173 protein-coding genes, 2 tRNA genes and 2 pseudogenes (1 of these 177 running past the window's edge) are annotated in these 183,183 nt (G+C 62.0%); 99 read left to right on the top strand and 78 right to left on the bottom strand.

What is annotated here, in order from left to right; all coding sequences use genetic code 11:
- The first annotated feature begins 9 nt into the window (after positions 1-9).
- From SFY93_RS29595 to SFY93_RS29580, 4 genes are all read left to right on the top strand, one after another.
- Complete coding sequence (locus SFY93_RS29595; RefSeq protein ID WP_320445609.1) at positions 10-549, top strand: hypothetical protein; 540 nt, start codon at positions 10-12, stop codon at positions 547-549.
- A gap of 222 nt (positions 550-771) precedes the next feature.
- Positions 772-1,380, top strand: a complete 609-nt coding sequence (locus SFY93_RS29590; RefSeq protein WP_093757382.1) for a hypothetical protein — start codon at positions 772-774, stop codon at positions 1,378-1,380.
- A 177-nt stretch (positions 1,381-1,557) separates the two neighbouring features.
- A complete protein-coding gene (locus SFY93_RS29585; RefSeq protein WP_068729147.1) occupies positions 1,558-1,761 on the top strand; it encodes a hypothetical protein in 204 nt (67 codons plus the stop codon).
- A gap of 105 nt (positions 1,762-1,866) precedes the next feature.
- Positions 1,867-2,409, top strand: a complete 543-nt coding sequence (locus SFY93_RS29580; protein ID WP_320445608.1) for a methylated-DNA--[protein]-cysteine S-methyltransferase — start codon at positions 1,867-1,869, stop codon at positions 2,407-2,409.
- 79 nt (positions 2,410-2,488) lie between these two features.
- On the opposite strand, the gene SFY93_RS29575 is transcribed toward SFY93_RS29580, so the two are convergent.
- The 3 genes from SFY93_RS29575 to SFY93_RS29565 form a co-directional block, all read right to left on the bottom strand.
- Positions 2,489-3,106 (bottom strand): glutathione S-transferase family protein, encoded by a 618-nt coding sequence (locus tag SFY93_RS29575; protein ID WP_320445607.1) that lies wholly within the window; start codon positions 3,104-3,106, stop codon positions 2,489-2,491.
- A gap of 69 nt (positions 3,107-3,175) precedes the next feature.
- Positions 3,176-4,018 carry a fumarylacetoacetate hydrolase family protein gene (locus SFY93_RS29570; RefSeq protein WP_315843979.1) on the bottom strand — a complete coding sequence of 281 codons (843 nt, stop codon included), beginning with the start codon at positions 4,016-4,018 and terminating at the stop codon, positions 3,176-3,178.
- 87 nt (positions 4,019-4,105) lie between these two features.
- On the bottom strand, positions 4,106-4,957 hold the full coding sequence (locus SFY93_RS29565) for an MBL fold metallo-hydrolase (protein WP_320445606.1): 852 nt from the start codon (positions 4,955-4,957) through the stop codon (positions 4,106-4,108).
- 125 nt (positions 4,958-5,082) lie between these two features.
- Between SFY93_RS29565 and SFY93_RS29560 the strand changes: the two genes are divergently transcribed.
- Positions 5,083-5,496, top strand: a complete 414-nt coding sequence (locus SFY93_RS29560) for a DUF3775 domain-containing protein (RefSeq protein ID WP_320445605.1) — start codon at positions 5,083-5,085, stop codon at positions 5,494-5,496.
- A gap of 72 nt (positions 5,497-5,568) precedes the next feature.
- On the opposite strand, the gene SFY93_RS29555 is transcribed toward SFY93_RS29560, so the two are convergent.
- On the bottom strand, positions 5,569-6,351 hold the full coding sequence (locus tag SFY93_RS29555) for an SDR family oxidoreductase (RefSeq protein WP_320445604.1): 783 nt from the start codon (positions 6,349-6,351) through the stop codon (positions 5,569-5,571).
- A gap of 76 nt (positions 6,352-6,427) precedes the next feature.
- On the bottom strand, positions 6,428-6,943 hold the full coding sequence (locus SFY93_RS29550; RefSeq protein WP_175367647.1) for a CvpA family protein: 516 nt from the start codon (positions 6,941-6,943) through the stop codon (positions 6,428-6,430).
- A gap of 111 nt (positions 6,944-7,054) precedes the next feature.
- Between SFY93_RS29550 and SFY93_RS29545 the strand changes: the two genes are divergently transcribed.
- Both SFY93_RS29545 and SFY93_RS29540 read left to right on the top strand, forming a co-directional pair.
- Positions 7,055-7,816, top strand: coding sequence for an SDR family NAD(P)-dependent oxidoreductase (locus tag SFY93_RS29545; protein WP_320445603.1), 762 nt, complete (start codon positions 7,055-7,057; stop codon positions 7,814-7,816).
- Between the two features lie 283 nt (positions 7,817-8,099).
- Positions 8,100-8,176: transfer RNA gene (locus SFY93_RS29540), tRNA-Met, on the top strand.
- A gap of 138 nt (positions 8,177-8,314) precedes the next feature.
- Here the strand turns inward: SFY93_RS29540 and SFY93_RS29535 are convergent.
- The 5 genes from SFY93_RS29535 to SFY93_RS29515 form a co-directional block, all read right to left on the bottom strand.
- A complete protein-coding gene (locus tag SFY93_RS29535) occupies positions 8,315-10,033 on the bottom strand; it encodes a bifunctional protein-serine/threonine kinase/phosphatase (RefSeq protein ID WP_320445602.1) in 1,719 nt (572 codons plus the stop codon).
- A 68-nt stretch (positions 10,034-10,101) separates the two neighbouring features.
- Positions 10,102-10,923: a formate/nitrite transporter family protein gene (locus SFY93_RS29530; protein ID WP_320445601.1), complete on the bottom strand. Its 822-nt coding sequence runs from the start codon at positions 10,921-10,923 to the stop codon at positions 10,102-10,104.
- A 48-nt stretch (positions 10,924-10,971) separates the two neighbouring features.
- Positions 10,972-11,316 carry a nitrite reductase small subunit NirD gene (nirD, locus tag SFY93_RS29525; RefSeq protein ID WP_374725601.1) on the bottom strand — a complete coding sequence of 115 codons (345 nt, stop codon included), beginning with the start codon at positions 11,314-11,316 and terminating at the stop codon, positions 10,972-10,974.
- Between the two features lie 2 nt (positions 11,317-11,318).
- On the bottom strand, positions 11,319-13,796 hold the full coding sequence (nirB, locus tag SFY93_RS29520) for a nitrite reductase large subunit NirB (RefSeq protein ID WP_320445600.1): 2,478 nt from the start codon (positions 13,794-13,796) through the stop codon (positions 11,319-11,321).
- Between the two features lie 411 nt (positions 13,797-14,207).
- Entirely contained in the window at positions 14,208-15,758 is a 1,551-nt protein-coding gene (locus tag SFY93_RS29515; protein WP_320445599.1) for a methyltransferase domain-containing protein, read from the bottom strand.
- Positions 15,759-15,983: 225 nt separating this feature from the next.
- On the opposite strand from SFY93_RS29515, the gene SFY93_RS29510 reads away from it, so the two are divergent.
- The 3 genes from SFY93_RS29510 (at position 15,984) to SFY93_RS29500 (ending at position 18,582) form a co-directional block, all read left to right on the top strand.
- Positions 15,984-16,220 (top strand): ribbon-helix-helix domain-containing protein, encoded by a 237-nt coding sequence (locus tag SFY93_RS29510; RefSeq protein WP_320445598.1) that lies wholly within the window; start codon positions 15,984-15,986, stop codon positions 16,218-16,220.
- Positions 16,221-16,314: 94 nt separating this feature from the next.
- Positions 16,315-17,571, top strand: a complete 1,257-nt coding sequence (locus SFY93_RS29505) for an aminopeptidase (protein ID WP_320445597.1) — start codon at positions 16,315-16,317, stop codon at positions 17,569-17,571.
- Positions 17,572-17,619: 48 nt separating this feature from the next.
- On the top strand, positions 17,620-18,582 hold the full coding sequence (locus SFY93_RS29500) for a GlxA family transcriptional regulator (RefSeq protein WP_320445596.1): 963 nt from the start codon (positions 17,620-17,622) through the stop codon (positions 18,580-18,582).
- 3 nt (positions 18,583-18,585) lie between these two features.
- Here SFY93_RS29500 and SFY93_RS29495 read toward each other — a convergent pair whose 3' ends face one another.
- The gene (locus tag SFY93_RS29495; RefSeq protein ID WP_320445595.1) at positions 18,586-19,248 is read right to left on the bottom strand and encodes a helix-turn-helix domain-containing protein; all 663 of its coding nucleotides are present in this window, start codon (positions 19,246-19,248) and stop codon (positions 18,586-18,588) included.
- A 135-nt stretch (positions 19,249-19,383) separates the two neighbouring features.
- On the opposite strand from SFY93_RS29495, the gene SFY93_RS29490 reads away from it, so the two are divergent.
- The 5 genes from SFY93_RS29490 to SFY93_RS29470 all read left to right on the top strand — a co-directional run bounded on the left by SFY93_RS29490 (position 19,384) and on the right by SFY93_RS29470 (position 24,881).
- Entirely contained in the window at positions 19,384-20,277 is an 894-nt protein-coding gene (locus tag SFY93_RS29490) for a class II glutamine amidotransferase (protein ID WP_320445594.1), read from the top strand.
- A complete protein-coding gene (locus SFY93_RS29485; protein WP_320445593.1) occupies positions 20,277-20,963 on the top strand; it encodes a GltB/FmdC/FwdC-like GXGXG domain-containing protein in 687 nt (228 codons plus the stop codon). The genes SFY93_RS29490 and SFY93_RS29485 overlap by 1 nt, the downstream gene beginning before the upstream one ends.
- Positions 20,963-22,294, top strand: a complete 1,332-nt coding sequence (locus tag SFY93_RS29480; RefSeq protein ID WP_320445592.1) for an FMN-binding glutamate synthase family protein — start codon at positions 20,963-20,965, stop codon at positions 22,292-22,294. Before SFY93_RS29485 ends, SFY93_RS29480 begins: the two co-directional genes overlap by 1 nt.
- Before the next feature lie 39 nt (positions 22,295-22,333).
- Positions 22,334-23,638 (top strand): type III glutamate--ammonia ligase, encoded by a 1,305-nt coding sequence (gene glnT, locus SFY93_RS29475; RefSeq protein ID WP_320445591.1) that lies wholly within the window; start codon positions 22,334-22,336, stop codon positions 23,636-23,638.
- 91 nt (positions 23,639-23,729) lie between these two features.
- Positions 23,730-24,881, top strand: coding sequence for a DUF3095 domain-containing protein (locus SFY93_RS29470; protein WP_320445590.1), 1,152 nt, complete (start codon positions 23,730-23,732; stop codon positions 24,879-24,881).
- Between the two features lie 15 nt (positions 24,882-24,896).
- On the opposite strand, the gene SFY93_RS29465 is transcribed toward SFY93_RS29470, so the two are convergent.
- Positions 24,897-25,340, bottom strand: coding sequence for a DUF2147 domain-containing protein (locus SFY93_RS29465; RefSeq protein WP_092145969.1), 444 nt, complete (start codon positions 25,338-25,340; stop codon positions 24,897-24,899).
- 144 nt (positions 25,341-25,484) lie between these two features.
- On the bottom strand, positions 25,485-26,009 hold the full coding sequence (locus SFY93_RS29460) for a GNAT family N-acetyltransferase (protein ID WP_320445589.1): 525 nt from the start codon (positions 26,007-26,009) through the stop codon (positions 25,485-25,487).
- Positions 26,010-26,125: 116 nt separating this feature from the next.
- On the opposite strand from SFY93_RS29460, the gene SFY93_RS29455 reads away from it, so the two are divergent.
- The 12 genes from SFY93_RS29455 (at position 26,126) to SFY93_RS29400 (ending at position 35,797) form a co-directional block, all read left to right on the top strand.
- Positions 26,126-27,367, top strand: a complete 1,242-nt coding sequence (locus tag SFY93_RS29455) for an MFS transporter (protein ID WP_320445588.1) — start codon at positions 26,126-26,128, stop codon at positions 27,365-27,367.
- A gap of 106 nt (positions 27,368-27,473) precedes the next feature.
- A complete protein-coding gene (locus tag SFY93_RS29450) occupies positions 27,474-28,073 on the top strand; it encodes a superoxide dismutase (protein WP_093757222.1) in 600 nt (199 codons plus the stop codon).
- 170 nt (positions 28,074-28,243) lie between these two features.
- Positions 28,244-28,618 (top strand): fluoride efflux transporter CrcB, encoded by a 375-nt coding sequence (gene crcB, locus SFY93_RS29445; RefSeq protein WP_320445587.1) that lies wholly within the window; start codon positions 28,244-28,246, stop codon positions 28,616-28,618.
- An 89-nt stretch (positions 28,619-28,707) separates the two neighbouring features.
- Positions 28,708-28,920 carry a hypothetical protein gene (locus SFY93_RS29440; protein ID WP_320445586.1) on the top strand — a complete coding sequence of 71 codons (213 nt, stop codon included), beginning with the start codon at positions 28,708-28,710 and terminating at the stop codon, positions 28,918-28,920.
- Entirely contained in the window at positions 28,917-29,675 is a 759-nt protein-coding gene (locus SFY93_RS29435) for a metal ABC transporter ATP-binding protein (RefSeq protein ID WP_320445585.1), read from the top strand. Before SFY93_RS29440 ends, SFY93_RS29435 begins: the two co-directional genes overlap by 4 nt.
- A 5-nt stretch (positions 29,676-29,680) precedes the next feature.
- Positions 29,681-30,550 (top strand): metal ABC transporter permease, encoded by an 870-nt coding sequence (locus SFY93_RS29430; RefSeq protein ID WP_320445584.1) that lies wholly within the window; start codon positions 29,681-29,683, stop codon positions 30,548-30,550.
- Positions 30,551-30,561: 11 nt separating this feature from the next.
- Positions 30,562-31,455, top strand: coding sequence for a metal ABC transporter substrate-binding protein (locus SFY93_RS29425; RefSeq protein ID WP_320445583.1), 894 nt, complete (start codon positions 30,562-30,564; stop codon positions 31,453-31,455).
- A 51-nt stretch (positions 31,456-31,506) separates the two neighbouring features.
- Positions 31,507-32,550, top strand: a complete 1,044-nt coding sequence (locus SFY93_RS29420; RefSeq protein WP_068729004.1) for a CobW family GTP-binding protein — start codon at positions 31,507-31,509, stop codon at positions 32,548-32,550.
- Positions 32,550-33,572: a WD40 repeat domain-containing protein gene (locus SFY93_RS29415; protein WP_414717017.1), complete on the top strand. Its 1,023-nt coding sequence runs from the start codon at positions 32,550-32,552 to the stop codon at positions 33,570-33,572. Before SFY93_RS29420 ends, SFY93_RS29415 begins: the two co-directional genes overlap by 1 nt.
- A gap of 94 nt (positions 33,573-33,666) precedes the next feature.
- The gene (locus tag SFY93_RS29410) at positions 33,667-34,383 is read left to right on the top strand and encodes an MgtC/SapB family protein (protein ID WP_089265780.1); all 717 of its coding nucleotides are present in this window, start codon (positions 33,667-33,669) and stop codon (positions 34,381-34,383) included.
- 106 nt (positions 34,384-34,489) lie between these two features.
- Positions 34,490-34,828, top strand: coding sequence for a hypothetical protein (locus tag SFY93_RS29405; protein WP_320445582.1), 339 nt, complete (start codon positions 34,490-34,492; stop codon positions 34,826-34,828).
- 228 nt (positions 34,829-35,056) lie between these two features.
- Positions 35,057-35,797: an acetoacetate decarboxylase gene (locus SFY93_RS29400; protein WP_176454635.1), complete on the top strand. Its 741-nt coding sequence runs from the start codon at positions 35,057-35,059 to the stop codon at positions 35,795-35,797.
- Between the two features lie 121 nt (positions 35,798-35,918).
- On the opposite strand, the gene SFY93_RS29395 is transcribed toward SFY93_RS29400, so the two are convergent.
- From SFY93_RS29395 to SFY93_RS29365, 7 genes are all read right to left on the bottom strand, one after another.
- Entirely contained in the window at positions 35,919-36,221 is a 303-nt protein-coding gene (locus SFY93_RS29395) for a GIY-YIG nuclease family protein (RefSeq protein ID WP_320445581.1), read from the bottom strand.
- 259 nt (positions 36,222-36,480) lie between these two features.
- Positions 36,481-37,926: a homospermidine synthase gene (locus SFY93_RS29390; RefSeq protein WP_089265782.1), complete on the bottom strand. Its 1,446-nt coding sequence runs from the start codon at positions 37,924-37,926 to the stop codon at positions 36,481-36,483.
- 128 nt (positions 37,927-38,054) lie between these two features.
- Positions 38,055-38,459, bottom strand: a complete 405-nt coding sequence (gene rnk / locus SFY93_RS29385; RefSeq protein ID WP_089265783.1) for a nucleoside diphosphate kinase regulator — start codon at positions 38,457-38,459, stop codon at positions 38,055-38,057.
- Between the two features lie 271 nt (positions 38,460-38,730).
- Positions 38,731-39,117, bottom strand: a complete 387-nt coding sequence (locus tag SFY93_RS29380; protein WP_320445580.1) for a RidA family protein — start codon at positions 39,115-39,117, stop codon at positions 38,731-38,733.
- Between the two features lie 54 nt (positions 39,118-39,171).
- Positions 39,172-39,768: a GNAT family N-acetyltransferase gene (locus tag SFY93_RS29375; RefSeq protein ID WP_320445579.1), complete on the bottom strand. Its 597-nt coding sequence runs from the start codon at positions 39,766-39,768 to the stop codon at positions 39,172-39,174.
- A 148-nt stretch (positions 39,769-39,916) separates the two neighbouring features.
- Positions 39,917-41,059: a type III PLP-dependent enzyme gene (locus SFY93_RS29370; RefSeq protein ID WP_068728986.1), complete on the bottom strand. Its 1,143-nt coding sequence runs from the start codon at positions 41,057-41,059 to the stop codon at positions 39,917-39,919.
- Between the two features lie 874 nt (positions 41,060-41,933).
- Positions 41,934-42,185 (bottom strand): hypothetical protein, encoded by a 252-nt coding sequence (locus SFY93_RS29365; protein WP_068728984.1) that lies wholly within the window; start codon positions 42,183-42,185, stop codon positions 41,934-41,936.
- A 131-nt stretch (positions 42,186-42,316) separates the two neighbouring features.
- Here SFY93_RS29365 and SFY93_RS29360 point away from each other — a divergent pair, with 131 nt between their 5' ends.
- From SFY93_RS29360 to SFY93_RS29335, 6 genes are all read left to right on the top strand, one after another.
- Positions 42,317-44,407, top strand: a complete 2,091-nt coding sequence (locus SFY93_RS29360) for a M3 family metallopeptidase (protein WP_089266226.1) — start codon at positions 42,317-42,319, stop codon at positions 44,405-44,407.
- A 13-nt stretch (positions 44,408-44,420) separates the two neighbouring features.
- Entirely contained in the window at positions 44,421-45,056 is a 636-nt protein-coding gene (locus SFY93_RS29355; RefSeq protein ID WP_414717016.1) for a DUF1007 family protein, read from the top strand.
- Between the two features lie 89 nt (positions 45,057-45,145).
- Entirely contained in the window at positions 45,146-46,315 is a 1,170-nt protein-coding gene (locus tag SFY93_RS29350) for a nickel/cobalt transporter (RefSeq protein ID WP_320445578.1), read from the top strand.
- 71 nt (positions 46,316-46,386) lie between these two features.
- Complete coding sequence (hemH, locus tag SFY93_RS29345; protein WP_320445577.1) at positions 46,387-47,424, top strand: ferrochelatase; 1,038 nt, start codon at positions 46,387-46,389, stop codon at positions 47,422-47,424.
- A gap of 234 nt (positions 47,425-47,658) precedes the next feature.
- Positions 47,659-48,648 (top strand): SPFH domain-containing protein, encoded by a 990-nt coding sequence (locus SFY93_RS29340; protein ID WP_175367761.1) that lies wholly within the window; start codon positions 47,659-47,661, stop codon positions 48,646-48,648.
- A 10-nt stretch (positions 48,649-48,658) separates the two neighbouring features.
- Positions 48,659-49,102 carry an NfeD family protein gene (locus SFY93_RS29335; RefSeq protein WP_115032955.1) on the top strand — a complete coding sequence of 148 codons (444 nt, stop codon included), beginning with the start codon at positions 48,659-48,661 and terminating at the stop codon, positions 49,100-49,102.
- 3 nt (positions 49,103-49,105) lie between these two features.
- Here the strand turns inward: SFY93_RS29335 and SFY93_RS29330 are convergent, their stop codons facing one another.
- Positions 49,106-50,083, bottom strand: coding sequence for a KpsF/GutQ family sugar-phosphate isomerase (locus SFY93_RS29330; RefSeq protein ID WP_410001886.1), 978 nt, complete (start codon positions 50,081-50,083; stop codon positions 49,106-49,108).
- Positions 50,084-50,347: 264 nt separating this feature from the next.
- Between SFY93_RS29330 and SFY93_RS29325 the strand changes: the two genes are divergently transcribed.
- On the top strand, positions 50,348-52,030 hold the full coding sequence (locus SFY93_RS29325) for an outer membrane beta-barrel protein (protein ID WP_320447880.1): 1,683 nt from the start codon (positions 50,348-50,350) through the stop codon (positions 52,028-52,030).
- Between the two features lie 33 nt (positions 52,031-52,063).
- Here the strand turns inward: SFY93_RS29325 and SFY93_RS29320 are convergent, their stop codons facing one another.
- The gene (locus SFY93_RS29320; protein ID WP_089266229.1) at positions 52,064-52,336 is read right to left on the bottom strand and encodes a hypothetical protein; all 273 of its coding nucleotides are present in this window, start codon (positions 52,334-52,336) and stop codon (positions 52,064-52,066) included.
- Positions 52,337-52,535: 199 nt separating this feature from the next.
- Between SFY93_RS29320 and SFY93_RS29315 the strand changes: the two genes are divergently transcribed.
- Entirely contained in the window at positions 52,536-54,032 is a 1,497-nt protein-coding gene (locus SFY93_RS29315) for a sensor domain-containing diguanylate cyclase (protein WP_414717015.1), read from the top strand.
- Positions 54,033-54,035: 3 nt separating this feature from the next.
- On the opposite strand, the gene SFY93_RS29310 is transcribed toward SFY93_RS29315, so the two are convergent.
- Entirely contained in the window at positions 54,036-54,920 is an 885-nt protein-coding gene (locus SFY93_RS29310; protein WP_320445575.1) for a UTP--glucose-1-phosphate uridylyltransferase, read from the bottom strand.
- A 262-nt stretch (positions 54,921-55,182) separates the two neighbouring features.
- On the opposite strand from SFY93_RS29310, the gene SFY93_RS29305 reads away from it, so the two are divergent.
- A complete protein-coding gene (locus SFY93_RS29305; protein WP_320445574.1) occupies positions 55,183-56,580 on the top strand; it encodes a lytic murein transglycosylase in 1,398 nt (465 codons plus the stop codon).
- A gap of 96 nt (positions 56,581-56,676) precedes the next feature.
- Positions 56,677-57,642 (top strand): Bug family tripartite tricarboxylate transporter substrate binding protein, encoded by a 966-nt coding sequence (locus SFY93_RS29300; RefSeq protein ID WP_089265794.1) that lies wholly within the window; start codon positions 56,677-56,679, stop codon positions 57,640-57,642.
- Positions 57,643-57,693: 51 nt separating this feature from the next.
- Here the strand turns inward: SFY93_RS29300 and SFY93_RS29295 are convergent, their stop codons facing one another.
- A complete protein-coding gene (locus SFY93_RS29295; protein WP_320445573.1) occupies positions 57,694-58,581 on the bottom strand; it encodes a TauD/TfdA dioxygenase family protein in 888 nt (295 codons plus the stop codon).
- Between the two features lie 117 nt (positions 58,582-58,698).
- The gene (locus tag SFY93_RS29290) at positions 58,699-59,478 is read right to left on the bottom strand and encodes an SDR family NAD(P)-dependent oxidoreductase (RefSeq protein ID WP_320445572.1); all 780 of its coding nucleotides are present in this window, start codon (positions 59,476-59,478) and stop codon (positions 58,699-58,701) included.
- 107 nt (positions 59,479-59,585) lie between these two features.
- Here SFY93_RS29290 and SFY93_RS29285 point away from each other — a divergent pair, with 107 nt between their 5' ends.
- Positions 59,586-60,320 (top strand): SDR family NAD(P)-dependent oxidoreductase, encoded by a 735-nt coding sequence (locus tag SFY93_RS29285; RefSeq protein ID WP_320445571.1) that lies wholly within the window; start codon positions 59,586-59,588, stop codon positions 60,318-60,320.
- A gap of 82 nt (positions 60,321-60,402) precedes the next feature.
- A complete protein-coding gene (locus SFY93_RS29280; RefSeq protein ID WP_320445570.1) occupies positions 60,403-60,765 on the top strand; it encodes a CsbD family protein in 363 nt (120 codons plus the stop codon).
- Between the two features lie 146 nt (positions 60,766-60,911).
- Here the strand turns inward: SFY93_RS29280 and SFY93_RS29275 are convergent, their stop codons facing one another.
- The 7 genes from SFY93_RS29275 to SFY93_RS29245 form a co-directional block, all read right to left on the bottom strand.
- Positions 60,912-62,606, bottom strand: a complete 1,695-nt coding sequence (locus SFY93_RS29275) for an SGNH/GDSL hydrolase family protein (protein WP_320445569.1) — start codon at positions 62,604-62,606, stop codon at positions 60,912-60,914.
- A 169-nt stretch (positions 62,607-62,775) separates the two neighbouring features.
- Positions 62,776-63,150 (bottom strand): DUF930 domain-containing protein, encoded by a 375-nt coding sequence (locus tag SFY93_RS29270; protein ID WP_320445568.1) that lies wholly within the window; start codon positions 63,148-63,150, stop codon positions 62,776-62,778.
- Positions 63,151-63,877: 727 nt separating this feature from the next.
- On the bottom strand, positions 63,878-65,128 hold the full coding sequence (locus tag SFY93_RS29265; RefSeq protein WP_320445567.1) for a D-amino acid dehydrogenase: 1,251 nt from the start codon (positions 65,126-65,128) through the stop codon (positions 63,878-63,880).
- A gap of 19 nt (positions 65,129-65,147) precedes the next feature.
- Positions 65,148-66,119 carry a Bug family tripartite tricarboxylate transporter substrate binding protein gene (locus SFY93_RS29260; protein WP_320445566.1) on the bottom strand — a complete coding sequence of 324 codons (972 nt, stop codon included), beginning with the start codon at positions 66,117-66,119 and terminating at the stop codon, positions 65,148-65,150.
- A 37-nt stretch (positions 66,120-66,156) separates the two neighbouring features.
- Entirely contained in the window at positions 66,157-66,936 is a 780-nt protein-coding gene (locus SFY93_RS29255) for an SDR family oxidoreductase (RefSeq protein WP_320445565.1), read from the bottom strand.
- Between the two features lie 2 nt (positions 66,937-66,938).
- The gene (locus tag SFY93_RS29250; protein ID WP_320445564.1) at positions 66,939-67,880 is read right to left on the bottom strand and encodes a 4-hydroxy-tetrahydrodipicolinate synthase family protein; all 942 of its coding nucleotides are present in this window, start codon (positions 67,878-67,880) and stop codon (positions 66,939-66,941) included.
- A gap of 101 nt (positions 67,881-67,981) precedes the next feature.
- On the bottom strand, positions 67,982-68,704 hold the full coding sequence (locus tag SFY93_RS29245; RefSeq protein ID WP_320445563.1) for an aspartate/glutamate racemase family protein: 723 nt from the start codon (positions 68,702-68,704) through the stop codon (positions 67,982-67,984).
- Between the two features lie 179 nt (positions 68,705-68,883).
- Here SFY93_RS29245 and SFY93_RS29240 point away from each other — a divergent pair, with 179 nt between their 5' ends.
- Positions 68,884-69,351: an Lrp/AsnC family transcriptional regulator gene (locus tag SFY93_RS29240; RefSeq protein WP_320445562.1), complete on the top strand. Its 468-nt coding sequence runs from the start codon at positions 68,884-68,886 to the stop codon at positions 69,349-69,351.
- Positions 69,352-69,432: 81 nt separating this feature from the next.
- On the opposite strand, the pseudogene SFY93_RS29235 reads toward SFY93_RS29240, so the two are convergent.
- The 3 genes and pseudogenes from SFY93_RS29235 to gltB form a co-directional block, all read right to left on the bottom strand.
- A pseudogene (locus tag SFY93_RS29235) lies at positions 69,433-70,190 on the bottom strand (IS5 family transposase).
- 113 nt (positions 70,191-70,303) lie between these two features.
- Complete coding sequence (locus SFY93_RS29230) at positions 70,304-71,761, bottom strand: glutamate synthase subunit beta (protein WP_320445561.1); 1,458 nt, start codon at positions 71,759-71,761, stop codon at positions 70,304-70,306.
- Between the two features lie 146 nt (positions 71,762-71,907).
- The gene (gene gltB, locus SFY93_RS29225) at positions 71,908-76,665 is read right to left on the bottom strand and encodes a glutamate synthase large subunit (protein ID WP_320445560.1); all 4,758 of its coding nucleotides are present in this window, start codon (positions 76,663-76,665) and stop codon (positions 71,908-71,910) included.
- Between the two features lie 546 nt (positions 76,666-77,211).
- Here gltB and SFY93_RS29220 point away from each other — a divergent pair.
- Positions 77,212-78,057 carry a hypothetical protein gene (locus tag SFY93_RS29220; protein WP_320445559.1) on the top strand — a complete coding sequence of 282 codons (846 nt, stop codon included), beginning with the start codon at positions 77,212-77,214 and terminating at the stop codon, positions 78,055-78,057.
- Positions 78,058-78,165: 108 nt separating this feature from the next.
- On the opposite strand, the gene SFY93_RS29215 is transcribed toward SFY93_RS29220, so the two are convergent.
- Positions 78,166-78,642 carry an Hsp20 family protein gene (locus SFY93_RS29215; protein WP_320445558.1) on the bottom strand — a complete coding sequence of 159 codons (477 nt, stop codon included), beginning with the start codon at positions 78,640-78,642 and terminating at the stop codon, positions 78,166-78,168.
- Between the two features lie 200 nt (positions 78,643-78,842).
- Between SFY93_RS29215 and SFY93_RS29210 the strand changes: the two genes are divergently transcribed.
- Entirely contained in the window at positions 78,843-79,790 is a 948-nt protein-coding gene (locus SFY93_RS29210; RefSeq protein ID WP_320445557.1) for an alpha/beta fold hydrolase, read from the top strand.
- A gap of 12 nt (positions 79,791-79,802) precedes the next feature.
- Positions 79,803-80,441, top strand: coding sequence for a LysE family translocator (locus tag SFY93_RS29205; protein WP_320445556.1), 639 nt, complete (start codon positions 79,803-79,805; stop codon positions 80,439-80,441).
- On the opposite strand, the gene SFY93_RS29200 is transcribed toward SFY93_RS29205, so the two are convergent.
- Positions 80,442-81,194, bottom strand: a complete 753-nt coding sequence (locus SFY93_RS29200) for a sulfite exporter TauE/SafE family protein (RefSeq protein ID WP_320445555.1) — start codon at positions 81,192-81,194, stop codon at positions 80,442-80,444.
- A 91-nt stretch (positions 81,195-81,285) separates the two neighbouring features.
- Between SFY93_RS29200 and SFY93_RS29195 the strand changes: the two genes are divergently transcribed.
- The 6 genes from SFY93_RS29195 to SFY93_RS29170 all read left to right on the top strand — a co-directional run bounded on the left by SFY93_RS29195 (position 81,286) and on the right by SFY93_RS29170 (position 87,766).
- Complete coding sequence (locus SFY93_RS29195) at positions 81,286-82,179, top strand: LysR substrate-binding domain-containing protein (RefSeq protein ID WP_320445554.1); 894 nt, start codon at positions 81,286-81,288, stop codon at positions 82,177-82,179.
- Between the two features lie 191 nt (positions 82,180-82,370).
- Positions 82,371-83,438 carry a BMP family ABC transporter substrate-binding protein gene (locus tag SFY93_RS29190; protein ID WP_320445553.1) on the top strand — a complete coding sequence of 356 codons (1,068 nt, stop codon included), beginning with the start codon at positions 82,371-82,373 and terminating at the stop codon, positions 83,436-83,438.
- Between the two features lie 18 nt (positions 83,439-83,456).
- Complete coding sequence (locus tag SFY93_RS29185) at positions 83,457-84,959, top strand: ABC transporter ATP-binding protein (protein WP_320445552.1); 1,503 nt, start codon at positions 83,457-83,459, stop codon at positions 84,957-84,959.
- Positions 84,952-86,049, top strand: coding sequence for an ABC transporter permease (locus SFY93_RS29180; protein WP_320445551.1), 1,098 nt, complete (start codon positions 84,952-84,954; stop codon positions 86,047-86,049). Before SFY93_RS29185 ends, SFY93_RS29180 begins: the two co-directional genes overlap by 8 nt.
- A gap of 71 nt (positions 86,050-86,120) precedes the next feature.
- Complete coding sequence (locus SFY93_RS29175; RefSeq protein ID WP_320445550.1) at positions 86,121-87,056, top strand: ABC transporter permease; 936 nt, start codon at positions 86,121-86,123, stop codon at positions 87,054-87,056.
- Between the two features lie 26 nt (positions 87,057-87,082).
- Positions 87,083-87,766 (top strand): cysteine hydrolase family protein, encoded by a 684-nt coding sequence (locus SFY93_RS29170; protein WP_320445549.1) that lies wholly within the window; start codon positions 87,083-87,085, stop codon positions 87,764-87,766.
- Between the two features lie 77 nt (positions 87,767-87,843).
- Here the strand turns inward: SFY93_RS29170 and hisN are convergent, their stop codons facing one another.
- The 3 genes from hisN to SFY93_RS29155 form a co-directional block, all read right to left on the bottom strand.
- On the bottom strand, positions 87,844-88,626 hold the full coding sequence (hisN, locus tag SFY93_RS29165) for a histidinol-phosphatase (protein WP_320445548.1): 783 nt from the start codon (positions 88,624-88,626) through the stop codon (positions 87,844-87,846).
- Positions 88,627-89,245: 619 nt separating this feature from the next.
- Positions 89,246-89,410: a Flp family type IVb pilin gene (locus SFY93_RS29160; protein ID WP_175367776.1), complete on the bottom strand. Its 165-nt coding sequence runs from the start codon at positions 89,408-89,410 to the stop codon at positions 89,246-89,248.
- Between the two features lie 227 nt (positions 89,411-89,637).
- Positions 89,638-90,525, bottom strand: coding sequence for an N-formylglutamate amidohydrolase (locus tag SFY93_RS29155; RefSeq protein WP_320445547.1), 888 nt, complete (start codon positions 90,523-90,525; stop codon positions 89,638-89,640).
- 292 nt (positions 90,526-90,817) lie between these two features.
- Between SFY93_RS29155 and cpdR the strand changes: the two genes are divergently transcribed.
- The 3 genes from cpdR (at position 90,818) to SFY93_RS29140 (ending at position 92,374) form a co-directional block, all read left to right on the top strand.
- Entirely contained in the window at positions 90,818-91,177 is a 360-nt protein-coding gene (gene cpdR, locus SFY93_RS29150; RefSeq protein ID WP_015669438.1) for a cell cycle two-component system response regulator CpdR, read from the top strand.
- A gap of 128 nt (positions 91,178-91,305) precedes the next feature.
- Positions 91,306-91,380, top strand: a tRNA-Val gene (locus tag SFY93_RS29145).
- Between the two features lie 175 nt (positions 91,381-91,555).
- Positions 91,556-92,374, top strand: a complete 819-nt coding sequence (locus tag SFY93_RS29140) for a gamma-glutamyl-gamma-aminobutyrate hydrolase family protein (protein ID WP_320445546.1) — start codon at positions 91,556-91,558, stop codon at positions 92,372-92,374.
- Here SFY93_RS29140 and SFY93_RS29135 read toward each other — a convergent pair.
- A complete protein-coding gene (locus tag SFY93_RS29135) occupies positions 92,334-93,752 on the bottom strand; it encodes a DHA2 family efflux MFS transporter permease subunit (protein ID WP_320445545.1) in 1,419 nt (472 codons plus the stop codon). The genes SFY93_RS29140 and SFY93_RS29135 overlap by 41 nt on opposite strands.
- Positions 93,753-93,913: 161 nt before the next feature.
- Here SFY93_RS29135 and SFY93_RS29130 point away from each other — a divergent pair, with 161 nt between their 5' ends.
- The 9 genes from SFY93_RS29130 to SFY93_RS29090 all read left to right on the top strand — a co-directional run bounded on the left by SFY93_RS29130 (position 93,914) and on the right by SFY93_RS29090 (position 108,110).
- Positions 93,914-94,831 carry an amino acid ABC transporter substrate-binding protein gene (locus tag SFY93_RS29130; protein WP_092145870.1) on the top strand — a complete coding sequence of 306 codons (918 nt, stop codon included), beginning with the start codon at positions 93,914-93,916 and terminating at the stop codon, positions 94,829-94,831.
- Between the two features lie 232 nt (positions 94,832-95,063).
- Positions 95,064-95,795 carry an amino acid ABC transporter permease gene (locus SFY93_RS29125; protein WP_089265827.1) on the top strand — a complete coding sequence of 244 codons (732 nt, stop codon included), beginning with the start codon at positions 95,064-95,066 and terminating at the stop codon, positions 95,793-95,795.
- Between the two features lie 3 nt (positions 95,796-95,798).
- Positions 95,799-96,491: an amino acid ABC transporter permease gene (locus tag SFY93_RS29120; RefSeq protein WP_068728918.1), complete on the top strand. Its 693-nt coding sequence runs from the start codon at positions 95,799-95,801 to the stop codon at positions 96,489-96,491.
- 51 nt (positions 96,492-96,542) lie between these two features.
- Complete coding sequence (locus SFY93_RS29115) at positions 96,543-97,274, top strand: amino acid ABC transporter ATP-binding protein (RefSeq protein WP_320447879.1); 732 nt, start codon at positions 96,543-96,545, stop codon at positions 97,272-97,274.
- A gap of 304 nt (positions 97,275-97,578) precedes the next feature.
- Positions 97,579-99,609: a methyl-accepting chemotaxis protein gene (locus tag SFY93_RS29110; RefSeq protein WP_320445544.1), complete on the top strand. Its 2,031-nt coding sequence runs from the start codon at positions 97,579-97,581 to the stop codon at positions 99,607-99,609.
- An 87-nt stretch (positions 99,610-99,696) separates the two neighbouring features.
- Complete coding sequence (locus SFY93_RS29105) at positions 99,697-101,700, top strand: HAMP domain-containing methyl-accepting chemotaxis protein (RefSeq protein ID WP_414717011.1); 2,004 nt, start codon at positions 99,697-99,699, stop codon at positions 101,698-101,700.
- 281 nt (positions 101,701-101,981) lie between these two features.
- Positions 101,982-103,982 (top strand): methyl-accepting chemotaxis protein, encoded by a 2,001-nt coding sequence (locus tag SFY93_RS29100; RefSeq protein ID WP_320445542.1) that lies wholly within the window; start codon positions 101,982-101,984, stop codon positions 103,980-103,982.
- A gap of 464 nt (positions 103,983-104,446) precedes the next feature.
- Positions 104,447-106,138, top strand: a complete 1,692-nt coding sequence (locus tag SFY93_RS29095; protein ID WP_320445541.1) for a methyl-accepting chemotaxis protein — start codon at positions 104,447-104,449, stop codon at positions 106,136-106,138.
- 292 nt (positions 106,139-106,430) lie between these two features.
- Positions 106,431-108,110, top strand: coding sequence for a methyl-accepting chemotaxis protein (locus tag SFY93_RS29090; RefSeq protein ID WP_320445540.1), 1,680 nt, complete (start codon positions 106,431-106,433; stop codon positions 108,108-108,110).
- A 111-nt stretch (positions 108,111-108,221) separates the two neighbouring features.
- Here SFY93_RS29090 and SFY93_RS29085 read toward each other — a convergent pair whose 3' ends face one another.
- Complete coding sequence (locus SFY93_RS29085; protein WP_320445539.1) at positions 108,222-110,024, bottom strand: carbamoyltransferase family protein; 1,803 nt, start codon at positions 110,022-110,024, stop codon at positions 108,222-108,224.
- Positions 110,025-110,412: 388 nt separating this feature from the next.
- On the opposite strand from SFY93_RS29085, the gene SFY93_RS29080 reads away from it, so the two are divergent.
- The 5 genes from SFY93_RS29080 (at position 110,413) to hemC (ending at position 115,076) form a co-directional block, all read left to right on the top strand.
- Complete coding sequence (locus tag SFY93_RS29080; RefSeq protein WP_089265834.1) at positions 110,413-110,727, top strand: hypothetical protein; 315 nt, start codon at positions 110,413-110,415, stop codon at positions 110,725-110,727.
- A gap of 260 nt (positions 110,728-110,987) precedes the next feature.
- A complete protein-coding gene (locus SFY93_RS29075; protein ID WP_320445538.1) occupies positions 110,988-112,100 on the top strand; it encodes an NADH:flavin oxidoreductase/NADH oxidase in 1,113 nt (370 codons plus the stop codon).
- 220 nt (positions 112,101-112,320) lie between these two features.
- Positions 112,321-112,506, top strand: a complete 186-nt coding sequence (locus tag SFY93_RS29070) for a DUF3311 domain-containing protein (RefSeq protein WP_092145849.1) — start codon at positions 112,321-112,323, stop codon at positions 112,504-112,506.
- Complete coding sequence (gene mctP, locus SFY93_RS29065) at positions 112,496-113,983, top strand: monocarboxylate uptake permease MctP (RefSeq protein WP_320445537.1); 1,488 nt, start codon at positions 112,496-112,498, stop codon at positions 113,981-113,983. Before SFY93_RS29070 ends, mctP begins: the two co-directional genes overlap by 11 nt.
- A 109-nt stretch (positions 113,984-114,092) precedes the next feature.
- The gene (gene hemC, locus SFY93_RS29060; protein ID WP_199711965.1) at positions 114,093-115,076 is read left to right on the top strand and encodes a hydroxymethylbilane synthase; all 984 of its coding nucleotides are present in this window, start codon (positions 114,093-114,095) and stop codon (positions 115,074-115,076) included.
- Between the two features lie 127 nt (positions 115,077-115,203).
- Here hemC and SFY93_RS29055 read toward each other — a convergent pair whose 3' ends face one another.
- Positions 115,204-117,303, bottom strand: a complete 2,100-nt coding sequence (locus SFY93_RS29055) for a S9 family peptidase (protein ID WP_320445536.1) — start codon at positions 117,301-117,303, stop codon at positions 115,204-115,206.
- 83 nt (positions 117,304-117,386) lie between these two features.
- Between SFY93_RS29055 and SFY93_RS29050 the strand changes: the two genes are divergently transcribed.
- Both SFY93_RS29050 and SFY93_RS29045 read left to right on the top strand, forming a co-directional pair.
- Positions 117,387-117,992 (top strand): nuclear transport factor 2 family protein, encoded by a 606-nt coding sequence (locus SFY93_RS29050; protein WP_175367789.1) that lies wholly within the window; start codon positions 117,387-117,389, stop codon positions 117,990-117,992.
- A gap of 149 nt (positions 117,993-118,141) precedes the next feature.
- Positions 118,142-119,680 carry a class I adenylate-forming enzyme family protein gene (locus tag SFY93_RS29045; RefSeq protein WP_320445535.1) on the top strand — a complete coding sequence of 513 codons (1,539 nt, stop codon included), beginning with the start codon at positions 118,142-118,144 and terminating at the stop codon, positions 119,678-119,680.
- A 162-nt stretch (positions 119,681-119,842) separates the two neighbouring features.
- Here SFY93_RS29045 and SFY93_RS29040 read toward each other — a convergent pair whose 3' ends face one another.
- The 3 genes from SFY93_RS29040 to SFY93_RS29030 form a co-directional block, all read right to left on the bottom strand.
- Complete coding sequence (locus SFY93_RS29040; RefSeq protein ID WP_320445534.1) at positions 119,843-120,070, bottom strand: SlyX family protein; 228 nt, start codon at positions 120,068-120,070, stop codon at positions 119,843-119,845.
- The gene (locus SFY93_RS29035; protein WP_320445533.1) at positions 120,063-120,860 is read right to left on the bottom strand and encodes an oxygen-dependent tRNA uridine(34) hydroxylase TrhO; all 798 of its coding nucleotides are present in this window, start codon (positions 120,858-120,860) and stop codon (positions 120,063-120,065) included. Before SFY93_RS29035 ends, SFY93_RS29040 begins: the two co-directional genes overlap by 8 nt.
- Positions 120,861-121,093: 233 nt before the next feature.
- On the bottom strand, positions 121,094-121,309 hold the full coding sequence (locus SFY93_RS29030) for a CsbD family protein (RefSeq protein ID WP_089265843.1): 216 nt from the start codon (positions 121,307-121,309) through the stop codon (positions 121,094-121,096).
- Positions 121,310-121,474: 165 nt separating this feature from the next.
- Here SFY93_RS29030 and SFY93_RS29025 point away from each other — a divergent pair, with 165 nt between their 5' ends.
- Positions 121,475-122,011, top strand: a complete 537-nt coding sequence (locus tag SFY93_RS29025) for a cupin domain-containing protein (protein ID WP_089266238.1) — start codon at positions 121,475-121,477, stop codon at positions 122,009-122,011.
- A 45-nt stretch (positions 122,012-122,056) separates the two neighbouring features.
- On the opposite strand, the gene SFY93_RS29020 is transcribed toward SFY93_RS29025, so the two are convergent.
- The 11 genes from SFY93_RS29020 to SFY93_RS28970 form a co-directional block, all read right to left on the bottom strand.
- Positions 122,057-123,394 (bottom strand): amidase, encoded by a 1,338-nt coding sequence (locus SFY93_RS29020; protein ID WP_320445532.1) that lies wholly within the window; start codon positions 123,392-123,394, stop codon positions 122,057-122,059.
- A 71-nt stretch (positions 123,395-123,465) separates the two neighbouring features.
- Positions 123,466-124,434, bottom strand: a complete 969-nt coding sequence (locus tag SFY93_RS29015) for an ABC transporter substrate-binding protein (protein WP_120287165.1) — start codon at positions 124,432-124,434, stop codon at positions 123,466-123,468.
- 33 nt (positions 124,435-124,467) lie between these two features.
- Positions 124,468-125,325, bottom strand: a complete 858-nt coding sequence (locus SFY93_RS29010) for an ABC transporter permease (RefSeq protein ID WP_320445531.1) — start codon at positions 125,323-125,325, stop codon at positions 124,468-124,470.
- Positions 125,322-126,104: an ABC transporter ATP-binding protein gene (locus SFY93_RS29005; RefSeq protein ID WP_089265846.1), complete on the bottom strand. Its 783-nt coding sequence runs from the start codon at positions 126,102-126,104 to the stop codon at positions 125,322-125,324. The genes SFY93_RS29010 and SFY93_RS29005 overlap by 4 nt, the downstream gene beginning before the upstream one ends.
- 323 nt (positions 126,105-126,427) lie before the next feature.
- Positions 126,428-128,119 (bottom strand): thiamine pyrophosphate-dependent enzyme, encoded by a 1,692-nt coding sequence (locus SFY93_RS29000; protein WP_320445530.1) that lies wholly within the window; start codon positions 128,117-128,119, stop codon positions 126,428-126,430.
- Between the two features lie 185 nt (positions 128,120-128,304).
- Positions 128,305-129,813 (bottom strand): flavin-containing monooxygenase, encoded by a 1,509-nt coding sequence (locus tag SFY93_RS28995; RefSeq protein ID WP_320445529.1) that lies wholly within the window; start codon positions 129,811-129,813, stop codon positions 128,305-128,307.
- A gap of 143 nt (positions 129,814-129,956) precedes the next feature.
- Complete coding sequence (locus SFY93_RS28990) at positions 129,957-132,650, bottom strand: DUF2339 domain-containing protein (protein WP_320445528.1); 2,694 nt, start codon at positions 132,648-132,650, stop codon at positions 129,957-129,959.
- Between the two features lie 137 nt (positions 132,651-132,787).
- Complete coding sequence (locus SFY93_RS28985; RefSeq protein WP_231079197.1) at positions 132,788-133,294, bottom strand: tyrosine phosphatase family protein; 507 nt, start codon at positions 133,292-133,294, stop codon at positions 132,788-132,790.
- Positions 133,295-133,369: 75 nt separating this feature from the next.
- A complete protein-coding gene (locus SFY93_RS28980; protein ID WP_320445527.1) occupies positions 133,370-133,996 on the bottom strand; it encodes a YfbR-like 5'-deoxynucleotidase in 627 nt (208 codons plus the stop codon).
- A gap of 27 nt (positions 133,997-134,023) precedes the next feature.
- Complete coding sequence (locus SFY93_RS28975; protein ID WP_320445526.1) at positions 134,024-134,650, bottom strand: DNA-3-methyladenine glycosylase I; 627 nt, start codon at positions 134,648-134,650, stop codon at positions 134,024-134,026.
- Positions 134,651-134,663: 13 nt separating this feature from the next.
- Entirely contained in the window at positions 134,664-135,548 is an 885-nt protein-coding gene (locus tag SFY93_RS28970; RefSeq protein ID WP_320445525.1) for a CAF17-like 4Fe-4S cluster assembly/insertion protein YgfZ, read from the bottom strand.
- A gap of 150 nt (positions 135,549-135,698) precedes the next feature.
- Between SFY93_RS28970 and SFY93_RS28965 the strand changes: the two genes are divergently transcribed.
- Positions 135,699-137,033: a dihydroorotase gene (locus SFY93_RS28965; protein WP_320445524.1), complete on the top strand. Its 1,335-nt coding sequence runs from the start codon at positions 135,699-135,701 to the stop codon at positions 137,031-137,033.
- A gap of 163 nt (positions 137,034-137,196) precedes the next feature.
- Here SFY93_RS28965 and SFY93_RS28960 read toward each other — a convergent pair whose 3' ends face one another.
- Positions 137,197-137,463, bottom strand: a complete 267-nt coding sequence (locus SFY93_RS28960) for a hypothetical protein (RefSeq protein WP_068730348.1) — start codon at positions 137,461-137,463, stop codon at positions 137,197-137,199.
- A gap of 186 nt (positions 137,464-137,649) precedes the next feature.
- Here SFY93_RS28960 and SFY93_RS28955 point away from each other — a divergent pair, with 186 nt between their 5' ends.
- Together SFY93_RS28955 and SFY93_RS28950 are read left to right on the top strand one after the other, a co-directional pair.
- The gene (locus SFY93_RS28955; protein ID WP_320445523.1) at positions 137,650-138,936 is read left to right on the top strand and encodes a DUF445 domain-containing protein; all 1,287 of its coding nucleotides are present in this window, start codon (positions 137,650-137,652) and stop codon (positions 138,934-138,936) included.
- 187 nt (positions 138,937-139,123) lie between these two features.
- Positions 139,124-139,894, top strand: a complete 771-nt coding sequence (locus tag SFY93_RS28950; protein ID WP_320445522.1) for an esterase/lipase family protein — start codon at positions 139,124-139,126, stop codon at positions 139,892-139,894.
- 19 nt (positions 139,895-139,913) lie between these two features.
- On the opposite strand, the gene SFY93_RS28945 is transcribed toward SFY93_RS28950, so the two are convergent.
- The gene (locus SFY93_RS28945; protein WP_320445521.1) at positions 139,914-141,137 is read right to left on the bottom strand and encodes a bifunctional alpha/beta hydrolase/OsmC family protein; all 1,224 of its coding nucleotides are present in this window, start codon (positions 141,135-141,137) and stop codon (positions 139,914-139,916) included.
- A 348-nt stretch (positions 141,138-141,485) separates the two neighbouring features.
- Between SFY93_RS28945 and SFY93_RS28940 the strand changes: the two genes are divergently transcribed.
- The 3 genes from SFY93_RS28940 (at position 141,486) to SFY93_RS28930 (ending at position 144,482) form a co-directional block, all read left to right on the top strand.
- On the top strand, positions 141,486-142,490 hold the full coding sequence (locus SFY93_RS28940) for a TRAP transporter substrate-binding protein (RefSeq protein ID WP_320445520.1): 1,005 nt from the start codon (positions 141,486-141,488) through the stop codon (positions 142,488-142,490).
- Positions 142,491-142,573: 83 nt separating this feature from the next.
- Complete coding sequence (locus tag SFY93_RS28935; protein ID WP_320445519.1) at positions 142,574-143,149, top strand: TRAP transporter small permease; 576 nt, start codon at positions 142,574-142,576, stop codon at positions 143,147-143,149.
- Between the two features lie 40 nt (positions 143,150-143,189).
- Positions 143,190-144,482: a TRAP transporter large permease gene (locus tag SFY93_RS28930; RefSeq protein WP_089265860.1), complete on the top strand. Its 1,293-nt coding sequence runs from the start codon at positions 143,190-143,192 to the stop codon at positions 144,480-144,482.
- Between the two features lies 1 nt (position 144,483).
- Here the strand turns inward: SFY93_RS28930 and SFY93_RS28925 are convergent, their stop codons facing one another.
- The 3 genes from SFY93_RS28925 to SFY93_RS28915 all read right to left on the bottom strand — a co-directional run bounded on the left by SFY93_RS28925 (position 144,484) and on the right by SFY93_RS28915 (position 146,774).
- The gene (locus SFY93_RS28925; protein WP_320445518.1) at positions 144,484-145,269 is read right to left on the bottom strand and encodes a FadR/GntR family transcriptional regulator; all 786 of its coding nucleotides are present in this window, start codon (positions 145,267-145,269) and stop codon (positions 144,484-144,486) included.
- A 70-nt stretch (positions 145,270-145,339) separates the two neighbouring features.
- Positions 145,340-145,861 carry a hypothetical protein gene (locus SFY93_RS28920; protein WP_320445517.1) on the bottom strand — a complete coding sequence of 174 codons (522 nt, stop codon included), beginning with the start codon at positions 145,859-145,861 and terminating at the stop codon, positions 145,340-145,342.
- 415 nt (positions 145,862-146,276) lie between these two features.
- Positions 146,277-146,774, bottom strand: a complete 498-nt coding sequence (locus SFY93_RS28915; protein WP_320445516.1) for a YbaK/EbsC family protein — start codon at positions 146,772-146,774, stop codon at positions 146,277-146,279.
- Positions 146,775-146,954: 180 nt separating this feature from the next.
- Between SFY93_RS28915 and SFY93_RS28910 the strand changes: the two genes are divergently transcribed.
- Positions 146,955-147,671 carry a glycosyltransferase family 25 protein gene (locus SFY93_RS28910; protein ID WP_089265863.1) on the top strand — a complete coding sequence of 239 codons (717 nt, stop codon included), beginning with the start codon at positions 146,955-146,957 and terminating at the stop codon, positions 147,669-147,671.
- On the opposite strand, the gene SFY93_RS28905 is transcribed toward SFY93_RS28910, so the two are convergent.
- From SFY93_RS28905 to SFY93_RS28895, 3 genes are all read right to left on the bottom strand, one after another.
- Positions 147,631-148,908 carry an O-antigen ligase family protein gene (locus SFY93_RS28905; protein ID WP_320445515.1) on the bottom strand — a complete coding sequence of 426 codons (1,278 nt, stop codon included), beginning with the start codon at positions 148,906-148,908 and terminating at the stop codon, positions 147,631-147,633. The two genes, SFY93_RS28910 and SFY93_RS28905, sit on opposite strands and share 41 nt — an antisense overlap.
- Positions 148,905-149,780, bottom strand: coding sequence for an amidohydrolase family protein (locus tag SFY93_RS28900; RefSeq protein WP_093757365.1), 876 nt, complete (start codon positions 149,778-149,780; stop codon positions 148,905-148,907). Before SFY93_RS28900 ends, SFY93_RS28905 begins: the two co-directional genes overlap by 4 nt.
- A gap of 89 nt (positions 149,781-149,869) precedes the next feature.
- The gene (locus SFY93_RS28895) at positions 149,870-150,640 is read right to left on the bottom strand and encodes an IclR family transcriptional regulator domain-containing protein (RefSeq protein ID WP_116663196.1); all 771 of its coding nucleotides are present in this window, start codon (positions 150,638-150,640) and stop codon (positions 149,870-149,872) included.
- A 106-nt stretch (positions 150,641-150,746) separates the two neighbouring features.
- Between SFY93_RS28895 and SFY93_RS28890 the strand changes: the two genes are divergently transcribed.
- The 6 genes from SFY93_RS28890 to SFY93_RS28865 all read left to right on the top strand — a co-directional run bounded on the left by SFY93_RS28890 (position 150,747) and on the right by SFY93_RS28865 (position 156,365).
- Complete coding sequence (locus SFY93_RS28890) at positions 150,747-151,223, top strand: MaoC family dehydratase (protein WP_093757153.1); 477 nt, start codon at positions 150,747-150,749, stop codon at positions 151,221-151,223.
- Between the two features lie 20 nt (positions 151,224-151,243).
- Entirely contained in the window at positions 151,244-151,684 is a 441-nt protein-coding gene (locus SFY93_RS28885; RefSeq protein ID WP_320445514.1) for a MaoC family dehydratase, read from the top strand.
- Positions 151,685-151,747: 63 nt separating this feature from the next.
- Positions 151,748-152,719: a Bug family tripartite tricarboxylate transporter substrate binding protein gene (locus tag SFY93_RS28880; RefSeq protein ID WP_320445513.1), complete on the top strand. Its 972-nt coding sequence runs from the start codon at positions 151,748-151,750 to the stop codon at positions 152,717-152,719.
- A 240-nt stretch (positions 152,720-152,959) separates the two neighbouring features.
- Complete coding sequence (gene ykgO / locus SFY93_RS28875) at positions 152,960-153,085, top strand: type B 50S ribosomal protein L36 (protein ID WP_055038661.1); 126 nt, start codon at positions 152,960-152,962, stop codon at positions 153,083-153,085.
- A 101-nt stretch (positions 153,086-153,186) separates the two neighbouring features.
- Complete coding sequence (locus SFY93_RS28870; protein WP_320445512.1) at positions 153,187-153,831, top strand: tetratricopeptide repeat protein; 645 nt, start codon at positions 153,187-153,189, stop codon at positions 153,829-153,831.
- Positions 153,832-154,058: 227 nt separating this feature from the next.
- Positions 154,059-156,365: a mechanosensitive ion channel domain-containing protein gene (locus SFY93_RS28865; RefSeq protein WP_320445511.1), complete on the top strand. Its 2,307-nt coding sequence runs from the start codon at positions 154,059-154,061 to the stop codon at positions 156,363-156,365.
- Between the two features lie 109 nt (positions 156,366-156,474).
- On the opposite strand, the gene SFY93_RS28860 is transcribed toward SFY93_RS28865, so the two are convergent.
- Positions 156,475-156,657: a hypothetical protein gene (locus SFY93_RS28860; RefSeq protein WP_231079223.1), complete on the bottom strand. Its 183-nt coding sequence runs from the start codon at positions 156,655-156,657 to the stop codon at positions 156,475-156,477.
- A 200-nt stretch (positions 156,658-156,857) separates the two neighbouring features.
- On the opposite strand from SFY93_RS28860, the gene SFY93_RS28855 reads away from it, so the two are divergent.
- From SFY93_RS28855 to SFY93_RS28845, 3 genes are all read left to right on the top strand, one after another.
- Positions 156,858-157,580: a DUF3750 domain-containing protein gene (locus tag SFY93_RS28855; RefSeq protein WP_320445510.1), complete on the top strand. Its 723-nt coding sequence runs from the start codon at positions 156,858-156,860 to the stop codon at positions 157,578-157,580.
- A 74-nt stretch (positions 157,581-157,654) separates the two neighbouring features.
- Positions 157,655-158,617, top strand: coding sequence for an alpha/beta fold hydrolase (locus SFY93_RS28850; protein WP_320445509.1), 963 nt, complete (start codon positions 157,655-157,657; stop codon positions 158,615-158,617).
- A gap of 42 nt (positions 158,618-158,659) precedes the next feature.
- Entirely contained in the window at positions 158,660-159,088 is a 429-nt protein-coding gene (locus tag SFY93_RS28845) for an OsmC family protein (protein WP_093757146.1), read from the top strand.
- A gap of 58 nt (positions 159,089-159,146) precedes the next feature.
- Here SFY93_RS28845 and pyk read toward each other — a convergent pair whose 3' ends face one another.
- Both pyk and SFY93_RS28835 read right to left on the bottom strand, forming a co-directional pair.
- The gene (gene pyk, locus SFY93_RS28840) at positions 159,147-160,580 is read right to left on the bottom strand and encodes a pyruvate kinase (RefSeq protein ID WP_068728836.1); all 1,434 of its coding nucleotides are present in this window, start codon (positions 160,578-160,580) and stop codon (positions 159,147-159,149) included.
- Complete coding sequence (locus SFY93_RS28835) at positions 160,577-161,185, bottom strand: DUF1036 domain-containing protein (RefSeq protein ID WP_320445508.1); 609 nt, start codon at positions 161,183-161,185, stop codon at positions 160,577-160,579. Before SFY93_RS28835 ends, pyk begins: the two co-directional genes overlap by 4 nt.
- A 177-nt stretch (positions 161,186-161,362) precedes the next feature.
- Between SFY93_RS28835 and SFY93_RS28830 the strand changes: the two genes are divergently transcribed.
- Together SFY93_RS28830 and SFY93_RS28825 are read left to right on the top strand one after the other, a co-directional pair.
- Positions 161,363-161,665 (top strand): DUF1244 domain-containing protein, encoded by a 303-nt coding sequence (locus SFY93_RS28830; RefSeq protein WP_320445507.1) that lies wholly within the window; start codon positions 161,363-161,365, stop codon positions 161,663-161,665.
- A 187-nt stretch (positions 161,666-161,852) separates the two neighbouring features.
- Positions 161,853-162,128, top strand: coding sequence for a DUF2312 domain-containing protein (locus SFY93_RS28825; protein WP_068728829.1), 276 nt, complete (start codon positions 161,853-161,855; stop codon positions 162,126-162,128).
- Between the two features lie 177 nt (positions 162,129-162,305).
- On the opposite strand, the gene SFY93_RS28820 is transcribed toward SFY93_RS28825, so the two are convergent.
- From SFY93_RS28820 to SFY93_RS28800, 5 genes are all read right to left on the bottom strand, one after another.
- Positions 162,306-163,964, bottom strand: a complete 1,659-nt coding sequence (locus SFY93_RS28820; RefSeq protein WP_414717008.1) for a peptidoglycan L,D-endopeptidase MepK — start codon at positions 163,962-163,964, stop codon at positions 162,306-162,308.
- Between the two features lie 285 nt (positions 163,965-164,249).
- The gene (locus tag SFY93_RS28815; RefSeq protein ID WP_320445505.1) at positions 164,250-166,439 is read right to left on the bottom strand and encodes a L,D-transpeptidase family protein; all 2,190 of its coding nucleotides are present in this window, start codon (positions 166,437-166,439) and stop codon (positions 164,250-164,252) included.
- Between the two features lie 313 nt (positions 166,440-166,752).
- Entirely contained in the window at positions 166,753-168,255 is a 1,503-nt protein-coding gene (locus SFY93_RS28810; protein WP_320445504.1) for a sigma-54-dependent transcriptional regulator, read from the bottom strand.
- 62 nt (positions 168,256-168,317) lie between these two features.
- Positions 168,318-168,971: a TerC family protein gene (locus tag SFY93_RS28805; RefSeq protein WP_320445503.1), complete on the bottom strand. Its 654-nt coding sequence runs from the start codon at positions 168,969-168,971 to the stop codon at positions 168,318-168,320.
- Positions 168,972-169,110: 139 nt separating this feature from the next.
- Entirely contained in the window at positions 169,111-169,452 is a 342-nt protein-coding gene (locus SFY93_RS28800) for a hypothetical protein (protein WP_320445502.1), read from the bottom strand.
- Positions 169,453-169,562: 110 nt separating this feature from the next.
- Between SFY93_RS28800 and SFY93_RS28795 the strand changes: the two genes are divergently transcribed.
- The 7 genes from SFY93_RS28795 (at position 169,563) to SFY93_RS28765 (ending at position 175,545) form a co-directional block, all read left to right on the top strand.
- Entirely contained in the window at positions 169,563-169,892 is a 330-nt protein-coding gene (locus SFY93_RS28795; protein ID WP_320445501.1) for a helix-turn-helix domain-containing protein, read from the top strand.
- The gene (locus SFY93_RS28790; protein WP_320445500.1) at positions 169,889-170,326 is read left to right on the top strand and encodes a hypothetical protein; all 438 of its coding nucleotides are present in this window, start codon (positions 169,889-169,891) and stop codon (positions 170,324-170,326) included. Before SFY93_RS28795 ends, SFY93_RS28790 begins: the two co-directional genes overlap by 4 nt.
- A gap of 26 nt (positions 170,327-170,352) precedes the next feature.
- The gene (locus SFY93_RS28785) at positions 170,353-172,266 is read left to right on the top strand and encodes a M3 family oligoendopeptidase (RefSeq protein ID WP_320445499.1); all 1,914 of its coding nucleotides are present in this window, start codon (positions 170,353-170,355) and stop codon (positions 172,264-172,266) included.
- Between the two features lie 173 nt (positions 172,267-172,439).
- Positions 172,440-172,592, top strand: coding sequence for an aa3-type cytochrome c oxidase subunit IV (locus SFY93_RS28780; RefSeq protein ID WP_089265886.1), 153 nt, complete (start codon positions 172,440-172,442; stop codon positions 172,590-172,592).
- An 82-nt stretch (positions 172,593-172,674) separates the two neighbouring features.
- On the top strand, positions 172,675-173,805 hold the full coding sequence (locus SFY93_RS28775) for a Re/Si-specific NAD(P)(+) transhydrogenase subunit alpha (protein WP_320445498.1): 1,131 nt from the start codon (positions 172,675-172,677) through the stop codon (positions 173,803-173,805).
- Positions 173,806-173,816: 11 nt separating this feature from the next.
- On the top strand, positions 173,817-174,131 hold the full coding sequence (locus SFY93_RS28770; protein WP_089265888.1) for a proton-translocating transhydrogenase family protein: 315 nt from the start codon (positions 173,817-173,819) through the stop codon (positions 174,129-174,131).
- Positions 174,132-174,141: 10 nt separating this feature from the next.
- Positions 174,142-175,545 carry an NAD(P)(+) transhydrogenase (Re/Si-specific) subunit beta gene (locus SFY93_RS28765; protein ID WP_320445497.1) on the top strand — a complete coding sequence of 468 codons (1,404 nt, stop codon included), beginning with the start codon at positions 174,142-174,144 and terminating at the stop codon, positions 175,543-175,545.
- Between the two features lie 64 nt (positions 175,546-175,609).
- Here SFY93_RS28765 and SFY93_RS28760 read toward each other — a convergent pair whose 3' ends face one another.
- On the bottom strand, positions 175,610-176,002 hold the full coding sequence (locus SFY93_RS28760) for a VOC family protein (RefSeq protein WP_089265890.1): 393 nt from the start codon (positions 176,000-176,002) through the stop codon (positions 175,610-175,612).
- A gap of 172 nt (positions 176,003-176,174) precedes the next feature.
- On the opposite strand from SFY93_RS28760, the gene SFY93_RS28755 reads away from it, so the two are divergent.
- The 3 genes from SFY93_RS28755 (at position 176,175) to SFY93_RS28745 (ending at position 178,586) form a co-directional block, all read left to right on the top strand.
- Complete coding sequence (locus SFY93_RS28755; protein WP_320445496.1) at positions 176,175-177,275, top strand: calcium:cation antiporter; 1,101 nt, start codon at positions 176,175-176,177, stop codon at positions 177,273-177,275.
- Between the two features lie 20 nt (positions 177,276-177,295).
- Positions 177,296-177,583 carry a cupin domain-containing protein gene (locus SFY93_RS28750; RefSeq protein ID WP_068730343.1) on the top strand — a complete coding sequence of 96 codons (288 nt, stop codon included), beginning with the start codon at positions 177,296-177,298 and terminating at the stop codon, positions 177,581-177,583.
- 166 nt (positions 177,584-177,749) lie between these two features.
- Entirely contained in the window at positions 177,750-178,586 is an 837-nt protein-coding gene (locus tag SFY93_RS28745) for a hypothetical protein (RefSeq protein ID WP_320445495.1), read from the top strand.
- Between the two features lie 84 nt (positions 178,587-178,670).
- On the opposite strand, the gene SFY93_RS28740 is transcribed toward SFY93_RS28745, so the two are convergent.
- Both SFY93_RS28740 and rpsU read right to left on the bottom strand, forming a co-directional pair.
- Positions 178,671-179,330: a tetratricopeptide repeat protein gene (locus tag SFY93_RS28740; protein WP_320445494.1), complete on the bottom strand. Its 660-nt coding sequence runs from the start codon at positions 179,328-179,330 to the stop codon at positions 178,671-178,673.
- Positions 179,331-179,499: 169 nt separating this feature from the next.
- Complete coding sequence (gene rpsU / locus SFY93_RS28735; protein ID WP_089265892.1) at positions 179,500-179,802, bottom strand: 30S ribosomal protein S21; 303 nt, start codon at positions 179,800-179,802, stop codon at positions 179,500-179,502.
- 283 nt (positions 179,803-180,085) lie between these two features.
- On the opposite strand from rpsU, the gene aqpZ reads away from it, so the two are divergent.
- On the top strand, positions 180,086-180,808 hold the full coding sequence (gene aqpZ / locus SFY93_RS28730; RefSeq protein ID WP_320445493.1) for an aquaporin Z: 723 nt from the start codon (positions 180,086-180,088) through the stop codon (positions 180,806-180,808).
- Positions 180,809-180,834: 26 nt separating this feature from the next.
- On the opposite strand, the gene SFY93_RS28725 is transcribed toward aqpZ, so the two are convergent.
- Both SFY93_RS28725 and purE read right to left on the bottom strand, forming a co-directional pair.
- Positions 180,835-181,920 carry a 5-(carboxyamino)imidazole ribonucleotide synthase gene (locus SFY93_RS28725; RefSeq protein ID WP_320445492.1) on the bottom strand — a complete coding sequence of 362 codons (1,086 nt, stop codon included), beginning with the start codon at positions 181,918-181,920 and terminating at the stop codon, positions 180,835-180,837.
- Positions 181,921-181,928: 8 nt separating this feature from the next.
- On the bottom strand, positions 181,929-182,417 hold the full coding sequence (purE, locus tag SFY93_RS28720; RefSeq protein WP_068728790.1) for a 5-(carboxyamino)imidazole ribonucleotide mutase: 489 nt from the start codon (positions 182,415-182,417) through the stop codon (positions 181,929-181,931).
- Positions 182,418-182,543: 126 nt separating this feature from the next.
- Between purE and SFY93_RS28715 the strand changes: the two are divergent.
- Positions 182,544-183,183: pseudogene (locus tag SFY93_RS28715) on the top strand (GGDEF domain-containing protein); it runs 13 nt beyond the window's last position.

The raw sequence follows: 183,183 nt of genomic DNA, 5'->3' as shown, positions 1-183,183 counted from the left end.
GAACTGGGCATGCATTTCGTTTTTCGTCCCGTTGTCGCGCTGACCCTGGTCGGTGCGACTTTTTGTTTTGCGATACCGGCCAGCCAGATCGCCTTGGCGCAGGCATCGAAACTGGAAGCGTCCGCCGCCAAGCAGCTAGCTCTCAGTGAAAAGCAGGTGGTGGCGTTGCTCACAGCGCAGAAAGATCTCGATGGCTTTGTCGCCACTCCCGGAACGAACGCAGCGGTCCTTGCCCAGATCGATGGTGTCGCCAAGAAGCATGGTTTTGCAAATTACGCCGAGTATACGATCCTTTTCGACAATATCGGTCTCGCAATGGCGGGCATCGATCCGAAGACGAAGACCTATGTGGGGCCGGTTGCCGTGATCAAGCAGAAGATCGCCACCGTTCAGGCGGACAAGAGCCTCTCAGCCGAAGACAGAAAGGAGGCGATCGACGATCTTAATGCCAAAATGGCGTCGCCACCGCCAGCTGTTGCAAACAAGGGCAATATCGATCTCGCGATCAAGTATTACGACAAGCTCGCCGTCGCGCTGAAGGACGACTGATCGTCGGAATGGCGGCCCGCGTTGTTGGTCGTACATGCACCATAAGCGCGTAATGGGCGGAAGATCGGCAACCGAGCAGCCGGGGAAGGGACGACGGGCCGCTGCGATCATTCAGCCACGATTCAGCTGCAGCATTCCATCCTCTGCCAACCGGGCTCGTTGAACCGGTTTCGCTCCGCGATCGACTTTCCCTGGTCGCTCCAATTTGCCGAGGAGATCTTCATGCGTTCCATCCTTCGCCCCGTCATCGCCGCCCTGACCATCGCAGGCTTTGCAACGATTCCCGTCACTGGCGCCGCATATGCGCAGGCGCAGAAACAGCCCGCCGCAAAACAGACGCCGCCCACACCGGCACCCACCGCAGCTCCCGCGCAAAATGCGCCGGCGCCAAAGCAGATTGCGCTGACCGACAAGCAGATCGAGCAGGTGCTGGCTGCGCAGAAGGATCTTGATGCGGTGACCGCCAAGCTGCCGCAGCAGGCGCCTGACAAGCCGGATCCCAAAGTGGTCGCGCAGCTCGATGACGTCGCCAAGAAAAACGGCTTTGCGAACTACGGCGACTACAACGACGTCGTGGAAAACATCATGCTGGTGCTGGGCGGCTTCGATCCGCAGACCAAGAAATATGTCGGCCCCGAAGTGGTGTTCAAGCAGCAGATCGCGGCCGTGCAGGCCGATAAGAAGATGCCGGCCAAGGACAAGAAGGCCGCGCTCGCCGATCTCAACGCCGCGCTCAAATCGCCGCCGCCAGCAGTCGAGAACAAGGGCAATATCGACCTCGTCGGCAAATATTACGACAAGCTGGCCGCAGCGATGCAGAACGACGAGTAAGTCCGCCATTGCCATCGCACGGCTTGGACTTCTGAAGATCGGGGCCGCAGTGCGGTCCCGATTGTCGTTGGAGGCCTGGCCAACGCTACGAAATAACGCCTTGGCGTGCTCCGAATTGTTGTCTAAGCCCTCGTTATTCCGGCTTTCACGAGCCTTTCACTGACGCGGGAGACCGACATGTCGAATCCGAAAGAAGTTCCCGCCCTCCCGCTGAAGGGCTACAGCCTGTTGGACTTCCAGCCCGATCCGACCGTGGTCGGCATCTCCTTCGACACCGAGGCGGGTGTGTTCATGTTCGTGGCCACCAAGGAAATCCTCGACATGCTCGGCCAGGCTTTTATCCACAAGGCCGCCTCAATGCCATCGCGCGAGCAGAGCTGAGACAAAGCTGTTCGCCGCTCCGGAATCGGGTGGCGAATGGCTGAAGATCGTCGCAAACTCCGGACCTCACCACATCGGATGCTGATGCGATCGATGGAGGCTCATATGACCGACGTTCAGTTCACTCTCTTCGACACCGCCATCGGCCGCTGCGGCATCGCATGGGCCGATCGCGGCATCGTTGCTGTGCAATTGCCGCAGCCGGACGAAAAACAGACCCGTGTGCGCATCAAGCAGCGCCATGCGGAGGTCGTCGAAGCCGCGCCGCCGCCGGCGGTACAGGCAGCCATCGACGGTATCGTCGAACTGATGACCGGCAAGCCGGTCGATCTTATCGATATCGATCTCGATCTCAGCGACGTCCCCGAATTCAATCGCAACGTCTATGCGATTGCCCGCCAGATCCCGCCGGGCGCAACGCTGACTTATGGCGATATCGCCAAGAAGCTCGGCGGTGTCGAACTGTCACGCAATGTCGGGCAGGCGATGGGGCAGAATCCGTGTCCTGTGATCGTGCCGTGTCACCGGGTGCTGGCTGCCGGCGGTAAGCCGGGCGGATTTTCGGCCAATGGCGGCGTCGAGACCAAGCTCAAGATGCTCGCCATCGAGGGCGCGTATGTGAATCACACGCCCTCGCTGTTCGATTAGACCTGCCGCAAGATTACCGCAGGCCTGACGCAGGATTTTCGCAAGCTGAGGTGAAATTGCGTCAGGCCGCTTTTCGACCTTAACCCTTTGGCGGAACGGAGATCTTGACCGATTCCCGCTGCAGCATCTTGTTGTGGAAAGCGTCGAGTTTCGGGAACGCCTTGTGCCATCCGCAATCGGGGAAGCGGAAGTCGGCATAACCGAGCACGCAGACGAGCGCTATCTGCGCCGCATCCAGCGGACGCGTCAGAATGTCCGGATGGTTTTCGAAACGCGTGAGGCCCTGCCAGGCGCGATCCCACTGATCGTCATACCAGGCCTGCCACAATAGCTCCTTCGGGCGTACGCCGACCTCGTAGCGGCACAGCAGCATCGCATCCGTCATGCCCTGCAGCATCGAATGCTCGCTCTTCACTTTCCAGCGCGCCGGACCCGAGGCCGGGATCAGTTTGCCGCCGCCGGCGAGCTCGTCGAGATATTCGGTGATGACATAGGAATCGACGATGACATTGCCATCGTCGAGGATCAGCGCAGGCAGCTTCCTGACCGGGCTGATGTCATGCGAATAGGTCTCGTTCTTCTGCGTCGGCGCGACCGAGGCCGCCACCAGTTCGATCTTGTCGATCAGTCCGAGTTCGATCGCCGCGATGCGCACCTTGCGTGCAAAGGGCGAACCCGGAGAAAAAGTCAGCTTCATGTTGAGTATCTTTCATAAATTGAAAAAGCGCGGACACGCCCATGCATATCCGCGCGAGATCGAGGGCGCTTAAGCCGCAACCACTTTCTGCTTCTGCTCGCCGAGCTTCTCGATGCCGAGCGTCATGACGTCGCCGACCTCGAGGAATTTCGGCGGCTTCATGCCGAGGCCGACGCCGGGGGGCGTGCCTGTGGTGATGATGTCGCCGGGCATCAGCGTCATCATGCCGGACAGATACGACACGATCTGCGGCACATTGAAGATCATGGTCGCGGTCGAGCCGGTCTGGCAGCGCTTGCCATTGACGTCGAGATACATGCTGAGCTTGTGCACGTCGCCGACTTCATCTGATGTCACCAGCCACGGGCCGAGCGGGCCGAACGTGTCGTGCGACTTGCCCTTGGTCCACTGGCCGCCGCGCTCGATCTGGAAGAAGCGCTCGGAAACGTCATTGCAGACGCTGTAGCCGGCGACGTGCTTCAACGCATCGCCTTCGGTCACATATTTGGCCCTGGTGCCGATGATGATGGCGAGCTCGACTTCCCAGTCCAGCTTGGTCGAGCCGCGGGGCTTTTCGACGTCGTCATTCGGGCCGCACAGGCTGTTCAGCGCCTTCATGAAGACGATGGGTTCCGACGGAATCGGCATGCCGGATTCCGCAGCGTGGTCGGCATAGTTCAGGCCGATGGCGATGAATTTCGGCTTGCCGCCAACGGGCGAGCCAATGCGCGGCGAGCCGCTTACGGCAGGCAGCGACGCCGGGTCGAGCGCAGCGAGCTTGGCAAGATTGGCAGGCGCAAATGCATCGTCAGCCAGATCCTTCACTTGGCCGGAGAGGTCGCGCAGCTTGCCGTCCTTGTCGATCAGTCCCGGCTTTTCGCTGCCGAACGCGCCGTATCTTACGAGCTTCATTGTTGTCTCCCTTGGACTTGCCTGAAAGGTTGTGGAACAGGGCGCGGGGAAATTCAACCGCGCGACTGAGAGGTCAGAGTCGCAAAATCAGTGCTGCAGCGCGGCAAATCTGAAAGCATCTCCCTCGCGCATGATGTGGCCGGCGCCGAAGTGACCGCCGATCACCAGTGTCGGCGTATCTGTGAAACGTGAGAACAGTGCGCGCCGCGATACGGCGGATTGCAGGGGATCGGCATCCGCCGTGGACGACCAGTCCAGATGCGCCATCTGCACCGGATGATGTGCAGCGTCGCCCGTTAGCAGCGCTTCCTCGCCTGCGGATTTAATGTGCACGCTCATATGGCCGGGGCTGTGGCCCGGTGTCGGGATCAGCGTGATCTCGTCCGAGAGTTGCGCATCGCTGGCAACCAGATCCATCAGCCCGGCATCGGCGATCGGCTTTACGGAATCGTTGAACACGGCGAGATGCGCCGCCGTATCGCTATGCGCCGCCCAGTAGTTGTATTCGTGCTGCCCGAACACATAGCGTGCATTCGGGAATGTCGGCGTCCATTGGCCAGCGACCAGTTTTGTATTCCAGCCGACATGATCGACATGCAGATGCGTGCACAGCACCGTGTCGATACTGTCCGGCGCGAAGCCGGCCGCCGTCATGTTCTCGAGGAACGGCGTGTGCAGGTTATTCCAGGTCGGGACCGAACGGCCCTGCTTGTCGTTGCCGAGACAGGTATCGACGATGATCCTTTGCGTCGGCGTTTCCACGACCAGCGCATGGATCGACATTTTCAGCCGGCCTTCAGGGGTTGCAAATTCCGGCATCAGCCATGGCAGCGCATGGACTTCATCAGGGCCGACTTGGGGGAGAATGAAGCGTGTGCTGCCAATCGTCTGGCCTTCGATGATCTGCGTGATCCTGACCTTGCCGACTGTCCATTGCATCAGGCGTTCACCCTATTGTTTTCGGGCCGGAAGATGCGGGTTTCCAGCTTGGCGCGCAATGGATCATCTCGCGGGGCTGCGCGTTGTCTGAGTGGAACACCGGGCCCTGCAGCGAGGAGCGTGCGATGCCAGAACTAGCGATTTCATCCGAGAAAGTGGGCTTCCTGATCGAGAAGGCCCGGCAGTTCGATGCCGAGGATATCGCCTCGGATCCCGATTCCGGTTCGAACGGCGCCGATGACGATATGATCGATGTGCTTGAGGACAATGGCGAAGATCCCGTGGCGCGGGAAATCGCGGGCTTCATCAGCGCGCTCACCGAGGACGAGCAGATCGACCTCGTCGCCCTGATGCGGCTGGGACGCGGCGACGCCACCATCGATGAATGGAGTGACTTGCGCCGCGAGGCCGCAGAGGGCCGCAACGGGCGCACAGCGCGCTATCTGCTCGGCGAGCCATTGCTCGGCGATCTCCTCGCCGAAGGCCTGGAAGAATTCGGCGTCGATTGGTCCAGCGAACGCACCACGCCGGTCGATTGAGCGCGTAACACAAAAACAAAAGGCGATCGGCATGCGAGCCGATCGCCTTTTCGCGTCTTGAGATATCGCCGCTTACATCGTGCCGGGGAAAGCGCCGCCATCGAGCACGATGTTCTGGCCGGTGATGAAGCCGGATTTAGCGCCGCACAGCCAGGCGCAGGCCTGACCGAATTCATCGGGATGACCGAACCGGCCCGACGGATTTTCGGCGGCGCGCTTGGCCAGGATCTCGTCGACCGAAAGACCTGTGGCCTTGACCTGTCCGGCGGCGACGCCCTTCAGGCGGTCGGTGTAGAACGGGCCTGGCAGCAGGCCGTTGATGGTGACGTTCGCACGTACCGTCTTGCGCGACAGGCCGGCGATGAAGCCGGTGAGGCCGCTGCGTGCGCCGTTGGACAGGCCGAGCACATCGATCGGCGCCTTCACGGCGGCCGAGGTGATGTTGACGATGCGGCCGAACTTGCGCTCCATCATGCCGTCCACCGTCGCCTTGATCAGCTCGATCGGGGTCAGCATGTTGGCGTCGATGGCCTTGATCCAGTCGTCGCGGGTCCAGTTGCGGAAATCGCCGGGCGGCGGGCCGCCGGCATTGTTGATGAGGATGTCGATCTGGCCGGCTGCCTTCAGCGCAGCTTCGCGGCCTTCGACCGTGGTGATGTCACCGACGACTTCGGTGACCTCGACGCCGGGATAGGCCTTGCGGATATCGGCAGCGGCTGCAGCCAGCACGTCGCCGCCGCGTGCAGTCATCGTGACATGCACGCCTTCTGCGGCCAGCGCTTCGGCGCAGCCACGGCCGAGGCCCTTGCTGGATGCGCAGACAAGCGCGCGGCGGCCTTTGATTCCAAGATCCACGATGTCACTCCTGAAGTTCGATAATCCGAGGGCCGCGTTATAGCGGTTCCGGTGGGGTCTGATAAGGGCGCTCCCGTCAGAGCCGGTGCGCGCGTTTCCATTGCTCGATGGTGGCCGTCACGTCCGGCGGCAGCGATTTGACGCCCTTCTGCCCGGCCAGCGACAGCAGGGGCCGCAGCTGTGAGCCGGTCATATAGGCTGGCTGCCTGTCGGCCGGCACCAACTGGTCGAAGATCAGCACCAGCGTCACCGCGATCAGGCCGACGCGAATGGCGCCGAGCAAAGCGCCGCCGAGCCGGTCGCCGATGCCGATCTCGTGGCCGATCACGTCGTTAATTGCCATGCGCAGCAGCGAGCCGAGTACGATGCCTGACACGAGAAAGATCGCGAAGAACAGCAGTGAATTTTGCGTGGTCGAAGCGGCGGCGGCGCCGGACAGTTGCGGCGCGATCAGCCCGGTGATCCAGACGGCGATCGGCATCGCCAGCAGATAGCCCAGAATGGTCACGGCGCTGCGCAAGAGGCCGGCGCGGAAGCCGATGACCATGGCGACGATCAGGCCGACATAAACGACGACATCGAAACTGTTCATCGCGGCTTCGTCCCCATGCGGCAATTCCGCGTCAAAGAAATCGGCGGAGCGCGGCGGTTTGCGATCGCGGCAAGGCCGGGTATCACTAGGGCAAAATCAAAGGGAAATGCCATGTCCGGGATATTCGACGTCAGTAAAGAAACCATCCTCATCACCGGAGCCTCGCAGGGCCTCGGCCGACAATTTGCGCGCGTGCTGTCCGCGCATGGTGCAGCTGTGGTGCTCGCAGCGCGGCAAATGGGCAAGCTAGAGAGCCTGCAGAAGGACATCACGGACAAGGGGGGGCGCGCTGTCGCGGTGTCGATGGATGTCACCGACAATGCCTCGATCGCAAAGGCGTTCGATACCGCTGAAGCTGCGCTCGGGCCGGTCAGCGTGCTGATCAACAATGCCGGCATCGCGGTGGAGAAGATGGCCATCGATCAGACTGAGGCGGATTGGGACGCGGTCATCGGGGCCAATCTCAAGGGCGCCTATTTCGCGGCGACCGAAGCCGCGCGCCGCATGATCGCGCATAAAGTGGAGGGCAACATCGTCAATATCGCTTCCGTCCTCGGCTTCGGGCTGACCAAGGCGGTGTCGCCTTATGCGATCTCGAAAGCCGGCATCGTGCAGGCGACCAGGGCACTGGCACTGGAACTCGCCGCGCACCGCATTCGCGTCAATGCGCTGGCGCCAGGCTACATCGATACCGACATCAACCACGCCGCGTGGGACACGCCCGTGGGCGAGAAGCTGGTCAAGCGCATCGCGCAGCGCCGGGTCGGTCATGAGAGCGATCTCGACGGTGCCATTCTGCTGCTGGCTTCGCAGGCCTCGCGTTACATGACCGGCAGTACCGTGACCGTGGATGGCGGCTTTTTGCTGAATTAGGCCGCCAGAGCCCGTCCAGCGGGCCTGAAACGCCGGTTTCGGCGGTTGTATCCGGGTCGTGCCGGGTTGTGCCGAAACAGGGCAGATCGTCGTTTTCCCGGACCGTCATAAAAGCGCAAAAAGATCGCCGCTGCCCCTTTCCAAAGCAGGCAGGCATTGGTACATACCCCTCGCACCGAGGGCTTTGCCCCGGTTGCCTTCTCAGGAAGCCTCCGGACTGGGATCGATCGACGCCTTGGCGTTGGCCGACTTCGTTTCGTCTCTGGTTTTCCGAAAGGTTTGGCGCGGGGTGGAGCAGCCCGGTAGCTCGTCAGGCTCATAACCTGAAGGTCATAGGTTCAAATCCTATCCCCGCAACCAAACATCTAATTGATATTTCAGAAAAAACGAAAAGCCGCCCTCTGGGCGGCTTTTCGTTTTTACGTCGTGGCGACGGATGCCTTTCAGGGAAAGAATGTGAGGTTTCCGCAGTGATGCAGGCGCCAACTGGCGATGCCGTTAGCGCCTCGACAGCAATACGATGACAGTTATAGCGAGCAGCAGCGAGAGGCCCTTCCAGACCATGTTCGGATTGCGCTCCAGCAGCGGCACGGTCGGCGGATTGAGAAACTCCGCCTTCGGATTGCGCAGGTCGTAAACATATTCGGAGAGTTCGTCGTAGCGCTTCGCCGGGTCGGCGTGCACGGCCTTACGCAACACGCCGTCGATCCATTCCGGGATATCGCTGGCATTGTTGAGCAGCGATCGATAACGCAGCTTGCGGTGCTGCGCGGCGTTCGTAGCCTTCGCGACCTCCGCTCCGTAAGGCAGCGTCCCGGACAGCATCTGATAGGTGAGGGTCCCAAGCGCATAGAGGTCGGATTGCGATGTGGCGCGCTTGCCGAAAAACAACTCGGGTGCGGTGTATTGCGGCGTGCCGAGAATGTCGCTGTGCTTGCCGGGTGAATCAGCTTCGGCGACGCCGTTGACGCGGGTCGAACCAAAATCGATGATCTTCACCGTGCCCGTCTTGTCGATCATGATATTGTCTGGCCGAATGTCCTGATGGATCATCTCCATCCGATGGAACGCCTGCAAGCCGCGTGCTATCTGCTCGGTGATGCCGCGCACGGTTTCCAAATCCGGCTTCGGATTGTCGAGCATCCACTGCTTCAGCGTCTGGCCTTCGATGAATTCGGCGACGATGTAGAGGTAGTTGCGCTTGCGCGACTGTCGGCACGGCTTCAGCACATGCGGACTGTCGATGCGCCGCGCCACCCATTCCTCGATCATGAACCGCTTGAGATAGACCGGGTCGTCGCGCAGATCGATCGACGGAATTTTGATGACAACCTGTTCGCCGCTCTCCAGATCGATCGCGAGATAGATGTGGCTACGGCTGCTGCCATGAAGTTCGCGCACGATCCTGTAGCCGTCGAACACCGCGCGAGCTTCGAGCAGCGGCGGCAGCGGCAATTGCGGCATCAGAATGTCGCTGGCCTCACCATCCGGCACCGCATCTATCCGCACGATCTGTACGGTGAGGTTGTCCGGGCTGTTCTGTGCATAGGCCTCGTCGACGATCAGCCTCGCGGCAGCGTCGAGATCGTCGGCGTGATCGGCGATCGCCGAAGTGATGAAGCGCGCGCTGACGAAATCATAGACGCCGTCGGTGGCGAGGATGAAGACATCGCCGTCGTCGATCTGCAGCACCTGATAGTCGATCTCGATTTGCGGGTTCACGCCAAGCGCGCGGGCGAGGTAGCTCTGCTCGGATGAGATTACGACGCGATGGTCGGTGGTAAGTTGCTCGAGTGCGCGGTCCGATACGCGATAGATGCGGGAATCGCCGACATGAAAGAGGTGCGCTGCGCGTGCGCGTATCACCATTGCACTCAGGGTGCAGACATAGCCGCTATCCTTGTCGTAATGGTAGCGGCCGCGCTGGGTCTGGGATTGCAGCCACGAATTGGTCGCAGCGATGACGCGTTGCGCCGATGTCTTCACCGACCAGGATTCGGATGTGCAGTAATAGTCGGTGAGAAACGATTTGACCGCAGATTCGCTGGCTTCGCCGCTGACCGCGCTGCTGCTGATGCCGTCGGCGATGACGACGGCAATGCCTTTGAGGCTCAACAGCGGCTCGGTCGGAATCAGGGTGCCGTGGAAATCCTGATTGGTGTCCTTGCGGCCCCTGTCCGAATGCTGGCCGATCGAAATCGTCAATTCACGCGGCATGGGTCACACTAATAACACGACGCCCCAGCTGGAGAAGCCGGGGCGTCGTGTTGCGAGGATTGCGGGGGCTAGCGGGCGAGACTAGCAACGCGCTTCGGAGCTGTCTTGATGTGTGTGGCATAAAGCGTCAGGCCGGTGAAGGTCAGGCCGCCGATGAGGTTGCCGAGCACGGTCGGAATCTCGTTCCAGATGATGTAATCCATGATCGTGAACTTGCCGCCGAGCATCAGGCCGGCAGGGAACAGGAACATGTTGACGATCGAATGCTCGAACGTCATCGCGAAGAAGACCATGACCGGCATCCACATCGCGATGACTTTGCCGCTGACGGTCGTTGAGATCATCGCGCCAACCACGCCGGTTGAGACCATCCAGTTGCAGAGCATGCCGCGGATGAACAGCGTCAGCATGCCGGCTGCGCCATACTGCGCATAGCCAAGCGTGCGGCCTTCGCCGATATGGCCGATCACCTGACCCACCTTGTCTGGGGGCGTCGAGAAACCGAAGGTGAACACGATTGACATCATGATGGCGACGACGATAGCGCCCATGAAATTGCCGACGAAGACGAGCCCCCAATTGCGCAATACGCCGCCGACAGTGACGCCGGGGCGCTTGTCAAGCAATGCGAGGGGCGTCAGCACGAAGACGCCGGTGAGCAGGTCGAAGCCCAGCAGATAGAGCATACAAAAGCCGACCGGGAAGAGGATCGCGCCGATAATCGGATAGCCTGTTTGCACCGTGACGGTGACGGCGAACACCGCAGCGAGTGCCAGGATTGCGCCGGCCATGAAGGCGCGGATGATGGTGTCGCGCGTGGACATGAAGATCTTGGATTCGCCGGCATCCACCATCTTGGTCACGAATTCCGAAGGGACGAGATAGGCCATTACTTGAAAACTTTCTTTGGAGCGGGGTTCGGTTGACGTGGCGTGCGCCTATGGCGCGGCGGCGACGCTCATGTTGAGATAGATGCGGCCGTTCTCGAGCTTGACCGGGAAGCTGCGCGCGCAGCCTTTGTCTGCGCCCGAGGCTTCGCCATCATCGAGGTTGATGATCCAGTTATGCAGCGGGCAGGCGACCTTGCGACCGTGTACGATGCCTTCACTAAGCGGACCGCCCTTGTGCGGGCAGCGATTTTCCAGCGCAAACACCTCGTCGCTGGCAGTGCGGAATACTGCGATCTCGCGCCGCGGAGTCTTCACCGTGCGCGCGCCGCGTTGCGGGATCGCGCGCAGTGGGCCGACGTCGAACCAGAAGTCGTTGGATGGGACCATTGTCATGTTCATTCTGCCGGGACGGCTATAATCGAGTTGAGTGTTGCGAGCGGCGTAAATTCATGCTGTTCGCGGCCGGCGGCACGTTCGGCCCAGGGATCCCTGCGGACCGCGCGCTGTGATTTTTCGAAGCGCGCCAGCAGCGCGCGACGGTTGTCGGCATCATCCATGATCGCCGCGCGTACCTTGTCGAGGCCGGCATTTTCGACCCACTTCCAGACGCGTTCGAGATAGCCCGCTTCTTCGCGGTACATCTGCATGAAGGCGGCGATGTACTCGATCGCCTCGTCCTCCGTATCGACATGGCCAAGCAGATCGGTCTGGCGGACATGCAGGCCTGCCGCACCGGCGATGTGGATGTCGTAGCCGGATTCGACGCAGATCACGCCGATATCCTTCACCGTGGATTCCGCGCAGTTGCGCGGGCAGCCGGAGACGCCGAGCTTCACCTTCGCAGGCGCCCATGAGCCGCACATGAAACGTTCGAGCTTGACGCCGAGACCGGTCGAATCCTGCGTGCCGAAGCGGCACCATTCGGAGCCGACGCAGGTCTTCACCGTGCGCAGGCCCTTGGCATAGGCTGCGCCGGAGACCAGGCCCGCACTGTTGAGCTGCGCCCACACCGCGGGTAGGTCTTCCTTCCGCACGCCCAGCAGATCGATGCGTTGGCCGCCGGTGACTTTCACCGTCGGAATCTTGAAGCGGTCGGCGACGTCGGCGATGGCGCGCAATTCGTCAGGAGTGGTCAGGCCGCCCCACATGCGCGGTACGACGGAGAAGGTGCCGTCTTTCTGGATGTTGGCGTGGACGCGCTCGTTGATGTAGCGCGACTGCGCATCATCGGCATATTCGCCCGGCCACGCGCAGAGCAGGTAATAATTCAGCGCCGGGCGACAGGACGGACAGCCGCAGGAGGTTTTCCACGCCAGTTCCTGCATCACGGCGGGAACGGACTTCAACTCCTTCGAGAGGATGAAGCCACGGACTTCGCTATGGGTGAGGTCAGTGCATTTGCACATGGGCTTGCGGCCGGCGGCGGAGTAATTGTCGCCAAGCGTGGCCGCAAGCAGCGATTCCACCTTCGCCGTGCACTGGCCGCAGGAAGCCGATGCTTTGGTGCGGGCGCGCACGTCGTCGAGGGTGGTGAGGCCGTGGGCGGTGATCGCCTGGGTGATCGCGCCCTTGCAGACGCCGTTGCAGCCGCAGATTTCGGCATCGTCCGGCAACGCTGCGACAGCAGCGATCGGATCGAGTGCAACGCCGCCCTGATAGGCCTGGCCGAGGATCAGCGCGTTGCGCATGGCGCCGATATCGACGTTCTTTTTGAGCAGGTCGAAATACCAGGAGCCGTCGGCCGTATCGCCATAGAGTACCGCGCCGATGATGCGGTCGTCGCGCAGGACGACACGCTTGTAGATGCCGCGGGCAGGATCGCGAAGCACGATCTCATCCTTGACGTCGCCTTCGGCGAAATCGCCGGCCGAGAACAGGTCTACGCCGGTGACTTTCAGCTTGGTCGAGGTGGTCGAACCGATATAGCCGTCAACGGTCTCCCCGGCGAGGGTCGCCGCGAGGGTCTTCGCCATGTCATACAGGGGCGCGACAAGGCCGTAGCACTGGCCGCGATGCTCGACGCACTCGCCGACCGCATAGATGTTGTCGTCGCTGGTTCGTAGATGGTCGTCCACGACGATGCCGCGCTTGACGTTGAGGTCGGCGAGCTTGGCGAGTGCGGTGTTCGGGCGGATGCCGACCGCCATCACGACGAGATCGGCCGGTAGGGTCCGACCATCGTCGAGCCGGACTGACTCGACACATGTGTCACCGAGGATGGCTGCTGTGTTGGCTCCGGTCAGCACCTCGATGCCGCGCGCCTCGATCGCCTTTTGCAACAGATAGGCGGCATTGGGATCGAGTTGGCGCTCCATCAGTGTTGGCATCAGATGGACAACGGTCGTTGTCATGCCGCGCATGGCGAGGCCGGCTGCAGCCTCGAGGCCGAGCAAACCACCGCCGATGACGACAGCGTGGCCGCCCTTGCCGGCTGCATCGAGCATCAAGTTGACGTCGTCGAGATCGCGATAGGTGACGACGCCGGGCAGTTCCGCGCCGGGTACCGGAATGAGGATCGGCTTGGAGCCGGTTGCGATAATCAGCGTGTCATAAGTTTCGATCGCGCCGGACTGTGTGGTGACGGTTTTTGCAACGCGATCGATCGCGATGACGAGTTCGCCACGCCTGAGATCAACCTTGTTGGTTGCGTACCACTCATCGGTGTGGATCAGAATGTCGTCATATGCCTTCTCGCCGGAGAGCACCGGCGACAGCATGATGCGGTCATAATTAACACGCGGCTCTGCGCCGAACACCACAACGTCGTAGCGGTCTGGTGCGCGCGCGAACAGCTCGTCCATGACGCGGCCGGCGGCCATGCCGTTGCCGAGGATGACGAGCTTCTGCTTCTTTGCGTTCGGTTGATCGAGCATGTGCAAACCTGTTTGGACCGCTGCCGATCGGAAACAGGAACTCGCTCACCAAGCCCGGTAGGGATGGAGTCACGATGACCGCTTCGCACCTGCAATCAGGAAGCGAGCTGTGTCCCTGCGCTTGAAACCAGCAGCGGTTTCAGCATCCGGCGGACGGCGGTCATCATTGACGTAGATATTATTAGCAAATGGCGTGCCAACGTACCTGTTGTCTAACATTCTGATTTTTCGACTATTTCTAAATGAGCTCGGCTGTCGCAGATCAGTCGTGCCATTAAAACGAGCGGCATTACTGATTTCCTAGGCAGATGATTAAATCTTGTGCGATGGGCTTCAGGTTCGAGATGGCTCCCGATCTGTGCAGACAACAGGTTCGAAGGCGGACGCGCGCTTGGCGAAGATCTCGTCAATTTATTGGTGGTTTGTTGCGGTAGTGAGCTGGCCGTTCTCGGTGCTCGGCCGGGCACGGCGACGCAGCACGTAAAGCGTGCCGAGGGCAGGGCGCCCTGCTTCGAGGCGCAGCTCGGAATTCTCCTTGCATGCGATTTCGAAGTCCTTCGCGGCGCAGGTTTCGAAATATGTCTCGCTATGGGCGAACCTGCCTGACGAGAGCAACGTGAAGTCGCCGTGACCCGCGCCCTCGATGCTTGCTGCGAAGAGGCCGCCCGCAGGGAGCACGCGCGCAATCAGGCCGATGAGTTCTTCCAGCCGGCCGAGATAGATCAGAAGATCGGCAGCGAAGACGAGGTCGAAGCTGCGCGGGCTGTCCGCGAGATAGCTCACGACATCGGCCTTGATAAGGTCGTGATAGGCGTTCCGCCGTGTTGCGATGGCGAGCATCTTCTCCGACAGGTCGATGCCGGTCAGTCGCGCGCCGAACCGCCCGAGTGGCTCTGCAGCCAACCCCGTTCCGCAGCCGAGATCCAGAATGGTCGCAAGTGTCGGTCGGCAGGACGCAACCATATCGGCGAGTTGCTGCGGCACCTTGTAGCCAAGAATGTCCACAAGCTTGCTGTCGAAGCCTGCGGCGAATTCGTCGAAGTGCGCTTCGACATAGGCTGCCGGTGCGCGATCATGTGTCTGTCCACCGACGGCATCCAGCAAGTAGCGCTGCACGGGATCGTCCGGCTGGCCTTCCAGTCGCAGATGTCCGACCGTGGCAGCAGCTTCATGCATGCCATAGGCGCTGAATAGCGCGAATGCGGTGCGCAAGACCTCATCCAATGGCTCGGTCTCTTGTCCGGCAAGTGTCGGGTAGCGGTCGATGGCGCCCTGAATGTCGCCGTCCAGCATCGAAGCAAAGGTACGCGCGCGGGCATAGAGACGCAGTGTCACGCCTTCCAGCGGCACAAAGCCGTTTGCGATTGCCAAGGCATCGGCGCTCTCGCCAAACCGGCCGGCCATGTAGAAGGCTTGTCCGAGGCAAAGATGCGTGACCGCGTCGATGCCGCCCCAGGATAGTGCGTATTGCAGATGCACGATCGCCTGCTCGGGACGACGGGAGCCGAGATACAGCACGCCCAGGCCGAGATGAGCGTCGCCAAGCGAGGCATCGCCCGACAGAGCGCGCAGATAGGCCGCTTCAGCATCATCGATACGCTGCAGCCGGTAGGCGAGGCTCGCATATTGCAGCCATGTCGTCGCGTGGTCCGGATCGATGGCGAGCGCGCGCAACGCACTTGCTTCCGCCAGTTCGTCGCGACCGCTCAATTGATAGTCCGTCGCGAGCTCACGCCAGGCGGTGACGTTCGTCGGCATCAGTGCAAGTGCAGCAAGAAGCGCGTCGATAGCGACGTCGTGCTGGCCATGGTTGCGGTTGATCGTTGCAAACTGCCGCAGCACAGAACATGCATTGTCGGAATGCTCCATCAGCAGCGCGAAGACGGCGTGCTCCTTCATCCAGCGATCGATCTGATCAGCGGCGTGCTGGGCATCGGGGAGTTCAGGCGTGGCGGAATTCATCGAGACGATCGGGAGTTTGATCCAGAGGCGTGGGCTATGCTGCTTCTGCCCAATGCGCGCCACGAAGGCAACGTATCGATAGTTCCGTAGAGGTTGTGTCGTGATCGAGAGGTTGTGTGTGAGTACTCGTCTAAGGTTGGATGATCTGATCTGTTGCCGCAGGTTTCAATCCGTATAAGCTGGCTGAAAAGAAACCGATCACTGGGTGGAAATGGAGAAGGCGCGGTGAAATCACCCGTCGTAAAGCGATCGATCGTCGTCGCCGGACACAAGACAAGCGTCAGTCTCGAAGAGGCGTTCTGGACGGCGCTGAAGGAGATCGCCGGCATGCGCCGGATCACGATGTCGCAGCTCGTCGGCGAGATAGACAAGAACCGCCAGCAGAATAACCTCTCCTCGGCGATCAGGCTTTACGCGCTGGCCCATTACCAGGCCCTCGTCCCGCAGTCCGGGCAGTCGTAGGCGTCCGGTAAGCTCTGCGGCGGACCGGCTGGCGGCAAGGCGCATCTGCGCCTACATTCGGTCCAGCCACTTCCACATCAGTCAGGGCCTCTGCATGACCGTTCACCAGCGCAATTTGTCCACCCCCATCGATCCCGTGAAGCTCGACCGTCTGGCCGAGGTCGCCGTGAAAGTCGGGCTGCAACTGGCGCCGGGGCAGGATCTGCTGCTGACCGGCCCCGCCGCGGCGCTGCCGCTGGTGCGCAAGATCGCTGAACATGCCTACAAGGCCGGCGCCGGATTGGTGACGCCGTTCTTCTCCGATGAAGAGATGACGCTGGCGCGCTATCGCTACGGTCACGATGTGAGCTTCGATCGCGCCGCCGGCTGGCTCTATGAGGGCATGGCCAAAGCGCTCGGCAACAACACCGCGCGCCTTGCCATCGTCGGCGACAATCCGATGCTGCTGTCGAACGAAGATCCCGCCAAGGTCTCGCGCGCCAGCAAGGCGAATTCCATCGCCTATCAGCCGGCGCTGCAGAAGATCGCCGGCTTCGACATCAACTGGAATATCATCGCTTATCCCACGCTGTCCTGGGCCAAGCAGGTGTTTCCCGGCGATGAGGACGACGTTGCCGTGCAGAAGCTTGCGGACGCGATCTTCGCCGCATCGCGTGTCGACAATGCCGATCCCATCGCCGCCTGGGCGAAGCACAATGCTGCGTTGCGTAGCCGCACCGAATGGCTGAACGGCCAGCGCTTCCATGCGCTGCATTTCACCGGGCCGGGCACCGATCTTGTGGTGGGTCTTGCCGACGGCCATGAATGGGAAGGCGGCGCGTCGACCGCCAAGAACGGCATCATCTGCAACGCCAATATCCCGACCGAGGAAGTCTTCACCACACCGCATGCTGCGCGTGTCAACGGCCATGTCCGATCAACCAAGCCGCTATCCTATCAGGGCACACTGATCGACAACATCGCGGTGCGCTTCGAGGACGGCAAGATCGTCGAGGCGAAGGCCTCACGCGGCGAGGAAGTGCTCAACAAGGTGCTCGACACCGACGAAGGCTCGCGTCGGCTCGGTGAAGTGGCGCTGGTGCCGCATTCGTCGCCGATCTCGGCGAGTGGCCTCTTGTTCTACAACACGCTGTTCGACGAGAATGCCGCCTGCCATATTGCGCTCGGCCAGTGCTATTCGAAGTGCTTCGTCAATGGCGGCGATCTCACGCCCGAGCAGATCGCGGCGCAGGGCGGCAACAAGAGCTTCATCCATATCGACTGGATGATCGGCTCCGGCGAGATTGACATCGACGGTGTCCACACCGACGGCCGTCGCGTGCCGGTGTTCCGCAAGGGCGAGTGGGCGTAACGCTGCAGCAATGATCTGAACGGGCGCGGAAACTGAGTCTTCAAATCTATGGCCCAGCCCCACCGCGTCGGCTTTCTCCTGATCGACGGCTTCGCGCTGATGTCCTTCGCCTCGGCGATCGAACCGCTGCGCGCCGCCAATGTGCTAGCCGGCAAGAAACTGTATCAGTGGCTGCAGATCTCGACCGGCGCCGACGCGATCCTGGCATCGAACGGATTGTCGGTGGCGTCCGATCACACCATTGCCGACAGCGTGCGCTATGACACTGTATTGGTTTGCGCCGGCGGAAATCCCGCAAGTTTCGATGATGCCAAGACGCTGGCCTGGCTGCGTCACCTCGCGCGCTCGGGCTGCGCCGTCGGCGGTGTATCCGGCGGGCCTTTCATTCTCGCCAAGGCCGGCATCCTCGACGATGTACGTTGCACGATCCATTGGGAGCATCTCGATGCATTCATCGAGGCCTTTCCCGAGATCGAGCCGACGCGTACGCTGTTCGAGATCGATAGCAACCGGCTCACCTGCGCCGGTGGTGTCGCCGCGCTCGACATGATGCATGCCATCATCCGCCGCGATCACGGCCAGGCACTGGCAGCGAAAGTCAGTGACTGGTTTCTGCAAACCGCCGTGCGTCTCGGCGATGACAGCCAGCGCATTTCATTGCGCGAGCGCCTCGGTACCAGCAATCGCGCCGTGCTCTCGGCGATCACCGTGATGGAACGGCGTCTGGCCAGCCCTGCGCCGCGCGACGAGCTGGCAAAAACGGCCGGCGTGTCCGTGCGCCAGCTCGAGCGGCTGTTCACCGCGCATCTCGGCGTAACCATTGAGCAGCATTACATGACCCTGCGCCTCGGGAAAGCTCGTGCACTGCTGCAGCAGACCAGTATGCCGGTGGTCGAGGTCTCGGCCGAATGCGGCTTCGCCAGCGCCAGCCATTTCGCACGGATGTATCGGCGGGCCTTCGATGTGCCACCGTCGCAGGACCGGATGTCGGGGAAGAGCAAGGCGAAGTGAGGCCTAGCTCCGCCGCGGATAAATAATCACAGACAGATACGTCATAGGCGCCTTCACCAGTTCTTCCGGGCCGTGCCGCGCGGCTGCGTCGAAGAACAGCGTGTCGCCGGGCTCCATCAGATAGGTCTGATCGGCGTGGCGATAACGCACCTTGCCGGTCAGCATGTAGATCATCTCGACGCCGGCATGGCGGAAGTTGCTATAGGCCTCGGCGTCCTCGTTCAGCGTGATCAGATAGGGCTCGACGCCGAGCTCGCCGTGGATCGACTGGCCGAGCAGTTGATAATGATGACCGGACTTGGTGCCGCGGCGTTCGATCTTGACGCCTGTGCTGGCCTTCACGAAAGAGCAATCGCGCTCTTCCTCGGTCTCGCGAAAGAATCTGGAGATCGGCACGTTGAGTGCTTTCGAGAGTGCATTCAGCGTGCCCAGCGATGCGGAGATGCTGCCGGTCTCGATCTTTGACAGCATGCCGGTCGAGATGCCCGCCGATGTGCTGAGCTCCGCCACCGTCAGCTCCAGGTCCTTGCGGAGCTGCCGCACTTCATTGCCGATCTTGGATTCCAGCGAGCCGCCGACTTCCAGCGGCGCGTTGGAGCCGGTGCGCAATTCCTCCGGCTTTGATCGCGCGGGCGATGATTTCGTTGTCTTCGGTTTCGCTTTCACGGTGGCGCTTCCTAAATACGGTGATTTCCCGACAATAGCGATATTTCCTGTCAGGAAAACTATTTTCTCGGTGGTTGACATGGCGGTTTTGTTTCGGGCAAGGTCCACGCGCATTCAACGAGCGAGACGCGAGCCATGTGCGGCATTGCCGGTCTGTTTCTGAAAGATCAAAAGCTGGCCCCCGAATTAGGCGGGTTGCTCTCCGGCATGCTCGAAGCGCTGAGCGATCGCGGCCCTGACTCTGCAGGCTTTGCTGTTTATGGCGACGGCGATGCCGGACAGATCAAGCTGACGCTGCGTGCCGCGCCGTCGTTTGATTTCGCTGCATTGGTGGCGTCGCTCGGCAAGGTCGCCGATGCGCCGATTGCGTATCAGGTGCACGACACCCACGCTGTCATCAGCATCCCCACCGATCGCGAGGCTGCCGTGGCATCTGCGCTCCTCGGCATGAAAGACGTCGATATGGTCGCGCGCGGCAAGCGCATGGCGGTGTTCAAGGAAGTCGGTCTGCCCGCCGACGTGGCGAAGCGTTTCGGCCTGAACGCGATGACCGGCACCCATGCCGTGGGTCATACGCGCATGGCAACTGAGTCCGCCGTGACGACCAATGGCGCGCATCCCTTCACGACAGGTACCGACCAGTGCCTCGTGCATAACGGTTCGCTGTCGAACCACAATGATGTGCGCCGCGAGCTGATTCGCCAGGGCATGACGTTCCGCACCGAAAACGATTCCGAAGTCGCCGCCGGCTATATCTCATCGCAAATGGCCGCCGGTGCTTCGCTGCAGGATGCGATGACGTCGTCGCTGTCCGCGCTCGATGGCTTCTACACATTCGTCATCGGCACCGAGACCGGCTTCGGCGTGCTGCGCGATCCCATTGCCTGCAAGCCAGCCGTGATGGCCGAGACCGATCGCTGGGTCGCCTTCGGCACCGAATATCGTGCGCTGGTCGATCTGCCGGGCATCGACGTCGCCAAGGTCTGGGAGCCCGAACCCGCCAAAGTTTATTTGTGGGAGCGGCACTGATGCCTTCGGTTGATCTTGCGTCTTCGCCGCTGCGCGAACTCAACAGCGCGCTGCATGCGCTGACTGATAACACCAACGCGACGCACTGGACCGTCAGCAATCCGCGCGGCCAGCACAATATCGCGGTCGGTCTCGATTTTCCCGTCGAGATCGAGATCGACGGTCACGTCGGCTATTATTGCGCCGGCATGAACAAGCAGGCGCGCGTTACCGTCCGCGGCAATGCCGGGCAGGGCGTCGCAGAGAACATGATGTCGGGCCGCGTCCACGTCACCGGCGATGCCTCGCAGGCGGCGGGCGCCAGCGGCAATGGGGGGCTGCTGGTGATCGACGGCAACGCGTCCGCGCGTTGCGGCATCTCCATGAAGGGCATCGATATCGTCGTGAAGGGCTCGGTCGGCCATCTCTCCGCCTTCATGGCGCAGGCCGGCAAGCTCGTGGTGCTCGGCGATGCCGGCGAGGCACTCGGCGATTCCATCTATGAGGCGCAGCTCTTCGTGCGCGGCTCCGTCGCCAGCCTTGGTGCGGATTGCATCGAGAAGCCGCTCAAGGACGAACACAAGACCGAGTTGAAGCGGCTGCTCGATGAAGCCGGCGTCGAAGGCGTCAGCCCCGACGAGTTCAAGCGCTACGGCTCGGCGCGTAAGCTCTATCACTTCCACATCGATAACGTCGGATCATACTGATGAGCGCGCAAGACCGCTGGATCCATACGCCGCCGCGCAAGTCCGCGACCTTCGATGATGCAGCCATTGCGGAAATTCGCCGTGCGGCCGCGACCGGCATCTATGACATCCGCGGCGCTGGCGCCAAGCGCAAGCTGCCGCATTTCGACGACCTGCTGTTTCTCGGCGCCTCGATCAGCCGCTATCCGCTGGAAGGCTACCGTGAGAAATGCGCCACCGATGTCGTCATCGGCGCGCGTTTCGCCAAGAAGCCGATTCATCTGAAGATTCCGATTACCATCGCCGGCATGAGCTTCGGGGCACTGTCCGGTCCCGCCAAGGAAGCGCTCGGCCGCGGCGCATCGGCGGTCGGCACGTCGACCACCACGGGCGACGGCGGCATGACGCCGGAAGAGCGTGGTCATTCCGATCTGCTCGTCTATCAGGTGCTGCCGTCGCGTTACGGCATGAATCCGGACGACCTGCGTAAGGCCGATGCCATCGAAGTCGTGGTCGGGCAGGGCGCCAAGCCCGGCGGCGGTGGCATGTTGCTCGGCCAGAAAATTACCGAGCGCGTCGCCGGCATGCGACGTCTGCCCGTCGGCATAGACCAGCGCTCGGCCTGCCGGCATCCGGACTGGACCGGGCCTGACGATCTCGAAATCAAGATCCAGGAACTGCGCGAGATCACCGACTGGCAGACCCCGATCTATGTGAAGGTCGGTGCCTCACGCCCGTATTACGATATCGCGCTAGCTGTGAAATCCGGTGCCGATGCCATCGTGCTCGATGGCATGCAGGGCGGCACGGCTGCGACGCAGGACGTCTTCATCGAGAATGTCGGCCTGCCCACCATGTGCGCGATCCCGCCGGCGGTGAAGGCGCTGCAGGATCTCGGCATGCATCGCAAGGTGCAGCTCATCGTGTCCGGTGGCATCCGCAATGGAGCTGACGTGGCCAAGTGTCTCGCGCTCGGCGCGGATGCGGTGGCGATCGGCACGGCTGCATTGATCGCGCTCGGTGATAACGACCCCGCACTGGAAGCCGAATATCAGAAGCTTGGCACTACGGCCGGCGCCTATGACGACTGGCACGAGGGCCGCGATCCCGCGGGCATCACCACGCAGGATCCTTTGCTGGCCGCGCGGCTCAATCCCGTGATCGCCGGCCGCAAGCTGGCGAACTATCTCTCGGTGATGACACTGGAAGCGCAGGCCATCGCACGCGCTTGCGGCAAGAGCCACGTCCACAATCTCGAACCGGAAGATCTGGTGGCGCTGACAATGGAGTCGGCGGCCATGGCGAGAGTCCCTCTCGCCGGAACGAACTGGATTCCCGGCAGCAATATCTAACGAGCCATTATGGCTGGATGATCTTCGGAGCGCGTGTCAATGACGACCTGGACCGAACTAGCCAAACAGCACGACCTCAAATATTTCCTCATTGCCTTTGTCGATCTGTTCGGCGGCATGCGCGCCAAGCTGGTGCCGGCGACCGCGATGGACGGCGTCGCCAAGTCCGGAGCGGGCTTTGCTGGTTTCGCGGCATGGTTCGACATGACGCCAGCCGACCCCGATGTCCTCGTGATGCCGGACATGGATACGCTCACATTGCTGCCATGGAAGCCCGGCGTCGCCTGGGTTACGGGCGATCTCTACATGGGTGGCAAGCCGGTGGCGCAGAATCCACGTCAGGTGCTGAAAGGCCTCATTGCGAAGGCGGCGGAGCAGGGTGTCGAACTCAAGACCGGCGTCGAATGCGAATACTTTCTGATTTCGCCCGACGGCACCGCGATCTCAGATCCTGCCGATCAGCAGGCCAAACCGTGCTACGACCAGCAGGCGCTGATGCGGCGCTACGAAATCGTCGCCGAAATCTGCGATGCAATGATTACGCTCGGCTGGAAGCCGTATCAAAACGATCATGAAGACGCCAACGGCCAGTTCGAGATGAACTGGGAGTTCGACACCGCGCTGAAGACCGCCGATCGCCACGCGTTCTTTAAGTTTATGGTCAAGTCGATTGCCGAAAAGCACGGCTACAAGGCGACCTTCATGCCGAAGCCGTTTGCCAATCTCACTGGCAACGGCTGCCACGTCCATGCGTCGCTTTGGTCGACCAAGGATGGCTCCAACGTATTTGAAGATGAGGCCGGTGAACTCGGCCTGTCGAAGACCGCCTATCACTTCATCGGCGGCCTCGTTCATTCGGCCGAAGCGGTTTGCGCCATCACCAATCCCACGGTGAATTCCTACAAGCGCATCAATGCGCCGCGCACGCTCTCCGGCGCGACGTGGTCACCGAATACGGTGACCTACGGCGGCAACAACCGCACGCACATGATCCGCATTCCCGATGCTGGTCGTTTTGAATTCCGTCTGCCCGATGGCGCGGTCAATCCGTATCTGCTGCCTGCGGCGCTGTTGGCCGCCGGCCTCGACGGCATGGCCAACAGCCGCGATCCCGGCCCGCGCCTCGACATCAATATGTATACGGAAGGCGCGAAGGCGCCGAAGGCAAAGCAGCTCCCGTTGAACCTGCTCGATGCATTGCGCGCGCTCGAAGCATCCGACGTGTTGAAGGCGCAGCTCGGCGAGGTCGTGGTCGGGTCGTACCTCAAGCTCAAACACAGCGACTGGAATGAGCACTGCCGTCAGCTCACCGAATGGGAGCGGCAGACGACTTTGGATTGCTGATACCGCACGCCCGTCGAAATTGCGTGCTATGAGTCCTGGCTCAGTGGCGTCTTTGGGTTGACGCAACGTTGCCGCAGGATCATTTCACACCATGACCACCGGCGTCAGCGCGTTTTACGACGGCATTTCAATATTTTACGGCTTCGACCGGGTGATGGACCCGGCGTTGTACAAGCCGCTGCCGGATGACTGGATCATCGGCGTCGCCGATATCGTCGAATCCACCAAGGCCATCGCCGAACAGCGCTACAAAGCCGTCAACATGGCCGGCGCTGCCGTCATTGCTGCCGTGACCAACGCATTGGACGGCCGCGAATTCCCCTTCGTGTTCGGCGGCGATGGCGCGAGCTTCGCAGTCTCACCGGACGATCTCGATCGCGCCCGCGGGGCTTTGGCGGCGACGGCCACCTGGGTGAAGCACGATCTCGATCTCGTCATGCGCGTGGCCCTGGTGCCGATCGAAGACATCCGCGCGCAGGGGCTGGATGTGCGCGTGGCGCGCTTCGGTCCATCGAAGAATGTGTCCTATGCGATGTTTTCCGGTGGCGGATTGGGCTGGGCAGAGGCCGCGATGAAGCGCGGCGAATTCGCGGTGACGCCGGCACCTGTCGGGACCTATCCCGATCTCTCCGGGCTCTCATGTCGCTTCGAGGAAATTCCATCGGCACATGGTTTGATTCTGTCGGTGTTGGTGACGGCTGCAGCGGGAGCCGACCCATCCGCATTTCGTCGCGTTATCGAAGACATTATCGCACTGGTCGAACGCAGTCCAAATGCGGGCCGTCCCGTACCCGCAGGCGGTCCCGCGATGACGTGGCCGCCCGCGGGTCTCGGCTACGAAATCCGAGCTGGCCGCGGCGCGAAATCGCTTTCGCGCTTTCGTATCTGGGTAACGACGCGAACGCTGTTCGTTTTTGTGCTGATGCGTTTTGGCATTAGCGTCGGCGGGTTCGTGCCGAAGACCTATGTGCAGCAGTTGGTCGAGAACTCGGATTTCCGCAAATACGACGATAGCCTACGCATGATCCTGGATTGCACACCCGATCTCGAACGTGCGCTCGAGCAGCATCTTGTCACGGCAGCCGCGGAAGGAACGGTGCGCTATGGCCTGCATCGGCAGGATGCGGCGATGATGACGTGTTTCACGCCGTCAGCCATCCGCAGCGATCACGTTCATTTCATCGACGGCGCGCGCGGCGGTTATGCCTCGGCGGCCACCGCGTTGAAGGCCATGTCAGTCTGAGAGAAGCGAACTGAGTTACCGGCCGACGCGGGTCCAGTTCTCGCCACCGCAGAATGCGCCGACGCAGCCTTCGACCTTCAGCGTGTTAGGGCCGACCAGCGCCACGTTGCTGGTATAGATCTTCCCGTCATCGGCATTATAGATCCGGCCCGACCACGTGTTCGCTCCGGTAGGGCGCATATCGTAGAACAGGTGAATGCCGATCATCGAGCGTTTAGCCAGCGCGGGATCGGGATTCTTGTCGTCGATCGGCGGCTTGCCGGTCTGCGGATCGATCTTGTCGCGCAGCGAGACGACGGTGCCGCACAGGATGGTGCCGCATTTGCTGACCCGCACCTGTGCATCGCCGGCCTGGGTCTGCCAGACACCCGTTGCTTCGCCGCCCGATTGGGCTTGCGCAGCGGAGCCTGCGAACACTGCACCCAGCAATGCGATCATAACAGTAAATCTGGCGGCCATGCGTGTCTCCTCGGATCAGGCGGTCTGCATAACAAGAAATGGGATTTGTGCAATGCCGCGGCGATGCGTTTGAGACTACTCAGCGTCTCAAATGATCATGATCGATTCAATTTGACGCAGCTTGCTCAGGTCAACCGATGGCGGTCACCACGGCAGCCCGCACAGGTCCATCTCGCCTTCATGCGGCGCTCGCTTCAGGTAGGACACCAGCGGGGTCATGACATCGAAGCGTACCCGCTCGCCGTGCTGTTCGGCATAGACCTCGCCGATGAACGGCTTCCAGTTGCGGTGGGTGTAGAAATCCAGATTGTGCGGTTCACAGAACAGCAGCGCAAAATCGGTGGCGCGTTCGTCTTTCAGCGTATGGAGTGCGGCGGTGAGCGCCAGACTGGCCAGACCGCGACGGCGATAGTCGGGATGCGTCACAACGCCGCCGATGCCGCCAATCCGCGTCTTGCGATCCTTCCATATGCCTTCGCGCCGATACAGGCCGACATGGCAGACCGGCTGTCCGTCGTCCTCCACGATGACCCGCAATTCGGGATAGGCGAAGACCACGTGTCCCCAGGGCAGTTTCTCGACCGCCTCGCGCGGCCAAACCAAGTCGAACAGCGGTTTGACGCTCGGCCATGAGGCGTCGCCGGTCACAATCTCGATTTCGATGCTCATTTCGGTCGCCACCTCTGCGCTCTGTGCAGCCCTTATAGGTCGGTCCGAGGGTAGTAAACCTGTCGAATCCAGTGCTTATCTGAGAATAATATTCTAGGGATCAAGGAAGCGTTGGAATGACTGAGGCGGAGCTCTCCAAATATCAGCGCTGGGCGATTTTGGCCGGCGCGGCGACGCTGCTCAGCCTGGCCATGGGCATGCGCCAGAGCTTCGGCCTGTTTCAACCCTCGATTCTGCGCGACACCGCCATCACCACGGCCGATTTCTCGCTGGCCACCGCTTTGCAGAATGTGATCTGGGGCATCTCGCAGCCTTTCATTGGCGCCATCGCCGATCGCTTTGGGACCCGTCACGTGATGATCACCGGCGTTTTGATTTATGCCGCCGGTCTCGTCTTGATGATGGTCGCGACCACGCCGTTGGTGTTCACGCTTGGCGCCGGCCTTTGCGTCGGCCTCGCGCTGTCCTGCACGGCATCGAGCATGACCATGACGGTGGCCTCGCGTAGCGTGTCCGCTGCCAAGCGCAGTGTCACCATGGGTGCTGTGTCAGCCGCCGGTTCGCTGGGCCTCGTCATTGCCTCGCCGCTGGCGCAGACGCTGATCTCGACCGCTGGCTGGCAGGTCGCGCTGATCGGCTTTCTCGGCCTCGCTGCTGTGATGCTCCCCGCTGCGCTGTTTGCCGGCCAGTCCGACAAGATCGAACGCGCAGCGATCGACGAGCTGCCGCAGTCGATGGGCGAAGTGGTGCAGTCCGCACTCGGCCATTCCGGCTATATCGTGCTGGCGCTGTCGTTCTTTGTCTGCGGCCTGCAGCTCGTCTTCATCACCACGCATCTGCCGAATTATCTGGCGATCTGCGGCCTCGACGCGTCGCTTGGCGCCTCCGCACTGGCAATAGTCGGTCTGTTCAATGTGTTTGGCTCCTATGCCTTTGGCTGGCTTGGCGGCCGTTATCCGAAGCAGATTTTGCTCGGCGGAATTTACATCGTTCGCTCGTTGGCGCTCGCCACTTATTTCTATTTTCCGGCGACGCCGACCACGACCATGGTCTTCGCAGCCGTGCTGGGATCGCTGTGGCTCGGCGTGGTCCCGCTGGTGAACGGCCTCGTCGCGCAGCTGTTCGGGTTGCGCTTCATGGCGACACTCACGGGCATCGCCTTCCTCAGCCATCAGGCAGGATCTTTCCTGGGCGCCTGGGGCGGCGGCATGATCTTCTCTCATCTCGGCAATTACGATCGTGCCTGGCAATTCGCCGTCGTGATCGGGATGATCGCCGGATGCTTCCAGATGCTGATGAATGTGAAGCCGCCAGTGCGGCGCGATGCCGTCTCCGCCGCAATGCCGAGCGCGGCCTGATCGCGAAGCGATCGGGGATCGCAAAGATGGGAGTGTCGGAGCCGGGCGGAACCTTCTATAAGGGTTCCCGTTAAGCCAACTCTCCCATTATTGCGGATCTTGACCCATGACCTTCACGCTTCCCAATCTGCCTTACGCCTATGACGCGCTCGCGCCGCATATGTCGAAGGAAACGCTGGAATTCCATCACGATAAGCACCATCAGGCTTACGTGACCAACGGCAACAACCTGCTGAAGGGCACCGAATTCGAAGGCAAATCGCTTGAAGAAATCGTGAAGGGCTCGTTCGGCAAGAATGCCGCGCTCTTCAACAATGCCGGCCAGCACTACAACCATCTCCACTTCTGGAACTGGATGAAGCCGAACGGCGGTGGCGACAAGCTGCCCGGCCGTCTGGAGAAGAAGATCACCGAGGATCTCGGCGGTCTCGAGAAGTTCAAGACCGACTTCGCCGCTGCAGGCGTTGGCCAGTTCGGCTCCGGCTGGGCCTGGCTCTCGGTCAAGAACGGCAAGCTGGAAATCTCCAAGACCGCGAACGGCGAAAGCCCGTTGGTCCATGGCGCGACCCCGATCCTCGGCGTCGACGTCTGGGAGCACTCCTACTACATCGACTACCGCAACCGTCGTCCCGACTATCTCAAGGCGTTCGTCGATCACCTTGTGAACTGGGAATATGTCGACGAGCAGTTCGGCAAGGCGGTCTGATCGCTTTCGATTTGCGTTTAATGACGCGCGGGAAGGGCGGTGGCGCAAGCTGCCGCTTTTTTTCGTTGTCGTGACGTTTTCGTGTCTTGCTCGGCCTGCTGCGACTTGCCGCCGCAGACACGCTGCGGCAGAACGGAATGACGTGAGCCACCAAGCGCAGCGGGTGTTCGATGAATTACGTTTTGGTTTTTGTCGGCGGCGGCCTCGGCGCCACCCTGCGCCATGTGATCAACATGACCTGCGCCCGCTGCATGGGGACGGCATTCCCGTGGGGCACCTTCATCATCAACATCACTGGCTCCACGGTGATGGGCCTGATCGCCGGCTATCTGGCTTACAAGGGCGAGGCCTCGCAGCCCTGGCGCCTGTTCCTGATGACCGGCATCCTCGGCGGCTACACGACGTTTTCGGCCTTTTCACTGGATACGGCAGTGCTCTATGAGCGCGGCGACCTAGGCCTCGCACTGGCCTATGTGCTGGGCTCGGTGGTGCTATCGATTGCCGGGCTTTTTGCCGGCCTGGCGCTGGTCCGCCACTTCGCCTGAACCCTCCCAGGCTTGCGGTATGTTATAATATAACATAAATAAGGGGCAGGCGCCTTGGCGCCGGATATTCATTGGCCAGGCCCGATTTCATGGCGCACTCCCATTCCCACGGTCATGACCACTCCCATGGTCACGCGGACGGCCACGGTCATACCCACAGCCATGGCCCGGCAAGCCCGCATCCGGCCCAGCCCGCGCCCTGGTCGATCTTGCGCATGACGTTGCCCGCACGGCTGGGGGCTGCGCTGGCGGTCTCCGCAGCGCTCTGGGCGGTGGTTCTGCTGGCGATGAGGCCATCATGACGACACAGCTCGCTTTCCAGAACGTCACGCTGGGTTATGACCGGCATCCGGCCGTGCATCACCTCAATGGCGAGATCGCAGCTGGCAGTTTGCTCGCGGTGGTCGGGCCGAACGGCGCCGGCAAATCCACGCTGTTTCGCGGCATCGTCGGCATCCTGAAGCCGCTGACGGGCGCGATCACACTTGGCGGCCTGAAGGCGCGCGACATCGCTTACCTGCCGCAGAGCGTCGACATCGACCGCACATTCCCTATCTCGGTGTTCGACTTCGTCGGCACAGGGCTTTGGCGCAAGACCGGGATATTCGGCGGCCTTGGCAAGAACGCACGCGAGCAAATTGGACGGGCCCTCACCGCTGTTGGCCTCAACGGATTCGAGAACCGCAATATCGGCACGCTGTCCGGCGGCCAGATGCAGCGGATGCTGTTTGCGCGGGTGTTGTTGCAGGACGCACGCGTTATCGTGCTCGACGAGCCGTTCAATGCGATCGACGCCAAGACGTCGGCTGATTTGATTGCGCTGGTGCGTCACTGGCATGCCGAGAAGCGCACGGTACTGGCGGCGCTGCACGATATGGAGATGGTGCGCGCGCATTTCCCGGAGACGCTGCTGCTAGCGCGCGGCTCCGTGGCCTGGGGACCGACCCAGCAGGTGCTGACGGCGGATAACCTGCTGGAGGCGCGGCGCATGTGCGAAGCCTTCGACGATGGCGCCGGCACCTGTGTTGTCGATGCCGCACACTCGCGGGCGGCCTGATCGACATGCTCTACGATGCGCTGATCGCGCCTTTCCTCGAATTCGAATTCATGCGCCGCGCGCTGGCCGGCGTGGTTGCGCTCGCGCTCGGCGGCGCGCCGATCGGCGTGTTCCTGATGCTGCGGCGGATGAGCCTTGTCGGCGATGCTATGGCGCATGCGATTCTGCCGGGGGCGGCGATCGGCTTCCTGTTCTCGGGGCTAAATCTGTTTGCGATGACGTTTGGCGGCCTGATTGCAGGCTTTTCCGTCGCTTTGCTGGCAGGGCTGGTGTCGCGCGTGACCGTTATCAAAGAAGACGCATCGCTTGCCGCGTTCTATCTCGTATCACTCGCAGTCGGCGTCACCATCGTTTCGATGCGCGGCACCAATATCGATCTATTGCATGTGTTGTTCGGCAACATTCTCGCGCTCGACGATCAGACGCTGCTGGTGATCGCCTTCAATGCGACGATCACGCTGGTGGTGATGGCGGTGATCTATCGCCCGCTGGTGATCGAATGCGTCGATCCGGTGTTTCTGCGCACGGTCTCGCGCGCCGGTGCACCCGCGCATCTGGCGTTTCTCGCGCTGGTCGTCGTCAATCTCGTCAACGGCTTTCACGCGCTCGGCACGCTGCTCGCGGTGGGGCTGATGATCCTGCCGGCGGGCATCGCGCGGTTCTGGTCGCGTGATATCACGGGGATGATGATGATCTCCGTCGCGAGCGCGATGGCCTCCGGTTACTTCGGTCTGGTGCTGTCGTTCCAGACCAAGGTGCCGTCCGGCCCCGCGATCATTCTGGTCGCCGCGGTGCTCTACGTATTTTCGGTTTTGTTCGGCAATGTCAGTGGCTTGGTGAGGCAGTTGTTCCCCGGCCGGCATCTTGAGGCGTAGGTGTGTCAGTTATGCGGAAATGCAGCGTATTTGTCCTTTGTGCCATCCTGTCGCTCGTCAATGCGATCGTCCCGGCGCGTGCGCAGGACAAGACCCAGAACAAGATCGATGTCGTCGCGAGTTTCTCCATCCTGGGTGACTTCGTGCGCAATGTCGGCGGCGAGCGGATAGCTGTCACGACCCTGGTCGGCCCGAATGGCGATGCGCATGTCTACACACCAACGCCGCGTGACGCGAAAAAGATCGCCGATGCGAAGCTCGTTGTCGTCAACGGCCTCGGCTTCGAAGGCTGGCTGCCGCGGTTGGTGAAATCATCCGGCGGCAAGGCTGTCATCGTCACCGCGACACAGGGCATCGCACCGCGCAAGCTCGACTCGCACGAGGATCCGCACGCCTGGCAATCGGTGGCCAATGCCAGGATCTATGTCGCAAACATTCGCGATGCGCTGGCCAAGGCCGATCCTGCCGGTGCCGACACCTACAAGGCGAACGCCGAGGCCTATCTCGCGAAGCTGACAACCCTCGACGGTGACGTGAAGGCGGCTGTGGCTTCCATCCCCTCAGCGCACCGCAAGGTAATCTCGACCCACGACGCCTTCGGCTATTTCGCGGCGGCCTATGGCATCGAATTTATTGCGCCGCAGGGCGTTTCGACGGATTCGGAGCCCAGCGCGAAGGATATCGCGGTCATCATCACCCAGCTCAAGATCTCGAAAATTCCGGCCGTTTTTCTGGAAAACATCGCCGATCCCCGGCTGATGCGCCGGATCGCCGCCGAGACCGGGGCAAAAATCGGCGGAACGCTGTATTCCGACAGTCTGACGCCCGAAAACGGCGATGCACCCACTTACATTGATATGGTCAGGCACAATATAAAGGCGCTGACGAGCGCGCTGACCAGTTAGCGCAGGGGCACCCCTGCTGCCGGCGCTGCACAAGACCCCGCCGGAGTGATCATGTCTGAAGCGACTGCCAACAAAATTCCCGTGACCGTGCTGACCGGCTATCTCGGCGCCGGCAAGACCACGCTGTTGAACCGCATCCTGTCGGAAAACCACGGCAAGAAATACGCTGTGATCGTCAACGAGTTCGGCGAGATCGGTATCGACAACGATCTCATCATCGGCGCGGATGAAGAAGTGTTCGAGATGAACAACGGCTGCGTCTGCTGCACTGTCCGCGGCGACCTCGTGCGCATTCTCGACGGTCTCATGAAGCGCAAGGGCAAGTTCGACGCGATCATCGTCGAGACCACGGGCCTCGCGGATCCGGCCCCGGTGGCGCAGACCTTTTTCGTCGACGAGGACGTGCAGGCCCATGCACGGCTCGACGCGGTGGTGACCGTGGCCGATGCCAAATGGCTGAGCGACCGCCTCAAGGATGCGCCGGAAGCCAAGAACCAGATCGCCTTCGCCGACGTCATCGTGCTGAACAAGATCGATCTCGTGTCGAAGGCTGAGCTCGCCGAAGTCGAGGCGCGCATCCGCGCCATCAACCCCTATGCCAAGCTGCACAAGACGGAACGCGCGCAGGTGAAGCTGTCCGATGTGCTGGAGCGTGGCGCCTTCGATCTCGATCGCATTCTGGAGATCGAACCGGAATTCCTCAACGCGGACGACGGTCACGATCATCATGACCACGATCACGGCCATCATCACCATCATGATCACGGCCACGGTGGTCTGAAGCACTATCACGACGAGGATATGCACTCGATGTCGCTGCGTACCGACAAGGCGCTCGATGCATCGACCTTCATGCCGTGGCTGCAGGATCTGATGGCCAAGGAGGGCGGCAAGATTTTGCGCTCCAAGGGTATCCTGTCGTTCTCCGGCGACGACGACCGCTACGTGTTTCAGGGCGTGCACATGATGCTCGAAGGCGATCATCAGCGGCCGTGGAAGGACGGCGAGAAGCGCGAAAGCCGTCTTGTCTTTATCGGTCGCGATCTGCCCGAGCAGTTGATCCGCGACGGCTTCGAACGCTGCATCCCCGCCTGATGATGTCCGATTTCAATCCGCTGCAGGAGCAGGAATCCATCGTCTCGGTCACCGACCGTGTGTTGCCGGTGGTCATCGGTGTGTCGGTCACATCAGTGCATTTTCTCGGCGACAAGGCAGCCTTTGTCGGCGCCGAGGAGAAAGTTACGCTGGTCGATCCGGCGGGTGCCATGTCGCCCGTCGAGGTCGCATTCGGCGGCATCCTGTGCTCGACCTCCGACGGCAAGCGGATCGTGATGGGCTGTGACGACGGCAAGGTCGTCGTGCTCGACCGCGACGGCGCTGTCTCGACCTTTGCGACCGACGCCAAGCGGCGCTGGATCGATAGTGTAGCTTTGCATCCCGACGGCGCCGTGGCGTGGTCGGCGGGCAAGACGGCCTTCGTGCAGGCGCCGAAGGGCGAGGTGAAATTCTTCGAGGTGCCATCGACCGTTGGCGGCCTTGCATTCGCGCCCAAAGGGCTGCGGCTCGCGATCGCCCACTACAACGGCGTGACGCTGTGGTTTCCCAACATGGCTGGCAATGCCGAAGTGCTGGAATGGGCCGGTTCGCATCTCGGCGTGACCTTCAGCCCGGACAACAAGTTTCTGGTCACCGCGATGCATGAGCCAGCGCTACATGGCTGGCGTCTCGTCGACGGCAAGCACATGCGCATGACCGGCTATCCGGCACGCGTGCGCTCGATTTCCTGGAGCGCCGGCGGCAAGGGTCTCGCGACCTCGGGCGCCGATACGGTCATCATCTGGCCGTTCGCCAGCAAGGACGGCCCGATGGGCAAGGAGCCGGCGATGCTGGCGCCGCTCAAGGCCAAGGTCACTATGGTGGCCTGTCATCCCAAGCAGGACATCCTGGCCGCCGGTTACAGTGACGGCACCATCCTGATGGTTCGCATGACCGATGGCGCCGAGATTCTGGTGCGGGCCAACAAGGGGCAGCCCGTCAGCGCGCTGGCCTGGAATGCCAAGGGTACGCTGCTGGCTTTTGCCGATCAGGACGGCGACGCCGGGCTGCTGGAGCTGTAGCTCTTTCACCTCTCCTGTGGCGAGAGAGTTCACGACGGTCGGTGCGAGGCGGCATTGTCATCCGCCCGTCACTTCCTGTACGCATGCAGGCATCATGCGATTTTTGGCGACATTCCAGACTTACGACTTCCTCGACACGCTGCTCAGCCTGGCCACGGCCTTTGTGCTGGGCACGCTGATCGGTGCGGAGCGACAATATCGCCAGCGCACCGCGGGCCTGCGCACCAATGTGCTGGTGGCGCTCGGGGCGGCCGCTTTCGTCGATCTCGCAATGCAGCTGCACGGTGCCGATGGCGCGGTGCGCGTGATCGCCTATGTCGTCTCCGGCATCGGCTTTCTCGGCGCGGGCGTCATCATGAAGGAAGGCACCAATGTGCGCGGCCTCAATACGGCGGCGACGCTGTGGAGTTCGGCCGCGGTGGGCTCCTGCGCCGGCGCGGACATGATCGCACAGGCTATCGCGCTTACGTTTTTCGTGCTGGCCGGCAATACGCTGCTGCGGCCGCTGGTCAATGCGATCAACCGTGCGCCGCTGGACGCGAAGTCGTCGGAAGTGACCTATTACGTGCGGCTCACGGTCTCGCCCGAGGTGGTGCCGGAGATGCGCGAGCGCCTGCAGGAGGCGCTGGAAGCCGCAAAATATCCGGTCGGCGATGTCGATGTGATCGAGCAGAGCGACACCCAGCAGGAGATCGTCGCCACGCTGGTCTCGACGGCCGTCGATCCCAAGGAGCTGGATGCCGTGGCCGCCCGGCTCGAGGCGTATGCCGGCGTGCGCAACGCCACATGGGACGTCAGCACCAAGGACTAATCGTCCAAAAGAAGTCCAGGGCGCCATAGGCGATCTGCGACTTTCCGGCTCGGGAACTTTGGCGGCCGGCTCCCGTTGTCACCGCACATTAACTGCGGTGGATGCCATGATCCCGACGACCCAGACGCGCGTGTTCCGGACGTATTTCACGATCGCGATCTTGGCGACCGCAGCAGGATTGGGCGCATCGACGTCGGCAATGGCGCGGCTCACGCTGACGCCACCATCCGCTCGATTTGCCCAGGCGACGCCGCCACTGCAGTCGACGCCGGGTGCCGAAAACAAGCCGTCGGCCCCCGCAGAATCCGCGACCACTGGCCAGCGCCCGCAGGAAACGCCGCCGCAGCCGGCGCGTCCGGATGCAGAAGCACGCGATGCCGGCGCCAAGCCGGCACTGCCGCCGGCGCCGGCGGAGAAAACGGCGCCGCCGATCACCACGAAATAGCGGAGCTTTCGAGGTCGCTGTCAAAGTCCCTCATGGTGAGGAGGCGTGTTTGCGCCGTCTCGAACCATGAGGCCGGGTTCTCCCAGTGTGCCGCCATCCTTCGAGACGCGCGCGAAGAGCGCGCTCCTCAGGATGAGGACGGTGTTTGTTGACGCTGCCCGCACAATAGTCTCGCCAGTTTCATCGACCGCCTTCATACTCCCTGCCAACAGTTTCATAGGGGGCACCATGAAGATCGAAGATATCAGGCGTAACGCCTATTCGATGCCGCTGACCAATCCGTCATTTCCGCGCGGGCCCTACAAATTCTACGACCGCGAATATTTCATCATCAGCTATCGCACCGACATGGACGCGCTGCAGGCCGTGGTGCCGGAGCCGCTGGAGATCGTCGACAACATCGTCAAATACGAATTCATCCGCATGCCCGATTCCACCGGCTTCGGCGATTACACCGAAACCGGGCAGGCGATTCCGGTCCGCCTCAACGGTGTCGAGGGCGTCTATATCCATTCGATGTATCTCGACGACGATGCGCCGATTGCCGGTGGCCGCGAGCTGTGGGGCTTTCCGAAGAAGCGCGCGACGCCGAAGATCGCCGTGGAAAGCGACGTGCTGGTCGGCACGCTGCATTACGGCTCGGTGCTCTGCGCGTCAGGCACCATGGGCTACAAGCACCGGCCGGTGGATCATGACACGGTGATGCATGCGCTGACGGTGCCGAACTTTATTCTGAAGATCATCCCGCATGTCGATGGCACGCCGCGCATCTGCGAGCTGGTGCGCTATCACTTGGAAGAGATCAATCTCAAGGAAGCCTGGACCGGGCCTGCCGCGCTTGGCCTGTTTCCACATGCGCTGGCGGATGTGGCGCGGTTGCCGGTGAAAGAGGTCGTGTCGGCATTGCACTTCAAGTGCGACCTGACGCTGGGATTGGGCGAAGTGGCGTTTGATTATCTGGCGAAATAGGAAGCGGGCGCCTCTGCCCGACCCTCATGGTGAGGAGGCGTTCTTGCGCCGTCTCGAACCATGAGGCCGAGGTGTCGAAGTGTGCGGCCATCCTTCGAGACGGCGCCGAAGAAGCGCCTCCTCAGGATGAGGGCTGAGCATGTGGTGGTTTCCGTAAGTGAGGTAACTTGCGTCGAGCAAGTTGCTTCAATATCGCGAAGTCGCCACGGATCAGCGCTTCTTTCTTCGCCCTGCTCCAGCGCTTGAGTTTACGCTCATTCTCGATCGCGTCGGTGATGCGCTCAAACCATTGCGAATACAACAGTTCGACAGGTCTGCGTGTAGACGTATAGCCGGGAAAGGTGCCGGCGTTGTGCTGGGCTATTCTGATGTCGAGCGAGGTGCGTGTGATGCCGATATAATAACTCCCGTCGGCACACCTCACGATATAGAGAAACGCACCGTCCAGTATGGATCGGCTCCATTTTCTGAGAAATTGAAAGTTCCAATCTCGAGAATGGAGCAGTCGTTCGCACTGTCAAGTTGCTCTGCAGCCCAACCCCTCATGGTGAGGAGGCGCTTCTTCAGCGCCGTCTCGAACCATGAGGGCACGGAGCCGGAGCCCGCGGCCATCCTTCGAGACGCAAATGGCGGCTGCGAGATGCAGCCGCCATTTGCTCCTCAGGATGAGGGCGGAGTGTTCGCTACCGCACCAGCACGTTCTTGAACTGCCACGGGTCGCTCGTGTCGATATCTTCCGGGAACAGGCCCGGACGGCCTTCGAGCGGCGTCCAGTCGGTGTAGTAGCCCTTCACCGGGCCGAGATAGGGTGTCTGGATCTCCAGCAGACGCTCGAAGTCGATCTCGTCGGCCTCGACGATGCCTTCGGTCGGGTGCTCCAGTGCCCAGACCATGCCGCCGAGCACGGCCGAGGTCACCTGCAGGCCGGTGGCGTTCTGATAGGGCGCGAGTTCACGCGTCTCCTCGATGGAGAGCTGTGAGCCGAACCAGTAGGCATTGTTGTCGTGGCCGTAGAGCAGCACACCGAGTTCGTCGATACCGTCGACGATTTCGTTTTCGTCGAGGATGTGGTGCTTCGTCTGCATCTTGCCGGAGCCGAACATCTCGTGCAGCGACAGCACCGCATCGTCCGCCGGGTGATAGGCATAGTGGCAGGTCGGCCGGAACACCGCGGCGCCCGACGCGTCACGCACCGTGAAATAATCGGAGATCGAGATCGACTCGTTGTGGGTGACGAGGAAGCCGTATTGCGCGCCGCGCGTCGGGCACCAGGTGCGCACGCGCGTATTGGCGCCGGGCTGCATCAGGTAGATCGCTGCGCCGCAGCCGGCCTCATGGGTATGTGCATTCTCCGGCATCCACTTTTCATGGGTGCCCCAGCCGAGTTCGGACGGCTGCACGCCTTCCGAGAGGAAGCCTTCGACCGACCAGGTGTTGACGAAGACCTCCGGCGGCTTCGGCGACTTGGAGCGTTGCGTGTCGCGCTCAGCGATGTGGACGCCCTTGATGCCGGCCTGCCGCATCAGGTCCGCCCATTCGGCCTTGGTCTTCGGCTGCGGGGCATTGAGCTTCAGGTCGGAGGCGACATTCAGCAGCGCCTGCTTGACGAAGAAGGAGACCATGCCGGGATTGGCGCCGCAGCAGGAGACCGCCGTGGTCGAGCCGGGCTTGCGGGCCTTCTTGGCGGCCAGCGTCGTTTCGCGCAAAGCGTAGTTGGAGCGCGCTTCGGCACCCTTCGATGCGTCGAAATAGAAGCCGAGCCAGGGCTCGTTGACCGTGTCGATGTAGAGCGCGCCGAGCTCGTTGCAGAGCTCCATGATATCGACCGAGCCGGTATCGACCGACAGGTTGACGCAAAAACCCTGGCCGCCGCCCTCAGTGAGGAGCGGCGTCAGCAGTTCGCGATAATTCTCCCTGGTCAGCCCCTGCTGGATGAAGCGCAGACCATGCTTGTCGCACAGCGCCTTGCGGCCCTCATCCTTGGGGTCGAGCACGGTGATGCGCGACTTGTCGTAGTCGAGATGCCGCTCAATCATCGGCACCATGCCTTTGCCGATCGAGCCGAAGCCGACGATCACGATGGGGCCAGTGATCTTCGCGTAGATCGGCGAGGCGGGGGATGAGGACATCAGCTTCTAACTCCAGACAGGATCAAGATTAACGCGCTGCGTCGTGCGCGGTTGGGAAAGGACAGTGACGATGTGACATCAGAATGAAATTTCGGGAATGAAATCTCGATGCCAGTATTAAATGCAGCTCAGCGGCGTATGCCGACCGAGAGAACGGTCAGCGAACGTGGTTCCCCCGAGGGCGTCTCGAATGTAATGGACTGCCCCGCAGAAAGGCCGATAAGCGCGGCTCCGATCGGGGTCAATACCGAAATTCGCCCGGCGTCCACGTCGGCGGAGGTCGGATAGACCAGTGTGACGTGCTTTTCCTGCCCGCTGATATCGTCGCGGAACGTCACATCGGACTCCATGCCGACGATTCCGGGCAATGGATGAGTATCGGGCACGATCGTCGCGCGCTCAACTTCGCCGGCCAGAAAGTCGGCGGTCACGGGGGACTTCTCTGCAGCGGCCTCGGCCAGTACGCCGAGACGCTCACCGTCGCTGCGGCGGAGTGTGATGGGCGGCAGCTCAGTGCGAAGGGAATGGATCATGGGTTTCACAGCCAAATGACGCCCGGCGCGCAAAGCGCCCGAGCATGCCAAGAATGATGAGGATGCTGAAATCGAACAAGCCCGGACGGCACGCGCGCGTGCGCCCGGGTCACATTCCTGCTTGAAGGTGACCGGCGCGGAGCAGTAAGCGGTTGCGGGGCAGGTTCGTCATGATGGCCGAAACCTATGTATCCTGCAGTGAAAGTCAACCGGCGATGGCGCCGTTGCTAGCAGCGACGTCAAACGGGTGTGTCTGACGCGCGGTTGACGATCAGCTGCGCCGCTTGGCGGTGACTTCGATTTCGATTTTCATCTCGGGCTTGTAGAGCCCGGAGACCACGAGGAGCGTGGCAGCAGGCCTGATCTCGCCGAGATGGGCACCGGTCACCGCGAACACCTTGTCGGCGTCGCTGGCGTCCGTGATGTAGTAGATCGCACGCACGATATCGGCCATGGCAAAGCCGGCCTCCTTCAGCGCGGCTTCGATAGTCTTGAAGCAGTTCTGTGTCTGTGCCGTGATATCTGCCGGCAAGATCATGGTGGTGTAATCGTAGCCGGTGGTTCCGGACACGAAGCAGAAATCGCCGTCGACCACCGCACGGCTGTAGCCAGCGGCCTTTTCGAATGGCGATCCGGTGGAAATCAGTTTGCGCGTCATTACCGGGCTCTCCTGCGGAGGTGAGCTCCGCAATGCCGTGCCTTGGTGGTCAAATCAAGCTGCGTGGGCCAGATCGGCAGGCTCAGCAGCCTTGCGGGCCCATTTACCGCTTCCGAAGATGATGCCGCGGGAGCCATCCAGCGCTCCGGGCTTCAGCTCGAGGCCGAGCAGGCGATCGCGCTCGAACGGCCCCGGCAGCGCCAGATCGGTCATTTTCCGGGGCATGAAGCCGAAGCGGGCGTAATAAGGCGCATCGCCGAGCAGCACGATGGCGCCATGGCCGCGCGCCGAGGCCTCGGCGATCGCGTGATTCATCAACGCGGCGCCAAGGCCAAGGTCGCGGGCACCCGGATCGACCGCCAGGGGGCCGAGCATCAACGCAGCACGGCCCCCCGCGTCGACATGCCAAAGCCTGATCGTGCCGACCAGCCTGCCTTGCACCACCGCCGAGAAGGCCAGGCCTTCGGCGGGCAGTCGTCCGTCACGCAGTCGCTGGCAGGTGCGGGCATGGCGCGAAGCGCCGAAGCACACATCCAGTAGAGATTCACGGGCGGCGACGTCGGAGCCACGTTCCGCACGGATCTCGTACGAAGGGGCTGCGATGGGCAAAGCAACAGTGTTGTTAGTGGCGGTCTCGTGCAGATCGGTCATGGCATGTCGGTCCCCACTCCGTTTTTCACACGGAGTGTTGTCATCCAGAATTGGAAGGTGACGGGATGAGAGCCGGCGGGCCGGCTCTCCGATTAGTCATATCCGGGGTGGATGCCGGATATAGTGAGCGAACTTAAATTTGCAACGCTCAGATATGGAAGGTGCGCAGCGGCGGGAAGCCGTTGAACGCCACTGCCGAGTAGGTCGACGTATAGGCGCCGGTGCCTTCGATCAGCAGCTTGTCGCCGATCTCGAGAGTCACGGGCAGCGGATACGGCAGCTTCTCATACATCACGTCGGCCGAATCGCAGGTCGGGCCGGCGAGCACGCAGGGCGTCATCTCGGCGCCGTCATGCGGCGTCTTGATGGCGTAGCGGATCGACTCGTCCATGGTCTCGGCGAGACCGCCGAACTTGCCAATGTCCAGGTAAACCCAGCGCACGTCGTCCTCGTCGCTCTTCTTCGAGATCAGAACGACTTCGGCTTCGATGATGCCGGCATTGCCGACCATGCCGCGACCCGGCTCGATGATGGTCTCCGGAATCGCGTTGCCGAAGTGCTTGCGCAGCGCACGGAAGATCGAACGGCCGTACTGCACGACCGCCGGGACTTCCTTGAGGTACTTGGTCGGGAAGCCGCCGCCCATATTGACCATGGAGAGGTTGATCCCGCGCTCGGCGCAGTCACGGAACACCGACGAGGCCATCGCCAGCGCACGGTCCCATGCCTTCACCTTGCGCTGCTGCGAGCCGACATGGAACGAAATGCCATAGGGCTCCAGGCCAAGACGCTTGGCGAGGTCCAGCACGTCGACAGCCATTTCCGGATCGCAGCCGAACTTGCGCGACAGCGGCCACTCGGCGCCGGCGCAATCGTAGAGGATGCGGCAGAACACGCGGGCGCCAGGAGCGGCGCGCGCGATCTTCTCGACCTCGGCGGCGCAATCGACCGAGAACAGGCCGATGCCGAGCGCGTGGGCGCGCGCGATATCGCGTTCCTTCTTGATGGTGTTGCCGAATGAGATGCGGTCCGGCGTGGCGCCAGCGTCGAGCGCCATCTGGATTTCCTGCACCGACGCACAGTCGAAGCACGAGCCCATCGAGGCCAGCAGCGACAGCACTTCCGGCGCCGGATTTGCCTTCACCGCGTAAAACACGCGGCTATCAGGCAAAGCCTTCGCAAAGCTCTGGAAGTTGTCGCGCACGACTTCGAGGTCGACGACGAGGCACGGCTCGACATCGGTGCCCTCGTTGCGGCGGGCGCGGAGGAATTCCTGAATACGTTCGGTCATAGCACTCTCCCAAACGGCCCCGCGAAAGAGTCACGTTCAAAAAATGATGACGGTTCAGCGCTTTCGGACCCAGGCACGCGATGGAGGCGTGACAAAGCCAAAAGTACAGACCGTAAGTGCTGCCGTGGATTGGTTGGGGGTGACCCTACCGCACACCTGGCAATGAAGGACAAGCCTCTTCGGTATTCGCGCTGGCTGTTGGAAAGCCAGCAGAGACCAAAAAAGCCCGCTCCGTCGTTGCTTTAAGTCGCGTCCCCCGTTGAGAACGAGGTGCGCCGGTTCGCCTCCGGCTGCCAGTCACGGTTGCAAAGAACAAAGTCACCTTCAACGGCATCTCTGGAGAGAGATGCTGGCCTTTCGCAAAACTCCGCGAACGACCCTCGGCTTCTTCATCCCTTGGCGGCTGTCCGGCCTCTTGTCCGGATACCTACCGACTGACACACGACCACAGGCACGTGCGAAATTGGGCAAGACCGGAAATAGGTTCTTTGACCCTGGTACGCAACAATTTTTTTGGGCTGTGGGGCATTTTATTCAACGCCATCGCGCAGCGTTGCAAACGAGACGCACTCAGCGCGCTCAACATGAACGGATGTTAAGTTCGGTTAAGGAATTGGCGTAGTCTGGGGCTGGCGTGGAGTGCTGAACTACACCAGCGTCATGGTCCTGTAGTCGTCCTCTCGTGCGGCTGTCATCTCGCTCTCGGTGTCGTCCTCCGCGAGAGGGAGGATCCCGTAAACGCTACAGCTAGCGACGAATCACGAGCAGCCCGGGTGACTGGCGCTCGACTCAAGCACGCAATTGCGCGCCTGGCTGGGCGATGACAGTCGAGTGTGAAGAAGCCGGAGAGTGGAGCTGCGCGGGCGCGCAGTTCTCAGCCGCGGCGGGTGAACGGCTCGATCCGTGCGGCGGTGCGCAGGAAGGCGACCATGATGGCGACGCCGCACAGGAACAGGCAAACCTGCAGGATGTGCTCGCCGGTGGTGGAGAGGCCGAACAGGATCGACAGCGCCCAGCCGCCCGCGAAGGCGGCGCCGAACACTTCCGCGCCGATCAGGATCGCCGCCGAGATGACGGTGATGACGCTGGGCCAGTAGATGCGGCGAGGGGCGGTGGAGGTGGTCATAATCTCAAGGTCCTGTTTCGGGCCGCAATCTCTCCGAAAAAGCCTGCTGCGGCAAGCACTAAAGGGCCCAAAAAAGCCCCATCGCGTGGTATAGATCGACGCATTCTATGGGCTTCAAAGCAGGATTTCTTATGTCAGAAACGTCGGTCTCGCCGGTTGCGTCGAAAGGTCTCGAAAATCCGCTTCTGAAAGCCTGGCAGACCCCGTTCGAGACCCCGCCGTTCGACGAGATTAAGCCCGAGCACTTCATGCCGGCCTTCGAACAGGCGTTTTTCGACCATTCGGCCGAGATTGCCGCGATCGTGAACGATCCGGCCGCGCCTGACTTCGCCAATACGATCACGGCGCTGGAGCGCTCCGGCAAGTTGCTCAGCCGCGTGGCATCGGTGTTCTACGATCTGGTGTCGGCGCATTCCAATCCGGCGATCCTGGAGATCGACAAGGACGTGTCGTCGCGGATGGCGCGGCACTGGAATCCGATCATGATGAATGCCGTGTTGTTCGGCCGCATCGTGGCGCTGCACGACAAACGCGCCGAGCTCGGCCTCACCACCGAACAGATGCGTCTCCTGGAGCGGACCTATACCCGCTTTCACCGCTCCGGCGCCGGCCTCGACGAGACCGCCAAGGCGCGGATGGCTGAGATCAACGAGCGTCTCGCGCATCTCGGCACCAGTTTCAGCCATCATCTGCTCGGCGACGAGCAGGAGTGGTTCATGGAGCTGGGTGAAGGCGATCTCGATGGGCTCGCCGAGAGCTTTGTCGCCTCGGCCAGGGCCTCGGCTGACGAGCGCGGCATGACTGGCAAGGCGATCATCACTACGTCGCGGTCCTCGATGGAGCCGTTCCTGAAAAGCGCGGCGCGGCGCGACCTGCGCGAGAGGGCCTACAAGGCCTTCATTCAGCGCGGCAACAATGGCAACGCCAACGACAACAACGAGACGATCGTCGAAATCCTGAAGCTGCGCGAGGAGACCGCGAAAATCCTGGGCTTCCCGACCTTCGCGGCCTACCGGCTGGAGGATTCCATGGCCAAGACGCCGGAAGCCGTGCGCGGTCTGCTGGAGCGCGTCTGGAAGCCGGCCCGCGCCCGCGCGCTTGCCGATCGCGATGCGCTGCAGGAGCTGATTGCGGAGGAGGGCGGCAACTTCAAGCTCGCCGCCTGGGACTGGCGCTATTATGCCGAGAAGCTGCGCCAGCGCCGCGCCAATTTCGATGATGCGGCGATCAAGCCCTATCTGACCCTCGACAATATGATCGCGGCGCAATTCGACACCGCGACGCGCTTGTTCGGCATCACCTTCGCCGAGCGCAAGGACGTGCCGGTCTGGCATCCCGACGTCCGCGTCTGGGAGGTCAAGGATGCCAAGGGGGCGCTCAAAGCCATCTTCTATGGCGACTACTTCGCCCGGCCGTCGAAGCGCTCCGGCGCCTGGATGACCTCGCTGCGCGACCAGCAGAAGCTTGACGGCGACGTGGCGCCGCTGGTGCTGAACATCTGCAACTTCGCCAAAGGCACCGACGGCCAGCCATCGCTGCTGTCGCCGGACGATGCGCGCACGCTGTTCCATGAATTCGGCCATGGCCTGCACGGCATGCTCTCCAACGTCACCTATCCCTCGCTGTCGGGGACGTCGGTGTTCACCGACTTCGTCGAACTGCCGTCGCAACTCTATGAACACTGGCAGGAGCAGCCGCAGGTGCTGCAGACCTTCGCCAAGCACTACCAGACCGGCGAGCCGCTGCCCGACGATCTGCTGAAGCGGTTCATCGCTGCCCGCAAGTTCAACCAGGGCTTTGCCACGGTGGAGTTTGTGTCGTCGGCGCTGATCGATCTTGAATTCCATACCCAGCCGGCCTCGGCCTCCGCCGATGTCGCGGCCTTCGAGAAGAAGGAGCTGGAGAAGATCGGCATGCCCGAGGAAATCGCGCTGCGACACCGGCCGACGCAATTCGGGCACATCTTCTCCGGCGATCACTATGCGTCTGGCTACTACAGCTACATGTGGTCCGAAGTGATGGATGCGGACGCCTTCGGCGCCTTCGAGGAAGCCGGCAATATCTTCGATCCCGCGGTGGCCAAGCGGCTACATGACGACATCTATTCGTCGGGCGGCTCGGTCGATCCGGAAGCGGCTTACATCGCTTTCCGTGGTCGTGCGCCGGCGCCAGATGCGCTGTTGCGGCGGCGTGGGTTGCTGGAAGAGCCTGAGGCGGCGTGAGGTGATGCTTCTGATGAACCGCTTTTTGGGTCTGATCGCGATCATGACTGCGCTGGCCGGCAGCATCACCGTTGCCTCCGCCCATCCCCACGTCTTCGTCACGGCATCCAGCGAATTGATCTACGCGCCGGATGGCACCATCACCGGCGTGCGCCATGCCTGGGTGTTCGACGACATGTTCTCGACCTATGCGCTGCAGGGAATCGAGAGCAAGACCAAGGGCGTTTATACCCGCGAGGAACTGGCGCCGCTGGCACAGACCAATGTGGAGTCGCTGAAGGAATTCGCCTTCTTCACCTTCGCCAAGGTGGAAGGCAAGAAGCAGCGCTTCAACGATCCCGTCGACTATTATCTGGAGAAGCGCGACGCGGCGCTGGTGCTGCACTTCACGCTGCCATTCAAGACGCCGTTCAAGGCCAGGAAGATGGAGCTCGAGATCTTCGATCCGAGCTTCTTCGTCGATTTCGGTCTGGAGAAGAAAGATCCGATCAAGCTAGCCGGCGCACCGGCTACCTGCACGATGGCGATCCAGCGCCCGAGCGATGGTGCAGCCAAGGCACAGACCATGAATGAAGACACCTTCATGAGCGGCGAGAATAGCAATTACGGTGCGATGTTCGCCAACAAGATCACGGTCGATTGCCCATGAGTGTAACTTCATCGACAGGTCTCTCCCCGCGTCATGCCCGGGCTTGTCCCGGGCATCCACGCCTAGACACCGGCATCCGGAAGAGGTGGATGGCCGGAACAAGCCCGGCCATGACGAGCGGATGGAGTGTCGTTCTTGTTTGTGCGGCAGTGCTGGTTGTCGCCGCCATGACCGACGCTTCGCTGCATCACGCTCTCGCGCAGAATCCGTTCGGCGCGCCGAAGGGCGTGCCGGATTCGCAGGTCGGTGGCATTATCGGCTGGCTGCTGACCAAGCAATCCGAATTCTATCGCGCGATGTCGGCAACCATCCGTGCCGCGAAGTCCGACGGCAGCGCCGTGTGGACGCTGCTGGCGATTTCCTTTGCCTACGGCATCTTCCACGCCGCCGGACCCGGGCACGGCAAGGCGGTGATCTCGTCCTATCTGGTTGCCAATGAAGAGACCGCCAAGCGCGGTATCATATTGTCCTTCGTCTCGGCGCTGATGCAGGCGCTGGTGGCGGTGCTGATTGTCGGCATTGGCGCATGGCTGCTGAATGTCACGGCGAAGACCATGTGCAGCACCGAGCGCTGGGTAGAGATCGCCAGCTATGGGCTCATCGCGGCGTTCGGCGCGCGGCTGGTCTGGAGCAAGGGGCGCGGTTTTATCCGCGCCTTGCGACCGTCGCTGCCGGCCGCCGGCCCGCAGCTCGCGATGGCGCATGCCAGCGCGTCCGCGCATACGCATGATCACGGCCATGACCACCATCACCACGAGCACGCTCATGGCCACGCGCATGCTCATGCGCACGCCCATACGGTGCATGCCGAGGCGACGGCTTCAGCACATGTGCACCATGACGACAGTCATCATGATCACGTTCATGACGAGCATTGCGGCCATTCCCATGGCCCGACGCCGGATCAGTTCGCTGGCCCCGGTGGCTGGGCGCGTGGATTATCGGCCGTGTTCACGGTGGGCATCCGGCCGTGTTCCGGCGCGATCCTCGTGCTGGTCTTCGCGCTGGCGCAGGGCATGTTCTGGGCCGGCATCGCTGCGACTTTCGTGATGGGCCTGGGAACCGCGATTACCGTGGCGACCATTGCCGTCATCGCCGTCTCCGCCAAGGGCCTCGCCGGCCGTCTGGCCGGTGGCCGCGATGGCAGTGGCGCGCTGGTGATGCGGGGGATCGAGTTCGGTGCGGCGGCGCTGGTGATGCTGTTTGGCGTTGGCCTGCTGCTGGGCTATGTCGCGGCCGAACGCGTCACCTGTTTCTGATCGCTGTCCTGCCCTGATGGACAGTCCGTCGTCTTGACAAGGTCCAGCCAAAGCGCGAAGCCACCGGCATCATGACAAATGTCGTTTCCCTCGAGCAGCCACCGGCCTCCACCCTGGAGATACCGGAACGCGTCGGCGTCTTGCTGGTCAATCTCGGAACTCCCGATACCGCGGATACCCGCGGCGTGCGCGTCTATCTCAGAGAGTTCCTGTCCGATCCGCGCGTGATCGAGAACCAGGGCCTGCTGTGGAAGCTGATCCTCAATGGCATCATCCTGACCACGCGGCCGCGCCGTAAAGCCAAGGACTATCTGAAGATCTGGAACACGGAGAAAAACGAATCTCCGTTGAAGACGATCACCCGCGCGCAGTCCGACAAGCTCGCCGCGTCGCTCGGCAGTCACACCCATCTCGTGGTGGACTGGGCGATGCGCTACGGCAATCCGTCGATCCGTTCCCGCATCGCTGACCTGACTGCAAAGGGCTGCAACCGCATTCTGGTGGTGCCGCTCTATCCGCAATATTCGGCGGCGACGTCTGCGACGGTCTGCGACGAAGTGTTCCGCGTGCTCGGCACCATGCGTGCGCAGCCGACCCTGCGGGTCACGCCGCCTTATTATGACGAGCCGGATTATATCGGCGCGCTGGCGATCTCGATCGAGAAGCATCTGGCGACGCTGTCATTCGTGCCGGAAATGATCGTGGCGTCGTTCCACGGCATGCCGCAGAAATATATCGACAAGGGCGACCCCTATCAGGCGCAGTGCGTCGCTACGACCGAAGCGCTGCGCAAGCGGCTCGGACCGGATGCGCCGAAGCTGCTGCTGACTTTCCAGTCCCGTTTCGGCTTCGATGCCTGGCTTCAGCCCTATACGGACAAGACCATCGAGCAGCTCGCCAAGGACGGCGTGCGTCGTATTGCCGTGGTGATGCCGGGCTTCTCGGCCGACTGCCTGGAGACGCTGGAAGAGATCGCGCAGGAGAATTGCGAGATCTTCATGCACAATGGCGGCGAGCAATTCTCTGCGATCCCCTGCCTCAACGACAGCGACGAGGGCATGGACACGATCCGCCAGCTTGTGCTGCGCGAGCTGCAGGGCTGGATCTAAGGGCGCTCCAACCCATCCACGTCATTGCGAGCGCAGCGAAGCAATCCAGAAGCCACAGGCGAAGACTGGATTGCTTCGTCGCAAGGGCTCCTCGCAATGACGGCTGAGAGGTCCGTGGCTCGCGATCACGTCGGCGCTCTCGCTTTTCCCGATTTCGAACCTTAAAATCCTCCACGCCGACAAAACAACGAGACGCCGTCCGTCGCGCGTCCATTTTGCCGCAGGGAGACTTTGATGTCCGGTTTCGACATTTTCGCCATCGCCGTTGTGTTGCTGATCATCTTCACGCTGTTTGCCGGCGTGAAGACCGTGCCGCAGGGCTATGACTGGACCATCGAGCGCTTCGGCAAATTCACCCGCACGCTGTCGCCGGGCCTCAACCTCATCATCCCGTATTTCGACCGTGTCGGTCGCAAGATGAACATGATGGAACAGGTGATCAGTATTCCCGAGCAGGAAGTGATCACCAAGGATAACGCCACCGTCACCGTGGACGGCGTCGCGTTCTTCCAGGTGTTCGACGCGGCCAAGGCGAGCTACGAGGTCTCCGATCTCAATCAGGCGATCATCGTGCTGACCATGACCAACATCCGTTCGGTGATGGGCTCGATGGACCTCGATCAGGTGCTGTCGCATCGCGACGAGATCAATGAGCGTCTGCTGCGCGTCGTCGATGCCGCCGTCTCCCCATGGGGCCTCAAGGTCAACCGTATCGAGATCAAGGACATCGTGCCGCCGGCTGACCTCGTCGAGGCCATGGGCCGCCAGATGAAGGCCGAACGCGTCAAGCGCGCCGATATTCTGCAGGCCGAGGGTCAGCGCCAGTCGGAAATTCTCCGTGCCGAAGGTGCCAAGCAGGGCCAGATCCTGCAGGCCGAAGGTCGCCGCGAGGCTGCGTTCCGTGACGCCGAGGCACGCGAGCGTTCCGCAGAGGCCGAAGCCAACGCAACGCGAGTGGTGTCGGAGGCGATTTCGAAGGGTGACGTTGCGGCGCTGAATTACTTCATCGCCGACAAATACATCAAGGCGTTCGGCCAGCTTGCGGAATCGCCGAACCAGAAAGTCATCATGCTGCCGGTGGAAGCCATGAGCATGCTGGGCTCGCTGGCCGGTATCGGCGAGATCGCCAAGGCGACCTTCGGCGAGAACTCGACCTCGGCCCAGGCTGCCGCGCGCCGCAGCGGATCAGTGCCGCCGGCGGGTACAACGCCGCCGCGCAGCTAGGGATTTCGCAATGGCCGAAATGTTCGTCACTTTGGGGAGCTGGAACTGGCTGATCTTCGGCGTGCTGCTGATGGCGCTCGAGCTGCTGGCGCCCGGCGTCTTCATGTTCTGGCTCGGGCTGTCCGCATTCCTGGTCGGCGTGCTCTCCTTCATCGTCACGCCGTCCTGGCAAGTGCAGATCCTGCTATTCGGATTGTTCGCGCTGGCAGCCGTCCCGCTGTGGCGACGGATTGCGCGCCAGAAGCCCGGCGCCAATCCGAACCCGTTCCTCAACAAGCGCAGCGACGCGCTGGTCGGCCGTATCTGCACGCTGGATCGGCCGATCATCGACGGCGAGGGCATCGTGCGGATCGACGACACAGTGTGGCGCGTCAGTGGCCCGGATACGCCGGCCGGGACGCGGGTAAAGATCGTGAAGGCGGATGGGGCCAGTCTGACGGTGGACGTGGCGTAAAAACTAAGCCACGCCCGCCCGTAGCAGATCGTGCAGATGCACGATGCCGACGGGCTTTCTGGCGTCCGTCACCAGTAACGCCGTGATCTTCGACGAGTTGAGGATTTCCAGCGCTTCGCCGGCGAGCAGGTCGCGGCTGATGGTCTTGGGGTTCTTGGTCATGACTTCATCGACCGACACCGTCATCAGGTCGGCGCGCATGTGACGGCGGAGATCGCCGTCGGTGACGATGCCGACCACATGGCCGTTGCCATCGGTAATGCCGACGCAGCCAAAGCCCTTCGAGGACATTTCCACCAGCGCATCGGACATCTTGGTGCCGAGCGGCTTGAGCGGCACGGCGTCGCCTGAATGCATGAGGTCGCGGGTGTATTTCAGCATTGCGCCGAGCTTGCCTCCGGGGTGCAGCACACTGAAATCCACCGACGTAAAGCCACGGCCTTCCAGCAGCGCGATCGCCAGCGCGTCGCCCATCGCCAGCATCATCAGGGACGAGGTCGTGGGCGCGAGATTATGTGGGCAGGCCTCGCGCGCCTTCGGCAGCGTCAGCGCGACATCGGCAGCCTCTGCCAGCGTCGAGGTGGCTTCTGAGGTGATCGCGACCACGCCGATCCTGAAACGCTTGGCATAGGTGATGAGGTTCTTCATTTCCGGCTGCTCGCCGGACCACGACAACGCCATGATGACGTCGTCGGGCGTGATCATGCCGAGATCGCCATGGCTGGCCTCGGCGGCGTGGACGAAGAAAGCGGGCGTACCGGTCGAGGCGAAGGTGGCGGCGATCTTGCGGCCGATATGGCCGGACTTGCCGAGGCCGGTGATGATCAGGCGGCCCTTCGCCTTGAGGATCAGGTCGGCGGCCGCGACGAAGGCCGGGCCGAGGTCGGATTGCAGCGCGGTGGCCAGCGCGGTGACGCCGCTGGCTTCGGCCTCCAGCGTACGCAGCGCAGAGGCAATCGCTTCAATGGCCTGATCGCTCATCGCTGCCGTCGTTTTCGTCGGAAGGCCGGGTGTCTTGGAGAGGGGCATCAATCGCATCCTGGGGCCGTAAATTGTCCGGCTGTGTCGCCGTCCTCTTAGCACGGCTGGGCCTGCCTGGCGAAACCCCGCCGATGCGATCTCAACGGGCCATTAACCATAAGCGTTTTAACTCCCTTAACCATGAGTTGTCGCGCGCGCCTCCGGCGTCGCTCTTGGTGGGTTTCGTAAGCCTTTGATAGTGTTGGAGTTTTTCTGATCGTGAGGATGGGTCGAGTACGCGACCGCCGCAACCGCGCCTGGGCCAACGGCGCGGTTTCGGCATGTCTGTGCCTGAGCCTCCTCACGCCATCTCCGGCATTCTCGCAAGCATTGACGTCAGACCTGCTGGCGCCGGTCCCGGGCGGTTTCGTGTCACCGCAGAACCTGCCGACGCGCCGGACGACGGATGCGCCGCTCCAGCCAAATGGAGCGCTGCAGACCAGCCAGCTATCGCCGGATCGCATCCCGCAATCGATCATCACACCGCCGGTGCCCGCTGCATCGGGCGCCGCCGGCACCGGGTTCGATGCGCTCAACCGCAAGCGCAAGCAGACCAAATATTATCCGGGCGCGAAGAAACCGAAGCCGCCAGTGGGCCCCGGCAGCCCGCCGCCGCCGCTGGTGCCCGAGACGCGGCCGTCACCGCCATCGGCCAAGGCAGCCAAGCCCCCCGTTGCGCCGTCGGTTGCCGGCACCGTGGTGGGTCAGCCGCCGCGCCGGCGATTGCCGATTGATCCCGATCCTTATGCCCCGACCGGCGTGCGCGTCGGCAGCTTTCTCGTGAAGTCAGCCGTGGAAATCTATGGCGGTTACGACAACAACCCGGCGCGTTTCGTGCAGCCGAAGGGGTCGTCGTTCTACAAGGTTGCGCCAGAGCTGCTTGCCGCAACTGACTGGACGCGGCACTCGATCATCGTTGATTTGCGTGGATCCTTTACCGGTTACGAGAAGCAGTTTCCCGCAGCGCCATTCCAGACTTCGCCGGCACCCGAAAATGTCGATCGCGCCGAATTCAACGGCAAGATCGCCGGTCGTCTCGATGTCGCCCGCGACCTGCGCGTTAACAGCGAAATGCGTATGCGGGTCGGTGCGGATAATCCGGGCAGCCCGAACATTCAGGCCGGCTTGAAGGAGTTCCCGTTGTTCACGACGACTGGTGGGTCGCTCGGGGTCGAGAAGGACTTCAACCGTCTTCAGATCAAGGTCGATGGTCTCGTCGATCGCACCGTCTATCAGGATTCGAAACTGACCGACGGCACCCAGACCAACAACAACGACCGTAATTTCAATCAGTATGGCGGCGTCGGCCGCGCCACCTATGAAGTGCTGCCGGGTCTGAAGCCGTTCGCCGAAGTCCAGGGCGATGTCCGTGTGCACGACGATCGGGCGGATCGCTTTGGCTATCTCCGCGATTCCAGCGGCGGCTATATCAAGGCCGGTACGACGTTCGAATTCACGCGTCTGCTGACGGGCGAAGCGTCGATCGGATATGCAGCGCGCAGCTATACGGATACGCGGCTGGAGGTTCTCAAGGGCCTGCTGACGTCAGCGTCGCTGATCTGGACGGCCACACCGCTGACGACCGCGAAATTCGTCTCGACCACGTCGATCGACGAGACGACCGTTCCCGGCGTTCCCGGCATTCTCACGCGCACCTATACGGTCGAGGTCAATCACGACTTCCGGCGCTGGCTGACGGCCACGGGCAAGTTCACTTACGTGACGCAGGATTATCAGGAAAACTTCCGTTTCGATAAGATCTACTCGCTGCAGGGCGATCTCGTTTACAAGCTGAACCGTGAAATCCAGCTCAAGGCGCAGGTGCGCCGCGATATCCTGGATTCAAACATCCTTGGCGCGAGCACGGCCTCGACCGTGGTGATGCTGGGCGTGAGACTGCAGCGGTAGCCGTCAAAATCGCTGAGCGCCACGTCGCTCGTCCTAATTCCACTTCCGCATGAACTTGGCCGTCTTCCGGCGAAATTTCACACCGGAGCCATCGGGCAATCGGATGGCGATGAAGCCGGCTGCGATACAGGCCTCGCGCTGCGGCATGTGCTCATCGGGCGCGCGCTCGGTCTCCCACCACGAGGCCCGGTGCGACGCGCGCGGCAGCGCGTCGTCGATGATCTCCTCGATCGCATCCATGCTCAGCACGAATTCGTCCTTGGTCTGGCTGGCCAGGTAGGCGCGGAGCAGGTCGTAGTCAGGCACGGAATTGTCCTCGGTATAATCTCGCAAACGTCATACGCGCCCGCGCGATCAGGCGCTACAGCGCGATTTCGGTAAATCGACATCGGAAGTGCGTCATCCGAGCATTTTCCGCAACCGTTCGTTAACGCCGTGTGGAACCCAAAGCCGGTACTTAAGCGCTCGGCAAGCATTCGCGTGCGATCCGTGGGGTACGGAGCACATGATGAAGTCGGGGAATGCAAGCACGGGAATTCGACGCTGGCCGTTATCGGCCAAGCTGTTGATTCTGTCGTCGCTGGTCACGATCATTGGCTTTTCGGCCGTTTGCGGCACTGTGATGCTCGATATGCGCCGCGGCGAGGAAGCGCTCGCGCGACAGACTGCCGAGAACCTCGCCACCTCCATCGATTCTGATATAGGTCGAACCGTTGAACAATACGATCTGTCGTTGCGCGCCGTCATTTCCGGCATCAATACGCCCGAGATCGACAAGCTCAGCAAGGAAATGCGCCAGCTGATCCTGTTCGACAATGCGGCATCAGCGCGCCAGTTTGCATCCATTCAGGTGTTCGATGCGCATGGCGATCTTATCATCGATGCGGCATCGCTCGATCCTGTCAAGCAGAGCAGTGCCGACGAAGAGTTCTTCAAGGTACACAAGTTCGACGGCGAGCGCGGGCTCTATGTCAGCAAACCGATGCTGCACCGGGGCGCGTATTCCGTCGTGCTGAGCCGCCGCATCACCGACGTCGATGGCAATTTTGCCGGCGTCGTCGCGGGTGCCATCCGGTTCGCCTACTTTCATGATCTGTTCGGCCGCTTGCGGCTGAACAAGGACGACAACATCACAGTGATCCGCCGCGACGGCGTCGTCATCATGCGTACGCCGTTCGATCTCGACGTGGTCGGCAGGGATCTGAGCAAGACCCCCGGCGTGATGCGGGCGCTGAGCCGGTCCAACGGGTCGTATTCGGGCGTCGGTGTCGTTGACCAGATCGAGCGCCTCTATGTGTGGCGCGACAGCGGTCGGCCGTTGCTCGTGATCGTCGGCCGGCCGTGGGCCGGCATCTACAGTCTGTGGTATCAGCAGGCGATCAAGATCGGCGGCATCATGCTGGCGCTGATTATCTTCATCACCGCGGTGACACTGTTCCTGGCGCGCGAAATAGGCCGCCGCGCACACGCAGAGCACAAGCTCGAAGAACTGGCCACGACCGATGGTCTCACTGGACTGCGCAATCGCCGCAAATTCGATGCGGCGATGGAGCTGGAATGGCGTCGCGCCATCAGGCATTCACGGCCGATGGCACTGCTGTTGATCGACGCCGACCATTTCAAGGTTTTCAACGACAGCTTCGGTCATCAATCCGGAGACACTGCCCTGATCGCGATCGCGAATTGCATCGCAGGAGCGGCGAAGCGGGCCGGCGACTGTGCCGCGCGCTATGGCGGGGAAGAGTTCGCCGTGCTGCTGCCCGGTGCGACCGTGCAGGATGCCTATGAGGTTGCCGAAACCATTCGACGTCGCGTCGAGCAGGTGCCGGCCGATCCTGCGATGCTCACGGTCAGCATCGGCGTCGCCAGCGTGAAGCCGCTGGTGACGATGGAGTGGACGGGACTGGTAGAAGCTGCCGACAAGGCGCTCTATGCGGCGAAGGCCGCAGGCCGCAACCAGTGTGTCATCGCAGGCGATGCGCACCAGGCGATTGCAGCCTAGCGCTTACTCTCCGAGGTAACGTAGCATTTCGGCGCGCAGACCTTGGCGCAGATCAGGGCGTTGCAGGCCGAACGCGATATTGGCGCGCAGGAAGCCCGACTTCGAACCGCAATCGTGCCGCTCGCCTTCGAATTCCACGCCGTAGAACGACTGGCTCTCGGCGAGGCCGATCATCGCATCGGTGAGCTGGATTTCGCCACCCGCGCCGCGCTCCTGGGTCTCCAAAATTTTGAATATCTCCGGCTGCAGGATGTAGCGGCCGGTAATCGAAAGGTTGGACGGCGCGGTGCCCTTCGGGGGTTTCTCGACCATGCCGTCGATGGTGAAAGCGGCTTCGTGAGTTGGGTGGCGCTCGCCGACGCCGCAGATGCCGTATTGATGCGTCATGTCCATCGGGACTTCCTCGACGGCAACGAGGTTGGACTTTTCGCCAAGCGCTCCCGCGATATCGACCATCTGCTTCAGGCAGCCTGGGGAATTCAGCACCAGTTCGTCCGGCAGCACCACGGCGAAGGGCTCATTGCCGACGATATCGCGGGCACACCAGACGGCATGGCCAAGCCCGAGCGGCGCCTGCTGGCGCGTGAAGCTCATGGCGCCGGCGGCAGGCTGGGACAGCGCCAGCTGTTCGATCTCGGCAGACTTGTTGCGGCTCTTGAGTGTCTCGTCGAGCTCGAACATGCGGTCGAAGTGATCTTCGATGATGCCCTTGTTGCGGCCGGTAACGAAGATGAAATGTTCGATGCCGGCCTCGCGGGCTTCGTCGACCACATATTGGATCAACGGCCGATCGACGATAGTCAGCATTTCCTTCGGCATCGCCTTGGTGGCGGGAAGGACGCGGGTGCCGAGGCCGGCGACCGGAAAAACGGCTTTGCGAATTTTCATCAGGGGACTTTGCAATGACCTTGGAGGGGAACGACGCAGGCAGGCCAACGAAGATTGCGCCTGCTGGTTCCGTTTGCAACCGGGAACAAAGGCGGATGTGTGGTGCCGGGCTACATGTCTGCAATTATCCTGTCTGCCGCGCGGCACGTCCGCCCGGCCACGCAAAACTGGAATAGTGTTAAGCTGATGGAAACCCTCACCGGGCCTCCTGTCATGCCACAGTCATGACCAAATTCCGGTCAGATTCCCGAGATGGATAGCGATGAAATCTGCGACGAAGATGGCGCGTAGCCTGACATGCGGTGTAGCTGCGCTCGGCGCAGTTTTGCTTACGGCAGCCCTGCCCGTGGCGGCGCAGGCGCAGAGCAAGAGCGGCCCTTTCAGCCTGTTCGACAATATCTTTAGCGGATCGGCGCAGACCCAGGACCCGCCGCCACAGGCGGCACTGCCCGGCGCGCCCGGAGCGCAGCCCTGGAGCGGCGAGGACGGCGCATCCGGCCATCCGCTGATGACTGCACAGGCAATCCGCGAGGCCGCTGGTAATTTCGACAACTGCATTGCCGGACTGTGGCCTGATGCCGCACGCCGCGGCATCTCGCAGGACAGCTATCAGCGTTTCACCGCCGGGCTGACGCCGGATCTGCGAATCATGGACCTGATGGATTCGCAGCCGGAATTCACCAAGGCGATCTGGGACTATCTCGACATCCTGGTGAACGACAACCGAATGGCCAAGGGCCGCGAGGTGCTGGCGCAGTACAAGACCATCTTCGATGCGGCCGAGAAGGCCTACGGCGTCGATCGCTACATCGTCGCGTCGATCTGGGGCATCGAGTCGAACTACTCGACGATGATCGGCGATCGCAGTGTGCTGCGCTCGACGGCGACGCTAGCCTGCGTCGGCCGCCGCCAGGCCTATTTCAAGGATGAGTTTCTGGTTGCTCTGGAAATCCTGCATCGCGGCGATCTGAGGCCTGAACAGATGCGCGGCTCTTGGGCCGGCGCATTCGGCCCGACCCAGTTCATGCCGACCGCGTTCAAGCGCTTCGCGGTGGACGGCGACGGTGACGGCCGCCGCGATGTGGTGGACAATCCGACTGATCTGATCTTCTCGACCGCCAACAACCTGAAAAAGGATGGCTGGCAGAGCGGCCAGACCTGGGGCTACGAGGTCGTCGTGCCACAAGGCTTCAACTACATGCTCGCCGACAAGGCCAAGGCGATGACGCTGCCGCAATGGGAGCAACTCGGCCTCAAGCGCGCCAACAACCAGCCGTTTCCGCGCATGACGGAAAAGGCCTATCTACTCGCGCCCGCCGGTTCGCAGGGGCCGGGCTTTCTGATGCTGACGAATTTCCGCGTCATCATGAAATACAATCCGGCCGAGGCCTATGCGATGGCCATCGGCCATTTCGCCGACCGGTTGCGCGGCGGCCCGCCTTTCGTGCAGCCATGGCCGCGTCAGGAGCGCGTGCTGTCCCGCGCCGAGCGGCTCGAGCTACAGCAACTGCTGGCGCAGCGCGGCTTCTACAAAGGCACGCCGGACGGCCAGTTCGGCGGCCAGACCCGCGAAGCCTTGCGCAACTTCCAGGCCTCCGTCGGCGCGCCCGCTGACGGGTTTGCATCGTCGGAGATGCTGGATCGGCTCCGGGCTAGATAGGCGTCCTGCGCAGAGGCCCACAGCGCATAACATTATACCGCAGTGCAGCATGCATGCTACGCTGGTCCCCTTGGATGCATTCTTTGGGGACTATCGATGTTGAACAGGCGCACGCTGCTGGCCGGATTGTCGGCAAGCCTTCTTCCATTTCAGGCCAAAGCGGCGTGGCCGGAACGGTCCATCACCCTGCTGCACGGTTTCGCGCCGGGCGGCGGCACCGACGCAACCTCGCGTGTGCTCGCCGAAGGTCTGTCGAAAATTCTCGGCCAGACCGTGGTGGTCGAAACCAAGCCCGGCGCCGGCACGACGCTCGCCGGGGCGCAGCTCGCCCGCTCGGCGCCTGACGGCTACACGATCTCGCTGATTACCGCGACCTATGGTGCGTCGTCGGCCTTCTACAAGAGCCTGCCTTACAAACCGGTCGATGACCTCAAGGGCATCTGTCAGGTTTCCGAAGCGCCCTACATGTTCTCGTGTAATGCGGACGCGCCCTTCAAGAATCTCGCCGAGTTGATCGCTTCTGCAAAGAAGCAGCCGGACAAGCCGCTCACTTACGGCACGCCCGGTGTCGGCTCGGGCCCGCATCTGATCGTCGAGCAGATCGGGCAGTTGGCCGGCGTGAAGTTTCAGCACATTCCGTTTCGCGGCGGCGCTCAGGCCGTTGTCGAGGTCCTCGCGGGGCGCATCGACTTCATGGTCGATCCGCCGATCTCGATGATCGAGCAGATCAAGGCCGGCAAGTTCCGCGCACTCGCCGTGACGACGGCTGAACGCTTCCCGTCTTTCCCCGATATTCCCACCGTGGCCGAAGCGGGCTTTCCCGGCTACGCCGCGCCGGGCTGGTACAGCCTCGTTGGCCCGGTCGGCCTTCCCGACGACGTCGTGGCAAAGTTGAACGCTGCGACGGTCACACTGCTCAAGGATGAGAGCGTGAAGGAGCGGCTGCTGTCGCTCGGTAGCCAGGCTAAGGCCTCGCAGCCGAAGGAGGTCATCGATCTCCTCGCCTCCGACGTGAAGCGTTGGGGCGAGGTGTTGGAGAAGGCAAAGATCGAGCGGATCTAGAACGCACACAGGCGCGCTGCATCGTGCGGCGCGCCTGTCTTTGACGGCAGGTTATTCCGCCGCCTGCTGCGCCACCGTCGGCGCATTGCCGGCGACTGTGGCCCGGCGCATGTCGCGCGGTTGCGACTGGTCGTAGCGGCGGACGCGATGCATGGTCTGGCGATTGTCCCACATCACGAGGTCATGCAGCGTCCATTTGTGGACATAGACGAATTGCGGCTGCGTGGCATGCTCGTTGAGATCGCGCAGCAACACGCGGGCTTCGGGCACCGACATGCCCTGGATCGCGCCGGCATGGGATGAGAGATAGAGTGATTTGCGGCCATGCACCGGGTGCGTACGCACAAGCCGCTGCAGTACCGGCTTGAACATTTCCTTCTCTTCGTCGGTGTAGTCGAGAAAGCCGAGCGCGCCGCGCGAGGTCATCAGCGAATGTTCGCAGATCATGTCCTCGATCTCGACCTTGGTGTCGTTGTCGAGCGCATCATAGGCCGCGCGCATGTCGGCGAATTCGGTATTGCCACCCTTCGGATTGACCACGCGCGCCGACAGCAACGAGAATTTTGCCGGAATCGGCCGGAAGGAGCTGTCCGAATGCCACAGGCAGTTGCCCAGATTGAAGAGATGAGCGCGGCTGTCTTTCGGTAGCGGCTTGCCGTCCTTGCCGAGATTGGACACATCTGCAAGCCCCGATGTCAGCCGGTAATCTTCCTTCTTGGTGACGGAGCCGCCTTTTCGATTTTCGCGCTCGCCGAAATTCTGTGCGAAAGCGAGTTGCTGTTCGTCGGTGATATCCTGCTTCGGGAATATTAAGACGGCGTAGTCATCCATGCCGCGCTCGATGGCAACGGCGTCATCAGGGCTGACCGGCTTGGTCAGATCGACGCCGGTCACCTCGCCGATGAACAAGGGATGCAGTTTGCGGATCGTCACGGGCATTGCAGATTTCCTCCGTGTGGAATGGTTGACCCATTCGATTGCGGCTTCCAGCGATGCCGTGCCGCTTGAGAAAAATGCTACGCCCGCAAGTTGCGAAGTCAACCGGCGTGAATGCCGTCAGGCATTGCGTGCCATGAGGCCGCCGTCGACCGGGATCACCGCGCCTGTGATATAGGACGCGGCCGGCAGGCACAGACTTAGCGTCATATGCGCGACCTCTTCGGGATCGCCATAACGGCGCAGTACAGTGCGGCGCTTGGCAAAGATTGCCTTGTGTTCGTCGCTGATACGCTCGGTGATGCCCGTCGTGATTGGGCCGGGACAGATGCAGTTCACAGTGATGCCGTCGCGGCCGAGCTCCACCGCGAGCGAGCGCGTGAGACCCGTGACGCCGGCTTTTGCTGCGGAATAGGGACTGTGCAGTGCGGTGGCGCCGAGCGCTTCGGTGGACGCGATGTTGACGATCCGCGGCGATGGTGATTTGCGCAGGTGCGGCAGCGCGGCGCGGATGATGCGCTGATGCGAGGTGAGCATCACCGCGATGGCGCGATCCCATGCGGCGTCATAGCCGTCCTGGTCGATCGCGGTGCTCACCGAGATGCCGGCATTGTTGACGATGATATCGAGGCCGCCGAAATGCGCAGCGACGTCGCTAACCACTGTGCGGATGCGATCGGGATCGGCGACATCGAGGGTCCATGCGTGTGCGCTGCCGCCGCCTGATGTGATCGCACCCGACACCGCGGCAATCCCGTCCGCCGAAATATCCGTGACGGCAACATTGGCGCCTTCGTCGCCGAACACGCGCGCCGTCGCGCGGCCCATGCCGCTTGCAGCGCCGGTGACGAGAACTGTGAGGCCGCGCACCGAGCGGCTGAGTTGTTTGTAATCCGACAAGGCATCCTCCGAATTTTGCGCCTTCATGGTGAGGCTTGATTGAAGGCTTGCACCGATCGTCGGCGCGGTCAAACATGTGCCGATAAAATCAAGAAGGACGATCAGGGATGAACGAACTCGATTTCAGCGGCCAGCAGGTGCTCATCGTCGGAGGATCCAGCGGCATCGGCAATGGTATGGCGCAGGCGTTTCGTGCGCGCGGCGCACGCGTGCATGTGTGCGGTACGCGCGCCAAGGCCAGCGACTACACGATCGATGAAGGTTCCGATCTCGACGGCCTCGGCTACAGTCAGCTCGATGTTGGCAGCGCGTCGGCCATCGACGCCTTCGATCCGAAGCTCGATCGGGTCGATGTGCTGATCCTCGCGCAGGGTGCTGTGATCTATCGCCGCGGTGAGTTCGAAATGGATGGCTTTCGCAAGGTGATGGAAGTCAACCTGATGAGCCTGATGGGTTGCGCGACGAAGTTTCATGCGCAGCTGAAAGCAAGCAACGGGCGCCTGATCATCGTCAGCTCGACCGCGGCCTATCATGCCACCAAGGGCAATCCCTCCTACAATGCGTCGAAGACCGGCGCAGTTGGGCTCACGCGCACATTGGCGCAGGCGTGGTCGGAAGACGGCATCCGTGTCAACGGCATCGCGCCCGGGCTCGTTGACACCAAGATGACAAAGGTCACGACCGCCAATCCGAAGCGGCTGGAGGGGGCGATCGCGAAGATCCCGCTGCAGCGTCTCGGCACGCCTGCCGACATAGCCGGCGCTGCATTGTTCCTCGCGTCGCCGCTGTCATCCTATGTTTGCGGTCATACGCTGGTCGTCGATGGCGGTTTGATCCTTTAAATTCACGGCGCCTGCATCGCGACGGAACCAGTACTGGCTTCAGGCATTACACCGGCGAGAATTTCCTCACGGAGTAATGGACATGGACAAGGACCGTATTGCGGGCGCAGCCAAGGATGCGGCCGGCAAGGTTGAAGGTGTAATCGGCCGAGCCACGGGCGACGAGCGGACTGAAGCCTCGGGCCGCGCGCGCGAAGCGACGGGCACCGTGCAGAACCTGTATGGCCAAGCCAAGGATGCCGTGCGCGACGCATCGGACGCCGCCACCAGCTATGCCAAGGATGCACTCGACAGCGACATCTATCGCGACGGCACGCAGGCGATCACCGACAAGGTCCGCGACAATCCGCTGGGCTCGCTGATGATCGCAGGTGGTATCGGCTTTGCGCTGGCGATGCTGATGACGCGTCCGCCGCGCCGTCGTCCGAACCGTTTCGGCTATTGATCGCAGATCGCGGCCGACATAACGGACGCCGCAGAAGCGTCAGCAGTTGTGTTCGAGAAAACGTATAAGAAGCAAAAATCCCTCAGCCCGCAAAGGCTGAGGGATTTTTTTGACTCTGAAATTTCGCGTTGGAATTCTTCGCGCGGTTAGCGCGTGAAGAAACCGGAGGGGGCGGAGGCGGCGGGGCCCACATTGGCCGGCGGGCGCGGGCCCGGTGCTTGGGCCGGGCGGGGGCGCTGGGGCGCCTGCTGGACGGGCGCGCGCCGCGGCGCATCGTCGAACCCGAAGAAACTACCGAAGGATGACGGCGTTTCGGTGGCGATCACGGGTTTCGGCTTCTTCTTCGGCGCGGTCGGTGGCGCCATCACGGGGACGATGCCGTCCGGTCCGGTCGCCGCAGCAGTCGCGCCGCTCGTGCCTGATGTGGTCGGGGTGACTGCAGCTACGGGCACATCGCCCTTGGCCTGTTCGCGGCCGATCTCGCGGCGCGGCCATGCAAAGTCATCGGCGCGGCCGGCGGGCGCTGAGAGCGGCTCGCCCTTCACCAATACGCGCGCCACCAGCGCATCGACACTCACCGGCTTCACGCCGGGGCCGCCGAGCAGTTGATCGGTGCCGACGGAGGAGGCGACCAATGGCACGATGGGACCTGCCAGCGGACGCGGCGGCGTCGCGCCGGGCACGGCATTGAGGTCCGGCGTCGCAGGCTCGCTCGGCAGCGCGATCGGCGCGGAGCGGCCGGAGAGCAAACGGGTGATCTCGCGCTCGACGTAATGCGCCATCTTGCGGGCGCCGGCCTTGGTGAAATAGACGCCGTCGGCCGCACGCAGCCGGCGGATCTGGCCCTCGAAATCCGGGCCCTGCTGCAGGAAGCGGCCGGCCTCGTCGACGAAGCCGTCCCAGATATCGACATAGGTGATGCCGGCCTTGGTCGCGGCGTCGCGATAGAGATTGTCGAGATAGAGCATGTCGGCGGTCGCCTTGGTGCCGCGTACCGCCGGCAGGCCGACCCACAGCACGGGCACGCCCTTCGCCTTCACGACATTGATCATCTCCTCGATCTTCTTCGAGTAGAGTTCGCCCCAGCGCTCGTCGCGGAAATCGACCATGCCGCCGGTGCGCGCGCCGCGCTCGGTGACGATCGAACCGGGATCGGGAATATCCGCATCGTCAGCTTCCGGCTCGGCCGGCTTGTCGCCGGGTTTCACTTCGGCGGCGCTGTCTTTTTTGGCGCCCTTCTTATCGGTGGCTTTGTCCGGCTCGCGGATCGCGACACGGTCATTGAGGCCGAGCATGACGACAATGGCATCGGGCTTCTCGGTGGCGAGAATGCCCTTGGCCGCCGCGGCCCAATCGGCCGGATCGCCCTTCGGCTGATAGCGCAGCAGGCCGGAGACGGTCTTGTGCTTGCGGATCACGCCCATGTCGGGCTGTTCGGCATAGGCGTCCTCGAGGCCGTAAGCGAGCCAGTCGGCCATGCTGTCGCCGAGCACCAGCACGTTGCGCTCGGCCGGGGCATCGCGTTTTTCCGGCGATGGCGCGCGCGAATAGTCCTCGCGCGGAGCGGAGCGCTTTGGTGCCTGCTGCTGCTGGAACGGCGCAAAAAACGGGGTGTCATTGCCGCCGCCGAACCAGCCGAAGCCGCCACCGCCGCCTTGCGGCACGTTGCGCTGCGGACGCGGCGGAGGTTGCTGCGGACCGCCGAAACCGAAAAACTGTGCGGATGCGGGAGCCACGATGCCGATCAGGAGACCCAAAGCGACGGCGAGCACCATCAGCGTGCCCTTTTCGGCACGCCAGTGGTCGATCCGCCATCTCGGCAAGTTGGGCTTCTGTGACATGCGCCTCGACCGCAATCGCAGGGTCCGCAGACCCAGGTTCCCGCTCGACATACTACCGGATTCGGGCCGCAAGCGGGCAGCCGCGATCCCGCCATCAAGCGCCGCCCGGCGTTAACGTCAAGCAAATCCCGGAACTTTTAGCGGCAGGGTGAATGCCTGACGGCCTGGATTACTTCCAGAGCGACTGCCATTTGGCGGGCGGAATGACCGTTCCCGTCCTGTAGGTGAAATCCAGCACTGTCTTGTGGTCCGGCGTCGCCTTGCAGGTGAAGGCGACCTGCATCCATTTGCCGCCTGCGCGATAGGCGCCGCCTTTGGCGATCATCGTATTGCCGAGATGCTGCGGCGGCATCAGCGCATCGGATTTGGCGCGCTCGACGCGCGGCCCGCCCTTGCTGATCCTGCGCATCGCCTCGAAATCGCAGACCTGCTCCAGCCGGGTCTTGGGATCGAGCTTGCCGAGGGCCGCCATGAAGCGGGCATCGCTAGCATGGGCCTGTGCGGTGAGCGCCACGAGGCCGAGCGGAATAAGCAGGAATTTCATGCGGGAAGGGACAACACGTTTGGAAGGATGAACCGACGGGATGACATCCGCTTAGCGTGTCCGGAGGTTGCTGACTACCCACCCTGAGATGCGCCGCGCATCCGGTCGCGCTGCGCGAGTCCTGGTCGTAAATGGGATCGATGCGCGCACGCGCCGTCTGTCCCGCGCCGCCGCGCAAGTTGGCCTTCCGGTGGTCCCCCGCCTGAAGTGAGGGGGATAGAGCGCCGAAAAGCGCTACTTTGTATTCAGTGGCGCGTCCCGTCGGCCGCCTGCGACAGCGACCTCCGGTGCGCGCACGCCTTTCGGCGCTCCATCGCGGCGATTTCTGTCCAGAGGACCGTTCTTCCGGGCAAAGGCACGAACCCGCAGGTTCGTCATCCCGACGGTTTCCCGCCGTTCGCCAGTGCCACGTCCAGCCGCACTCTAGCGGCAGAGCCCCGTAGTGGGCCCGGACGGTGACCCCCGACCTCCCGAGTCCATGCTTGCGAGGCACGTCCGCGGGCGCCGCACCCTGTCCCACCTCCAAAGACGCCCTCGAGAAGCGCCCCTCGTTGGACGGGGTATAGGGAATATAGTCCAAACAAATTGCCTCTGCAATAGGAAAATAATTTGCGCCGACCTTGGGCGGCAGGCACCGATCGCACACATCATCGGGGATTTCGTGTCGTCCGTGAGTGTCTGGTGATCGAGGTCGATGGAGCAGTTTGGGATCGATGAGGGACCGCGACTACCGGCGAGGGTAGGTCAGCCCCTCCATATCGATCTCGGGAGGCTTGCCGGAGACGATGTCCGCGATGATCTGGCCGCAGCCGCAGGCCTGCGTCCACCCGTTGGACCCCTGACCGAGATTGAGGATCAGATTGTCGATGGGCGTGCGGCCAAGATATGGCGGTCCGTCAGGGGTCATGGGCCGCAGGCCTGCCCAGTTCTGCACGTCGCCTCCAGCCGAGGCGGCAGGAAACAGATCACGCACGACCGTTTCGACCGCCTTGCACTGCTGCGGCGTGGCGGTGCGATCGTAGCCGGCGACTTCGGCGACGCCGGCCGCCCGGATCCGATTGCCGAGCCGCGTGATCATGACCTTGCTGTGCTCGTCCATGACCGAGGAGCGCGGAGCCATGTCGTCATCGTCGATCGGCAGCGTCACCGCATAGCCTTTGACCGGATAGATCGGCAGATGGAGACCGACGGGCCGCAATAGCAACGGTGCCTCGCTGCCAAGTGCGACGACGGTGATATCGGCGCGAAGCAGCCCGCGATCGGTTACCACGTGATCGAGCCTACCGCCGTCCACCACCAGCCGCTCGATCCTGGCGTCAAACTGAAAGCTGACGCCGCGCTGGCGCAACAGCTCCGTGAGACGGCTCGTGAACAGGTGGCAATCGCCTGTCTCGTCGGATGGCAGGTGAAGGCCGCCCGCAATGGAGACGGTCGAACTGGCAAGCGCCGGCTCGATCTGCCGGACTTCATCTGCATCGACGATGCGGTGGGCAATGCCGAACGATTGCAGGATGCTCGCCGCGCGCGCACCGCCGTCTATCTCGTCCTGCGTCCGGAAAACTTGCAGGACTCCACCCGTGCCTTCGTCATAGGCGATGCCGGTCTCGGCGCGCAAAGCGACCAGACAGGCCTTGCTGTAATGCGCAATGCGCTGCATTCGCGTTTTGTTGCAGGCAAATCGCTCCGCCGTGCAATTGCCCACGAAGGCCACAAGCCAGCGCCACTGATGCGGATCCATGCGTGGCCGCAGCATCAATGGCGCATGCGCCGCGAACAGCCAGCGCGCCACTTTCAACGGCATGCCAGGCGCCGCCCATGGCCCAGCGAAACTCGGGCATACGCCGCCGGCATTTGCAAAGCTCGTTTCCAGCGCCGGACCGGGCTGACGGTCGACCACGGTGACCTCGTGACCGGCCTTCGCCAGATACCAGGCGCAGGTCGTGCCGACCACGCCTGCGCCCAGCACCAGGACTTTCATGACAGCGGTCCGATCCCGATCATTCGCTCTTGATCTTGGCGTCGCGGATAATCTTGCCGTTCTTATCCATCTCACTGGCGATATATTTTGTGAAGTCCTCGGTCGATGAGCCGATCGGCTCGAAGCCGAGCGTCAGCAAACGTTCCTTGACGTCGGGCATCGCGACGATCCTGGCAACTTCCGACTGCAGCCGGACGATCAATTCCGGAGGCAGGTTCTTCGGTGCCCACAGGCCGTACCAGGACACGAATTCGAAACCGGTCATGCCGGCTTCCGCAACGGTCGGGATCTCCGGCGCGGCTGGCGAACGCTTCGCACTGGTGATCGCCAGCGCCTTGATCGCTTTGCCCTGCGCGAGCGGCAGCGATGACAGCATCGGGTCGACCATCAGCTGGATCTGCCCGCCCATCAGATCATTCAGCGCGGGGCTGGCACCCTTGTAGGCGATCACCAGCGTATCGAGACCGGCATCGCGTTTGAGCAGCTCGGTGGCAAGATGTCCGGCCGACCCGAAGCTCGATGTACCGAACGTATATTTGTCGGGATTACTGCGAACCAGATCGAAGAAGTCCTTCAAGTTATTGGTCGGCACATTTGGACTCGTGCTCACCAGTAATGGCGTCGACGCGATGAGCGTGATTGGCGTGAAATCCTTGACCACGTCATAGGGGACAGATTTGTTCAGGAACGGTGTGATGACGTGGATCGATGCCGTCAGCAGCAGCGTGTAGCCATCGGCGGCAGCCTTGGCGACATAGTTCGCGCCGACGATGCCCCCGGCGCCGCCGGCCCGATTGTCAACGATGAAATGCTGACCAAGCGTTTCATTCAGCTTCTGGGTGACGATGCGTGCGACACCGTCGACAGAGCCGCCGGCCGGGTAAGGCACCACGATGCTGACGCTGTGGTTGGGGTAGGTCTGTGCCGAGGCCTGTACTGCGATGAGTGCGCAGAGACTGCTCAACACCATGAAAACAGATAGGCGTTTCATCAAGGATACTCCAAAGCCGGCTGAAAGAGATGCGGGATCAGAACGTCCCCGGGTAGCTTCCTCCGTCGATCAGCAGGTTTTGCCCTGTGATGAATGCGGCATGTTCCGAGCAGAGATAGGCGCAATAGGCGCCGAACTCTGCTGGTCTGCCGTATCGTTTTGCTGGATTGCCGCGCGCGCGGTCGTCCCAGATTTGCTGAAACGATTTGTCGGTGTCGTCGAGCATGCCTTCGATATGCCGACGCTGCGCGTCGCTGTCGAAGATGCCGGGCAGCAGATTGTTGATGGTGACGTTGTTGGCAACCGTTTGCCGTGCCAAGCCGGCAACGAACCCCACCAGGCCCGAGCGTGCGCCGTTGGACAGCCCAAGCTCGATCTGCGGGATCTTCACACTGCGCGAGACGATGTTGACGATGCGGCCGAAGCCGCGTGCCATCATGCCTTCGTGCGTCAGCCGTATCATTTCGATGTGGCACAGCATCATGCTGTCGAGCGCCGAGATCCAGTCGTCGCGTGTCCACTTCTTGAAATCGCCGGGGACCGGGCCATCGGCATTGTTGACGAGAATGTCAGGGTCGGGGCAGGCCGAAAGCGCAGCGGTCCGGCCGTCCATCGTTGCGATGTCACCCGTCACGGCGGTGACGGTCACGCCGGTTGCCGCGCGTATCTCGTCGGCAGCGGCTTCCAGAACATCGCGGGTCCGGGCGACGATGGTGACGTCGACCCCCTCCTGGGCCAGCGCCATGGCGCAGGCTTTTCCGAGACCGCGGCTCGCGCCGCTCAGCAGAGCCTTGCGGCCGCGTATACCGAGATCCATCGTCAGGCCGCGACGGCGGAGAGCGGCTTGATCTTGTAGCCGTATTTCTTGTCGAGCTCGAGCTCCTGGATGATGCGGATGCCCTTGGCGAGGGCTTCACCGTCCAGATTGTTCAGGGGCTTGCGCAGATCTCCCGCGGGCATGCCGAGAGCCTTCATCAGCGACTTCACCGCAACAGGATTGATCGCCGAATAAGTGTAGTGGAGCAGCGGCAGCAGTCCCAGATAGGCATTCCTGAATCCCTCGGCCTCGTCGTAGCTCGTCCACGGCGTGGAGATGGTCGCCAGCTCTGCCGGTGCAAGATTTCCGGTCATATTGGCGGTACCATGGCCGCCGAGGCTCATGGTAGGCACCACGAGCCCGAGATTGGGGCTATCGCAGCACATTACGGAGACTGTCGGCTTGCCGGCCAGGACCTGCGCCACCTGGCCGACGCGGCCGGTGGATTCCTTGTGAACGACATAGTTCGGATGCTTGAAGATGCGCAGCAGGTGATCCCAGTTGAGGTCGCTCTTCACCCGCGGCGGATTGTTGTAGATGCCGAGCGGCAGGTCGGTGGCATCGGCAACGTCCAGAAAGAAGCCCTCGATATCGGCTTCGGGCGCGCAGATATAGGCCGGCGCCGCAAGGATCGCGCCATCCGCGCCATTATCCTTGGCGAAGCGCACATTCGCGATGGTCGTCTCGGTGTTGTTGCCGGTGCAGCCGAAGAAGATCGGCATCCCGGCCGTCTTCATCTTTGCGGTTTCGACGATGATCTGTTTCTTCTCGTCCTGCGACAGCATCGAGCTTTCGCCGGTCGATCCCATGATCAGAACGGCCGAGGTGCCGTGATCCCGATGGAAGGCGAGCAGGCTGCGAAACGCTTCGAAGTCCACCGAGCCGTTTTTATTGAACGGGGTGATCAGGGCAACGAACGACCCCGTCAATTTTTTCGTCGACATCACACGTCTCCTTGGAATTTGAAATCTGCCGAAGCCTATCATGATGCTGACGGCTCGCCAGCCCGGTGCCGCGGCGCGGCCTTAACGTCTCGGTGAACGTCTCATGCCGCATGGCTTTGCGGCGTGTCTTCTCTGTCCAGAGCGAACGCTACCGCCGCGTCGGCATGGATCAGCGTGGAGTCGAAGGCCGGAAGATCGAAATGTTGCTGACCAATCAACAGGCCGATTTCCGTGCAACCAAGGATCACACTGTCTGCACCCGCCGCTTTGGCTCGGGCGATGACATCGAGATAGCGCTGCCGGGAGGTGTCGCGCACAAGGCCGCAACACAACTCGCCGAAGATGATGCCGTGGACCGCCGCGCGGTCCTCCGCGTCCGGGACCATCGGCGACAGTCCAAAGTCACCACGCAAGCGCGCCAGATAGAAATCCTGTTCCATCGTATAGCGCGTGGCCAGCAGCAAAGGCCTCCGGCAATGGGCAGCGCGGACAGCCGATCCGGTCTCGTCCGTAATGTGCAGCAGCGGGATCGAGACGGCCCCCTGCACGATATCGGCAAGTTTATGCATGGTGTTGGTACAGATCAGGACGCAATCCGCGCCCGCAGTCTCCAGTCCACGGGCAAGCGATGCAAGCTCGTCGCCGGCGGCATCCCACGCATCAGCCTTTTGAAGGGACACGATGCGCTCGAAATCGACCGAGTGCATGATCACCTTGGCCGAGTGCAGTCCACCCATGCGGCGGCGAACCTGTTCGTTGATGCGCCGGTAATACACCGCTGTGCTTTCCCAGCTCATCCCGCCCAAGAGTCCGATCGTCCGCATGTCCGTGGCCTTCTGTTCATCGCGTCCGGCCGAATCATAGCGATCATCGCAAGAAAAATTCGCCCATATGTTTTCAAGATTGCCGATTTCTTGGCAAACTGGTTACGTCAACGAGCCATTCTGCAATATTTTAATGCTCAATATGGCGGTACACGGCAATTTCATTTGGGACGTGGGCAATGGATCTGATCGATCGGCGGATTCTTGAAATCCTACAGGCGGATGCCTCGGTGCCGATCGCGACGATTGCAGAGCGGGTCGGCCTGAGTACCGCGCCCTGCTGGCGCCGGATCAAGCGGCTCGACGAAGACGGCGTCATCATGCGCCGGGTGGCGCTGCTGAATCGACGCAAGGTCAATGTCTCGATGACGGTGTTCGTATCGGTGAAGGCGCCGCGTCACGGTGCCGACTGGCTGCAGGCATTTCGGAAGGTCATCGCGGACATCCCCGAAATCGTCGAGGCTTGGCGGCTGACGGGTGAGGCCGATTACCTGCTGCGCATCGTGGTGCCGGATGTCGAAACCTACGACGCCGTCTATCAGCGCATGATCAAGCGACTGGAATTTTCCGACATCAGTTCGGCCATCGCCATGGAAGAGATGAAATTCACGACGGCCATTCCGACAGACTATATCCAGATCAGATAACGGGGGCGGCCGCGATCAGTCGCTCCAAGCGGCTTCGGGCATTTCGACCCCCCGGCTCGTCGGCCTAGGGCCGATCGACATTCATTGGTTCCAGATCATTGCTGCGGCGAGGTGGATGAAGCCAGCAAAGTGCGAGGTTCGTCTGTCATAGCGTGTGGCGAAGCGCCGGAAGTGTTTGAGTCGGCAGAAGCAGCGCTCGATCCGATTGCGCTGCTTGTAGACGTTGATGTCGTGCGGAATGATGACCTTGCGGGTTCGGTTGGACGGGATGACCGCTGTTGCCCCCATATCGGCGATGATCGCGCGCAGCGCGTTGCTGTCATAGGCCTTGTCGGCAAGCACGGCTTCGCCGGTCTGGCCCTGGAGCAAGGCAGGCGCCTGGGTGACGTCGCCAGCCTGTCCGGCTGTGATGATGAAGCGGAGCGGGCGACCAAGTGTATCGGCCAGCATATGGATCTTCGTGGTCAGTCCACCTCGGGAACGCCCCAGCGCCTGATCTTTAGCCCCCCTTTTCCGCCCGCAGCCTGCTGGTGAGCGCGAACGATGGTGCTGTCGATCATCAGATACTGATTATCCCGGTCTGCCGTCAGGGCTGTGAACACGCGTTCCCAGACCCCGGCATGGCACCAGCGGCTGAACCGCCGATGTACCGTCTTCCACTTGCCGTACCGTTCCGGCAGGTCGCACCAATGCGCACCCGAGCGCAGAACCCACAAACAGCCGTTCACGAATAGGCGGTTATCAGTCGCTGTGCGTCCTGCGTCGCCAGCCTTGCCCAGCAGCAGCGGAGAAATCTTCACCCACTGCGCCTCATTCAATTCGTAGCGCTTCGCCCCCATCACTTGCTCCGTGCAAATCATGGAGCCCTATGAATCAGCGATTGAACCTCTTGGGAATCCTGAATGTCGATCGGCTCTAGCCCTCCCCGCAAGGGGAGGGCTAGGCACAACCACTATCTCGGCAGCGTCGTCGTCCCCATCAGTGCCTGATCGATCGCACGCGCACACAGGCGGCCTTCGCGGATCGCCCAGACCACCAGCGACTGGCCGCGGCGCATGTCGCCGGCGGAGAACACCTTCGGCAGCGAGGTCGCGAAGTCCGTCGTCGCGGCGCGGACATTGCCGCGCTGGTCGAGTTCGACGCCGAGGGTCTTCAGCATGCCTTCGTGGACGGGGTGGACGAAGCCCATCGCCAGCAGCACGAGATCGGCCTGCAGCGCAAATTCCGAGCCGGGGATCGGCTTGAACTTGTCGTCGACCTGCACGCAGTTCAGCTTGGTGACCTTGCCGTCGGCGCCTTCAAAGCTTTGCGTCAGCACGGCGAATTCGCGCTTGGCGCCTTCGGCCTGGCTCGACGAGGTCCGCATCTTCAGCGGCCAGTTCGGCCAGGTGAGGCCCTTGTTCTCGTGCTCGGGCGGAGCCGGCATGATTTCGAGCTGGGTCACGGACAATGCACCCTGACGCAGGCTGGTGCCGATGCAGTCGGAGCCGGTGTCGCCGCCGCCGATGACGACGACATGCTTGCCACCGGCCAGGATCTCCTTGACGTCGCCGAGCGGCTCGTTGCCGACGCGGCGGTTCTGCTGCGGCAGGAAGTCCATGGCGAAATGGATGCCGTCGAATTCGCGGCCGGGGATCGGCAGGTCGCGGCCGTGCTCGGCGCCGCCGGTCAGCGCGATGGCTTCATATTCCTTGAGCAGTTCGGCGGGATCGATCGCGCCGGGCGAGGTGCCGCCGACAGTGCGGCCGTAATGGAAGGTGACGCCTTCGCCTTCCATCTGCGCGACGCGGCGATCGATGATGTGCTTTTCCATCTTGAAGTCGGGAATGCCGTAACGCATCAGGCCGCCGGCCTTGGCGAACTTCTCATAGACATGGACGTCGTGGCCGGCGCGCGCGAGCTGCTGCGCGCAGGCCATGCCGGCGGGACCGGCGCCGATCACGGCGACCTTGCGGCCGGTCTTCACGGCGGAGACCTGCGGCTTCAGCCAGCCATTGTCCCATGCCTTGTCGACGATGGCGCATTCGATGGTCTTGATGGTGACCGGGTTGTCATCGATGTTCAGCGTGCACGAGGCTTCGCACGGTGCCGGACAGATGCGGCCGGTGAATTCCGGGAAGTTGTTGGTCGAGTGCAGGTTGCGCGAGGCTTCTTCCCAGTTGCCGCTATAGACGAGGTCGTTCCAGTCCGGGATCTGGTTGTTGACCGGGCAGCCGGGCGTGCCGGGCTGAACCGAGCCGGTGCCGTGGCAATAGGGAATGCCGCAATTCATGCAGCGTGCGGCCTGATCGCGGGTGTCTTTCTCGCTGAGCGGAATGACGAACTCGTTATAGCCCTTCAGGCGCTCGGTAACCGGCGCGTACTTGCGGTCGTGACGATCGATTTCCAGAAAACCCGTGATCTTGCCCATTACAACTGACGCCTCTGAACTCTTAAGTTCCAAATTCCGTCCTCATCCTGAGGAGCGGCCACTTGGCCGCGTCTCGAAGGATGCGTGATTTGTCCCTCATGGTTCGAGACGGCGCTGCGCGCCTCCTCACCATGAGGGCCTTTTCCTTACGCGCCGATCGCGATCTGCGGTTCGGCCTCGGCGCTTTTCGCTTTTAACTCGCGCAGCGCGCGGCGGTACTCGACCGGCATCACCTTGCGGAATTTCGGCAGCCAGGTTTTCCAGTCCGCGAGGATCATCACAGCCTTGGCCGAGCCGGCATATTTCGCGTGACGCGTGATCAGCACATGCAGACGCTCGATATCGGAGTCGAGCAGGTTGGCGAACACGTCAACCTTGCCATGGGCTTCGAGATCGCCGGAGTGGTGATAGGTGTTCTCGGCGATCATCTCTTCCGAGAGGACCGGTTCGAGTTCAACCATCGCCATGTTGCACAGCTTCGGGAAGTCGCCGGTTTCATCGAGCACGTAAGCCACGCCGCCCGACATGCCGGCTGCGAAGTTACGGCCGGTCTTGCCCAGCACCACGACGATGCCGCCGGTCATGTATTCGCAGCAGTGATCGCCTGCGCCTTCGACGACGGCCACAGCACCGGAGTTACGCACGGCGAAACGCTCGCCGGCGACGCCGCGGAAGTAGCATTCGCCTTCAATGGCGCCGTACATCACGGTGTTGCCGACGATGATCGACTCTTCCGGAACGATGGCGGAATGGGCGGGCGGGCGCACGATGATCTTGCCGCCCGAGAGACCCTTGCCGACATAGTCGTTGCCTTCGCCTTCGAGATCGAAGGTGATGCCCTTGCACAGCCAGGCGCCGAAGGCCTGACCGGCGGTGCCCTTCAGCGACACCTTGATGGTGTCATCGGGCAGGCCGGCATGGCCATAGATCTTGGCCACCGAGCCCGCCAGCATGGCGCCGGCCGAACGGTTGGTGCTGTTGATCTTGGTGTCGATCTTCACCGGCGCGCCGCGGTCGAGCGCGGGCTGCGCCTGCCTGATCAACTCGCGATCGAGCACGGCTTCCAGGTGATGGTCCTGATCCTCGGTGTGATAGATCTTCTGGCCGGGCAGTTCGGGCTGGCGCACGAACAGCTTGGAGAAGTCGAGACCCTTGGCCTTCCAGTGCGACACCAGGGCCGACTGGTCGAGCATCTGCACCTGGCCGACCATCTCGTCGAAGTTGCGATAGCCGAGCTGGGCCATGATCTCGCGGACTTCCTCGGCGACGAAGAAGAAGTAGTTGATGACGTGCTCGGGCTGGCCGGTGAAGCGCTTGCGCAGCACCGGATCCTGGGTGGCGACGCCGACCGGGCAGGTGTTGAGATGGCACTTGCGCATCATGATGCAGCCGGCCGCGATGAGCGGCGCGGTGGCGAAGCCGAATTCGTCGGCGCCGAGGAGCGCGCCGATGACGACGTCACGGCCGGTGCGGAAGCCACCGTCGACCTGGACAATGATGCGACTGCGCAGCCGTTCACGCACGAGGGTCTGATGGGTTTCGGCAAGACCGATTTCCCACGGCGAACCCGCATGCTTGATCGAGGTCAGCGGCGATGCGCCGGTGCCGCCTTCGAAGCCGGCGATGGTCACATGGTCCGCGCGCGCCTTGGCGACGCCCGCGGCGACCGTGCCGACGCCGATTTCCGACACCAGCTTGACCGAGACCTGGCCCGTCGGATTGACGTTCTTGAGGTCGTAGATCAGCTGCGCGATGTCTTCGATCGAATAGATGTCATGATGCGGCGGCGGCGAAATGAGACCAACGCCCGGGGTCGAGTGGCGCACGGCGGCAATCGTCGCGTCGACCTTGTGGCCGGGCAACTGACCGCCTTCGCCGGGCTTCGCGCCCTGCGCCATCTTGATCTGCATCATGTCGGAATTGACGAGATATTCCGTGGTGACGCCGAAACGGCCGGACGCGACCTGCTTGATCGCCGAACGCATGCTGTCGCCATTCGGCATCGGCTTGTAGCGATCCGACTCCTCGCCGCCTTCGCCGGTGTTCGACTTGCCGCCGATCCGGTTCATGGCGATGGCCAGCGTGGTATGCGCCTCGCGCGAGATCGAGCCGTAGGACATGGCGCCCGTCGCAAAGCGCTTGACGATGTCCGCGGCGGATTCGACTTCGTCGAGCGACACAGGCTTGCGCTTCTCGTCCTCGGCCGTCTTGATCTTGAACAGGCCGCGCAGCGTCAGCAGACGCTCGGACTGTTCGTTGAGGATCTTGGCGAAGGCGCGATAACGATCCTGCGAGTTGCCGCGCACGGCATGCTGTAGCAGCGACACCGACTCCGCATTCCACGCATGGTCTTCACCACGGCTGCGATAGGCATATTCACCGCCGACATCGAGCGCCGTCTTGTAGATCTGGATCTCGCCGAACGCCTCGTTGTGGCGACGCACGGTCTCCTCGGCGATTTCGGCGAGGCCGACGCCTTCGATCTTGGTGTGGGTGCCTGTGAAGTACTTGGTCACGAATTCCTGACGCAGGCCGACGGCGTCGAAGATCTGCGCGCCGCAATAGGACTGGTAGGTCGAGATGCCCATCTTCGACATGACCTTGAGCAGGCCCTTGCCGATCGACTTGATGAAGCGCTTGACGATTTCATAGTCGTCGAGCTGCACCGGCAGCCGGTCCTTCATGGCGATGATGGATTCGAACGCCAGATACGGGTTGATCGCTTCGGCGCCATAACCGGCGAGGCAGGCGAAGTGATGCACTTCGCGCGGTTCACCGGATTCGACGACGAGGCCCACCGAGGTGCGCAGGCCGGTGCGGATCAGATGGTGATGCACCGAGGCGCAGGCCAGCAGCGACGGGATCGGAATGCGATCCGAGCCGGCCATGCGGTCGGACAGGATGATGATGTTGACGCCTTCGCGCACCGCGGCTTCGGCGCGGGCGCAGAGTTCATCGAGCACCTGCTCCATGCCTGCCGCGCCGAAACCGGCATGGAAGGTGGTGTCGAGGGTGCGCGAGACAAAGTGCGACTCGGCGACATCGGTGATCGAGCGGATCTTTTCGAGATCCTGGTCGGTCAGGATCGGCTGGCGCACTTCGAGACGCTTGGTGGTGGCAACGCCCTGCAGGTCGAACAGGTTCGGCCGCGGTCCGATGATCGAGACGAGGCTCATGACGAGCTCTTCGCGGATCGGATCGATCGGCGGGTTGGTGACCTGCGCGAAGTTCTGCTTGAAATAGGTGAACAGCGGCTTCGGCTTGCTCGACAGCGCCGAGATCGGCGTGTCGGTGCCCATGGAACCCGACGCTTCCTCGCCCTGCGACGCCATCGGCGTCAGCAGGATGGTGACGTCTTCCTGGGTGTAGCCGAAGGCCTGCTGGCGATCGAGCAGCGGCAGGTTGGAGCGCTGGCCCTTGGCCGCCGCGTCCGGGAGTTCTTCCAGAACGATCTGGGTGTGTTCAAGCCACTCGCTATAGGGATGACTTGCGGCCAGCGTCGCCTTGATCTCGTCGTCAGGGATCAGACGGCCCTGGACGAGGTCGACCAGCAGCATCTTGCCTGGCTGCAGACGCCACTTGGTGATGATGTCTTCTTCCGGAATCGCCAGCACGCCCATTTCGGACGCCATCACGATGCGGTCGTCCTTGGTGACGAGATAACGTGCGGGGCGCAGACCGTTACGGTCCAGCGTCGCGCCGATCTGGCGGCCGTCGGTGAAGGCGAGCGCAGCAGGACCGTCCCACGGCTCCATCATCGCGGCGTGATATTCGTAGAAGGCGCGGCGCTGCTCATCCATCAGGGGATTGCCAGCCCAGGCTTCCGGAATCATCATCATCACGGCGTGGGGCAGCGAGTAGCCACCCTGCACCAGGAATTCCAGCGCGTTGTCGAAGCAGGCAGTGTCCGACTGGCCTTCATAGGAGATCGGCCACAGACGGCTGATGTCCTTGCCATAGAGTTCGGACTCGATGGACGCCTGACGCGCCGCCATCCAGTTGACGTTGCCGCGCAGCGTGTTGATTTCGCCGTTATGCGCGACCATGCGGTACGGATGCGCGAGCGACCATGTCGGGAAGGTGTTGGTCGAGAAGCGCTGATGCACCAGCGCCAGCGCGCTTTCGAAATCCTCTTCGTGCAGGTCGGCATAGTAGCTGCCGAGCTGGTCGGCGAGGAACATGCCCTTGTAGATGATGGTGCGACACGACATCGAACACGGATAGTAGCCGGCGAGGCCGCGCTCGCGGCGCTGATAGATCGCCTGCGAGATCGACTTGCGGAGAATGTAGAGACGACGTTCGAACTCGTCCTCGTCGGCGATCTTGGCTTTGCCGATACCGATGAAGACCTGCATGTTGGCAGGCTCGGTCGGCTTCACGCTTTCGCCGAGCGACGCATTGTCGGTCGGCACGTCGCGCCAGCCGAGCAGCTTCAGGCCTTCGGCCTTGATCTGGTCGCCGATGATGCCCTGAATGACTTTCCGCCACGCGGTATCACGCGGCATGAACAGCGCGCCGATGGCGTATTGGCCAGGCTCCGGCAGGCTGAAGCCGAGTTCCGCCGTCTTGCGGACGAAGAACTTGTGCGGGATCTGCACCAGAATACCAGCGCCGTCGCCAAAGCGCGGATCTGCGCCGGTGGCGCCGCGGTGCTCGAGGTTGCAGAGGATGCTGATCGCGTCAGACACGATCTGATGCGACTTGCGGCCCTTGATGTTGGCAATGAAGCCGACACCGCAGGCGTCCTTTTCCTGCGACGGGTCATAGAGGCCCAGCGCCGGCGGACGGTAGGTATGGAGTTCCGGTTTGATGGCGGTGTCTTTCACGTGAGCCGATTTGATAGCCGGGGCCGCCGAATGCGTGCCGGTTTCGATCAATTGGCGCTCGTGCTCTGATCCGCTCATCTTCGTCCTCTCAACCCCCGTCGGGGTTCTGCCACCCTTGTCGGCGCACCTTTGACGCTCGCGGAACCCGTTCGGGCTACCGCTCGCGCGTCTTGCGAGCCTCGTTTTCAGAATTCAGACTGGTGGTGCCCATCGTCCCCGGCGGCCACCCCATATCTCGCCTTAAAGGCATTTCGTCTCAGCAGGCGTGTTTTTTAGTCGCGACGCCTGCTTATGTTGCAAACCCTGTGCCGGATTTGCCACCAAAAATTGCGACAGTGATGCTGTCCTAACCAGGACTTTGCCAAATTTTTATCTAGCACACAAGCGCGCTTGAGTCCGTCGTCGCATAGCAACAACGCATGCCAAATTGTCCAAGCTGCGTGGACACATTCAGCCCGGAGGTGCCGCGTTCCGGCCAAAGGCTGGCCCAAGGGCTGCCGGATTCAGCGGTGAGGTTGCGCATTGCTCGTTAACGCCTGTGGCAGCGGTGCTGGCAGGCGAGCGAAGCGTGAGGTTCAGGAAGTTGAATACTCTCCGGGCGCGGGGGCGTCGAAGGAGCATGCAATGAAGGTACTTGTGGGATGTCTGGCCTCGGCCGGTCTGTTGCTGGCGAGTGGCGCTGCACAGGCGCAGGCGCTGCCGCCGATGCGCGGCGACGTTGCCGTTGTGGCGCAGGTATCCGATGTCGGCGGTCCCTATGCGGCCATGCCGCCCGTGGAATATGCGGAGCCGCGCCCCTATGGCGTGTTGCGCCGCGGCTATGATCTGGCGGTGCTGCCGCTGCGCGAGGTCTATTCGATCCTGCGCGAGGCCGGCTTCTCTGCCCTCGGGATGCCGCAGCAGCGCGGCCTCATCTACACGGTCGCGGCGATCGACCTTGACGGCGAGGACGGCCGGTTGGTGATCGATGCGCGCAGCGGACGCATTCTGCGTTTCATTCCGGCCTATCGTATGGGCGACCGGATGAGCGAGGAAATCGACACGCGTTACGGCCCGCAGGGCGCAGTGCCGACCCTGCCGCAATATCGCCGCCCGCCGTTTACGGCCGGGACGGCAACGCCGGCGCCGAAAGTCGCCAGCCGCGCAACGACTGTGCCGCTGCCGAAGCGACCACCGGTGCGCGCGGTCGCAGCACCTGCAAAGCCGGTCGCGCCGGCCGAAACTACGCCCGTGGCGGTCAAACCACCTGAAACGCCGCCGGCCGCAGTGCCGGTGCAGCAGTCGGCCGTGACGGAGCAGAAGCCGGCCGAGACGAAGGCGCCGGAGACGACGGGGACTGCACCTGCACCGTCGGCAGTGCCGGAGAAGAAGGACACGGTCGCCCCGACGGTGGCTCCGCCGGCAACAGAAGCAAAGCCTGCGACACCGCCCGCCGCAGAAACGCCGCCGCCTGCGCAGGGGCTGGAATAGTCCGGGCCCTCCAGCACTTCTCTTGGAGAGGAATCAAGAAAAACGCCCCGGATCGCTCCGGGGCGTTTCGTTCTACAACTACACTTACTTCACACTACAAAGTCCCGGTTACGCGGCGACTTTCTCGGCCGAGCCGTCGACCACCTGCGGCGCGCTCGCGGCGCTGGTAGAAATCGGAATGCTGCGCGGTTTCTTGGCTTCCGGGATCTCACGGACGAGATCCACATGAAGCAGGCCGTTCTCGAGCGAGGCGTTCTTCACCTGTACGAAATCGGCAAGCTGGAAGGCGCGTTCGAAGGCACGGGCGGCGATGCCGCGATAGAGCACTTCGGCCTTGGCGCCATTCTCGTTGGCGGCCTTCTCGCCCTTGATCGTCAGCGTATTTTCCTTCGCGACGATGGAGAGCTCGTTCTGCGCAAAGCCGGAAACGGCAACGCTGATACGGTATTCATTCTCGCCGGTGCGCTCGATATTGTAGGGCGGATAGCCCGGCGCTGTGTCACCTGTGCTCTGATCGAGCAGATTGAACAGGCGGTCGAAACCGACGGTGGAACGATAAAACGGGGTGAGATCATAGCTACGCATAGGATAGTCCTCCATTGAGCGACTGTTGCAATAACCCGCCCGCCATAAGGGCCGGGCTTTCGTGTCATGCAGCCTAGAGAGGCCTGCATGAAGCTGATATGGGAGGGGTCTGGCGGCTCGCAAGGGGGGCCGAAAGATTCGCGCCGACCTGTCTCCCGCCCTTGAAATCCCGCGTTTTTCGCCTAACCGGTCCCCCCGCCATGACGCTCGTCTCGATTCCCGCCAACCCCGTTCCCGAGGGCGCCGTGTCCGGCACCATCAAGACGCCGGACGGCGTCGAACTACGTTTTGCGCGCTGGGCGCCGACGACCGGGCGCAAGGGCACGGTCTGCGTGTTCAGCGGGCGCGGCGAATATATCGAGAAGTATTTCGAGACCGTGCGCGATCTGCGCGACCGCGGCTTCGCCGTGGCGATGATCGACTGGCGTGGGCAGGGGCATTCGTCGCGGCAGTTGCGCGATGGCCGCAAGGGCTATGTGCGCAGCTTCTCGGATTTCGAGATCGACGTCGAAGCCTTCGTGCAGCAGGTGGTGATGCCGGATTGCCCGCCGCCTTACTTTGCGCTGGCGCATTCGATGGGCGGCGCGGTGATGCTGCGCGTGGCGCATTCCGGCAAGCGCTGGTTCGACCGCATGGTGCTGTCGGCGCCGATGATCGATCTGCCGGGCCGCTCGACGTCACTGCCGGCGCGGCTGCTGTTGCGCGTCATGCGCTGGACCGGGCAGGGCGGCAACTACATTCCCGGAGGCAATGGCGAACTGGTCGGGACCTCGTCATTTCCCAACAACAAGCTGACCAGCGATCCCGTGCGCTATGCGCGCAACGCGGCGATCCTCGAAGAGGATCCGACGCTCGGCATCGGCTCGCCGACGGTGGCTTGGGCCGATACGGCGATCCGTGGGATGCACGGCTTTCGCGAGGCCAGCTATCCCGTGAAGATCCGTCAGCCGATCCTGATGCTGGCGGCCAGCAACGACCAGGTGGTGTCGACGCCGGCCATCGAGGAATTCGCCTATCACCTGCGTGCCGGCTCGCATCTGGTGATCGCCGGCTCCCGTCACGAGATCCTGCAGGAGCAGGATCGCTACCGGCAGCAATTCTGGGCGGCCTTCGACGCATTCGTGCCGGGCACGCCGCTGTTCAAGTAACGAAAGCCACTCATGCTCGGTATCCACGGCCTCTGGCTCTTCATCCTGTCCGGCATCCTGCTCAACATCACGCCGGGACCCGACACGGCCTATATCGTCGGGCGCAGCGTGCAGATGGGCTGGCGCGGCGGCGTGGCGGCGGCGCTCGGAATCAGTGCGGGATGTCTGGTCCATGTGTTCGCCGCGGCGGTCGGATTGTCGGCGCTGCTGGCGGCGTCATCTTATGCTTTCACCGCAGTGAAATGGATCGGCGCGGCCTATCTGCTTTACACCGGCCTGCAGATGCTGCGTGCGCGGGCATCGACAGTTTCGACGAACGAGGCCGCGGAAAAGCCGCTGCTGTCGCTTCGGCAGGTGTTCTGGCAGGGCGCCTTCACGAACGCGCTGAACCCGAAGGTCGCGCTGTTCTTTCTCGCCTTCCTGCCGCAATTCGTCGACGTGGATGCGCCCAGCAAGGCGCTCGCCTTCATCGTGCTTGGGCTGATCTTCATCAGCACGGGCACGATCTGGGGACTCGGCACGGCCATTGTCGCTGCGAAAGCCGCCAGCCGCGTCCGGCGATCCAGTCAGGCAATGGTGTGGATCAACCGCGCGCTCGGCGGCGTGTTCATCTATCTCGGCATCCGCGTGGCGATGCTGGAGACGCGTTAATTACTTCAGAATTTCCCACGTCTCGACGCCGGCCAGATAGACGCCGAGCAGCATCATCGCGATCAGGAACCAGCGGCGGAATTGGTCGGGATGCATCCGCATACGCACCATCTGGCCGATGAACATGCCGGCAAAGGCCATCACCATGGCAACGAGGCTCGACAGCGCTATGGAGGCATTCAGCAGACCGGCGCTGGAGAGGTTGAAGGCCTGTGCGAGAGTACAGACGGTGAAATAGACACCGAGTGCCTGGATCAGTTCGTCCTTTTCCATACCGATCGACTGCATGAAGGGCATCGACGGGATCACCTGCACGCCGGTGGCGGCAGCGACGACACCGGTGACAAGGCCGACGACGCCGCCGACCCACCCTTCGTTCTGTTTTGCGACGCTTAGCTGGAATTTCACGAGGCTGATGGCACCATAGATCACCAGCAGGATGCCGAGCACGACGGTGCCGTAGCGCGCATAGGGGCCGGTCATCAGCCCGCCGCTGCTCCAGATACCGAAAGCGGTGCCGAGCATCAGCGGCCACAGCCGGCGGATGATGTCGCGCAGATAGCCGCCGACGAAGGTCTGCCAGATATTGGTGACGATCGCGGGGGCGATGACGATGGCCAGCGCCTGCACCGGCGGCATGGCAACGGCGAGCAAGCCCATCGAAACGGTCGGGAGGCCGAGGCCGATGACGCCTTTGACGAAGCCGGCAAGAGCGAAGACTGCGGCGATCAGAATGAGTGAGGAATCGAACATGATGCAAGCACGTTGACCGATCGGCTGGACAGGCACAATGCGGAGGTTACGGAGATAGCCTTCGGATATAATGAAGGCTGGAGGGCCGGCGATGCACGCTGATCTGGTCGATCTCAGACTGTTCGTGGCGGTGGCTGAGGCACGCAGCATCACCGGCGGCGCGAGTGCGGCCAACCTGGCGCTGGCCTCGGCAAGTGCCCGGATCAAGGGGTTGGAGGCGACCATCGGCGTCCCGCTGCTGAAGCGCGGGCGGCGCGGCGTCACGCTGACAACGGCGGGCGAGAGCCTGCTCGGCCATGCCCGCATCATCATGCAGAATGTGGAGACCATGCGCGGCGACATGGCCGCCTATGCCAATGGCATGAAGGCCAGCGTATCGATGCTGGCCAATACGGTGGGGCTGTCCGAACATCTGCCGAAGGCGCTGGCGGCCTTCCTGCGCGAACACCCCAATGTCAGCCTCGAGGTCGAGGAGCGCGAGAGCGCCGATATCGCGCAGGCGATCGCCGCCGGCATCGCCGATTTCGGCTTCGCGGCCGAGCATACGCTGCCGGACAGTCTCGATCGTTTCACTTTCAGCGAAGACCGGCTGATGCTGGTGACGGCGCCGCGCAGCGACCTGGCCGGCCGTCGTCAAATCGATTTCCATGAGGTCATCGACCGCGACTTCGTCGGCCTCACAAATGCGACGGCGCTGCAAAATCACATCGGCAAATATGCAGCGCAACTCGGGGCACGGTTGCGGTACCGGGCGCAAATGCGGGATTTCGATGCGATGTGCCAAATGGCAGCAGCGGGGGTCGGCATTGCGATTGTGCCTGAAGTCGCGGCACGGCGCTGTGCACGGTCGACGGCGTTGGCGCTGATCCGCATTCGCGATCCCTGGGCGAACCGGAAGCTTGCGATCTGCTATCGCAGCCTGAAGACATTGTCGCGCCCCGCACAGCAAATGATCGCACATCTGCGTGCCGCAGCGCGGGCCTGACGTTTGGTCCCGGATTTGCGCCGCGGTCAGGGCTTCGGACCACGGCCGCGCTTGATCCAGCTACCGGTACATTGGCGATTGCACATTTAATGTCTGCCCCTTGGCTAAACAACGGGCGTGCTATTTTCAGCCACGGTGCGATGATTTTCAATGATCACACTGGAAAGGTCGTTTGCACGATGAGATGGACAGTGATTCCAGCGATTGCAGCCGCGGCGACCATTGGAGCTTCAGTTGCTCTTGCCGCAGGCTTTACGCTCCCCGCCCCGCCGAAAATCGCCTTTCTGTATTTCGCCGACAAGACCGATGGCGGCTGGACCCAGGCTTTCGATGAGGCCCGTCCGAAGATCGAGAAGTCGCTCGATATCCAGATTCCATTCGTCGAAAATGTCCCGGAAGTGGCGGGCCAGATCACACCAGCGGCCGAGCGCTTCATCCAGCGCGGCTACAACGTCATCATCGGCACCGCGTTTGGTTATTCCGATACGTTCAAAGAGCTGTCGCTGAAATATCCGAAAGTGGCGTTCCTCAACGCCTCCGGCACCACCAACGGGTCCAATCTCGAGTCGTTCTACGGCCGCACCTATGAGAGCCAGTATCTCTGCGGCATGGTGGCGGGCGCGATGTCGAAAACCGGAAAGCTTGGCTTCGTTGCGGCGCATCCGATCGGTCCGGTGAACTGGACCATCAATGCGTACGAGATGGGCGCGCTGAAGATGAACCCGAAGGCGACCGTGACAGTGGTCTTCACCGGTGCCTGGAACGATCCGGTCAAGGAGCGTGCTGCGGCATCAGCGATGGCCGACCAGGGCATTGATGTCATTGGCCAGCATGTCGATACGCCGACGCCGCAGATCGTTGCGCAGGAACGCGGCATCTACGGTACCGGACATCATCGCGACTTCCGCGAATTCGCGCCGAAGGCAACATTGTGCTCGTCGGTCTGGACGTGGGAAAAGTTCTTGGCGCCGGAACTGAAGAAGGTCGCCACCGGCAACTGGGAGCCCAACCCCTATGGGGCGTTCCCCGGCATCAAGGAAGGCGGCACCGATATCGCCTGCTGCAGCGGCGCGGTGCCCAAGGACGTCATGGACAAGGTGATGGCCGAACGCGATGCCATCATCGCCGGCAAGCAGATTTTCACCGGCCCGATCAAGGACACCGCGAATGTCGAGCGCGTTGCCGCCGGCAAGACGCTGGACGATGGCGGGTTGTGGAAAATGGACTGGTACGTGCCGGGGGTGATCGCCCAGAAATAGCGACGGCATCAATCGGTCATGACTTTGGCGCTGCAACTTACCGGCATCCGGAAGTCTTTTGACGGTGCGCTGGCTCTCGATGGCGCGTCCTTCGAGAGCCGCGCCGGCGAGGTGCATGCGTTACTGGGCGAAAACGGCGCCGGCAAATCGTCACTGATGAACGTTGCTGCCGGCCTTTACGCGCCGGATGCGGGATCGATCATCATCGATGGCGTTGCTGTCTCGCTGAAGGGGCCGGCCGATGCCCGCTTGCATGGCATCGGCATGGTGCATCAGCATTTCAAGCTGGTGAAGCCCTTCACCATCGCGGAGAATATCCTGCTGGCGAACCGGCGGCCGCATTTCTCGTCGGGAATTCTGGACATCCGCGCTGCGATCCGCAAACAGGCGGACGAACTCAAATTCGATATGGATCCGGACCGTCGCGTCGGGACGTTGACAGTAGCGGAGCGGCAGCAGGTCGAGATCGTCAAGGTACTGGTCGGCGGCGTCCGTATCTTGATTTTGGACGAGCCAACGGCTGTGCTGACCGATGTGGAGTCCGAAGGTTTGCTCAAAATCGTCCGCCGGCTGGCGCAGTCCGGCACCGCGGTTGTGCTGGTGACACACAAGCTCCAGGAGGTGAAGCGCTATGCCGACGCGGTCACTATCATGCGCGGCGGCAGGAATGTCGCTACGCTCGATCCGCGCCAGGCCAGCGCGGAGCGTCTGACCGAACTCACGGTGGGACAAACCGTGGCGCTGCCCGCGCGCAGTCAGCATCCAGGCGGACCGACGCGGCTCAATGTTGGGGCGCTCTGCTACGCGCGCGGCGACGGTCGCGTCATGCTGAACAACGCCAGCTTCCACGTCCGGGGCGGTGAAATATACGGTCTCGCCGGCGTCAGCGGCAACGGCCAGGCTGAACTCGCCGAAGCCTTGATCGGTGCCAATGAGCCGACCTCGGGCGAAATCTGGCTCGACGGCGTGGGTGACTTCAGCCATGCCAGCAACACCACGCGCCGTGAGGCAGCCATCGCTGCAATCCCTGCGGATCGTTACGCCTACGCATTGGCGGGAAGCCTGTCGATATCAGACAATTTCGCCATCGCCCATATTCGCTCCGGCCGCTATGGCAGTGTTGCCATGGTCAATCGCTCTGCGATGCGCAAGGAAGCGATGGCGGCTGTGAAGGACTACGACGTGCAGGGCGTCCGCAGCGTCAGCCAGAAGGCATCGCTGCTGTCCGGTGGCAATGCGCAGAAGCTCGTCATTGCCCGCGAGTTCAGCCGCGAGCCCAAGGTGGTGGTGGCGCATAGTCCAAGTCGCGGACTGGACGCGCGAGCCTGCGCGGCGGTGCATCAGAGGCTGATCGCGGCGCGTGAGCGTGGTGCGGCCATCGTGCTCATCAGCGAAGACCTCGATGAAATTCTCAGCCTGTCCGACCGCATCGGGGTCATGACCAAGGGCGTCGTGGTTGCCGAATTCGAGCGGCCCGCTGATCGTCAGGCGATCGGGCGTGCTATGGTCGATCATGCATGATGTTTCCGGCCAGCCGGCCGATCCATTGATCGCACCGTCGTATCGGTTCGGTCGTATCACGCTCGACGTGCGCCAGAATCTGTCGCCGTGGAAGCAGGCCGTCTTCGTCGGCGGATCGCTGGTCGTTGGCCTGGCGATTTCGGTCGGCATCCTCGCCATGGTCGGTATTTCACCGGTGGCGCTCGGCTCTGAACTCGCCAGCGTGCTCTCGGCCGAAAGCCTGCGTAGCGTGCTGGTACAGGCCGCGCCGCTGGTGCTGGTCGGGCTCGGCGCCAGCCTGGCGTTCAGGATCGGCTTCTGGAATCTCGGTATCGAGGGCCAGATGATCTTTGGCGGCATCTTTGCCGCGGCGGTCTCGATCTACGAGATCGGCCCGTCCTCGACGCGGCTGCTGCTGATGGGACTGGCTGCGGCACTTGGCGGTGCACTCTGGGTGCTGCTGGTGGCATTTCTCAAGACCAGGTTTCGCGTCAACGAGATCATTGCCACGCTGCTGTTGAATTATGTCGCGATGTATTTCCTGTTTCATCTGCTCTACGGCGTCTGGCAGGATTCCAAGACCGCCTTCCCGCAATCGACGCCTTTCCGGCCGTTCGAGCGGCTTGGCGACGTCGGCTACGGTATCAATGGCGGGCTGGTCATCGCCATTGCCGGCGTGTTGGTGGCCGGCTGGCTGCTTCATCTCAGCCGGATCGGATTCTACACCCGCTTCATCAGCGCCAATCCGCGGATGGCGAAGATTGTTGGCGTTCCCGTGCAGACCATGATGGTGGGCCTGATTGCTGCCTCCGGTGCCTGCGCGGGTCTGGCAGGCTTCGTCAATATCGCCAGCCAGGAGGGACGCCTGACGCAGTCGTTCTCAAGCGGCTATGTTTTTTCCGGCGTGCTGATCGCCTTCCTGTCGCGCAACGATCCCATCGTGGTCGCGGTGGTCGGTTTCCTGATCGCGGTTCTCTTCATTGCGGGGCAAACACTACAGGTGTTTTACCAGATCCCCTTCACCATGGTGCAGATGATCGAGGCCATCATCGTGATTGCGGTGGCGTCTTCGGAATTCCTGATCCGGCACCGCGTGCGCTGGATTCGCTAGCGCATGACCCCGAAAAGTGGAAACCGGTTTTCGGCTCGGATCATGCCCGGGAAGACGTATGCGAGTCTCCGATGAACGACTTTCTGATCAACTGGATTGCCAATGCCCCGGTCACCGCGGTGCCCTATGCGCTAGCTGCGCTCGGCCTGATCATTTCCGAACGCTCAGGCGTGCTGAACCTGACCGCGGAAGGGTTGATGCTGATCGGTGCGCTGGCGGGAGCTGGGACCTGCCTGACGCTCGGCGGGTACCCGGCGCTGGCTCTCCTGGTGGCCATGGTGGCCGCCAGTCTGGTCTCGCTGCTGTTCGCCGTGCTGGTGGTGGTGTTGCGCGTCAATCAGGTAATCGCAGGATTATCCATCGTGTTCTTCTGTCAGGGTCTGACCGGCCTGATCGGTACGATGGCGAAATGGCAGAACAAGCAGATCGCCGGCCTCGGCAATCTGAATATCTGGCCGCTGTCGGAAATCCCGGTCATCGGCCGGATATTCTTCGTGCAGGATCCCATTGTCTACCTTACCGTCCTGATCTTCCTTGCCGTCAACTTTGTGCTGTTCAGGACGATGCTCGGGCTACGGCTGCGCGCCGTCGGCGAAAATCCCGCCGCCTCGGATGCTGCCGGCGTCAGCGTATCGCTGCATCGGATTCTGGCCATCCTCGCCGGCTCATCCCTGATCGGTCTTGCCGGCGGCTACATCTCGGTGGTCAGCGTCAAGCTATGGGTGACGGGCATGTCGGGCGGTCGCGGCTGGATAGCGGTGGCCCTGGTCGTGTTCGCGCGCTGGGCGCCGTGGCCGGCGCTATGGGGCGCGCTGCTGTTCGGCTGCATCGAGGCGGTGATCCCGCGCATTGCTGCCGCCGGCATCCGCGTGCCCCAATATCTGATGCTGATGCTGCCGTATCTCGCAACCATCGGCGTGATGATCTGGGTCGGTGCCAAGAACCGTCGCGATAGCGAGGAACCCGGCGCACTCGGCCAGCCGCACGTGCGGGAAGAGCGGCGATAGCCGCATCCTTGTTTGAGGAGGAAGCCATGCAGATTTACGTCTACGGCAAACCGCGCGACACCGGCCAGGAATTCGAGGACTACCTCGACCTGAAGAAAACCGCGGTGGTCTCCATCGATATGCATCGCGGCCATCTCGATGATTCGCCGGATTGTCCCTGCCCGGCACCGCGCGCCCGTGACGTGGTGGCGCCGATCGACGCCTTCCACGAGCGGGCCCGTGCGCTCGGGGTCCCGATCATCCACGTCCGCTCGGTACTGCGGCGCGGTGGTGTCGATGACATCAAAGGCATCAGCTCGGCGTGGCGGCGCACCTTTCCGCTACATGTCGGCGGGATTCCGAACAGCGATGCTCATGCCATCGAGGGGTCGAAGTGGACCGAGTTCGTCACCCATGTCGGCCCCAATGACCTGATCGTCGAGACCAAGAAGCGATTGTCGGCCTTCTATCCCACGGATCTTGACTTCCTGCTGCGCAACATGCGGGTCGAGACCATCGTGCTCGATGGCGGCTTCACCGATTGCTGCGTGCTCAATACTGCTTTCGATGCCAGCAACCACAATTACCGGGTTATCGTGTTGCGCGACCTGGTGCGCGGCACCGATGACCACCTGGAAGCCGCTGCACTGGCGATGGTGTCGCTGCATCTTGGCCTGGTGACAGATTCCAGCGATCTGCTTGGCGAATGGGACAGACGTCAGGCAGTCTGACGAGTGCAAAACGCCTGCATCAGGGCGGGTCTTGATGCCACCGGCCTTGCCAATGCCCTCGATGCCGAGCGGATTGGTCAGCCCTGAAGCAGTTTCAGCGCGGCCTCATGCACGCGCGGGTCGCCTGCAGCGACGATGCGGCCACCGTTCTGCGCGGGCTTGCCCTCCCACGTTGTCACCACGCCGCCGGCGCCGGTAATGATCGGGATCAGGGCTGCGATATCGTAGGGCTTCAGCTCGGTCTCGATGACGAGGTCGAGATGGCCAGCGGCGAGCATGCAATAGGAATAGCAATCGCCGCCGTAGCGCGTCAGCCGCACACCTTTTTCGACGTCCTGAAATTTCGCGCGATCGGCGTTGTTCATCAGCCGCGGGCTGGTCGTAAACAAAGTCGCGTCTTTCAGCGATGCGCAACGGCGCACGGCAAGCCTGCGGGTGGTGTTGTTGGCGCCCTGGTAGCGCGCCGAACCGCTGTCGCCGCTGAAGCGCTCGCCGATATAGGGCTGGTGCATCATGCCATAGACCGGTGTGCCCCGATGCAGCAGCGCGATCAGCGTGCCCCAGATTGGAAAGCCGGAGATGAAGGATTTGGTGCCGTCGATCGGGTCGAGCACCCAGACATATTCGGCGTCTTCGCGTTCGGTACCGAATTCCTCGCCAACAATGCCGTGCTGGGGGAAGTTGGCCTTGATCAGCCGGCGCATCACCGCTTCGGCGGCGCGGTCGGCTTCCGTGACCGGGTCGAAATCGGTGCTGTTCTTGTTGTCGATACTCAGCGAGGTGCGAAAGAACGGCAGGATGGTCTCGCCCGACGAGGTCGCAAGACGACCAATGAAGGCGTTGAAGTCGATGACCGTCACGGAGAGGTCCTTTGTTGCGGCTGCTGGATGGGGACGTGTCGCTTCCTATACAGCGCAGGGCAACGACTCGCATCTGCGGTGATCGAAATCTCTCTGCGATTCCCCTAAGCCACAGCACTGAATCGGATTGCGATTTCCCTAAGATTTCTGATGTCCGGCATCAGAAATTGGCCAATAGAATGAATTTGAGATCATTTCTTAAATAGGTCAAAGCTACTGTCATTTCTATATCGCATTGATTCTGCTAATAGAAATTATGACGCCTATGCCTGAACGGTGCGATCACCATGCGAAATTTGCATGGAAATTTGCCCGAAAACTCTTGCACTTGGTGCGTCGCGGCTGCATATTGTTGCGGTGCGGTAGCGCTTGCGCTATCGCTGCCCTCCTTGGGCGTTTCCTCCCTAGACTTGGGCCGCTTGCTATCGCAAGCGGCCCTTTTTTCTTGTCGGAGGAGTTTTGCATCACGGCGTGCCGACGTGGCTGCCGGCGATTGTCTTTATGTTGCCTGGCCTGCTCGTCGCCTGGCACCCCGACAGCCTCGGGCCCATTGCGACGTCAGTCGTCAAGCAAGACTTATTCGGCTGAGAACCTCAAGCCGGTGTCCACGTCGTGACGGTTACTTCAGCGACCCGTTGATCTCGGTGAACTTGCCGTTGAGGTTGGTGCCGAGGCCGTTGACGACGGCGATGATGGCCAGCGAGATGCCGGCGGCGATCAGCCCGTATTCGATCGCAGTCGCTCCCGATTCGTCCGACCAGAATTTCTTGATCATGTTCTTCATGTTCTCTCCTGCCATTTTACGCGGTTCCAATCCGCGGAACCACGCTGGTGGGGATAACCTAAAGTTGTATTAATCCCGGTGGTAAAACTCTGCCCCATCTCTAAATCCAGCGAAAATTGACAATTTGTCGCAGGAAACAAGCGCTGCCGTGACCCGGCGGTCACGGTTCCAAATCCCCCATCTGATTGAGTGAAGGTTCGAACCCCGGCGAGATGTTTGGCCCCGGCCTATTCGGCGGCGGCCTGGAACGGGCCGAGGCTGTCCAGCGGGATCTTCGCCAGCGCATCGGCTAGAACGGTAAAATCGGCAGCAATCTGATCGAAGCGCGCTGTCCTCTCACGGCGGCGTTCGTCCATATAGATCGCCCGGTTCAGCTCGATCTGGATGGCGTGCAGTCCGCTGGCCGGGTTGCCGTAATGCTCGGTAATGAAGCCGCCGGCATAGGGCTTGTTACGGCCCAGCGAATAGCCGAGGCCGCCGAATGTGCCTTCGACCACCTCGGCCAGGATAGTGGCGCAGCTAGTGCCATAGCGGTCACCGACGACCACGTCCGGGCGGCGCGGCTCCTCACGGGAAATTCCGATCGAGGGCATCGAGTGGCAATCCACCAGGATCACCGTGCCGAATGTCTGGTGCGCCTTGTTGATCAGGCGGCGCAGGGCGCGATGGTACGGCTTGTACAGCGCCTCGATCCGGGTGAGGGCGTCATCGACGTCGAGCCGCTCGCGATAGATCTCCTGGCCGTCGCCAACCACCCGGGGAATCGTGCCGAGGCCGCCGGCGACCCGCATCGAGCGGGTATTGGCAAAACTGGGCAGGCGGCCGTTGAACATCCGCGGATCGAGCTCATAAGGCTCGCGGTTGACGTCCACATAGGAGCGCGGGAAGTGCACCCGGACCACCGGGAAGCCGCGATCGCTTAATCCCGCGATCAATTCGTCCATGAACGAATCTTCCGAGCGGCGCAGTGCCGTCACGTCGATGCGGGACGCACTGAGAAACTCCGCTGGATAGACCGAGCCGGAATGCGGGGAATTGAAAATGATCGGGGCGCGCCAGTTGGCCGGCTCGACGATCTCGAAGGGAGGCGACAGCTCACCGTCAAACTGGGTCATCGTCGCGCATCGTCCCTGCAGCCGCGTTCTTCGGTCTGCCCAGTCTGGCAGAAAACCGGTGCTTTGTGAGGCTGCATTGTCGATAACGGAAACAAGTCTGCCAAGTTAAAAACCTTCCGCAGGCGCGGCGATCGCGAGAAACGCGCTCATTTGTTGTGTTTCACGACGTTCTGGCGCACCATCTTGAGACGCTTATGCACAGTCTGTGCTGATCACCTTCACCCGAAATTTACCAGACCTCGGGCTTAGTGGGCGAACAGGTCCTCTCATTCGGGTTCGACATCCAACCGCCATGCACAAAATCCTTCTCGCAGAAGACGACAACGACATGCGCCGCTTCCTGGTGAAGGCGTTGGAAAACGCCGGTTTTCAGGTGTCGCACCACGATAACGGGATGTCAGCCTATCAGAGACTCCGCGAGGAACCCTTTGAAATGCTTCTAACGGACATCGTGATGCCGGAGATGGACGGGATCGAACTGGCGCGCCGCGCCAGCGAACTCGACCCAGACATCAAGATCATGTTCATCACCGGTTTCGCCGCCGTGGCGCTGAATTCCGACTCGGAAGCGCCGAAAAACGCCAAGGTCCTGTCCAAGCCGGTCCACCTGCGCGAATTGGTCAGCGAAGTGAACAAGATGCTGGCGGCCTGAGGGCAGCCCGCTTTCCTGGATTTCTTTCTTGGATTTCCTGCAAATCAGGCAAGGATTGGCCCTCCGCCGTCCTTGCTTGTCCGGGTTTGACCCGTTATAGACCCCACACCCGTAACGACCGGTTCTTAGGGCGCGTAGCTCAGCGGGAGAGCACTTCCTTGACATGGAAGGGGTCACAGGTTCGATCCCTGTCGCGCCCACCATCCAAAACCGTCGGCTAAATCCTCCGAACGATGCCAGATTGGCGCCTTTTTAGGCGTCGGGAGACGTTTCTTTCCCGAATGCTCCGCCTGGTGACAGTTTTATTTCGGAACCAGTCGTGTTCACGCCGTGACTCGGCTATAGCTCAACCGTCCAGCACTTTTCGACCGGAAGCTGATGCCAACGAAGACCCGGCCGGTAATCGGCGTGATCGGCAACGCGTATCGCATTGAGAACAGGTTCTCCGTCCAGGCGGTCGGAGAAAACAACCTTCGTGCGGTCGCGGAAGTGGCCAATGCCCTGCCGATGATGTTTGCCGGCACCCCCGACATCACCGATATCGGCCAGGTGCTCGATCTGGTCGATGGCATCCTGCTCACCGGCGCCCGTGCCAATGTCCACCCGACCCGGTTTGGCATGGAAGCCCATGCCCGTCACGAGCCCTATGACAATGGCCGCGATGCGGTGGCTCTGGCCATGATCGAAGCTTGTGTCGCGCGCGGGGTCCCGATCTTCGGCATCTGTCGCGGATTGCAAGAGATGAACGTTGCGTTCGGCGGTTCGCTGCATCCCGAGATCCGCGAGATTCCCGGCCGCATCAATCATCGCATGCCGCGGCTCGAGAATGGCGAGATCCATCCCGACCCTGCCGTCGTATTCGCCGATCGCCACGATGTGCATCTGACCAGCAACGGCACCTTCGCCAGCCTGTTGGGGCGCGAGACCATCACGGTCAATTCCCTGCATGGTCAGGGCATCGACATCCCCGGCGAGCGGGTGGTGATCGAGGGTATTGCCGAGGACGGCACGATCGAGGCCATCCGTATTGCCGATGCGCCGAGCTTCGCGCTCGGTGTGCAATGGCACGCCGAATATGACCCGCAGATCAATCCGATCAATCGTACGCTCTTTCAGGCCTTCGGCGAGGCGGTGGCTGGCCGGAGGCAGCGCGGCGTCACGGCTGCGGTCGCGCCGCTATCAGCACGCATGCGCTGAGCGCGGCTGCGACACAAAGCACGGCACCTGCGACCGTCGCTGCTGCAAATGCGGTGATCAGCGCCGGCCCCTTTGCCGCCATGACCGATCCGATCAGCGCCGTGACCACAAGGCCGCCCGTGCGTGCGACCGCGCTGTTGAAGCCCGATGCTGACCCGGTGTGACGCGCATCGACGGACATCAGCACGGCCGTCGTCAGAGGTGCGACAGCGCCAGCCATGCCGATGGCGATGACGACCATGGCGGGGAAGACGCTGGTCCAGTAGCTGGTGTCGGGACCGATTCGGAGCGCCAGCAAAAAACCCATCGCCACAATCACCGGTCCCAGCGTCAGCATGATCCTCGGGCTGGTTCTGGCTGCGAGCGAGCCAGCGAGCGGTGATGTCAAAGAGATGACCAGCGGTAAGGGCAGCAGCGCGGCACCGGCCTGTGTCGCGGTGTAGCCGGCTGCTTCGATCAGGAGAAAAGGCATCAGGACGAACAGCCCGCCGAGTGCGCCGTACAACAAGAAGGTCAGCAGTGTCAGGCCGACGAAGCTGGCGGACCCGAACAGTGCAAGCGGCATCATCGCGCGTTCGCCTTTGCGGCCTTCGATCCACACAAACACAAGCAAGAGCAGGAGGCCTGCGGCAAGCGCGCCAAGCGTGAAACCCGTCCAATCATGAGACGTAGCTTCGGTCAGACTCCAGGTTGTCAGGCCAAGTCCCGCAGTCGCGAGGATGGCGCCGAGACTATCGAGCGGCTCGTCGCTGTCGTGTCGATCGCGGGGGACGCCTAGCCAGGCAAGCGCCATTGCCGCCAATGCGATCGGCACATTGATGAGAAAGATGAGATGCCAGCTGCCGACGTCGATCAGCCATCCGCCCAACACCGGTCCGAGCGCGCCGGCGGCAGCGCCGCTGGCAGCCCAGATGCCGATAGCGCGGCCCTTGGCTTCGCCGGAAAACGTCTGGCCGAGGATCGCCAGGCTGTTCGGCATCAGCATCGCCGCGCTGATACCCTGCAGGAAACGCGCGGCCAGCAGCAGAGGCAGGCTGGGCGCCACAGCGCAGGCCAGCGAGGCCAGCGCAAACAGGCCAACGCCCCAGATCAGAAGTCTGCGGCGGCCGAAGCGGTCGCCTGCTGCACCGCCGAGCAAAAGAAGTGCACTAAGCGGCAACAGATAGGCATTGATCACCCATTGCAGGTCGACGGCATCAGCCTGAAAACTTGCTGCAATGGCCGGAAGTCCGACATTCACCACCGATCCGTCGATAAAGGCGAGGCTGGAGGCCAGAATCGTGGTGGCAATTACCAGGCCGGGATGGCTGATATCATCGATCTTTTCCATGGCGCCGGCGGCGCCTGCGTCACAAAGCGCATGCAGGGCGTTGCTCATGACCGGGTTGTACGGGAACGGGATGTCAGAACAAACTATTGTCGTCCGATCGGGCAATTCCGTTTTGGCCCCGATTGTGCAAGCATCCCGGGCGGTCGCGCCGGGACGCTCGGAAAGAGAGTCGTTCGGCGTGAGATCGGACTGTGTTGAGGAGAGGGACTATGAAACGAATTTTTCTGTTGGGGACCATGATCGCCGCGGCGGTCTGCACGACGCAGGCGGGCGCTCAGGAGCTCACCGGCACGCTCAAGAAGATCAAGGACACCGGCGCCATCACCATCGGCTTCCGCGATTCCTCGGTGCCGTTTTCTTATCTCGATGACAACCAGAAGCCCGTCGGCTTCGCCATGGACATCTGCTACAAGATCGTCGATGCGGTGAAGAAAGAGCTGAAGAACGACAAGATCGAGGTCAAGCTCAATCCGGTCACCTCGGCCACCCGTATTCCGCTGATTGCCAACGGCACCGTCGACCTCGAATGCGGCTCGACCACCAACAATGCCGATCGCCAGAAGCAGGTTGCCTTCACCAATACGCACTTCCTGACCGCCAGTCGCTTCGTCTCGAAGAAGGCCAGCAAGCTCGACAAGATCGACGATCTCAAGGGCAAGTCGGTGGTCTCGACCTCCGGCACCACCAATATCAAGCAGCTCACCGAAGCCAATGCCGCCCGCAATCTCGGCATCAACGTCATTCCCGCCAAGGATCACGCCGAAGCATTCCTGATGGTTGAGACCGACCGTGCTGTGGCCTTCGTAATGGATGACATCTTGCTTGCCAGCCTTGCTGCCGGTGCGCGCGATCCGAGTGCCTATGTGATCTCCAAGGACGCATTCTCCAAGGCCGAGCCTTACGGCATCATGCTGCGCAAGGACGATGCGCCGTTCAAGAAGGTTGTCGATGCGGCCACTGCCGAGCTCTACAAGAGCCCGGAAGGCGCCAAGATCTATGACAAGTGGTTCACGCAGAAGATCCCGCCCAAGGGTCTCAATCTGAACGTTCCGATGGGAGCCGAGCAGAAGAAGGCGTTCGCCAGCCCGTCGGATTCGCCTGATCCCGACGCCTACGCAGCCAACTAACTCTTGCTTACCTCTCCCCGCTTGCGGGGAGAGGTCGTCTTACATGCGCGTAGCGCGAGTAAGAAGGGTGAGGGGGAGGCAGCGAGTAAAACACTGGCTCCCCCTCACCCTTCTCGAACGATCTTCGGTCGTTCGATCCACCCTCCCCCCCCGCAGGCGGGGCGAGGGAAGAAGCAATGGCCCGGCCATTGCATGGGCTTTTGGCTTGGGGACGGCGCGTGGGGGTGAATGCGTGAACTATAACTGGAATTGGGGAATCTTCTGGGATCAGACGCCTGATGCGACGGGGACCTATTTTGGCTCGCTGATGAGCGGCCTTCAGGTCACGATCCTGCTCGCACTCTGCGCCTGGTTCATCGCGTTCGTCATGGGCTCTCTGATCGGCATCATGCGGACCCTGCCTGCGCGCTGGGCGGTGTTTGTCGGCAATGCCTATATCGAGATGTTCCGCAACATTCCGCTGCTGGTACAGCTCTTCATCTGGTTCTTCGTCATTCCCGAACTTTTGCCCGGCGATCTCGGCATCTGGATCAAGCAACTGCGCAACGGGCCGTTCATTGCGGCGATGCTCGGGCTTGGCTTCTATATGTCCTCGCGTGTCGCCGCACAGATCACCGCCGGCATCAATGCACTGCCAAAGGGCCAGCGCATGGCCGGCACGGCCATCGGCCTCACCACCTGGCAGACCTATCGCTACATCCTGCTTCCGCTGGCCTATCGCATCATCTTTCCGCCGCTGACCTCCGAATTCCTCAACACCATCAAGAACACGGCGCCCGCACTCACCATCGGTGTGCTTGAACTGACGGCACGGGCGCGGTCCATGCAGGAATTCTCGTTCCAGGTGTTCGAGGCCTTCTCGGCTGCGGCCGCCATCTACCTCGTCCTCAGCGCCGTCGTGACGATCGGAATGCGCATCCTTGAAAAGCGCCTGGCGATCCCCGGCTTCAACGAGGGGAAATAAGCGATGTTCAGCAATTTCGATTACGACGTCATCTGGCGCAGCCTGCCCTACCTGTTTCAGCAGGGCATGGCGTTCACTCTCACGCTGACGGCAATTGCGACGGTCTTCGGTCTCATCCTCGGCACCTTGATCGCGATGATGCGGCTGTCGTCCAGTGCCGTGCTGTCGGGTTTTGCGGTGAGCTACGTCAATCTGATGCGCTCGCTGCCGCTCGTGCTGGTGATCTTCCTGTTCTACTTCCTGATGCCCTATGTCGGGCAGTGGATCATCCGCTCCGATCAGCCCGTGCAGGTCGGTGCCTATGCATCGACCATCGTGACCTTCACGCTGTTCGAGGCAGCTTACTTCTCGGAGATCATGCGCGCCGGTATCCAGTCGGTGCCGCGGGGGCAGGTGATGGCCGGCTATGCCATCGGCCTCAACTATCGTGAGGTGATGCGCCATGTAGTGCTGCCGCAGGCGTTCCGCAACATGCTGCCGGTGATCTTCACCCAGACCATCGTGCTGTTCCAGGACACATCGCTGGTCTACGTGCTGTCGATCACGGATTTTCTGGGTGCCGCGTCCAAGGTCGCACAGCGCGACGGTCGTCTCACCGAAATGTATCTGTTCGCGGCGCTGGTCTACTTCCTGATCTGCTTCACCGCCTCGTTCTTTGTGAAGCGCTTGCAGAAGCGCATCAGTATCATTCGCTAGCCACTTTCGCTTTCAGTCTTTGCCTCCAACTGTCGGTTGCTCATCATGCCCATGATCACCATTGAAAAAGTCAGCAAGTGGTACAATCCGCAGTTCCAGGTGCTGAAGAACTGCACGACAGCTGTCGAGAAAGGCGAGGTGGTCGTCGTCTGCGGTCCTTCGGGCTCGGGCAAGTCGACGCTGATCAAGACCGTGAATGCGCTGGAGCCCGTGCAGGCGGGCACCATCATGGTCGATGGACTGAATGTGACGACGATGAAGAAGGACCTGCCGAAGCTGCGCTCGCGCGTCGGCATGGTGTTTCAGCACTTCGAACTGTTTCCGCATCTGAAGATCGTCGAGAACCTGTGTCTCGGCCAGACCATCGTGCTCGGCCGCTCCGAAGATGCGGCGAAGGCCAAGGCCATGAAGATGCTGGAGCGCGTCGGCCTCACGGCGCATGCGCAGAAATATCCCGGCCAGCTCTCCGGCGGTCAGCAGCAGCGCGTCGCCATTGCGCGCGCGCTGGTGATGGATCCGATCTGCATGCTGTTCGACGAACCGACCTCGGCGCTCGATCCCGAAATGATCAACGAAGTGCTCGATGTCATGGTCGAACTCGCCAAGGAAGGCATGACCATGATGGTGGTGACCCACGAAATGGGCTTCGCCAAGAAGGTCGCCAACCGCGTCATCTTCATGGATGCCGGTGAGATCGTCGAAGACGCGCAGAAGGAAGACTTCTTCGGCCATCCGCGCAGCGATCGGGCGCAGCAGTTCCTGTCGAAGATCCTCGCGCACTGACGCATGCAGTGTGGCGCTGGTGCCTCAAGTTTATGCAGATTCTTGAATGCTGCATGACGGGGCAATTAACGAATGTGTCAGAAATGGAGTGGTATCCTTCAACCGTGAGGGCGAGGGCCTGTTGGTCCGCTGATTGAACTCCACCGGAGCGATCGGGTCTTTGTCCTCACGGACAATTCCGCGACGCCCCGTTCTCTGCCTCTGCCCAATGCTTCTCTGACCGTCATCCAACGACCCGAGCCGAGGCTGCGCGAGCCATGCTTGCGCGCGTCCTGACTTGGCCCTTCTCCGGAAAGTGCATCGCATGATCAAGATCAACAGTGTCGGCAACAAATTGGGTCTTGCCGGTCTCGTTGGCATCTTGCTCTCGGCGGGCGTTGTCGCAAACCAGATGAGGACCGAGAGCGCGATCTCGGAGGTCAATCGTCTGGCTGATGTGCAGCAGAAAATCGCCGATAGCGCGATGGAGGCCGACGGCCAGATGCGCGCCATGCAGGTGGCCAGTCAAGGCCTACGTATGGCGATCACGACACCCGAGATTGACAAGAACGCGGCCGAGATCAGGGCCGCCAAGGCTGCACAAGACCGCATCATCGATGCCGCGTCCGCCCTGGCGATCAGGCAGGAATACAAGGACAATTTCGCGAAGATTAAATCGCTGACGTCAACCTATCTCGCCGCTGCCGACGAGATCGTCGGTCTGCAGAAGAAACTGCTCGAGCTCTATCGCAACCGCAACGTCGCCGTGATCGACTGGAACCGGCATCTCGACCAGCTGCGCCTCACCACTGCCGTGACCGAGGCGACGAACTGGCCTGAAGTCGATGGACAGCTCAAGATCGCGGACAATGCCATCAACGCTGTGCAGGCAGCCGCATGGCGTTATGCGTCGATGAATGAAGTCACGCAGAAGGGCCAGATCATTACCAAGGCCAAGATCCTCACCGATGCGCTGGCCAAGGCCAGCGTGTTCGAAGACAGCGAGCTCGTGCAGAGCGGCCTGATCCAGCTCGGCACCGACATGAAGAAGTTCATGACGGCCACCGATGAAGCGATCGGCAGTAACGACCAGAAGACCGATATCGTCCGCACCAAAATCACGCCCGCCGCTGCGGCAGCATCTCAACTGGTCGCGCAATCGGTCTCGTCGGCCAAGGCTGCGGTTGGAGAGGCCCGGGCGCAGGCCGCCGAGGAAATGGCACGATCCGGCCAGGTCAATCTCGCGCTCGGCCTCGCGGTCGTGCTGGTGCTGATCTGCACCATGGTGTTCTCTTTCGTCGGCGTTGCACGGCCGATGACGCGCCTGAACGGCGCCATGGGCAAGATGGCGGCCGGCGATCTCGATGTCGTGATCCCCGGCGCCAAGCGCGGCGACGAAATCGGCGATATCGCCAAGACAGTTACGGTCATTCGTGCAAATGCCGAACAGAAGGCGCGCGATGAGGCTGCGGCGCGCCTCGACCAGGACAGTCTGGTTGCAGCGTCGCGCAAGCGCGAAATGGTCGAGCTCGCCGGGTCGTTCGAACGCGCCGTCGGCAATATCGTCGACAACGTCTCCTCGGCGTCGAACAGACTCGAGGAGTCGGCGGGCGCGCTGACGGCAACGGCCGAACAGGCCAAGGAGCTGACCGCTGCAGTCGTTGCTGCATCGGACGAGGCATCCACCAATGTGCAGGCGGTTGCGTCATCGACTGAAGAGATGTCGTCATCGGTCAACGAGATCAGCCGGCAGGTCCAGGAATCTGCGAATATCGCCAACTCCGCCGTGGCGCAGGCGCGCAAGACCAATGACCGCGTGGCGGAGCTTGCCAAGGCCGCGGCCCGGATCGGCGATGTCGTCGAGCTCATCAATACCATTGCCGGCCAGACCAACCTGCTGGCGCTCAACGCCACCATCGAAGCGGCGCGCGCCGGCGATGCGGGCCGCGGCTTTGCGGTGGTTGCGTCCGAGGTGAAGGCGCTTGCCGAACAGACCGCCAAGGCGACGGGCGACATCAGCCACCAGATCAATGGCATCCAGGCGGCGACCCAGGAATCCGTCGGCGCTATCAAGGAGATCGGTGACACCATCGGCCGCATGTCCGAGATCGCCTCGACCATCGCCTCTGCTGTCGAGCAGCAGGGCGCGGCAACCCAGGAAATCTCGCGCAATGTTCAGCAGGCAGCGCAGGGCACGATGCAGGTGACGTCGAACATCACCGATGTACAGCGTGGCGCCAGCGCGACCGGATCAGCTTCGACGCAAGTGCTGTCCGCGGCGCAGTCGCTGTCCGGCGAAAGCGCGCGGCTCAAGCTCGAAGTCGGCAAGTTCTTGGACTCCGTCCGGGCCGCATAAATTCATGCTTCTCCCACGATGGGGAAGCAGCAACGAAGACGGCGCCCATCGCCGAAGCCAGATCAAGTCCTACCTAGGAAGCCAATGATGTCGCTGCTCAATCTCCGTATCCGCGGTCGCCTCTATGGTGGCTTCGGCGCGTTGGTCTTGTTTGGTCTCGCCAGTTCGGCATTTGCCGTCTGGCAGATGACGGAGGTTGGAACGCAGGTCGACTCCCTGAACATCCTTTCGGCCAACACGATCCGCGCCTCGGAGATCGCCTCCGAACTGCACGCGATCCGCGGTGCCGTGTTGCGCTATTCCTTCGATCAGGATGAAGCAGCGCTTGCGGACGCCGACAAGCGTCTCGCCGGGGTCACCGCCAGCCTGGACACGGTGATCAAGACCAGTCGTTCGGAAGAGCGCCGCGCCGCCTACCGCACGATCGAGAAGGACGTTGCCGCCGTGAAGGCGCAGCGCCAGGCGCTTGGCGAGGCCATCAAGCAGATGGTCGCCGGCCGGGAAGTGCTGCAGGAGGCCGGCGACAAGCTGTCATCCAGCCTGCGCAAGCTGGTGATCAGCACGCGCAACACCATGTATGGCCAGGGCTCGACCAAGCTCGAATCCGATACGCTCATGGTGCAGATTGCGAATTGGCGCTTCTTCGTCAGCCGCGACGAGAAACATATCGAATCTTTCAAGGATCATGTCCGCATCGCGGAGCAACAGATAGGCGAAATGGAGAAGATGCAGATGCCGCCGACGCTCAGCGCGTTGTTCGGCACCATCCGCAGCAACCTGAAGAGCTACGCCGCCCAGTTCGAGAAGGCTGCCGCCAGCCTGCAGACGGCAGACGGTATCTTCAACAAGTCGATCAGCCCGACCGTCGTGAAAGCGATCGGCAAGGTCGAGACCATCAAATCCGACATCCAGCAGGTTCAGTCGCAGACCGTCGCCGCAACCGGCAACCGGATGTCGATGACGAGCATGCTGCAGCAGATCGTGGCCGGCGTCGCCACCGTGATGGGCCTCGCGATCGCCTTCTTGATCGCGCGCGGCATTATTGGCCCACTGTCGGGCCTGACGGCTGGCATGAAGCGCCTCGCGGACGGCGATTTCAGCGTGGTGCTGCCGGGTCTCGCCCGCAAGGACGAAGTCGGCGACATGGCGCGTGCGGTCGAGACATTCAAGGTGCGGGCCGAGGAAAAGGCGCGTGCCGAGGCCGAAGCCAAGCTGACGCAGGACCAGCAGGCAGCGATTCAGCGCCGCCGGGACATGATCCGTCTCGCGGACGATTTCGAGGGCGCCGTCGGCAGCATCGTCGAGAACGTGTCATCGGCTTCGAGCCAGCTCGAAGAATCGGCAGGTGGACTGACTGCAACCGCCGAACAATCCCGCCAGCTCACCGCCATGGTGGCTGCGGCCTCCAACGAGGCGTCGACCAATGTGCAGGCGGTGGCATCCTCCACTGAAGAGATGTCGTCATCGGTCAACGAGATCAGCCGCCAGGTCCAGGAGTCGGCCAACATCGCCAACTCGGCCGTGGCACAGGCCCGCAAGACCAATGATCGCGTGGCTGAGCTTGCCAAGGCGGCCGCGCGGATCGGAGATGTTGTCGAGCTGATCAACACGATCGCCGGCCAGACCAATCTGCTGGCGCTCAATGCCACGATCGAAGCGGCGCGCGCTGGCGATGCCGGTCGCGGCTTCGCGGTCGTCGCATCGGAAGTGAAGGCGCTCGCCGAACAGACGGCCAGGGCAACAGGCGACATCAGTCATCAGATCTCCGGCATCCAGGCTGCGACTGAAGAGTCGGTCGGCGCCATCAAGGAAATAGGCGACACCATCGGCCGTATGTCGGAGATCGCATCGACCATCGCATCTGCTGTCGAGCAGCAGGGCGCGGCGACGCAGGAGATTTCGCGTAATGTCCAACAGGCCGCGCAAGGCACCATGCAGGTGAGCTCGAACATTCTGGATGTGGAGCGCGGAGCGAGCAACACGGGTTCAGCGTCGTCGCAGGTCCTGTCCGCTGCGCAATCGCTGTCCGGCGAAAGCGCGCGGTTGAAGCGCGAGGTCGGCAAGTTCCTGGATTCCGTTCGCGCGGCGTAGGACAAAACGTCACACGGTCACGCGCGTTCGCCTGACGAATAAAATACAACTAGCAAACAACCCGGATGCGTCATCGCATCCGGGTTGTTTGTTTTGGTGAGTCAAACGATGACACGCGCGACAAAAAGTCATTCCACTTTAAAGCGTTTGCGCGGCTGAAATTAACCTGAAGTTCTCGCAACCTGACGATGATCGGATTCGAGATTGCCTCTTGCGTTGCAGGCGCGATTCGCGACGTGCAAGGTCGGCTATCAGTGGTTCTCCCAAGAAGGGCACGTCGCATGTCGCTATTCAATCTCCGCATCCGTGGCAGGCTGTATGGGGGCTTCGGTGCGCTCGTCCTGTTCGGGTTGGGCATGGCAGGTTTCGCCGTATGGAAGCTCACGGAAATTCGTGACGACGTCTCGGCGATGAATGCCCAGTCAGCCAATGCGATGCGCTCGATGGAGATTTCGGCAGAACTCCAGGCGCTTCGCCGCGCGATGCTGCGCTATACGTTCGATCAGGATGAGGCGTCATTCGCTGAATCCGAGAAACTGCTGACGCAGGTTGGTGGCGTGTTGCAGGAGACGATCAAAGCGAGCTCGGAGGAGCGTCGCGGGGTCTATCGCGAAGTCGAGAAGACGATCGCCGATCTGAAGAACAGGCGCGTCGATCTCGGTGACACCGTCAAGGAGATGCTCGCCAGCCGCAAGGCGCTGCTTGCCGAAGGTGAAAAGCTTCAGGCCGACCTGAAGAAACTCGTGCTCGCGACGCGTAGCTCGCCATTCGCACAAGGGGCGACGACGCTGCAATCCGAAACTCTGTTGGTTCAGATGGCGAACTGGCGGTTCTTTGCAGGTCGCGACCAGGACAATGTGACGTTGTTTGCCAACAGCGTGAAGAACGCCCAGCAACAGATCGCGGAGATGGAAAAATTTGATATGGCGCCGAGTCTTTCAGCGCTGTTCGAATCGATCAAGAAAGGCCTGGTCAGCTATTCGAGCGGGTTCGATAAGGCGTCGGCCAGTCTGCTGAAGATGGATCAGCTCTATTACAATACGATCACGCCGATGGTGGTCAGCGCCATCCGCAAGACCGACGGCATCAAGGCCGCGATCCAGCAGGAGGTCGTGAGCGCGACGACAGCCAATGAGCAGCGCATTTCTGGCACGATCACGCTGCAGCAGATCGTGGCCGGCGCGGCGACCATCACCGGTCTGTTGATTGCGTTCCTGATCGCGCGCGGAATCATCCGTCCGCTGTCCGGCCTGACGGCGGGCATGAAGCAGCTCGCTGAGGGCAATTTCGGCGTGGTGCTGCCGGGGCTCGGCCGCAAGGACGAGGTCGGCGACATGGCGCAGGCTGTCGAGACCTTCAAGGTCAAGGCGGAAGAGAAAGCCCAGGCGGAAGCCGAGGCACGGATCACGCAGGATCAGGCGGCGGCCTTGCAACGCAAGCAGGACATGATCCGGCTCGCCGACGATTTCGAAGGTACGGTCGGTGAAATAGTCGAGGCGGTGTCGTCCGCGTCGACCGAATTGGAAGCCTCGGCCAGCACGCTGACGTCGACAGCGGATCGGTCGCAGCAGCTCACCACGGTCGTCGCGACGGCGTCGGAAGAAGCCTCCACCAACGTGCAGTCGGTGGCGTCCGCCACTGAGGAAATGGCGTCGTCCATCACCGAGATCGGCCGTCAGGTCCAGGAATCCGCGCGTATTGCCAATGAGGCCGTGGATCAGGCTCAGAAGACCAATGATCGCGTCGGCGAACTGTCGAAAGCTGCCGGCCGCATTGGCGCGGTGGTCGAGCTGATCAACACCATTGCGGGGCAGACCAACCTGCTGGCGCTCAATGCCACCATCGAGGCGGCACGTGCCGGCGATGCCGGCCGCGGCTTCGCAGTGGTCGCGTCCGAGGTGAAGGCGCTCGCTGAGCAGACCGCGAAGGCCACCGGCGAGATCAGCCAGCAGATCGCGAGCATCCAGACTGCGACCGATGATTCCGTATCGGCGATCCGCGAGATCGGCGCGACCATCGGCAAGATGTCGGAGATCGCGTCCACGATCGCTTCGGCTGTCGAAGAGCAGGGCGCGGCGACGCAGGAGATTTCCCGCAACGTGCAGCAGGCTGCGCAGGGTACGATGCAGGTCTCGTCCAACATCATCGACGTACAGCGCGGCGCGAGCGAGACTGGCGGCGCATCGTCTCAGGTGCTGTCGGCAGCGCAGTCGCTCTCGTCGGATAGCAACCGTCTGAAGCATGAAGTCAGTCGCTTCCTGAACTCGGTCCGCGCTGCTTGAGTTCCCCAACATCGAAATTTACCGGCTTGAGTAACGGTGCGTTCTCCGCACACCGCCACTCAAGCCGTTGTACGCTCCGAGAGAACTCTGGGTCTCGAAATATCCCGTACAGCGCAGCGCACGATGAGAGTACTGTCTGAAAAGCCCGAATTACTCAATTATCACTGCTGTACCGGCTTAATTTGAATGATCGTATCAGCGGCGCGTTAACGTTTGTGTCAGAAGCGCGGTGGTAGGTTCCTGCCCATGAGCAGGTGATTTGATCGATCATCGAACGTATCGCCTGCTCATATGAGCTGATGACGTTTCTCGTCCAGGATAGGCTCACGCCAAGCTCTGCGTGCCCGTCGGATTGCCGCCGGGCTGCGCCAAAAAAACGGGCGGTTCTTCAACTCTGTTCGCGCTGCCTAGGCCATGCGGAATCGGAACTTATCATTCTATCGAACGATAACAGGACGTCAGCCATGTTTTCGAAGATCTCTATCAAAGCCAAGATCACCATCGTTATTGCGTTTCTGTTGATCGCGATGACCGGGATGGGGGCACTTACCGTCAGCAAGATGCAGACGATCAACGCCAATGCGTCGGACATCCAGAAGAACTGGCTTCCAAGCGTCCGTGTTCTCGGCGGGCTGCGGGCGACGACCATCGATTATCGCAATCTGGTGCGCGCACACATCCTCGCAGCCAATGCTGACCAGATGCAGAAGACCGAGGCTGGTATCGACACCATCGTCAAGCGGGCCGCCGATGAGCGGACTGCCTATGACAAGCTGATATCGAGCCCCGAAGAGCGCGCAATCTTCAACGACTGGAGCAAGGAGTGGGACAACTACGTATCACGCAGCCAGGAAGTCTTCGCGCTCGACCGCAAGAATCTCGGCAAAGGCAGTCAGGCAGCCCATGAGCTCAATCTGAATGTCATCAACCCGCTGGGATCAAAAGCCGACTTCGTCCTGCGCAAGGCCATCGAATTCAACGACAAGGGCGCGGCGGCATCGGGACAGAAGGCCGATGACAGCTATGGCTCGGCGCTGATGACGGTGATCGCGATCATTGCAGTGACCACGGTCATTGGCATCGGTGTCGGCGTCTATCTGGTTAAGGACGTGTCCTCGGGCATCGCATCGATCGTCAGGCCGATGCAGGCGCTGAGCACCGGCGATCTCACAGCGCATGTGGCGCATCAGGGCGAGAAGACCGAGATCGGCGCGATGGCCGACACGCTTCAGGTGTTCAAGCAGGCGCTGATCGACAAACGCGCGGCGGATGAAGCAGCTTCTGCCGACGCCGAAGCCAAGATCGAGCGCGGCCGCCGCGTTGACAACATCACCCGCGAATTCGAATCGATGATCGGCGAGATTGTGGAGACCGTATCGTCGGCATCGACCGAACTCGAAGCCTCCGCAAGCACGCTGACCGCGACGGCCGAACGTTCCCAGGACCTGGCCACCACAGTGGCGGCAGCGTCCGAAGAAGCTTCCACCAACGTCCAGTCGGTGGCATCGGCCACTGAAGAAATGGCCTCGTCGGTCAACGAGATCAGCCGGCAGGTGCAGGAGTCGGCGAGCATCGCCAATCAGGCGGTCGACCAGGCGCGCCGCACCAACGATCGCGTCAGCGAACTCGCCAGCGCTGCGTCGCGCATCGGGGACGTCGTCGAGCTCATCAACAATATCGCCGGCCAGACAAATCTGCTGGCGCTCAATGCGACCATCGAGGCGGCGCGTGCTGGTGAAGCGGGCCGGGGCTTCGCGGTCGTGGCTTCCGAAGTGAAGGCACTCGCTGAGCAGACTGCCAAGGCGACTGGCGAGATTTCGACGCAGATTTCCGGTATCCAGGCGGCGACGCAGGAATCGGTCGGCGCCATCAAGGAGATCGGCGACACCATCGGCCGCATGTTCGAAATTGCCTCGACCATCGCATCGGCGGTGGAAGAGCAGGGTGCCGCGACGCAGGAGATTTCGCGTAACGTCCAGCAAGCGGCACAGGGTACCATGCAGGTCTCGTCGAACATCACCGATGTGCAGCGCGGAGCGTCCGAGACCGGCTCTGCGTCGTCGCAGGTGCTTTCGGCCGCGCGTTCGCTGTCATCGGACAGCACACGTCTCAAGAACGAAGTGGGCAAGTTCCTGAACTCAGTCCGCGCTGCCTAACGGGCTTGAACACAAGTGTACAATGGCAAAAGCCGGCGCGTGAGCGTCGGCTTTCTTGCGCGATAATGTTGTTATGCGCGTGCGCCACGCTCGTTCAAGAAGCCATGCACAAGAAGCAGTCATGATGCACCGCTCCTTAACTTTATCGGGACAATCTCGATCACGAGATCGTTGATCGCTGAAAGCTATCGACGCTCGGCCGGCAGCTCCAATGCATGCCGCGTCTTCAAACCCAGAAAATGCCATTCGTGCAGTTGCGCGCCAACGGTCGAAAACCGAGGGACCATCACCTATGTTTGCCAGCCTGTCCATCCGCACCAAGATCACTCTTGTCGTCTCGTTCCTGCTGCTCGCCATGTCTGCGATGGGCGCGCTGGCCATCAAGCAGATGTACACCATCAACGGAGCGACGTCCGATATCGTCACAAGCTGGCTGCCGAGCGTGCGTTCTTTGGGTGAAGTCCGCGCTGCAACGATCAGCTATCGTTCTGTGGTTCGCGGACATCTGCTTGCAACGGATGCCGCAGATACGAAGGTCCAGGACGACACGCTGGTGCGTTACGCCGAGATGCTCGACAAGGCGCGCAAGACGTATGAGCCGATGATTTCGTCGCCCGAGGAACGCGCGATGTACAACGAATTCAGCAAGCTTTGGAGCGAATATATCGTCGCATTGCAGCCGGTTCTTGCATTGTCGCGCAAGAACGCTCGTGATGAAGCGCGAGATATGAACGTGAAGGTCAACCAGATTGGCTTCAAGGCGGACGAAGCCCTGCAGAAGGATGTCGAGCTCAACAACAAGGGAGCTTTGGCGGCCGGAGAACTTGCGACGGACAGCTTTGGGGGCGCCATCAAGATGGTGATCGGTTCGCTCTTGTTTGCGGTTGTTGTCGGCGTCGGTGCGGCTATCTTGCTGGTGCGCGATGTCTCCGCCGGCATTACGTCGATCGTGCTGCCGATGCAGGCGCTTGGCACAGGAGATCTGTCAGCAAATGTCCCGCATCAGGGCGAGAAGACCGAAATCGGTACGATGGCGGATTCGCTGCAGGTGTTCAAACAGGCGCTGATCGACAAGCGCGCGGCGGATGAAACCGCCGCGGCCGATGCGGAAGCCAAGATCGAGCGCGGCCGCCGCGTCGACAGCATCACCCGCAATTTCGAATCGATGATCGGCGAGATTGTCGAGACGGTGTCGTCGGCATCGACCGAACTGGAAGCCTCGGCAGGTACGCTGACCGCCACGGCGGAGCGCTCGCAGGAATTGACCACGACGGTTGCCGCAGCCTCCGAGGAAGCATCGACCAATGTGCAGTCAGTGGCATCGGCGACTGAGGAGATGGCCTCGTCGGTCAACGAGATCAGCCGTCAGGTGCAAGAGTCGGCTGCGATCGCAGGACAGGCGGTGGATCAGGCGCGCAAGACCAATGATCGCGTCGGCGAGCTCGCCAGCGCTGCAGCGCGCATTGGGGACGTCGTCGAGCTCATCAACAATATCGCCGGCCAGACAAACCTGCTGGCGCTCAACGCAACCATCGAGGCGGCGCGTGCCGGTGAAGCGGGCCGGGGCTTCGCGGTCGTGGCTTCCGAAGTGAAGGCACTTGCTGAGCAGACCGCCAAGGCGACCGGCGAGATCTCGACGCAGATTTCCGGTATCCAGGCGGCGACGCAGGAATCGGTCGGCGCCATCAAGGAAATCGGCGACACCATCGGCCGGATGTCCGAGATTGCTTCGACCATCGCATCGGCGGTGGAAGAGCAGGGTGCCGCGACGCAGGAGATTTCGCGTAACGTCCAGCAGGCGGCGCAGGGCACGATGCAGGTCTCGTCGAACATCACCGACGTGCAGCGTGGCGCAACAGAGACTGGATCTGCCTCGACTCAGGTTCTGGCTGCAGCGCAATCACTGTCCTCGGACAGCACGCGACTGAAGGACGAAGTCAGCAAGTTCCTGAACGCGGTGCGGGCGGCTTGATCATGGCTTGTAGGGTGGGCAAAGGCGTTCTTGCGCCGTGCCCACCGCAGCGCTTTCGATGCTGGTGGCGGGCACGCTGTGCTTTTGCCCGCCCTGCGAATGTCGAGCGTTCTATCTCGTACTCGCCGACACCAGCCCCGCGATATCCATATAGGTCCGCACCAGCGGCGCGACGAAACGATGCGCCGATGTCTTAGACACCAGCGTATCGTGCAGGATCAGATGATCGATGCCGGTATTGATGAAACACGCCATGGCATCGCGCGGGGTCTCGACAATCGGCTCGCCCTTCACGTTGAATGACGTGTTGAGCAGCACAGGCACGCCGGTGAGCGCATAGAATTCCTTCAGCAGTCGATAGAGCACCGGGTTGGTGTCGTCCGTGACGGTCTGGATGCGCGCCGTTCCATCGATATGCACGATGGCCGGAATCTTCTCGCGCCATTCGGGGCGCACCGGGGCGGCGATCAGCATAAACGGCGAATCCTGATCGCCTTCGAAAATCTCTCTGGCGCGCTCGGCGAGCACAATCGGCGCGAATGGCCGGAACGGCTGACGATGTTTCACGCGTGAATTAATGATGTCCTTCATCTCCGGTCGGCGCGGATCGGCGATGATGCTGCGATTGCCGAGCGCGCGGGGGCCGTATTCCGAGCGACCCTGAAACCAGCCGATCACTTTCTGGTCGGCGAGCAGCTTGGCCGTATCGCGGCAGATATTGTCGCTGCGCACCGCGCTGGTCTGCGCCTTGACGAGTGTGCGCTGGGTCGCTGTCTCGACGTCGCGATCGGTGTAAGTCTTTCCCGTGTAGGAATGCGTCATCACATAGGAGCGCGGCTGCTTCTGTACCTCCAGCAGGCCGTAATAGGCGCAGCCGATGGCGATGCCGTTGTCGCCGGCAGCGGGCTGGATCCAGACATTTTCGAAGCCGGCTTCGCGGGCGATGCGGCCATTGGCGACGCAATTGAGCGCGACGCCGCCGGCGATGCAAAGGTTCTTCGCGCCGGTCGTTTCGCGCAGCCAGCGGGCGCGGGCGAGCAGCACCTTCTCGGTGTCGTCCTGAACCCGCCAGGCGAGATCCTCCCAATGCCGCATCGACGGATGGGTGTCCCACTTGCCGTCGCTGTCGGCGATATAGGGCTGGTTATATTCGGGGGTCCAGCGCGGCACGCTGAGCACGTTGTCGGTGATGTCCATCAGCGGCTTGACCTGGTCGCGGCGGCCATAGGGCGCGAGCCCCATCAGTTCACCGCATTTGTTCCAGTCGCCGAACACATAGGTCGACGCGCGGCTGTAAAGCGCCCCGAGGCCTGGCATGTTGTAGAATTCGTCGCTGAGGAAGCCGCGGTCCGGCTCCATCCAGACCTTCTTCAGGCAATCGAGCTGCGTACCCTTGAACGTGTAATAGCTCTCGGATTCCCGGGCGAGCTTTGAACCCGGCTCGCCGTCCGGATAGGTCTCCATGACGTCGGAGCGATAGCTGCCGACGCCGTCGACGATCATGATCGCGCCCTCCTCGAAGGGGCAGACGGCGAATGCGCTATAGGCGTGCGCCAGATGATGCGAGATCGTTTTGACCTTGCCGGTGCGCGCCCGAAACAGCGGATGGACGCTGGCGTCCTGCCGTTCATATTCGGGCAGGAAGCCCGGCATGTCCTGATAGATCAGGCGGTCTTCCATCTCCGGAACCGGCAGGATGTAGCAATTGCTCACCACCAGGTCGACGTCGTCCAGCGTGATGCCTTCGGCGTCGAGGACGTAGTCGATCACTTCCTTGTAGAACCCCGTCGCGTGTTTCTCGCGGGTAATCCGCTCCTTCTCGATCGCATAGGCCAGCGCGCCGTTGCGCAGCAGGCAGGCGCTGACGTCGTGATCGTAGGTGTTGAGACCGAGGATGTAGCTGGGTTTGGGCATGAATCAGCTTCTGACAATTCGCGGGAAGGGACGAATGATGGGATCGAGCTGCTAACGCAGACGCGGCGGGTGGGGCTGACCGCATATTCGCAGTTGCGAGGTGCAGCGATCAGCATAGTGCGAGGCAATATGAAGAGAAGATGAACGCAGGAGGTCAAAAGCGAGGTGACGCGTGAAGGTGCGCATTCGTTCGTAGTGACAGCGTTGCCGGCAACTTGACCGGCGTTCGAGCTTGACCCTATTGTAAGTTGTTCGTGCGTGCACGCCTTGTGATGGCCATATTACTATTCTGGTTTCAGCACCTGTGTGAATCAAGAATTGCTCACTGAACGATTCGAGGCCGGAAGCATTCTAAAGCCGTGCTTCTGCAGAATGGGAGTTCCTAAGAATGGCTCAAACCAAAACGACGCGCCATAATATCGTGACCCGCTGCCTGGCAGCGATGGCGCTTGTGTCTGTCTACTGTGTTGGTCTGATCGGCGCATCCACGGTGTTGCTCACCACGAGCAGCACCTCGGCCGAGGCCCGTGGCGGTGGTCGCGGTCGTGGCGGCGGCGGTTGGGGCCGTGGACGCGGTGGCGGCTTCTATCGTGGCGGCGGTCGTGGCTATGGTCGCGGTTATGGCTTCTACGGTGGACCGCGCTTTGTGGCGCCGGGCTGCTATTTCAGCCGTCGCTGGGGCCGGGTGGTCTGCCCGTACTAAGTCATAAGCGCTACGGCGCTGAATGAACGAGATAGAGAGGCGCGCCGGGTAACCGGGGCGCCTTTTGCTTTCCAGGCTCGCCTTTCTCCACGAAACGGGCCTCTCCTTCGGGAATGATTTGTTGAAAGCTACCCTCCTTGCACAATGCTGAGGTCGCTTTTGGCATGCCATCTTGTGTTTTCTCATCCAAATTCCAATGTCGGCATGGCAAGCTTGCGCGCCCGCGCATGGCAATTCGGTCCTCCCACCCTGGAACCTTCATGAGCGCCCTGTTCTCTCCCTTCAAGCTGCGCGACCTCACGCTGCCGAACCGCATCGTCATTGCGCCGATGTGCCAGTATTCCGCCGAAGATGGCCGGGCGACCGATTGGCACATGATCCATCTCGGCAATATGGCCCTGTCGGGCGCCGCCATGCTGGTGATCGAAGCGACCGCCGTGGAAGCCATCGGCCGTATCACACCCGGCGATCTCGGCCTCTATAATGACGCGACCGAAGCCGCGTTAAAACCTGTGCTGGCGGCGATACGCAAACATTCGAACATTGCCGTTGGCATGCAGATCGCCCATGCAGGCCGAAAGGCGTCGAGTCACGCCCCATGGGATGGCGGCCAGCAGGTCCCGCTCGACAAAGGCGGTTGGGTCGCCCACGCCCCGTCCGCCATTCCGCAGAAGTCCGGCGAATTGCCACCGCAGGAGATCGATGCCGCGGGCCTCATGCGCATCCGCGACGCGTTCGTAGCCACGGCGAAACGCGCCGAGCGGCTCGGCATCGATGCGCTGGAGATCCACGCGGCGCACGGCTATCTGCTGCACGAATTCCTGTCGCCGATTTCCAACCAGCGCACCGACAATTATGGCGGCTCCCTGGAGAACCGGATCAGGTTTCCACTCGAAGTATTCGACGCGGTACGCGCCGCGTTTCCCACGCACAAGCCTGTGGGCGTCCGCGTATCGGCCTCGGACTGGGTCGAGGGCGGTTGGGATGTCGAGCAGACCATCGTCTTCGCCAATGAGTTGAAGAAGCGCGGTGTCGACTGGATGGATGTTTCGTCCGGCGGTGTCTCGCCGCAGCAGAAGATCGCGCTCGGGCCAGGTTATCAGGTGCCGTTCGCCGAAGCCGTGAAAGCGGCGACGGGACTGCCGACGATTGCGGTGGGCTTGATCACCGAAGTGCAACAGGCTGAAGACATCGTGGCCTCCGGCAAGGCCGATCTGGTCGCCATCGCACGTGGCATTCTCTACGATCCGCGCTGGCCGTGGCACGCGGCGGCGCAGCTTGGCGGTCAGGTGCAGGCGCCGCCACAATACTGGCGCTCACAGCCATCGACGCAAAAGGCGCTGTTCGGCGATACGACGTTCGGCGGCCGCTGAGCCACTTCAAGGCACCTCACTTTCAACACCCCCACATTGTCCCGCAAGCCCGGTGCGACGTGTGGGTGTTTGTCGTTGCGGCGCGTCCACTCCGCGAATGGCAGCCCTGCGGCAGCATCGTGTTTACATGACAGAATGTCGCACCTACACAGCGCAAAATTCTGCGCCGTAAAATAATCGTGGCATCCGGCGCTGCCCGCCTATCGAGAGGAGCCCCGCCATGGCCCGCCATTTCTTATGGCTTTTGCTGATCCCCTTCGTCGGCCTGCTCTGGGTCCCGTTCTACAATTTTCATGATCCGGTGCTGTTCGGCTTTCCGTTCTTCTACTGGTACCAGCTCGCCTGGGTGCCGATGACCGCCTTTCTGACGTGGCTCGCTTACCGGACCTACCCCAATGAAGACTGAGCTCGATATTCCCGCCGTTGCGGTCTTTCTGTTCTTCTTCGCGCTCGTCACCGTGATGGGCTTCGTCGCCTCGAAGTGGCGCCGTCCGAAAACGCTGGCCAGTCTCGACGAATGGGGCCTTGGTGGCCGCCAGTTCGGCACCTGGATCACCTGGTTTCTGGTCGGCGGCGATTTCTATACCGCCTATACGGTGATTGCCGTGCCGGCACTGGTCTATTCGGTCGGTGCTTATGGCTTCTTCGCGCTGCCTTACACGATCCTGGTCTATCCCATCGTGTTCATGGTGATGCCGAGGCTGTGGCAGGTCGCCAAGGACAACGGCTATGTCACTGCCGCCGACGTCGTGCATGGCCGCTATGGTTCGCGCATGCTGGAAGCAGCAGTCGCCATCACCGGTGTTGTCGCCACCATGCCCTATATCGCGCTGCAGCTGATCGGTATGGCCACGGCTGTGAAGGCGCTTGGCTTCGAAGGCGAATTGCCGCTGATCGCGGCGTTCGTCGTGCTGGCGCTCTACACCTACTCGTCGGGCCTGCGTGCCCCGGCGCTGATCGCCTTCGTCAAGGATATCATGATCTATATCGCCGTCATCGCGGCAGTGTCGGTGATCCCCGGCAAGCTTGGCGGCTATGCCGCAGTGTTCGACGCCGCCGATCAGGCGTTCAAGGCCAAGGGCTCGGGCAGTATCCTGCTGCAGCCCAGCCAGTATGTCGCCTATGCCACGCTGGCACTTGGTTCGGCGCTCGCGGCCTTCATGTATCCGCATACGCTGACCGGTATCTTCGCCAGCAAGAGCGCCACGACCATCCGCAAGAACGCCGTACTGTTGCCGGCCTATACACTGATGCTCGGCCTGCTGGCGCTGCTCGGCTATATGGGCCACGCCGCCAAGTTGAAGCTCGCCAGCAATAATGACGTGGTACCGGCGCTGTTCCAGACGCTGTTTCCGAGCTGGTTCGCAGGCTTCGCTTTTGCGGCGATCGCCATCGGCGCGCTGGTCCCGGCAGCGGTGATGAGCATTGGTGCTGCCAATCTCTTCACCCGCAATTTCTGGAAGGCCTATGTCAATCCGCAGGTCGATACGGCGGGCGAAGCCGCGGTGGCAAAGATCGCGTCGCTGGTGGTGAAGGTCGGCGCGCTGCTGGTGATCATCTATCTGCCGACGCAGTTCGCGCTCGACCTGCAGCTTCTCGGAGGCCTGTGGATCCTGCAGACGCTGCCGGCCTTGATCTTCGGCCTGTTCACCCGCTGGTTCACCGCGCCGGCATTGCTGACCGGATGGGTGGTCGGCCTGTTCGGCGGCACATATCTGGCCTGGACGGACGGCCTCAAGCCGCTGCATATGCTGTCGATCGGCAGCTTCCAGGCGACGGTCTATGTCGGTCTGATTGCCCTCGTCGCGAATATCGTGGTGGCAATGCTGGTCAATCTCGTGGTGCCGAAGCCGGTGGCAACGGCCGAGGCGGCGAGCACGTAAGGGCCCCCCGTAAAGCCCGCGCGCGCATTGTTTCCGGTGCGCGCTGGCTTTATTGTCCGCGCGAATGCCCGCCATCCCTGTGCGGGACCGCCGGATGGAGCTTGCCTGAGTGACTGAATCGATGCGCATCGGCACGCGCAAAAGCACCATGGCGCTGGCCCAGACCGAAGAGATCGCGCGCCGGCTTGCGGTTGTCGCGCCGGAACTGGCCGTCGAGATCGTGAAATTCGAGCCGGTCGGCGACCGTGACCAGACCAGCAATCTCCTGAAGCATGGCGGCAAGGGCGGCGCTTTCGTCGGCGAAATTCGCGCGGCCGTGCTCAAGGGTACGCTGCATGCGGCGATGCATTCGCTGAAGGACATGCCCGGCAATGAAGACACGCCGGGTCTCGTGATCGGCGCCACGCTGGTGCGCGATCCGCCGACCGATGCACTGGTGCTGCGCGAAGGCGTTAGCCTCGACGATCTCAAGCGCACGCATGGCAAAGGCTTCAAGATCGGCACCAATGCCGTACGCCGTGCCGCCTATATCCGCCGCCTGTTTCCCGAGATTGAGGTGATCCATTTCCGCGGGGCTGCCGATACGCGCGTGCGCAAACTCGACAATGGCGAGATGCAGCGGCTGCCTGATGGCGACGAGATCGGCCCCGCCGACGCGCTGATCATGGCGCGTTCAGGCCTCGAGCGTGTTGGATTGGCGAGCCGCATCGCACGTGATTTCACGCCGCAGGAAATGTTGCCGGCCGTGGGGCAGGGCATCGTCGCAGTCGAATGCGCGGCGCATGATTGGGCCTCGCGGCGTCATCTGTCACTGATCGACGACCCTGCGGCGCATCTGTCCTGCGATGCCGAGCGCGAGGTGCTTTGGGTGCTGAACGGCCACTGCAATTCGCCGATCGCCGGCTATTCGGTGATCTCAGGGCACGAGATGTCGCTGACCGCATCGGTGCTGGATGAAGCCGGCGGGCAGTTCATTGAGGTGACGCGCATAGGGCCGGCGGATCGTCCGCGCGAGCTGGGGCGGGCTGTCGGGCTGGAGCTGCTCGACAAGGGCGCCGGCGCGCTGATCGAGGCCAATCGGCCGGAGCACTAGACCATTCGATACGACACTTTGCCCTCTCCACGTCATGCCCGGGCTTGACCCGGGCATCCATGTTTTGATGTCCGACAGTGAAGTTGGATGGCCGGGTCAGGCCCGGCCATGACGGAGTGTGTGGCAACTACCCCTCCGCCATCCCCACCGACCACAGTGCAAACGCATAGACGATCGCGATCTCATCCAGCCGGTTGAATCGTCCGGACGCGCCGCCGTGACCGGCGCCCATATTCGTCCGCAGCAGCACCGGGCCTCCACCCGTCATCGTCGCGCGCAGCCGTGCGATCCATTTCGCCGGCTCCCAATAGGTGACGCGGGGATCGGTGAGGCCACCCATCGCCAGAATCTTCGGATAGGCTTTCGCCGCGACCTGGTCATAGGGCGAGTAGGACAGGATCGTCTTGAAATCCGCTTCGCTCTCGATCGGATTGCCCCATTCGGGCCATTCCGGCGGCGTCAACGGCAGGGTGTCGTCGAGCATGGTGTTGAGCACATCGACGAATGGCACTTCGGCAACGATGCCGGAGAATAGCTCGCCGGAGCGATTGGCGACGGCGCCCATCAGCATGCCGCCGGCGCTGCCGCCATGGCCAACGATGTTTTTCTCGGATGTATATTTCGCTGAGATCAGCGCACGCGCAGCGGCCGCGAAATCATCGAATGAGTTCGTCTTCTTGTCGCGCTTGCCGTCGAGATACCAGCCCCAGCCCTTGTCGGCGCCGCCGCGGATATGCGCGATGGCATAGACGAAGCCGCGATCGACCAGCGACAGCCGGTTGGCGGAGAACGACGCCGGCATCGCCATGCCGTAGGAACCATAGCCATAGAGCAGCAGCGGAGCCTTGCCGTCCCGTGCCAGGTCCTTGCGATGTAGGATCGACACCGGGACTTCGACGCCGTCATGGGCTTTGGCCATGATGCGCGTGGTGACGTAGTCAGCGGGGTTGTGGCCGCACGGGATCTCCTGACGCTTCCGCAAGGTGCGTTCGCGCGTCGCCATGTCGTAGTCATAGACTTCCGACGGCGTCGTCATCGACGAATAGGCAAACCTCAGCGTGGTCGTATCGAATTCGTAGCCGCCTATCGTATCGAGTGAATAGGCGGCTTCGTCGAAGGCGATGGCGTGTTCTTCCTTGGTGGTGAGATCGCGGATCACGATCGACGGCAGTGCGTTGGCACGCTCCAGACGGACCAGGTGATTGGCCGTGAGATCCATGTCGAGGACATAGATGCCTTCGCGGTAGGGAATCAGGTCCGTCCAGTTGGCGCGCGCGGGCGAAGCCAGCGGCGCGGTGACGATCTTGAAGTCGATGGCGCCGTCGGCATTGGTCAGGATGAACAGCTCGTCGCCGCGATCGGCCAGCGAATACTGCACGCCATCTTCGCGCTTCGCCACGAGGCGCGGCGGCGCGTCGGGCGTGTTGAGATCAATCAATTGCTGCTCGGACGTTTCATGATCGCCGCCGGCGATGACGCAGAAGCGGCCGCTGGCGCTTTCATGGATGTGGGTGAACCAGCCGGAATCCTGCTCCTCGAAGATCAGCCTGTCGTCGGCCTGTTTGGTGCCGAGCTTGTGCAGCCAGACCTGCATCGGGCGATGGTTATCGTCGAGCTTCACATAGAAGAAGGACTTGCAGTCGAGCGTCCACACCACGCCGCCATCGGTCTCCTCGACCACGTCGTCGAGATCGCTGCCAGTGGCCCAGTCACGCACGCGGATGGTGAAATATTCCGAGCCCTTGACGTCGGCGCTCCAGGCTTCCAGCGCATGATCCGGCGAATGGCGGGCGCCGCCGAACTTGAAATATTTGTGGTCGGCGGCAAGCCTGTCGCCATCGAGAATGATGGTGGCCTCGCCGCCATCCCGCGGCATGCGGCCGAATAATTCATGCTGGCCGCCCTCGCGGAATTTCCGCAAATAAGCATAAGGGCCATCCGGCGACGGGACGCTGGAATCGTCTTCCTTGATGCGGCCGCGCATTTCCGCAACCAACTTGGTCTGCAGCGCCGCCGTGCCGCCGAGCAGGCTCTCCGTATAGGCGTTCTCGGCCTCCAGATAGGTGCGGATCTCCGGCTCCAGCACGCTGGGGTCGCGCAGCACCTCCTGCCATTTGGCATCCTTCAGCCAGGCATAGTCATCGGTCACGGTGATGCCGTGGGTCGTGAAGGAATGCGGATGACGCGGCGCAACCGGCGCGGGCATGGAGGATGTCTGCTTTGTCATGAACGCTCTTTTCGCGGAAGCCTGATCGGATATGATCGCGGAACACGCACGCATCGGCGCCTGCCCCGCATATTGGATATTCCATGGATATAGAGATTATCGACCGCCTTGCCATCCGCGATCTCATTGAAAACTGGGTGGTCTGGCGCGACGCCGGCGACTGGGATCGCTTCCGCACCGTCTGGTTCGACGATGGCCGCATGGTGGCCACCTGGACCCAGGGCACGGCCGACGAGTTCATCGCCATGAGCAAGGCTGGCTGGGCCAAGGGCGTCTCGATCATGCATTTCCTCGGCGCGCAGTCGATCGACCTCGCAGGCACCCGCGCAATTTCGCAGACCAAGATGACCATCGCCCAGCGCGCGCTGGTGCACGGCGTCAATGTCGACGTGATGCTGACCGGGCGGTTCTACGATTTTCTCGAAAAACGCGACGGCAAATGGGGCATGGTGCTGCGTCAGCCGATCTACGAGAAGGATCGCATGGATCCGGTGGTGCCGGGCGCGCCGCTGAAGCTCGATGCGGATCTGCTCGCGAGCTTCCCCGAGGGCTATCGCCATCTCGCTTATTTGCAGAGCCAGATCGGTTATCAGATCAAGCCGGATATGCCGGGGCTGCGCGGCGACGCGGTGGAGGCGCTTTATGCCAGTGGGAAGAAGTGGCTGAACGGCGAAAAGCTGGATCGGTAGCCGCCTTACCCTCAGCCGTCATTGCGAGGAGCCTCTTGGCGACGAAGCAATCCAGTCTTTCCTTGTCGCTCTCTGGATTGCTTCGTCGCTTCGCTCCTCGCAATGACGTGGATAGTTGATAAAGAACAAAAAAGACTGGGAGAAACAACATGCCCGACTTCATCACCCTCGATGCACTGGTCCGTAACACCGCCGCATCCAAGCCGACCAAGATCGCCGTGATCGATGCTGATCGCCAGATCGACTACGCCGCATTCGACGCACTGATCGATCGTATCGCTGCATCATTGCAGGCCAGTGGCCTCAAGCCGCGCGACGCGATCTCCATCTGTGCGCTGTCGTCGATCGAATATGCAGCGGTGTTTCTTGGTGCGTTGCGCGTCGGTGTGGCGGTGGCGCCGCTGGCGCCGTCATCGACACCCACGGATTTCGCTGCGATGGTGAAGGATGCGGCCGCAAAAATCCTGTTCATGGACGACGCGACGGCCGCCTCTTTCGCGGAGGCTACGATCGATCCCTCCATCCAGCGCGTCGCGCTCGACGGCGGCAAGGCCGGCAAGCCGTTTGTGCAATGGCTAGCGCCGGAAGGTGCGACGCCAGCGCCGGTGACGATTGATCCGGAATGGGTCTTCAATATCATCTATTCCTCGGGCACGACCGGTACGCCGAAGGGCATCATCCACACCTATTGGATGCGCTGGCGGCAATATGGCCAGCTCGATCCGCTCGGCTACGGGCCGGATGCGGTCACCGTGCTGTCGACGCCGCTCTATTCCAACACCACGCTGGTCTGTTTCAATCCGACACTCGCCGGTGGCGGCACCTTGGTGCTGATGAAGAAGTTTGATGCGCGCGGCTTCCTTGAACTCAGCGCCAGACATCGGGCGACCCATGCGATGCTGGTGCCGGTGCAGTATCGCCGCATTATGGCGGTGCCGGATTTCGACAGTTTCGATCTGAAGTCCTTCGTGATGAAATTCTCGACCTCGGCGCCATTCGGCGGCGCGCTGAAGGCCGACGTGTTGAAACGCTGGCCTGGCGGGCTGACCGAATATTACGGGATGACCGAAGGCGGCGGCACCTGCGTGCTGCTGGCGCATGAACATCCGACCAAGTTGCACACCGTCGGCCAGCCAGCGCCAGATCATGAGATCCGCCTGATTGACGAGGACGGCAATTTCGTTGCCCAAGGCGAAATTGGCGAAGTGGTCGGGCATTCGCCCGTCATCATGCAGGGCTATCTCAACCAGCCCGGCAAGACCGCCGAGACGTTCTGGCACGACGCTTCCGGAAAGCGCTATGTCCGCACCGGCGATGTCGGGCGTTTTGACGAAGACGGCTTTCTGCAGCTGATGGACCGCAAGAAGGACATGATTATTTCCGGCGGTTTCAACATCTATCCGAGCGATCTCGAAGCCGTGCTGACGAAACACGACGACGTGCTCGAAGCCGCCGTTGTGGCCATGCCGTCGGAAGAGTGGGGTGAGACACCGGTCGCCTTCGTGGTGATGAAGGCGGGTGCCTCGGTCGATGCGCCGGGACTGAAGGCTTGGACGAATGAGCGTGTCGGCAAGTTCCAGCGACTCAACGATGTCGTGCTGGTCGATGTGTTGCCGCGCAGCGCCATCGGCAAGGTGCTGAAGCGCGAGTTGCGAGACCGCAAGCTGGCGGCGGATTTGTCGGTTTAGAGCACTGGCCTATCAGGTGTCGTCCCCGCGGAGGCGGGGACCCATAACCACGGTCAGTATGGTTCAAGCGGCAGAGTTATAGCCACAGCGTCTTTTCTAACTCTTCGGCGTGTATGGGTCCCCGCCTCCGCGGGGACGACGGCTGAGTTTGGGATCGCCGCCTCAATAATGCGGCGGAGGTTCATTCCGCGGCGCACCGCTGTTGCTTTCGGCCTCCTGCAGCCGCTCGCCGAGCGTGGCAACCTGCCGCGTCAGCATGTCGATCTGTTTCCACTGGGCGGTGATCGTCGTATTCAGCGTCTCGATCGTGTCGTCCTGATAGGCGACGCGAGTTTCGAGTGCGTCGATACGTTCGCGTAAGCCTGTCAGGTCTTTTGCGGCCTCACTCATCGGATGCGCTCTCCCGCAGCATCGCAAAATCTTCCGAATTGATCGGCAAGTCAGGCTTGATCGACTGGCTTTCGACGAGGCCATGACCGAGCGCGACGCGCTGGTCGAACACGAAGCATTCGCCGCGCCAGCGGCTCTCGGCCTCGGGGATCTGCTCGAGATATTTCAGGATGCCGCCCTTGAGATGATAGACGTCGGCGAAGCCGCGCGACAACAGATACGAACTCGCCTTCTCGCAGCGAATGCCGCCGGTGCAGAACATCGCGATCTTCGTGTGCTTCTCGGGATCGAGCGTACGCGCCACGTAATCCTTGAACTGGCCGAAGCTTGCGATCTCCGGATCGACCGCGCCCTCGAACGTGCCCATCGCCACCTCGAATGCATTGCGCGTATCGAGCACCAGCGTGGTCTCATCGGCGATCAGATCGTTCCAGTCCGCGACGTCCACATAGGTGCCGACGGTCTTGGTCGGATCGGTCTGGGGATCGCCGAGGGTGACGATCTCCTTCTTCAGCCGCACCTTCATGTGCAGGAACGGCATCAGGCTGGCGCGGGAGAATTTCAACTCGAGATGGTTCAGCCGATCGCTGAACATCACCCCTGTCTGCAGTTCCGCCATCAGCGTATTGATGGCAGCGTCGGTGCCAGCCACGGTGCCGTTGATGCCTTCCTCGGCGAGCAGGATCGAGCCTTTGATGCCGAGATTGGCGCAATAGGCGCGCAGCGGCTCGCGCAATTGCCGAAAATCCGGCAGCGCGGCGAATTGATAGAGGGCGGCGACCTTGAACATAGCGGGGGTTTACCAGCCGGACCGGCGAGGGGGAAGTCCGGGAACTGGCCGAAATATCGTTGCCATCAGGGCTTTGGGCCGGCTGCTCCCCGCGCAGGTATCGACCTATGTCATTCCCGGGCGGGTTGGCGTAACGAGCAGACAGCAAAAAGCCGGCCCCTCTTGGGACCGGCTTCTTTTGCAGCGTCACCTGCGACCGACGGAGGAGTCAAAACTCCGCCGGTTGGAATTGGTTAAAGTTTGCGGTTCGCGAAATCCGACGCTTTGTCGGCGGCGTCTTTGGCAGCCTGCTTGGCATCGCCGACGGCCTTCTGCGCGTGGCCCTTGCCTTCCTGGATCAGGCCTTCGCCCTGCAGGCGGTCAGAGCCGGTCGCTTCACCGATGCCCTGCTTGGCCTTGCCGATGGCTTCGTTTGCGGTTCCCTTGATCTTGTCTGCGGTGGCACCCATGGGATACTCCTGTCATGTAGCAGACGCAGTTCCGAGACCATTCTCGATACGCGCTGCTTGAGCTTCGCAGGGACAATTGCCAGCTCAATTGAATGTTCCTCACTCCCGGGGGCGTGATGCCGCATGCGGTGGCAGCATTTCTTCGGAACCCAAGAAGGCATTGAAATGTCCGGTCACGGCCACGATCACACTCATCCGCACGATCACGCGCATGATCATTCTCACGACCATGATCCAGATCGCTGGAAGCACGACGGCATTCGCGTCATTCCCGCCGACAATCTCGATACCAACGTGCCATCGACCAAAGGCATGGACCGTGCGGCGGCTATCAATTTCGCGCGCGTCGGCGCGCAGAAACTTTGGGCCGGCACCGTGTCGATCCAGCCGGATGCCAAGACCGGTGCGCATCATCACGGCCATCTCGAAAGCGTCATCTATGTGGTAAAGGGCAAGGCTCGGATGCGCTGGGGCGATCGCCTGCAGTTTACCGCGGAGGCCGGTCCTGGCGATTTCATCTTCGTTCCGCCTTACGTGCCGCATCAGGAAATCAATGCGAGTGCCGACGAAGTGCTGGAATGCGTGCTGGTGCGCAGCGACGGCGAGGCGGTCGCTATCAATATCGATATCGAGCCGGTGGAGAAGCCAGAGACGGTGTTGTGGGTCGATCCTACGCATCCCGATGGGGCGGTGAAGAAGTAAACATCAAGCTGAGGCCCTCGCCCGAGATTGGACGAGGGCCCTTTGCTATTTGATCTCGGGCAATCCCGGCGAGAACGCCAGCGCACTCTCGATCCACTTCGCTACGCGCAGCGTGCGCAGATCGTTCAGATAGGGGCCGACCACCTGCAGGCCGAGCGGCAGATGGTTCTTGCCGAACCCGGCCGGCAGCGACAGCGCGGGCACGCCGATCAGGGTCCATGGCGCGCAATATTCGGCATCGCCGGTATAGCTCAGCCCTTCCGGTGTTTCGCCATAGGCCGGCAGCGTCAGCACCGCATCGTAATTCGTCATCTGCGCGGTGAAGTCCGCGCGCAGCTTCGTCTGCAACGCCTTGGCCTTGAGATAGGCTGCCGCGCTGATGGCGCTGCCGGTTTCCACCAGTTTCTTCAGGTGATCGCTGGTCTTGTCAGGATAGCGTGCGACGAGATCGCCAAAGATTACCGCCCCTTCGGCGGCCAGAATGATGTTGATCGCGTCCCAGTTGCTGCGATCCAGTTCGGGCAGTTCAAGTTCCTCGATCGACGCGCCGGCGCTGCGCAGTCGCGCGACAGAGGCCTCGAACACCTGTTGCTGTTCGCTCTCGGCCTTGGCGAATTTGGCAAAGCGCACCACTGCGAGACGTGGTGACGGCAGCGGCGGTACACCGCGCTCGACGGAGATTTCGAAACCCGGCACCGGCGCGCCATGCGGATCGCTGTCGCTGGTGCCTGCGATCAATGAAAGCGCATAGGCGACGTCATCGACCTTGCGCGCGAAGAAGCCGATGTGGTCGAGCGACTGGCTGAGGTGGTGCGCGCCGCTGCGGGGGATAGCGCCGAAGCTCGGCTTGAAGCCGACGACGCCGTTGAAGGCAGCGGGACGGATGATGGAGCCCAGCGTCTGCGTGCCCAGCGCCAGGGGCACGATGCCGGCAGCGACGGAGGCTGCCGAGCCGGAGGACGAGCCGCCCGGTGTGTGCTTGCTGTTCCATGGATTGGTGGTCGGGCCGGGATGGCGCCAGGCGAATTCGGTGGAGACGGTCTTTCCGAAGATGGTGGCGCCGAGATTGCGCAACCGTTCGACCACCCATGCATCGGCCGATGGCACGTGATCGGCATAGACGGCCGAGCCATTGGTGGTCGGCATGTCGGTGGTGGCGATGATATCCTTGACGGCGACGGGGATGCCGGAGAGCGGCCCTGGCTTGCGCACAGTGTCGGTGGGGAGGACCTCAAAGGCCTTCAGTATGGGCTCGGCAGCCTTGGCCTGTGCGAGCCGCTCCGATGCGTAGTGATCTGCCGCAGATGTATTGCCCTTGAACAGTCGCAGCAGGTCCAGAACCCCCGCGCCAGATGTTGCAGTGCGCGCGGTTGCATTCGTCATGTCGTGTCGTCCTGAACGTTTCTTCTGGGATCGAGAGAGGCGCGCAACCGCGAGGCTGCGCGCCTTCGATATTACTTCATCGCCAATGCGGGCTCGATATATTTCTTCACGACAAACTTGTCATAGTCAGGCTGGGCCGCGAGATTGCCGAGCGCGATCTGGGTGTCCATGGAGATCTTCAGCGAGGGTGCAGAAATATCGACGCTGTCCGGATAGACGCCGTCGGCCAGCATACGCTTGACGGCGGATTCAATCACGGCCGGATCCAGCGTTGGAAATTCCTTCTGCGCAATGGCTACGGTCTTGGCAGGATCCTTCTTCATGAAGCGCATCGCCATTTCCATGCCGTTGGTCACACGTTGCGCCAGATCCGGATTGACGTCATTGCGCGCCGTCACCGACGAAAATGCATAGGCGCCATAGCTCTTCGGGAAGCCGTAGACCACCTTCATGCCCTTGGCGACGACCTGATCGAGGCCGGGTTCATACATCACGGCGACGTCAGCCTGCTTGGCGAGGAACGGACCCGGTTCGCTGCCGATCGCGACGGGGATCATCTCCACATCGGTCTTGCCGTCCATGCCATTCTCTTTCAGGAGCTTCAGGAACAGCGAGGTGCTGGTGGTCGGCATGGTGCCAACGACCACCTTCTGGCCCTTCAGGCTCTTGACGTCGGTGAACTTGAAATCCGGCGCGGTGGCGATCCACACCGCGGCGCCGTTGACCACATTGGCGATGATGCCAACCGGTGCGCCCTTGGAAGCGGCGATGGCTGTCCATTCCGGGCCATGGATCGAGAACTGTGCGCTGCCGGAGATCACCGCCGAGAGTGCGACTGTGGGCGAGCCTGCGGTTTCCTTGGTGAGGTCGAGGCCCTGCGCGGTGAAGAAGCCCTCATTAATGGCGACATAGAGCGGCAGGTACAGCATCGACTGGAAGGCCTGCGACAACACCACCTTCTTGTTCTGCGCCATCGCTGGCGTGGCGAGCAGGACTCCAGCCAGCGCGACCGCGCCGGTGATACGCTTCAACAACGACATGGAACGTCTCCGTTATGGTGGAAAGAGAGGGGATTAAACCTGGACCTGATGCGAGGTGGACGCCTGCTTCCACGGCAGCGAGGTGCGCTCGATGATGTCGATGACGTAATAGAGCACGAAGCCGAGGATCATCAGCGTGAACAGCCCGACCCAGACTGAGTTGAGGTCGTACAGGCTGGAGGCGAGGAAGATCATGTGGCCGAGGCCGCGCTGCGACGAGATGAACTCGCCGACAACGGCGCCGACCAGGCCGAAACCGATATTGATGCGGAAGGTGGCGATGATCGACGGCAGTGTGGATGGCACCACGGCCTTCCAGAACACCTGATGCTTGTCGGCGCCCATGGAGATCATCAGCGACTGCAGATCGACGTCGGCATCCTTGGCCGCCTGATAGGCTGCGATCAGCGCCACAAGCGCGGTGAGCGAGACGGCGAGTGCGACCTTCGATATCAAGCCGGTGCCGAACCACAGCACCACGATGGGCGCGAGCGCGATCTTCGGCACGGAATTGATGGCAACGATGAAGGGCTCGACCAGCTTCGCGACGAACACCGAATACCACAGCGCCAGACCGAACAGCGATCCGAAGATGGTGCCGATGATGAAGCCCAAAATGGCCTCGAACAGCGTGTACCAGGAATCCGACAGCAGTTCGCCGCTCAGGACCAGCTTGTAGAACGTGGCGAAGATGCCAGATGGCGACCCCATCAAAAATGCCGAGATATAGCCGGCATGGACGCCGAGCTCCCATAGCGCAAAGAACACTGCGACGGCGAGCAATTGCAGCACGGCGCGGCCGAGCGTGGTGTCGAAGGTCGATCGCTTCTTGCGGGACTTGCGCGGTGCGGTCTTCTTGCGCGCGGATGCGCCGGACATCACGAGGCTCATGACGTTGTCTCCGTCTGGATATCGAGTTCGGCGCAAAGCGTCTTGAAATAAGTCGAGAATTTCACGTCGTTGCGCGCGGTGATGGGTGAGGTTGCCTCGATGTCGATCTCATGCACGACCTTCACCCGTGCCGGGCGGCCGGACAGCACGACGACGCGCTTCGACAGCGCGACCGCCTCGTCGATGTCATGGGTCACGAGGATGACCGTCTTGTTGAATTTCTGGACTGCATCCTTCAGCACGCCTTCGAGATACAGCCGCGTCTGATAATCCAGCGCCGAGAATGGCTCGTCGAGCAGCAGGATGTCGGGATCCATGATCAGCGTACGGATCAGCGCCACGCGCTGGCGCATTCCACCGGACAGGGTCTTGGGATAGGCATTCTCGAAGCCGGCGAGGCCGAACTGCTTGAGATATTCGCGCGCTTTCTCCTCGGCCTCCTTCTGGTCGACGCCGCGAGTCTCCAGCCCGAGCAGCACATTGCCCATCACCGTGCGCCACGGAAACAGCAGGTCTTTCTGCATCATGTAGCCGACGCGGCCGCGCAGGCTTTCGATTTCCTTGCCGCGATAGGTGATAGTGCCGCCATCGGGCTCCAGCAGGCCGGCGATGATGTTGAAGATGGTCGTCTTGCCGCAGCCGCTGGGGCCAATAATGCTGACGAAATCGCGTTCGTTGATGGTGAAAGAGAGATCGTCGAGCACATTGACGTCGCCGCCCTTGCCGGCAAACGACTTGCTGATGTTCTGGACGGTGAGTTGAACTTGTTTCGGCGGCATGATGCGGTTTCCTGGGTACCGCACATACGCAAGCTGCGTGCCATCTTGGGCACGAAAAAGCCTCAAGCAATCGCGCAGGTTTTCTGCTGAGTGCTTGAGGCTTGAAGTGTTTTGCCCCGGCTTTGGGCAGGCTGGATTTATTCTCGGCGATAAATTGAGCAGGTGTGGCGAAGTGTATTTTTGGCGAACACTTTAGGCGACCTCGCGCTCCGTTCTCTCGTTCGTCATGGCCGGGCTTGTCCCGGCCATCCACGTCTTGCTCGCCTCGGCTAAGACGTGGATACGCGGGACAAGCCGGCGCATAACAGCTGATAGGTCCGAGATCAGCCAGTCACCGCCATCACTGCTTCCTTGATCTTCGCCAGCGCGTAATTGCCGACCATGGCGGCGTCCACATGCGGCAGGTTCGGGATCTCGTCGGCAGCGACCACGCAATCGACGATGGCGGGTCCGTCACAGGCCAGCGCGTCGGCGATAGCCTTCTTCAGATCGCCCGGCTGCTTGGCCGTAAAGCCCTGCGCGCCGCAGGCACGCGCCAGTGCGGCGAAATCGGGATTGGGGAATTCGATGGCTTCGCGGAAGGGCGCCAGGCCGATGCTTTCGGCTTCCAGCGTGATCAGGCCGAGGGCGGAATTGTTATAGACGATGACCTTGATAGGCAGCTTGTGCTGCACAGCCGTCATGAATTCGCCCATCAGCATGTTGAAGCCGCCGTCGCCGGTGAGCACGATCACCTGCTTGCTGCGATCGAGGATCTGCACGCCGTTGCCCTGGCCGACGGACGTGCCGACCGCGGCATTGTTGAACGAGCCGATGATGCGCTGGGTGCCGTTTTGGCGGATCCAGTTGGCCGACCATAGCGTGTTCAGACCGGTGTCGAACACGAAGATTGCATCGGGCCGTGCCAGATCGCTGGCGATGCGCGCGACGGCCTGCGGGTGGATCTTGTTCTTGCTGCGGGCCGGGTCGGCCTGCTTGTCGAGCATCTCATCCCACTTCTTGCGGGCGTGATTGGTCGTCTCGAAGAACTGGCCGTCGGTCTTGGTCTGCACCCTGTCCAGCAGCATCTTCAACGCGGGGCGTGCCGAACCGATGACGCCGAGGCTCGTCGGCGTGCGCCTGCCGAGCGCTTCGGCGCGCACATCGATCTGGATGACATTGCCCTTGCGCGGCAGGAAGTTGGAATAGGGATAGTCGGTGCCGACCATGACGAGCAGGTCGCAATCATGTACGGCATTGTAGACGGCCTTGGTGCCGATCATGCCGAGACCGCCCATCCAGCTTGGATCGTCGAACGCCATGATCTCCTTGCCGCGCACCGAATGCACTAGTGGCGCCTTCAGCTTGTCGCTGAGCGCGCGCAGGAGTTCGGCGGTGCCGATGGCACCGTGGCCGCACATGATGACGACGCTGCCGGCTTCGTCGATGCGGCGGGTGGCTTCCTGTATGGCGGCATCATTCGGCAGGATCTCGCCGCGTGGCACCAGCGTGGCAAGGCTCGCTGTAGCCCCTTCGGCTTTCGAAGACAGCACGTCGACAGGCAGCGTCAGATGCGCGACGCCGGGCCCTGCATAGGCGGTGGAGATGGCCTGATGGATCACGCCGGGCGCCTGCGCGGCGGTGGTGATGGTCTGGGTGTAGAGTGCGACGTCGCGAAACAGCAGGTCCGGCTCGGTGGTCTGGAAAAAGTCGACGCCTTTTGCTGCTCGCGCCATTTCGCCAGAAAGCGCCAGCACCGGGGCATGATCGCGCGCCGCTTCATAGAGACCGGCGACGAGATGCGTGCTGCCGGGCCCGGTGGAGCCGGCGCAAACGCCGAGCTTGCCGGTGAGCTTGGCCTGGCCTGCGGCGGCCAGCGCCGCGCCTTCCTCATGCCGTACCCCGACCCACTCGATCTTGCTGCGCCGGACCGAGTCCGCCAGCGGATTAAGCGAGTCGGCGATCAGGCCGAAAATCTGCTGTACGCCAATCGTCTCAAGAACATGGACAATCTCATCCGCGACAGTTTTCGACATGGGAGCTCCGATTTCTAGAATTGGCTCTCCGCCGGGAGGCGGGCTGATGCAGCTATGCGGTCGGTCCAGTTGTGATTGGAACCGAATGGTCGCACAGCAGCAATAGCTGAACCGCGAAACGGTTTCATGATGGTCAATCAAGTTTGCGCAATGCTTGAAGAAATGCGCGATGTGTTGAACGTTTGTTACATGTATCGGAAGATCGGATCGCCATAGTCGATGGCCGGAAATACGTTCTTGTCGCTCCAGTAGTCCTGGTTGTGCTGCCACTCCTGCTTGTCGCCGCGCTTCGGCAACAGGTGCATGCCGCGCATGATGTAGCCCGGGTTGAAGTCCTCTGGATCGATCCAGGGCAGTAGCGGCATGTCGCTGTCCTCCGGCCGCAGCATCGGCGTCACTGTGGTCGTGCCGGTCTCTTCCATGTGCTTCAGGAGCCCGCAGACGAAGTCGGCGACGAGATCGACGCGCAATGTCCAGCTGGCACGGAGATAGCCGAAGATCCACACCATGTTCGGCACGCCGGTGAACATCATACCGCGATAGGTCACAGTGTCGAAGAAATTCAGCGGTGCGTCATCGATGGAGAAGGCGATATCGCCGAGCATGTTGAGATTGAAGCCGGTGGCGGTGACGACGACGTCGGCGTCGATCGTCTTGCCTGATTTCAGCGTGATGCCGTGTTCGGTGAAGGTCTCGATCTCATCGGTGACGACGGTCGCCTTGCCGGCCTTGATGCTCTGGAACAGGTCGCCATCCGGAATGAAGGCGATACGCTGCCGCCACGGCCGGTAGCGCGGCGTGAAATGTGTGGCGATGTCGTAGTCCTTGCCGAGATAGGCCTGTACGCCCTTCAGCAGTTCCTCCTTCACGACGTCGGGTTCGCTATTGGTCCGCTTGGTGAAGGCCTGCTGATCGAACAGGATCTTGCGGCGGACGATCTCGTGGACCCATTCTTCGTCGACATTCAGCTCGCGCAGCGTCTCCGCCAGCGCGTTGGCATTACGGCCGGTGATGAAGAAGGTCGGCGAGCGCTGCAGCATGGTGACTTCAGCGCATTTGTCCGCAATGGCCGGCACCAGCGTCGCGGCAGTCGCGCCGGATCCGATCACGATGACTTTCTTGCCGGTGACGTCGAGATCCTCCGGCCAGGTCTGCGGATGCACCGTGCGGCCCTTGAACCGGTCCATGCCCGACCACTGCGGCGTGTACCCTTGACTGTGGTTGTAATAGCCCTGGCACATCCAGAGAAAACGCGTGGTGAAGTTCAGCGTCTCGCCGGTGTCGTGACGAGTGACCGTCAGCGTCCAGAGCTTGTCGTCATTCGACCAGTTGGCGGAGAGGATCTTGTGCTTGTAGCGGATATGCGCGCCGAGGCCGTTCTCGGCGATTACATCGCCCATATAGCGCAGGATTTCTGCAGCGGTGGCGATGGGGGCCGAAGTCCAGGGCTTGAAGCGATAGCCGAAGGTGTGCAGGTCGCTGTCGGAGCGGATGCCGGGATAGCGATGGGTGTGCCATGTCCCGCCGAAGCTCTCCTGCGTTTCCAGAATCAGAAAACGCGTATCCGGGTTCTGCTTCGTGAGATGATAGGCGGCGCCGATGCCGGAGATGCCGGCGCCGACGACGATGACATCGATATCTTCGGCTGAGTTTTCGACGGATGGATCTGTGGCGATCTTTCCCTGGACGTTCATGGGCTCCCGATCTTTTTGGCTCTCGCGCTTGCTGCGCGGATGCTTTTTATGCGGCGATCCCCGGCTGAAGGCCGGGGATCGCCGCGATCGGTATCATTGACGATCACAGGAAATGCGCAAGTGGGAATTGCGCTGGAGAGGTGTCAGCTTTCTGCTGCAGGGGCCGCCGCGGGTGACTGCGCGCGTCTCGAGAATAGTATGCGCTGATACAGCCAGCCGATGGCCACCAGCACGAGGCCGAGGCACATGAAGGACAGTGCACGATAGACGCCCGTCAGCGATGACATGTCGACGAGGAACGCCTTCAGCACCGTCAGCGCGATCACGATGGCCGAGGCGAGACGTGCGCGCTGTGATGAGAAGATCACGCCAAGGCCGAGCAGTACGACGCCGAAGCCAAGCCACGCAATCGACAGAGTGTATTGTTCGGCATCGGTAGTCGTCGCGTTGGAGAAGATCGGGCCATGATAGATGCGGCGGATTTCCAGCGTTACATAGGCCAGCGCCAGCACGAGCGCGCCGCCCGCGATGGTGTTGCCATAGGCCGGTTTCCTGCGGCCGGCTACGGCGTAGGAGAGCAGCAGGGCAAGCACGGCGGGGAGGGCGTAACCGAGCAGCAACAGGTTGAAGACAATGCCGCCGACGTCGATGCGCCAGATCGCAGGGTTGGTGAGGAATAGCAACCCGCCGAGACTTGCGACGCCGGCGAACAGCGTCAGCAGCCCGGCACTGACGCTGTGCACGATGCTGCGGCTCCGCTCCCACAGGCGCTCTAGCCCGATCGCCATGGCCAGTGCGACGCAGACCTGCAGCGCGACTTCGGTGAGGTCCGACGACGATCGGTAGACGTCGCCGCCATTCACGAAGTGTCGGATTTCCATGAAGGCGAGCAGCACGGTGAACAGGATCGCCGCGGATTCCACCATGCGCAGCGGCGCGTCATCGCCGCGGCGCCGCATCAGGATGCTGGCGGCCCAGAACGATGCAGCGGGCACGCCGTAGCCCCACAGCAGCCAGTTGAAGATCGGCGTGGTGCCGACGAGATCGCCGACCACGCGGGGCTCCCAGCCCATCCGGGCGACGACAATGCCGGCAAGGATGGCCGCGAGCCAGCGCAGGAACGGGATCGGCCGCTGCATGGAGATCCAGGCTGTGCCCAGCGCCATCAGCGACAGTGCGATGGTGAGCCAGCCTTTCTCCAGTGCAAAGGTCAGCCCCAGCGCCAGCGCACCGAGCGTACCGGTGGCGAACAGCGCCGTGGAGATCGCGAGGCCCGGACGTGGCTCGCGCTTGCCGAGCAGTTCGGTGGCGGCCGCGAAGGCTGCGCCGATGATCACGGCGAGAATGGCGAAGGGGATCGAGCGATCGAGATGCGCGATGCGGGCATAGAGCGCGATCAGCAGCGCCAGCGGCGTGAATACCGCGGCGCCCGACCAGATCACCGGAATAACGGCGCTAACGGATCGGCCCTGTGCGAGGAAGCCGAGCACGCCGAAGCCGAGGGCGAAAACCGCCGCGGAGGCGAGATGCAACGACACCGAGCTTTCCACCGGGCTGGCGCCGATGCCCGCCAGTGGCCCGCCGGGCAGCACCAGCATGTCGAGATTGCCCTGGATGGCCCATTCCAGGAAGACCACGGCGACGAAGCCTGCGGCCACGGCAACCGCCGCGGTGGCGGCTTGAGCGTACCAGGCGACGAACAGCGTGCCGGCGACGACGAGCGCGAATGTCACCATGGCCATGTCGGCATGAAAACTGGAAAGTACGACCAGCGTCGCGCTGAGCAAGCTCGCACTGAGTGCGCCCGATGAGATGCCTTCGATGCGGCCTTCTTCGGCCGGCGGACCATACAGGAAGCCGCAGACGACCAGCAGTGAGGCCAATATGAAGCCGGCCAGGACATGGAACGCATGGGGCGCGAGTGCCGGTGTGCCGGCGTCGAGGCCCGGCAGGGTCCACAGCGTCGCGAAGACGATGGTGGTCAGCGCCAACCAGCGCCACAGCCGGATACGCGCGAGGCTGAAGGCAGCCGCCATGACGATGGCGAGATAAATATACAGCGCCCAGTAATCCGGCTTGCCGGACGACACCAAAACCGGCGTGACGAAGGCGGCGGCAATGCCGAGGCCCGCGAGCGCCGGGCCGTGCAGCAATGCCGCGGCCATGGTGCACATGGCGACGATGCCGAGCAGGGCGAAGGCCGTGCCGGGGACGAGGAAGTTATACAGCGCATAGGCCGCATAGACTGTGGCGAAGGCGACGGCAGTGCCGGCGGCCGTGAGGATCGCCGGAATATTGGCGATGGGCAGCGGTGCGATTGCCGAGAGGTTTTCCTTGCGGCGGGCGAATTCGCCGACGGCGAGCAATGCCAGGGCGAACAGGCCGCCGAGCAGCACGCGCACTTCGGGGCCGAGCAAGCCGGCCTCGATGGAATAGCGCACCATGAAGAAGCCGCCGAGCGCCAGCGTGAGGCCGCCGACCCAGACCACCCAGCGCGTGCCGATGCGTTCCTCGAAGCCGGGGCCAGCCGCAGGGGCTTCCACAGGCGCAGCGGGTCCGGGCGTAGTATGAGCAGGGACATCCGGCTGGATCGAGGGGGCAGCTTCGCGGGTCACCTCGGTTGGAGTCTCGGATACGGCAGGGGCGGATGCAATGTCCGGTGCGGTCGCTGTGAGGTCCGGCCTTGCGACGGCGGCCGGCGTTGCCGCCACGCGCGGCAGCGCCTCATAGGCGTCGACCCGGGCGCGCAGCACCTTCACTTCATTGCGCGCCTTGCGCGCGAAGATGAAGGCAACGATAGCAATCACCAGCGTGACGAAACCGAAATCATCGAACATCGACTATCAAACCCTCAGAGAGCAGGACGCACGCCAATCATGCCCCGGAACGACGTCCGGGGACATGGCAACTCTATGTGTTGTCGTGGAGAACTTTAGTTCACGCGATCCGTGTATTTGGCGTGCAATTGCTGGAATTAATCCAGATCTAGGCGAAACGGCTTGCCGATCACGGTCAGATTGCCGGGGCCCATCTCGTCGAGCGCGCGGACCATACGGCCGCCGCGGCCCAGCGCCTTGTCGGCGAGAGTCACGAGCAGGCGGTTGGGGGAGGCGATCGGCGAGGCGGCGCGGATTCGCAGCGCGATGTCGCGCTCGTCGCGGTCCGGATTGAGCATGCAGGCGGCGGCAAAGGCGCTGGCGGTGGAACGCGAGATGCCGGCATAGCAATGGATCACCAGCGGCGAGGCGCGATCCCAGCCGCGGACGAAGTCTAGCACCTGCGTGATGTGGCCTTCGTTGGGCGCGACAAAGCCGTCCATCACCTCGGTGATGTCGTCGACCTGCACCCTGAGATGATTGGCCTCGCTGATCGACGGCGGCCGCTGCACCTGCGCGACATTGGCCATGATGGTGAGCACGTGGCTCGCGGCCGTGTCCTTCACGGTGGGATGCAGATCGGCGAGCGAGCAGACGTGGATCATCGGGGAACCTTTTGTTGAGCGTCGTTATAACGCTCCGTTCTCTCCACGTCATGCCCGGGCATGACGGAGTTTAAATTACGCCAGCAGCGCCTCAAACCTTGCCAGAAACCGCTTCTCAGCCTTCCCCGCCGACCACGGCGTCAGGTAATCTTCCACCATAGCTTCCGAGAGGCCGGGATCCTTGCCGAACAGACGCTTTGCCTCGGCCTCCTTGAATCCCGCAAGCCGGGTCGCTTCCAGATAGGCGGCACCCATATCGGCGGCCTTGATCTGTTTGGTGATCTCCGGTGTCAGCGCCGGCGGCAGGCCGAAGCGGATGTGGATGGCGCCGAGCAGGCGAGTCTCGATCACCTTGTAATCGCCGCCGATCACCGCCTTGAACGGCGAGATCATGTCGCCGATGACATATTCCGGCGCGTCATGCAGCAGGGCCGCGAGCCGCACGCGCTCGTCGGCGCGCGGCATCTGCTCGTGCAACACGGCTTCCACGAGAAGCGTGTGCTGTGCCACCGAGAAAATATGCGCGCCGTGGGTCTGCCCGTTCCAGCGCGCGACGCGCGCGAGCCCGTGGGCAATATCGGCAATTTCGATATCCAGCGGCGAGGGATCGAGCAGATCAAGCCGCCGGCCCGACAGCATGCGTTGCCAAGCGCGGGTGGCGACGTCGCGGGAAAATCTTTGGTCGAATTTCGATTTGGCCATCGGTTCTTGGTCTTGAGTTTCTTGTTGCTACTTCGCCTTGAGGCGCGGCTTGCGCTTCAGGCCCATGCAGGCCTCGTGGCAAAAGCAGGTCACGAGATGATCGTTGACCATGCCTGTGGCCTCCATGAAGGCATAGACGATGGTCGGGCCGACGAATTTGAAGCCGCGCCCCTGGAGGTCTTTCGAGATCTTGACCGATAGCGGTGTCGAGGCAGGCACGTTGCCATGGGTCTTGAAATTGTTGACCAGCGGCTTGCCGTCGACGAAGTCCCACAGATATTTCGAGAAGCCGGCGCCTTCTTCCATGATTTTCAGATAGCCTTTGGCGCTGAGGATCGCGCCTTCTATCTTGGCGCGGTTGCGCACGATGCCGGCATCATTCATCAGCGCGTGAACTTTTTTCTCGCTGTAGCGCGCGATTTTTTCCGGCTGAAAGTCATCGAATGCTTTGCGGAAATTGTCGCGCTTGCGCAGGATGGTGATCCAGGAGAGGCCGGCCTGGAAGCCATCGAGGATCAGCTTCTCGTAGAGCGCGCGGTCGTCGTATTCCGGGACGCCCCATTCTGTGTCGTGATAGGCGACATAGAATGGATCTTCACCCGGCCATGGGCAGCGCGTCTTGCCGTCGGCATGCGTGATCGCGGGTTTGCTCATGCCGAGATCTTTTTCATGCGGGGGTCTTCTTCGTGGCCAGCGCGCGCACGGCAGCAGCGTCGGCGAGATGAATGGCGATGTCGCCGGCCAGGAAAGCGGCATCGGCATCGAGCGCATCACTGGCGCGGTCGGTGCGGATCATGGCGAGGCCACGGCCATCGGCAGACGAACCCATGGTGCCGATCGGCTTGTCCGCAGCGCGGATTTCGGTGCCGGCGGCCGGCGCCGCGCCATCCAGCGTGACGCCGACGATGCGCGTGCGCGCGGTGCCCCGATGCTGCATGCGGGAGACGACCTCCTGGCCGATGTAACAGCCCTTGTCGAAATCGACGCCGGAGAGCTTGTCCATATTGGCTTCGTGCGGGAACGCATCGCCATAGGCGAAATCAGCTCCGCCGCGTGGCACGCCGAGCCTGATGCGATGCGCCTCATAGGCGGATGCATCGACCAGTTCGGCCCTGACCAGCGCCGCCGTCTTTGCGGCGAGATCCGCCGGCACGAGGATGCGATAGCCCAGCGCAATGTTGCGCGGATCGGCGAAGGTCAGGTCCGGCTTCATGCCGGGCTCGCCATCCCAGACCGCAAGCACGCCGAGCGCGTCGGAGAGATTTTCCACGGTCACCTTGGCGCGCAGCTTGTAGAAGCCGAGCTTGGTGGCCAGCGGTTGTGCCAGTTCGCGCGGGCAGTCGATCAGGAGCCCACCGCCATGGCCGGCCGGTGCTTCGGTGATGAGGAAGTCGGCGATGATCTTGCCCTGCGGCGTCAGCAGCGCGCCGAACCGGGCGATGCCAGGCGCCACCACCTCGATCTCGGAAGTCACGAGGTTGTTGAGGAAACCGCGGGCGTCGTCGCCGGCGATTTTCACCACACCCCGATCGGGGAGAAACGCTGCTTTCATTGGGAAAATCTCGAAAAATCCAATAAACGAGCCAGGAAACGAGGGTGAATCACGGCTGGCGGATATGACAGCTAAAGTTAAGCCGCTAAGATGCCGACAACAAGGCCCGCGCTCATCCTGCGCGGCATTCACAGGCTGTGACGAGACCAGATGACCCAGACATTCGATACGATTTTGAAGAACGGCACCGTCGTCAATCAGGACGGCGAGGGTGTGCGCGATATCGGCATTCGCAATGGCCGAATCGCGGCCATCGGATCGCTCGGTGCGGCCTCGGCCGCTGAAGCGATCGACTGCAAGGGGCTGCACATCCTGCCGGGCGTGATCGACACCCAGGTGCATTTCCGCGAGCCGGGCCTCGAACAGAAGGAAGACCTGGAGACCGGATCACGCAGCGCCGTGATGGGCGGCGTCACCGGCGTGTTCGAAATGCCGAATACCAATCCGCTGACCATCGACGAAGCCACTTTCACCGACAAGGTGAAGCGCGGTCATCATCGCATGCATTGCGACTATGCCTTCTTCATCGGCGGGACCCGCGAGAACGTGCAGGATCTGCCGGAGCTGGAACGTGCGCCCGGCTGCGCCGGCGTGAAAGTATTCATCGGCTCATCCACCGGCGCGCTGCTGGTCGAGGATGACGACAGCCTCCGCCGCATCTTCCAGGTCATCAAGCGCCGCGCCGCCTTCCACGCCGAAGACGAATATCGCCTCAACGAGCGCAAGAACCTGCGTATCGAAGGCGACACCCGTTCGCACCCGGTGTGGCGCGACGAGACTGCGGCGCTGATGGCGACGCAGCGGCTGGTCAACCTTGCGCGCGAGACCGGCAAGCGCATCCATGTTCTGCATATCTCGACGAAAGAAGAGATCGAATATTTGCGCGACCACAAGGACGTCGCGTCCTGCGAGGCGACGCCGCATCATCTGACCATGGCGGCGCCAGAATGCTACGAACGCCTCGGCACGCTGGCGCAGATGAACCCGCCGGTGCGCGATGCCAGCCATCGCGACGGCATTTGGAATGGCATCAGTCAGGGCATCATCGATGTGCTCGGCTCCGACCACGCGCCGCACACGCTCGAGGAAAAGAAGAAAATCTATCCGGCGTCGCCCTCGGGAATGACCGGCGTGCAGACGCTGGTGCCGATCATGCTGGATCACGTCAATGCCGGCCGCCTGTCGCTGGCACGCTTCGTCGATCTGTCGAGTGCAGGTCCCGCGCGGCTCTACAACATCGCCATGAAGGGCCGCATCGCGGCGGGCTATGACGCCGACTTCACCATCGTGGATCTCAAGCGCACCGAGACCATCACCAATGACTGGGTAGCCTCGAAGGCCGGCTGGACGCCCTATGACGGTGTGAAAGTCACCGGCTGGCCCGTCGGCACCTTCGTGCGCGGCCGCCGCGTGATGTGGCAGGGCGAACTGATCACGCCGTCGCAGGGCGAGACGGTGAAATTCCTGGAAACGCTGAAGGCTTGAACTCTTCACCCTCCCCTGGTGGGGGAGGTCGATGCGAGCGAAGCTCGCAGCGGGGTGGGGTGAAATCACGAGCGACGTAGTGTGGGGCCTCACCCCACCCCGTCTCGCATCCGCTTCGCGGATTGCTCACCGACCCTCCCCCTTCAGGGGAGGGTAAGAAATCTTACTGCCGTGCTAATGTCAGCGAGAACTCGCCATTGCGCACGCGGCCCGGAAGACCCTCGACAAACTTCGCCACGGCGTCTTCGCCATAGGTGCCGACGAGCTCGGCAAAGGCTGCGAACAGGCTGGCCTGCGCGAGGCAATCGCCATCGACGCCGTCATGCCGTGCTTCCGCCCAGGCTTCGTTGAGATAGCTCAGCGCGGCCTGCTTCTGTTCCTGATCCGGTAGCGGATCGCGGGCGGGGCGGTACGACAATGATTCGCTCATGAAATTCCCAAAACGGTCTTCGGTGCGCATCAAAGCGAAGCGCGCCTCGCAAGTTCGAATCGAGATCTACCACGCGGAGCAGGTTCCGCGAGCGACATCTTTAAGAAAGGTTAACGACAGTGACTCACATTGTCCGACATTATGTTAACAGCGGGAACCGGTCATCTTGACCGGTTGAGGAAGCCTATGGACGCAAACAGTTTTTCATCTTTCGCGAGTCCCGGCGACGCTGCGCGCGCAGCAGAGTTGCGACGCGTCAAGGCGATTGCGGCGCTGGTGCTGGCGAGCTGTCTGGTCGTGTTTGTCGGTGCAAAAATCTTGCTGCCGATTCATCCCGCGTTCGGATTCGTTGCGGCCTTCGCGGAAGCGGCCACTATTGGCGGATTGGCGGACTGGTACGCCGTTGTCGCGCTGTTCCGTCGGCCGCTGGGTCTGCCGATTCCGCACACCGCGATCATCCAGGCGAATCAAAATCGCATTGCGGACAAGCTGGGTGAATTCATCGAGGTGCATTTCCTCGAAGCCGGGCCGGTCGAGGCCAAACTACGTGAGGTGGATTTTGCGAGTTTCGTTGCAGACTGGCTGAGCGATAAAAAGCGTAGCGCGGATCTCGCGCGTTTCTTGCTGCGGCTGCTGCCGGAGGCGATGTCGGCGACGGAAACGTCTGGTCTCAAAACCTTCATCACGCGCCGCGTGATGACTCAGCTGCAGTCAGTTGATCTCGCGCCCATCGCTGCCGGCACCATGCGCGGCTTCATTCGCGATGGTCGCCATCAGGGCCTGCTCGACAATCTGCTCGGCGCCATGCATGGCGCGCTGACCGAGCCGGACACGCTGGCTGTCATCAAGAACAAGATTCGCGACGAGCTGCCGACGTTGCTCAAACTCTATCGCGCCGATGCGTTCCTGCTGAAGCGCATCGTCGCGTCGGCCACGACCTTCTTTGACGATGTACGCAAGGATCCAGCGCATCCGTTCCGTGGTGAGTTCGACCGCATGCTGCTCTCCTTCGTCGATCGGCTGGAGACCGAGCCCGGCTTCACCGGCCGCATCGATGGGTTGAAGCGCGATCTGCTGGCGCGCCCCGAGCTTGCCGAACTTGGGCGTAATCTCTGGAACAATGCGCGCAGCTTCATCGAGCGCAGTGCATCAGGTGAAAGCAATATACTAGCACATCATCTTGCCAATGTGTTCGTCGAGGCCGGCGCAGCGCTGCGCGCCGATGCCGAGATGCGCGGCGAGATCAACCAGGGCATCGTTGTGGTGCTGCGCACGTTCATCGCCGATCAGAAAAGCGGCGTGTCGAGTTTTATCGCCGATCAGGTGAAGGGCTGGGACATGCAGCAGCTGCTCGGTGTCATCGAAGTCAATATAGGCCGCGATCTGCAATATATCCGCTTCAACGGTTCGCTGATCGGCGGGCTCGCCGGGCTGGCGCTCTACACGATCGAATATCTGTTGCGACTGCTGTGAGAGCAGTTCCGCATTGCGGAAGTGAGGCGCCGGAGGGGGGTATCGGGATGCGCTTGAACTGCCACAAACCCGACCTTAACTTGAGTGAACTGATAGTTGCTTCGGTGCGTTGTGTGATTCCCTCCCTGTGAGGCTGCTTTCAAATCAATCGATATGACCGGCCAACGCGCCGGCGAGAGGAAATCAGATGTCGGCTACGGCCCAGGCGCAGCGTCCCCCATCGAAAACCCTGATGTTTCTTGAAGGCCGTGCGGTTCACGAATTCGGCGCCTTTCTCGGCGCGCTGCCGCTGCTGAATCTCGCGCCGCGTGGCGATGGTCATCCGGTACTGGTACTGCCGGGCCTTGTGGCCTCGGATGTTTCGACAGGTCCGCTCCGCACCTTCCTCAAAGGCCGCGGCTATGCCGTCAGCGGCTGGAAGCAGGGCCGCAATCTCGGCCTGCGCGACGGTGTGCAGGGCAGCATGGTCGAATTGCTGAAAGAGATGAACGAGAACCACGGCCGCAAGGTAAGTCTGGTCGGCTGGAGTCTCGGCGGCCTTTACGCACGCCAGCTTGCCAAGATGATGCCGGACCGCGTCCGCTCGGTGATCACGCTGGGTAGCCCGTTTGCCGGCCATCCGAAATCCACCAATGCCTGGCGCGTCTATGAATTCGCCAGCGGCAAACGCGCCGATGACACCGACGACGATTTCGGTGGTTCGCTTGCCGATACGCCGCCGGTCCCGACCACCGCGATCTACAGCCGCACCGACGGCGTCTGTGCCTGGCAGGGCTGCATGGAGAAGTCATCGGCGATGTCGGAGAGCATCGAGGTCGAGAGCAGCCATTGCGGGATGGGGCATCACCCCGCCGTCGTCTATGCAGTGGCGGAGCGTCTCGCGCAAAAGGAAGGCGCGTGGGCACCGTTCGATCGCTCTGGCTGGCGCAGCCTGGTCTATCCGGACCCTAACAGGTAAAGGCGCGTCAGCGACACGCTCACTCTGCTGCTGTCGTCACGATCCTGATCTCAGATGTCAGTGTCCGGTGTACCGGACACTTGTCAGCGATCTCCATGAGCTTTGCGCGCTGCTCAGCATCGAGCTTGCCGTCGATCGTGATGACGCGCTCAATCTGGTCCAGCATGCCGTCCTTGGTCTCGCATTCCTTGCAATCCCTGGCGTAGATCTTCTTGTGGTTCAGCGTCACCGTGACGTGGTCCATCGGCAATGCCTTGCGTTCGGCATAAAGCCGCATGGTCATCGCGGTGCAGGCGCCGAGCGCGCTGAGCAGCAGATCATACGGACCGGGTCCGGTGTCCTCGCCGCCGGCGGCGATCGGCTCGTCGGCGAGTATCTGATGCGGGCCGACAGTGATGACCTGCTGGAATTTGCTGGCGCGCGTCTCGCTCACCACCACCTTGCGCGGCTCTTCAGGCAGGCCCGCTACGGGCGTGACGGCGACCGCATTGAGATAGCGCCCGGCCCAGGCGGCGATGACATCGGCGACATAGACCGCGTCATGCTTTTGCGTAAGCAGATGATCGGCGCCGGCCAGCGAGACGAAGCTCTTGGGATGTTTGGCAGCGACGAAAATCTTCGTGGCGTTGTCGATGCCCACGGTGTCGTCGGTGGGTGCATGCATGATCAGCAGCGCCTTGTGCAGCCTGGTCACCTTGGCGATCAGATTGTGCTCGGCGATATCGTCGAGGAATTCGCGCCTGATGCTGAATGGCCGACCGGCGAGCTTGACCTCGACCTCACCCTTTTCGCGGATCGCGTCCACATGTTCGGCGAACATGTCAGTGACGTGGGCGGGATCGGATGGCGCTGCGATGGTGACAACGGCCTTGGCTTCCGGCATCTGTTCAGCGGCGGCGAGGATCGCTGCGCCGCCGAGGCTGTGGCCGATCAGGATCGCGGGCGCCTGGCGTATTTCCCGCAAATGGTCGGCGGCTTTTATGAGATCGGCGACATTCGACGAGAACGTGCTATTGGCGAAATCGCCCTCGCTGGAGCCGAGGCCGGTGAAGTCGAAGCGCAGCACGGCGATGCCCTTGAGCGTCAGCGCCGCAGAAATACGTCGCGCTGCCAGTACATCCTTGCCGCAGGTGAAGCAATGCGCGAACAGCGCATATGCATGGACATCGCCATCGGGCAGGTCGAGCGCCGCCGCCAGCATATGGCCGGCCGCGCCGGGGAATTGAAAGCGTTCAGTTGGCACGGTGGGCTCCTGTCGTGACAGATGTCTCTTTCTACACCGATTCCATCCAATCAATCAGCGGGTACCCAACACCCCTGCTAGAATGAGGCCGGGCTGCCGCTCTCTTCGCGCCGCACCTCGGGTTGAACTTTAGTTCTGCGCGGCCGCTAGAGCACGCGCTTGCCGGCCTCCGATGTCGGTGCTAGATGTCGGGTCATCGTACAACTTTTGGGGTGCGCAGCCGACACAAGCTGATGGACGGCGGGCCGGCACGCTCCTAGAATTGTGACAAGATCGACCCCGCAAAGGGGCGAACCAGAATAATGGCCAACGCGCCGCATCGGGAAATTCACAGGGAGGATTTCGTCCATGAAGAGAAGAGATGTCGTCAAAGGTGGACTGGCCGCGCTCGCGGTTGGCACTACCGGTCTTGGGCGGTTCACGCCTGCGCAGGCGCAGGCCAAGATGGTCCTCAAGGCCTCTGACGTCCACCCGCTCGGCTACCCCACGGTCGAATCCGTGGTGCGCATGGGCAAGAAGCTGGATGCCGCCACAAGCGGCCGGCTCACCATCCAGATGTTTCCCTCCATGCAGCTTGGCGGCGAGAAGGAAGCCATTGAGCAGGCCCAGGTCGGCGCTCTGCAGATCGCCCGTATCTCTGTCGGTGCGGTCGGCCCCGTGGTCGATGACGTCAACGTCTTTAACATGCCGTTCGTGTTTCGCGATTCCAAGCACATGGAAGCGGTTCTCGATGGCGAGATCGGCACCGAGCTGCTGAACAAGATCACGGCCAACGAAAAAACCGGTCTGGTCGCGCTTGGCTGGATGAATGCAGGCTCGCGCAACATCTATAACAGCAAACGCCCGATCAAGACGCTCGCCGATCTCAAGGGTCTCAAGATCCGGATGATCGGTAATCCCTTGTTCATCGACACCATGAATGCGCTCGGTGGCAACGGCGTCGCCATGGGCTTCGATCAGGTGTTTAGCGCCATGCAGACCGGCGTCGTCGATGGGGCCGAGAACAACCTGCCATCCTTCGTGGCGCAGAACCACTTCCAGGTCGCCAAGTATTTCTCGATGACCGAGCATCTGATCATTCCGGAATTGCTGGTGTTCTCGAAGGCGTCATGGGCGAAGCTCACGCCGGACGATCAGGCGCTGCTGAAGAAATTCGGCCGCGAGGCACAGCTCGAGCAGCGTGTGCTCTGGTATGAGGCAGAGAAGACCGCGCTCGACAAGATGAAGGAAGTCGGCACCGACATCGTCACGTCCATCGACAAGCAGCCGTTCCGCGATGCCGTGAAGCCGGTGTGGGACAAATACGGCGCGAAATACGCCGAGATGACCAAGCGCATTGCTGCGGTGAGCTAGCGGCATGTTCTCAATGTGTCGTCCCCGCCTTCGCGGGGACGACAGGATAGGCCAGCGCTTCCGTCGCGTTACCTGAGGTCTTCATGTCTGACGTTATTTCCAAACTGCCGGCTGCATCCAGTCATCACGCCGATACGGCCAGCCATGGTACGGCTTACGCGTTCCGCCGCGCCATGAACGCACTGTACTGGTCCGGTGCCGTGTTTTCTTGCCTGGCGCTTGTGCTGATCTCCGCGATTATCCCATGGGCTGTTTACACCCGCTACATTTTAAACAGCGCGGCGTCATGGCCGGAGCCGCTGGCGGTGTTGCTGACGATAGCGGTGACTTTCATCGGCGCCGCCAACTGCTATCGCCAGCGCATCCACATGAACATGACGGTAGGTACCAATCTGCTGCCGCCTCACGCGCGTGTCGTAGCTGCTTTCATCAGCGAGTTGCTGATGGCTGCGGTGGCACTGTTCATGGTGATCTGGGGCATGAAGCTGGTGATGACCACCTGGGGCAATTCGGTGGATGAATTTCCCTGGTTGTCTGTGGGGATCACCTACATGCCGATCCCGGTTTCCGGCGCGATGATGTTTCTCTTTGTCGTCGAACGCCTGACCATCGGTCCGCCGCCGCAGGATGGCAGCGACGCACACATACCTCTCGACTAGCTTCGCCGATCAGCTCCAGCCAGAACAAAGAAAATCCGACATGGACATCGCCGTTCTTCTGCTCAGCATGTGTTTGTTCTTCGCCGTCGGTATGCCGATCGCCTTCGCGTTGGCGCTCTCGGCGCTGGTCGGTGCACTGTGGATCGATCTGCCGGTCGCGGCCGTGATGCAGCAACTCTCCAGCGGCGTCGGCAAGGTGTCGATGCTGACTGTGCCGTTCTTCGTGCTGGCCGGCGCCATCATGGCAGAAGGCGGCATGGCGCGAAGGCTGGTGGATTTTGCAGCCGTCGTGGTCGGCTTCACGCGTATCCGCGGCGGCCTATCCCAGGTCAATATTCTGGCTACGACTATCATGTCCGGGATTTCCGGCTCGTCGGTCGCAGATACGTCGGCGATTGGCTCGGTGATGATCCCGCAGATGGCGGCGAAGGGTTATCCACGGGTGTTCGCCACCAATGTGACCATCTCCGCCTCGGTCCAGGCGATCCTGGTGCCGCCGAGCCACAATGCGGTGATCTATTCGCTGGCGACCGGCGGCGTGGTCTCGATCACCAGCCTGTTCCTGGCAGGTATCGTGCCCGGGCTATTGCTTGGCTTTGCGATCATGTTGTTGTGTCTCTACTTTGCCTATCGCGATGGTCATCCGAAGGGCGAGCCGGTGCCAGTGAAGCAGGCGCTGAAGATGCTGGGGGATGCCACCTGGGGAATCGTCACGCTGGTAATTGTGCTCGGTGGCATTCTCACAGGCGTGTTCACGCCGATCGAGGCTGGCGCTGTGGCGTGCGTCTGGGCCTTCTTCGTCACGATGTTTATCTATCGCGACTACAAATGGTCCGAGCTGCCGATGCTGACCTACCGGACGCTCCAGACGGTGGCGATGGTGTTGACGCTGGTCGCGACCGCGTCATGCTTCGGCTATGTCGCTGCGATGATGCGGATGCCGGCGCATATGACCGAGTTCTTCGTCGCCATCTCGTCGAACAAATACGTGCTATTGATGTGGCTCAATATCATGCTGCTGATCCTCGGCACGGCGCTCGATCTCGCGCCACTGCTGCTGATCTGCACGCCGATCCTGCTGCCGGTGGTGAAGAGTTTCGGGATCGACCCCGTGCATTTCGGCATCGTGATGCTGCTCAATCTCGGCATCGGCCTGCTGACGCCTCCGGTCGGTACCACGCTGTTCGTGGGCTGCGCCATCGGCAAGGTCTCGGTGGACGAGGTGATGCGCGGGATCTGGCCGTTTTACTGGGTGATGTTCGCGGTCTTGATGCTGGTGACTTACGTGCCGTGGTTCTCGATGGCGCTGCCGCACGCGTTCGGCTTCAGGTGAGCTACTGGACCGGATCGACTGACAACTGCTTGTAGCGTTCCTTGCCGTTCAGCAAATGCCGGCGCATCGCATCGCGAGCCTTGCGCGGCGAACGGGCGCTGATCGCATTGACGATGACTTGATGCTCCTTCTCGATGCTCTCGAGATAGCGCTTCTGCAATTCGACTTTGCCATCGAAGGTGCGGATGCTCTGGCGCGGGATGATGAGGCCGCCGAGGAATTCCAGAAAGCCGACGAAGCGCGCATTCTGCGTGGCGACAGCAATGGCGAAGTGGAAGTCGAAATCCTCCTTCACCGCACGGTCGCCATTGGCGATGGCGCGGCTGAAGGTAGCCGCGGCCTTGGCAATGGCTCGGATCTGGGCAGCGGTGGCGCGCTCGCTGGCTATAGCCGCGGCCTCCATCTCGACGGCCGTGCGCAGTTCAAGAATTTCGATAACGCTGCCAAGCGAGCCCAGGCCGTCGGGGTCGATGGCATAAGGTTGCTGATCGGGCTCACTGTTGACGAAGGCACCGGCGCCTTGCCTTGTGGTTACAAGGCCCCGGGCGCGGAGTGCGGCAATCGCCTCGCGAACGACCGTGCGGCTGACGCCCATGGCCGCCATCATGGCCTGCTCGGTCGGCAGGCGCGCGCCTGCGGGCAAGCGGCCTTCGATGATCTGGGCAGCGATGCGCTCGACGACTTCCTCAGTACGGCGGCGTACGGGATTGAGCGGTCGCAGCAAAGGCGTGCCTGCGGCCCCATTGGGTGTCTTGCGCCTGGTGCGTGGCTTAGCTTGTCCGGTCATCGTACAACCGGGCTATCATCGCCGATGTCGCTGCGCAAGCTTGCGGCACGCGTCATTGCGCTGCACGCTCTTACATTGTTTCGAGTTCGGGCAGCTTGAGATCGCATTCGACCCAGGCGCCGTTAATGGTGAAGCGCTGGAACGGCGAGTTGGGCACCGGAGCCTGCAATGGCGCGAGGAACTGCGCGTCGGCGGGGCTGCGGAGGTGAAACTGGATATGGCTGGCGGAAAGGGCGTTGCGCGACAGCCAGATCATGCCGGAAAACAGCTCGATCAGCAGTTGTCCGTATTTATCGAGACCGGCACTCCCGAAGTCGTAGGTCGGCGACACGGTCATGAAACGGCAACGCAGCACGGGACCTTCGAATTTGGGCATCAGAAGTTTGCTGACCTGACAGAAAGCCTGCGGAACGGTGCCGTCGTAGAGGCCGTACAACCCACCCTTGCCGCCCTGCAGGACTGGGTCCAAAGCGGCGAAAATGCCTTGGGTGTAAGTGGAGAAATCTTCTTCTGCGGCCTCTGCAGCCTTCCGCCACTGCGACTTCAGTGAAGCCCAGCTTCTGTCGGCGTCGGTGATCGGCACGAGCCGCATCTCGAGGTCCCCCCGCCGATTTACACACGGCCGGATGCAACCCTAGCTATATACCCTCAAGATTTTGATAACGCGGGAACTTGGCGCCAGCGGACGTCTACAGAGCGCGTTCAGGCGCCAGCGGACTGTAGTCCGGCTGCAGCAGCGGCCACGATCGACGCCACGACCTGCTTCCAGGTTTTCGACGACTGCGGGCGATGAGACGGGGCTTTGAAGCGCATGGTCCTTGTCCGGTTGGGCTGCACATATTGCGGTGCAGCCGAGCGTCCTTAGGGACGACACCCGGAAAATCGTGCCTTGCGTGGGGGAAGTCGATCCCCCGACAAAAAAAGCAATACGCGCGCTGCTCTCGTGCCGGACGGCGGTTGGCTTGTTCTCTGCCGGCACTGAACGGCAGTGAATTATTCTCGCTGCCTCAATCCATCGCGGGAGCTTGCTCCTGCACTGCCGCCGGTTCCTGGCAAACATCGACCCAGCTGGCCCCGGTCAGTTCGGCCATCCGTGCCGGGGACATCCGCACCGAACTGTTGACCGAGCCCGCCGCCGGCCACACCTCGGCGAATTCCTTCAGCGACACGTCGCAGTAGACTTGTAATGGCGTTGCCAGGCCGAACGGGCAGACGCCGCCGACCGGATGGCCGGTGAGGGCAACGACCTCATCGGCCCCCAGCATGCGGGGCTTGCCGCCAAGTGCATCGCGTGCCTTCTTGTTGTCGAGCCGCGCTGTACCCTTGGTCACCACCAGCACCACCCGGTCGCCGACCCGCACCGACAGCGTCTTGGCGATTTGGCCGGGTTCGACGCCCAACGCCTCGGCGGCGAGAAGGACCGTGGCCGAGCTTTTGTCGGTAACGGTGATGGATAATTCGGGGGCGTTGGCGGTGAGAAAGGCGCGGACGGACTCAAGGCTCATGATGCGGTCTCGGTGACATACCGCCACGCCCTCTCACATGTCGCCGACAAAGTGAAGTCACATCCGTGCATTGGGGAACTGGGGCGGCGCTGCCGCGCCATTCCCTCGCGCCGGTTTTGACCTTATACGGGCTCTTGTCTGGCTGACCGTGCCGGATGATGTTCTGGAGCCTACCCCTCGATGCTGCCGGCCTATGTGATCCATGCCAAGTCGTTGCCCGAGCGCACGGAGCATATCCAGCGCGAGCTCGACCGCGCGGGCATCAAGTTCGAGTGGGTGCTGGATTTCGATGCCGACGAGATCACCTCCGATGTCGATCGGGCTTATTTCGCCGAAGGCGCCGATCTCACGCTGCGGCAGAAATCCTGCGCGCTGAAACATGTGGTCGCCATGCAGCGCATCCGCGAGCGCGGCCAGGATCTGGCACTGATCTTCGAGGATGACGCATTGCTGGTGCCGGATTTCTGCGACCAGTTGAAGCGGGTGCTCGACGAAGCCGAAAAGTGGCCGCGGCCGCGAATTCTGCATCTTGGCGCCGCGACCAATTTTTACACCCCGGCGTCGGAGTTGCGCCCGGGGCAGATCGTCTATCCCGGCAATCGCGTGCGCAATATGGAAGCCTATGTGCTGGGCGCGCCGGAGGCCTCGGCGCGACTTGACTGGATCGCGCGGCATCCCATGCACGAGCCTATCGACATTGCCTTTAACACCGGCGATCCTGCCATGGGCATCCCGTTCCTGTGGCCAGAACCGCCGCTGGCCGAGCAAGGCTCGCTTAATGGCGTGTTCAAAAGCTCGCTTGATCGCAAAGGACATGCGCAATTGCAGCTGCGCATACAGTTTGCCGTGCAGAAGTTCAGGCGGCGTTATTTGAAGCGGTGGCTGAAGCTGAAGTAGTTGGCGGCTTCCGGTCGGTCATTCCGGATGGAGCATTGCGTACCAACGCGCCGAGCAATCCCACTGCCAGACAGTACAGCATCCCCTGCGTCACCGCCGAGATGTGGCTGTTGAATAAAGAGCCAATCACGTTCTGCAACACGACGGCCTGGCCGAGGATGCTTGCATAATCGCGCGCGAGAAAAAGCCGTGCATGCGCGATCCACATGGCCCACAGCAGCAGCCCGCCGATCAGGCCGACCTGCAGCACCGTATGAAGCGTTTGATTGTGCGGATCGGGCGTGGCCTGGCCATAGGGCGACGGCTTCGTCGCCTCCATGCTCTGATACAGCGGCTTGATGCTCCCGGTGCCGTGACCGGCGATGGGCGAGGCCTTCACGAAGCCGACTGCCTTGCTCCAGAAATCCAGCCGCGATGCAGTCGAGATTGTTTCACCGCCAGCGGTCTGGCCGCTATTGGCGTTGATGTCCGAGTTGATCTCTGCAATCCGGCGCTGCGCTTGTGGCGAGGTCAGTAGTGCGATGCCGATCACGATCATGGCTGCCACCGCGACCATGGCAGAGCGGCGCCAGCCGCCGGCGTGGATGACGAATAAACCGAGTAATGCGGCGGCCATGATTGCGCCGGTCTTCGACACGTAGATCAGGAAAATGTCGGCAAAGAACAGAAGCGCGAGCACGATCATCGCGATGGCGCGGCGGGTGTCCTGGACCCAGATGCGCATCGCGCCGATCGCCAGAGCGAAGGCACAAAGTGCGAAGCAACCGGATTGAACCGCGTTGTCCTTGAAGGGCACGCCGGGCGCCTTGAACCAGCCCCACGGTCCCGTGGGCCACAGGAACGCAGCCCATGACAGGGCGAGAAGACAAATACAGGCGGCAAGAAAGCCATAAGCGATTTGTAACGCTTGTTTCGGCGTAAATGCCGTTGCCATCACCAATGGAATCAACAGCAGCTTGGCGTAGGGACCAACCCATCTGATCGCGCCGCTGAGCGGCTGCATCGACCAGAGCACGCCGACCAGGATCAGCGCGAACAGCGCGACCGGCAGATAGGCCGCCGGCCTCCGCAACGTGGCGATGAAACGATCGCGGTCGAGTGTCAGCAGCGCGAGCACTGCAAAGATCGACACCGCGATAGCTTGACCGCTGGTTGAGAACGGCAGCGAGAAGCCGGTGGCAACGGCAGCGATCTGCCGGGCATCCGCAAGTTTGCGCGGCAGATCGTTGTTCGTCATATGCCCAAGAGTTTCCGTGCGTTGTTCTTCAGGACCTTCGGACGCACCTCGTCACGAATGTCGAGCTTGGCGAAATCGGCCATCCAGCGATCCGGCATGATCACCGGCCAGTCGGAGCCGAACAGCATCTTATCCTGCAGGATCGAATTGATGTAGCGCACCAGGATCGGCGGGAAGTATTTCGGCGACCAGCCGGACAGGTCGATATACACGTTGGGCTTGTGGGTCGCGACCGACAGCGCCTCTTCCTGCCAGGGGAAGGAGGGATGCGCCAGAATGATCTTCATGTCGGGAAAATCGACCGCAACGTCGTCCATATACATCGGGTTGGAATATTTCAGCCGCATCCCCATGCCGCCCGGCATGCCGGAGCCGACGCCTGTCTGGCCGGTGTGGAACAGCGCGATAGCGCCGCCTTCCTGGATCGCCTCATAGAGCGGATAGGCCATGCGGTCGTTGGCGTAGAAGCCCTGCATGGTCGGATGGAACTTGAAACCCTTAACGCCGTATTCGGAGATCAGCTTGCGCGCCTCGCGCACGCCGAGCTTGCCCTTGTGCGGATCGATCGACGCAAACGGGATCAGCACGTCGGCGTTTTCTTTGGCGATCTCCAGCATCTCGTAGTTGTTGTAGCGGCGGAAACCGGTCTCGCGCTCGGCGTCCACCGGGAAGATCACCGCGGCAATCTTCTTGTCGCGGTAATAGGCGGCTGTTTCCTCCACTGTCGGCGGATGCTTGTGCGGCGACTTGAAATACTCGGCCATGCGGGCCTGGAAATCGTCATAGCCATCGTCCGCGTGGCAGCCGCATGGCTCTTCCGCATGGGTGTGGATGTCGATGGCGACAAGGTCGTCCGGATTGAGCAATTTCATGTCCCGCGTCTCCCGCACTTTCATCATTATCGTTGGCGGTTGCTCTAGCAAACCGGCCTGCTGAATGAAAGACGCGGAACGCTTCCGACCTAGCCGGTGGAGAAGGACTGTGTCCGGATATCCTGCGCGGTGCGGCGGAGCGGGATCAGGTATTTCTCCTTTGCCGTCGCCTCGTCCATTGTGCCCGAGATCGCATTCACGCTGATCGCCGCGACGACCCGGCCGCCGTGGTCGCGGACGGGGACGGCGATGCCGCAGATGGCTGGATCGAGTTCGCCATCGACCCAGCCATAGCCTTTGGCCTCGACGCGTTCGAGCTCGCGTTCCAGCAGCACGGAATCGGTGATGGTGCGTGGGGTGATCTGCTTGAATTCGGTGGTGGCGAGATAGTGCGCACGCTGGTCCGGCGGCAGGGCTGCCAGCAGGACCCGGCCGAGCGACACCACGTGGGCGGGCAGGCGGCTGCCGACGGCGAGATTGGCCGAGAGAATGCGCTGCGCCGGCAATCGCAGCGCATAGACGATCTCGGTCTCGTCCAGCACGGCCAGCGAGCAGGATTCGCCGATTTCGTTGCGCAGGTCTTCCAAAGCGCGTTGCGCATAGCCCCAGTAAGGCAGTGCATTGAGGTAGGAAAGGCCAAGCCCCAGCGCCCGTGGGCGTAGGCTGAAATAGCGGCCATCGGCTTCGCAATATTTCATCACGATCAGCGTCGCCAGCATCCGGCGCGCCGTCGCGCGGCTGAGACCCGCGATCGCGGCGACTTCCGAGAGCGTGTGTCGGCCCGGTGGGCGACCCAGTGCTTCGACGGCCGCAAAACCACGGGCGATCGCCCGAACGAAGCCGTCACTGTCTTTGGCCATGCACCATCCTACCGGTTCGGACTTGTCAGTCCCGGGAAACCGCGCCTATAGTTGTTCGTAAGGCGGCCATAAAGTTCGCCTGGTGAACGTTAGTGGAGAAGGCGCTATGGCGCAAGCGGAAGTTTTTGAAACCGATTTCTGGAAGGATGCGAACCTGCGCAAGGTCTGGGACGAGATCGTCCCGGGCGAGCCACGCAAGACGCTGCCTTATGTCCTGACGAGGGAGGCGATCCAGCTTTATTGCCGCTCGGTCGGCGAGAACCACCCGTTGTATTTCGACGAGGCTTACGCGAAGGCGTCGCCCTATGGCGGTCTGATCGCGCCGCCATCGATCCACATTCTGCTGATGTTCTCCTGCACGCCGGCCGACGACTGGATGCGCACACCTGGCACCGTCAATGCCGGCCAGTCCTGGAGCTACAACATCCCGGCACGGCCCGGAGACACCATCACCCTGCAGGCCCGCGCGCTCGACAAGTTCATCAAGCGCGAGCGACTGTTCGTGGTCCACGACAACGTGTTCTTCAACCAGCGCGGCGACGTCATCTGTTCTGGCCGCGGCCAGACCATCCGCCCGATGTGAGCGTGGCAAGGAGATCAACCATGACAACCAGCTTTGACAAACTCTCCACCGGCGACACCATCGACGGTCCGAGCTTCGCAGTGTCGCGCGAGTCGATCCGGCTCTTCTGCGATGGATCGCTCGACTACAATCCGCTGCATCTCGACGACAACTACATGAAGAACTCGTTCGGCAAGACCAATTTCGGCGGCATCATCATGCATGGCATGAATAATTTCGGGCTGATCACTCGCATGCTGACCGACTGGGCCTATCCTGCCGGTGCAATTCATCGCCGTCTCGAAACGCGATGGGTCAAGCCGGTGAAGCCCGGGGATACCATTCAGCCGGTCGGCATCATCAAGGCCAAACAGACGACCGAGAAATCGCGCTGGGTGCTGATCGACGTGCTGGTGAAGAACCAGAACGACGAGAAGGTCGCGACCGGCGAGGCGATGGTTGAATTTCCGCTGACAGCCTAGTGGCTCAATGCAACGGCGTGCGGCATAGTCCGCACGCCGGATAAAAACAGGCAAGGGATCGAAATGAAGAAGCTCACGAGGCTCGCCCTGTCGTGTCTGGCGATGACTTTTGTCATGTTGTCAGGCGCGCTGGCGCAGAATTTTCCAGTCAGCCAGATCAAGATCATCGTGCCGTTTCCAGCGGGGGGCACGACGGACATCCTCGCACGGTTCGTTGCGCAATATCTGGGCGAGAAGCTCGGCGTCACCACGATCGTCGAGAACCGGCCCGGCGCATCGGGCACGATCGGTTCGGAAGTTGTCGTGAAGTCGCCCGCCGATGGCAGCGTGTTGTTGGTCACGGCCACGCATCACGTGATCAATCCGAGCCTGCGCAAGAGTCTGCCTTACGAGACACAGAAGGACTTCTCGCCGATCGCCCTGATCGCGACGGCGCCAAATGCGCTTGTTGTGACTAGGGACTTTCCGGCGAAGTCGGTCGCCGAGTTGATCGATCTGGCGAAGAAGCAGCCCGGCAAGCTGTCCTTCGGATCGGCCGGCGTCGGCGGCGCCAATCATCTGTCGGGCGAATTGTTTAAGCAGATGGCTGGAATCAATATCGAGCACATCCCTTACAAGGGCGCCGCGCCGGCGATGAACGACCTGATCGGCGGCCATATTCCGATCATGTTCGATACGTTGCCGACTGTTTTGCCTGCTGCCGAGGCAGGCAACATCCGTGTGCTCGCGGTCACCAGCCTCACCCGAGCGGCCTCGCTCCCCAACGCCCCGACCCTCGATGAGGCCGGCGTAAAGGGGTTCGAGGCGACCGCCTGGTTCGGCATGTATATGCCGCAGGCCAATGGCAGCCCGGCCTATACGAAGCTAGTCGCGGCCATGAAAGAGATCCTGGCGGCACCCGCGACCCGCGAGAAATTCGCCACCCAAGGCGTCGAGCCGGGCAAGCTGACGGGAGCTGCATTCATGGCTTTCGTCGATTCGGAGATCAAGAAGTGGGGTGCCGTGGTGAAAGCCGCGAATGTTCCGCAAGAGTGAGCCGCACGGGTTTGAGGGTCCGGCGGCTGGTCCCGGACCCTCTAACCACCAAAATACCTGCAAATGTCGATCTGGTGGTCGTCAGATGCCCGGATCGGATTGACAGTCCGGCGCCCGATGGCTTAGAAACCGCGGGTCCCGGGCGACTTGGTCGCCAGCGGGTTCAAGCTCATTTTCGCTGATTTCGGCCTGCTGCGCACGGCCTTTGACGTCAGTATCGCAAGCTATCAGGATTGACCGATGAAAGTCCGTAACTCGTTGAAATCGCTGCGTGGTCGTCACCGCGACAACCGCCTGGTCCGCCGCAAGGGCCGCGTCTACGTGATCAACAAGACCCAGCGCCGTTTCAAGGCTCGCCAGGGTTGAGTTGCTGAGCGGCCGGCATTGTGCCGGCTGGCCTCACGACATCACAGGTGTTTGACGCGCTGCTGCTTTGCAGCGCGTTTTTTCGTGTCTAGACTTGCAGCATGGCATTGAGAATCCCGACCGCAGGTTTTGGAATTCTGCTGAGCGCATTTCTGGGCGCAGCACCCGTCTATGCGCAGGTGCGAGATCCGCAGGTCGTGACCCCGGATGCGCCGAAGAAGATTCCCGAGCCACCCGCCAAACTGCCGAAGGTCAATGCCGACAAGACGCGCGGCCTTGATTTCCTGTTTGGTGCGCTGAAAGCGGCGCCGGACGAAGCCAGTGCCAAACACGTCGAAGGCCGGATCTGGGCCCTGTGGTCGCAGACCACGAGCGACACGACCGCGCTGCTGATGACCCGCGCCAAGACGGCGCTGGACGCCAAGCAGGTCGATCTGTCGCTGCAGTTGTTGAGCGCGGTGGTGAAGTTGCGCCCCGATTACGTCGAGGGCTGGAATCGGCGCGCGACGCTGTATTACCTGCAGAACGATTACACCCGGTCGCTGCAGGATATCGAGCAGGTCCTGATACGCGAACCCCGGCATTTCGGTGCTCTGGCAGGGCTCGGCATGATCATGCAGGAGCTGGGCGACGACAAGCGTGCGCTTGATGCGTTCCGCAAGGCGCTTGCGGTCAATCCGCATCTCGAAAAGGTGCCGGAGCTGGTCAAGACCCTGACCGAAAAGGTCGAAGGCCGCGATATCTGAGATTCCTTGAAAGTTGGGGTGCTCGCGGGGCATCGTGGGAACATCACCCTGCTTTGATGCATCCCTGCTGCCCGCGATGGAAAAACAAGACATCGTCGCCGGGGAATCAAACTTCTGACACAGGAAACGGGCGAAAAGGGCGTTTTCCGAGCCACAGGAAGGGACACCTTTTGGCGCCGAAGTCATTTCCGCTATTCGCTTTGCTATGTGTGTTGATGGCCGCACCGATGGCTGCTGTGACCGGCCCTGCGCTGGCGCAGAAAGCCGATGCGCCGCCGGCGCCTGCAGCTTCGACGCTGTCCCCCGATCAGGCCAAGGCTGCGCTCGACACATTGCAAGACGACGTCAAGCGCAAGGAAATGATCGATACGCTGCGCGCGATCGCCACGGCGACACTTGCATCGCCGGAGAAGAAACCGGCCATTCCGCTCGACGCCGACAGTCTTGGCGCGCAATTGCTCGTGACTATTTCCGATCAGCTCGGCGATATTACACGCGAGGTCTCGACAGCCGTGCAATCGGTCACGCGCTTTCCGGCGCTATGGTACTGGCTACAGCGCAGCGCGAACGATCCCGCCACCTATCATCTCCTGTTCGACATCGCCTGGAAGCTTGTTGTCGTATTCGGCGGTGCGCTGGCGGCGGAATGGCTCATGGTTTGGCTGCTGCGCAAGCCGCAGGCCGCGCTTGAGGCGCGCATTCCTTTCGTCGCCCGTGCGCCGTCCTCGCTCATCGAACGTGCCGATCCACCGTCGTCCACGGCCGACTTCACCGAGGCGCCTGATCTCAACAAACGGCGGCGCAGCCTGACCCGGGCGTGGCAATCGCTGCTGCGGCTTCCCTATGTGGTCGGGCGTCTTCTCCTCGAATTGTTTCCGATTTTCGTCTTTACCGGCACGGTATCGCTGCTGCTCGGCACCCAGATCGGCGATGCCGGGATCACGCGCCTCGCGATCCTTGCTATCGTAAACAGCTATGTGGTGGCGCGCGCCATCATCTGCGCGATGCGCGCGTTGTTTGGGCCGCTCGCGCTGTTCAGGGTGAAGGAGGAGACCGCAGCCTATCTCGAAATCTGGACGCGTCGCATCGTCGGCGTCGGCGCCACCGGCATCGCAATCGCCAATGTCGCCCTGATGATGGGCCTCTATCGCTCGGCGCATTTTGCGCTGATCAAGCTCGTGATGCTGGTCGTGCATCTGTTTGTCGTCGTCATCGTCCTGCAGTGCCGGAAGCCCGTTGCCGATGCACTCCGCGCGCCGATCGGTGCTACCGGCTTCCTGAGCGCGATGCGCAATCGCCTCGCCAGTCTCTGGCATGTGCTGGCGATCGTCGTCGTGATGGCGGCTTGGACCATCTGGGCGCTCAATATCCAGAACGGTTATTCATTGCTACTGCGATACATCGTCGGCACGGTCATTGTCGCGCTGGTGGCCCGGCTCGTCTCCATGATTGCACTGAGTCTCATTGACCGCGGTTTCCGCATCAAGCCGGAAATCCTGCAGCGCTTTCCGGGTCTTGAGACGCGTGCCAATCGTTATCTGCCCCTGTTGCGCAAGGTCGTCGCAACGATCATCGCGGTGATCGGCCTCGTTGCCTTGCTGGAAGTGTGGGGCGTCAATGCCATTGTCTGGTTCTATGGCGGCCAGATCGGGAGTCGGGTCGTCTCGGCTGTCATCACCGTCGGCATCGCGGCCATTGTCGCTGCGGTTGTGTGGGAAGGTAGCAATGCGCTGATGGAGCGGCAGCTTGCGGCGCTGACGCGCGACGCTCATTTCGCCCGCGCGGCGCGTCTGCGCACGTTTCAGCCGATGCTGCGCACGACATTGCTCGGCGTAATCATTGCGGTGGTTGCGCTCACCGCGCTGAGTGAGATCGGTGTCAATGTCGCGCCGCTGCTTGCTGGTGCCGGCATTCTCGGCATTGCCATCGGCTTCGGTTCGCAGAAGCTGGTGCAGGACGTGATTACCGGCTTGTTCCTGCTGCTGGAAAGCACCGTGCAGGTCGGAGACAACGTCACGGTGTCGGGCCTGTCGGGTGTCGTCGAAAACGTCTCGATCCGTACCATCCGGCTGCGTGCCGGCGATGGTTCGGTTCACATCATTCCCTTCAGCGCGGTGACCACCATCACCAATGCCAGCCGCGGTGCAGGCAACGCGGCTGTCAGCGTCAGCGTCGCTTACAAGGAAGATACCGACCGCGCTGGCCAGTTGCTGAAGGACATCGTCGAGCAGATGCGCAATGAGGCAGCTTTCAAGCCGCTAATCCGCAGCGATCTCGAATTGTGGGGCGTCGACAAGGTCGATGGTTCGATGGCGACGATCGTCGGGCAGATCCGGTGTACCGATTCTGGCCGCTGGGCGGTGCAGCGCGAATTCAATCGCCGCATGAAAATCCGCTTCCAGGAAGAAGGTATCGAGATCGCCTCGCCGGGACAGGCCGTCCTGATGCAGTTGCCGCCACCTTCCACTGAAGTTGCAGAAGGTGATGACGCAGATATCCAGCAGAGCAAGTCAGCGCAGCGCCGCGCCGGCTAGATCGCTGCAGCTCCGGATTAGCGCGTTCCACCATTCCGCAGTGTCCGAAAGTGGACGACAAAGACGAGCCGGAAGACAAGGACGATCCAGAATAGGTGCGTCTGTCGATCTAGTGCAGGACGTTATTGCCGGGCCGGATAGCACCGAACTGGGGTGAAGCGGCATAGAGTTGCTGCAATTCCGCTTCCAGTTGCTCGTTGACCATCAGCAAAGCCTTAAGCGCGCCGCGCAAGTCGCCATTGCAGGTAGAAATAATTTCGTCGATCACAGCATCGGTGGGGCGGGGCGTCATGGAACTATCTCCAGTTCAGATCATGGCGTCAGTCCGCCGCCTGATCATGGCGATAACCGGGCGGGAACGAATGCGTTCCTGTGGATAGTGTGGACAGTTCTTGCTGGCCATTCGTCGCGGCCGCCGTGGCAAAGCTGCAAACTGCCCCCATATCCACAATATTACTTCCCTCCACGGGCCTTTCCTCGGTGAGAAAATTTGTGATTGTCCTGCTCGCGCTTCTCGTCGTTCCCATCGTTGTGTCAGCAGCCAGATACTGGATGGGTGATCGCTCGGTCGATTGGCAGAGCGGGGATCGTTCAAGCGCCGGCCTGTTGCCACCGCCCACCGCGCATCCCGAGGCACTGGTGCGCGTCTTCGCGGCGCGGACCGTGCGCTGGCGCGGTATCTTTGCGGTCCATAGCTGGATCGTCTTCAAGGAGAAGGGCGCGTCGCGCTACACCCGCTACGATTATACGGCATGGGGCGAGCCCATTCGCCTGAATGGATTTGCCGCTGACGGCCGCTGGTTCGGCGACGTGCCGACCGCTATCGCAGCCGCGGATGGTGACGCGGCCACCGCGATGATCCCGAAGATTCAGGCGGCGATCGCCAGCTATTCCTGGCGCTCCTACGGCGACTATCGGGCCTGGCCCGGGCCGAACTCCAACACCTTCGTCGCGGCCGTTCTTGCCGCCGTGCCGGAATTGCGGGTGGCATTGCCGCCCACCGCCATCGGCAAGGATTTTCCCTATGCCGGCAATGCCTTTGGCTGGACACCCTCCGGGACTGGCGTGCGCGCCACGCTGGGCGGCTATCTCGGAGTCACTGCAGGCTGGGTCGAAGGGCTTGAACTCAATCTGCTCGGTGCCGTATTCGGCCTCGACATCCGCCGGCCCGCGATCAAACTGCCGGGCATTGGTCGTCTTGGCGTCAGCGCGTAAATGGCGCGCGGCGCGAAACCCTCAGGATACCGCCGCGTAGCTGGATCGTGCACAAAATTTCCCGGATATCGGCGATGATATCAGTCACTGTGGTGGCCGTGCTATGCGTGCTGGCCGTGGCCACGCAGGTCGGCGTGCTGGTATTCGAGTGTAAATATCCCCCAACGGGTGAGCTTGTCGATGTTACGGGCGGCCGTCTGCATGTGGTGCAGATCGGATCGCGCGATGCATCCGGCCCGCCGATTGTCCTCATCCACGGTGCCACGTCGAGCATGGAGACCATGCGGCTGCCGCTCGGCAATATGCTGGCAGAAAAACACCGCGTCATCCTGATCGACCGTCCTGGCTTTGGCTGGAGCTTGCGTGACGATCTGTCGAACTCTTCTCCGACGATACAGGCGAGGATGATCGACGAGGCGCTCGAAAAACTCGGTGTTGATCAGGCGATCGTCGTGGTGCATTCGCTTGCCGGCGCATTGGGCGCGCTGATGGCGCTGGACTATCCGCAGCGTGTCGCAGGACTGGTCATGCTGGCGGGTGTCACTCATCCCTGGCCCGGTGGCGTTGGCCTCTATAACGAGGTCGTCACCACTCCGGCCATAGGCAAGCTGCTGGCCTATACGATCACGCTGCCGCTTGGCTATTTCCTGACGGGCATGGCCGGCGGCGCAGTGTTTGCGCCGCAGCCGATGCCGGAAGGCTATATCGCGCAGACCGCGACGCAACTTGTGCTGCGACCGCGCAACTTCCTCGCCAATGCCTGGGATCTGGTAACGTTGAAATCCGCCGTCGTGGCGCAGGCATCGCGCTATGCCGATATCAAAGCTCCGACCGTGGTGATCACAGGCTCAGTCGACATCATCGTATCGCCGGAGATTCATTCGCGTCATTTTGCGAAAACTGTGCCGGGCGCCAAACTAATCGTGCTGCCGAACGTTGGTCACATGGTGCAAAATGCTGCTCCTGATCTTATCATGAGGGAGATCGAGGGCATGATCTCGGCCGCTGACACAAAACCGAAGGCCGCCTTGCGCTAACCTCCCGTTCGATCGACTTCAACCCAAATTGAGGAGAATTGCATGACCACGACTTTCGGTTCGGCCAAATGGCAAGGTGGCATCAAGGACGGCAAGGGATCGATTTCCACCAAGAGCGGCGCGCTCGCCGACTATCCCTACGGTTTCGCCAGCCGCTTCGAAGGCAAGCCGGGCTCCAATCCTGAAGAGCTGATCGGCGCCGCCCATGCGGCCTGCTTCACAATGGCGCTGTCTCTGATCCTCGGCGAAGCCGGTTTCAAGGCTGACAATATGGAGACGAAGGCCGACGTGACGCTGGAGAAGCAGGGTGACGGCTTCGCCATTACCAAAGTGCACCTCACGCTCTCGGCCTCTATTCCCGGCGCCGACAAGGCGAAGTTCGACGAACTCACCGCCATGGCAAAGGCCGGCTGCCCGGTGTCGAAGGTGCTGAACGCAGAAATCACGCTCGACGCGACGCTGGTGGGTTAAGCCTCAGGTGGCGGATACAATCTCTCCCGCCATCGCGAGGAGAGGGTGTAACCGTGAACTACATATCCGCGTCGTTTGGCCCGACATAAGCGATGCGGACCATGTTGGTCGCACCTGGTGTGCCGAGCGGTACGCCAGCCACGATGATAATGCGCTGGCCGGCTTTGGCGAAGCCGTCACGGAAGGCGATGCGTCCGGCGCGATCGACCATGTCGTCGAGGTCCTTCGCGTCCTCCGCCACCACACAGTGTACGCCCCACACGACCGACAGCTTGCGACCGGCGGCGAGGTTCGGTGTGATCGCGACCACCGGCGGCTTCGGCCGTTCACGAGCGACGCGGACGGCGGTGGATCCTGAGCTGGTCCAGCAAATGATCGCAGACAGATCCAGCGTTTCGGCGATCTGTCGTGCGGCGTCCGCAATGGCGTCACCGGCGGTAGGCTCGGGCTCGGGGCGCTGAGCCATCAGTACGGTGCGATAGGTCGGATCGCGCTCCACTTCCTCGCCGATGCGGTTCATCGTCGAGACGGCTTCGACCGGGAATTTGCCAGCGGCGGATTCGGCCGACAGCATGACGGCGTCCGCGCCTTCATAGATGGCCGTTGCCACGTCGGAGACTTCGGCGCGCGTCGGCACTGGGCTCTGGATCATCGACTCCAGCATCTGCGTAGCGACCACCACCGGTTTGCCGGCGCGGCGCGCCATGCGCGTCATGCGCTTTTGTAGACTTGGTACCCGTTCCAGCGGCAGTTCGACGCCGAGATCGCCGCGCGCCACCATCAGCGCATCGGACGCTTCCAGAATGGAATCGAGACGGTCGATCGCCTGCGGCTTCTCGATCTTCGACATGATGGATGCGCGGCCGCGCACCAGCCGCTTGGCCTCATGAACGTCTTCGGCGCGCTGCACGAAGGACAGGGCTATCCAGTCGATGCCGGTCTCGAGTGCGGCTTCCAGATCCAGGCGGTCCTTCGGCGTCATGGCCGACACCGGCAGGTCTGTATCGGGCAGGCTGACGCCCTTGCGGTCGGAGATGCGGCCGCCGACCACCACGCGCGTCACCGCGCGGTCGTTCGATGTCTCCTCGGCAATCAGCCGCAGCTTGCCGTCGTCGATCAGCAGCGCATGGCCCGGGCGAAGTGCAGCGAGAATTTCCGGATGTGGCAGGTGCACGCGGGTGGCGTCGCCGGGCGCGGGATCGGAATCCAGCACGAAGCTCTCGCCATTCTTGAGCTGCACACCGCCTTCGGCAAAGGCGCCGACACGCAGCTTCGGGCCCTGCAGATCGACCAGAATGCCGATCGGGCGCCCGTAGCTGCTCTCGACATTGCGGATGGTCTTCACCAGCTCGCGCATCTTGTCATGCGGCGTGTGGCTCATATTGATGCGGAACACGTCGGCACCAGCCTCGAACAGCTTGCGGATCATCGCGCTGTCGGAGGAGGCAGGGCCGAGCGTGGCCAGAATCTTGATGCGGCGTTGACGTCTCATTGTTTGCCTCCCGGCGGTACTGATGGCGGCAGGGTCGTTGACCCGCCCGGGGGCGCGCCACCTGGCGTGTTGGGCAGACCGGGGAAGCCCGCGCCGGGTGCGCCCGGAGGCGGTCCGGTCGGCCCCGGAATGCCCGGCAGCTTCGGCGGTTGTTCGTTGGTTTCGGTCAGTTGCACCGTCCAGGCACGCTGTTCGCCGGTGTCGACCTCAAAAAAACCGGTCCGGTCAAAGCCGCGTGCGAGGCAGTTTTCGGTGCCCTTGATAGTGAATTCCTTGTCGCGGGAGCACATGAAGGCCTGACCCGACCACTCACCACCCCGGTCGTAATCGAGTGCGTAGATATAATAATACCGCGCAACCAGGGTTCCGCGCAGTAAGGTCTCGCAGGCTCGCGATGAGACATTCCACCAGCCCTCGGTGGTCCAGCCTTCGGCATCCTTGTAGCCCAGCGCGATCCCGACCCGGCTTGAGGTGTTGTTGCACAGCCGGAAATCAGCCGCCGCGGGGCTCGCCCACAGGCAAGACAGGGCCACCGCCAGCACCGGCAACAGGCCGGCGAGGGGAACGCGTCGAAAGGGGCGGGAATGGGAATCTCTTGCGGTCATGCGGCGAAGCTATCTCAATTCGTTGACGATTTCGCTTGACCCGGCGGGCCTGTCAACGGTCGCGGAACCAATTCTGTCCCGCCAGGCGGTTTGCGTTGTGATATGGCAAAATCTGTGACAGCGCCCATGTTACATGAAGACGACAGGCCGGTATCGGGTGCAACAGCGAGACCATTCATGGCGATTGACGACAAGATCCAGACCGAACTCGAGGCCGCCGCCTTTCGCCGGCTGGTAGACCATTTGCGCGGTCGCACCGATGTGCAGAATATCGACCTGATGAATCTGGCCGGCTTCTGTCGGAACTGCCTGTCAAACTGGCTGAAGGACGCTGCCGACGCCAAGGGCGTGGCGATGACCAAGGATGAGAGCCGCGAAGCGATTTACGGCATGCCTTACGAGACCTGGAAATCGCTGCATCAGGTCGAGGCCAAACCCGAACAAATTGAGGCTATGAAGAAAGTGCACAGCGGGCACTGACTATTTCTCGTCTTTTTGAGGCATGAAATCAAAGCTGTGGGGGCACTGTGGATGACCGCGAAGGCGCCTTGACGCAAGGCGCCGTGGTCTTGAGTGTCATTTCCTTAAGATTAATGCGCGCATAACGCTGCGCACTAAACCCACCCCATATCCGCTTAAAGCAACATCAGTTCACCAGGAGTTTTCGATGGCCACCTCTGCTGCGTCCGTGCTGGACGATCAGGCGACACATTCTTTCGCCAAGGATCAGCTCAAGGCTATCGTCGAGCGTATCGAGCGCCTTGAAGAAGAAAAGAAGACGATCTCTGACGACATCAAGGACGTCTATGGCGAAGCCAAAGGCAACGGCTACGACGTGAAGGCGCTGCGCACCATCATCCGCATGCGCAAGCAGGACGCCAACGAGCGCGCCGAGCAGGAGACAATCCTCGAGACCTACCTGCAGGCCTTGGGAATGCTGTAAGGCGCTTAGCGCGCCAATACTCAAGCCAAACACTCAGGTGTCATACGCGGGCAAAAGCGCGAAGCGCGTCTTCGCGCTAGACGGCCCGCGTATCCATCCAGCCAGCCACAAAAATAGCGATGGATGGCCTGGTCAAGCCCGGCCATGACACCATTATAGTCTGAGAAATTCGCGCTCTTAGCGCAGCGACGCCGTGCGCATCACAAACGCAGTCGTCGCAAGCGAGGCCGTTGCCGAGCCAGTGAAGCGGTCGCAGACCAGACCGAGCTGCGGATCATCCGAGAAAGTCATCGCCACCACCGCCTGCGGCTTGACGAAGTGCGCGCGCAAGATGGTCATGTCGCCGTCGCCCATCACTGAGGCCGACATCGACGTGGTGGCGCTCGGCGCGAGGATCATTGCGCGCATCCAGACATGGTTGTCGGGAATGACTGCTGCGGTCAGGCGGGTCGCTACGGTGACGGTGCTGTTCTGGCCCTGAGCGCCCTTCGCGACCACGGTCGTGATGTTATTCACCGCCATCGGGTTCTTGGCCACGGAGGCCGGACGCATGCTGCGTGGGATCGGCGCGCTGGCGGCAACGACATTAGCGCGGTCAACCGGCGAGTTGGCCGGCGGCGCATAGGCCATCGCCTTGGCGAAGCTGGACTCGGTGGCGGCCGGCTGCGGATCTACCACATTGGCCAAGGCCTGCCGTGCGGTGATCGCGGCGACCTGCTGCGGCGTGGCCTGTTTCGGCGCCGGCATATCATCCCAGAAGCCGCGGGCATTGATAATATCGGCCGGCGTCTGCGGCCGGTTGTCGGCCTTGGCCGCGGGCGCCGGAATCGGTGCCTTCGGGCGCGGTACCGGAACGGTCTCGGTGTCAGCCGATGCGAGCTGATAGGTTGCCGCTGCGGCCGGCTTGGAGCGCGGCATCGGAACGGGGTCCGAAGACTTCGCCTCAGCCAGCTTCGTTTCGGCCTGCTTCGTATCGACCGGTTTCGCAGGCATCGCGGCGGCCATCGTGCCGACAGGCGATGGCTTGGCGGGTGCGATCGCGGCTGCTGCGCTCTCGTCTTCGTCGTCATTCGACTTGCCGCCACGGAACAGCGAGGCGAACAAGCCCGGCTTGCTCTTGGCAAAAGCTGCACTATCGCCATCGCCGCGCTTCTCGATCTCAGCCATTGCCAGCTGATAACCAGCCAATGGACGGCCGTCGGTCGGCAAATGCACGGTGCGGCCGTCGGGGAAGACGCGCGCCAGCTGGTCATGCGTCATGCGCGGCCAGTGACGGATGCTGCCGGTGTCGAGATGCACGAAAGGCGAGCCGGAGGTCGGATAGAAGCCAACGCCGCCGCGCTGCAGGCGCAAACCGGCAAAGCGGATCTTTTCCAGCGCCACGCCGGGAATGAAGAAGTCCATCGCGTGGCCGAGCATATGCTGGCTGGCGCGAGCGACGCCGGACGAGCGGCGGCGGAGCATGGCGTTGGTGGTGGGGGAGCGATAGGCGGAGATAATCTGGATCGGCGCCTTGCCGTCGACGTCGCGATAGACCTCCCAGAGGATGTCGAACAGGCGACGATCCATGTTGGTCTGGTCCTGGCTGCGCCAGTCGCGGAGGAAGTAGTTGATCTTCTTCATCGCGTCGTCGTCATAGCGGCCGTTGCGCTTGAACGTGACGGTGAGGTCTTCGCCTGAATGGGTGTGGTGGAAAGAGAGGGTGCGGGTTTCGTCGAGAGCGGTGGCGTTATGGACGGAGCTGGCGCCTGCCATGAGCAGAACTGAAGCGAGGCCGGCATGAAAGCCAGCGCGCGATGTCCGCAATCTCGTTTTGCGTGCGAAACCGCTCAGCACGTATGAACCCACCCAAGTCGACAACTCTCTCGCTACCCCATGCGGCGACAGAGAGTGAACGTACTCTTAAAACGGGAGGGTTAACCGAGATTTACAACCCATCCCCCCAAGCGGGCTTTTCAGCCAGCCATTAAACTTAACCTATTGAGTATGGCGAAAAATAGCCCGCTGCCGGGTTCCAGATGGACGATGGTTAATCTGGATAAAGGGCGAAACATAAAAAGGGCTCCACCGGAAGGTGAAGCCCTTGATAAGTCTTTCGAATTTTGAGGACTGGCGTCGCGCTTAGCGGGTCACCGTCCGGCGTGGTTTCTGACCGGGCGCAACAGGTTGTGGTGTCGGCGTACCGCCGCCGAACAGGCGCTCGAAGAAGGACAGGCCGCCATTGCTGGCCATGCGCGAGCCGTTGTCGTTGAAGGCCACGCCCTGCGGGATATCTGCGCGCGGGCGCGAATAGCTCGGCTGGGCCCGGGCGACGACCTGCTCCAGATCCTTGTTCTTGCCGCCACGGAGCAACTGCATCATCTGCGCGTCACGGCCGTAGATGTCCTTGCGCAGCTGCAGCTTGCCAGCGTCATCGACGAAGGCGGTCTGGTAAGTGATGTTCACCGGGATCGGCGTCGGGAATTTCAGGTCGATCTCGCTGCGGCCATACATGCCGCGAACCTTCTCCGGCGTGTAGTGCTCGTTCGGCATCGTGATGTTCAGCAGTGTCGCGGCGTATTGATCCGGATTCTGCACGCGCATGCAGCCGTGGCTGAAGGCGCGCTCGTCGCGGCCGAACAGGTTCTTGTCCGGTGTGTCGTGCTGATAGACGAGGAACTTGTTCGGGAAGTTGAAGCGGATGCGGCCCAGCGCGTTGGCCTCACCGGGGGGCTGCGCAATGTGAATGCTGCCGTCGGAATTGCGCGTCAGCTTCAGGCCCATGCGGTCAAGCACCGTTGGGTCCTGCTGCAGGGCGGGCAGGTATTCGTTGTAGATGATCGACGGCGGCACGTTCCAGGTCGGATTGACCGTGATGTACTTCATCGTTTCGGTCATCAGCGGCGTGGCGTGATTGCCCGGCTTGCCGACGACCACGCGCGTGGTCCAGACCTGTGCACCGTTCTGCATCACTTTCAGCGTATAGTCAGGGATGTTCAGCATCACATAGGCATTGCCGACTGCGGACGCGCCGAGCTGGCGCGGCAGCCAGCGCCAACGTTCCATGTTGACCAGCACCGTATCGATGTGGCGATCACGCTTCGGCGAATTCATCGCGCGCACGGTGGCCTCGTCCAGCACGCCGGTGGCCTTCAGGTCGTTGCTGGCCTGATACTTGCGGACGGCGTCGGCGACGGCAGCGTCGTATTTGGTCTCGGCCGGATTCTCGACGTTCAGGCGTGCGCGCAGCAAGGGCACGCGCGGGTCGTCCATCACGGTCGGGTTCGGATTTTTCTTCGTGGCCTTGGCGAAACGCAGAGCCGGGCCCTCGCCGATGGGCTGTACTGGCGTTGCGGTTTCGCCGCGCAGTTCAGCGAGCTTCTTCTTCAGCTCCTGATAGCCCTTGTGCGGCGGGTTGTAGGCGTCGAGGGCTGCCGAAGCATTCTTCGCCGTCGAGATATTGGCGAGCACTTCCGCCGGATCGGTCGGATGCTCCGGATACATGATGTCGCCAGCCACCTGCGACCAGTGCATGCGGCCGCTCTGTGCCTGGCGGGCATAGTCGAGCATGCTGGCGGTGAGCTTCAGCTCCGCCTCGGCGAGCGCATCGGGCGTATTCGCCGAGGCGAAATCCGGCACGGGATAGTCGGCAGCGTCGAGGCCGTCAGACGCGGCGTCCTTGAGGCGCGCAATGACGCCCTTGGCGGCAGGGGTCGTTGCGCCGCCCTGGGTCCAGATCGGAGCGAAGTCGCGTGCGGTATAGAACTTTTCGACCGCGGCGCGCTCGCCCTTGCGGTCGAAATAGCGCGTGGACTTGGCGCCGAACATGTCGCGCAGCTTCTCGGCCACCGGCTGATCGCTGGATGCAACGGTGGTTGCGGGCTTGCTGACTTCCTTTGCGACGTCCTTGGCCGGCTCGGCGGCGGGGGCAGCCGGTGCGACGGCGGTTGCTGCCGGCGGTGTTGCAGCGGCAGGCGCGGTTGCGGCGTCGTTCGGCTTCACATCCTCGGGCGCTTTGGCTGCCTCAGTTGCCTTCGGCGTATCGGTCGAGACCGAACCGATGGTCTTCTCGGACGCCTTGCCAGCATCGGGCACGGACGCTGTGGTCTCGGCCTTCGGGGCGTCGGCCTTGAAGTCGGCAGCGGTCGGCGGGGCAACATTGGCGGGTTCGGGGCGCGGGACCGCCGCATCAATGGCGAGTTCGGAGACACTGTCGCGGGGCGCTGCGCTCTGGGCAGCGGCAGCGGCGCCAGCGGAGACCGTCAGGAATGTCGCGGCCACGGCCATCAGCACGTGGTCGAATCCAGAACGGCCCTTGGAATAGTCTCGCATTCTCGCACCTCATTAGGTGAGCTGCTCCGCCATGGAACAGTTCTAGTCTGACGTCACCAGCTTCGGCTGAAGCAGTCGCGTTGTTTGCCTGCTCGCTCCGATTCAGAGCTCTTTCTGTGCAGACGATACACGCGCCCGGCACAAGCGCTAGCGCTTGTCGGACATGTCACAACAAACTGACCTCAACATCCCCGGTTTGCAACGCATACCGGGGTTTCACCGATGCTTTTGACTTTGTGTGTCACCAGACCGCAACGGTTCAAGTTCCATAGCGATCGCAACAACATGTTCAATCGCGTGCGAGGCGAGAAGTTCAGTTCGACGGTGCGGAATCCGCAATCGATGAATCTTTCTCCGCTGCCTCATCGAGCTTGCGGTAGAGTGTCGAGCGGCCGATTTTCAGGCGCCGTGCGACTTCCGACATCTGGCCGCGATAATGCGCAATGGCAAAGCGGATGATCTCGGATTCGAGCTCTTCCAGTGCCCTTACCTCGTTCTCGGCTGTCAGCATGGACAGGTTTCCAGCGGCGAGCGATATCGGGGCTGCGTCGATGCCCGGTACCATGGTCGGCGCCATCGTGTGGAAGACGGGGTCTACAATCAGTGGCGCGACCGCCGATGCCACGATCGATGGTGCGTGCGCGGTTGTTTGCGGGAAGTCGGCCAGTCCGAGTTGATCACCTTCGCTCATCACCACGGCGCGGTAGACGGCGTTTTCCAGCTGCCGGATATTGCCCGGCCAGTCGAGCTGCGTGAGCATCGTCATGGCGTCGCCGGCGATACTGGTAATCGGCCTGTTCTCCTCGGCGCAGAAGCGCGCCAGGAAATGCCGCAGCAGGTACGGAATGTCCTCGCGGCGCGCCCGGAGCGGCGGCACTGTCAGCGGCAACACATGCAGGCGATAGAACAGGTCTTCCCGGAATTGCCCGGCTTTGACGAGATCGAGCAGCTTGCGATTGGTGGCCGAGATGATGCGGACATCGACCTTGACGGGCTTGCGCCCGCCCACGGCCTCGACCGAACCTTCCTGAAGCGCGCGCAGCAGCTTCACCTGCGCCGATAGCGGCAGCTCGCCGACTTCGTCGAGAAACAGCGTGCCGCCGTGAGCCTCGACAAACTTGCCGAGATGCCGGTCGGTGGCGCCGGTAAAGGCGCCCTTCTCGTGGCCGAACAGGATCGACTCCACGAGATTGTCGGGAATGGCACCGCAATTGACGGCGACGAATGGCTTGCTGCTGCGCTCGCCCGAGCCATGGATGGCCCGCGCGATCAATTCCTTGCCAACGCCGGACTCGCCTTCGATCAGCACGGGAATGGTGGAAGTCGCCGCCTTGCGCGCCACGCGCAGAAGCGCCTCCATCCCCGCATTGCGGGTGACGATATCGGCGAAAGTCAGCCTGCCTTCGCGGCTATGCTTGATGCGTTGCAATTCGCCCTTCAACGCGCTGGTATTCAGCGCATTGCGCAAGCTCACCTGCAGGCGCTCGACGCCGACAGGCTTGACAACGAAGTCATGCGCGCCGGCACGCATGGCGGACACAACATTCTCGATACCGCCATGGGCGGTCTGGACGATGACGGGGATGCTGAGGCCGAGATCGCGGATCTTTTCGAGCACGCCCATGCCATTGAGGCCGGGCATCATGAGGTCGAGGACCAGCGCGTCGATGGCGGGCGCGTCTGGATCGGTCAACCGGGCAACGGCAGCATCGCCGCTATCGACCGTGATGGCCTCATAGCCGCAGCGCTGCACCATGTTTTCGAGGAGGCGGCGCTGGACGGCGTCGTCATCGGCGATGAGGATTCGTTCGGCCACGGCAACTCCAGAGCGGGTATGTCCCGATTTGAGCCACCATGGCGATCAAAGCCTTAATGCTTTCATAACACCGGGGCGAGGTAAGCCGTCGCATAGGGCCAAACTTCACTGGCGCCGCGATAGATCATGTCGCCCGCCACATAGAGAATGATGGCGAGGCCGACATAGGCGATCCAGCGATGCTTCTGCAGCAGCTTGGCGATGACGGAGGCGGCGAGACCCATCAGCGCGATCGACAGCATCAGGCCGAAGATGAGGATGCCTGGATGTTCGCGCGCTGCGCCCGCGACCGCGAGCACGTTGTCCAGCGACATCGACACATCGGCGACGGTGATCTGCCAGATCGCCTGGCCGAGCGTCTTGCGCGGTCCGTTGGTCGTACCATCGGTGTTGAGCTGATTTTCGAGCGCGTCGAGGTCGTGCTCATGTCCGGCGCGCAATTCGCGCCACATCTTCCAGCACACCCACAGCAAGAGGATGCCGCCGGCCAGCAGCAGGCCGATGATCTGCAGCAGTTGAACGGTGACGCTGGCGAAGCCGATACGCAGGATGGTGGCGGCGATGATGCCGATCAGGATCGCCTTGCCGCGCTGTTCCTTGGGGAGGCCGGCTGCGGCGAGGCCAATGACGATGGCGTTGTCGCCGGCGAGGACCAGGTCGATCATCACGACCTGGAAAAGTGCAGTCATAGCTTCAGCGGTGAAGAATTCTGTCATGTGGGCCTCTCCGTATGAACGTCCAGTCCGACATCACAGTTCGGGTGAACTGCCAGAGGGGCCCGGGCCAGGACGTGCTTGTTAAAAAGTCGTGCTTTGCAAAAACATGCGGGTTTGATCCCGCGGTTGATCCGATCCGTTACTCGGGTTGATCCGAGAGGGTGACGAGCCGAACCATCTGGTCGGGCTCAATGAAGATGCTGATTCCGACCCCGATGAAGGTCAGGACGCCGGCGACATCTAACCAGGTTGCGCGCCGTGCGAGACTTCGCGGAAGCGACGCGCCGCCGGCCATCAATGCTGCAAGTGCGAATAGCAGGGTGGCGACCATCGGCGCCAGCGCGTCGAGCGAGACAAATGCGCGCAACGCCAGTGCCGCGGTCAGCGCCAGTAGAAGGCTTGCGGCAAACAGCTCCTTGACCCGGTGAGGGGCAGGAGGCGCATACTTGCACCCGATGCTGTCGCGATCCGTAAAGGCCATCGTTGTCCCGTCGGGTATTGTTCCATCCCGTCCGCAACGTTCTTGCAGCTCGATAGTCGTGCTACAGGAAGTCGTCAGATTCTCAATTCATATTGGATAGTTTCGTAATCATGAAACGTGGCGAAAATCAAGAGAATTTCGCTGGAGCGCAGCGCGGCAAAGCCTTGCCGGAAGCGCGGCAGTTGCGAAAACAGGCGGGGGATTGGCTAAAGGCGCGCCGTGCGGAGGCCGGCCTGTCGCAGGTCGATCTCGCCGCTAAGCTCGGTCTCAAATACTACACGTTCATTTCGCAGGTTGAGAACGGCTTCAGCCGGGTGCCCACTGAAACGATGGAAGCATGGGCTATTGCGCTCAGCCTGGAACCTGCGGCCTTCGCCAGACATTTACTAGTGTATTACGAGCCGGAATTGCACCGTCTTTTATTCGGAGCATCCAAATGAACGTCATCGCATTCCAGCCAAAGTCGTTGCAGGGCGCATGGAGTGAGGCAGAGCTTTGCACGCTCGCCGAGACCCTCAAACTTGGACGTCACGGTCACGACTGGGACACCGGCATGACCGAACACGGCGACGCGCAGTTTTACGTGTTGGGGCCGCAGCCGGAGCAGGCCTGCGACGTGTGCGTATCGCGGATCGGCGGCCGGTACATTCTCGAAGACGGCACCGGGCGCCTGTTGTTCGAGCATCGCAGCCTGCCGCTGGTGGCCGCGCATGCCCGCACTGCGTTGCGCAGGACGCGATGGTGGCTTGTCGCACGGGTTGTCATGGTGTGGTGTACGATTCGCCATATGCTTCATGACGAGATCGAACCCTTGATGACCGAGGGCGAAGAACTGCTTGTCCATTTCGCTCCGCAGCTCGCTGCTTTCGTGTGACGGCTGCATCCTAACCGAAAGTATTCATGACGAAATCTGCGACTGCCCGGACCGCCAAGCCTTCTCGAAAGACCGCTTCCCGCAAAACTGTTTCGCGTAAATCCGCCCCGGCCAAAAAGGCGGTGCGCAAGGTGGCGTCGAAATCATCGGCCAAATCGCAAGCAGGGGGCAAGCTGCCGGAATGGAATCTCGCGGATCTCTATACGGCGATCGATGCGCCAGAGATTGCCGGGGATCTGGACAAGATCGACGCCGAATGCGCGGCCTTCGAGGCAGACTATAAAGGCAAGCTCGCGGAAGAGACTGCCAAGCCGGGCGGCGGTGTCTGGCTCGCCGGTGCCGTGAAGCGCTTTGAAGCGATCGACGATCTCGCCGGCCGGCTCGGCTCCTATGCCGGTCTCGTCCATGCCGGCGACAGCGTCGATCCTGCGATTTCGAAATTCTACGGCGACGTCTCCGAGCGCATCACCGCGGCGTCGGTGCATCTCCTCTTCTTCGGTCTCGAACTCAACCGTATCGATGATGCCGTCATCGAACAGGCGATGCAGACGCCCGAGCTCGGCCACTACCGGCCGTGGATCGAAGACAGCCGCAAGGACAAGCCCTATCAGCTCGAGGACCGCGTCGAGCAGCTGTTTCACGAAAAGTCCCAGACCGGTTATGGCGCCTTCAACCGCCTGTTTGATCAGACAATCGCGGGGCTTCGCTTCAAGCTCGGCGGCAAGGAGTTGGCGATCGAGCCAACGTTGACCATGCTGCAGGACCGCGCGCCGGCCAAGCGCAAGGCGGCCGGGCAAGCGCTGGCGAAAACCTTCAAGGCCAATGAGCGCACCTTTGCGCTGATCACCAACACGCTGGCCAAGGACAAGGAAATCTCCGACCGCTGGCGCGGTTTCCAGGATATTGCGGATTCCCGCCATCTCAACAATCGCGTCGAGCGCGAAGTGGTGGACGCACTAGTATCATCGGTGTGCGCGGCCTATCCGCGGCTGTCGCATCGCTATTATCAATTGAAGGCGCGCTGGTTCGGCAAGAAGAAGCTCGCCCATTGGGACCGCAACGCGCCGCTGCCATTCGCACCGACCGGCACGATTCCATGGTCGGACGCGCAGGACATGGTGCTGACCGCCTATGGCGCGTTTTCACCCGACATGGCCAATATCGCCAAGCGCTTCTTCACCGATCGCTGGATCGATGCGCCGGTGCGCCCGGGCAAGGCGCCCGGAGCGTTCTCGCATCCGACCACGCCGTCGGCACATCCCTATGTGTTGATGAACTATCAGGGCAAGCCGCGCGACGTGATGACGCTCGCCCACGAACTCGGCCATGGCGTGCATCAGGTGCTCGCCGCCCGCAACGGTGCGCTGATGGCGCCGACGCCGTTGACGCTGGCCGAAACCGCCAGCGTGTTCGGCGAGATGCTGACCTTCAAACGGCTGCTGTCGCAGACCAAGAGCGCCAAGCAGCGTCAGGCGCTGCTGGCGGGAAAGGTCGAGGACATGATCAACACGGTGGTGCGGCAGATCGCGTTCTATTCATTCGAGCGCGCTGTTCACACCGAGCGTCGCCACGGCGAACTCACCGCGCAGCGGCTTGGCGAACTCTGGCTCAGCGTGCAGACTGAAAGCCTTGGGCCGGCGATCGAGATCAAACCGGGTTACGAGAACTTCTGGATGTACATCCCGCACTTCATCCATTCGCCGTTCTACGTCTACGCCTATGCCTTCGGCGATTGCCTCGTGAATTCGCTCTATGCGGTCTACGAGAACGCCCAGGAAGGTTTTGCGGAACGCTACCTCGCGATGCTCGCCGCCGGTGGCACCAAGCACTATTCCGAACTGCTGAAGCCCTTTGGTCTCGACGCCAAGGACCCGACCTTCTGGGATGGCGGGTTGTCGGTTATCGCCGGGATGATCGATGAGCTTGAGGCGATGGGTTAGGCAGCCCCTCGCATCAATTCGATAGGGCGAAAAATTAGGCAGGTGCAGTCATCCACCGGCCTGATGCACTGCGGTATGCAAAGATTGCCGTGGTATGCCAGCAACCGTTGCTCTCCATATCCAATTGCGCTAATTCCGTGGCAACATACGAAAGTACGAGGCAGGAGACCCTGATGTCCGATCACAGCGAAGTCGCTTACACCACGGCCGATGGCAACGACTATCCGGCGCATGAGCAGACCTATGAGGGCTTTCTCATGCTGGTGAAGTGGGGCACCATCGGCGTCATCGCCATCGTGGCCCTGATGGGCATCTTCCTCACCTGATCTATCGCCGATTGCGCCGCCCGACTCGGGTGGCGTCCTGTCCTGTTTGCTCACGCGCGTGCCTTGCGCCGCCGGAGGCCCCATGAAGATTGCCGTTGCCAAGGAAATCGATCCGTCCGAACCGCGCGTGGCGATCTCGCCCGACACGGTGAAGAAGTTCAAGGCGCTCGGCGTCGATGTGGCGATTGAGCCTGGCGCCGGCATCAAGTCCGGCCTGCCGGATTCGGAATACACGGCCGTGGGCGCCACCATCAGCGCCGATGCGGTGAAGGACGCCGACATCGTCATCAAGGTGAAGCGTCCCGAGGCGTTCGAACTCGCCGGTTACAAGCGCGGTGCGCTGGTGATCGCGATCATGGACCCCTATGGCAACGACGCCGCACTGAAGGCGATGGCGGATGCCGGCGTGTCGGCCTTCGCGATGGAGCTGATGCCGCGGATCACCCGTGCGCAGGTGATGGACGTGCTGTCGAGCCAGGCCAATCTCGCCGGCTACCGTGCTGTCATCGAGGCCGCCGAAAGCTTCGGCCGCGCCTTCCCGATGATGATGACAGCCGCCGGCACCATTCCGGCCGCCAAGGTATTCGTCATGGGCGTCGGCGTCGCCGGCCTGCAGGCGATCGCGACCGCGCGCCGCCTCGGCGCCGTGGTCACCGCGACGGACGTGCGCCCGGCCACCAAAGAGCAGGTCGAGAGCCTCGGCGCGAAATTCCTGGCCGTGGAAGACGACGAGTTCAAGAACGCGCAGACCGCCGGCGGCTACGCCAAGGAAATGTCCAAGGAATATCAGGCCAAGCAGGCCGCGCTCACCGCCGAGCATATCAAGAAGCAGGACATCATCATCACCACCGCGCTGATCCCGGGCCGGCCCGCGCCGCGTCTGGTCACCGCCGAGATGGTGGCGTCCATGAAGCCCGGTTCGGTGCTGGTCGACCTCGCCGTCGAACGCGGCGGCAATGTGGAAGGTGCCAAGCCCGGCGAAGTTGTTGACGTCAACGGCATCAAGATCGTTGGTTATACTAATGTCGCGGGCCGCGTCGCCGCCTCCGCGTCGAGCCTCTATGCGCGCAACCTGTTTTCCTTCATCGAAACGTTGGTCAACAAAGAGACCAAGGCACTCGCGGTGAACTGGGACGACGAACTGGTCAAGGCAACGGCCTTGACCAAGGACGGCGCCGTCATTCATCCGAACTTTCAGCCGAAGACCGCTTAAGGAGCGCTGCCATGGATCATGCCTCGCTGGTCAGCCCGTTCGTCTTTCAGCTCTCGATCTTCGTGCTTGCCGTGTTTGTCGGCTATTTCGTGGTGTGGTCGGTGACGCCCGCGCTGCATACGCCGCTGATGTCGGTGACCAATGCGATCTCTTCGGTGATCGTGGTCGGCGCACTGCTCGCGGTCGGCGTCAATATGGTCGGCAGTGGCGGCGCCTTGGCGCGCGGCTTCGGCTTCGTCGCGCTGATTTTTGCATGCGTCAATATTTTCGGCGGCTTCCTGGTCACGCAGCGCATGCTTGCGATGTACCAGAAGAAAAAGAAGTAAGGGCAGCCCGATGAACGCCAATCTCGCCGCACTGCTCTACCTCGTCGCGGGCATCCTCTTCATCTTGTCGCTGCGTGGGCTGTCCAGCCCGGCGTCCAGCCGTCAGGGTAACTTCCTCGGCATGGCCGGCATGGTCATCGCTGTGGGCACCACGCTCGCCGCGCATCCGCCCGCCGATGCGCTCGGCTGGATCCTGGTGATCCTCGGCATTGCCATCGGTGGCAGTATCGGTGCCGTCATCGCCAAGCGCGTGCCGATGACCTCGATGCCCGAACTGGTCGCGGCCTTCCACTCGCTGGTCGGCATGGCCGCGGTGCTGGTTGCCGCCGGCGCGTTCTATGCGCCGGAAGCCTTCGGCATTCTCGATCCGGTAACCAAGAAGATCGTCGGCGCCAGCCTCGTCGAAATGTCGCTCGGCGTCGCCATCGGCGCGCTGACCTTCACCGGTTCGGTGATTGCATTCGCCAAGCTCTCCGGCCGCATGAGCGGCGCGCCGATCATCCTGCCGGCGCGTCACGTCATCAATATCGCGCTCGGCCTCGCGCTGCTGTTCTTCATCTATGGTCTGGTGACGTCCGGCTCGGCGGTCGATTTCTGGGTCATCACCGTCATCGCGCTGGTGCTCGGCGCCCTGCTGATCATCCCGATCGGCGGCGCCGACATGCCGGTCGTGATCTCGATGCTGAACTCCTATTCGGGCTGGGCCGCCGCGGGCATCGGCTTCACGCTGGGCAATTCGGCGTTGATCATCACCGGCGCGCTGGTCGGCTCGTCCGGCGCGATCCTGTCCTACATCATGTGCCACGCGATGAACCGCTCGTTCATCTCGGTGATCCTCGGCGGCTTCGGCGGCGAGACCGCCGCTGCTGGCGGCGGCTCGGGCGAACAGAAGCCGGCCAAGCTCGGCTCGGCTGAAGATGCGGCCTTCATCATGAAGAACGCGCAGAAGGTGATCATCGTCCCCGGCTACGGCATGGCGGTGGCACAGGCCCAGCACGCGCTGCGCGAAATGGCCGACACGCTGAAGAAGGAAGGCGTCGAGGTGAAATACGCCATTCATCCGGTGGCAGGCCGTATGCCCGGCCACATGAACGTGCTGCTGGCGGAAGCCAACGTGCCTTATGATGAGGTGTTCGAACTCGAGGACATCAATTCGGAATTCGCGCAGGCTGACATCGCCTTCGTGATCGGCGCCAACGACGTCACCAATCCGGCGGCGGAAGACGACAAGACTTCGCCGATCTACGGCATGCCGGTGCTGCAGGTGTGGAAGGCCGGCACCGTGATGTTCATCAAGCGCTCGCTGGCGTCCGGCTATGCCGGCATCGATAACCCGCTGTTCTATCGCGACAACACCATGATGCTGCTCGGCGACGCGAAGAAGGTGACGGAGAACATCGTCAAGGCGATGTAAGTCCCACCCTGATGACCTTCATCAAAACGCCCGGCTACAAGCCGGGCGTTTTTTGTTTGAAAGGTCAGCTCGCAGCGTCTTCCTTTGGCAAGCGATACAGCGCGCACAGCTTGTTGCCGTCGGGGTCGCGCAGATAGGCCAGATAAAGCTTCACGCCGCCTTCGCGGATGCCCGGCGGTTCTTCGCAGGTGGTGGCGCCATTGGCGATGCCGGCGGCGTGCCAGGCATCGGCTTCTTCCTGCGATTTGGCGAGAAAGCCGATGGTGCCGCCATTGGCAGCGCAAGCAGGCTCGCCATTGATCGGCTTCGACACCGAGAAGGTACCGGTCTTGGTCCGCCAGAAAACCCGGTGGCGATCGACGGCGCCGGGCGGGACGCCCAGCGTGCCGAGCAGCTTGTCATAAAACGACTTCGCGGCTTCGAGGTCGTTGGTGCCGATCATGACATGTGAAAACATCTCGCTTCCTCTCCCACTTTCTTGCAAACTCACCTTCAGGTGATACGCAACTATACGCATCATATGCAGTTTGGCGAGACGGCATGATCCCGCCGCGCAATCGGTTTTGTGGGTCTGCAATAGCGGCGTGTCGCTTGCTGCCGAACCCGTTTTCAATCAGGACACTTGCTTGATGTCAGCACATCCCATGCCCAGATCGTCCTGGATTTTCCCCACGTTGGCCGTTCTGCTTTTTATCGCGACGTCAATTCCTTCGCTCGGGATCGGATTCACGGAGACGACTGCTGGTATTGTGTTCGCGGTTGTTCTGCTGGTCATCCTGTTCGGCACGGTGTTCGCCGCCGTGCATCATGCCGAAGTCATCGCACACAAGATCGGCGAACCGTTCGGCACGCTGTTGCTGACACTGGCCGTGACTATCATCGAGGTGGCGCTGATCGCCTCCATCATGCTGGGTGACAAGGCCGTCCCGACGCTGGCGCGCGATACTGTCTTCGCGGTGGTGATGATCGTTTGCAACGGGTTGGTCGGCATCTGCATCCTCGTTGGAGGGTTGCGTTACCGAGAGCAGGATTTTCAGGTCACGGGGTCGAATATTTATCTCAGCGTACTGATTGTGATGGCGACCATCACGCTGATCCTGCCGAATTACACCCTGACCACTCCGGGACCGTTCTACTCGAACGCACAGCTCGCTTTTGTCAGCGTCGCCACCATCATGCTCTATGCGGTGTTTCTCTACACACAGACCATCCGACATCAGGATTACTTCGTTGCAGACGGAAGTGGCGAAGGTGCCGCAGGCGGGCATGTTTCCAACCGTCTTCTTGCCGTCAGCGCCGTTTTGCTGCTGGTCTCGTTGCTGGCGGTGGTGCTGCTGGCGAAGAAATTCTCGCTGGTGGTGGACGCCGGTATCGAACGGATCGGTGCACCGGAAGCTTTCGCCGGCATTCTCGTGGCGCTGCTGATCTTGCTGCCGGAAAGCGTCGCCGCCATTTCTGCCGCGCGTGGCAACGATCTGCAGAAGAGCATCAACCTCGCACTCGGCTCATCGCTCGCCACTATCGGACTGACGATACCTGCGGTTGCGGTGGCGGCCTATGCGTTAAACAAGGAACTGGTGCTCGGTCTCAGTGCGCAGAAGATGGTGCTGCTGGTGATGACGTTCGTGCTGAGCATGCTGACCTTTGGCACCGGACGCACAAACATCCTGTTCGGGCTGGTTCACTTGGTGGTGTTTGCGGTATTCATCTTCATGGTGTTTGTACCGTGACCACTTTGGAGAATGAGACGATGCTCGCTGCCCAGTCCGACGTTCAGCAGGACACGCCCGAAGTTCGCGTCACCGAATGGCGACTCGCGCCTGGCGCGGCGACTGGTCACCACACCCATGGGATGGACTATGTGATCGTTCCGATCACCACGAGCGTGATGACCATCGTTGCGCCGGACGGCACCCGTTCGCAGGCGCCGATCACGACCGGCAAATCCTATTTCCGCAAGGCAGGCGTCGAGCATGACGTTCTGAATGAAACCGACAAGGAAATCGTGTTTCTCGAGGTCGAGGTTAAGAAAGCTTAACCTTGTCTGCCTCCAGCGGCTGCCGGTTCATCGTGTTTAGCCTGCTGAGGACGACCTGAAACAATTCAATGCGACGGATTGGAACTTTGCCTTCGATCCGTCGCGATTGATCCCTGAATCAGCCTCAAATTCCTAGCATGAAGCAGCTTGGGGAAGAGGCCGGTTCATGTTGCACAAGTATCTCTCGAAGTTCACCATCGATATCTTGCCGTCGATTCTGGCGACGATCGTGGGTGCCTATATCGTCAATCACTACATCATCCCGAAGGCGAGCCCGGATCGCCCCGCTGCGGCTGTCGCATCGACGCCTGCCGAGCCGAAGCCTGGCACCAAGGCAGCGACAGCCAAGCCCGCCGAGAATTCTGCCGACCTCGCCAATCTGCCCGAATCGGCCCCGGCCAAGGCCGGCGACAAGCCGGTGGTCGAGAAGGCCAGCATCGAAAAGCCCGAGGCGGCCACGACACCCGAGCCGCGCCGCCATCAGCCGGCATTGCGCGAGAAGGCAGCGGCCAAGCCCGCGCCGGCTCCAGCGACGCCTGCGTCCGTCCTTGCCACCGTGGGCACCGCGCCGGCGGCAAATGCCAGTGCCGATGAACGCCGCGACGCCAACGATCTCGCCCGTGCTGCCATCGAGCGCCTGAACCGCAGCGAGCCGCGACCCCAGGAAGCTGCCCGTACGGCTGAGACCCCGCGCGCTCCGGAGGCGCCGCGGGTGCAGGAAGCCGCGCGGACTGTTTCCCCTCCGTCGATGCAGCAGCTGCCGCCGCCAATCGTGGTGGCGACGCCAAGCGTCGAGAAGCTCGATCCCATGCCCTCGCAGGCCGAACGCCCCGAAGTACGTCGCATTCGTCCGCCTGGTGACATCCCGACGCCGCAGCCGATGGATCTGCAAGCGGATGCTGCTGGCACACCGCGATCTGAGCGCACCAACGTGGCCGAAGATGTGCTGTCTGCGGCAAAGTCGGTGTTCAATTCGGTGATCCCGCGCCCGTTCGAGCGGTAAGGGAAACGGTGGATTTTCCGCGCGTCGCTCTCACGCATGCAGGGCGACGCCGTACTGCTATCAGCCTGACTCCTGCCAGCTTAGCTAGCCCGCGCGTCCGCCCGTGCGGGCGAGGCCGCTCCGCGCTGCATCGTCCTTCGGGCGCAGCGCGACAGCGCGGCTGTAGGAGTCTGCGGCCTTGGCCCTGTCGCCAAGCTTCTCATAGGTCGCGCCGCGGGTCAGCCAGACCTGCGCATTGCCCGGTGCCACCTGCGAAGCCTCGTCGAGATCCGCTGCGGCTTCCTGGTTTTTGCCGAGGGCGAGATAGCATTGCGCGCGGCCGAGCAGGGGATCGGCCTGCTGCGGCGTCAGGCCGTTGGCCGACGTAAAATCCGCGATGGCAAATTCATATTTCTTCTCGGACTGATAGAGCAGCCCGCGTTGGTAGAAGGTCTGCGCACTGTGCGGATCGAGGTCGAGTGCCTGATTGAAGGCCAGCAGCGCGTCATCGGGTTTGCCGGATTGTGCGAGCGCCTGCGCGCGTGCAGCGTGGATCTGTGCATCCTGCGGATTGGTCTTGCCGGAATTCGCGGGCGGCGGGGGCGCCAGAGCCGTGGTCTTCGGTTCGTCCTTGTCAGACCCTGGTGTTAGTGACGACAGGTTGAACGAGCAACCGGTGCCGCACAGACCCGTAACGATAAGGGCAATCGCGGTAAGGCCGCTGGCGCCGAAGCGGGACGGGGACTTGCGGACGGGACATTCCATGCAGGGCCAATCTCACGCAGCGACCAATGACCTATTGGTAGCGCGACATCGGGCAAAATGCACCCGATCAAGACCAGCGCGCCAAAGAAGTAGTTCGCGCAAAAAGCAACAGCGCAAAAAAATAACGCGGGCTTTGGCCCGCGTTATCAAACTGGTGGATGAAGTGCGCTTAGCGCGCCGGACGCGGAGCGCCCGCGCCGCCAGCGCCGGGACGGCCGCCACGATCGGCGCCAGGACCCGCGCCGAACACCGGCTTCGGCTTCATCGGCAGCAGGCCTTCGCGCTGCAGCTTCTTGCGAGCCAGCTTGCGTGCGCGACGCACAGCCTCAGCCTTCTCGCGAGCCTTCTTCTCAGAGGGCTTCTCGTAGTGACCGCGGAGCTTCATCTCGCGGAAAATACCCTCGCGCTGCATCTTCTTCTTCAGCGCCTTGAGAGCCTGATCGACGTTATTATCGCGAACGAGAACCTGCACGCGGCATCCTCTTTTCAATTGATCGGATTTGAATTTCGGTAAAGTGAAGGGCCGACAAAGGCCATGCCCTTAACCTCAAGGGCGCCGATGTACCAGATGAAATGGCGAATGTCCACCTTGCGGCGCCGTCATTTTAACCTTCTGGGCCGGGAAAATAACGTATTTTTTCCGAATTTTCCCGGGTGGGGATAGGGCAGGTTCCCTGTCTCGACAGGTATTGGAGCACGGACGCATAATTCCCGCGGCGACTCAGCCGGGACGCCGATTACGACCGGAGAGCATCATGAATGGGAAAAAATACGCGGCCGAGCTGATCGGCACCTTTTGGCTCACATTTGCAGGCTGCGGCAGTGCCGTAATCGCGGCAGCATTTCCGCAGGTCGGTATCGGTCTCGTCGGCGTCTCGTTGGCCTTCGGCCTCAGCGTCGTGACCATGGCCTATGCCATTGGCCACGTTTCGGGCTGCCATCTCAATCCTGCGGTCACCGTGGGCCTTGCGGCAGGTGGACGTTTTCCCGCCGGCCAGATTCTCCCTTATGTGATTGCGCAGGTCGTCGGTGCGGTTGCAGGTGCGGCCGTGTTGTATGTCATCGCCAGCGGCGCTGCCGGTTTCGACCTTGCCAAGGGCTTTGCGTCGAACGGCTACGGCGATCATTCGCCCGGCAAATACAGCATGGTCGCGGGCTTCATCATGGAAGTGGTGATGACCATGATGTTCCTGTTCATCATTATGGGGTCCACGCACGGCAAGGCCCCTGCGGGCTTCGCGCCGCTGGCAATCGGGCTTGCGCTGGTGATGATCCACCTCGTCAGCATTCCAGTCACCAACACGTCGGTGAATCCGGCGCGCAGCACGGGGCCGGCATTGTTTGTCGGCGGCTGGGCACTGCAGCAGTTGTGGCTGTTCTGGGTGGCGCCGTTGGTTGGCGGTGTTCTCGGCGGCGCGATCTATCGCTGGCTGAGTGACGAGCCCGCTGGCGTAGTGGAAGGCAAGGTGGCCACCTGACGAATGAGGCGGTGAAGCCGGCGTCGTTACGTCGCCGGCTTCACCTCAACCACGTGGCCCATCTTGCGGCCGGGCTTCGGTGCGCCCTTGCCATAGAGATGTACGGTGGCGCCGGGGACGGTGAGCCACTTGCCGTAGTCGAGAATATCGTCGCCGATCAGATTGATCATGGTGACCTGGCCGTGGCGGACGGGTTTGGCGAGCGGCCAGCCGGCGATGGCGCGGATGTGCTGTTCGAATTGCGACACCGAGGCGCCATCGAGCGTCCAGTGGCCGGAATTATGCACGCGCGGCGCAATTTCGTTCACGACAAGCGTCGCGCTGTCCTTACCGGGCACGACAAACAGTTCGACGGCAAAGACGCCGACATAGCCCAGCGCAGTGCCGATCTTCTCGGCGATCTCGCGTGCCTTCGCGGCAAGCGCGTTGGAGATGCGTGCGGGCGCATAGGAGAATTTCAGGATGTGATCGCGGTGCTCGTTCTCGGTGACGTCGAAACATTCGACTTGACCGTCGGCGCCGCGTGCAGCGATGACCGAGACCTCGCGTTCGAACGGCACGAAGGCTTCAAGGATCGCGGAGTTGGTGCCGAGATCCTTCCAGACCTGATCGAGATCGTCACCCTCGCGGATGATTGCCTGGCCCTTGCCGTCATAACCGAAGCGACGCGTCTTGATGACAGCTGGCAGACCGATCTTCTTGACCGCAGCATGAAGCTCGCCAGCGTTGGAAACGCCTGCGTAACCGGCCGTGCCGATACCCAGTGACGTTACAAAATCCTTCTCGGCCAGGCGGTCCTGCGTGGTCTGCAGGATTGTCTGTGCGGGCAGAACCGGGCGCCGCGCGTCGAGGATCATCGCGGTGGCAGCCGGCACGTTCTCGAATTCGTAGGTGATGACGTCGCAATCGCTGGCGAACAGTTCGAGCGCCTCGACATCCGCATATTCAGCACATGTCGCGTTCTGCACCACATCGAAAGCCGGCGAATCCGGATCCGGTGAAAAAACCTGACAGCGGAGGCCGAGGCGGGCTGCGGACATCGCCAACATGCGACCGAGCTGGCCGCCACCGAGAATGCCGATCGTATCGCCCGGCTTGAGAACCTTCGTCACCACAGCGCTCACGCCGCACCTTCCGGCTTTTCAGCCACGGCATCGGTCTGCGCCTTGCGCCAGGCGGCGAGCTTTGTCGCCAGTGCCGTATCGTGCAGCGCCAGCACGCTCGCTGCGAGCAGTGCCGCATTGATCGCGCCGGGCTTGCCGATGGCCAGCGTGCCGACGGGCACGCCGCCCGGCATCTGTACGATCGAATAAAGCGAGTCGACGCCGGACAGCGCCTTGGATTCCACGGGCACGCCGAATACCGGGAGTTCCGTCAATGCCGCGGCCATGCCGGGCAAATGCGCAGCGCCGCCGGCACCGGCGATGATGATCTGGAAGCCCGCTGCCTTGGCGCCCTTGGCGAATGCGACCAGCCGGTCCGGCGTACGGTGGGCCGAGACGATGCGCGCCTCATGGGATACACCGAGCGCAGTCAGCGTTTCGGCGGCATGGCGCATGGTTTCCCAGTCCGACTGGCTTCCCATAATAATGGCGACGGGCGCGGTCATTCCGTATTTTCTTTCGCGAATCCAGAAAGATAGGCTGGAAATACAATGTCGTCCCCTTGCGTGGCAAGGAGCGTGGCAAACATGATCTCGTCTTGGTGAAGACTGGCAAGCCTTGTAACAAATCCCATGCAAAAGAAAACCCGAACGCCTGCTGCAAAGTCGGTCAAACGCTCGATGAAGCCGGCGTTGCGCGGTTCCAAGGCGTTGGTGTCGCTGCCGAAAAGCCGCGCGCCGGCGGCCGCGCTGACGATTCGGGCGGCTGGAAGCGCAACTCACACAGGCCGAGGCGAAGATTGCCGAATTGCGAGCTTCGGCGGAAACCGACTTCCTGCTCGACATTCTCAACCGCCGTGGCTTTGCCCGCGAGCTGACCCGCGCCGTGGCCTTCATCGCCCGCTATAGCGCGACGGGTGCACTGATTGTGCTCGATGTCGACCGCCTCAAGCCAATCAACGACGCCTTCGGTCACGCGGCCGGCGACATCGTGCTCAAGGCTGTGGTTGGCGTGCTCCGGCGGCATGTCCGCGCATCCGACGTGATCGGGTGGCTGGGTGGTGATGAGTTCGTGCTGTTGCTGTGGAATGTCAGCGAAGTCGACGCCGCAGGTTTTGGAAGCCGCGATCGACCAGCTCACTTTCGTCTTCCGCGACATCAACGTGTCGGCTGGCGCCTCTGCAGGCGTCGCACTGCTGGGTCCCGATGTCGATGGCGAAGCCACGTTGGTTCAGGCCGACAGGGCGATGTACGTGCGCAAGACCGCGCGACG

The sequence above is a fragment of the Tardiphaga sp. 42S5 genome (assembly GCF_034044155.1).
GTDB lineage: Bacteria > Pseudomonadota > Alphaproteobacteria > Rhizobiales > Xanthobacteraceae > Tardiphaga > Tardiphaga robiniae.
This window is presented reverse-complemented; position numbering and strand designations above follow the sequence as displayed.

Bases quoted from the DNA above. Each gene is read 5' to 3' on its own strand.
- SFY93_RS29595 (WP_320445609.1), top strand. From the start codon at position 10: ATGCATTTCGTTTTTCGTCCCGTTGTCGCGCTGACCCTGGTCGGTGCG.
- SFY93_RS29590 (WP_093757382.1), top strand. From the start codon at position 772: ATGCGTTCCATCCTTCGCCCCGTCATCGCCGCCCTGACCATCGCAGGC.
- SFY93_RS29585 (WP_068729147.1), top strand. From the start codon at position 1,558: ATGTCGAATCCGAAAGAAGTTCCCGCCCTCCCGCTGAAGGGCTACAGC.
- SFY93_RS29580 (WP_320445608.1), top strand. From the start codon at position 1,867: ATGACCGACGTTCAGTTCACTCTCTTCGACACCGCCATCGGCCGCTGC.
- SFY93_RS29575 (WP_320445607.1), bottom strand. From the start codon at position 3,106: ATGAAGCTGACTTTTTCTCCGGGTTCGCCCTTTGCACGCAAGGTGCGC.
- SFY93_RS29570 (WP_315843979.1), bottom strand. From the start codon at position 4,018: ATGAAGCTCGTAAGATACGGCGCGTTCGGCAGCGAAAAGCCGGGACTG.
- SFY93_RS29565 (WP_320445606.1), bottom strand. From the start codon at position 4,957: ATGCAATGGACAGTCGGCAAGGTCAGGATCACGCAGATCATCGAAGGC.
- SFY93_RS29560 (WP_320445605.1), top strand. From the start codon at position 5,083: ATGCCAGAACTAGCGATTTCATCCGAGAAAGTGGGCTTCCTGATCGAG.
- SFY93_RS29550 (WP_175367647.1), bottom strand. From the start codon at position 6,943: ATGAACAGTTTCGATGTCGTCGTTTATGTCGGCCTGATCGTCGCCATG.
- SFY93_RS29545 (WP_320445603.1), top strand. From the start codon at position 7,055: ATGTCCGGGATATTCGACGTCAGTAAAGAAACCATCCTCATCACCGGA.
- SFY93_RS29535 (WP_320445602.1), bottom strand. From the start codon at position 10,033: ATGCCGCGTGAATTGACGATTTCGATCGGCCAGCATTCGGACAGGGGC.
- SFY93_RS29530 (WP_320445601.1), bottom strand. From the start codon at position 10,923: ATGGCCTATCTCGTCCCTTCGGAATTCGTGACCAAGATGGTGGATGCC.
- nirD (WP_374725601.1), bottom strand. From the start codon at position 11,316: ATGACAATGGTCCCATCCAACGACTTCTGGTTCGACGTCGGCCCACTG.
- nirB (WP_320445600.1), bottom strand. From the start codon at position 13,796: ATGCTCGATCAACCGAACGCAAAGAAGCAGAAGCTCGTCATCCTCGGC.
- SFY93_RS29515 (WP_320445599.1), bottom strand. From the start codon at position 15,758: ATGAATTCCGCCACGCCTGAACTCCCCGATGCCCAGCACGCCGCTGAT.
- SFY93_RS29505 (WP_320445597.1), top strand. From the start codon at position 16,315: ATGACCGTTCACCAGCGCAATTTGTCCACCCCCATCGATCCCGTGAAG.
- SFY93_RS29500 (WP_320445596.1), top strand. From the start codon at position 17,620: ATGGCCCAGCCCCACCGCGTCGGCTTTCTCCTGATCGACGGCTTCGCG.
- SFY93_RS29490 (WP_320445594.1), top strand. From the start codon at position 19,384: ATGTGCGGCATTGCCGGTCTGTTTCTGAAAGATCAAAAGCTGGCCCCC.
- SFY93_RS29485 (WP_320445593.1), top strand. From the start codon at position 20,277: ATGCCTTCGGTTGATCTTGCGTCTTCGCCGCTGCGCGAACTCAACAGC.
- SFY93_RS29480 (WP_320445592.1), top strand. From the start codon at position 20,963: ATGAGCGCGCAAGACCGCTGGATCCATACGCCGCCGCGCAAGTCCGCG.
- glnT (WP_320445591.1), top strand. From the start codon at position 22,334: ATGACGACCTGGACCGAACTAGCCAAACAGCACGACCTCAAATATTTC.
- SFY93_RS29470 (WP_320445590.1), top strand. From the start codon at position 23,730: ATGACCACCGGCGTCAGCGCGTTTTACGACGGCATTTCAATATTTTAC.
- SFY93_RS29465 (WP_092145969.1), bottom strand. From the start codon at position 25,340: ATGGCCGCCAGATTTACTGTTATGATCGCATTGCTGGGTGCAGTGTTC.
- SFY93_RS29460 (WP_320445589.1), bottom strand. From the start codon at position 26,009: ATGAGCATCGAAATCGAGATTGTGACCGGCGACGCCTCATGGCCGAGC.
- SFY93_RS29455 (WP_320445588.1), top strand. From the start codon at position 26,126: ATGACTGAGGCGGAGCTCTCCAAATATCAGCGCTGGGCGATTTTGGCC.
- SFY93_RS29450 (WP_093757222.1), top strand. From the start codon at position 27,474: ATGACCTTCACGCTTCCCAATCTGCCTTACGCCTATGACGCGCTCGCG.
- crcB (WP_320445587.1), top strand. From the start codon at position 28,244: ATGAATTACGTTTTGGTTTTTGTCGGCGGCGGCCTCGGCGCCACCCTG.
- SFY93_RS29440 (WP_320445586.1), top strand. From the start codon at position 28,708: ATGGCGCACTCCCATTCCCACGGTCATGACCACTCCCATGGTCACGCG.
- SFY93_RS29435 (WP_320445585.1), top strand. From the start codon at position 28,917: ATGACGACACAGCTCGCTTTCCAGAACGTCACGCTGGGTTATGACCGG.
- SFY93_RS29430 (WP_320445584.1), top strand. From the start codon at position 29,681: ATGCTCTACGATGCGCTGATCGCGCCTTTCCTCGAATTCGAATTCATG.
- SFY93_RS29425 (WP_320445583.1), top strand. From the start codon at position 30,562: ATGCGGAAATGCAGCGTATTTGTCCTTTGTGCCATCCTGTCGCTCGTC.
- SFY93_RS29420 (WP_068729004.1), top strand. From the start codon at position 31,507: ATGTCTGAAGCGACTGCCAACAAAATTCCCGTGACCGTGCTGACCGGC.
- SFY93_RS29415 (WP_414717017.1), top strand. From the start codon at position 32,550: ATGATGTCCGATTTCAATCCGCTGCAGGAGCAGGAATCCATCGTCTCG.
- SFY93_RS29410 (WP_089265780.1), top strand. From the start codon at position 33,667: ATGCGATTTTTGGCGACATTCCAGACTTACGACTTCCTCGACACGCTG.
- SFY93_RS29405 (WP_320445582.1), top strand. From the start codon at position 34,490: ATGATCCCGACGACCCAGACGCGCGTGTTCCGGACGTATTTCACGATC.
- SFY93_RS29400 (WP_176454635.1), top strand. From the start codon at position 35,057: ATGAAGATCGAAGATATCAGGCGTAACGCCTATTCGATGCCGCTGACC.
- SFY93_RS29390 (WP_089265782.1), bottom strand. From the start codon at position 37,926: ATGTCCTCATCCCCCGCCTCGCCGATCTACGCGAAGATCACTGGCCCC.
- rnk (WP_089265783.1), bottom strand. From the start codon at position 38,459: ATGATCCATTCCCTTCGCACTGAGCTGCCGCCCATCACACTCCGCCGC.
- SFY93_RS29380 (WP_320445580.1), bottom strand. From the start codon at position 39,117: ATGACGCGCAAACTGATTTCCACCGGATCGCCATTCGAAAAGGCCGCT.
- SFY93_RS29375 (WP_320445579.1), bottom strand. From the start codon at position 39,768: ATGACCGATCTGCACGAGACCGCCACTAACAACACTGTTGCTTTGCCC.
- SFY93_RS29370 (WP_068728986.1), bottom strand. From the start codon at position 41,059: ATGACCGAACGTATTCAGGAATTCCTCCGCGCCCGCCGCAACGAGGGC.
- SFY93_RS29365 (WP_068728984.1), bottom strand. From the start codon at position 42,185: ATGACCACCTCCACCGCCCCTCGCCGCATCTACTGGCCCAGCGTCATC.
- SFY93_RS29360 (WP_089266226.1), top strand. From the start codon at position 42,317: ATGTCAGAAACGTCGGTCTCGCCGGTTGCGTCGAAAGGTCTCGAAAAT.
- SFY93_RS29355 (WP_414717016.1), top strand. From the start codon at position 44,421: ATGAACCGCTTTTTGGGTCTGATCGCGATCATGACTGCGCTGGCCGGC.
- SFY93_RS29350 (WP_320445578.1), top strand. From the start codon at position 45,146: ATGGCCGGAACAAGCCCGGCCATGACGAGCGGATGGAGTGTCGTTCTT.
- hemH (WP_320445577.1), top strand. From the start codon at position 46,387: ATGACAAATGTCGTTTCCCTCGAGCAGCCACCGGCCTCCACCCTGGAG.
- SFY93_RS29340 (WP_175367761.1), top strand. From the start codon at position 47,659: ATGTCCGGTTTCGACATTTTCGCCATCGCCGTTGTGTTGCTGATCATC.
- SFY93_RS29335 (WP_115032955.1), top strand. From the start codon at position 48,659: ATGGCCGAAATGTTCGTCACTTTGGGGAGCTGGAACTGGCTGATCTTC.
- SFY93_RS29330 (WP_410001886.1), bottom strand. From the start codon at position 50,083: ATGAGCGATCAGGCCATTGAAGCGATTGCCTCTGCGCTGCGTACGCTG.
- SFY93_RS29325 (WP_320447880.1), top strand. From the start codon at position 50,348: ATGGGTCGAGTACGCGACCGCCGCAACCGCGCCTGGGCCAACGGCGCG.
- SFY93_RS29315 (WP_414717015.1), top strand. From the start codon at position 52,536: ATGATGAAGTCGGGGAATGCAAGCACGGGAATTCGACGCTGGCCGTTA.
- SFY93_RS29310 (WP_320445575.1), bottom strand. From the start codon at position 54,920: ATGAAAATTCGCAAAGCCGTTTTTCCGGTCGCCGGCCTCGGCACCCGC.
- SFY93_RS29305 (WP_320445574.1), top strand. From the start codon at position 55,183: ATGAAATCTGCGACGAAGATGGCGCGTAGCCTGACATGCGGTGTAGCT.
- SFY93_RS29300 (WP_089265794.1), top strand. From the start codon at position 56,677: ATGTTGAACAGGCGCACGCTGCTGGCCGGATTGTCGGCAAGCCTTCTT.
- SFY93_RS29295 (WP_320445573.1), bottom strand. From the start codon at position 58,581: ATGCCCGTGACGATCCGCAAACTGCATCCCTTGTTCATCGGCGAGGTG.
- SFY93_RS29285 (WP_320445571.1), top strand. From the start codon at position 59,586: ATGAACGAACTCGATTTCAGCGGCCAGCAGGTGCTCATCGTCGGAGGA.
- SFY93_RS29280 (WP_320445570.1), top strand. From the start codon at position 60,403: ATGGACAAGGACCGTATTGCGGGCGCAGCCAAGGATGCGGCCGGCAAG.
- SFY93_RS29275 (WP_320445569.1), bottom strand. From the start codon at position 62,606: ATGTCACAGAAGCCCAACTTGCCGAGATGGCGGATCGACCACTGGCGT.
- SFY93_RS29270 (WP_320445568.1), bottom strand. From the start codon at position 63,150: ATGAAATTCCTGCTTATTCCGCTCGGCCTCGTGGCGCTCACCGCACAG.
- SFY93_RS29265 (WP_320445567.1), bottom strand. From the start codon at position 65,128: ATGAAAGTCCTGGTGCTGGGCGCAGGCGTGGTCGGCACGACCTGCGCC.
- SFY93_RS29260 (WP_320445566.1), bottom strand. From the start codon at position 66,119: ATGAAACGCCTATCTGTTTTCATGGTGTTGAGCAGTCTCTGCGCACTC.
- SFY93_RS29255 (WP_320445565.1), bottom strand. From the start codon at position 66,936: ATGGATCTCGGTATACGCGGCCGCAAGGCTCTGCTGAGCGGCGCGAGC.
- SFY93_RS29250 (WP_320445564.1), bottom strand. From the start codon at position 67,880: ATGTCGACGAAAAAATTGACGGGGTCGTTCGTTGCCCTGATCACCCCG.
- SFY93_RS29245 (WP_320445563.1), bottom strand. From the start codon at position 68,704: ATGCGGACGATCGGACTCTTGGGCGGGATGAGCTGGGAAAGCACAGCG.
- SFY93_RS29240 (WP_320445562.1), top strand. From the start codon at position 68,884: ATGGATCTGATCGATCGGCGGATTCTTGAAATCCTACAGGCGGATGCC.
- SFY93_RS29230 (WP_320445561.1), bottom strand. From the start codon at position 71,761: ATGGGCAAGATCACGGGTTTTCTGGAAATCGATCGTCACGACCGCAAG.
- gltB (WP_320445560.1), bottom strand. From the start codon at position 76,665: ATGAGCGGATCAGAGCACGAGCGCCAATTGATCGAAACCGGCACGCAT.
- SFY93_RS29220 (WP_320445559.1), top strand. From the start codon at position 77,212: ATGAAGGTACTTGTGGGATGTCTGGCCTCGGCCGGTCTGTTGCTGGCG.
- SFY93_RS29215 (WP_320445558.1), bottom strand. From the start codon at position 78,642: ATGCGTAGCTATGATCTCACCCCGTTTTATCGTTCCACCGTCGGTTTC.
- SFY93_RS29210 (WP_320445557.1), top strand. From the start codon at position 78,843: ATGACGCTCGTCTCGATTCCCGCCAACCCCGTTCCCGAGGGCGCCGTG.
- SFY93_RS29205 (WP_320445556.1), top strand. From the start codon at position 79,803: ATGCTCGGTATCCACGGCCTCTGGCTCTTCATCCTGTCCGGCATCCTG.
- SFY93_RS29200 (WP_320445555.1), bottom strand. From the start codon at position 81,194: ATGTTCGATTCCTCACTCATTCTGATCGCCGCAGTCTTCGCTCTTGCC.
- SFY93_RS29195 (WP_320445554.1), top strand. From the start codon at position 81,286: ATGCACGCTGATCTGGTCGATCTCAGACTGTTCGTGGCGGTGGCTGAG.
- SFY93_RS29185 (WP_320445552.1), top strand. From the start codon at position 83,457: ATGACTTTGGCGCTGCAACTTACCGGCATCCGGAAGTCTTTTGACGGT.
- SFY93_RS29180 (WP_320445551.1), top strand. From the start codon at position 84,952: ATGCATGATGTTTCCGGCCAGCCGGCCGATCCATTGATCGCACCGTCG.
- SFY93_RS29175 (WP_320445550.1), top strand. From the start codon at position 86,121: ATGAACGACTTTCTGATCAACTGGATTGCCAATGCCCCGGTCACCGCG.
- SFY93_RS29170 (WP_320445549.1), top strand. From the start codon at position 87,083: ATGCAGATTTACGTCTACGGCAAACCGCGCGACACCGGCCAGGAATTC.
- SFY93_RS29160 (WP_175367776.1), bottom strand. From the start codon at position 89,410: ATGAAGAACATGATCAAGAAATTCTGGTCGGACGAATCGGGAGCGACT.
- SFY93_RS29155 (WP_320445547.1), bottom strand. From the start codon at position 90,525: ATGACCCAGTTTGACGGTGAGCTGTCGCCTCCCTTCGAGATCGTCGAG.
- cpdR (WP_015669438.1), top strand. From the start codon at position 90,818: ATGCACAAAATCCTTCTCGCAGAAGACGACAACGACATGCGCCGCTTC.
- SFY93_RS29140 (WP_320445546.1), top strand. From the start codon at position 91,556: ATGCCAACGAAGACCCGGCCGGTAATCGGCGTGATCGGCAACGCGTAT.
- SFY93_RS29135 (WP_320445545.1), bottom strand. From the start codon at position 93,752: ATGAGCAACGCCCTGCATGCGCTTTGTGACGCAGGCGCCGCCGGCGCC.
- SFY93_RS29130 (WP_092145870.1), top strand. From the start codon at position 93,914: ATGAAACGAATTTTTCTGTTGGGGACCATGATCGCCGCGGCGGTCTGC.
- SFY93_RS29120 (WP_068728918.1), top strand. From the start codon at position 95,799: ATGTTCAGCAATTTCGATTACGACGTCATCTGGCGCAGCCTGCCCTAC.
- SFY93_RS29115 (WP_320447879.1), top strand. From the start codon at position 96,543: ATGATCACCATTGAAAAAGTCAGCAAGTGGTACAATCCGCAGTTCCAG.
- SFY93_RS29110 (WP_320445544.1), top strand. From the start codon at position 97,579: ATGATCAAGATCAACAGTGTCGGCAACAAATTGGGTCTTGCCGGTCTC.
- SFY93_RS29105 (WP_414717011.1), top strand. From the start codon at position 99,697: ATGTCGCTGCTCAATCTCCGTATCCGCGGTCGCCTCTATGGTGGCTTC.
- SFY93_RS29100 (WP_320445542.1), top strand. From the start codon at position 101,982: ATGTCGCTATTCAATCTCCGCATCCGTGGCAGGCTGTATGGGGGCTTC.
- SFY93_RS29095 (WP_320445541.1), top strand. From the start codon at position 104,447: ATGTTTTCGAAGATCTCTATCAAAGCCAAGATCACCATCGTTATTGCG.
- SFY93_RS29090 (WP_320445540.1), top strand. From the start codon at position 106,431: ATGTTTGCCAGCCTGTCCATCCGCACCAAGATCACTCTTGTCGTCTCG.
- SFY93_RS29085 (WP_320445539.1), bottom strand. From the start codon at position 110,024: ATGCCCAAACCCAGCTACATCCTCGGTCTCAACACCTACGATCACGAC.
- SFY93_RS29080 (WP_089265834.1), top strand. From the start codon at position 110,413: ATGGCTCAAACCAAAACGACGCGCCATAATATCGTGACCCGCTGCCTG.
- SFY93_RS29075 (WP_320445538.1), top strand. From the start codon at position 110,988: ATGAGCGCCCTGTTCTCTCCCTTCAAGCTGCGCGACCTCACGCTGCCG.
- SFY93_RS29070 (WP_092145849.1), top strand. From the start codon at position 112,321: ATGGCCCGCCATTTCTTATGGCTTTTGCTGATCCCCTTCGTCGGCCTG.
- mctP (WP_320445537.1), top strand. From the start codon at position 112,496: ATGAAGACTGAGCTCGATATTCCCGCCGTTGCGGTCTTTCTGTTCTTC.
- SFY93_RS29055 (WP_320445536.1), bottom strand. From the start codon at position 117,303: ATGACAAAGCAGACATCCTCCATGCCCGCGCCGGTTGCGCCGCGTCAT.
- SFY93_RS29050 (WP_175367789.1), top strand. From the start codon at position 117,387: ATGGATATAGAGATTATCGACCGCCTTGCCATCCGCGATCTCATTGAA.
- SFY93_RS29045 (WP_320445535.1), top strand. From the start codon at position 118,142: ATGCCCGACTTCATCACCCTCGATGCACTGGTCCGTAACACCGCCGCA.
- SFY93_RS29040 (WP_320445534.1), bottom strand. From the start codon at position 120,070: ATGAGTGAGGCCGCAAAAGACCTGACAGGCTTACGCGAACGTATCGAC.
- SFY93_RS29035 (WP_320445533.1), bottom strand. From the start codon at position 120,860: ATGTTCAAGGTCGCCGCCCTCTATCAATTCGCCGCGCTGCCGGATTTT.
- SFY93_RS29030 (WP_089265843.1), bottom strand. From the start codon at position 121,309: ATGGGTGCCACCGCAGACAAGATCAAGGGAACCGCAAACGAAGCCATC.
- SFY93_RS29025 (WP_089266238.1), top strand. From the start codon at position 121,475: ATGTCCGGTCACGGCCACGATCACACTCATCCGCACGATCACGCGCAT.
- SFY93_RS29020 (WP_320445532.1), bottom strand. From the start codon at position 123,394: ATGACGAATGCAACCGCGCGCACTGCAACATCTGGCGCGGGGGTTCTG.
- SFY93_RS29015 (WP_120287165.1), bottom strand. From the start codon at position 124,434: ATGTCGTTGTTGAAGCGTATCACCGGCGCGGTCGCGCTGGCTGGAGTC.
- SFY93_RS29010 (WP_320445531.1), bottom strand. From the start codon at position 125,325: ATGAGCCTCGTGATGTCCGGCGCATCCGCGCGCAAGAAGACCGCACCG.
- SFY93_RS29005 (WP_089265846.1), bottom strand. From the start codon at position 126,104: ATGCCGCCGAAACAAGTTCAACTCACCGTCCAGAACATCAGCAAGTCG.
- SFY93_RS29000 (WP_320445530.1), bottom strand. From the start codon at position 128,119: ATGTCGAAAACTGTCGCGGATGAGATTGTCCATGTTCTTGAGACGATT.
- SFY93_RS28995 (WP_320445529.1), bottom strand. From the start codon at position 129,813: ATGAACGTCCAGGGAAAGATCGCCACAGATCCATCCGTCGAAAACTCA.
- SFY93_RS28990 (WP_320445528.1), bottom strand. From the start codon at position 132,650: ATGTTCGATGATTTCGGTTTCGTCACGCTGGTGATTGCTATCGTTGCC.
- SFY93_RS28985 (WP_231079197.1), bottom strand. From the start codon at position 133,294: ATGATCCACGTCTGCTCGCTCGCCGATCTGCATCCCACCGTGAAGGAC.
- SFY93_RS28980 (WP_320445527.1), bottom strand. From the start codon at position 133,996: ATGGCCAAATCGAAATTCGACCAAAGATTTTCCCGCGACGTCGCCACC.
- SFY93_RS28975 (WP_320445526.1), bottom strand. From the start codon at position 134,650: ATGAGCAAACCCGCGATCACGCATGCCGACGGCAAGACGCGCTGCCCA.
- SFY93_RS28970 (WP_320445525.1), bottom strand. From the start codon at position 135,548: ATGAAAGCAGCGTTTCTCCCCGATCGGGGTGTGGTGAAAATCGCCGGC.
- SFY93_RS28965 (WP_320445524.1), top strand. From the start codon at position 135,699: ATGACCCAGACATTCGATACGATTTTGAAGAACGGCACCGTCGTCAAT.
- SFY93_RS28960 (WP_068730348.1), bottom strand. From the start codon at position 137,463: ATGAGCGAATCATTGTCGTACCGCCCCGCCCGCGATCCGCTACCGGAT.
- SFY93_RS28955 (WP_320445523.1), top strand. From the start codon at position 137,650: ATGGACGCAAACAGTTTTTCATCTTTCGCGAGTCCCGGCGACGCTGCG.
- SFY93_RS28950 (WP_320445522.1), top strand. From the start codon at position 139,124: ATGTCGGCTACGGCCCAGGCGCAGCGTCCCCCATCGAAAACCCTGATG.
- SFY93_RS28940 (WP_320445520.1), top strand. From the start codon at position 141,486: ATGAAGAGAAGAGATGTCGTCAAAGGTGGACTGGCCGCGCTCGCGGTT.
- SFY93_RS28935 (WP_320445519.1), top strand. From the start codon at position 142,574: ATGTCTGACGTTATTTCCAAACTGCCGGCTGCATCCAGTCATCACGCC.
- SFY93_RS28930 (WP_089265860.1), top strand. From the start codon at position 143,190: ATGGACATCGCCGTTCTTCTGCTCAGCATGTGTTTGTTCTTCGCCGTC.
- SFY93_RS28925 (WP_320445518.1), bottom strand. From the start codon at position 145,269: ATGACCGGACAAGCTAAGCCACGCACCAGGCGCAAGACACCCAATGGG.
- SFY93_RS28920 (WP_320445517.1), bottom strand. From the start codon at position 145,861: ATGCGGCTCGTGCCGATCACCGACGCCGACAGAAGCTGGGCTTCACTG.
- SFY93_RS28915 (WP_320445516.1), bottom strand. From the start codon at position 146,774: ATGAGCCTTGAGTCCGTCCGCGCCTTTCTCACCGCCAACGCCCCCGAA.
- SFY93_RS28910 (WP_089265863.1), top strand. From the start codon at position 146,955: ATGCTGCCGGCCTATGTGATCCATGCCAAGTCGTTGCCCGAGCGCACG.
- SFY93_RS28905 (WP_320445515.1), bottom strand. From the start codon at position 148,908: ATGACGAACAACGATCTGCCGCGCAAACTTGCGGATGCCCGGCAGATC.
- SFY93_RS28900 (WP_093757365.1), bottom strand. From the start codon at position 149,780: ATGAAATTGCTCAATCCGGACGACCTTGTCGCCATCGACATCCACACC.
- SFY93_RS28895 (WP_116663196.1), bottom strand. From the start codon at position 150,640: ATGGCCAAAGACAGTGACGGCTTCGTTCGGGCGATCGCCCGTGGTTTT.
- SFY93_RS28890 (WP_093757153.1), top strand. From the start codon at position 150,747: ATGGCGCAAGCGGAAGTTTTTGAAACCGATTTCTGGAAGGATGCGAAC.
- SFY93_RS28885 (WP_320445514.1), top strand. From the start codon at position 151,244: ATGACAACCAGCTTTGACAAACTCTCCACCGGCGACACCATCGACGGT.
- SFY93_RS28880 (WP_320445513.1), top strand. From the start codon at position 151,748: ATGAAGAAGCTCACGAGGCTCGCCCTGTCGTGTCTGGCGATGACTTTT.
- ykgO (WP_055038661.1), top strand. From the start codon at position 152,960: ATGAAAGTCCGTAACTCGTTGAAATCGCTGCGTGGTCGTCACCGCGAC.
- SFY93_RS28870 (WP_320445512.1), top strand. From the start codon at position 153,187: ATGGCATTGAGAATCCCGACCGCAGGTTTTGGAATTCTGCTGAGCGCA.
- SFY93_RS28865 (WP_320445511.1), top strand. From the start codon at position 154,059: ATGGCTGCTGTGACCGGCCCTGCGCTGGCGCAGAAAGCCGATGCGCCG.
- SFY93_RS28860 (WP_231079223.1), bottom strand. From the start codon at position 156,657: ATGACGCCCCGCCCCACCGATGCTGTGATCGACGAAATTATTTCTACC.
- SFY93_RS28850 (WP_320445509.1), top strand. From the start codon at position 157,655: ATGATATCAGTCACTGTGGTGGCCGTGCTATGCGTGCTGGCCGTGGCC.
- SFY93_RS28845 (WP_093757146.1), top strand. From the start codon at position 158,660: ATGACCACGACTTTCGGTTCGGCCAAATGGCAAGGTGGCATCAAGGAC.
- pyk (WP_068728836.1), bottom strand. From the start codon at position 160,580: ATGAGACGTCAACGCCGCATCAAGATTCTGGCCACGCTCGGCCCTGCC.
- SFY93_RS28835 (WP_320445508.1), bottom strand. From the start codon at position 161,185: ATGACCGCAAGAGATTCCCATTCCCGCCCCTTTCGACGCGTTCCCCTC.
- SFY93_RS28830 (WP_320445507.1), top strand. From the start codon at position 161,363: ATGGCGATTGACGACAAGATCCAGACCGAACTCGAGGCCGCCGCCTTT.
- SFY93_RS28825 (WP_068728829.1), top strand. From the start codon at position 161,853: ATGGCCACCTCTGCTGCGTCCGTGCTGGACGATCAGGCGACACATTCT.
- SFY93_RS28815 (WP_320445505.1), bottom strand. From the start codon at position 166,439: ATGCGAGACTATTCCAAGGGCCGTTCTGGATTCGACCACGTGCTGATG.
- SFY93_RS28805 (WP_320445503.1), bottom strand. From the start codon at position 168,971: ATGACAGAATTCTTCACCGCTGAAGCTATGACTGCACTTTTCCAGGTC.
- SFY93_RS28800 (WP_320445502.1), bottom strand. From the start codon at position 169,452: ATGGCCTTTACGGATCGCGACAGCATCGGGTGCAAGTATGCGCCTCCT.
- SFY93_RS28795 (WP_320445501.1), top strand. From the start codon at position 169,563: ATGAAACGTGGCGAAAATCAAGAGAATTTCGCTGGAGCGCAGCGCGGC.
- SFY93_RS28790 (WP_320445500.1), top strand. From the start codon at position 169,889: ATGAACGTCATCGCATTCCAGCCAAAGTCGTTGCAGGGCGCATGGAGT.
- SFY93_RS28785 (WP_320445499.1), top strand. From the start codon at position 170,353: ATGACGAAATCTGCGACTGCCCGGACCGCCAAGCCTTCTCGAAAGACC.
- SFY93_RS28780 (WP_089265886.1), top strand. From the start codon at position 172,440: ATGTCCGATCACAGCGAAGTCGCTTACACCACGGCCGATGGCAACGAC.
- SFY93_RS28775 (WP_320445498.1), top strand. From the start codon at position 172,675: ATGAAGATTGCCGTTGCCAAGGAAATCGATCCGTCCGAACCGCGCGTG.
- SFY93_RS28770 (WP_089265888.1), top strand. From the start codon at position 173,817: ATGGATCATGCCTCGCTGGTCAGCCCGTTCGTCTTTCAGCTCTCGATC.
- SFY93_RS28765 (WP_320445497.1), top strand. From the start codon at position 174,142: ATGAACGCCAATCTCGCCGCACTGCTCTACCTCGTCGCGGGCATCCTC.
- SFY93_RS28760 (WP_089265890.1), bottom strand. From the start codon at position 176,002: ATGTTTTCACATGTCATGATCGGCACCAACGACCTCGAAGCCGCGAAG.
- SFY93_RS28755 (WP_320445496.1), top strand. From the start codon at position 176,175: ATGTCAGCACATCCCATGCCCAGATCGTCCTGGATTTTCCCCACGTTG.
- SFY93_RS28750 (WP_068730343.1), top strand. From the start codon at position 177,296: ATGCTCGCTGCCCAGTCCGACGTTCAGCAGGACACGCCCGAAGTTCGC.
- SFY93_RS28745 (WP_320445495.1), top strand. From the start codon at position 177,750: ATGTTGCACAAGTATCTCTCGAAGTTCACCATCGATATCTTGCCGTCG.
- SFY93_RS28740 (WP_320445494.1), bottom strand. From the start codon at position 179,330: ATGGAATGTCCCGTCCGCAAGTCCCCGTCCCGCTTCGGCGCCAGCGGC.
- aqpZ (WP_320445493.1), top strand. From the start codon at position 180,086: ATGAATGGGAAAAAATACGCGGCCGAGCTGATCGGCACCTTTTGGCTC.
- purE (WP_068728790.1), bottom strand. From the start codon at position 182,417: ATGACCGCGCCCGTCGCCATTATTATGGGAAGCCAGTCGGACTGGGAA.